159 protein-coding genes, 2 tRNA genes and 1 CRISPR repeat array (2 of these 162 only partly in view) are annotated in these 230,686 nt (G+C 65.6%); of the genes, 98 read left to right on the top strand and 63 right to left on the bottom strand.

Annotation, left to right across the window (positions count from 1 at the left end):
- The 13 genes from AC6RV7_RS03625 to AC6RV7_RS03565 all read left to right on the top strand — a co-directional run.
- A protein-coding gene (locus tag AC6RV7_RS03625) for a TonB-dependent receptor plug domain-containing protein (RefSeq protein WP_500092540.1) crosses the window boundary here: on the top strand, positions 1–1,917 show its 3' portion. The gene continues 1,275 nt to the left of window position 1, outside the view; the window shows 1,917 of its 3,192 coding nt (coding positions 1,276–3,192); its start codon lies beyond the left edge, outside the window; its stop codon occupies positions 1,915–1,917.
- A gap of 90 nt (positions 1,918–2,007) precedes the next feature.
- A complete protein-coding gene (locus AC6RV7_RS03620) occupies positions 2,008–3,717 on the top strand; it encodes a prenyltransferase/squalene oxidase repeat-containing protein (protein ID WP_500092539.1) in 1,710 nt (569 codons plus the stop codon).
- A complete protein-coding gene (locus AC6RV7_RS03615) occupies positions 3,714–4,754 on the top strand; it encodes a hypothetical protein (protein WP_500092538.1) in 1,041 nt (346 codons plus the stop codon). The genes AC6RV7_RS03620 and AC6RV7_RS03615 overlap by 4 nt, the downstream gene beginning before the upstream one ends.
- Positions 4,755–4,799: 45 nt before the next feature.
- Entirely contained in the window at positions 4,800–5,120 is a 321-nt protein-coding gene (locus tag AC6RV7_RS03610) for a sulfatase-like hydrolase/transferase (protein ID WP_500092537.1), read from the top strand.
- A gap of 182 nt (positions 5,121–5,302) precedes the next feature.
- The gene (locus AC6RV7_RS03605) at positions 5,303–5,533 is read left to right on the top strand and encodes a sulfatase-like hydrolase/transferase (RefSeq protein WP_500092536.1); all 231 of its coding nucleotides are present in this window, start codon (positions 5,303–5,305) and stop codon (positions 5,531–5,533) included.
- 158 nt (positions 5,534–5,691) lie between these two features.
- On the top strand, positions 5,692–8,871 hold the full coding sequence (locus AC6RV7_RS03600) for a TonB-dependent receptor plug domain-containing protein (RefSeq protein ID WP_500092535.1): 3,180 nt from the start codon (positions 5,692–5,694) through the stop codon (positions 8,869–8,871).
- Complete coding sequence (locus AC6RV7_RS03595) at positions 8,871–9,959, top strand: hypothetical protein (protein WP_500092534.1); 1,089 nt, start codon at positions 8,871–8,873, stop codon at positions 9,957–9,959. The genes AC6RV7_RS03600 and AC6RV7_RS03595 overlap by 1 nt, the downstream gene beginning before the upstream one ends.
- 86 nt (positions 9,960–10,045) lie before the next feature.
- Positions 10,046–11,587 (top strand): sulfatase family protein, encoded by a 1,542-nt coding sequence (locus AC6RV7_RS03590; protein WP_500092533.1) that lies wholly within the window; start codon positions 10,046–10,048, stop codon positions 11,585–11,587.
- Between the two features lie 79 nt (positions 11,588–11,666).
- On the top strand, positions 11,667–13,124 hold the full coding sequence (locus tag AC6RV7_RS03585) for a sulfatase family protein (RefSeq protein ID WP_500092532.1): 1,458 nt from the start codon (positions 11,667–11,669) through the stop codon (positions 13,122–13,124).
- 5 nt (positions 13,125–13,129) lie between these two features.
- Entirely contained in the window at positions 13,130–15,484 is a 2,355-nt protein-coding gene (locus AC6RV7_RS03580) for a DUF4962 domain-containing protein (protein WP_500092531.1), read from the top strand.
- Entirely contained in the window at positions 15,481–16,575 is a 1,095-nt protein-coding gene (locus AC6RV7_RS03575; RefSeq protein ID WP_500092530.1) for a glycoside hydrolase family protein, read from the top strand. The genes AC6RV7_RS03580 and AC6RV7_RS03575 overlap by 4 nt, the downstream gene beginning before the upstream one ends.
- Positions 16,568–18,064: a sulfatase family protein gene (locus AC6RV7_RS03570; protein WP_500092529.1), complete on the top strand. Its 1,497-nt coding sequence runs from the start codon at positions 16,568–16,570 to the stop codon at positions 18,062–18,064. Before AC6RV7_RS03575 ends, AC6RV7_RS03570 begins: the two co-directional genes overlap by 8 nt.
- Positions 18,065–18,072: 8 nt before the next feature.
- Positions 18,073–19,509, top strand: coding sequence for a sulfatase (locus AC6RV7_RS03565; protein WP_500092528.1), 1,437 nt, complete (start codon positions 18,073–18,075; stop codon positions 19,507–19,509).
- An 8-nt stretch (positions 19,510–19,517) separates the two neighbouring features.
- Here AC6RV7_RS03565 and AC6RV7_RS03560 read toward each other — a convergent pair whose 3' ends face one another.
- Entirely contained in the window at positions 19,518–20,546 is a 1,029-nt protein-coding gene (locus AC6RV7_RS03560) for a LacI family DNA-binding transcriptional regulator (protein WP_500092527.1), read from the bottom strand.
- Between the two features lie 101 nt (positions 20,547–20,647).
- On the opposite strand from AC6RV7_RS03560, the gene AC6RV7_RS03555 reads away from it, so the two are divergent.
- Both AC6RV7_RS03555 and AC6RV7_RS03550 read left to right on the top strand, forming a co-directional pair.
- Positions 20,648–21,955: a glycoside hydrolase family 88/105 protein gene (locus AC6RV7_RS03555; protein ID WP_500092526.1), complete on the top strand. Its 1,308-nt coding sequence runs from the start codon at positions 20,648–20,650 to the stop codon at positions 21,953–21,955.
- 100 nt (positions 21,956–22,055) lie between these two features.
- On the top strand, positions 22,056–23,267 hold the full coding sequence (locus AC6RV7_RS03550) for a Gfo/Idh/MocA family protein (protein ID WP_500092525.1): 1,212 nt from the start codon (positions 22,056–22,058) through the stop codon (positions 23,265–23,267).
- Positions 23,268–23,414: 147 nt separating this feature from the next.
- Here the strand turns inward: AC6RV7_RS03550 and AC6RV7_RS03545 are convergent, their stop codons facing one another.
- The 5 genes from AC6RV7_RS03545 to AC6RV7_RS03525 all read right to left on the bottom strand — a co-directional run bounded on the left by AC6RV7_RS03545 (position 23,415) and on the right by AC6RV7_RS03525 (position 30,621).
- Positions 23,415–24,932 carry a sodium:solute symporter family protein gene (locus AC6RV7_RS03545; RefSeq protein ID WP_500092524.1) on the bottom strand — a complete coding sequence of 506 codons (1,518 nt, stop codon included), beginning with the start codon at positions 24,930–24,932 and terminating at the stop codon, positions 23,415–23,417.
- Positions 24,929–25,243 carry a hypothetical protein gene (locus AC6RV7_RS03540; RefSeq protein ID WP_500092523.1) on the bottom strand — a complete coding sequence of 105 codons (315 nt, stop codon included), beginning with the start codon at positions 25,241–25,243 and terminating at the stop codon, positions 24,929–24,931. The genes AC6RV7_RS03545 and AC6RV7_RS03540 overlap by 4 nt, the downstream gene beginning before the upstream one ends.
- Positions 25,240–26,757: a DUF8769 domain-containing protein gene (locus tag AC6RV7_RS03535; RefSeq protein ID WP_500092522.1), complete on the bottom strand. Its 1,518-nt coding sequence runs from the start codon at positions 26,755–26,757 to the stop codon at positions 25,240–25,242. The genes AC6RV7_RS03540 and AC6RV7_RS03535 overlap by 4 nt, the downstream gene beginning before the upstream one ends.
- A gap of 211 nt (positions 26,758–26,968) precedes the next feature.
- Positions 26,969–29,143, bottom strand: coding sequence for a TonB-dependent siderophore receptor (locus AC6RV7_RS03530; protein WP_500092521.1), 2,175 nt, complete (start codon positions 29,141–29,143; stop codon positions 26,969–26,971).
- 353 nt (positions 29,144–29,496) lie between these two features.
- Positions 29,497–30,621, bottom strand: a complete 1,125-nt coding sequence (locus AC6RV7_RS03525; protein WP_500092520.1) for an alginate lyase family protein — start codon at positions 30,619–30,621, stop codon at positions 29,497–29,499.
- A 12-nt stretch (positions 30,622–30,633) separates the two neighbouring features.
- Between AC6RV7_RS03525 and AC6RV7_RS03520 the strand changes: the two genes are divergently transcribed.
- From AC6RV7_RS03520 to AC6RV7_RS03505, 4 genes are all read left to right on the top strand, one after another.
- Positions 30,634–31,944, top strand: a complete 1,311-nt coding sequence (locus tag AC6RV7_RS03520; RefSeq protein WP_500092519.1) for a substrate-binding domain-containing protein — start codon at positions 30,634–30,636, stop codon at positions 31,942–31,944.
- Between the two features lie 276 nt (positions 31,945–32,220).
- The gene (locus AC6RV7_RS03515) at positions 32,221–34,593 is read left to right on the top strand and encodes a TonB-dependent siderophore receptor (protein WP_500092518.1); all 2,373 of its coding nucleotides are present in this window, start codon (positions 32,221–32,223) and stop codon (positions 34,591–34,593) included.
- Positions 34,594–34,654: 61 nt separating this feature from the next.
- Positions 34,655–36,091, top strand: coding sequence for a sulfatase (locus AC6RV7_RS03510; RefSeq protein ID WP_500092517.1), 1,437 nt, complete (start codon positions 34,655–34,657; stop codon positions 36,089–36,091).
- A gap of 162 nt (positions 36,092–36,253) precedes the next feature.
- A complete protein-coding gene (locus tag AC6RV7_RS03505) occupies positions 36,254–37,432 on the top strand; it encodes a sialidase family protein (RefSeq protein ID WP_500092516.1) in 1,179 nt (392 codons plus the stop codon).
- Between the two features lie 197 nt (positions 37,433–37,629).
- On the opposite strand, the gene AC6RV7_RS03500 is transcribed toward AC6RV7_RS03505, so the two are convergent.
- From AC6RV7_RS03500 to AC6RV7_RS03490, 3 genes are all read right to left on the bottom strand, one after another.
- The gene (locus AC6RV7_RS03500; RefSeq protein WP_500092515.1) at positions 37,630–38,856 is read right to left on the bottom strand and encodes an MFS transporter; all 1,227 of its coding nucleotides are present in this window, start codon (positions 38,854–38,856) and stop codon (positions 37,630–37,632) included.
- A 9-nt stretch (positions 38,857–38,865) separates the two neighbouring features.
- Positions 38,866–39,864 carry a galactose oxidase gene (locus AC6RV7_RS03495; protein ID WP_500092514.1) on the bottom strand — a complete coding sequence of 333 codons (999 nt, stop codon included), beginning with the start codon at positions 39,862–39,864 and terminating at the stop codon, positions 38,866–38,868.
- A gap of 85 nt (positions 39,865–39,949) precedes the next feature.
- Positions 39,950–40,867 carry a dihydrodipicolinate synthase family protein gene (locus AC6RV7_RS03490; protein WP_500092513.1) on the bottom strand — a complete coding sequence of 306 codons (918 nt, stop codon included), beginning with the start codon at positions 40,865–40,867 and terminating at the stop codon, positions 39,950–39,952.
- Between the two features lie 524 nt (positions 40,868–41,391).
- On the opposite strand from AC6RV7_RS03490, the gene AC6RV7_RS03485 reads away from it, so the two are divergent.
- Positions 41,392–42,381 carry a magnesium transporter CorA family protein gene (locus tag AC6RV7_RS03485; RefSeq protein WP_500092512.1) on the top strand — a complete coding sequence of 330 codons (990 nt, stop codon included), beginning with the start codon at positions 41,392–41,394 and terminating at the stop codon, positions 42,379–42,381.
- Positions 42,382–42,396: 15 nt separating this feature from the next.
- On the opposite strand, the gene AC6RV7_RS03480 is transcribed toward AC6RV7_RS03485, so the two are convergent.
- The 4 genes from AC6RV7_RS03480 to AC6RV7_RS03465 form a co-directional block, all read right to left on the bottom strand.
- Positions 42,397–42,714, bottom strand: a complete 318-nt coding sequence (locus tag AC6RV7_RS03480; RefSeq protein ID WP_500092511.1) for a DMT family transporter — start codon at positions 42,712–42,714, stop codon at positions 42,397–42,399.
- 147 nt (positions 42,715–42,861) lie between these two features.
- Positions 42,862–43,053, bottom strand: coding sequence for a hypothetical protein (locus AC6RV7_RS03475; protein WP_500092510.1), 192 nt, complete (start codon positions 43,051–43,053; stop codon positions 42,862–42,864).
- Between the two features lie 104 nt (positions 43,054–43,157).
- On the bottom strand, positions 43,158–44,051 hold the full coding sequence (locus AC6RV7_RS03470) for a LysR substrate-binding domain-containing protein (protein ID WP_500092509.1): 894 nt from the start codon (positions 44,049–44,051) through the stop codon (positions 43,158–43,160).
- Between the two features lie 115 nt (positions 44,052–44,166).
- Positions 44,167–44,691: a VOC family protein gene (locus AC6RV7_RS03465; protein ID WP_500092508.1), complete on the bottom strand. Its 525-nt coding sequence runs from the start codon at positions 44,689–44,691 to the stop codon at positions 44,167–44,169.
- 216 nt (positions 44,692–44,907) lie between these two features.
- On the opposite strand from AC6RV7_RS03465, the gene nhaA reads away from it, so the two are divergent.
- Entirely contained in the window at positions 44,908–46,773 is a 1,866-nt protein-coding gene (gene nhaA, locus AC6RV7_RS03460; RefSeq protein ID WP_500092507.1) for a Na+/H+ antiporter NhaA, read from the top strand.
- A gap of 59 nt (positions 46,774–46,832) precedes the next feature.
- On the opposite strand, the gene AC6RV7_RS03455 is transcribed toward nhaA, so the two are convergent.
- Positions 46,833–47,861 carry an aldo/keto reductase gene (locus AC6RV7_RS03455; protein WP_500092506.1) on the bottom strand — a complete coding sequence of 343 codons (1,029 nt, stop codon included), beginning with the start codon at positions 47,859–47,861 and terminating at the stop codon, positions 46,833–46,835.
- Positions 47,862–48,072: 211 nt separating this feature from the next.
- Entirely contained in the window at positions 48,073–48,450 is a 378-nt protein-coding gene (locus tag AC6RV7_RS03450; protein ID WP_500092505.1) for an HPF/RaiA family ribosome-associated protein, read from the bottom strand.
- A gap of 237 nt (positions 48,451–48,687) precedes the next feature.
- On the opposite strand from AC6RV7_RS03450, the gene AC6RV7_RS03445 reads away from it, so the two are divergent.
- From AC6RV7_RS03445 to AC6RV7_RS03430, 4 genes are all read left to right on the top strand, one after another.
- Positions 48,688–48,924 (top strand): hypothetical protein, encoded by a 237-nt coding sequence (locus AC6RV7_RS03445; protein WP_500092504.1) that lies wholly within the window; start codon positions 48,688–48,690, stop codon positions 48,922–48,924.
- A 356-nt stretch (positions 48,925–49,280) separates the two neighbouring features.
- The gene (locus tag AC6RV7_RS03440) at positions 49,281–49,982 is read left to right on the top strand and encodes a metallophosphoesterase family protein (RefSeq protein ID WP_500092503.1); all 702 of its coding nucleotides are present in this window, start codon (positions 49,281–49,283) and stop codon (positions 49,980–49,982) included.
- A gap of 98 nt (positions 49,983–50,080) precedes the next feature.
- Positions 50,081–50,512: a nucleoside diphosphate kinase regulator gene (gene rnk / locus AC6RV7_RS03435; RefSeq protein WP_500092502.1), complete on the top strand. Its 432-nt coding sequence runs from the start codon at positions 50,081–50,083 to the stop codon at positions 50,510–50,512.
- Positions 50,513–50,586: 74 nt separating this feature from the next.
- Positions 50,587–52,032 (top strand): saccharopine dehydrogenase C-terminal domain-containing protein, encoded by a 1,446-nt coding sequence (locus tag AC6RV7_RS03430; protein ID WP_500092501.1) that lies wholly within the window; start codon positions 50,587–50,589, stop codon positions 52,030–52,032.
- Positions 52,033–52,396: 364 nt separating this feature from the next.
- On the opposite strand, the gene AC6RV7_RS03425 is transcribed toward AC6RV7_RS03430, so the two are convergent.
- The 17 genes from AC6RV7_RS03425 to AC6RV7_RS03345 form a co-directional block, all read right to left on the bottom strand.
- On the bottom strand, positions 52,397–53,719 hold the full coding sequence (locus AC6RV7_RS03425) for an alginate lyase family protein (protein ID WP_500092500.1): 1,323 nt from the start codon (positions 53,717–53,719) through the stop codon (positions 52,397–52,399).
- A gap of 132 nt (positions 53,720–53,851) precedes the next feature.
- Positions 53,852–55,405 (bottom strand): LamG-like jellyroll fold domain-containing protein, encoded by a 1,554-nt coding sequence (locus AC6RV7_RS03420; protein WP_500092499.1) that lies wholly within the window; start codon positions 55,403–55,405, stop codon positions 53,852–53,854.
- Positions 55,402–55,950: a sigma-70 family RNA polymerase sigma factor gene (locus AC6RV7_RS03415; protein ID WP_500092498.1), complete on the bottom strand. Its 549-nt coding sequence runs from the start codon at positions 55,948–55,950 to the stop codon at positions 55,402–55,404. The genes AC6RV7_RS03420 and AC6RV7_RS03415 overlap by 4 nt, the downstream gene beginning before the upstream one ends.
- Before the next feature lie 36 nt (positions 55,951–55,986).
- Positions 55,987–56,313: a dockerin type I domain-containing protein gene (locus AC6RV7_RS03410; protein ID WP_500092497.1), complete on the bottom strand. Its 327-nt coding sequence runs from the start codon at positions 56,311–56,313 to the stop codon at positions 55,987–55,989.
- A gap of 158 nt (positions 56,314–56,471) precedes the next feature.
- Entirely contained in the window at positions 56,472–58,694 is a 2,223-nt protein-coding gene (locus AC6RV7_RS03405; RefSeq protein WP_500092496.1) for a TonB-dependent siderophore receptor, read from the bottom strand.
- 116 nt (positions 58,695–58,810) lie between these two features.
- Positions 58,811–59,776 (bottom strand): 3-keto-disaccharide hydrolase, encoded by a 966-nt coding sequence (locus AC6RV7_RS03400; RefSeq protein ID WP_500092495.1) that lies wholly within the window; start codon positions 59,774–59,776, stop codon positions 58,811–58,813.
- Positions 59,773–60,780, bottom strand: a complete 1,008-nt coding sequence (locus tag AC6RV7_RS03395) for a sugar phosphate isomerase/epimerase family protein (RefSeq protein WP_500092494.1) — start codon at positions 60,778–60,780, stop codon at positions 59,773–59,775. The genes AC6RV7_RS03400 and AC6RV7_RS03395 overlap by 4 nt, the downstream gene beginning before the upstream one ends.
- Positions 60,781–60,840: 60 nt before the next feature.
- Positions 60,841–61,863: a ThuA domain-containing protein gene (locus AC6RV7_RS03390; protein WP_500092493.1), complete on the bottom strand. Its 1,023-nt coding sequence runs from the start codon at positions 61,861–61,863 to the stop codon at positions 60,841–60,843.
- Positions 61,860–63,212: an MFS transporter gene (locus AC6RV7_RS03385; RefSeq protein ID WP_500092492.1), complete on the bottom strand. Its 1,353-nt coding sequence runs from the start codon at positions 63,210–63,212 to the stop codon at positions 61,860–61,862. Before AC6RV7_RS03385 ends, AC6RV7_RS03390 begins: the two co-directional genes overlap by 4 nt.
- Before the next feature lie 6 nt (positions 63,213–63,218).
- On the bottom strand, positions 63,219–64,274 hold the full coding sequence (locus AC6RV7_RS03380) for a Gfo/Idh/MocA family protein (protein WP_500092491.1): 1,056 nt from the start codon (positions 64,272–64,274) through the stop codon (positions 63,219–63,221).
- A gap of 4 nt (positions 64,275–64,278) precedes the next feature.
- Complete coding sequence (locus AC6RV7_RS03375) at positions 64,279–65,514, bottom strand: redoxin domain-containing protein (RefSeq protein ID WP_500092490.1); 1,236 nt, start codon at positions 65,512–65,514, stop codon at positions 64,279–64,281.
- Positions 65,511–66,485: a VOC family protein gene (locus AC6RV7_RS03370; RefSeq protein WP_500092489.1), complete on the bottom strand. Its 975-nt coding sequence runs from the start codon at positions 66,483–66,485 to the stop codon at positions 65,511–65,513. The genes AC6RV7_RS03375 and AC6RV7_RS03370 overlap by 4 nt, the downstream gene beginning before the upstream one ends.
- Positions 66,486–66,747: 262 nt before the next feature.
- Positions 66,748–68,238, bottom strand: coding sequence for a potassium/proton antiporter (locus tag AC6RV7_RS03365; protein ID WP_500092488.1), 1,491 nt, complete (start codon positions 68,236–68,238; stop codon positions 66,748–66,750).
- 91 nt (positions 68,239–68,329) lie between these two features.
- Positions 68,330–68,962: a hypothetical protein gene (locus AC6RV7_RS03360; protein ID WP_500092487.1), complete on the bottom strand. Its 633-nt coding sequence runs from the start codon at positions 68,960–68,962 to the stop codon at positions 68,330–68,332.
- Positions 68,963–68,976: 14 nt separating this feature from the next.
- Positions 68,977–70,530 carry a phospholipase D-like domain-containing protein gene (locus AC6RV7_RS03355; protein WP_500092486.1) on the bottom strand — a complete coding sequence of 518 codons (1,554 nt, stop codon included), beginning with the start codon at positions 70,528–70,530 and terminating at the stop codon, positions 68,977–68,979.
- Positions 70,527–73,331 carry a cation-translocating P-type ATPase gene (locus tag AC6RV7_RS03350; protein ID WP_500092485.1) on the bottom strand — a complete coding sequence of 935 codons (2,805 nt, stop codon included), beginning with the start codon at positions 73,329–73,331 and terminating at the stop codon, positions 70,527–70,529. Before AC6RV7_RS03350 ends, AC6RV7_RS03355 begins: the two co-directional genes overlap by 4 nt.
- 31 nt (positions 73,332–73,362) lie before the next feature.
- A complete protein-coding gene (locus AC6RV7_RS03345) occupies positions 73,363–73,932 on the bottom strand; it encodes a YceI family protein (protein WP_500092484.1) in 570 nt (189 codons plus the stop codon).
- 330 nt (positions 73,933–74,262) lie between these two features.
- Here AC6RV7_RS03345 and AC6RV7_RS03340 point away from each other — a divergent pair, with 330 nt between their 5' ends.
- The 3 genes from AC6RV7_RS03340 (at position 74,263) to AC6RV7_RS03330 (ending at position 78,381) form a co-directional block, all read left to right on the top strand.
- Positions 74,263–75,054, top strand: coding sequence for a glucosamine-6-phosphate deaminase (locus tag AC6RV7_RS03340; RefSeq protein WP_500092483.1), 792 nt, complete (start codon positions 74,263–74,265; stop codon positions 75,052–75,054).
- Positions 75,055–75,121: 67 nt separating this feature from the next.
- Positions 75,122–76,420: an MFS transporter gene (locus AC6RV7_RS03335; protein WP_500092482.1), complete on the top strand. Its 1,299-nt coding sequence runs from the start codon at positions 75,122–75,124 to the stop codon at positions 76,418–76,420.
- Positions 76,421–76,515: 95 nt separating this feature from the next.
- Positions 76,516–78,381 (top strand): ulvan lysase-like protein, encoded by a 1,866-nt coding sequence (locus AC6RV7_RS03330; RefSeq protein ID WP_500092481.1) that lies wholly within the window; start codon positions 76,516–76,518, stop codon positions 78,379–78,381.
- 110 nt (positions 78,382–78,491) lie between these two features.
- Here the strand turns inward: AC6RV7_RS03330 and AC6RV7_RS03325 are convergent, their stop codons facing one another.
- Positions 78,492–80,300 (bottom strand): glycoside hydrolase family 2 protein, encoded by a 1,809-nt coding sequence (locus AC6RV7_RS03325; RefSeq protein WP_500092480.1) that lies wholly within the window; start codon positions 80,298–80,300, stop codon positions 78,492–78,494.
- Positions 80,301–80,495: 195 nt separating this feature from the next.
- Here AC6RV7_RS03325 and AC6RV7_RS03320 point away from each other — a divergent pair, with 195 nt between their 5' ends.
- Complete coding sequence (locus AC6RV7_RS03320) at positions 80,496–82,898, top strand: glycoside hydrolase family 20 zincin-like fold domain-containing protein (RefSeq protein ID WP_500092479.1); 2,403 nt, start codon at positions 80,496–80,498, stop codon at positions 82,896–82,898.
- A 276-nt stretch (positions 82,899–83,174) separates the two neighbouring features.
- On the opposite strand, the gene AC6RV7_RS03315 is transcribed toward AC6RV7_RS03320, so the two are convergent.
- The 3 genes from AC6RV7_RS03315 to AC6RV7_RS03305 form a co-directional block, all read right to left on the bottom strand.
- Complete coding sequence (locus tag AC6RV7_RS03315) at positions 83,175–84,830, bottom strand: glycoside hydrolase family 88/105 protein (protein ID WP_500092478.1); 1,656 nt, start codon at positions 84,828–84,830, stop codon at positions 83,175–83,177.
- Positions 84,827–87,322 (bottom strand): hypothetical protein, encoded by a 2,496-nt coding sequence (locus tag AC6RV7_RS03310; RefSeq protein WP_500092477.1) that lies wholly within the window; start codon positions 87,320–87,322, stop codon positions 84,827–84,829. Before AC6RV7_RS03310 ends, AC6RV7_RS03315 begins: the two co-directional genes overlap by 4 nt.
- 107 nt (positions 87,323–87,429) lie before the next feature.
- Positions 87,430–90,324 carry a TonB-dependent receptor gene (locus tag AC6RV7_RS03305; RefSeq protein ID WP_500092476.1) on the bottom strand — a complete coding sequence of 965 codons (2,895 nt, stop codon included), beginning with the start codon at positions 90,322–90,324 and terminating at the stop codon, positions 87,430–87,432.
- Positions 90,325–90,481: 157 nt separating this feature from the next.
- Between AC6RV7_RS03305 and AC6RV7_RS03300 the strand changes: the two genes are divergently transcribed.
- Complete coding sequence (locus AC6RV7_RS03300; RefSeq protein WP_500092475.1) at positions 90,482–91,558, top strand: LacI family DNA-binding transcriptional regulator; 1,077 nt, start codon at positions 90,482–90,484, stop codon at positions 91,556–91,558.
- Positions 91,549–92,802 carry an MFS transporter gene (locus tag AC6RV7_RS03295; RefSeq protein ID WP_500092474.1) on the top strand — a complete coding sequence of 418 codons (1,254 nt, stop codon included), beginning with the start codon at positions 91,549–91,551 and terminating at the stop codon, positions 92,800–92,802. The genes AC6RV7_RS03300 and AC6RV7_RS03295 overlap by 10 nt, the downstream gene beginning before the upstream one ends.
- Positions 92,803–92,979: 177 nt before the next feature.
- On the opposite strand, the gene AC6RV7_RS03290 is transcribed toward AC6RV7_RS03295, so the two are convergent.
- Positions 92,980–96,231: an FG-GAP-like repeat-containing protein gene (locus AC6RV7_RS03290; protein WP_500092473.1), complete on the bottom strand. Its 3,252-nt coding sequence runs from the start codon at positions 96,229–96,231 to the stop codon at positions 92,980–92,982.
- Between the two features lie 272 nt (positions 96,232–96,503).
- Here AC6RV7_RS03290 and AC6RV7_RS03285 point away from each other — a divergent pair, with 272 nt between their 5' ends.
- Genes AC6RV7_RS03285 through AC6RV7_RS03275 form a run of 3 tightly spaced genes read left to right on the top strand, consistent with a single transcriptional unit; the run spans position 96,504 to position 103,811 of the window.
- On the top strand, positions 96,504–98,675 hold the full coding sequence (locus AC6RV7_RS03285; RefSeq protein ID WP_500092472.1) for a multiheme c-type cytochrome: 2,172 nt from the start codon (positions 96,504–96,506) through the stop codon (positions 98,673–98,675).
- A complete protein-coding gene (locus tag AC6RV7_RS03280) occupies positions 98,672–100,504 on the top strand; it encodes a CRTAC1 family protein (RefSeq protein WP_500092471.1) in 1,833 nt (610 codons plus the stop codon). The genes AC6RV7_RS03285 and AC6RV7_RS03280 overlap by 4 nt, the downstream gene beginning before the upstream one ends.
- 1 nt (position 100,505) lies before the next feature.
- Positions 100,506–103,811, top strand: a complete 3,306-nt coding sequence (locus AC6RV7_RS03275) for an FG-GAP-like repeat-containing protein (RefSeq protein ID WP_500092470.1) — start codon at positions 100,506–100,508, stop codon at positions 103,809–103,811.
- Positions 103,812–104,061: 250 nt separating this feature from the next.
- Here the strand turns inward: AC6RV7_RS03275 and AC6RV7_RS03270 are convergent.
- Positions 104,062–104,149, bottom strand: a tRNA-Leu gene (locus tag AC6RV7_RS03270).
- Positions 104,150–104,296: 147 nt separating this feature from the next.
- Positions 104,297–105,775: a TolC family protein gene (locus AC6RV7_RS03265; protein ID WP_500092469.1), complete on the bottom strand. Its 1,479-nt coding sequence runs from the start codon at positions 105,773–105,775 to the stop codon at positions 104,297–104,299.
- 294 nt (positions 105,776–106,069) lie between these two features.
- Here AC6RV7_RS03265 and AC6RV7_RS03260 point away from each other — a divergent pair, with 294 nt between their 5' ends.
- Together AC6RV7_RS03260 and AC6RV7_RS03255 are read left to right on the top strand one after the other, a co-directional pair.
- Positions 106,070–107,911 carry a 2-oxoacid:acceptor oxidoreductase subunit alpha gene (locus AC6RV7_RS03260; RefSeq protein ID WP_500092468.1) on the top strand — a complete coding sequence of 614 codons (1,842 nt, stop codon included), beginning with the start codon at positions 106,070–106,072 and terminating at the stop codon, positions 107,909–107,911.
- Between the two features lie 71 nt (positions 107,912–107,982).
- Positions 107,983–108,927: a thiamine pyrophosphate-dependent enzyme gene (locus tag AC6RV7_RS03255; protein WP_500092467.1), complete on the top strand. Its 945-nt coding sequence runs from the start codon at positions 107,983–107,985 to the stop codon at positions 108,925–108,927.
- Positions 108,928–109,034: 107 nt separating this feature from the next.
- Here the strand turns inward: AC6RV7_RS03255 and AC6RV7_RS03250 are convergent, their stop codons facing one another.
- On the bottom strand, positions 109,035–110,789 hold the full coding sequence (locus AC6RV7_RS03250; RefSeq protein WP_500092466.1) for a hypothetical protein: 1,755 nt from the start codon (positions 110,787–110,789) through the stop codon (positions 109,035–109,037).
- 356 nt (positions 110,790–111,145) lie between these two features.
- Between AC6RV7_RS03250 and clpB the strand changes: the two genes are divergently transcribed.
- The 7 genes from clpB to AC6RV7_RS03215 all read left to right on the top strand — a co-directional run bounded on the left by clpB (position 111,146) and on the right by AC6RV7_RS03215 (position 125,783).
- On the top strand, positions 111,146–113,749 hold the full coding sequence (gene clpB, locus AC6RV7_RS03245) for an ATP-dependent chaperone ClpB (protein ID WP_500092465.1): 2,604 nt from the start codon (positions 111,146–111,148) through the stop codon (positions 113,747–113,749).
- A gap of 128 nt (positions 113,750–113,877) precedes the next feature.
- Entirely contained in the window at positions 113,878–114,993 is a 1,116-nt protein-coding gene (locus AC6RV7_RS03240; RefSeq protein ID WP_500092464.1) for a glycoside hydrolase family 53 protein, read from the top strand.
- Positions 114,994–115,014: 21 nt separating this feature from the next.
- Entirely contained in the window at positions 115,015–117,903 is a 2,889-nt protein-coding gene (locus AC6RV7_RS03235; protein ID WP_500092463.1) for a TonB-dependent siderophore receptor, read from the top strand.
- Between the two features lie 131 nt (positions 117,904–118,034).
- Entirely contained in the window at positions 118,035–119,474 is a 1,440-nt protein-coding gene (locus tag AC6RV7_RS03230) for an MFS transporter (protein WP_500092462.1), read from the top strand.
- 70 nt (positions 119,475–119,544) lie between these two features.
- A complete protein-coding gene (locus tag AC6RV7_RS03225; protein WP_500092461.1) occupies positions 119,545–120,531 on the top strand; it encodes a LacI family DNA-binding transcriptional regulator in 987 nt (328 codons plus the stop codon).
- Between the two features lie 7 nt (positions 120,532–120,538).
- The gene (locus AC6RV7_RS03220; protein WP_500092460.1) at positions 120,539–122,833 is read left to right on the top strand and encodes a glycoside hydrolase family 2 protein; all 2,295 of its coding nucleotides are present in this window, start codon (positions 120,539–120,541) and stop codon (positions 122,831–122,833) included.
- A gap of 157 nt (positions 122,834–122,990) precedes the next feature.
- Complete coding sequence (locus AC6RV7_RS03215; RefSeq protein ID WP_500092459.1) at positions 122,991–125,783, top strand: alkaline phosphatase family protein; 2,793 nt, start codon at positions 122,991–122,993, stop codon at positions 125,781–125,783.
- Between the two features lie 12 nt (positions 125,784–125,795).
- On the opposite strand, the gene AC6RV7_RS03210 is transcribed toward AC6RV7_RS03215, so the two are convergent.
- A complete protein-coding gene (locus tag AC6RV7_RS03210) occupies positions 125,796–126,530 on the bottom strand; it encodes a hypothetical protein (protein ID WP_500092458.1) in 735 nt (244 codons plus the stop codon).
- 100 nt (positions 126,531–126,630) lie between these two features.
- On the opposite strand from AC6RV7_RS03210, the gene AC6RV7_RS03205 reads away from it, so the two are divergent.
- Positions 126,631–128,766 (top strand): prenyltransferase/squalene oxidase repeat-containing protein, encoded by a 2,136-nt coding sequence (locus AC6RV7_RS03205; RefSeq protein WP_500092457.1) that lies wholly within the window; start codon positions 126,631–126,633, stop codon positions 128,764–128,766.
- Here the strand turns inward: AC6RV7_RS03205 and AC6RV7_RS03200 are convergent.
- Positions 128,708–128,956: a hypothetical protein gene (locus AC6RV7_RS03200; RefSeq protein WP_500092456.1), complete on the bottom strand. Its 249-nt coding sequence runs from the start codon at positions 128,954–128,956 to the stop codon at positions 128,708–128,710. The two genes, AC6RV7_RS03205 and AC6RV7_RS03200, sit on opposite strands and share 59 nt — an antisense overlap.
- Before the next feature lie 106 nt (positions 128,957–129,062).
- Complete coding sequence (locus tag AC6RV7_RS03195) at positions 129,063–130,223, bottom strand: iron-containing alcohol dehydrogenase (protein ID WP_500092455.1); 1,161 nt, start codon at positions 130,221–130,223, stop codon at positions 129,063–129,065.
- Between the two features lie 208 nt (positions 130,224–130,431).
- Between AC6RV7_RS03195 and AC6RV7_RS03190 the strand changes: the two genes are divergently transcribed.
- From AC6RV7_RS03190 to AC6RV7_RS03130, 13 genes are all read left to right on the top strand, one after another.
- Positions 130,432–132,834, top strand: a complete 2,403-nt coding sequence (locus AC6RV7_RS03190) for a transporter substrate-binding domain-containing protein (protein WP_500092454.1) — start codon at positions 130,432–130,434, stop codon at positions 132,832–132,834.
- A gap of 52 nt (positions 132,835–132,886) precedes the next feature.
- A complete protein-coding gene (gene asd / locus AC6RV7_RS03185; RefSeq protein WP_500092453.1) occupies positions 132,887–133,807 on the top strand; it encodes an archaetidylserine decarboxylase in 921 nt (306 codons plus the stop codon).
- 128 nt (positions 133,808–133,935) lie between these two features.
- Complete coding sequence (locus tag AC6RV7_RS03180) at positions 133,936–134,811, top strand: sulfurtransferase (RefSeq protein ID WP_500092452.1); 876 nt, start codon at positions 133,936–133,938, stop codon at positions 134,809–134,811.
- Between the two features lie 70 nt (positions 134,812–134,881).
- The gene (locus tag AC6RV7_RS03175; protein WP_500092451.1) at positions 134,882–135,343 is read left to right on the top strand and encodes a SufE family protein; all 462 of its coding nucleotides are present in this window, start codon (positions 134,882–134,884) and stop codon (positions 135,341–135,343) included.
- A 63-nt stretch (positions 135,344–135,406) separates the two neighbouring features.
- Positions 135,407–135,490 (top strand) — tRNA-Leu (locus AC6RV7_RS03170).
- Between the two features lie 310 nt (positions 135,491–135,800).
- Complete coding sequence (locus AC6RV7_RS03165) at positions 135,801–138,179, top strand: TonB-dependent siderophore receptor (RefSeq protein WP_500092450.1); 2,379 nt, start codon at positions 135,801–135,803, stop codon at positions 138,177–138,179.
- A gap of 4 nt (positions 138,180–138,183) precedes the next feature.
- On the top strand, positions 138,184–139,725 hold the full coding sequence (locus tag AC6RV7_RS03160; RefSeq protein ID WP_500092449.1) for a sodium:solute symporter family protein: 1,542 nt from the start codon (positions 138,184–138,186) through the stop codon (positions 139,723–139,725).
- Positions 139,715–143,887 (top strand): fibronectin type III domain-containing protein, encoded by a 4,173-nt coding sequence (locus AC6RV7_RS03155; RefSeq protein ID WP_500092448.1) that lies wholly within the window; start codon positions 139,715–139,717, stop codon positions 143,885–143,887. The genes AC6RV7_RS03160 and AC6RV7_RS03155 overlap by 11 nt, the downstream gene beginning before the upstream one ends.
- A 140-nt stretch (positions 143,888–144,027) precedes the next feature.
- Positions 144,028–146,934, top strand: coding sequence for a hypothetical protein (locus AC6RV7_RS03150; RefSeq protein ID WP_500092447.1), 2,907 nt, complete (start codon positions 144,028–144,030; stop codon positions 146,932–146,934).
- 14 nt (positions 146,935–146,948) lie between these two features.
- Positions 146,949–149,141 carry a beta-galactosidase gene (locus tag AC6RV7_RS03145; RefSeq protein WP_500092446.1) on the top strand — a complete coding sequence of 731 codons (2,193 nt, stop codon included), beginning with the start codon at positions 146,949–146,951 and terminating at the stop codon, positions 149,139–149,141.
- A 62-nt stretch (positions 149,142–149,203) separates the two neighbouring features.
- Positions 149,204–150,031 (top strand): helix-turn-helix transcriptional regulator, encoded by an 828-nt coding sequence (locus AC6RV7_RS03140; RefSeq protein WP_500092445.1) that lies wholly within the window; start codon positions 149,204–149,206, stop codon positions 150,029–150,031.
- A gap of 117 nt (positions 150,032–150,148) precedes the next feature.
- The gene (locus AC6RV7_RS03135) at positions 150,149–151,408 is read left to right on the top strand and encodes a Gfo/Idh/MocA family protein (RefSeq protein WP_500092444.1); all 1,260 of its coding nucleotides are present in this window, start codon (positions 150,149–150,151) and stop codon (positions 151,406–151,408) included.
- 17 nt (positions 151,409–151,425) lie between these two features.
- Entirely contained in the window at positions 151,426–152,997 is a 1,572-nt protein-coding gene (locus tag AC6RV7_RS03130) for a sialate O-acetylesterase (protein ID WP_500092443.1), read from the top strand.
- A 70-nt stretch (positions 152,998–153,067) separates the two neighbouring features.
- On the opposite strand, the gene AC6RV7_RS03125 is transcribed toward AC6RV7_RS03130, so the two are convergent.
- Positions 153,068–153,472, bottom strand: a complete 405-nt coding sequence (locus tag AC6RV7_RS03125) for a response regulator transcription factor (protein WP_500092442.1) — start codon at positions 153,470–153,472, stop codon at positions 153,068–153,070.
- Positions 153,473–154,116: 644 nt separating this feature from the next.
- Here AC6RV7_RS03125 and AC6RV7_RS03120 point away from each other — a divergent pair.
- From AC6RV7_RS03120 to AC6RV7_RS03100, 5 genes are read left to right on the top strand one after another with little or no spacing between them, the layout of a single operon-like run.
- A complete protein-coding gene (locus AC6RV7_RS03120; RefSeq protein WP_500092441.1) occupies positions 154,117–155,352 on the top strand; it encodes a glycosyltransferase family 2 protein in 1,236 nt (411 codons plus the stop codon).
- A 14-nt stretch (positions 155,353–155,366) separates the two neighbouring features.
- Positions 155,367–157,100, top strand: a complete 1,734-nt coding sequence (locus AC6RV7_RS03115) for a hypothetical protein (protein WP_500092440.1) — start codon at positions 155,367–155,369, stop codon at positions 157,098–157,100.
- Positions 157,097–158,659 carry a glycosyltransferase gene (locus tag AC6RV7_RS03110; RefSeq protein ID WP_500092439.1) on the top strand — a complete coding sequence of 521 codons (1,563 nt, stop codon included), beginning with the start codon at positions 157,097–157,099 and terminating at the stop codon, positions 158,657–158,659. The genes AC6RV7_RS03115 and AC6RV7_RS03110 overlap by 4 nt, the downstream gene beginning before the upstream one ends.
- Positions 158,656–160,233 carry a glycosyltransferase family 39 protein gene (locus AC6RV7_RS03105; RefSeq protein WP_500092438.1) on the top strand — a complete coding sequence of 526 codons (1,578 nt, stop codon included), beginning with the start codon at positions 158,656–158,658 and terminating at the stop codon, positions 160,231–160,233. Before AC6RV7_RS03110 ends, AC6RV7_RS03105 begins: the two co-directional genes overlap by 4 nt.
- Positions 160,234–160,255: 22 nt before the next feature.
- Complete coding sequence (locus tag AC6RV7_RS03100) at positions 160,256–161,131, top strand: glycosyltransferase family 2 protein (protein ID WP_500092437.1); 876 nt, start codon at positions 160,256–160,258, stop codon at positions 161,129–161,131.
- On the opposite strand, the gene AC6RV7_RS03095 is transcribed toward AC6RV7_RS03100, so the two are convergent.
- Positions 161,121–163,331, bottom strand: a complete 2,211-nt coding sequence (locus AC6RV7_RS03095; RefSeq protein ID WP_500092436.1) for a hypothetical protein — start codon at positions 163,329–163,331, stop codon at positions 161,121–161,123. The genes AC6RV7_RS03100 and AC6RV7_RS03095 overlap by 11 nt on opposite strands.
- 187 nt (positions 163,332–163,518) lie before the next feature.
- Between AC6RV7_RS03095 and AC6RV7_RS03090 the strand changes: the two genes are divergently transcribed.
- Positions 163,519–163,899 (top strand): VOC family protein, encoded by a 381-nt coding sequence (locus AC6RV7_RS03090; protein WP_500092435.1) that lies wholly within the window; start codon positions 163,519–163,521, stop codon positions 163,897–163,899.
- A 29-nt stretch (positions 163,900–163,928) separates the two neighbouring features.
- Here AC6RV7_RS03090 and AC6RV7_RS03085 read toward each other — a convergent pair whose 3' ends face one another.
- From AC6RV7_RS03085 to AC6RV7_RS03075, 3 genes are all read right to left on the bottom strand, one after another.
- Positions 163,929–164,804, bottom strand: coding sequence for a DNA-3-methyladenine glycosylase family protein (locus AC6RV7_RS03085; protein WP_500092434.1), 876 nt, complete (start codon positions 164,802–164,804; stop codon positions 163,929–163,931).
- Positions 164,801–165,304 (bottom strand): hypothetical protein, encoded by a 504-nt coding sequence (locus AC6RV7_RS03080; RefSeq protein ID WP_500092433.1) that lies wholly within the window; start codon positions 165,302–165,304, stop codon positions 164,801–164,803. Before AC6RV7_RS03080 ends, AC6RV7_RS03085 begins: the two co-directional genes overlap by 4 nt.
- A gap of 71 nt (positions 165,305–165,375) precedes the next feature.
- Entirely contained in the window at positions 165,376–167,007 is a 1,632-nt protein-coding gene (locus tag AC6RV7_RS03075; RefSeq protein WP_500092432.1) for a peptide ABC transporter substrate-binding protein, read from the bottom strand.
- A gap of 424 nt (positions 167,008–167,431) precedes the next feature.
- Between AC6RV7_RS03075 and AC6RV7_RS03070 the strand changes: the two genes are divergently transcribed.
- The 4 genes from AC6RV7_RS03070 to AC6RV7_RS03055 all read left to right on the top strand — a co-directional run bounded on the left by AC6RV7_RS03070 (position 167,432) and on the right by AC6RV7_RS03055 (position 174,563).
- Positions 167,432–170,500, top strand: coding sequence for a TonB-dependent receptor domain-containing protein (locus AC6RV7_RS03070; protein WP_500092431.1), 3,069 nt, complete (start codon positions 167,432–167,434; stop codon positions 170,498–170,500).
- Positions 170,501–170,595: 95 nt separating this feature from the next.
- The gene (locus AC6RV7_RS03065) at positions 170,596–171,753 is read left to right on the top strand and encodes a hypothetical protein (protein ID WP_500092430.1); all 1,158 of its coding nucleotides are present in this window, start codon (positions 170,596–170,598) and stop codon (positions 171,751–171,753) included.
- Between the two features lie 131 nt (positions 171,754–171,884).
- Positions 171,885–172,418, top strand: a complete 534-nt coding sequence (locus AC6RV7_RS03060) for an RNA polymerase sigma factor (RefSeq protein WP_500092429.1) — start codon at positions 171,885–171,887, stop codon at positions 172,416–172,418.
- A 72-nt stretch (positions 172,419–172,490) separates the two neighbouring features.
- A complete protein-coding gene (locus AC6RV7_RS03055; RefSeq protein WP_500092428.1) occupies positions 172,491–174,563 on the top strand; it encodes a YfbK domain-containing protein in 2,073 nt (690 codons plus the stop codon).
- 31 nt (positions 174,564–174,594) lie between these two features.
- Here the strand turns inward: AC6RV7_RS03055 and AC6RV7_RS03050 are convergent, their stop codons facing one another.
- The gene (locus tag AC6RV7_RS03050) at positions 174,595–177,891 is read right to left on the bottom strand and encodes a beta strand repeat-containing protein (RefSeq protein ID WP_500092427.1); all 3,297 of its coding nucleotides are present in this window, start codon (positions 177,889–177,891) and stop codon (positions 174,595–174,597) included.
- A gap of 183 nt (positions 177,892–178,074) precedes the next feature.
- On the opposite strand from AC6RV7_RS03050, the gene AC6RV7_RS03045 reads away from it, so the two are divergent.
- Together AC6RV7_RS03045 and AC6RV7_RS03040 are read left to right on the top strand one after the other, a co-directional pair.
- Positions 178,075–179,448, top strand: coding sequence for a TonB family protein (locus AC6RV7_RS03045; protein ID WP_500092426.1), 1,374 nt, complete (start codon positions 178,075–178,077; stop codon positions 179,446–179,448).
- Between the two features lie 6 nt (positions 179,449–179,454).
- Positions 179,455–180,198: a hypothetical protein gene (locus AC6RV7_RS03040; protein WP_500092425.1), complete on the top strand. Its 744-nt coding sequence runs from the start codon at positions 179,455–179,457 to the stop codon at positions 180,196–180,198.
- 12 nt (positions 180,199–180,210) lie between these two features.
- Here AC6RV7_RS03040 and AC6RV7_RS03035 read toward each other — a convergent pair whose 3' ends face one another.
- Positions 180,211–180,870: an arylesterase gene (locus tag AC6RV7_RS03035; protein WP_500092424.1), complete on the bottom strand. Its 660-nt coding sequence runs from the start codon at positions 180,868–180,870 to the stop codon at positions 180,211–180,213.
- A gap of 37 nt (positions 180,871–180,907) precedes the next feature.
- On the opposite strand from AC6RV7_RS03035, the gene AC6RV7_RS03030 reads away from it, so the two are divergent.
- From AC6RV7_RS03030 to AC6RV7_RS02990, 9 genes are all read left to right on the top strand, one after another.
- Positions 180,908–181,594, top strand: coding sequence for an ABC transporter ATP-binding protein (locus AC6RV7_RS03030; RefSeq protein WP_500092423.1), 687 nt, complete (start codon positions 180,908–180,910; stop codon positions 181,592–181,594).
- 41 nt (positions 181,595–181,635) lie between these two features.
- Positions 181,636–182,013 (top strand): GxxExxY protein, encoded by a 378-nt coding sequence (locus tag AC6RV7_RS03025; protein ID WP_500092422.1) that lies wholly within the window; start codon positions 181,636–181,638, stop codon positions 182,011–182,013.
- Positions 182,014–182,050: 37 nt separating this feature from the next.
- On the top strand, positions 182,051–184,576 hold the full coding sequence (locus AC6RV7_RS03020; protein ID WP_500092421.1) for an ABC transporter permease: 2,526 nt from the start codon (positions 182,051–182,053) through the stop codon (positions 184,574–184,576).
- 80 nt (positions 184,577–184,656) lie between these two features.
- The gene (locus AC6RV7_RS03015) at positions 184,657–185,130 is read left to right on the top strand and encodes an FKBP-type peptidyl-prolyl cis-trans isomerase (protein ID WP_500092420.1); all 474 of its coding nucleotides are present in this window, start codon (positions 184,657–184,659) and stop codon (positions 185,128–185,130) included.
- Between the two features lie 69 nt (positions 185,131–185,199).
- Complete coding sequence (gene ppgK, locus AC6RV7_RS03010) at positions 185,200–185,946, top strand: polyphosphate--glucose phosphotransferase (RefSeq protein ID WP_500092419.1); 747 nt, start codon at positions 185,200–185,202, stop codon at positions 185,944–185,946.
- 54 nt (positions 185,947–186,000) lie between these two features.
- Positions 186,001–186,990 (top strand): NAD(P)/FAD-dependent oxidoreductase, encoded by a 990-nt coding sequence (locus tag AC6RV7_RS03005; protein ID WP_500092418.1) that lies wholly within the window; start codon positions 186,001–186,003, stop codon positions 186,988–186,990.
- 107 nt (positions 186,991–187,097) lie between these two features.
- Positions 187,098–187,844: a hypothetical protein gene (locus AC6RV7_RS03000; RefSeq protein ID WP_500092417.1), complete on the top strand. Its 747-nt coding sequence runs from the start codon at positions 187,098–187,100 to the stop codon at positions 187,842–187,844.
- Positions 187,845–187,950: 106 nt separating this feature from the next.
- Entirely contained in the window at positions 187,951–188,565 is a 615-nt protein-coding gene (locus tag AC6RV7_RS02995) for an SRPBCC family protein (RefSeq protein ID WP_500092416.1), read from the top strand.
- Complete coding sequence (locus AC6RV7_RS02990; RefSeq protein ID WP_500092415.1) at positions 188,562–189,725, top strand: zinc-dependent alcohol dehydrogenase; 1,164 nt, start codon at positions 188,562–188,564, stop codon at positions 189,723–189,725. The genes AC6RV7_RS02995 and AC6RV7_RS02990 overlap by 4 nt, the downstream gene beginning before the upstream one ends.
- 46 nt (positions 189,726–189,771) lie before the next feature.
- Here the strand turns inward: AC6RV7_RS02990 and AC6RV7_RS02985 are convergent, their stop codons facing one another.
- Positions 189,772–190,182 carry a response regulator gene (locus AC6RV7_RS02985; protein WP_500092414.1) on the bottom strand — a complete coding sequence of 137 codons (411 nt, stop codon included), beginning with the start codon at positions 190,180–190,182 and terminating at the stop codon, positions 189,772–189,774.
- Positions 190,183–190,528: 346 nt separating this feature from the next.
- Here AC6RV7_RS02985 and AC6RV7_RS02980 point away from each other — a divergent pair, with 346 nt between their 5' ends.
- The 3 genes from AC6RV7_RS02980 to AC6RV7_RS02970 all read left to right on the top strand — a co-directional run bounded on the left by AC6RV7_RS02980 (position 190,529) and on the right by AC6RV7_RS02970 (position 194,097).
- The gene (locus AC6RV7_RS02980; protein WP_500092413.1) at positions 190,529–190,861 is read left to right on the top strand and encodes a BON domain-containing protein; all 333 of its coding nucleotides are present in this window, start codon (positions 190,529–190,531) and stop codon (positions 190,859–190,861) included.
- A 111-nt stretch (positions 190,862–190,972) separates the two neighbouring features.
- A complete protein-coding gene (locus AC6RV7_RS02975) occupies positions 190,973–191,887 on the top strand; it encodes an alpha/beta hydrolase (protein WP_500092412.1) in 915 nt (304 codons plus the stop codon).
- Between the two features lie 56 nt (positions 191,888–191,943).
- Entirely contained in the window at positions 191,944–194,097 is a 2,154-nt protein-coding gene (locus AC6RV7_RS02970; protein ID WP_500092411.1) for an outer membrane protein assembly factor BamB family protein, read from the top strand.
- Positions 194,098–194,324: 227 nt separating this feature from the next.
- Here the strand turns inward: AC6RV7_RS02970 and AC6RV7_RS02965 are convergent, their stop codons facing one another.
- Positions 194,325–194,555 carry a DUF3185 family protein gene (locus tag AC6RV7_RS02965; protein ID WP_500092410.1) on the bottom strand — a complete coding sequence of 77 codons (231 nt, stop codon included), beginning with the start codon at positions 194,553–194,555 and terminating at the stop codon, positions 194,325–194,327.
- A gap of 263 nt (positions 194,556–194,818) precedes the next feature.
- On the opposite strand from AC6RV7_RS02965, the gene AC6RV7_RS02960 reads away from it, so the two are divergent.
- From AC6RV7_RS02960 to AC6RV7_RS02950, 3 genes are all read left to right on the top strand, one after another.
- Entirely contained in the window at positions 194,819–195,313 is a 495-nt protein-coding gene (locus tag AC6RV7_RS02960) for a DUF456 domain-containing protein (protein WP_500092409.1), read from the top strand.
- A gap of 238 nt (positions 195,314–195,551) precedes the next feature.
- Positions 195,552–196,688, top strand: a complete 1,137-nt coding sequence (locus tag AC6RV7_RS02955; RefSeq protein WP_500092408.1) for a polysaccharide pyruvyl transferase family protein — start codon at positions 195,552–195,554, stop codon at positions 196,686–196,688.
- Complete coding sequence (locus tag AC6RV7_RS02950; protein ID WP_500092407.1) at positions 196,685–198,112, top strand: Coenzyme F420 hydrogenase/dehydrogenase, beta subunit C-terminal domain; 1,428 nt, start codon at positions 196,685–196,687, stop codon at positions 198,110–198,112. The genes AC6RV7_RS02955 and AC6RV7_RS02950 overlap by 4 nt, the downstream gene beginning before the upstream one ends.
- Here AC6RV7_RS02950 and AC6RV7_RS02945 read toward each other — a convergent pair.
- A complete protein-coding gene (locus AC6RV7_RS02945) occupies positions 198,092–198,700 on the bottom strand; it encodes a hypothetical protein (protein ID WP_500092406.1) in 609 nt (202 codons plus the stop codon). The genes AC6RV7_RS02950 and AC6RV7_RS02945 overlap by 21 nt on opposite strands.
- A 189-nt stretch (positions 198,701–198,889) precedes the next feature.
- Here AC6RV7_RS02945 and AC6RV7_RS02940 point away from each other — a divergent pair, with 189 nt between their 5' ends.
- The gene (locus AC6RV7_RS02940) at positions 198,890–199,789 is read left to right on the top strand and encodes a glycosyltransferase family 2 protein (protein WP_500092405.1); all 900 of its coding nucleotides are present in this window, start codon (positions 198,890–198,892) and stop codon (positions 199,787–199,789) included.
- 21 nt (positions 199,790–199,810) lie between these two features.
- Here the strand turns inward: AC6RV7_RS02940 and AC6RV7_RS02935 are convergent, their stop codons facing one another.
- On the bottom strand, positions 199,811–200,668 hold the full coding sequence (locus tag AC6RV7_RS02935; protein WP_500092404.1) for an endonuclease/exonuclease/phosphatase family protein: 858 nt from the start codon (positions 200,666–200,668) through the stop codon (positions 199,811–199,813).
- A gap of 106 nt (positions 200,669–200,774) precedes the next feature.
- On the opposite strand from AC6RV7_RS02935, the gene AC6RV7_RS02930 reads away from it, so the two are divergent.
- Both AC6RV7_RS02930 and AC6RV7_RS02925 read left to right on the top strand, forming a co-directional pair.
- Positions 200,775–201,185 carry a Dabb family protein gene (locus AC6RV7_RS02930; protein ID WP_500092403.1) on the top strand — a complete coding sequence of 137 codons (411 nt, stop codon included), beginning with the start codon at positions 200,775–200,777 and terminating at the stop codon, positions 201,183–201,185.
- Positions 201,186–201,441: 256 nt separating this feature from the next.
- On the top strand, positions 201,442–202,665 hold the full coding sequence (locus tag AC6RV7_RS02925) for an endo-1,4-beta-xylanase (RefSeq protein ID WP_500092402.1): 1,224 nt from the start codon (positions 201,442–201,444) through the stop codon (positions 202,663–202,665).
- Between the two features lie 217 nt (positions 202,666–202,882).
- Here AC6RV7_RS02925 and metH read toward each other — a convergent pair whose 3' ends face one another.
- Both metH and AC6RV7_RS02915 read right to left on the bottom strand, forming a co-directional pair.
- Positions 202,883–205,594: a methionine synthase gene (gene metH / locus AC6RV7_RS02920; protein WP_500092401.1), complete on the bottom strand. Its 2,712-nt coding sequence runs from the start codon at positions 205,592–205,594 to the stop codon at positions 202,883–202,885.
- 20 nt (positions 205,595–205,614) lie between these two features.
- Positions 205,615–206,763 (bottom strand): homocysteine S-methyltransferase family protein, encoded by a 1,149-nt coding sequence (locus AC6RV7_RS02915; protein WP_500092400.1) that lies wholly within the window; start codon positions 206,761–206,763, stop codon positions 205,615–205,617.
- A 468-nt stretch (positions 206,764–207,231) separates the two neighbouring features.
- On the opposite strand from AC6RV7_RS02915, the gene AC6RV7_RS02910 reads away from it, so the two are divergent.
- The 3 genes from AC6RV7_RS02910 (at position 207,232) to AC6RV7_RS02900 (ending at position 210,455) form a co-directional block, all read left to right on the top strand.
- Positions 207,232–209,106 (top strand): TonB-dependent receptor plug domain-containing protein, encoded by a 1,875-nt coding sequence (locus AC6RV7_RS02910; RefSeq protein ID WP_500092399.1) that lies wholly within the window; start codon positions 207,232–207,234, stop codon positions 209,104–209,106.
- Positions 209,107–209,214: 108 nt separating this feature from the next.
- Positions 209,215–209,994, top strand: coding sequence for a threonine/serine exporter family protein (locus tag AC6RV7_RS02905; protein ID WP_500092398.1), 780 nt, complete (start codon positions 209,215–209,217; stop codon positions 209,992–209,994).
- Positions 209,991–210,455 (top strand): threonine/serine exporter family protein, encoded by a 465-nt coding sequence (locus AC6RV7_RS02900; protein WP_500093007.1) that lies wholly within the window; start codon positions 209,991–209,993, stop codon positions 210,453–210,455. Before AC6RV7_RS02905 ends, AC6RV7_RS02900 begins: the two co-directional genes overlap by 4 nt.
- 419 nt (positions 210,456–210,874) lie before the next feature.
- A CRISPR array of direct repeats spans positions 210,875–211,488; the repeat unit is 36 nt; unit sequence ATCTCCGCGGTCTCACGACCGCGGCTCCGTTGAAGC.
- A 52-nt stretch (positions 211,489–211,540) separates the two neighbouring features.
- On the opposite strand, the gene AC6RV7_RS02895 is transcribed toward AC6RV7_RS02900, so the two are convergent.
- Both AC6RV7_RS02895 and AC6RV7_RS02890 read right to left on the bottom strand, forming a co-directional pair.
- Entirely contained in the window at positions 211,541–212,182 is a 642-nt protein-coding gene (locus AC6RV7_RS02895; RefSeq protein WP_500092397.1) for a response regulator, read from the bottom strand.
- The gene (locus tag AC6RV7_RS02890; protein WP_500092396.1) at positions 212,179–213,747 is read right to left on the bottom strand and encodes a hybrid sensor histidine kinase/response regulator; all 1,569 of its coding nucleotides are present in this window, start codon (positions 213,745–213,747) and stop codon (positions 212,179–212,181) included. Before AC6RV7_RS02890 ends, AC6RV7_RS02895 begins: the two co-directional genes overlap by 4 nt.
- Before the next feature lie 246 nt (positions 213,748–213,993).
- On the opposite strand from AC6RV7_RS02890, the gene AC6RV7_RS02885 reads away from it, so the two are divergent.
- On the top strand, positions 213,994–214,557 hold the full coding sequence (locus AC6RV7_RS02885) for a S24/S26 family peptidase (protein ID WP_500092395.1): 564 nt from the start codon (positions 213,994–213,996) through the stop codon (positions 214,555–214,557).
- A gap of 211 nt (positions 214,558–214,768) precedes the next feature.
- The gene (locus AC6RV7_RS02880; protein WP_500092394.1) at positions 214,769–215,695 is read left to right on the top strand and encodes an HDOD domain-containing protein; all 927 of its coding nucleotides are present in this window, start codon (positions 214,769–214,771) and stop codon (positions 215,693–215,695) included.
- A gap of 93 nt (positions 215,696–215,788) precedes the next feature.
- On the opposite strand, the gene AC6RV7_RS02875 is transcribed toward AC6RV7_RS02880, so the two are convergent.
- The 5 genes from AC6RV7_RS02875 to AC6RV7_RS02855 form a co-directional block, all read right to left on the bottom strand.
- Positions 215,789–216,166 (bottom strand): hypothetical protein, encoded by a 378-nt coding sequence (locus AC6RV7_RS02875; RefSeq protein WP_500092393.1) that lies wholly within the window; start codon positions 216,164–216,166, stop codon positions 215,789–215,791.
- The gene (locus AC6RV7_RS02870; protein ID WP_500092392.1) at positions 216,123–217,412 is read right to left on the bottom strand and encodes a tetratricopeptide repeat protein; all 1,290 of its coding nucleotides are present in this window, start codon (positions 217,410–217,412) and stop codon (positions 216,123–216,125) included. The genes AC6RV7_RS02875 and AC6RV7_RS02870 overlap by 44 nt, the downstream gene beginning before the upstream one ends.
- 110 nt (positions 217,413–217,522) lie before the next feature.
- A complete protein-coding gene (locus AC6RV7_RS02865) occupies positions 217,523–217,804 on the bottom strand; it encodes a hypothetical protein (RefSeq protein ID WP_500092391.1) in 282 nt (93 codons plus the stop codon).
- A gap of 454 nt (positions 217,805–218,258) precedes the next feature.
- Positions 218,259–220,184, bottom strand: a complete 1,926-nt coding sequence (locus tag AC6RV7_RS02860; protein ID WP_500092390.1) for a hybrid sensor histidine kinase/response regulator — start codon at positions 220,182–220,184, stop codon at positions 218,259–218,261.
- A gap of 120 nt (positions 220,185–220,304) precedes the next feature.
- Positions 220,305–221,240 carry an HDOD domain-containing protein gene (locus AC6RV7_RS02855; protein ID WP_500092389.1) on the bottom strand — a complete coding sequence of 312 codons (936 nt, stop codon included), beginning with the start codon at positions 221,238–221,240 and terminating at the stop codon, positions 220,305–220,307.
- Positions 221,241–221,466: 226 nt separating this feature from the next.
- Between AC6RV7_RS02855 and AC6RV7_RS02850 the strand changes: the two genes are divergently transcribed.
- The 6 genes from AC6RV7_RS02850 to AC6RV7_RS02825 form a co-directional block, all read left to right on the top strand.
- On the top strand, positions 221,467–222,309 hold the full coding sequence (locus AC6RV7_RS02850; protein WP_500092388.1) for an HDOD domain-containing protein: 843 nt from the start codon (positions 221,467–221,469) through the stop codon (positions 222,307–222,309).
- Positions 222,310–222,571: 262 nt separating this feature from the next.
- Positions 222,572–224,473, top strand: coding sequence for an O-linked N-acetylglucosamine transferase, SPINDLY family protein (locus AC6RV7_RS02845; protein WP_500092387.1), 1,902 nt, complete (start codon positions 222,572–222,574; stop codon positions 224,471–224,473).
- Positions 224,470–224,970, top strand: coding sequence for a tetratricopeptide repeat protein (locus AC6RV7_RS02840; protein ID WP_500092386.1), 501 nt, complete (start codon positions 224,470–224,472; stop codon positions 224,968–224,970). The genes AC6RV7_RS02845 and AC6RV7_RS02840 overlap by 4 nt, the downstream gene beginning before the upstream one ends.
- A 6-nt stretch (positions 224,971–224,976) precedes the next feature.
- Positions 224,977–226,857, top strand: a complete 1,881-nt coding sequence (locus AC6RV7_RS02835; protein ID WP_500092385.1) for an O-linked N-acetylglucosamine transferase, SPINDLY family protein — start codon at positions 224,977–224,979, stop codon at positions 226,855–226,857.
- Positions 226,854–228,773: an O-linked N-acetylglucosamine transferase, SPINDLY family protein gene (locus tag AC6RV7_RS02830; protein WP_500092384.1), complete on the top strand. Its 1,920-nt coding sequence runs from the start codon at positions 226,854–226,856 to the stop codon at positions 228,771–228,773. The genes AC6RV7_RS02835 and AC6RV7_RS02830 overlap by 4 nt, the downstream gene beginning before the upstream one ends.
- Before the next feature lie 146 nt (positions 228,774–228,919).
- Positions 228,920–230,686 carry the 5' portion of a tetratricopeptide repeat protein gene (locus AC6RV7_RS02825; RefSeq protein WP_500092383.1) on the top strand. It continues 594 nt past the right edge of the window, so 1,767 of the gene's 2,361 nt are visible here — the first part of the coding sequence; it begins with the start codon at positions 228,920–228,922; its stop codon lies off the right edge, out of view.

Below are 230,686 nucleotides of genomic sequence, written 5' to 3'. Positions count from 1 at the left end.
CAGTTCTTCGTCGACACACCGACTCACTTGCTCGCCGCGCGAGCCGGCTATTTCCGGCAGGACTTCGAGCGCTATGAACGCGATATGATCGGCGAGAATGACACGATCATCTACGTCGATGTTAACGAACGCCTGCTCGACGGTTCGCCCAATCCAAACTTCCGCCGGCCCTACGTCGGCGCTGCCAATCCGCTCGTCCTGCGCACGCCGGAGTCCGAAGAAACCTTCAGCGGAGACCTTGTTTATCAGCTTACTCCCGAGCGCAGGGGTGGATGGCTCGACTGGATCGGCCGGCAGCGGATCAACCTTCACGCGGAGCGCCGTGATATGGAGAACGTGAACTACCGCTATAACGACATCATTGCTTCCTCCCATCCGTGGATTTCACCGGCCAATCGCTCCGCCTCCACGACCACGTATTTCCAATATTACCTCGGTGACAGTCAGGGACAGAATGTCGACTACGCTCCGGCATCGGTGAGCAATCTTGCCGGGAGCTACCCGTTCAAGTGGTTCAATGCGCAGACGAATCAGTGGGTCACCGAGTCCGCGACGCTCGATCAAGTGCCGATCAGCAACACCCGCACCCGCACCCGTTATATTGAGTCGGCAAACATCACCTACCAAGGGTCGTTCTGGGAGGATCGAGTCGTCACGACCGCGGGCTACCGACGCGATAAGCAGGGCAGCAACACGTCCGACGCATGGACCATCGATCCGGATACAGGTTTTTATACGCCCGATTCCCCGGCGCTTGATGTCTTCCCTTCGGCGGACTCCGTGGAGAAGGGTGACACCTATACACTTGGCCTGGTGTTGAAGCCGCGCCCGTGGTTGAGACTGTTCTATAACTGGGCTGACAGCTTCAGCCCGGAGGCGGTCCGCTATGACATCGATGGGCTCTTGATGCCCAATCCCACCAGCGAGGGACAGGATTTCGGCATCGGAGTCTCGCTTTTCGACGGCAAGCTGTCGATCAAGGTCAACCGTTATGAGGTGAAGGAAATCGGCGCACGCCTCAGCCAGCTCGGCACGGTCGGCTCCCGCACGCACGTCCTTGAAGGCGGCCGCGATCAAAGCCCACAGTCCTTCCTCGGGTGGGCGATGGGCGTGGTTCGCGATCGCTACCAACGTCAAGGCATCACTGCCACGGAAGACCAGATCTACAATCAGGCCGCCACGGAATTCGTGAAACTCGACCCAGATTTCCTCCGCCAAACGGATCTCACCGGCGCCGTCGGCGTCGCCGGCGATCGCGAGTCGAAGGGCTGGGAGGTGGAGGCTGTGTACAACCCGACCCGCAACTGGCGCGTCAAGTTCAACGCCGCTCAACAGAAGTCGATCGATTCCAATATCGGTGGCGAGCTGGCGGCATACTTCGCGCGCCGGCTCCCCGTGTGGACCACTGCCGCGGACGACGCGGGGAATCTCTGGTGGAATGCGAATAACAGTTACGCCATGAATCAGTGGCTCGGCTCAATTCGCGCCCCGTACCTTTTCGAGGTCGCCAATGACGGCAAATCCCGCGCCCAAGTTCGTGAGTGGCGCTGGAATCTGCTGACAAATTACGACTTTACCGAAGGCCGGCTCAAGAACTGGAGCATCGGCGGCGCGGTCCGGTGGGAGGATGAAGCGGCCATCGGCTATCTCGGTCGCCCGCCGGAAAACGGCGTGATTCTCGAACTCGATCCGGAAAAGCCCGTGTTCGACAAAGCCCGGTACTACGTCGATTTCAGCGTGGGCTACCGCTTCAAGATCACGAGCAAGAAGTTCGGCGTCCGCACCCAGCTGAATGTCCGCAATGCCTTTGAGGACGGACGACTCCAGGCGGTGGCGGTCAACCCGCTCGGTCAGGCGACGGCGTTTCGCATTATCGATCCGCGCCTGTTCATTCTCACTACGACGTTTGAATTCTGAGCCGCTCCTTCGCAAGCCGGCGTGACGGTCACGCCGGCTTGCCGTTTTTCATCGCGCCGTGACACGGTGACGCCTTCCCCGCTTCACCCCATGAACCGTCGTTCGTTTCTGATCTCCACTGCCTCGGTGTTTTCGCTCAGCGCTCTTGGCCTCACGCCGTTCCGGCTTGGTGCGGCCCCGGCCGCCGGACCGTTCGTGGCCCGGCTCACGGCGGCCAACGATGCGCTGATCCCTGATCTGCTCCGCCGCCAGGATGCTTCCGGCGCGGTGATCGACCAGCACGGCATCCCGAACGTCCACGACGCGGCAAAACTCCTCTCCGTGCTCGCGGCGGCCCGCCATGCGCCGGACTCGCGGCACCATCGCGATCGCTCGCTTCTCGAGCCGCTCGAGCGAGCGGCCGCCTACTTGCTGTCGGCGCAGCATGACGATGGCACCATCGATTACATCGCGACGAACTTTCACTCGCCACCCGACACGGCCTTCGTGGTCGAGACGATCGCGGGCGTCGCCAGCTTGCTCCATCGCGATCGCGACAACGCCGAGGCCTCGGTCCGCGATTCGCTCGACCGGTTTCTCCGCCGCGCCGGCGACGCGCTCGTCGTCGGCGGCGTTCACACGCCAAACCACCGCTGGGTTGTCTGCGCGGCGCTGGCCCGGATCAACGAACGTTTCCCTGACGCGCGCTACGTTGCGCGCATCGACCAGTGGCTGGCCGAAACCATCGACCTGGATCCCGACGGCCAATACACGGAAAAAAGCACGTCCGTGTATTCCCCGGTCGTGAACCGCGCCCTGCTGACCGTCGCGCGGCTGCTCGATCGGCCTGCGCTGCGCGAGCCCGTTCGACGCAACCTCACGATGACGCTCTACTACATTCACCCCGACGGGGAGGTCGTGACGGAAGCGTCGAAGCGGCAGGACAAATACCAACGCGGCAGCATGGCGCGCTACTACTACAGCTATCGCACGCTGGCTCGGCTCGACGGCGACGGCCGGTTTGCGGCGATGGCTGCACAGATCGAGCGCACCGCCGAGGCGCAGCTCACGGGCGAACTGCTGACGTTCCTCGAGGAACCCGAGTTTGGCGAGGACCTGCCCGCCGAACGACCGTTGCCGACCGACTATGCGAAAATCTTCGCCTATTCGCACCTCGCGCGCATCCGGCGGGGCGGGATCAGCGGCACCGTGCTCGCGCAGAACTCCACGCTGTTTTCGCTCCGCAAGGGAGCCGCCGCCCTCGAGGCCGTGCGCCTGGCAAGCGCCTTCTTCGGCAAGGGGCAGTTCACCGGCGAGGAGTTGGTGGTTCGTAAAGACGGATACCACCTCGAGCAGGAGCTGACCGGCCCGTATTTTCAGCCGCTGTCCGCGGACCAGATCGCGGGCGGCGAGCACGTGCGAATGGCGCCGAACGGCACCCTTGCGGTCGGCGGCCGCGCCGCCCGCGCGCAGAGCAACATCCAGCATCTCGTTTCGCGCGTTGCCGTATCCGAGAATGGAGGACGCTTTTGTCTGGCTTTCGACATCTCCGGCACCAAGGGCGTGCCGGTGGCATTGGAACTGGCGTTCCGGCACGGTGGCCGACTGGAGGGCGTCAAGCCGGCCGATGGTGTGGCCGACGCGTTTCTGCTGAAATCCGGCACTGGCCGCTATACGGCAGGTGCGGACACGATCACCTTCGGCCCCGGTCACGCGGGCCATGCCTGGACCCAACTGCGCGGCGCGCTGCCGAAATGGGACGGGCAGAGCGTCTATGTGACCGGGTTCACCCCGTTCCGACTGAACCTGGAAATCTCATGATGCATCACTTCAATCGTCTGCGGCTCTTTTCTCTCCTCGGCGGCCTCCTCCTGGCCGTTTCCGCCGTCGCCGCCGAACGCGCGGCGCTGCGCGAATACGACGTCCTCCGTTCCTTCCCGCCGGGACGCCTGGCAGCGCTCCACGCCGGCGACAAACCCGACGCCAACGGTTTCACCGGCGGCAACCGCGCCAACGGATTCTGGATCGAAGTGGGGCCGCAGCGCGGTTCCTGTCGCGGCGTGATCGCGGCGGTGGTGCTGGACGACTTGGTTGCGGCGGACGATTGCTGGCGCGGCATCGAGACCGCCTTCGCCCATCAGCGGGCGGATGGCAGTTTTGACGCGATCGTCAAACCCAACGGCAACACTTCCCGTGAGGGCCCCGCCGCCGTCGAGACGACTTACTTTTTTCTGCAGGAGCTGGCCCGCGCTGTCCTCGTCATTCGCCAGTCGCCGCATGAAGCGCACTTTCACGAGCGACTCGTCGCCCTCGAACCGAAGCTGCGCCGCGCCGCGGATTTTATCCTGGCGGGTTACGGCACCATCATTCCGAAGGTCGGCCACACCGTGAACCGGGTCATCATCGCTGCGAAGGCGTTCGGACTCTGCGGACTTGCGCTCGACGATCCGAGGTTGCTGGAGAAATCCCGTCAGCTCATCGCACACGCGTTGACGCTGCGCGACGCGGAGGGCGTATTCATCGAGCGGGGAGGGCGCGATTCCAGCTATAACGTGGTCTCGATCCTGTTCGGTCAGGTGCTCGTGCTGCATCTGCCGTTGCCCGAGTTCGAGGCCGCACTGCCGGCCGCGGTGAAGTGGCAGTTGACCCGCATTCTGCCCTCGGGCGACGTCGACGTGAGTGGCAATACCCGCACCGGCGTCGGCTTGGAGGCTGATCCGTTTTCGGGGAAAGCGAAGAACGTGAACTACACCGAGGTCGCGATGGCCCTCACCCTCTACGGGACAATTCATCAAGATAAGGAAGTCCTCGCCGCGGCGGATCGCGTCTTCGCTTTCAAGCAGAAGAATGGCCGATGAACACGACAGTGCCCCGGGGCGTGCGCGGTTCGACTCGGCTTCGCTGTGGGGCTGGCGTTGCTCGGCCGGCCGGATATCGCCGCGGCGCCTGAGACCGGACAACCGAACATCCATTTTATTTACGCCGACGATCTCGGGCTTGGCGATGTATCTTGCTACAACGCCGACGCGGCCTGGCGGACGCCGCAACTCGGCCGGCTCGACGCGGAAGGGATGAGGTTCACCGACACGCATTCCGCCTCGGCGCTCTGCACGCCGAGCCGTTACGCGCTTGTGACGGGCCGCAGCACGCCTGGCGCGGTGGCTCCTGCCGCGGCATCCGTCGACTGGCCCGAACTTTCATGGCGCGCCGATTTCGGCTGCTGATCCTCCGCTTTTCCGGTGCGTCCGATGCACAATGCGCCAAACCGCCTCGACTGCGTTTTGCAGGCTGCCGTGTTTCCCCAGCTGCTTGTCACCCTGACGGACGCTGCTCCGCCCAACGTTTTGTTGATCATGGCCGACAGCAGATCGCCGGCGGGCTGAGCTGCCGGACGGGTAATCAGGATTTGAATACGCAGGCGCTCGACCGCCTGGCCGCGCGGGGGACGTGCCTCACCCGCGCCTACGCGCCGAATCCGCTCTGCATGCCGTCGCGCAGTTCGATCTTCACCGGCCGCTATCCGCGCGAGACCGGGGTGACGGACAACACGCTCATCGTGTTCGTCAGCGGTTACGGCAAATGCGCCGGCGCGCACGCTTGTCGCAGAAAACCGACGCGGTGGACTACCTCCACATGAAGCAACGCGTGGCTCCGACGCCGCTGGTGCGCGCGGATATTGCAACGCTTGCAACAGCGCATGGCTGACTTGTTTCGCGCCGGTTTCACGGTCGCCGCCGTCGGATGCCCCTATTGTCGTTTGTCATCCGGTCTGACCCCAACTCCAACACCACGCGTATGACGTTCCCGCAGTCACTCAGGTTATCGTATGTCGCCGTCGCGGCGCTGGCCTTGCCCGCAGCCGCGTTGCACGCGCAGTCTGCCGACGATTCCAGCAGCCAGGACCAGCCCCTGGTGCTCTCGCCCTTCGAGGTCACCTCCAACAACCGCGGCTACCTCGCGTCCAACGCGCTTTCCGGCACCCGCATCAACACGAAGCTCGAGGACATCGCCGCCTCCATCAGCGTCGTCACCAAGCAGCAGATGCTCGACACCGCCGTGTCCGACATCAACGACCTCTTCCTATACGAGGCGAGCACCGAGGGCACGGGCAACTACACCGCGTTCACGCCCAACCGCGACGGCGGCATGAACGACGACATCCAGGCCAATCCGCAGACCGCCAACCGTATCCGCGGCCTCGGCTCGGCCAACACCGCGATCGGCAACTTCGCCAGCAATCCGAAGATCCCGCTCGATCTCTACAATATCGACGCCGTGGAAATCTCGCGCGGCCCGAACTCCAACATCTTCGGCCTCGGCTCCGGCTCCGGCACGGTCAACCTCGTGCCCTCGAGCGCCAACGTCCGCAACCGTTCGCTCACGCTGTCCGGCCGCGCCGACAGCACCGGCGGCGTCCGCGGCAGCGTGGACCTGAATTATCCGCTCATCCACGACATGCTCGCGGTGCGCATCGCGGCGGTGACCGACAACAAGCGCTTCGAGCGCGAGCCGTCGTATGACGACACCGAGCGTCTCTTCGGCGCGCTCACCTACAAGCCGTTCAAGAAAACCACCCTCCGCGTCAGCGCCGAGAACTACCACCGCGAGGCCCAGCGCCCGAACTACCTCACGCCGCAGGAAACCATCACCGAGTGGAAGAGCTACGGCGAGCCGGTCTGGGATCCCACGACCCAGCGCGTGACGCTGGCCAACGGCACCGTGAGCGGTCCGTATCCGCAGAAAAACGATGGCACGCTGCCGTTCGGTCTCCAGGCGCTCGGTGGCGGCGTCTACAACCGCACCTCCGTCTACGTCGACCAGGACGGCAGCGTCGGCTACTGGAGCGTCAACCGCACCGGCAACCGTGCGACGCCGCTCACCCGCAACCAGGACGTCCGCCTCATCCAGAGCGGCACCCGGCTGGCCCGCGAGCGCAGCACCTTGTATCCGCTTTTCTTCGACGCCGGCGTCACCGACAAGTCGGTCTACGACTGGAGCTCCATCAACTACACCGCGCCCAACTACGTCGAGGACGACGCCCGCACCTACATGGCCGAGCTGGAGCAGTTCGTCTTCGAGAACGAGAACCACCTCGTTGCCGCGCGCCTCGGCTGGTTCCGCCAGGAGTTCGAGCGTTACACGCGCAACATGATTTCGAGCAACGACACCGTGCTCTTCATCGATGTGAACCAGAAGCTCCCCGACGGCACGCCCAACCCGTATTTCAAGCGGCCCTACGTCATGGCCAGCTGGCCCATCGTGCTCAACGAGCCGGACGACCGCGACACGAAGAGCTTCGACGTCGTGTATCAATGGACGCCCGACCGCCGCGACGGCATCAACTGGATCGGCCAGCAGCGGTTCAACTTCCACGGCGAATATCGCGAGACCGAGTCGACGAACTATCGCTACCGTGACTTCATCACGTCGAACCACAGCTGGCTGAATGCGGCCGACCGCACCGCTTCGACGCAGACGCTGTTCCAGTATTACCTGGGTGACAATGTCGGCGGCGACGTCGACTACGCTCCCAGCTCCCGCGGCAATCTCTCCGGCACGTATCCGTTCCGCTGGTATGACGGCGTGGCCAAGCAGTGGGTCACCGAGCAGGCTTCGCTCACCGAAACCGCGATCAACGGCACCTCGACCGACCAGGAACAGATCCGCACGTTCAACCTCACCTACCAGGGCTTCTTCTGGAACGATCGCATCGTTCCCACTATCGGCTTCCGCCGCGACCGCCAGCGTCTCCGCAGCTCGTCCGGCGTCACCGTCGATCCCGCCACCGGCTACATCACCTACGCGCCGCTCAGCGACTACAGCAATTCGCCGTGGCTCGAGCAGCAGGGTGACACCAAGACCTACGGCGTCGTCTTCAAGGCCACACCCTGGCTCAGCCTGTTCTACAACCAGTCCGACAGCTTCAATCCGCTCGGCATCAGCTATAACATCTACGAGGAGCTGCTGCTCAACCCGACCAGCGAGGGCAAGGACTATGGCGTCGCCTTCAATCTGCTCGAGGGCAAGCTCGCGATCCGCATCAACCGCTACGACAGCACGGAGACCAACTCCCGTCGCAGCCAGATCGGCACCGTCGGCTCGCGCATCCACCGCCTCGAGGGCGTGCGTCAGCCGTATGACGAGTCGTTCTATCCCTGGGCGGAGAACGTCGCGCTCCAGCGGTTCCAGAAGCAGGGCGTGACCCCGACCTCGGACCAGCTGTTCAACGCCGCGGCCGACATCATGAAGCTCGATCCGCAGTTCCTGAAGGATACCGCGGTCAACGGCGCCGTCGGCGTGCCGGCCGACGTCACCTCGCGTGGCTACGAGATCGAGATCAACTACAACCCGACCCGCAACTGGCGCACAAAGCTCAACGTCGCCCAACAGGAAGCCTTCGACAGCAACATCGGCGACACCGTCACCAACTATCTCGCGGAACGCCTCCCCGTCTGGACCACCGCCGTGGACGACGACGGCAACCGCTGGTGGGACGCCAACAACGGCGCCGCGCGTCTCCGCTATCTCGCCGACATCCTCGCGCCGTATTCGTTCGAGGTCTCCAATTCCGGCAAGCCGCGCTCGCAGGTCCGCGAGTGGCGCGCGAATCTGTTGACGAACTACGATTTCACCTCGGGTCCGCTCAACAACTGGAATGTCGGTGGCGCGGTCCGCTGGGAGGACAAGGCGGCCATCGGCTTCTACGGCCGCCCGCCGGGCGCAGATGGGGTCATCCTCGAGCTCGATCCCGACCGTCCGATCTACGACAAGGCCCGGTTCTACTTCGACGTCTCGGTCGGCTATCGCTTCAAGCTCTTCAACGATCGCGTCCGCGGTCGCGTGCAGCTCAACGTCCGCAACCTCTTCGAGGACGGCCGGCTGCAGGCCGTGGCGGCGAATCCGGACGGCAAGCCCTACGCCTTCCGCATCATCGAGCCGCGTCAGTTCATCCTCAGCACGTCCTTCGAACTCTGATGAACGTCTCCGTCGCTCGCGTCGTCGCGCTCTGTTGTTTCTCGCTGCTGCCCGCCGGTCTGGCCTCGGCCGCACCGGCAGCGGCCGGCGAAGCCGGAGCCGCGTCGCGAGCGACTGAATACGAAGTGCTGCGCGCGTTTCCCTCCGGACGCCTGTCGGCGCTCACCGAGAACGATTATCCCGACGCGCGCGGTCTCACCGGCTCCAATCGCAAGAACGGCAGCTGGCTCGAGGCCGGACCGCAGCGCGGCAGCTGCCGCGCCCTGATCGGCGCGGTCGTCGCCGGCGATCTCGCCGCCGCCGATCGGGCGTGGGTCGGCATCACAACCGCCTTCGCCCACCAGCGCGCCGACGGCGGTTTCGTGGCCGAGGTGCGTCCCAACGGGGCGAGCGCCCGCTCGCGCGCTGCGAGCGTCGAAACGGCGTTTTTCTTTCTGCAGGAACTCGGGCACGCGCTGCTCGTCATCCGCCAGTCGCCGCACGAGGCGCATTTCCGCGAGCGCATCGCAGAGATCGAACCCAGGCTGCGGCGGGCGTGTGCGTTCATCGATGCCGGTTACGACACGATCATCGCCAGCAGCGGCCACGCGGTGAATCGCGTGATCATCGCCGCCAAGGCGTTTGGACTCTGCGGCACGTTTCTCGGCGACGAGGCGCTCGTTGCCCGCGCGCGCGAGCTGATCGCCTTTGCGCTCACCCGGCGCGATGACGCCGGCGTTTTCCTGGAAAAGGGCGGACGCGACTCGAGCTACAACGTCGTCTCGCTGCTCTTCGGCCAGGTGCTCGCGCTGCACGTGCCGCTCCCCGAATTCGAAGCCGCGCTCGCTCCTGCGGTAGCCTGGCAGGTTTCGCGGATCGGTCCCGACGGGCAGGTGGACGTCACCGGCAACACGCGCACCGGCCTCGGCCAGGAGAAGAGCTATTTCGGCGATGTGAAAAAGGTGAACTACACGGAGGTCGTGATGGCGCTCACCTATTACGGAATCGTTCATCACGATCGTGCCGCGCTCGACGCGGCGGATCGGGCTTTCGCCTTTTCCCAGAAAGACGAGCGTGCCGAGCGCAGCTCGCCGCCGACCTCGCCGTGACGTTGTCGTTCGCATCCAGTGTCTCCTTTTTCTGCCGCGCATTCCTGCCACGGCGGGGAAGGGCGAACCTCCTGCGTGGGGCCGCATTGGGCGTCGTCCTGCCACTCGCCGGATTTGTCTCGGCGGCACGGGCGGCCGTCGCCGCCCCGCCCAACGTGGTGGTGATCGTCGCCGACGATCTCGGCCTCGGCGACGTGTCCTGTTACAACCCGCAAAGTGCGTGGCGCACCCCGGCCATCGACCGGCTCGCACGAGAGGGCCGGATGTTCACCGACGCGCACACCGCGTCGTCGCTTTGCACGCCGAGCCGTTATGCGCTGCTCACCGGTCGTTACGCGTGGCGCGGACGCTTGAAGCACGGCGTGCTCGACGGCTACGGCGCCGATCTGATCGAGCCGGGCCGTCTCACGCTTCCAGGCCTGCTGCGGCAACACGGCTACACCACCGCGGCGATTGGCAAATGGCACCTCGGTCTCGACTGGATCCGCAATGGCGCTGCGCCGGACGCCGTCGATTACACCCAGCCTTTCGGCGGCGGTCCGCTGGCGCATGGTTTCAATCGGTTCTTCGGCATCAGTGCGTCGCTCGACATGCCGCCGTATGTGTGGCTGCGCGACGATCGCGTCGTGACGCCGCCCACCGGCCGCGTCGCCGACAGCGACGTGCCGAAACTCTGGCGCGCCGGACCGATCGCGGCCGATTTCAAAATGGAAGACGTGCAGCCGCGGCTCACGCAGGCGGCGATCGATTACATCGGTGAGCGCGCGACCGCGCCGGATCGCCGGCCGTTTTTCCTCTATCTCGCGTTTGCCGCGCCGCACACGCCGATCCTGCCGCAGCCGCCGTTCGCCGGCTCCACCGGCACGACCGACTACGGCGATTTCGTCGCGCAGGTCGACGCCGACATCGGTCGCGTGATGGCGGCGCTGGAGCAACACGGTTTGTCGGACCAGACGGTCGTGGTTTTCACCTCGGACAATGGTTTCGCTCCGGCCGCCAGCGTGCCCGCGCACCGGCAGATTGGCCACGACCCGAGCGCCGGCTTTCGCGGTTACAAATCGGATCTTTTCGACGGCGGACACCGCGTGCCGCTGATCGTGCGCTGGCCGGAGCACGTGCCGGCCAACACCCGTTGCGCGGAACCGGTCGGCCTCGTCGACTGGCTCGCCACCTGTGCCGATGTGGCGGGTGTTGAGCTGCCGGTCGACGCCGGCGAGGACAGCGTGAGTTTTGCGCCGCTGCTGCGCGGCGCGGACGGCGCCCCGTCGCCACGCGCGCTCGTGCATCACTCGGGCGAGGGGCGATTCGCGATCCGCCAGGGAAAATGGAAACTTCTCCTCTGGCCCGGTTCGGGCGGCTGGAGTTCGCCGACGCCGGCGCCGAGCCGCTGGCTGAAGGTGGAAGCGTCCGATCTTTCGCAGTTGCCGCCCTATCAACTTTACGACCTGAGCGTCGACTCTGACGAACAGCACAACGTCGCCGCAGCTCATCCCGAAGTCGTTCAGCGTCTCGGCCGTTTGCTCGCCGATTACGTCGCGCGCGGACGCAGCACCCCCGGCCCGTCGCGCCCGGCCGTCGTCGACGCCGCCTGGCCCGAGGCCGCGTGGATGAAGGAATTTGGCAATTAAGTCTTTTCCCGAAACGCCAAACCCTCGACCGCGTTTCGTGCGTCATTCTCCGGGTTCCCCTCCGTTTCCTTTTCCCACCATGAAACGCCTGCTTCTCGCGTGGACCTTTGGCGCCGCCTGCCTGGGCGCGTCCGCGGCCCCCAACGTTTTGTTCATCATGACCGACCAGCAGATCGCCGACGGGCTGAGCTGCCGGATGGGTAATCAGTATCTGAATACGCCGGCGCTCGACAGCCTGGCCGCGCGGGGGACGTTCTTCACCCGCGCCTACGCGCCGAATCCGCTCTGCATGCCGGCGCGCAATTCTATCTTCACCGGCCGCTATCCGCACGAGACCGGCGTGACGGACAATACCCCGATGTATTCCGGCATGAAGCTCGATCCCGCCGAGTTTCCGCTGATGGGCACGTATTTCCGCCGCGCGGGTTATCACACCGGCTACTTCGGCAAGTGGCATCTCTGCGCCGATCCGAAGCAGCTCGACGCGCACGGCTTCGACCAGCTCGACACCCGCCAGAAGGATGCGACGACCGCGGATCGCGCGATCGAGTTTCTCCGCCAGCGTCATGACCGGCCGTTCCTGTTGGTGACGAGTTTCCTGAATCCGCATAACGTCGCCGAGCTGACGCGCGGCCAGCCGCTGTCGAACGGGCCGATTGGCGAGCCGCCCGCGCTGGAGGAGCTCCCGCCGCCGCCGGTGAACCTGGCGCCGCCGGCGTTCGAGCCGGACACGATGACCCTGATCCGCCGCGGTTATCACGCGAACCGGCGCCTTTTTCCGGTCGGCAATTTCCCGCCTTCGGTCTGGCAGGCGATGCGCTGGGGCTATTACCGCCTGATCGAAAAAGTCGACGCCGAGATCGGTCGCGTGCTCGCCGTGTTGCGCGAGCAGGGACTCGAGGAGAACACGCTCATCGTGTTCGTCAGCGATCACGGCGAATGCGCCGGCGCCCATGGGTTGTCGCAGAAAACCGTGTTCTACGAGGAGGCGGCGCGCGTGCCGCTGATCGTGTGCGCTCCCGGCGAAACGCAGGCGCGCACGTCCGACGCGTTCGTCAACATCGGCATCGATCTGCTGCCGACGATGCTCGACTACGCCGCGATCGCGAAACCCGCGAAACTTCGCGGCGAGAGCCTGCGCGCGCTCGCCCGCGGCGATTCGGTGCCACAGTGGCGCGACGAAATCATCAGCGGCAATCACATGTCGCAGGGCGGCAAGGTCGGCGATTTCGTGCCGATCACGGAAGGCCGGATGGTCCGCACGGAGCGCTACAAATATTGCGTCTACGCGCATGGCGACCAACGCGAGTCGCTGGTCGATCTCGTCGACGATCCCGGCGAGATGGTCGATCTCGCGAGCGATCCGGGCTATCGTGACATCGTGCACGAGCATCGCGAGCGCCTGCGGCGTTTCGCCATCGAAAAAGGCGATACCCGTGCGCTCGAGCTGCTCGCCGACGACGTCGCGCCGCGGCCTTTCGAACGCATTGCCACGCCGCGTCGCCCGACTGAACCCGATTCCGCCCGCACCGATTGAAGCCCATGCTCTCCTCCCGATTCCTTGTTCTCGGCTTGATTGCGCTCGTCGCGAGTGCAACCGCCGCGCCTGAGTTCCTGCACCAGAGCCGGCCGGTGCGACTCGACCCGTTTGCCGAGAGTCCGGTGCAGATCAATCCGCCATCGTTCCGTTGGCCGGCGAGCGAGGAGCCCGCGACCTATCGCCTCGAGTTTTCCCGCGACGGGAAGTTTGCCGCGGCCGAAAGCGCGACGACCACGGACCTGTTTTACCGCCCGCTCGCGCCGTTTGCGCCGGGAAAATGGTTCTGGCGCGTCCGCCGCGAATCGCCGGCGCCGGGACCATGGCTCGGGACGGAGTCGTTCGAGGTCAGCGCCGAGCTGCCGCGCTGGCCCGTGTCCTCGTGGCAGGAATGGCTCGCGCGCGTGCCGACGGGTCATCCGCGCGTGTATTTTACGGCGGAGGAAGTTCCGTCCCTGCGGCGCCGGGCAGCCGCGCTCGGCCAGGATCTGGCGCCATGGATCGAGGAAACGAAACGCGATCTGGAGAAACCGTATTCGCTCGAAACGTGGACGAGCCAGGTGCCGCCGGGCGTGGATCCGTTTTCTCCCGAAAGCCCGGATCGGAAGAAACTCATCTGGGCCACCAAGAGCGCAGCGTCGGCTGCGTCGCGCCCGGCGGTGAACGGCGCGTGGCTGTGGTTTGCGACGGGCGATCCATGGTATCTCGAACGCGTCAAGGCGCGCGCGCTGTTGATCGCCACCTTCGATCCGGACGGGTTCATCTCGGAGCGCAATACGGGCCACGATCGCGGCAACGTCGATTTCGGCAATTCGACCTTCGTGCACGATCTCGGCGTGATCTACGACCTGTTGCACGACGAGTTCACACCCGAGGAACGCGCCCGGATCCGCGAGGCGATCGCCGCGCGTACGGCGCCGATTTTTTCCAAGGTGCGTCGCGCGCCACTCGAGCTCATGCGCGCGCATGCGTGGCAGCACGGTTTCTTCGACGCGCTCGTGGGCGCGCTCGCCATCTACCGCGAGGACCCGCGCGCCGAGGCCTGGGTCGATCTCGGGCTGCGGTCGTTCGTGGCCTTTTACCCGTGGTATGGCGGTGACGACGGCGGCTCCCAGGAGGGCCCGCGCTATTTCCACGGTGCGGCGATGCTCGCCTCGCTCAACACCCTCGACGTGTTCCGGTCCGCGTTCGGACTGCGGCTGGAAGACCACAACCCGTGGTTCCGCAACAATCCCTATTTCCTGTTGTATTCATATCCTCCCGACAGCCTGCAAACGCATCTCGGCGACAGCAACCCGGGTCAATACGACGAAGGCGACGACCGCCGCACGCCCGGCGGCAAGGCCCGCATCGCCGCGCGCCGCATGGCGGAGCTCTATGGCAACGGCTACATGACGAGCTACGCGGCGAACCTTCCCGACAATCGCGTGAATTACACGCTCTCCGAATATCTCCGTTGGGCCCAACCGGAGTTGCCCGCGGCCAAGCCGTTGAGCGAGCTGCCCGCGGCGCGGTTGTTCTCCGATGTCGGCGTCGTGTTCACGCATTCGAAAATCGAAGACCCGGAGGAGAACGTGCGGCTGATCTTTCACGCTTCCCCTTTTGGCGGCCAGGGCCACGCGCACGCGGATCAAAACAGCTTTCACCTCATCGCCTACAACGAGCACCTGCTGATCGATTCCGGCTACTACACGCCGACGGGCGATCCGCATCGCGAAAAATGGACGGTGCAAACGCAGGCGCACAATACGATCCTCGTCGACGGCACCGGTCAGAAGTGGGGCGGCACGACCGGCTACGGCAAGATCGCGCATTTCGAATCACACGACGGCTGGGTGTATTTCATCGGTGACGCCGCGCCCGCGTATCGCGAGGCGCCGCTCGAACGTTTCGATCGCCACATCGTTTGGCTCAAAGGCGACGCGGTGCAGACCTACGTGATCGTCGACGATCTCGCATCGGCCGGCGGTGTGGCGCGGCGCTTCGACTGGCTGTTGCACGCAGAGAAGGAAATGAAAGTCGACGCCGCCACGCAGACCGTGCTCGCCACGGGCGAGAAGGGCGAAGCGCGCGTGCAGTTTCTCGCGCCGAACCAGCTGACGTTCGCGCAAACCGATCAGTTCACCGTGCCCGCCGTCTACTGGCGGCGGGGGAAGAATTTTCCGCTGCCGAATCAATGGCATCTCACCGCCACCCCGGCGCCGTCATCGCAGCAGCGCTTCATTGCGGTCGTGCAGGTTTCGAAACGAGGTGTATCCAAACCTTCATTGCAGCCGGTTCCGCAAGGCGTCGAAACCGCCGGCTGGCGCGTGCGGCTGCCAGACGGCAGCCGCCGGCTCGTCATCGAAAAACTTCCATGATGTCACTCCTTCATTCCACCCACCGGCGCGGCGTCCTCGCTTTTTTTGCTCTTTTGCTCACGGCTGCGGGCCTGCAGGCCGCGCCGTTTTCGGTGCGCGCCGCGCGGGTCGGCGATGCGCCGATCGTCGCTCCGGCGATGTTGACGGGCAAGGAGGGCGACAGCATCAACGGCCCTTCGCTGCTCCGCGTGCCCGACTGGGTGCCGAATCCGCTCGGGCGCTACTACCTCTATTTCGCGCATCACAACGGCAACTACATCCGCCTGGCGTATGCGGATCGTCCCGAGGGCCCGTGGAAGATTCACGAGGGCGGCGTGTTTGCACTCGCAGCGCAGAACGTCATCGCCGGTCACATCGCATCGCCCCACGTCGTCGTCGATGAGCAGCAGAAACGTTTGTATCTGTTCTATCACGGCAACAACCCGCGGAAAAACGAGATGAAGCTCGAAGGCGACGTCGAGGGCGGTCAGCTGACGGGCGTGGCGGTATCGTCCGACGGACTCGCGTTCGAATCGCTCAACCGCGTCGTCGGTCCGGCCTATCTGCAGGTGTTTGCTTACGACGGACGCTGGTTCGCGCTGAATCACAGCGGCGTGCTGCGCGAGGCGAAGCAGATTGGCGAACGCTTCGAACCGGTGGTGAAGGTCATCGGTTCCGACATTCTGGAGGCCGTAGATCCCGCGCGCCGCGGCGAGCCGGGCGCGACGCCCGCGGAGCAGCGTCCGCCGAACGGGCCGTTTCGCTATTCGATCCGTCACATCGGCGTCGACGTCGCCGGCGACCGTCTCGTGGTTCACTTCTCCTGCGTCGGCCATCGTCCCGAGCGCATCCTCTGCACGGTGGTGAAACTCGCGGGCGATCCCAAGGATTGGCGCGCGCGTGGCACCCACGAAGTTCTGCAGCCGGAGCGCCCGTGGGAGGGCGGCGATCTGCCGCTCGCTTATTCGCGCGGCGGCATTTCCACCACGCCCGTGCGCGAACTGCGCGATCCAGCCGTGCTGCGTGAAGACGGAAAGGCGTGGCTCGTCTACTCTATCGCCGGCGAACATGGACTCGGCCTGGCCGCGCTGCACTATGCGGGGAATGATTGAGCGTTTCCGACCTCTGCTCGCGCTGGCGGGCGCGATGGGATTGCTGAGCACGCCCGCCATGGCGGCGCCGGTCTCGTCACCGCCCAACATCGTCATCATCATTGGCGACGACATCAGCGCCGAGGATCTCGGTTGCTTCGGCAATCCCGGCATCCGGACTCCGAATCTCGACCGGCTCGCGGCGGAGAGTCTGGTTTTCGACAACGCCTACGTGACCACGTCGAGTTGCAGTCCGAGCCGCTGCAGCATTTTAACGAGCCGATATCCGCACAACCTCGAGACCGCGTCCGAGCTGCACGGCGCGCTGCCGGCCGGAATTCCGTTTCTGCCGCGGATTCTGCGCGACGCGGGCTACTACACCGTGCAGTCGGGCAAGGCGCATTTCGGCGAGACGCCGGGTCGCGTCACGGGACCGGCGCTGACGGCATTCGACGTGATGGGCGATGGCGAACTCGACGAGCTTTACGGCGGACGTGGCGGGGAGAATCGCTGGGTCGACCGGCTGCGGGAGCGTCCGCAGGACCGGCCGTTTTTCATGTGGTTCGCCGCGCACGACGCGCATCGGATTTGGGATGCGGATTCGTTCACCGGCTTCGCGCGTCCCTCCGACGTGCGCGTGCCGCCGTATCTGGCCGACACACCGGAAACGCGGGCGGATCTTGCGCATTACTATGACGAGATCATGCGGCTCGATTATTATGTCGGCGAAGTGATGCGCGAGCTGGCCCGGCAGAAGGTGCTCGATCACACGATGGTCATTTTCCTTTCCGACAACGGCCGGCCGTTTCCGCATTCGAAAACGCGGCTGTATGACGACGGCATCAAGACGCCGTTGATCGTCCGCTGGCCGGGCGGCATCGCCCAGCCGCGGCGCACGGCGTCGCTCGTGAGCACGATCGATCTCGCGCCGACGCTGCTGGAACTCGCCGGCCTCCCGCGACCCGCGAGCTTCCAGGGCGTGAGCCTGGTGCCGCTGTTTCGCGACGCGCGCGCGACCGTGCGCGACTACGTTTTCGCGGAGCAGAACTGGCATAACTTCACCGCGCACGTGCGGATGGTGCGGCAGGGCGATTTCGTCTACATGCGCAACGCCTGGCCCGATCTGCCGCTTCCCGGCGCGTCGGATACGTTCTACACGCCGAGCGCCGACGCGCTGAAACGTCTCCGTGACGACGGTGCGCTCACGCCGTTGCAGGCCGACGTGTTTCTCCAGCCGCGTCCGGCGGAAGAGTTCTACGATCTCGCGAATGACCCGGATCAAACCCGGAATCTCGCGCTGGAAACAGAGCCGCCCGCTGCATTCGCGTCGTTGCGCGCGGCGCTTGATCGGTGGACGCAAGAAACGGGCGACACGGTTCCGCGCCAGCCGACCGCGTCGAACATCGACCTCGCCACCGGCCGGCGACTGGAGATGCGTCGCGGCGAGCCTCCCGGCGCAGCGGCCCGCGCGGCCCAGATCAACGCTCCCGGCCCCGTGCGCCATCCGTGAGACTTCCCATGAATTCGCCTATCCTGCGAATGAGCCGGCGATTCCTGCTGGCGGCCTGGCTGATGCTTCCGCTGTTCGCCGCGCCACCGCCTGATCGGCCGAACGTGCTCTTCCTCATCGCCGACGACCTCAATTGTGAGCTTGGCAGTTACGGCGCGACGGAGATGAAGACGCCCAACATCGACGCCCTCGCCGCGCGCGGCGTGCGTTTCGAACGCGCCTACTGCCAGTTTCCGAACTGCTCGCCGAGCCGCTCGTCGTTCCTTACGGGACGCAAGCCGGACGTCACCGGCGTGAAGGTCAATCCCGCACCGACGCATCCGTTGTCGCCCCACTTTCGCGAGCGTTTGCCGGAGACGGTGACGCTGCCGCAGTTGTTCAAGAATCACGGGTGGTATGCCGCGCGCGTCGGGAAACTTTATCATTACGGCGTGCCGAAAGACATCGGCACCTCGAGTCTCGACGATTTTTATTCCTGGGAGCTGGTGGTGAATCCACGCGGGCGCGATCGCGAGAACGAGTCGAAGATCTTTTCGCTGAAACCGGGTCCGTTCGGCGGGACCTTGAGCTGGCTCGCGGATGACGAAGGCAAGGACGTGGATCACACCGACGGCATCGGCGCGACCGAGGCGATCGAGTTGCTCGAGCGGTTTCAACGCGAGCGCCGCCCCTTCTTCCTGGGGGTCGGCTTCTACCGGCCGCACACCCCGTTCGTCGCGCCAGCGAAGTATTTCGACCTTTACCCGCTCGACCGGATCCAACTTCCGGATACGAGCGAAGACGATCGTGCCCGTCGCCCAGCCCTCGCGTATGCGAGCGCGCGTCCGGAACAGGATCGCGCGACCGACGATCTGCGGCGCCGCGCGATCCAGGCGTATCGCGCGTCGACGTCGTTCATGGATGCGCAGGTCGGCCGCGTGCTGTCGGCGCTCGAGCGCCTCGGCCTCGCGGAGAACACGATCGTCGTGTTCACGAGCGATCATGGGTATCATTTGGGCGATCACGGACTCTGGCAAAAGCAGAGCTTGTTCGAACGCGCGACGCGCGTGCCGTTGATCATCGCGGCACCGGGGGCGAAAGCGAATGGACGCGCAACGCCCGGTGTGGCCGGGCTGATCGATCTGTATCCGACCCTGGCGGACCTGTGCGGGCTCCCGGCGCCGGAGTATCTGGATGGCGTGAGTCTGCGCCCCGTCTTGGACGATCCGACGGCGCGGCCGCGGCATCAAGTGGTGTCGCAGGTCTGGCGCGGGCCGGGCCGGGCCGGTTACGCGCTGCGGACCGAGCGCTGGCGCTACATCGAATGGGAGAGCGGTCCGTCGGACACGCAGCTGTTCGACATGGAGAACGATCCGCGCGAAACGCGAAATCGCGCACACGATCCGGAGTTGGCCAGCGTGGTCGCCGAACTCGGTGCAATGCTGGCGCGGGAAAAAGCGCTCTGAGCGGCCGCTCAGAGTTTTTCCCGCGGCGCCCGACGCAAGGTCGGGCCATCGACCCAGCGGCCGCTGACCATGATCGTGTGAGGATCGACGGGCAGCCCGCGTTCGTTGCGATGAATCTGGGCGACGACGGAATCGACCGCCGCGATGCCCTGCAGCTCGGGGCGCAGGTCCAGCCCGGCACACGGGCGGCCGCGCTCGTTCCAGTTCAGGTTGAAAAATCCGGCCCGCTTCGGGATCGCGATCCCCGCCTGGCGCAGCCACAGGATCGCCTCGTCGACGTGGCCGATGACCAGGTCGAGCTTGTGCCGGCGATGCCACGCCAAAAACGCCTCGGGCGTCATCGTCGTCTCGATCAGCAACGGCGCGTCGCCGATGCCGCCCTGCAGTTCCTGGAACGAGCGAAACGCCGCGGTCCACTTGTTGAGAAGACGCTCGTCCTTGTAGCGCTCGATGAAGAGGCCGATTTTGCGGTAGCCGAGCGCCCGCAGCCGGACGAGGGCGTTGTTGAGCGTGAGATGATGATCGATCGCCACCGTATTGACCGAGAGGGCGAGCGAGCCGTAATCGATCTCGGCCGAGGCGAAGTGCTCCCACGGGAAGCCGTTCGCGGCGTCGGTGAGTTTTGAATACAAAAAGATCACGCCCTGTACGCCGCGCGCGCGCAGCATCCGGCCGAGCGCCGGCGCGGTGAGCGTCGCGGGATCGAGCCCGAGCACGTCGACGCGGAAGCCGAGCTCGCGGGCGCGGGCGCGGCCCGCGTCGATCATCACCTGCTGCATCGGCCGCGGCCGCGGCTGCTCGGGCGAGGCGACGTGCACGATCGCAAGATTCCCGAGGAAGCGATCGGTGCGCGCGGCGCGGACGTGCGCCATCAGCGAACCCACGAGGTGGTTGCGGTTGTAGCCGAGCCGGCGCGCCTCCGCCTGCACCTGGGCGCGCACCTCGGGCCGGACGTTGGGGTGGCCGGAGAGCGCGCGGGAGGCGGTCGAGGCGGAGAGCCCGCACCGTTCGGCGAGCGTGCGAAGGGTGGCCTTCATTGCAACGCATGCAAAAGTGGCGCGCTGACGGTCGCGAACAAGTCTAATTTCGTCGGCGGCACGGAAATCCCGCAGGTGGGCTCCGTGAACTCTTTCCCGCTATGGCTTACCCCTTTGGCTCCGGCCGCCGCACCTTCTGCCGGCTTTTCCTCACGCTCGGTCTTTCCGCCGTCGGTCCCGCCTTGTCGGCGGCGACGGAGGTCGATCTTTCCGGTCGCACGGACGCCTCCATTCGCGAAGTGCTCCGGCGCGTGGCGCATCATCATGTCCGCCCGCTGCGCGACGGCGAATATCCGGCGGGCGCCGATCTGGCCGCCGCGCGTCGGGCACGACCGCCCGAGGGCATGCAGTGGACCTACCCGTGGGGTGTCACGATCTACGGAATGCAACGCGCCGGCGCGGCGCTCGGCGACCGGGCGGTGCTCGACTTCGTGCGGGAGCACAACCGCATCGTCGGCCGCTACTACGCGTGGTTCGCCGCTGTCGGCGAGAAGGACGGACATTCGGCGGCGTGGGACGCGTTCGTGCGCGACGACCGCAACACGCCGCTGCGGCGGCTGATGTTGCTGGGCAACCTCGATTTCTGCGGCGCGATGGGCGTCGAGATGCTGGAGGAGCGGTTGCGTCATCCGGACACGGATACACCCGAACAGCGGGCGGTCATCGCGCGCGTCGCCGACTGGATTGTCAACCGGCAGTTCCGTCTCGCCGACGGCACCGTGTGGCGGCCCGACCGCACCGACGTGGCCGAGCGGATGCCGCCCGGCACGCTCTGGATCGACGACCTTTACATGGCCTGCCCGTTCCTCGCGCGCTGGGCGCAGTTCACGGGCGACGGCCGTCACCTGACCGACGCCGCGCACAACATCATCGAGATGGCGTCGCGACTGCAGGATGAGGACGGCCTCTGGTATCACGCGTATTTCGAGACCGCAAAGAAAGCGTCGCCGTGGAAATGGGGCCGTGCGAACGGCTGGGCAATGGTGGCCACGGTGGAGGTGCTTTCGGCGATGCCCGAAAACCACCCGGACCGGCCTGCGTTGCTGTCGATTCTTCGCCGGCACATCGACGGTTTGAAACCGTTGCAGGCCGGCTCCGGGCTCTGGCGCCAGGTGCTCGACCGGGCCGAGCTGTGGGAGGAGACCTCCTGCTCGGCGATGTTTGCCTACAGCATCGCCCGCGCGGTGAACCGCGGCTGGATCGACGCCTCGTATCTTCCGATGGCCCGGCGCGCGTTCGAGGGCGTCTGTGGCAACGTCACCCCGGAGGGCGTCGTGAAGGGCACCTGCCAGGGCACGAACATCGGACTCGATCTCGACTATTACATCCACCGCCAGCGGCCCGACGACGACCTGCATGGACCGGGCGTGGTGCTCCTCGCAGGAGCGGAGTTGCTGGCCGCCCAATGACCGAGGCGGCCCGTTTCCGACGTGTGAGAGAAAAACGGATACAGGTCAGGCCGGATGCGCCGGCGGGCTGGCGGCGGGGCCGGCCGGGAGGGCGCGCTGCATGATTCGCGCTGCGCTCGTGGGAGTCTCCGGCTACGGCCGCTGGCACCTGCTGATGGCGATGGAGCAGACGCTGCTCGGCCGCCTGCAGCTGGTCGGCGCGACCGTGATCAACGCGTCCGAGCAACAGGCGGTGTGCCGCCGCCTGGCCCGCCAGCGCGTGCCCGTTTTCGCGTCGTTCGAGGAGATGATGACGGCGCTCGCCGGCTCGATCGACCTGTTGCTGCTGCCGACCGGCATTCAATGGCATGCGCCGATGACGATCGCGGGACTCCGCGCCGGCGCGCACGTGCTCGTTGAAAAGCCGATCGCGCCGACGCTGCAGGACGTCGACGCCATCGTCGCCGCGCGCGACGCCGCCCAGCGCGTCGTGGCCGTCGGGTTTCAGGACCTTTACGTGCCCGCCGCGCATGATATCAAGCGCCGCGTGCTGGCGGGCGAAATCGGCGCGTTGCGGCGCGTCGTCGTGATCGGGCAATGGCCGCGGTCGTCGAGTTATTACTCGCGCAATCTCTGGGCCGGCCGACTGCAGGTCGACGGGGCCTGGGTGCTCGACTCGCCCGTGAGCAATGCCTTCGCGCACTTCCTCATGCTGGCGCTGTTCTGGGCCGCACGCACGCCGCGCGGAGTGGCGGAGCCCGTGGAGCTGGATGCGGAGCTTTATCGCGCCGGTCCGATCGAGAGTTTCGACACCGCCAGCCTGCGCGTGCTGACCCACGAGGGCGTGGAGATTCTGTTCTACGGCACGCATGCCGGTCGCGAGGAATTCGTGCCCGAGGTGAAGCTGATCGGCGATCGCGGCGCGATCACCTGGCTCTACGAACGCACCTACACCATCGAGCGTCCCGGGGCAGCCAGCGAAACTTTGTCGGTTCCCGACCAGCTCGATACCCGGCTGCAGGTGCTCGATTCCACGTTGAGCCGGATCGAAACTGGCGAGGGGTTCATCGTGACGCCGGAGATGGCGCGCGAACACACCCGCGTGATCAACGCGCTGCACGAGCATTTCCCGATCCACGGTGTGGCGACCTGGCATGTCGACGCCGAGTCCGATGCGATGGGCACGTTTCATCAGATCAAGAATCTGGATACGCTAGTGGCGCAGGCGGCGGCCCGCGGCGTCCTGTTCAGCGCCGCCGGGGCGCCCTGGGCGCAACCGTCCGCCGGCGCGTGTTGCGTCCGCGGCTACCGGCGGTTCGGCGGCGTCAAATAGACACGGTCACACGGCCGCCCGTGCAGAAAATAAGGTGAGGCGTGTGTCCGCACGCGCCGTCGTTGGACGCGCGCTGGCCGGATCTTTTCGCCCGCAACCACGGGCGCTCGCGAAACTCAGGGCGGCCGGGACGGCCGCCCCGACCTTTTATTTCCCGGACTTCAGGTCCCAGAGCGTCAGGCCGCGGAGGGACGCCGGCTCGGGCCGCCGGCCGAAGACGAGGCTCGCGACGTAGCCGATCAGCATGCAGGTGGCGATCGCGATGAACGCGTGCAGGAAGACACTGAGCGTCGTGTAAGTTTGCACCCACCAGGTCACCGCGATGCTGGCGACCGCTCCGGTGAGCACGCCGGGCGCGTTGGCCCGACGCGTCAACAGGCCCAGACCGAAAACGCCGGGAAATCCGCCGCCGATCAGCGCGAGGAGTTTCAAATACTGGTCCCAGAGCGACGGCACGTGCAGCGAGGCGATGAACGCCGCCATCGCCGTGCCGAGCGCGCCGGCGATCACGGTCGTGAGACGGGCCGTGCGGGCGCGCTGTTGATCGGTGCGCGGCCGATCCTTCGTTTCGATGAAATCAGTCGCGATCATCGCGGCTGACGAGTTGAGGGCGCTCGAGAGCGCGCCCATCGCGGCGGCGAACAGCGCCGCGATCACGAGTCCGACGATCCCGTGCGGCATCTCATTCGCGATAAAATAGGGGAAGATCGCGTCGTTCGGCAGCGCCGAGGACAACCGCTCCGGATGCGCTTGGTAGAACACCCACAATGCCGTGCCGACAAAGAAGAAGATGATCGTGCTCGGGATGCCGATCAACGTGCCGAGAATCACGGTGTGTTTCGCCGCCTGCTCGTCGGTCGTGGCGAGTGCGCGCTGCATCAACGGCTGATCGGCGACCTGGGTGAACACCGAACCGAGAAACATGCCGATGAAGACCCACACGGTCGGCTGCGAGGGGTCGAGCGACCAGGAGACCATTTCGAATTTTCCCGCCGCGGTGCCTTCGCGGATGATGCCGGCGAGGCCGCCCTCGATGCCCTGCGCCATGAACGCGATCGCGAGAGCCACGCCGCCGAACGTCACGCTCACCTGCAAGACGTCGGTCCACACCACCGCTTCGAAGCCGCCTTCCATCGCGTAGATCGTGGTGACGACGCCCATCAGGAGGATGCTCAGGTAAACGTTGAGTCCCGTCACGGTCGCCAGCGCGAGGGCCGGGAGCAGCATCACGACGCTCATGCGGCCGCAGACTTTCATCAACACCGCGAGACCGGCGCCGAGGAGTCGCACCGGCCGGCTGAAGCGCCGTTCGAGATAATCGAAGATCGTGACGAGCCGCAGCCGGCGCAGCAGTCCGACGAAAAACAAGCCGACCACGAGACCAGCCAGCGATTGCGCCGGCCCGGAGCCGAAGACCAGCCAGTCGGTCTGAAATGTCTTCGCCGGCAGCGCCATGAAGCTGATGCTGCTGGCACCCGTCGCGAAAAAACTGATACCGGCGGCCCACCAGACGACGCGGTTGTTGGCCAGGAAGAAGTCGCCGCCTGACCGTCGCCGGCGCGCGCACCACCAGCCGATGCCGAGATTGGCGGAGAAAAACAGGGCGAGGGCGAGGTAGTCCGCCGCGACGAGCGTGCGGACCGGGAGGGCGTCGCCGGGAGTCAAGACGCGTCCTTTCCCGGTGAGAAAACCTTGGCCGCCAGCGCGAGCGCGGACGCGCGCGCCTGGTCGCCAGCGACGACGGCGCCGATCAAATGCCAGCAACCGCTGCGCTGCTTGCCCGCCGCATACCACGCGTTGTGTTTGCGGTGCGCTCCGACGAGGCCGTTCGCGTCGGGCTCGCCGGTCGTGCTGGTCAGCGATTGAAACAAATCGGCCGGCAGCGTCCGCAGCAGCTGGTATTCGGAATCGAAGGACCGCGCGTGGCCGACCGCGGCCAGACAAAGCGGGAGTAACAGGAAGCGGAATAGTCTCATAGCGAAAGGGAAGTGACGATCCGCGGGCGGAGCAGGAGACGCGTGGCGCCACGGTAGGTGACGTCGACGAAACCGTCGCCTGCCTGTGCGGAGAATCCGAGCGCGTCGTCGTCGATCTGCACCTTGAGCCCGGGCAACGCCCAGTGTTGGCGGGCGATCTTCTCCACCGCGACTCCGGGCACCGAGATGCGGAACGTGCTGTCGCCGATTGCGCGGATCGACAGCGCATGCGCGGCGGCTTCGGCGTCGACTCGCGGCGACTGGATCAGTGCGATCCAACCGAGCGTGTCGGGGCCCGCGCGCCAATGAATCGTCGCGGGACGAAATTGTCCGGTCGGACCACGAGCCTCGCGCGAGAGTCCGGTGTGTTCGGCGCCGATCATGAGGTCGCGGCCGAGCCACGCGGTCGCGATGCGTTTGCCGTCGGCGATCGGCCGGCGGAGCAGACGCTCGCCGGAAAATTGCGTGAAGTGCGGGAGCGCGTCGGCCGGGATCTCGGCGCCCAGTAGCGCAAAACAAGGTCCGAAGAGGAAATCGCGACCATGATCCATTTTCGTGGCGAGCGGCGGCAGCGGCACTTCGTCCAGCGGCAACGCGAGCCGCAACCAGACGCCGGTGAGCGATACGTAACGCTGCAGGTCCATGCCGTAGGTGCGATCGAACGGCCCGGCGAGGTTGTGCAAATCCGCGTGATAAAACTTCGCGATGTCACGCCAGAGCGCTGCTTCCATCTCCGCGCCGCGTTGGCGCAGGAGCGGCGTCGCACCGTGACGGCGCAGCAGTGCGAGGCCGTAGAGATCGACGCCGTAATAGGTGGGCGAATTGAACTCGTCGAATGACTGGTGCGGAGCGAACTCCGCATGCACGGCCTTGATCCAGGTTTCGCTCGCGCGAACCCAATCGGGCCGGTTCAGCCGCTGGCCGGCGTAGCCTTGGAGGAAGCCATGCATGAGCGCGATGTTGGTGTAGGACGGACGCAGGCGGCCGTGTTGCAGTTCACCGCTGACGGCGCGTTCGAGGCTGCGTTCGATCGCCTCGCGATCCGCGACCGGGATGCGGTCTTCATATTCCAGGAGCAGCAGCGCAAAGGCGCTGCCGATGAACTGGCGCCAGTTGGGATCGTAATCGTGCCAGATCTTGGCGTCGTGGCGCGGCTGCGCTTCCTCCGCCGTGCGGTAGAACGTGCCGTCCCACGGGGCGCCGGGCGCGTCGATTTGTTGCGCGAGGACGGCGCGGAGCGCAGCGAGCGCGCGTTCCCGATCGCCGGGCTGATCGCGCGCCATGAGGCCGAGGACATACCACGAGGAGGCGCGCACGCCGTGGCTCTCGTGTTTTTCGTTGTTCCACAGCAGTCCGGCGCGCGCATCCCAGAGCGCGTCGAACAGACGCGCGGCGTCGGCGACCAGATCGCGTGCGCGCGGGGAGAGCTCGGGGGAAGCTCCGGCGGGCGAAAGGGCGACGCTCAAAGCCAGCAGGGGAACGAAGGGGACAAGGAGGCGGGAGAGGAAGCGCACGGGGAGCAAAAATACGGGGTGCAAAAACTCGAAGGCCGGACGGCGACAAGGCCAATGGTGGGCCGCTGCATGCGTTGCAAACTTCGCGAAATAAAAACGGGATGCCCGGCAGGTGTTCGGCCGCGGGAGCCGCGGCGCGCCGCGGCGGCTCCCGCAGTCGCGGAGAAAGCAAACGCGGGCAGGCTGTGGTCACGAGCCGGCCCGGTGAAGTTCAGAACTTCGTGCGCAGGGTCAGGAAATATTCGCGCGGATTCGTCCAGTTGATGCTGCCGCCGAGATTCCGTTCGTTCGTCAGATTATTCACGTTGAGCGAGACGGCGATTTTGCGGCCGAAGATCGAAACCGGATAACGAATCAGCGCGTCGAGGCGATAACTCGCGTCCGTCTCGATCAGCGGACTCACGAGATAACCGCTGTCCCAGCGCACACCGCCGCCGAGCTCCAGGCCGGCCCACTTGCCGGTCGTGCGGATGTATTTGGCCCAGAGATTCAGCGCGTGCTCCGGTGTTTGTTCGAAGATCGTGCCGATGCGCGCGGGATCCTGCGCGGCGGTGGTCTCGCGCGTCCACATCCACGCATAGGACAGCAGGACCTGGACATTGCGCACGGGGCTCGTGACGAAGTCGGCCTCGAGGCCGCGGGACGTTTCGGTGTTACCGAAGAAGTAGAACGGATCGCGGCCCTCGCGAATTTCGCGCGCGGTGTCGCGCGTCGCGGTGTTGGAACGCTCCACCTCGAAAACCGAAATGGTGCCGGAGACTCGGCCATCGAAAGCGTCGGTCTTGAGTCCGAGTTCATAGCCGCGGCCCTCGATCGGTCCCGCCGCGTTGCCGTCGGCGTCGAGCGCGTTTTGCGGCTCGAGCGATTCGCTGTAGGAGGCGAAGGCGGAGAAGTGGCGGTTGAGCTTGTAGAGCACGCCGGCCTGCGGTGTGACGCGAGTTTGGTGGATGTTGTCGGAAGGATTGACCGCCGGCAGGCTGTCCCAGTGGAGCGTCTGCCGGAGCAGATTATAGCGCGCGCCGCCGACGAGTTTCAGGCGGTCGGCGAACAGGCTGATCGAATCGATGACGTAGAAGGCGTTGGAGCTTTCCTTGATGCGGCGGTTGTCGTTCCACGGGCCGTCGCCGGTGCGGTTGCCGATCTTTTCGAGCAGCTCCCAGCCGCGGAGCGGATACTGCGGCGCCATGGTCGGGAACTGGGGGAACGCGCCGGTGGCCGGGTTGTAGTTGAACTGCGGACCCTGGCGGCCGTTCTTTCGGCCGAAGCCGGGCGTGCGTTGCCGGACTTCGTTCGACTGGTGACCGATCATCAGCGTGTGCTTCAACGCGCCGGTGGCGAAGTTGCCCATCACCGTGTTCTTGATGTCCCACGAGTCGCGATAATTGGCGAAGTCGCCGAAGCGGATCGCGACGGTGCCGGCATTGGCCCCGGCATTCTCGCGCGTGCCCTGCGTGCGCAGCACGCGGAAGTTGTCCTCGGCGCCGTTGGCCTCGAGCCGGTAGTGGAAATTCTGCGACAGTTGCACCCGCACATCGAGGTCGACGGTCGAGGACGTGTAATCCCGGAACGAATCCGGGCCGCCAAGATTGTAGCGAAAACCCTCCGGATCGCCGGACGGATAGATGCGGGCAAGGTCCTGCTGGTCGTTCGTGACAAACAGGTAGGTGCTCTGCTGGTCGGAGATGTTTTGGAAAATGTGTTCGTAATCCAGGGTGATCTCGACCCGTTCCGACGGGCGGAACGTGAGCGAACTGCCGACGTAGTTGCCGCGATCGTGCCAGAAATCGCGGAAGCCCTCCGCGGTGTAGGCGCCGGCGCCGATGCGATAGGCAAACTTGTCGCCGACCGGCGCCGTGTAGTCGAACTCGGCGCGATAGCGTTGATCGGAGCCAAACAGGAGCTTCACCTCGCCGAACTCCGCGAAGGTCGGTTTGCGCGTAATGTAATTGATGATACCGCCCGGCCGGTTGCTGCCGTGGAAGATCGCGCTTGCGCCCTTGATCACCTCGACACGATCGATGTTCCAGGTGGGAAAGAGCTGGCGGCGGAAGTGTCCGTTGCGCAGCGCGGCGAGGGCGGTGAAGCCGCGGACGCGAAACCGGCTCTCGTTGTCTTCGGCGGTGCGGACGCCCGGCACGAAGTTGAGCGCCTGGCGCAGCTCCTGCGCGGCGGTGTCGGCCAGAAACTCCTCGGTGACGACGTTGATGGCGATCGGCGTGTCGAGGATGTCGGCGTTGATGCCGGTGGCCGTGATGGAGTTGAGCGCGCGGTAGCCGTGCGTGTTGGCCGTGATGGTGAAAGGCGACAGGACCACGGGATCGTCCTTCGCGGAGGTAACGTTGGCGGCTTCGGAAACCACTTGGCCGGAAAGGCCGGTGGAGAGCATGGCTGAGGCAGCCAGCGAGACGAGGAGGCTTCGGGACGAAGCCAACGACGGGAGGTGCATGTTGTTTGGGGTGGGAAGCCACCGGCCGGTGCCGGGGCGGCGCGGGACTATGCGAGCGACCCTGCACTGGTCAGCGGCGCCGCCTTGCAAGCGTTGTGACGCAGACATTTGGAGAAACGCCCGCCTCTACCACAGCCCATGTTGCAACGCTTCCAATGGTCCCCCCGCGTCACACGACCCGCTGCAAAGAGCCCCAACAGAGTGTCATATAATGTATGACACTCTGTTGGGGCGCCGGCGTTGTCGAAAAGCGGTGCGCTCCCCGGCGCCCAGCGCGCGTGGAGGTATTCTCGTTAAGGCGCGGGGTGCCAGAGCAGGGGTTGGCGGATGGGGAAGTTGCGCACGATCTCGGGTTCGCTGGGATCCGCGTCGAGACGTTGCCATAATTCGAGCCAGTCCTGGCGGCCGGCCGCGAGTGCGCCGAAGAGGAGAAAGGGCTGCCGCACCGGCCAGTCGGACCAGTAGAGGACGTCGGGGCGAACGAACGCTTCGCTGCGCACCGGCCCCGTGGGCGAAGGGACGTAACGATGGACCGAGGCGAGCCACGCGTTTTTGTCGGCCACGAAAGGCGCGAGCCATGCGATGCCGGGCAGGACGCCGCGGCCATCGGGTCGGCGATAGCGCACGAGATCTTCGTCAGGCGTCGAGAGCACGACGGCGAGGCCGGCGAGCACGTCGAGATGGAACAGCGAGTAGCCGTAGGGCTTCGTCCGCAGCAGTTCTTCCGGGAAGCTGCCGTCCAGCGCCATCTGGGTGCCGAGATGCATTTCGCGGAAACGCCGACGGCATTCGGCGAGCGCGGATTCGTCGCCGGAGACGCGGGCGAAGCACGCGACCTGCAGTGTCGAGCAGGTGCTGTGATTCGTGCGTGACTGGCTCTCCTCGATGCCGAACGGATGCGTGCGCAGCCACTCGCCGTAGCGACGAAACCAGTCCGTGATCGCGGCGTCCGTTTCCGGCGTGAGCGACGCGGAGCCCCGCAGGGCGAGCACCGCCAGCGCGGGCTCCACCAGATGCAGCGTATCGATGAGACCGATACGGCGTCCGGTCGACCGGCCCCGCACGGCCTGGGCGTAGAGCAGGAACGGATTCATCCGCGTTTCCGGCGCAGCGAACCAGGCGTGGAGGTGCCGCACCGCGGCGGCGGCGTAGCGCTCCTCGCCCGTGAGCCGGTAGGCGGTGGCGAGCGCTCCAACGTGGCCGGCCATCGTCATCATCAGCTCGCGGTGGGCGACGAAGTTGTCCGGGTTGCTGAGTCCGTCGCGGGCGATGTAGGGGCCGGAAGGATTCGCGGGATCCGGCCACCAATAATCGCCATCGGAGGAGAAATCGTGCGGGCCGCCGGCGCTGCGTGGATTGACGACGGACGTGATCGTCCGCACCTCGGCGTCCAGTGCGGCATCCGCGAGTCGAAGCACGCGAGGGCGTTCGTGAGTTGCGAGATCGAAGGAGGAAGCGGGCGTGAGAGCTGCCAGGAAGAGAAAGGCGAGCATGGGTGGCGGGGTTGCGGTGACCATAGATGCGGAGTTCCTGCGGTCTCGCTTCCACGGATGGATGCGTTGCATTCACGCGCGTTTTTCGTGCGGGGCGCTGCAGGCGAGAAGGGGATTGCCTGGGAGAGCAGATCGCTTTTCTTCGCAGCCCACGTGACCGGCATACCCCAGCGCCTCTCCCTTGTCAGTCAGACGGCCGCCTATCTTCGCACGGAGATCGAAAGAGGCGCGTGGGACGACTGGCTGCCGAGCGAACGCGCGCTGTGCCAAAGCCTGCAGGTGAGTCGCAACACGCTGCGGGCAGCGCTGGTGCAGCTGAAGCGCGACCGTGTCATTCGTTCGATGCATGGGGCGGGCAATCGGATTGCGCTGAAGAGCAACCGCCGGGCGGCGCGGAAAAGGGTGCCGTCGCGCGACGTCGGCCTGCTTTCGCCGGAGCCGCTCGAACACTTGCGACCGACGCAAACGTTGTGGATCGATGAATTGCGGGCGCTGCTCAGCGAGCATGGTTGCCGGCTGCACGTATTTCACGGTCGCCAGTATTTTCGCCGCACGCCGGGGCCGGCGCTGGAGAAGCTCGTTGCCCAGCATGATCGCGGCTGCTGGATTCTGACGCTGTCGAACGAGGCGATCCAGCGGTGGTTCAGCGACCGTCGCCTCTGCTGCGTGGTCGCCGGTTCGGTGCACGCCGGGCTGGACCTGCCATCGCGGGATTTGGATCACCGTGCAATGTGTCGCCATGCAGCCGGCACGCTGGTCGGGCTCGGACATCGGCGGCTCGCGCTGATGATTGGCCAGTCGAAGCTGGCGGGTGACATCGAAAGCGAGGCCGGATTCATGGAAGGAGTGCAACGCGCCCGTGCAGCGGCGGCGGAGGGGGTGATCAGCCGTCACGACGGAACAGTCGTGGGAATCGCCCATGCGCTGCGGCGATTGATGGGGTCTTCGTCGCCGCCGACGGCGCTGTTGGTGGCCAACGCCTACCATTATTTAACGGTCGTCAGCCGGCTGGCGCAAGTTGGCGTGCGCGTGCCGCAACAGGTGTCGGTGATTTCCCGCGACGAGGATCCTTTTCTTTCTTTTCTCATGCCGCTGCCGGCGCGCTACGCGGTCAATCCGCGGGCGTTGTCGAAGTCACTGCTGGAGGTGGTTCACGAATTGATGGAGGGGCGCGTGGTGTCGCGACCGACCGTGCGATTGATGCCGGAGTTCATCCGCGGCGAGTCGATTGCGGGAGTGCCCAGTTGATCGGAGTTCCTCGCGTGTGCCGTTCATCGGCGACCTGACGCTGCCGAGATGACGGTATATCCAATTTTCTGCTACGGGGGATCCGGAAAGTCTGGAGCCGTCCCGGCAGAGGGGATGCCAGCAACTGAAGATCGGAGCAGCCGAAGTGGTCTGGAGATGGCACCACCTGTCCGGCATTTCATCGGCTGTCGCCGGACCATAGCAGAGTCACGACCAACGGCTGCGGGCAGGTGCCGCCAGCCGAACCCCTCGACGACCCCCAGCATTCCCCTACCGATGAAACTGAATCCGTCCCTTCGTCCGTTCGCGCTCGCCGCTTCGTTCGGCGTCACCGTTTTGCTCCACGCCCAGACTGCGCCGTCCGCCCCCAAGGATCCGGAAAAGCCGAAGCACGACGAGCCGGTCGTGCTGTCGGTCTTCGAAGTCACGACGAACTCCGATATCGGCTACCTTTCCACGAACGCCGCGGAGGCCACCCGCATGGACACGCCCATCGAGAACATCCCGATGAACGTGACGATCTTCAACCAGCAGTTCATCGAGGACCTGCTCGCCACCGATACTTCCGAGTTGCTCGCCTACGAGGCCGCCACCGTGAAGACGAACGAGAACGACAATTTCCTGATGCGCGGCTTCTCGAATCCGGGGAGCAACTTCCTCAACGGCTTCGCACAGACATCGGGCTTCGGTTCGCAGCCGCTGGCCAACATTGAACGCGTCGAGGTGATCCGCGGACCGGCGGCCGTGCTCTACGGTGCGGGCGGCTATGGCGGCATCATCAATCGCATCACGAAGCAGCCGCGGCCGAACGCATTCGCCAACGCCCGGATGATCTTCAGCGAATACAGCTCGATCCGCACGGAGATCGACGCAAACACGCCGCTGCCTGTTTTCGGAGGCAAGGTCATGGCGCGCGTCAACGGTGTCTACGGTCGCGGCTACAACTGGTTTCACACACGTCTCGAGGAGGACGTGATCGCTCCCTCGCTGCGGTGGGACATCGGTCCGAACACGAAGTTGATTCTGGAATATTTCTACAGTTTCACCAACCGCCCCGGTGGCTGGGCGACGCCGGTGCATGCGGGCGATCCGATCGGCATCACGACCGGCGACGGAATCTATCGCGTCATCCCGCGCGACACGCAGTGGAACAGTCCGGAGGATTTCCGTCACGTGTGGCGGCGGGTGACCTCGGTCGACCTGCGGCACGCGTTCACCGAGAACCTCCAGTTCCGCTCGCAGTTCCAGATGGAGTCGAAGGATCAGCAGTTCGTGGAGACCTTCGGCTCACCGGAGTCGCTGACGATTCTCGAGGACACGGCGTTGACGTCGCGCAGTTGGCGGGAGCTGAATCGCGACGTCGAGAACTACCGCACGCGCAATGAACTCATCTGGAAAGTCCGGACGGGTCCGCTGCAGCGCCGCGCGCTCCTGGGCCACGCCTGGACCGAGCAGTATGACCTCAACCTGAATTACGCCTCGTCGCGTAACTACGGCGGCCTGACCGGAGCCGCGCTGACCGGCCCGGGCAAGCTGACGATCGCGCAGTCCGGCAAGCGGTTCAACTCCTTTCCTGATCTCACCTATGCCGAGTTCCTGGCGAACCCGAATCTCGCCGGCTACAACAAGAATCTGCTGCTGCCGATCAACATCTTCAATCGCGGCGCGGAGCCGCGGCTGCCAGCGATTGCCGATCGTCCGCCGCTCTACGCCGATGCCGAGACGAAAACCTATCTCACGAGTCAGGACTATTATTTCAATGACGTCTTTTCCTTCGCGCAGGATCGCGTCTACGTCTCGGCCGGGGTGCGCCACACGGAGTTCGAGCGCCGCAGCACGAACTGGCTCACCGGCACGTTCCCGAACAAAGTCCGGAACCCGGCTCCGGCGACGGTGCGGACCGAAGCGGAGGGCACGACGCAAAGCCTCGGCGCGGTGGTGCACCTCAACGCGAGCCAGACGCTGAGCCTCTACGGCAATCTCAACAATTCCTTCGAACCCGAGTTTCGCACCCAGCCCGACGGTTCGGCGCTCGATCCGGAGGAAGGCAACCAGAAGGAGGTCGGCCTGCGGTTCACGCTGCTCCGCGGCCGCATTTCGGGTCTCGTGAGCTATTTCGATCTGCTGCAGGACAACGTGACCGTCCCGGATCCGTCGCGCGAGGATTACTACATCCAGCGCAGCGGTCAGCGCAGCACCGGCGTCGAATTCGGCCTGAACGGACGCGTGGCAGATGGATGGCTGATCATGGCGAACTTCGCCGATACCGATGCCCGCGACGAGCGCACCGGCACCGGCATCGACCTGGCTCCGCGTTACCGCTTCTCGATGGTCAACCGCTTCAACTTCTCCAGCGGGAAACTCAAGGGATTGAGCTTCACCGTCGGTTCGATCTACACGGGCGAGCGTCTCCTGACCTCGACTTCCGGCCGGGGCGAGCCCGACTGGGGACCATTGCCCGCCGTGTGGCGTTTCGATCTCGGCGTCGCCTACAAATTCCGTCCCGCCGGCAGCCGCTTCGCCTACGACATCGCGCTCAGCGTCAAGAATGTCTTCGACCGCACGGACCTCTACTACCTCGCGGCGTGGGATCGTGCGACGATCGATCCGGGTCGCGAGTGGCGGGTTTCGGCGCGGGTGCGGTTTTGACGCAACCTGCGACCTTCGGCTTCGGTCCGGCGTCTTTCGTCCTCTGCTCTCCAATTCCCTCATGAACCTCGCGACTTGGCTGTTTCTCGGATTCGTCACGCCGTTGGCTGGTGTCGCGGCGATCGAGTCCACCCCTCCCAACGTCCTGTTCATCGCGGTCGACGATCTGCGACCGACGCTCGGTTGCTATGGCGATCCGGTCGCGATCACGCCGAACCTGGACCGGCTTGCGGCTCGCGGCACGTTGTTCGCGCGGGCCTATACGCAGCAGGCGGTGTGCGGACCGTCCCGTCAGTCGCTGCTCACGGGGCGGCGTCCCGATACGATCCGTGTGTGGGATCTGCGGACGATGTTTCGCGCCACCGCGCCCGATGCGGTGCCGCTGCCGGAGCATTTCAAGCGCAATGGCTACTTCGCCCGTTCGTTCGGGAAGATCTATCACGACGGCCTGCCCGATCCGCAGTCGTGGAGCGTGCCGGCGGAGGTCGAGAGCATCTCCAAGCGCGAGGACTATCGGCTGCCGGAAAATCGCACTCCGCGGAAAAATGGCCAGCAGAACAAGGCGGCTGCCACCGAGTTCGTCGATGCGCCTGACGATGCGTATCCGGATGGCATGACCGCTTCCGGCGCCGTTGCCGCGCTCGAGGAACTGGGCCGTGAAGGCGGACGCCGACCTTTCTTCCTCGCGGTCGGCATCCGCAAGCCGCACCTGCCGTTCACGGCGCCGAAAAAGTATTGGGATCTTTACGACAAGGTGCAGATCCCTCCGGTCGCGCAGCCGGCAGCGCCGGCGGGCGCGCCGGAGCTCGCGTTGCACGAATCGGTGGAGTTGCGCGGCTACACGGACCAGCCGAAGGCGGGGAAACCGTGGACGCCCGCGGAGATCGCGACGCTGCGTCGCGGCTATTATGCCGCGACCACCTTTGCCGACGCGCAGATCGGGCGGGTGCTCGCCGCGCTCGAGCGCACCGGTTTCGCGAAGAACACGATCGTGATCGTCTGGGGCGATCATGGCTATCACCTCGGCGAGCATGGGTTGTGGGCGAAGACGACGAACTACGAGGCGGATACGCGTGTGCCGTTGATCGTGGCGACGCCCGACGATCGCCGGCAGGGTGCCCGCACGGATGCGATCGTCGAACTGCTCGATGTTTATCCGACCCTGGTCGAGCTGTGCGGTTTGCCGGTACGAGAAAAGCTCGAGGGCCGCAGCTTCGCGGCGAACATCGGTCATCCGGAGGCCGCGGGACGTGCGGCGGCGTTCAGCCAGTTCCCGCGGCCGTGGATGTATCGCGAACAACCCAGGTTCATGGGCTACGCGGTGCGGACCAAAGATCATCGCTATGTGGAATGGCGCCGGTTTGGCACGCAGGACGTCGTCGCGCGCGAGCTTTACGAATACCACGGCGACGAATCGTTCGAGTCCGTCAACCTGGCCGCGGATCCGGCGCAGGTCACACGTATCCAGGAAATGGCGGCACTGCTGCCGCGGTCCTAGATGACGGCGAAGGCCTTCGCCATTGTCGTCGTTCTGAGCCTCAGCCGCGCGGCGAACTCTTGCAGTCCGATTGACTGCACATGAATGCCGCTGGTTACGCGATCTCGCGGACGGTCGTGGCGCCATTGCTACAGTGAACCCCAGCTCACCTGCCGTTTTCCCATGATGAACCTGCTCAAACCTCTGCTCTGTTTTGCGCTGGGCTCGACTGCTGTCGCCACGTGCCTCGGCGCCGCTGCAGCTCCGGCGCCGGTCCCGGTGGAAGCGAAAATCGAACAAACCGATGTCTTCGTTTCCGGAACGGACGGCTATCACACCTATCGCATTCCTGCCGTGATCCGGGCGGCCAACGGCGACCTGCTGGCGTTTTGCGAGGGGCGCAAAAATTCCGGCTCCGATACCGGCGACATCGATCTGCTGATGAAACGTTCGACCGACGACGGACGGACCTGGGGCGCGGCGCAACTCGTGTGGGACGATGGCGGCAACACCTGCGGTAATCCCTGTCCGGTGCTCGATGAAACCACGGGCGTGCTCTGGCTCCTGCTGACGCACAATCGCGGCGAGGACAAGGAAGCCGACATCCACGCGCATCGCAGCGTCGGCACGCGCACGGTCTGGGTTTCGCGTTCGGACGATCACGGCGCAACCTGGAGTGCACCGGCAGAAATCACGGCGACCACGAAGGATCCCGCCTGGGGCTGGTATGCGACCGGGCCGGGCGTGGGCATTCAGATTCGCGAGGGCGAGCATGCCGGACGACTGGTGATTCCGTGCGATCACAGCTACGATTTGCCGGATGCCGGTAAACACCGGTCGGGATCGCATGCCATTTATTCGGACGACCACGGTCGCACCTGGCGGCTTGGCGGAGTCATCCGGCCGTCGGCGAACGAATGCCAGGTCGTCGAATTGCCGGACGGGAAGGGCACCTTGCTCATGAACATCCGCTCGAGCCGCGGCGTAAATCGGCGGTTGGAATCGCTTAGCCAGGACGGCGGCGAAACGTGGAGCGACCCGAAACCTTCGCCCGTTCTGATCGAGCCCGTGTGCCAGGCGAGCATCGTTCGTCATCCATCCGCGCTTTCGGCGGACGGCACCGTGCTGTTGTTCTCGAATCCAGCGGACGAGAAAAAACGCCACCAACTCACGGTGCGGCTGAGCGCCGACCGCGGCGTGACGTGGCGGACGCTGCACCGGTTGCACGAAGGTCCGGCGGCGTATTCGTGTCTGGTTTCGCTTGGCGAGGCCGGCGCGGGCTGCCTTTACGAGCGGGGTGAAACGCGTCCCTACGAGAAGATCACCTTCGCGCGATTTGCGGTCGCCGAACCCGGCCGCTGATCCGCGACGGGGCGGTGGCGAGCAGTGGCCGGCTTGTTTCTGATTTATGCCCGTCGTCGCGCGGCACGCTTGGGCCAATAATCCCTCCGCTGCGTTGTTCAATGACGCCGGACTGCCTTCGGCTCCCTTTCAGATCGATCTCCGTCCCGGTGCGTCTGCCGTTCGCTGAAGACGGGGCGTCGCGGCGGACCCCGCGCTCACGGTTGCGAGCGCGGTTTCATCGCCAGGAGCATCAGGCCCACGGCGAGGAGGCCGAGAGCGGAGAACTGGAACACTCGCGAGAGATCGACCTGCGCATCCATCAGCCAGCCGCCGACGTAGATCAGGATGCCGCCGGTGATGCAGCTCACGAAATTCAGGATGCCGTAGCCGGTCGCGCTGTAGCGCTGGTCGGCGATCGAGCGCAGGATCGGCATGTGATTCGCGTCGAAGAATCCGCGACCGAGTCCGAAGACGATCAGGCCCGCGACGGCCAGAGGGAGCAGGTCGGTGGAGACGCTGACGAACAGGCATGGCGCGACGACGCAGTAGCCGATCGCCGGCACCCAGGCACGCGCTCGCGGCTGGCGGCGACTCCAGCGGTCGGCCCAGATGCCGCCAACCAGCACGCCGAGGAAGGACGCAATCTGGATATAACCGGTCGCGGTGATGCCCGCGGCGCCCAACCCGAGGCTGAAGTGCTCCCGCAGATACGTCGGCAGCCAGCCGTAAATGCCCCAGTTGGCGGTGCCGACGAGGGCGTTGATTGCGAGGAGCATGAGAAACGCCGGCTGGCGGAAGAGCGCGGAAACGGCCGCGTGGACGGACGGGCGCGAGGCGCCCGATTGCCCGGCCTCGCGTGCGTCGTTCTGCGGCGCGACGGTCGCATCGCGAAGGAGAGCCCACACGATCACGGCGTAGACCACGCCGATCAGGCCAAAGAGGTGAAAACCGGCGCGCCAGCCATACAGCTCGGCGAGGATGCCGCCCACCCCGCCCAAGGCCGCGCCCGCATAGGCGCCGCTCATGTGCAGGCCGGTCGCGAGCGAACGCGTCGGCCCCGGATGGTAATCGGCGATCAGCGCGAGCGCGGCGGGAATGTAGCAGGCTTCGCTCAGCCCCATCAGGGCACGTGCAGCGAGGAGTCCGCCGAAGCTGTGCATGTGGCCGGTCATCCAGGTGACGGCTGACCAGATGAAGAGACTGCCGATGATCACCCAGCGGCGGCTGAAACGGTCGGCGAGAAAGCCGCCGAACGGACTGCAGATGCCGTAGATCCAGAGAAACGCCGACGTCAGCAACCCGAATTGCGCGTCAGTCATCGCGATGTCCGCCTTCAGCGGATCGCGCATGGTGGTGATCATTAGCCGGTCGAGGTAGTTGAGCAAAGCAACGACCCAGAGCAGCCCGACCGCCAGCCACGCGCGGGAGAAAGTGATTCGCATAAACAAGCGTTACCGAAGTTCGCCGCTCCAGACGTCGACGGAACGAATGCCCGGACGCGTTTCTCCGCCCGGCACGATGATCCGCTGTCGCCATCGCGTGGTGCTCGTCGTTACAAGTGAAAACGGCAGCTCGCCGAGCTGCGCCCAACGATCGCTCTCCGGCGCGTAGGCGAGCACGTCGCGCGCGAAACCAGGATGCCGATCGGGAGGCGTAGAGACATGCAGGCCGTCGTCGCCGCCGAGCACGAGCAGCGCGCCCCCGACCACCGGTGCGGGCGACGGCGCCGCGACGGCGAGGCGCGGGAGATCGGCAAGTTGTTTCCAGCCGACGCCCGGTGTGAACCGCCAGGCGTCGCGCAGGCGTTTCCGTGCGGGTTTGCCGTTGGCGTCGGGCGCGAGATCGGTGCCGGCGAAAAGGTAAAAGGAGCCGTTGTGGGCGCCGGCGACGGCGAGCATGCGGCCGGAACCGGGCAGGGGATCGAGCGTTTTCCAACCCGTATCGAGGTTGTCGAGATCGAGCGCGTAAACACCGCGCTGGGTTCGCGTCGCATCCGGATCGTCGATACCGCCCGCGACATAGATCGTGCGACCGACGAGCGCGCCGGCGGCCATCGCCAGCGGCATGGGAAGTTTCGGCCACGCGGTGAAGGTGACCTTGCCGTGGTCGTAGCGCGCGAGCCACACCTCCGCGAAATTTCGCGAGGCATCGCCGCCGCCGATCAGCGCGACGCCGTCGTCGACGGTGAGGCTGATACCGTAACCGTTGGCCTGCGGAAGGCGTCCGGCGGCTTTCCAAGCAGCGCTGCCGGGCGCCAGGGCGAATACCTGATCGTGCCAGGTTTTGGTTCCGCCCTCCCATGGCGGTCGATCGGGAAAGTTTGCTCCGCCCGCGACGATCAGCGCCTCCGCGCTCACCCCCGTGAAACTGCCGGCAAAGCCGATCGGGTCGGGGATGGCGGGCAGCGGCTGCCATTCGAGCGAGGGACTGGCCGGAGCGATCGAGCTCATGACGAGCGGAAGCGAGAAAAGAAGGATGAGTTTCGACGAATGCTTCATGGCTGCGGGCGATCTCGGCGGGCCGGATCGTGGCGCGTCACACGCGGCTCGCGAAGTCGAAGAACCCGACGTCCGTGAGTCCGCGGCGAAGCTGCGCCATCTCCTCCGTCGTGAGCTGGCGCAGCGGAAGTCGCACCGGGCCGCAATCGATGCCGATCAAAGCCATGATGGCTTTGCCGGCGGGCAATCCGCCGGCCGAGTTCATCACCTCGATGAAAGCCTGTGCCTTCGACTGTTCGGCGCGCGCGGTGGGCGCGTCGCCGGCGACGTGCGCGCTCATGAGGCGACGATACAGCGGGGCGGCGTAGTTGTAGGTGCTGCCGACGGCGCCGGTGGCGCCGAGCTCCAGGCCCGACAGCAGGATCTCGTCGCGACCGAAAAGCACGGCGTATTTCCCGTTCCCGAAAGCGCGGGCCGCGCGATAATCGTCGAGGTCTTCGTGGGTGAACTTCACGCCCGCGAGGGTTCGGATTTTGCCGTCCGCGTGGCGCAGGAAATCCGCCGCCTTGATCGAAACGCCGGTCATGGACGGCATGTGATAGTAGTAGAAGGGAAGATTCGGCGCCGCGTCGGCGACGGCGGCGCACCAGGCGACGAGTTCGTCGGCGCGCGCGGGTCTGAAGAAGCTCGGCGCGATGGTCGCGATCGCGTCGGCGCCGATTTCCTGGGCGTGACGGGCAAGGGCGCACGCGTCGCCGAGGCTGAGATGGCCCACGTGCACGACGAGTTTGAGGGCTTGTGGGCGGGCGGCTTCCCGCCAGGCCTCGGCGAGCCGAAACCGTTCGGCGAGCGTGAGGCTGCAACCTTCGCCCGTGGTGCCGCAGACGAACGCACCGCTGACGCCATTGCGCTCGAGCACCGACGCGAGTTGCGGGACGACGCCCAGCGCAAGGCTGCCGTCTGGCTGAAAAGGGGTGAAAGGGGCTGCCACGAGCCCGGAAAGGATGTTGTTCATGGAGTTGCGGAGGATGCCCACCGCCAAATGCGATCGTTCCGTTCGCGAATGACCTTACAAGCGACGCGTCGTGGTTCTTTCTAGGGACCTTTGACGGGACGACGTTGGCGGTGGCCTGGCTCATCATTGCCGGTGCTCTCGCCCGCCTGACGGCAGCCCAGCTTTGAGAGAAACCGCAATTTTGGTGCGGGGAAACACAAGCGAACGGGGTGGGCGGAGGCGGCGCTCATTTCATCATTTGGCTCGCTAACTCCCCGCCTCGAAGAGACAGGCTCTTGCCCAAATGCCAGATCCTCATTCCGACTCGCCTGCTCGAAGACGACGCGTTGACGCGCGGAAAAATTTCAGGCACCTCCACATCTGTGTTACAGCCTTTCGCCTGTGGCTCGAGAGCGTCGCGCCAATTGGCGACGTGCGAGCCCTCGAGCATTCAGTGCCACACATCCTGGAGGATTTGGTGAAGCCGGAACGTTTTTTCGATTGGCTCGAGATGGGGCACCTTCGCGGATGAAACGTGTTTTCCCATGATCACCCTCTACAGCCCGAAAGGCGTTCGAACTGTTCGCGCCAGCGACCTGTCGGCCGGAACCTGGCCGGAAGTCCTCTGGATCGACCTGTTCGATCCGACCCCCGAGGAAATCAAGGCCATCGAGGACGGCGAAGAACTGTCATTGCCGACGCGGAACGAGGCGCAGGAAATCGAAGTCTCGAGCCGCCTTTATATCGACGATCAGGCGCTGTTCATGACGGCGACCGTCATGGTGCGGGCGGCCAATCCGAATCCGATCACGACGCCCGTCACGTTCGCTTACCGCCGGGGACGGCTGGTGACGCTTCGTTTCGACGAGCCGACGCCGTTCAGGAGTTTCGCGCTGCGGTATGAGCGCAACCCGGAAGCGTTCCAGACCGCACAGAAGGTTTTCCTGGGTTTGTTCGACGAGGTCGTCGATCGCATCGCCGATATCCTCGAGTATGTCGCCGGCGATCTGAACGATCTCTCCACTCTCATTTTCATGAGCGAGCGCCGCGCGCCTGACGCCACCGATTACCGGGCGCTGTTGAAGCGCATCGGTCAGAACGCCAACCGCACCGCGAATGCGCGCGAGAGCCTGGTGAGTCTCCGGCGGGTGCACGGCTTCTTCACCGAGACCTGCGGAGGCTTGAACCAGGAGCAGGTAGACGAGCACTGGCGCATCACCGGCAAGGACGTCATTGCGCTCGCGGATCACGCCAACTTCGTCTCGAGCAAGGTGACCTTCATCCTCGATGCGACCCTGGGTCTGATCAACAGCGACCAGAACACCATCAACAGCGAGCAGAACAAGATCATCAAACTCTTCTCCGTGCTCGCGGTCGTGTTGCTGCCGCCGACGCTGGTGGCGAGCATCTACGGCATGAACTTCAAGTACATGCCCGAGTTGCACTGGCCATGGGGCTATCCCCTCGCGCTGCTCATGATGCTCGTTTCCGGCGTCGTGCCGTATCTTATCTTCAAATACAGACGCTGGCTGTGACGCGGCCGCCGGGCCTCATGACGCGGTGAGCTTGAGTCCGATCACGCCCGCGAGGATGAGCCCGACGCAGACGAGCCGGGCGACGGTCGCCGGCTCGTGAAAAAAGGCGATGCCGCAGACGACGGTGCCCGCCGCCCCGATTCCGGTCCAGACCGCGTAAACCGTCCCGATGGGCAGCGACCTGGCCGCCAGGCCCAGCAATGCGACGCTGGCGATCAACGCCGCCACGGTGCCCGCGGTGGGCCACAAACGCGTGAAACCTGCGGTGAACTTCAGGCCGGTGGCCCAGCCAATTTCAAACAGACTCGCAACGATCAGAACGACCCATGCCATAACGTAAAAATCCTCCAGGGTCGTCCCTGCATTGTCGTGAGAGAGGCGGGGTCGTCCCCGCGTCGTGAGGAAAAAGAGAAATGACGGCGTGGCGCCGACCGGCGCAACCCTCAAGCCGGAAGGCGCCGGCGGTCACGGTGGGCGGCGTCACGCCTCGGCCGGTTTCCGGGGACCGGAGGCGGAGGCATGGTTTCGTTCGAACAACTCGGGGATCCGGCCGCCCTCGTTTTCCCAGCGCTCCAGCGCCTTGCGAGTGACGGTGTCGTCGAATGCGGCGGTGGGTCGCGCCGTCGATGCAGAGACCAGGTGGGATCGATGGTGAAACAACGTCGAATTCATGACGTAACCCTACCATCGACGGAAACCGGTGGCTACTGCGGCGGGGGAAACGGAGCTATGCGCGTCCCGCATGACCGCCCGCGGCCCGCGCGCGGCGGCGCCCCTCAGCCGGAGGCGCGGTCCCGCGTCAACAAGTTCACCAGCTCGCGGACCGGCTCGGTGATCTTGCCGCGATGCCACGCCACCTGCAGCTCCCATTTGGCGGTCGTGCCGCGCAAGCGGCGGAACGTGACGCCGGGGACGTTGCGGTCCTCCATCAACCCCGGCAGCAGCGTGATGGCGTGGTCGGCGACGAGCAGCGCGAGCGTATGCGCGAGGCTGTCGGCATTCTCGACGAACTTCGGCCGGAAGCCGCCGCGGCGGCAGATCTGGATGACCCAGTTGTTGAAACCCGGGATATCTTCGGGATGCGCGCCGACGAACATCTCCTGGCGCAAGTCGGCGAGCGCAATGTCGTCGCCCGCCGCCAGCGGGTGGGTGACGGGCAGCGCGACCACGACGGGAAACGTCGCGATCCGGCGCACGAAAAATTCGCGGGCGATCGCGGCGTTGATGTTGCCCAGCAGCACGACATCCAGCTCGCCCCGTCGCAGCGCGGCGATCTGGGCGCCGGGGGAAAGGTCGACGAGGTGCACCTTGGTTTCGGGATGAGAGCGCCGCAGCGACGCGAGTGCCGGGTTCAGGTATTCGCCGGCCGCTGACATGATATACCCGATTCGCATCGAGGCGCTTTGGCCGCGCGCGAGTTTGCGCGTCTCGGAGATCACGATATCGGCCTTGGCGACGACGGGGCGCATGCCCTCGAGCAACGCGTGGCCCGCGGCGGTCAACGCCACGCCGAGGGGACTGCGTTCCAGCAACTGGCCGCCGATCTCCGTCTCGAGCGCCTGCATTTGCCGGGTGAGCGTCGACTGCGAAACGTGCAACTGCTCCGCCGCCCGGCTCATGCTGCCGAACTCGGAGATCGCGAAAAACGAGCGGAGCAGGTCGAGGTTCACGACGCCAATGCTGATCCGGGAAAAAACGAACGCAAGCCACCGGCATGCGCGACACGCATGAGCTCCGGCGGCGCCGGCAGGGTCTCGCCCCGCTGGCCGCCGAACGCCCGCCCGCTCAGTGTTCGGCGAGGAGCGAATCGAGGTTCAGCGCCGCCGTGAACATCGCGACGCTGCCGTCCGCCTTGCGCGGCCATTGCTCGCGCGGGCGGTCCCAGTAGAGTTCGAGTCCGTTGCCATCCGGATCGCGGAGATAAATCGCCTCGCTCACTCCGTGATCGGACGCGCCGTCGAGGCGGATGCCGTGCGCGAGCAGCCGGCGCAGGGCGTGCGCGAGATCGACGCGGGTAGGATAAAGGATCGCGGCGTGGTAAAGCCCGGTGGTGCCCGGAGGTGGAGGCGGGCCGCCCTCGCTCTCCCAGGTGTTGAGGCCGATGTGATGATGGTAGCCGCCGGCCGACAGGAAAGCGGCGTTGCGGCCGAAGCGGTCCGTGACCTCGAACCCGAGCACGTCGCGATAAAAGGCGATCGCCCGCTCGAGATCCGCGACTTTCAGGTGGACGTGTCCGACGGACGCGCCGGGGGCGATCGGACGGGAACGCGCGGTCTTCGTTTTTGAGGCGGGGAGGGTGGTCGATTTCATGGGCTCAACATACCGCCTGCGCAGCTCCGCGCCCACTGCGTCGGCCGCGACGCGGCCATGCGCGTGCCGCATGGCATTGGGGAAAACCTTGCTCACTGTCCGGGCTGCATCGCCGGCCATGCATGGGTGCGCGCACGAGGCGTGGGAACTCCTGCGACGTGATCGGGAGAGCCCCGCATGGACGTCCCGCCCGAAGGTGGTAGAGTGGGGCACCTTATGGTCCAAGCAGGAACAAACAGGCCGACGAAGCTCGATCCACCGGTTGACCCCGCTCGCGACCACCTCCTCGGAAATCCGGCAGCGGAACTCACGCTGGTGGAGTATGGCAGCTACGCGTGCCCCTCCTGCCACTCGGCCCATGAGGTGATCGCGGGACTCCGCGACCGCTTCGGAGACCGCTTGCGCTACGTGTTTCGTCATCGTCCGGTGGAGAACAGCGCGGAGGCGATTCGCGCGGCGGAGCTCGCGGAGCGCGTGTTCGAGCAGACGGGGCAGTTCTGGCCGGTGCACGATGCCCTCATGACGCAGGGACCGGTTTTCACCACCGGCGATTTCGAGCGAATCGAACGGCAGTTCGATCTGCCGTCGGGCGCCAGCGGATCTGCCGCGGCAAAACCCGAGGAGGCGCGCGTCCAGCAGGACACCGAAAGCGCGGCCCGCAGCGGCGTGATCATGACGCCGACGTTTTTCCTCAACGGCGAACGCTACGAGGGGCCGTGGGACGAGAACAGCCTCGCAGAGGCGTTGGTGGGCACGCTCGCGCATCGCGTGCAGACGGCGGCTCTCACCTTCGCTCGCTGGGCGCCCTCGGCCGGCCTCCTTCTCCTGTTGATGTCGGTGCTCGCGGTTGTGCTGGCGAATTCGCGCATCGGGCCGGACTTCCTCGCGCTCTGGACAACCGTTTGCGGCATCCGGGTCGGCGGGCATGACCTGATGCTGCCCTTGGCGAATTGGATCAATGACGGGTTGCTGGCGGTTTTCTTCCTGGTCGTCGGTTTGGAAATCAAACGCGAGTTTACCGTGGGGCGGTTAGCGACCTTTCGCACCGGCGTGCTCCCGGTCATCGCCGCCTTCGGAGGCATGACTGCCCCTGTGATCATTTACCTGCTCCTGGCGCCGGCCGGTCCGTTGTCGCATGGCTGGGCGGTGCCGATCGCGACGGACACCGCCTTTGCCGTGGCGATCATCGTCCTGCTCGGGACGCGCGTGCCGGTCGAACTGCGCGTCTTCCTTACCGCGGCCGTCATCATCGACGATCTGGTCGCGATCGGAGTCATCGCGATATTCTATACGGAGCAGATTCGGGTGAACTTCCTGCTCGCGTCGGGCGTGGTCACCCTGCTGCTCGTGGCGATGAACCGGTTGGGGATTTACCGGCCCTTGCCGTATGCGGTGATGGGCCTCGTGCTCTGGGTTTTCCTGCACGAGTCGGGGCTGCACGCCACCCTCGCCGGGGTGATTCTTGCCCTGGTCACGCCGGCGCTGCCGCCGCCGAGACTGCATGTGTTGATGGCGCAGGCGGAGGCGGTTGTCCAAACGGAGACGCGGTATTATGGCGATCCCATGATGCGACACGGTCTCTCGGAGCCGGCTCTGCGGGCGTTGGATTCGATCCACAGTCGGACGGAATCTCCCACCGACAAGCTGCTCCGCTCGATGGAGCCGTGGTCGAGTTATGCCGTGCTGCCGGTCTTCGCCCTCGCGAATGCGGGCGTGGTGATCTCGATCGACGTCATCCAAAGCCACGGAAGCCTGATGCTCGCGATCATCCTGGGACTCGTGATGGGCAAGCCGCTCGGGATATTCCTGGCCGCGTGGCTGGCGGTGCGCTTCGGACTCGCGGCGAAACCGGTGGAATACTCGTGGCGGCAACTCGCGGGCGCCGGGGCGCTCGCCGGCATCGGCTTCACGATGTCGCTCTTCATTGCGAGCGAAGCCTATCCGGTCGCGGAAGATTTCACGGCGGCGAAGATCGCGATTTTCACGGCCTCGATCATCGCCGGCATCGCGGGCACGCTCATCCTGCTGCCGCGCAAAGCGCCTCGCCCACCGGGTCCTCTCGGTGCGGTGAACGGCGGATAACGCAGCGAAAAAAAAGCCCGCTCCGTCGGAGGAGCGGGCCTGGTCGGCTCGGCGGGCCGTCAGTTCAGCATGAGATCGCGGGGCGTCACGCGGGGCCGCGTGAACTCGGGAGTCATGCGAACCTCTTCGGCTGCCGTGGCGTCGTCGAGTTGCACGAAGTCGTCGGCGGTGAGCTGCAGCGCGGCCGACAGTACGAGTTCGTTGAGTTGTGCGACTGAATGCACGCCGATGACCGCCGAGGTGACGGCCGGATTCCGGAGCACCCACGCGAGCGCCACTTGCGCGGGCGACGCGCCGTGCCGCGTCGCGACGTCCGCGACGGCCGCCTGCGCGGTCTCGCCGTAGGCGTTGCCAAACCGCTCCATCAGCCAGTCGCGCCGGCCGGAGTGGAACATCGTTTCGAGAGCGGAGCGGCGGGTGAGAAATCCGCCGGCGAGTGGCGATTGCGCGAAGAATCCGAGCCGCTGCTCCTGGCACAAGGCCATCGCCTCCGGCTCGAAGCGCGTCCGCGTCATGAGCGAATAATCGGACTGCAGCGCCTCGATCCGGTTATACTGCCGCAGGTAGGCGCGACCGAGATTGTCGACGACGCGCCAGGTCGGAAAATTCGCGGCGCCGATGTAGCGCGCGAGCCCGTTGCGCACGACGTGGTGAAACGCTTCCGCGGCGACGCGCATGGGCAGCAGGCCCTCGTTCCATTCGAAGATGACCATATCGAGGTAATCCGTCTGGAAACGGCGGAGCGACTGCCGGCACGCGTCCTGCACCTGCTCGATGAAGTCGCCCTCGTTGCCGTCCTCCGGCTGGCGAACGTGCAGGCGCGTCGCCAGGAAGAGATCGTGGCGAGGCAGCTGACGGGATTTCCACCAGCGACCGACGATTTCCTCGGATCGCGTCACGGCCATCGAGGGCAGGAACCGGTCGGGACGGTAATTCGCCGCCTGGATGAAATTTCCGCCGGCGGCGTGGTAGGCGTCGAGAATCGCGAACGCGTTTTTCTCGTCGGTCTTCCAGCCGAAGTTGAGGGTGCCGAGGCAGAGCTCGGAAAGTGAGAGGCCGGTGCGGCCCAGCGTGCGTTGTTTGATCATGCGTGTTTTCGAATACGGGCGCGTGGTGACGCGCATTGCGGTTGAGGGTGAAATCACCACGAGGGCGAATGGCCTGCTCGTGGTGAAACCGGCAGGCGCTCGCGAGCGGGCCTGCTCCGAAGGCGAAAACAGGGCCGTCAACTCACGGCGCCGCCACGACAAGAAAGATGAGAACGGACTTCATGGCGGTGTGAAAACCGGGGGCGGTCGCTTACACGGCCGCGGGGAGCGCCGCGTAGGCGCGGATGTCGCCGGAGGTGCGGCGCCGCATCAAATTGCTCATCCGCTTGCGCAGCATCCGGTCGAGCTTGTCGATCACCAGGTTGATCGAAGCCAGCGGCGTGTCCGTGGTGACGGACGCCGTCAGATCCGGGCCGGCGAGTTCGATCCGACCAGCGGCCCTAAACGTCTCGCTGCGACCGCGGGGTTCGCGCACCACGTCGATGCGGACGCGATCGATGCGCGGCTCATGTCGAAACAGGCGCTTCGCCTTGCTTTCGACCAGCGTCCGGGTGGCGTCGTCGAGCTCGAGGTGAAGACCACGGAGCAGGAGTTTCGAGTCGTTGGCGGTGTGAGGAATAGCAATCATGCAAGAGGAGTCGAGGGTTGACGTTGAAGCGCCGGCGCAAAACGCCGGCGCAGAAGGGACGGCGGAGGATCTTCGTGACGGGCTGGAGCTGTACGAACATCCTCGGCTCGAGAGGCGTTATATATAGCCTCATCCCTTTAGACGCCGGGAGGAGAAGAAAGAGTCATGCGCGTTGCGCATCGCTACCTTCCAACCCGCGCAGTAGGCGGTCCGTCGTTCGGACGTTAAACTCCTGCCATGAAATCGCAACCCCACCGAAATGCCACGCCCCGTCCCGAGATCGGTCGCTTTTACGAAACGACGGATGTCACCCGAGGCCCGTCGTTGCGCACGGACCGCCGGCATCGTCCGCCGGCGGTTCGCTACCAGCGTTACCCTGCGCTCTCCGATGACGACCAGCCGCTGATCTCGGTGCGTCTACTCGCCCTTCTGTTGCTGGTCGCGATCGTGGTCGCGCTCGCCATCGGCGCGTGATCCGCGTCTTTGCGGCGCAAAGACCGCGCCGCGGCGAAAATATATAAGCCACCGGCGATCTTCGCCCGCTGCCGCCGCTTTCCGGCGCGCCGCGGGCCTTGACAATATATTTTCCGGAAATATATATCATTCGAGCGGCTCGGCGCCGCGAGCCACTGGAGCGGATCGACGCGTTATGCGCCTTCCAAGCTGCCAGCGGCACCGGGGAAACACCCCGTCCTCCGTCCCGCGGCGCACTTCTTCGGAGTGCGCGAGCGGCCATCACCGCCGCACCGTTGTCGTGCGGTCAGCCTTCAAACCCCTGCCCCGGACCGCGCGCTCGCCCCGGTTTCCGGGATTCATCCTGCACAAGTTTCATGACCCTCCTTCACGTCACCGATTTTCATTTCAATCAGCGCTGGTTCGACTGGCTCCTGCATCGCGCTCCGCCGCACGACGTCGTCGTGATGTCGGGCGACCTGCTCGACCTCACTCGGGCGACGCCGCAACGGCGGCAGATCGAATGGGTGTCCGCGTGGCTCCGCGATTTTCCCCGTCCGCTTTCGTTGTGCAGCGGGAACCACGACCTCGAGTGGGATTCCGAGCGGGGGCGCTGGCGCCCGGCGTATTGGTTGCGCGAGGTGGTCAATCCGCTCGTGTGGACCGACGGTCAGCGCGTCAGCCTGGACGGCGTTTCGATGCTCAACCTCGGTGCGACCTCGCAACCCAAAGGCGGTCACGCCGATGTGTGGGTCGTCCACGCGCCGCCGGCGGGAACGCTCGTCGCCGCCACCGCGACCGGTGACGATGCGGGCGATCCCGATCTGGTGGCGGCGGTTCGCCGTTACGCGCCGCGGCTGGTGCTTTCCGGCCACGTGCACTCGCCGCTGGCCTGGCAGGCGCAGTCCGGGGGCACGCTGTTGCTCAATCCCGGTTACGACCCCGACGCTCCGTTTCCGAATCACATCCTGATTCAAACGGAGTCGATGACCTGCCGCCTCGTCACGGCGCGCGACGGAGCTTCGCGCCCGTCCGGAATTCCGCTGGCGGCCGAAAACGAAGCCGCACTGGCGGCGTGAGCGACCGGCCTTTCTCGCAGGGACGCGGGCCGCTCTTCGCGGATCGCGTGCCGCTGCCTCCCCAAAACACCCGAAAACCCAATAATCATATTAATATCATGAACGATACTCCTATTTATATCTCCCGTGACGACAACAGCCGGCTCCGCCTGCTGCTGGCGACTTCGCTCTATTCGAACGCCAACTCGGCGCTCCAGAAACTCCGCGGGGAGCTGGATCGTGCCGCCGTCGTCGATCCGACCGAAATTCCCGAAGACGTCGTGACGATGAACTCCACCGTCGAGTTCGAAGACCTCGGCACGAGCGAGATCGAGGAATACACGATCACGTTTCCGGAAAATGCCGACGTGGAGCTCAACCGCATCTCGATCCTCGCGCCCATCGGCACGGCCCTGTTGGGCTGCCGTGTCGGCGATATCGTGAAGTGGTCCACGCCGGGCGGCATCCGGCGCCTCAAGGTCCGCGGCGTCACCGCTCCCGCGGCCGACGCCACGATGCCGGCGGCGTTCGCCGCAGCCATCAACGGCTGATCCGGCTCCACGCCGTTCTTCATTGGCGACCGGCTCTTCCGGTCGCCGTGCAAACCCTCAACTCCTTTCGTTCCATGGAATTCAAGAATCGTATTGTGATGATCGGCCACGGTGTCGTGGCCCGGGCGCTGCTGCCGATGCTCGTCAAACATCTTCGCGTGTCGTGCGCGGAGATCGTCGTGATCGATTTCGTCGATCGCACCGCCGTCTTGAAGCCATGGATCGACAAGGGCCTGCGGTTCTTCCACGAGCGGGTGACTCCGTTCAGCCTCGCCCGGCTCTTGTCGACGCACGCGCGGCCGGGCGACCTGATTGTGGACCTCGCGTGGAGCGTCGACTTTTTCGACATCGTCCAGTGGGCGCACGACAACGAGGTGCTTTATGTCAACGCCTCGCTCGAGTCGTGGGATCCGACGGCCGAGATGCACCGCAAGCCCACGCTCGAGAAGTCGCTGTACAGTCGTTATACAAAACTGCTGCCGCTGATCGACAAGTGGCGCGGCGGCACGACCGCCGTGGTCGACCATGGCTCGAACCCCGGCCTCGTGTCGCACTTCACGAAAGCGGGGCTGCTGGACATCGGCGCCGCGGTCTTGCGCGAGAACAAGCTCTCGGCGCCGCGCAAGCGACGCATCGAGCGCCTGCTCGAGGACGAAACCTTTCCGCAGCTCGCGCGCGAACTGGGCGTGAAGGTGATTCACTGCAGCGAGTGGGACAGCCAGCGCGCCGACAAGGCGAAGACGCCGGACGAGTTCGTCTCCACCTGGAGCCCCGAAGGCATGTGGGAGGAATCCATTTCACCCTCGGAGATCGGCTGGGGCACGCACGAGAAGTGGATGCCCCCGCACGCCACCCAGCCTGAAACCGGTCCCGGCAACCAGATCGTGCTGCAGCGCATGGGGCTCAATACCTGGATTCGCTCATGGGTCCCGAACCAGGAGATCGTCGGCATGGTCGTGACGCACGGCGAGTCGTTCGGCCTGTCCCATGCGCTCACGGTGCGCGAGAAGGATCAGGTCGTTTATCGGCCCACGGTGCATTACGCCTACCAGCCGTGCGACGACTCGATCGTCTCGATGCACGAGCTGCGCGCGCGCAACTACGAGCTGCATCCGAAGACCCGCATCCTCACCGACGAGATTGTGGCGGGGCAGGACGTGGTCGGTGCGCTCATCATGGGCCACCGCTTCCGTTCGTGGTGGACCGGGAGCGCGCTCTCGATCGACGAGGCGCGGAAAAAAGTCCCGGGCGTCAACGCGACCGCGGTGCAGGTCGCGGCCGGCGTGCTGGCCGGCATCGCCTGGGCGATTCGTAATCCGAACCGCGGACTGTGCCTGCCCGAGGATTTGCCGCACCGAGAGATTCTCGACGTGGCTCGGCCGTATCTCGGGACCTGGTTGTCCGCGCGTTCGGACTGGACGCCGCTGAGCCGTCACCGCGTTTACTTCGAAGAACTCGCCGAGGCGCAGGTCGACAAGTCCGACCCGTGGCAATTCCGCAACTTCGTCTTCCGGCCGTGAGCTCCTCACCGCCGCCCACCGGAGCCGGCCCGCAACGACCGTCGAGGCTCCCTTTGCTCTCCACGGCGTTCCCCGCGCGGGCCGACGCCGATCAAACCCTCTCGATAGAAATAATGAAGACCACCTTCGATCCTCGATCTCCGTCGGCTTTTCGCCGACGATGTCCGCCGCGCGGCAACGCCGTCGGCAGGAAATACGAGCCCTCGCGCCGCCCGCCCGTGCGGCCCATTACGGCGCCGCCGCCGGAAGACACCTTCTGGATCGGCTACCGCCGTCTGCTCGGTTTCATTCTCTTCATCGTGATCATCGTCATGATCGCGGCCGCCGGCTGAAGCGGCCGGGCGAACTCACGGGCGAGGCCACGTCAGTTTTGATTCGCGGACGCGATCGGCGCGATCAGGCCGGCGTCTCCGATTCCGGCGTGAGTAAGGGTTTCCCAAAGCATGTGATGATGTCCGGCGAGCGGGGGCATGTCGCGCAAGACGGCGGCCATTTTCGGCAGCGGGCGGCCGAGACGATCATGGTAATGATTGAAGGCGATGGCCCAGGTCGGCTGGAGGCTGAACTCCAGTTTTTCCGGTGGCGCCTCGTGGTTTGGCGGCAGAAAACGCGCAACGAATTCCATCGCGGCGGTGATGCGCCGTTCTTCCTCGGCGTAGAGATCGACGCCTTGCAGGCGGGCGGTCTCGGCGGCGTTGACCATCGACGCGAACGCCATCCACGAGTGGTGGGAATCGCGCGCGGCCTCCTGCGTGAGGCCGTCGACCAGTTCGGGCATGTGGCCCTTGTTGCTCCAGATCGCGGGGCCGCAGCCTGGCGGCTCGATCGGCTTCGCGCCATCCGAGGTGAGATAAATGTAGGCCGGGGTGCGAGCGCGCCACATGCGCAGTCCGAGTTCGAAGACCTCGCGGTCGTCGTTGAAGACGCCGATGTTGATCAACGCCTCGGTCATCGCGAGTTCCTTGTTCCCGTTCTCGCAGTCGCCGTGCATGATGAACGGCAGAAACTGGGTGCGGAACATGTTCTGGCAGGCGGCGATCTCGCTGTCGCTCCATTTTGGATACGTGTAGCGGATGATCTCCGCCGCGCGGGCGAACACCGCGCCGGTCCAGGCCGCCTGCACCGGGCCGTTCGCATGCCGGTGACCGCCGGTCAACGTGCCGGCCCAAGCGTTGAGAATCTTCACCGTATTCCGCGCATGGACCTCGTCGTTCGTCAGGCACCACATCAGCGCCTGGCTGTAGGCGGCGGCGGCATCGGCCTGCTCGGCCTTGGCTCCGATCTCGGGATTCGAGCGCGGGCCGCTCATCACCGTCGGCACGGGACGCGGGGTGTAGTCCCGCGCCGCCCACGGGCTCGCGGCGAGTCGCGCGAAAGCCGATTTCTGCGGTTCGACGCCCTCGGCCACGCGGCGCCGGAGCTCCTCGAGTTGCGAGCGATTCACCAGCACGCCCGGATGCACGAAGCCCGCCGGCTTGGCCGGTTTGCCGCTCGGGTCCGCCGACGTGTTGAGCCGCACCGCCGCGTAGGCGGGATTCATTTCATCGGCATAGGTGGTTTCGACCGGCTTGCCTTTGCGGCCTTTGGCCGACTGCGCAGAAGCCCACGCCGGGAGAGCGAACAGAACGCACGCGGCCAGGGCCAGGCGGCGGAATCGGGGAAGGGGAACGAGTGAAGCGGTTTTCATAGAAGAAGGGGCTGCGTCCGCGGCAACGCGCGGGCGCACTCCATGAATAGTCCGACCGCGGGAAATCAGGACATCCGGCGCGGAGATTCGCTGCGCGGTCTTGTGTGCGTGGCGCGCCGGCTCGGTCCGCGCTTATCGGGCAGCCACGTGGCCGAGAATGCCGTCGGCGCCGTGGTTTTGTTGGAGTTGCACGATTTCCTGCGGTTCCAGCGCGCCCTCGACGACGAACAATTCGTCGATCTCGCCGCGGAAACGTTCCTGCCGCGGACCGGTCGCGCCGAGGCGCGAGCCGATCCAGAGCGTGTCGTCCAGGCGCGCATCCGCCTGTCCGGCGGGACCGCGCGTGCGTCCGGGAATGATGGAACTGCTCTCGAGATAGCCGTCGACATACTGCTTCACCTGCACCGGGGTGTCGCCCGTGCCGGGAACGAAGACCACGGCGATGTGGTGCCAGCGGCCGTCGCGCAGCGATGTGGATCCGATCGCGCATCCGCCGGCGAAGTCGGTGCGGATCGCGCCGAGCGCCCCTTCGTTTGGATTGCGGTTCCAGCTGATGTGCACGGGGCGGTAGCTGAGCTTGGCCAGGTTGCTGCGCCAGCCGAACATCGAGTAGGCCTCCGACAACGGTGCGTCTTCCGGCACCCGGATCCAAAAGGCGACCGTGTGAGGCGCCGCTCCGGAGATGCCGGGGAAGGAGGACTGCGCATACGAGTCGCCTTCCAGCCGGAGCGCGCGGCCATGGTGGCCCGCGGCGAGGCGGAGCGGCGCGCCGGTGACGGAGGTCGGGGTGCCGCCGAGCGCCTCGGCGTCGTCGAAGGTCCAATGGGCGAAGCGATAGTGCGGCAGCGTGCGCTCCAGCGGCGCCAGCTGGAGGAAATGTTCGAATTTGGTCTCGCGGTCCGGCACTTCGCTGACGCCGGAACGCGAGAAGCGCCGGGCCTCGCGTTCGCGCAGCAGCAGGACATCGGCTTCGCTGGCGCCGCTGCGGGGGGACGCCTCGATCTCGCCCTTCAACACGAACACCTCCGTGTTGCCGTCGCTGCCGGCGACCATCGTAAACTCGGTGCCGAGATCGACGATCTCGACGGAAGGATTGGAAATCCGAAAACCGATCGCCTGACGCGGGACGGTCGCGCTGACCGTGCCGCGACGGAGCGTGGAGTCCCACGCGGAGTTGACGGTGAGCGTCGCTGGGCCCTGCAGCACCGCTCGCGCGCCGGAATCGAAGGTCACCTCCGCATAACCGGAAGCCAGTTCCAGCTGTTCGCCTTTCACGAGCAGGCGGCCTGGCGCGAAGGCGCCGCCGGCATTCCAGACGGCGTCTTTCACGGCCGAAATCCGCGCCACGGTGACGGCGGGGCGCGCGGGAGTCGCGGGCGGAGGACTCCCTTGCCAGATAAACGCCACTGCGATCGCGGCCGCGGCGGCGAGCCCGGCGCCGAAAGCGAGCCAGAGCGGCCGGCGCCGACGCCGCGGCGCGGCGGGTGCGACCTCGCCGTGCATCTCGCTCGCGTAAAGGTGCAGACTCGCCGACTGGCCCGCGATGCGCACATACAGGCGGCGGGCCGCCTCGGACGTGGCCAGCCATCGCTCCAGCCGCACGCGTTGCTCATCCGTAAGCCGGCCGTCGAGCAGCGCGGAACAAAGCTCGTTCAGTTCGAGGATTTCCTGATCGGTGAGATTCATGACGCGGCGCCGGGGGTGGCGAGTTGGTGAGTGACGCAGTCGAAAAGGAGTTTTCGGATGCGCGAAAGGGCCTTGTAGGCGGCCTCGATGGAACGGCCGGTGCGCAGGGCGGCCTCCTCGACGCCGGAGCTGGGCTCGTAGCGGGTGAGGATGAACTCGCGGTCGCGCGTCGGGAGTTTTTGCAGGCAATGCGCCAGCGCTTCGTGCCGGTCGTCAAGTTCCGCCTGCATTTCGCCGACGGTCCGCGCGAGCGACTCCATGACGACATCGTCGAAGATGACCTTCGAGCGCGCGAATTTCTGCCGCGAGTAGCGGATCCGCCACCACGCGATCTGGCAGGCCCAGGCAACGAAATCGCTGCCGGGGCGGAATTCGCGGAATTTCTCGCAGATCACGACCGAGGTCTCCTGCAGCAGATCCTCCGCATCGTGCCGCCGCGGCACGAGCGTGTAGATGTAGGCGAAGATCTGCCGCTGATGGCGCGTCATCAGCGCCATCAGGCGTTTCTGATCCTCGGGATCCATGGCTGTGACCCGTTCCGTCATGGTCACGTCGTCAGGCGTGGCGCGGCGAAGCGCAAGTTACTTCGCCCCCTCGGACTTGCCGGAAGCCTTCTTGCCGGATTTTTCGGATTTCGAGGCCTTGGCCTTCTTCGGCTCGCTCTGGGCCTTGCTCGCGCCGCGATCCTTTTTCCCGCTGCCAGGCACCATCGCGGCGACTTCCTGATCGTTCAGCTTGCCGTCCTGGTTGAGGTCGAAGCGCTGCAGATCTCCGGTGGGATTGGCGGCAAAGGCTTTCTGCACCGCGGCCACTTCCGTGGCGTCGAGCTTGCCGTCCCGGTTCAGATCGAACTGGGCCATGGCCTTGGCTTTGGGACCGGCCGCCTTGGCCGCGAAGGTCGCGGGCAACGCGAGGGACAGGGAGACGAGGAGTAACAGGGATTTTTTCATAAGAATACGTATGGGAGAATAGCGCGAGATGCGTCCGATTGGGACATGCGCATAAAAAATAAAAGCCCGGAGCGCGGGGCTCCGGGCCTGTGACACGTTTGTTAACCTAACCTGAATCAGTGACTGAAAGTATAGGAGACGAAGAACTGGCGGCCCTCCGGCAGTTGCGCCCGGATGTTAAGATCGTCCGAATCGAAGACATTGCGGACGCTGGCGCGAACCGTGTGGCTGAAGCCGCGTTCGCGCTGGCGCCAGGTGTAGGACAAGCCGGCGTCGACGGTGTAGGACGAGGGGATCTCGATGTTGCGGCGGGCCAGGTCCGGATTCCCGCCGGACACCGTCACGAGTGAGAACGGGCTCGCTTCGCCGAGGTATTTGAAACCTCCGGTGAGCGTGAAGCCGCGCAGCGCACCGGGGAGGCGGTAGCGAACGGCGAGACCGCCGTTGTCCTGCGGCACGCCGCTGGGACGGCGCCCGACGGAATCGACGTCGCGACCGTTGTCGGAGATGCGCGCATCGGTGTAGCCGTAGCCGCCGAGGAGCGTGAGGTTGTCGGTGACGCGCCAGGTGAAGTCGAGCTCGACGCCATCGGCCTTCTGCTGGCCGGCGGCGCGATCGACCGCGGTGCCGTCCTCGATGATGGTTGCCTTCACGCCGTTTCGCTCGATCGAAAACGCGCTGAGGGTGAAGACGAGCCGGTCCTGGAAATAGCCGGCCTTGATACCGTAGTCGAAACCCTTCGCGCGCTCGTTGGGGAGCCGCGGATCGCCCAGCTTCGAGGCCTGCGCGTTCGGGAAGAACGAACGGCTGAAGTTGGCGAACAGGGCGACGTTCGGGGTGAGCTTGTAGTTCAAGCCGACGTTCGGCGAGACGGCCGTGTCGGTGAAGCGATCGGTGGTGCCGGCGGCGCGGAGGCTGCCGGGCTTCGAGCCGCCGACGTTGTATTGGTCGCCGAAATCGAGGTTGAACTTCACGTGGTCGTAGCGCACGCCGCCGAACGCGATCAACCGGCCCTGCAGGAAGGCGGTCTGCTGACGCAGGTAAACGCCGACGACGTCGTTGCGCGTGCGGTCGTTGCGGGTGACGATGTTCCAGAGCGACCGCGCGGGCATGGCGTAGTTCGGGTTGTCGACGTTGACGTCGGTGCTGCCGAGGACGGAGGTGAGCGGCTTGGTCTCGATGCGACGGCGCCAGTTCGAGGACCAGTCGAAGGTGAGGAGCGTCTTGTGCTCGAGGTTGCGGTTGTTCGTCCAGTAGTGGGCGAGCAGATCGGCCTGCAGCGCGCCGCCGTCCTCGTTGAGATGCGAGTAGGTCGGATTGCGTCCCATGATGACGCGGGTGACCGGATAGTATTGGTCGCCGGTGCTCGAGTTGAAGTTCACGGCGTTGCGACCGTAGACATAGCCCGAAACGCGGGCGGAGAAGACCGGGTTGAACTGGTGCTCGAGCGTGACGGTGCCGGTGCTGACCTGGCGGTCCTGCTGGGCATTCGGGCCGTTCTGGCTGAGCCGCGCGAACTCCTTGGCGAACTCGGAGGTGTAAGTATAGCGGTTGCCGGAGCGCGTGACGACGAGCGGAACGTCGTTGGTGGCGGGGATGGAGTTGCGCTGCGAGTATTCGAACTCCGCGAGCAGGGTGGTGCGGTCGCCGAGCTTTGCCAGCACCGCTTCGGAGAAGGTCCGCTGCGACATCGTCGCATACTCGATGTCGGAATCGCGATCCATCGCGGAGGCGCTGAGCAGATGGCTGAACGAGGTGCCGCCCCACGAACCGAGCGGGCCGCCGACGTTGATCTCGCCGCGGAGCAGATCGTTCGAGCCGGTCATCACGGACGCGCGCTGCTGATGCTTCGTCGGCGGGCGCTTCGAGATGATGTTCACCAGGCCGGCGGGCGACGTCTGGCCGTAGATGGCCGCATTCGGTCCCTTGATCACCTCGACGCGGTCAACGTTCACGCGATCGATGAGGCCGAGACGATAGAAGCCGTTGCGCAGCTGGAAGGTCGCGCCGTAGCCGCGCAGGTTGTAATTGCCCTGCGTGTCGAGGCCGGTCAGCGAGCTCGTGTAAGCCATGTTGCTGTCGATCTCGATAAAATCGAAGTCGTTCAGGAATTCGCTCGTGATGACGTTGATCGAGAAAGGCAGGTCCTTGATCGGCGTCGCGACGCGCGAACCCGTGACGGATTCGGACGCGATGTAGTCGCTGGCCGACGCGGTGCGCACTTCGAAGGGAGAAAGCAGGATGACTTCCTCCTGATCGGGGGCTGCCGTTTGGGCCGCGAGCGGGCCGACGCTCGCGAGCAGAAGGATGCCCGCCAAGAAGGGGCCGGTCTTGTTCATGGATGATTTCCTCAACAGGTTTGTAGGGTTGGGCTTCGCCGTCGCGAGAGCCGGGTATGGGGACACGAAGCGAATAGCGCTCGCGACTCCATTTAGGACGCGAAAGCGCGAAAAAGTTATTCCACCACCCAAATGTTGCGGAACTGCAGTGGCGCGCCGTGCTCCTGCAGTAACAGCGGACCGCGCGCGGCCTCGCCGAGACGACCGGCAGCGCCCTTCGGCGGGCTCAACGCGTGATCGGCGTAGAGCGTGACGCCGTTCAGGCGGACGGTGATGCGCGCGGATTCGGTCTTCTCGCCCGCGGCGTTGAAGCGCGGGGCGCGGAACTCGACGTCGAGCGTCTGCCACTCGAGCGGAGCGCGGGAGGCATTCACCGTGGGTTTCGGCGCAATCGTGTTGCCCAGATTGCCGCACGCATTGCCTTCGACGCGGCCGTAGGATGCGTTGAGATCGACCTCGTATCGAGCCTGCAAATACACGCCGCTGTTCGTCGGTGCGCCGAGCAGGCGGAACTCCAGATGGAGCGTGCAGTCGCCGAATTCGCGCGACGAAATGATCGAGTCTGTGTCCGGGACGACCTCCATCGCGCCTTCCGCGAGCTTCCACCGGGGCGCGCCGTCGGGATTCAGCCAGTTTTTCCCGTCCTTCTTGTGCCAGCCGTCGAACGACGAACCGTCGAACAGCACCACCGCCCCCGCGGGCGGCCGCTGACCGAGTGTGGGATTGGGCCGCGCGATCCGCTCCAGCGAAAATTTGCCCGCGTCGCCTTCGACGTTCAGGCGCCGGTCGTCGCCGACGCGTGCCCGCCACCCACCGCCGCGCAGCGACACCGCACCGTCGCGCGGGCGGCCGCGGAGTGTGGCGATGACGGCGCTCGCGCCGCGGTCGAATTCGCGCGCGAGCTGGAGCTGATAATCCTGGTGTGCGTCGAGCGAGAGCTGGCCGACGAGCGCGCCATCGGCGCTGCGCCAGTCGCCGATCAGCGGATCCTCCGGCGCGGGCACGAAGGTTGTTTCCGCCGCCGTCGCCGGGCGCGCGAGGAGCGCGAACGCAAGCGCGAAGCCGAAAAGTCCGCGCTTCATGCGTGACCCTCCGCCGCGAGCGCCGCGCGTATTTGGGCGAGAAACGCGGGCACGGTCTTGTAGGGATCGTAGGTCTCGCCGCCTCCGCGGGGCGACAGGGTCTCGATCGGCAGATAGCCGCGGTAACCCGAGGCGAGGACGATTTTCACGAGGCGCGGCAGATCCATCGGAGCCTCGGTCACCTTCTCGATGCCGAGCGGGCTCTGCTTGACCTGCCAGTTCACCGCGTAAGGCGCGGTCTTCGCGATCTCAGCGTAAGGATCGGCGGCGCGGAAGAAGCCGGTGTCCACGATTGCGCCGCACCAGGGCGAGTCCACGCGCCGGAGCAGCGAGATCATGTCATCCGCCGTGCGCAGAAAATCGCCGTGGTTCTGCACGCCGATGATCACGCCGAACTTCGCGGCATGATCGGCGCATTCGCGCACGGAATCGGCGATGTACTTCTCCACCTCGTCGCGCGAGGCGTGGTTCGAGGCCACTTTCCAGTCGGCATTCCGCATCTGCGTATCCGCAAACACCCGCAGCACCGGCGCGCCGAGCTTGGCGGCGACTTCCACCCACGCCTTGATCCACGCGACGTCCTTCGCGCGCGCGGCGGGATCGGCGATGGTAAAATTGTTGCCCACTCCCGTGCCGCTGATGCCCAGGCCGAGATCGAAGGCCTTGCGTTTCACCTCGAACACGAAGCGATCGTCCGGGATGCGGCGGTCACGGTAGCCCGGGAAATAATAACCGGTGGCGTCGATGCCGTCGAAGTTGTGCCGGGCGCAGAATTCGCAGAGGTCGAGCAGGCTCAGGCCCTCGCCGCGCTTCATGAGGTGGTTGTTGAGCAGCCGCGCAAACGAGTAGGCGTTGAGCGAGAGCTTGAGCCGCGGGCCGCCGACCCGCGGCACCGGCGCGATGGCCGCTTGCGCGAGGTTCAGGCCGGGAATGCCGGTCAGGCCTGCGATCGAAAGGAGCGAGGCGGATTTGAGGAATGTGCGACGGGAGGTCTGCAAGGTCATGAGAAGAGGAGGTTCAGACGATTGAGGTGAAGAGGTGCGGGGTTGAAGAAGGGTCGGAAATCACCGTCGCGGCGGAATCGGCGGCGGCGGCAGGTTCCGCAGCGCCTTGGGCAATCCGGCGACCGGTCCGGAAACCGGTGGCAGTTCGCGCGCACCGGGGGTGGCCGTCGCGAAGTTCGGCGTCACGTCCGCGTCGACGCGGCGCAGCACCCAGTCGAGTCCGCCGAAAAGGATCTTCTCGAACGTCTCGCTCAGCCAGGCGTCCTCGCGATGGCCGAGCGCGGTGTAGAATACGCGCCCGCGGCCATGCTGGCGGGCCCATGTATTCGGAAAGGGAGGACGCTGGTAAGGCGTGTCCCAGCCGGCCGGCGGCCAGTCGGTGCCGTTGGCGTTGGGATCGCGCATGGCGGCCGTTTCCAGGCGGAGAAGTACCCGCATGTTCTCGGAAAACTCCGTCAGCGAATACCACTCCTCCATCAGTTCGATGTGCGGTCCGAGTCCGGCGAAACCGGGGAAGGTCGGATCGATGACCGTGGCGCGCGCGATCTGCTGCGTCCCGTGGACAATCAATTCGCCGCCGAGCATCCGGAGATAGGGATCAGCGTGTTCTCCGAGCGTGCGGTAACGCCAGGTGCGGGGCTGGTCGGTGTTCGTCGCCGGCGTCTCGCCGGTGTGAAAGGTGTCGGCGGCGGAGTGGATGCCGACGAAGCCCAGCCGTCCGCTCGCGACCGCCTCCAGCAAGGCGGCCTTGCCCGCGGGAGTCAGCGGCGGGTTCCCATCCTTGCCGGCCGACAGCAGGTCGCCGCTGGTATAGAACATCACCGCGTCGAATTGCGCGAGATACTCGGGGCTGAACAGGCTGCCGTCTTTCGAGAAGGTGAACGCGATGTCGTGGCGCGGGCCGAACTCCGCGAGCACCTGTTCCGAGAAACTCGGCTGCTGGCCGCGCCGCTTCACGACGCTGTGCTCGAAATTGGAAGACTTCGTGAAGTAAAGGACGCGTTTCGGCGCGGCGGCCGCGGAGCCGGCGCCGAACGAGGCGGCCGTCAGCGCGAGGCAGAGGAAAGATCGCAGCGTTTTCATTCCTCGGGCAGCGGCTGATCCTTCGTCTCGGGAAGAAAGGGCAGTGCCGCGATGCCGAGCAGGAGCACGACGCTGACGGCCATCCCGGCGGTGCGGAAACCCTCGAGATTGCTGCCGAGCCGCTGCGTGATCAGGCCGATGGTAAACGGCGCCGTCGCGGCCACGATGCGGCCGAAGTTATAGCAGAAACTCGTGCCGGTGCTGCGCAGGCTGGTCGGGAACAACTCGGGCAGATAGATGGCGTAGACTCCGAACACCGAATACTGACCGAAGCCCATCAGCGGGATCATCCAGTAGATCTGGTCGACCGAGCGCAGGCTGTGGAAAACGAGGATCGTCGTCGCGAACGACAGGGCGAGGGCCACCGCGAAGGCGGGACGGCGTCCTTTCACCTCGGCGAACTTGGCGAGGGTGAGCATGCCGAAGAATCCGCCGATGTTCTGCAGCAGCAGACCGAGCGAGCCCCAGTAGGCCTTCTCGCTCGCCAGCGCCGAAGCGGACAGCCCCGCGCCGGCGAGGTGTTCCTCCACGAGCGTGCGCACGATCTTCGGATGGAAGTTGCCGATGCCCCACAGGCCGATGATGCCGGCGCTGCAGAGGACGAGGCCCAGCCAGGCGTGACGCCGCCAGCGCGGGTGCCGGAGCAGGCTGCCGTAGGAGCCGAATTTGATGCCGCGCTTTTCGCCTGCCGCGCGGGCCTGCAGCCAGCGCTCGGGTTCCTTCAGCCGCCCGATGATAAACACGCAGAGGAAGGCCGGCACGGCGCCGACCAGGAACATCACCTGCCACGCGTGCAGTCCGGCCGGCAGCAACTGGCGCGCGGCGAGCAGACCGATGCCCATGCCGATCAGGCCCGCCGTGATGTTGCCCCACGACGACAGGGATTGCAGCAGACCCAGCGCGGGCGCGCGGGCGCGGTCGGGAACCGAGTCGGCCACCAGCGCCACCGAAAGGCCGAAGACCCCGCCGACGCCGAGACCGGTGAGGAAGCGGTAAAGGCTGAAATCGGCGAAGCCCTGCGAGAACGAACTCAGGCCCGTGCAGACCGAATAGAGCAGCACGCACACCGAGAGGATGCGAGCCCGCCCGAAACGATCGCCCAGCGCGCCGAAGATCAGCCCGCCGACGGCCCAGCCGATGAGGAAGATCGAGGTGGTGTAGGGACCGTAGACGGTGGCCCGGGCCTTGTCGCCGAGCAGGTCCTCCATGGCCGCGTCGCGCGCCAGGTTGAAGAGCTGCTGGTCGAGGCAATCGAACATCCACGCCAACGAAGCGACGGCGAACACATACCAGTGTTCGCGTCCCAGAAGGCGCCACCACGGAACTGACGGATTGGAGTTGGCCGACATAAAGAGTTACCCCACGCGCACCGGCGCGCCGGACGCGGCCGAGGCATAGATGGCGTTGACGAGGGCGACGGCCTTGCGCGCTTCGCGCCCGTCGACCGCCAGCGGCTTCATTTCGCGCAGCGCGGCGACAAGGTCGCCGATCTGGCGCAGATGGCCCTCGATCGAAATCGCCGACGCGGCGCCCGCGCCGGAGCCGAGAGCATTGTCGTTGGCGGCGCTGCGGATCGCGTCGTCCTCGGGCTGCGGGGTCCGGAAATCCCAGCGTGCGATGTGGTCGTCCTCGAGCACGATCGAACCGGTTTCGCCGCACACTTCGATGCGGCGCGACCAGCCCGGCCAGGCGGCGGTCGTCGCCTCGATGGTGCCCAGCGCGCCGCCGGGGAAGTGCAACGCGGCGACCGCGGTATCCTCACCTTCGATACGCGTGTGCACGCGACGGGTGGTGCGCGCGAAAACCTCGTCCGGCAGGCCGGCGAACCATTGCAGCAGGTCGAGACCGTGGACGGCCTGGTTGATGACGGCGCCGCCGCCGTCGAGGGCGAGGGTGCCCTTCCAGCCGGTGTAGTAGGACGGGTCGCGGTGCCACTTCACATAGGCGCTCGCCAGCACGAGACGGCCGAGCCGGCCGGAATCGATGGCCGTCTTGACGCGCTGCGCCCCGACCCCGAACCGGGCCTGGAAAATCGGAGCCAGCAACACCCCGCGCGCCTCGGCGGCCGCGATCATCTGGTCCGCGCGCGCGGTGGTGATCTCGATCGGTTTTTCGACGATCACGTGCTTGCCGGCGGCGATGGCGGCCATGGCCGGTTCGAGATGGGCGCCGCTCGGGGTCGTCACGCAGACGACCTGGATATCAGGCCGCGCCATGAGGGCGCCGATGTCGCCGGTCGCGAACGGCAGCCCGTGCTGCGCGGCGAAGCGGGTGGCCGCCTCCGGCGAGCGATCGGCGACGCCGATCAGGCGAGCGCCGGACGTGCGCGCAATGGCCTGCGCATGGAAGCCGGCGATCATGCCGCCGCCGATGATGCCGAAGCCGATGGAATCCGAAGGAGAGTGAGGCATGGAATCAGCGATAGTAGGGACCGAGTTCTTCGAAGATTTTCTTGCTGAGCGCGGTGAAATCGAGGGGGCCATTGTGGCGCCAGATGATCCCGCCGCCCGGAGCGATGAGGACGGTGTGCGGCAAGGGGCCCGGCCACTCCGGATCGAGCGCCGCGGCGAGCGCGTCCTGACTCTTCGCCGTGTAGAGATAGTTGTTGGTCGTGCGGCCTTCGCGCTGCACCGAGCGTTTGAGGCGTCCGGGCAGGCCGGCGTGGCGATCCTGCAGGAATTTCAAAACCCGCGGCTCCTGCTTCGGGTCGTCCATGCTGATGGTCACGATCTCGAAGTCGCGGTTGCCGAGCCGGCGCGTGAGCTGCACGAGTTCGGGAAACTCCTGCACGCAGGGCGCGCACCAGGTGGCCCAGACGTTGACGAGGCGGAGCTTGTCCGTCGGATTGGCGACCAGGGCGGCGACACCGGCGGCATCGATAGGCTCGAGCGACACGGGCTCGTGTTTCCAGGCGGCGTCCGTTTCGGCAACCTTCGCCGCCTTCGTGCGCCACTTCGTGGAGCAGCCCATCGGACGCGTCAGCTCCACCGGCACCGCCTGGCCGGCCAGCAACGCTTCGATGGCGTTGCGCGCATCGGGATGATCGGCGGTCGGGCCTGGATAGCGGGAGTCGTCGAAGCGGCCGGCGTAACGGAGCCGGCGGTCGCGATCGAACACGAAGACATGTGGCGTCGCGAGCGCACCGTAGGCTTTGGCCGTGGCCTGCGTGTCGCCGTCGTAAACATACGGGAAGGTGAAGCCCGCCTCGGCCGCATAGCCTTTCATGTCCTCGAAGCTGTCGTCGAAGCGGCTGTAGCCCAGCTCCGCGAGGGCGACCGCATCGGGGTGGTTCGGGTTGATCGCCACGACCGCGAGACCGCGGGCGCGCAGTTCTTCCACCATCGGCAGCAGGCGCGTTTCCGCGGCGTGCGAATACGGGCAATGGTTCGAGAGGAACGCGACCATCAGCACCGGAGCCTCGGCAAAGTCGGCCAGCGTGTAGGTTTTGCCATCGATCCCCGGGAGCGCGAAGTCCGGCGCGGCATCGCCGATCTGCAGCGTTTTGACATCGGATGGAAGGCCCGTCGTCAGATCCTCGCCCGAGCCGGAACCTTTCCGGCGGCCGGCGCCTTGGGCGAGAGCCGCGTCCGTCAGGAAGCTGGCGCAGCTGGCGAGAAGAAGGAAGCGCAGGACGCGCGAATGCGTAATCATGAAGAGGCTCCAGGTCGCGGCAGCGGCGCGGGCGGGCGGGCGTTGGACGGCGGCACCGGGCGGCCGTCGTGGGTGACGGGTTCCATGATCTCGACGCGCGTGCCGTCGGGGTCGAAGTAGTTGATCTGCCGGCGGCCGTTCACGCCGATTTTCATGTCCGTCGGCGGTTTGCAGCCGGCGGGCAGGTCGCGGCGGGCGAGCACTGCTCCCGCGGCGACGACGTCGTCGACCTCGAGGCAGATGTGGTGCAGCGTGCGCATGCGGTCGACCGACGGCATCTCGCCGTAGAGCATGAACTCGATGTAGTCGTCGCTGTCGGGCAGCTGCAGGTTCACCCAGTTGAGGACGCGACCGCCGGCGCTGCCGCGCCACGTCTCCTTCATGCCGAGGATGTCTCCGTAGAAGTGCAGCGACGCCTCGAGCTGTCCCACCATCACGCCGACGTGGCGGAGGCGGTGGGAGATGCGCGTATCCGGCAAAGCCTTACCCCGATGCCGCGCGGTCCAGCTGTCGGGCAGGTATTGGACGATCTCGATCGTGTTTCCGTTCGGGTCCTTGATGAAATAGTTCGCGTTGCCGATCTTTCCGACCGGCGTCCGGTCGGGCACCTCGACGCCGCGCGATTTCAGATACACCCGCATCGCTTCCGCGTCGTCGGTTTCGAGCGCGATGTGAAAGAGGCGGTCGGCCTCCGGCGCCACTTCGGAGCCGGGGAAAAGTTCCACCGTCTGGCGGTCGTTGATCTTGATCCAGGTGAGTTCGCCGCCGCGCTGGCGCGGAATCGAAAACACCGCCTCGTAGCCGAGAAAATCCGTGTAGAACGCGCGCGCCTTCGCCGGGTCGCTCACGTAGAAGGCGGCATGCGAGATGCCGACGATTTTGGGACGAGCGGGCGACTGCTGGGCGGACGCCGGCGCGGCGACACCGAGCAGAAGGGCGGCCGCAAAGAGAAAGGAGCGCGGGAACGACATATCGAATCGGGTAACGCAGACGTAATAGCCCGCGCGCCGGAAATTAGGACATCGGCCGCACCGACGATGAAGATGCCCCCACGTTTCCGAGCGGCGACCGAGCCGGACGGATGAAGCCCGGCGCCTTGCCGGACGGTCGGTGCCGCCCCGCGCAGGCGCGAACCCTGGCGATCGAGACGATCGTCGCTACCCGGTTGCCTGATCCTGCATCACGGCACGCACGCGGCGCCAAGCGCCGGTCAAACCCGCGGTCAAATCTCTCTTACGCCGGCGGGATCTCCGAGGCGGCATCGGCCGCGCGGGAGGAAAACGCCTGCATGAACGTCTCGCGAATCCGCTCTTCGTCGGGCGCGTGCGCCAGCACGGTGACCTGATCCCAGCCCTGCAACTGGGTTTGACCCTGCGGCAGGACGACCTGGTCGCCCCGGGTGACGAGGGTGATCACGGCGCCCTCCGGCAGGGACAGGTCGCGAATGCGCGGACCGCTGACGCCTTTCGGTCCCGGCAGATCGACGGTGACGACATCGTAATCGCTTTTCGCCATCGTGATCATTTCGAGACTGAACAGCGCCTTCGGCCGGGCGGGCGCGGAGAGCCCCATCCATTTCGCGACCGTGCCGAGCGTCGAGCCCTGAACGAGGATCGACAGGATGACGGCGAAGAACACCAGGTTGAAAACCTGGTTGCCGATGGCGAGTCCGGCGGCGGCAGGATAGGTCGCCAGCACGATCGGCACCGCGCCGCGCAGGCCCGCCCATGACGCGAACACCTTGTTACGGAAACCGAAATTCATCCCCATCGTGCCGAGGAAAACCGCGAGCGGGCGCGCGACGAACGTCAGCACGAGGAAGAGCAGGATTCCCTGCAGCCAGAGTTCCGACCACTCATGCGGGAAGACCAGCAGGCCCATCAGCACGAACATGCCGATGTTCACGATGGTCGAGAGCGCCTCGGAGAAGTTCAGGACGCCCTGCTTGTGCACGAACGCGCCGTTGCCCATGACAAACCCGGCCGTGAAGACCGCGAGCATGCCGCTCGCCTGCGCCAGTTCGGCCACGCCATAGGTCAACAGGACGAGACCGACAAAAAGCACATAGTAGTTGCCGCGGTCCTGCGGCGTCAGCCGGTTGAACATCCAGATCGAGAAACGTCCGGCGACATAGCCGAAGATCGGGCCGGCGCCGAATTTCCAGAAGAACAGCAGCACGGTCGTCGCATCGAACCGGTCGCCCGAGGCGAACGTCGCGACCGCGACCGTCGTCATCAAAATGGCCATCGGGTCGTTCGCGGCGCTCTCGATCTCGACCGTGGACGACAGCCGCGGCGGCAGCGATTGGCGCCGAAGGATGGAGAAGATCGCGGCGGCGTCGGTCGACGAGATGATCACCGACAGCAGCACCGACAACTCCTTCGACCAGCCCAGCCCCCAGTGGAGGATCACATAGGTGATCGCGGCGGTGAGCAGCACGCCCCAGGTCGCGAGACCGCCCGCCGGCAGGGCGACGACGCGGAAATCCGCCCGCTTCGTCACGAAGCCGCCGTGAAACAGGATGAACACCAGCGCGAGATTCGCGAACTGGTTCGTGAGCACCATGTCGCCGAAATTCCACAGATTGAGCACGTCGCTGCCGCAGACGATCCCGGTCCCCAACGCCACGAGAATTACCGGCACGCTCCAACGTTCCAGCCAGACGGACGCGAGCACGACGGCGACGAGGAGCGCGGGGAGAATGAGATAGAGCGTCGGAGACATCGGGGCGATTCACGCCAATCATCGGCTCCCGAGGCAACGGGCAATTTGGGAGCAGGAAAAAATCCCGGCGGCCCGCGCCACCGGCGGAAAATCACGGCTTCGGCGCCGGAGATTCGGCGGCCGGACCCGGAGCGGTTTCCAGTTTCACGTGGACGCGGCTGAGCTTTTCCAGCACCCGCCATTCGGCGCGCAGCGGCCACCAGTCGTAGAGGTAGATTTCCAGCGGCCGCCACATCGCGACCCAGCCTGCGATGACGAATCCTTCCCTGAGGATGCCGGTCAACGCGGACTCGCCGTGCCGCTCGAGCAGATTGCTGATGGCCAGGCACACGGCGAGAAACGCGAGACCGACCAGCAGGCTGATGCGGCCGCGTCGCATCAGCTGCCGGAATTCCCGCCGCTTTTGGCCGGCACGTTCCGCGAAGTAGTGCTGGATGGCGGCCGGAACACGGGCGGCGCGCTCTGGCGGCGGAGGCGTCGCGAGATGAATCACCAGTTCCAGCGTCCGGGTCGGGGGCAGTTCCCGCGCCCAGCCAACGATGAACTCCTCCGCGTTCGCGTCGAGATCGCGATCCGGAAACGGCGAGGGATCCATCGAGTTGAACAGCTGCGCGAGCTCCCGGAGTCGCACGCGGATCACGCCGCGGTCCGCGCGATCGCCGGCCCGTCGGGAAACGGCCTCCGGCGGGGCGACGGGCCTGGGCTCAGGGCGCGGCGAAACCATAAGCTGGATACGCGTCAGCCCGCCGCGGGCGGCGCCTCGGGGTTCCGGGACGCAGCCGGCGCGGCCGGTTTCACGTCGCCCGCCGGGGCGGAAACGAGGGCGGGCGCCTTTGGATTGACCCGTTCGCGCCGGTGCCGGTGCCTCAGCAGGAAACCGCGATAGAGCAGGGCGAGCGCGAGCCACGCGAGGATCGCTCCTGCCGGATAAGCGAAGGCGCGCGGGAAGGCGACGAACAGGATCGCGAGTGCGAGCGCGGAGAGGCCGGTCCACAACAGGAGCCGCGTTTCGATCGGTTCGATGACGCGGCGGTCGGCGAGCGCGGCGCCGAGCACATTGCCGATGCGCACCGCCCCGGTGGCCGCGCGGCCGGCGCTGCCCTTGGGATGATGCGCCGGCCCGCCGGCCGGTCGTGTCGTCTGGCCCAGCTTTCGTTTTCCGTGAAGCACCACCTCCGTCGCGTTGCCGAGATCCTCCAGATACATGGCCTCCATTTTCCCGGCGAAACCCTCGTCCTCGATCACGGCGTCGAGTTCGCAATTTCCCATCCAGCTCGCGAGATTCAGGTTCGTGGAGCCGACGCGAGCCCAACGTCCGTCCACCACCGCGGTCTTCGCGTGCAGCACGGAGCCATTCCATTCGAAAATCCGCACGCCCGCCTCGAGCAGCGCGCGATAACCCGTGCGGGACATGATCCGCAGCAGCGGAATGTCCGACGCTCGCGTGAAGAGCATGCGCACATCGACGCCGTCCCGGGCGGAGGTGATCAGGGCCTGGACGTAGGTCGGGGCGCCGAGGTAATAGGCGTCCGTGAGCCACACCCGGCGGCGGGCAAAAGCCACCACGAGTTGATCCAGCCGGAACGTGCCCGACGTGGCGGGCTCGCTCGCGACGATGCGCACGCTCACCTCGCCGGCGGGCGCGATCGGGAGCACGGCGTCCGGTGCGTCGTCGATCGGCGCGCCCAACATGGCCCACATGCGCGCGAACGCCCGCTCCAAATCGGCCACCGCCGGCCCGCGGATCTCCACGCCGGTGTCGCGCCAGGGCGCGATCCCCTTGGCCGGATCTCCCGTCCACATGGAGGCCACGCAGAGTCCGGAAACGAATCCCACCTCGCCGTCGACGACCAGGAGTTTGCGATGATCCCGCGAGACCCAGCCGAGCGGCGATTCCGGCCGCGGCGGATTGTAGCAGCGCACCTCGACGCCGGCGTCGCGCAGCCGCGCCCAGAACCGGCGCGAGGCCTTTCGCACCACGCCGAGCCAGTCGTAAATCAACCGCACCGCGACGCCCGCCCGCGCGCGTTCGGCCAACGCGTCGGCGAAGCGATTGCCCACCTCGTCGTCGGCCAGGATGTAGTTCTCGAAATGGACGCGCTGCCGCGCCGACGCGATTGCCTCGAGCCAGGCGGGATAATTTTCGGCCGCATTCTTCAGCAGTTGCACGCGGTTGCCTGCAACCAGCGGCGCGCCGGCGCTGCGGGAGAAGGCCCGCTCCGCCAGTTCTCGCGCTCCGGCTTCGATGTGGCTGGCCGCCGGCGGCCGGGACGATGCACCGGGCGCGATCATGCGACGTTTAGCCTCCCGGGCTTCGTCGTGCGGCGGACAATCGCTTTGCTGAGTTCGCGCAGCCACAACACGGAGCTGGCGACTGCGGCGCAGACAAGCCAGTCGCGCAGGCTGAGGCTTACGGTTGAAAACGCCTTTTGCAGGACCGGCACATGGATCACCGCGACGTGCAAGGCGAGCGAGAATGCGATCGCCGCCCACAGCCAGGCGTTGTGAAACAGACCGGAGAACGCGCTGCGCACGTCCGAGCGCGCGTTGAAAACATTGAACAACTGAAGCCCCATCAGCGTGGTGAACGCCATCGTTTGCGCGTAGCGCAGATCCCCGGTGCCTTCGATGAAACCGCCCGGCAGCGAGGCGTCGAACACGCCGAGCGTGCCCACCGCCATCACGATGCCGACCAGCGCGATGCCGCGCCACATCTGCGCCGTGAGCACCCCCTCCGCGCGACGGCGCGGCGGCTGATCCATGACGCCGGGCTCGACCGGGTCGACGCCCAACGCCAGCGCCGGCGCGCCATCGGTCACCAGATTGATCCACAGGATCTGGGTCGCCAGCAGCGGCAGCACGACGCCGCTCTCCGTGTCCAGTCCGATCGCCTTCGCGAACACGACACCGAAGAACATCGTCATCACTTCGCCGATATTCGACGAGAGCAGGTAGCGCAGGAACTTCCGGATGTTGGCAAAAATCGACCGGCCTTCCTCCACGGCCGCCACGATGGTCGCAAAATTATCGTCGGTCAGCACGACGTTCGCCGCCTCTTTCGAGACGTCGGTGCCGGTGATGCCCATCGCCACGCCGATGTCGGCGGTCTTCAACGCCGGCGCGTCGTTCACGCCGTCGCCCGTCATCGCCACCGTCTCGCCGTTCGCCTGCAGCGCTTTTACGATCCGCAGCTTGTGACTCGGATTCACGCGCGCATAGACGGAGACCTCGCGCGTGGTGCGCGCCAGATCCTCGTCGGACATTTTTTCGAGCTCGGCGCCCGTGACGGCGCGGCCGTGATCGGCGATCCCCAACTCCGCGGCGATGACGGCGGCGGTTTTCGCGTGGTCGCCGGTGATCATCAGCGGCCGGATGCCGGCGTGGCGGGCCCGCGCCACCGCGTCCTTCGCCTCCGCCCGCGGCGGATCGATCATGCCGATCAATCCCAGGAACGTCAGTTTTTGCTCGAGGTGTTCCCCGGCATCGGCGCGCTCCAAGGCGTCGGCGCGCAGCTCGCGCGCCGCGACGCCGAGCGTGCGCAGCGCCTCGCCGGCCAGCGCGTCGTTCGCCTGCAGGATCGCGGCGCGCCGTTCATCGCTCAACGGGCGCGACTCCCGGCCCACCCCTTCGTTTGCGCAGCGGGCGAGCAGCACATCGGGCGCGCCTTTGGTGAAGACGAGGAGGCGATCCTGGTTGGCGGCGTCGGCGTGCACCGTGCTCATCAACTTCCGCTCGGACGAGAAAGGCACCTCTCCGACGCGCGCGAGCCGCGCCGCGAGCGTGGTGGATTCCAATCCCGCTTTGCGCGCGGCCACCACCAAGGCGCCCTCGGTCGGATCGCCCTGAATGGTCCAGCGGCCCTCGTGTTCCTGCAACACGGCGTTGTTGGCGCGGTCGGCCACCGCGAGCGCACGTTCGAGTTCCAGGCGGAGCGCGCCTTCGACCGGAGCTCCTTGAGAGGAGACTTCGCCGGTCGGAGCATAGCCGGTGCCGCCGAAGTCCACGCGACCGCCGGCGGTCACGACGGCGCGGACGGTCATTTCGTTTTTCGTCAACGTGCCGGTTTTGTCCGACGCGATGACCGTCGCCGAGCCGAGGGTTTCGACCGCGGAGAGGTGCCGGACAATAGCACGGCGCTGCGCCATGCGCCGGACGCCCAGCGACAGGACCGCTGTGACGATGGCGGGCAGTCCTTCGGGCACCGCGGCGACCGCGAGCGCCACCCCGAGGATCAGCACCTCCAACTGCGCCGGGACGCCGTGCACGTCTTCCACGAGAAGGATCGTGGCGATGATCGCCACTGCGACGATCGCCACGATCACGCCGAGTCGTTTCCCGAGCCGCTCGAGCTCCTTTTGCAGCGGCGTCGTTTCCACGGGGGTGTCCTTCAGCATGCCGGCGATCTGGCCCATCTCCGTGTGCATGCCGGTGGCGGTGACGACGGCCCGGCCGCGTCCGTAGGTCGCGACCGTTCCGCTGAACACCATGTTCGTGCGGTCGCCGAGTCCGGTCTCCGCGGCGACCGGATCGGTGTCCTTGGACGAAGGCAGGCTCTCGCCGGTCAGGGCGGCCTCCGCCGTTTGCAATGCCGTCGAGTGGATCAGCCGCGCATCGGCCGGAATCGTGTCGCCCTCTTCGATTGCGATGATGTCGCCGGGCACGAGTTCCGCCGCGGGCACGCGGCGCCGCTCGCCGTTCCGCAGTGCCGTCGCCTCGGCCGCGGACATGGCGCGCAATTTCGCGAGCGAAGCTTCCGCCCGCGATTCCTGGACGTAGCCCATGACCGCGTTCAGCAGCACGATCGCCATGATCGCGAGCGCTTCGTAGGGCAGCGCCGACTCGCGTTCGAACCACCAGATTGCCGCCGAGATCGCTGCGGCGATCATCAGCAGGATCACGAGGAAGTTCGTGAACTGCGCGACGAACTTCCGCCAGGCGGGGACCGGCTTTTCGGCGAGGAGTTCGTTACGGCCGTAACGTTCCAGCCGGGCCCGAACCTCCTCGTCGCTCAAACCGCGCTGCGGATCGGCGCCCCGCGCCGCGAGGGCGGCTTCGACGGTTTGTTGGTGCGGCGCGAGGGAATCGGTCTGCATCGGGATGCCATCGCGCCGCGCCCGCAGCGCCTTATTGTTTGATGAACTCGCCGTCCGCCTTGACGGTCAGTTCGTCGGAAACCATCGGCGGAGGAAACTTGGGTCCGACGCCGAAATCCGATCGCTTCAGGGTTCCCGTGAGCTGGAAGCCGGCCGTGGTTTTGTCCTGGTTCAATGTCGTGCCCCGGAACCACAGGTCCATGGTCACCGTTTTCGTCCGACCGTGAATCGTGAGATCGCCCGTCAGACGGTAGCGGTCCTTCCCGGCGGGCTCGATCGACGTGCTGCGAAAGGTGATCGCCGGGTATTTCGCGACTTCAAAGAAGTCCGGGCTGCGCAGGTGATCGTCGCGTTTCTGCACCGCCGTGTTGATCGAGGCGGCATCGATGTTCAATTCGAACACCGCGTCGCTGAAGTCCGGTTTTGTGGCGCGGATGGTGACGTCGAATCGATCGAAGGCGCCCGTGATCTCGGAGATGCCGAGGTGGGTGATGGTGAAGCCGATTCTCGAATGAGGCGGATCGGCCTTCCACGAATTCTGAGCGACGGCGCTGACCTGCAGCGCGGCGAGAAACAGAACGGCGATGATTCCTTTTTTCATGCGTCGATACTGGATTCAGGAGTCGCGCAAAAGCCAATCGGCGAGCGGGATGCCGGGATCGTCCCCGGCACGAACAAAAACCCGGCCGACGCCGGGCCCCGGAAAAAGGGCGGGCGCCGCGCGGGTCAACAGCTTGAATAACGCCGCCATCGCCTGAAGTCGCGGCCGCATGGGATGCACGTGCTGCCATGCCCATGTCGCCTTCGTCGCCGCCCCGGCGCGGATTTCCCGGCGGAGCGGTATCGGCGTGGCGATCTCCCCCGGCGCGGTCGGACCCGGTCGCGTCGCTCTCCTTGCGCCGTGAGGCCACGGCGCCCGCCGCTTTTCCCCATGAAGTCCTCCCCTCCCGTGCAACAGGCGACGTTCGGTCGCCTCGCCGTCGAAGTTCACCGCGATCGCTCCGAACTCGGACGCGCGGCCGCGAACGCGTGCGCCGAGTATATCCAATCCGTCATTACGGCGCGCGGCGAGGCGCGCGTGATCTTCGCCTGCGCGCCGTCGCAGGACGAGTTTCTCGAGGCGCTGGTGCGCACCGGTCTCGACTGGCCGCGCGTCACCGCGTTTCACATGGACGAGTATGTCGGCATGCCGGCGACATCGCCGCAGAGTTTCCGCCGCTATCTGCGTGGCCACCTGCTCGATCGCGTGCCCGTCGGGCGTTTCCTGGACCTCGATGCCGAGAACGTCGATCTCGCCGCGGAGTGCGCCCGCTACGCGAACCTGCTCGACGAAAAACCGATCGATCTGATCTGTCTTGGCATCGGCGAGAACGGACATCTCGCGTTCAACGATCCGCCGGTGGCGGATTTCGACGATCCCGTGCGGGTGAAGACCGTGGAGCTCGAGGACGTCTGCCGGCAGCAGCAGGTGAACGACGGCTGGTATCCGGCGCTCGACGCGGTGCCGCGTCACGCCCTCACGCTCACGCTGCCGGTGTTTCGCGACGCGCGGCGGCTCAGCGTGCACGTGCCCGGCCCGCGCAAGGCCGCGGCCGTGCGGGGAACGCTGCACGATGCGATCACGACGGCGTGCCCGGCGACGCTGCTCCGACTCCACCCGGCCGCGACGTTGTATCTCGATACGGCATCCGCCGCGCTCGCGTTCTCCGATTCCTCGGCATGAACGCCCTCTCCCCGTTTCTCACCCTCGTCGGCAGCCTCGCGCGCGGCGCACGGCAAAGGCCGGTCCGATGACCGCGATTCGCAGGGCGCTGCGCCCGATCCGTCATCTCCGCTGGTGGATCGGCGGGATGTTGTTCGCGTCGACCGTCATCAATTACGTCGACCGCCAGACCCTCGCGGTGCTCTCGCCGTTTCTGAAGGAGGAGTATCACTGGACCAACGAGGACTACGCGCTGATCGTGATCGCGTTTCGCGTGGCCTACGCGTTCGGCATGACCGCGTTTGGCCGCGTGATGGATCGCGTGAGCACGCGCGCGGGGCTCGCGATCACCGTCGCGTGTTATTCGGTCGTCGCGATGCTCACGTCGCTGGCGAGCGGACTGCGCAGTTTCATCGCGTTCCGGTTTTTGCTCGCGCTCGCCGAATCCCCGAACTGGCCGGCGGCGACGAAGACGGTGGCGGAGTGGTTCCCGAAACAGGAGCGCGGCTGGGCGGTGGCGCTGTTCGACACCGGATCGTCGATCGGTGCCGCGATCGCGCCGGCGCTGGTGATCTGGCTGTATCACAGTTTCGGCGGCTGGCGGCCGGCGTTTCTGATCACGGGCATGCTCGGGTTCCTGTGGATCGTGGGGTGGTGGCTGCTTTATCAACCGCCGGAAACGCATCCGCGGCTGGGCAAGGAGGAGCGCGACATGATCCTCGCGGATCGGGCGGAGAGCGAAGCGGATGCGCCCGCGGAACGGCCTTCGATCCTCACGCTCCTGAGGCAGCCGCAGACCTGGGGGACGATCGTGGCCCGGTCGTTCACCGATCCCGTGTGGTTCTTCGTGACGGACTGGTTCATGATTTTTCTCGTCGCGAAAGGCTTCAGTCCGGAATCCACGCTGATCGCGTTCTGGATTCCGTTCGTCGCGGCGGATCTGGGCAACTTCGCGGGCGGCGGCGTATCCAGCTGGCTGATTCGCCGCGGCTGGCCGGTGGGGCGCGCACGGAAGACCGTGATCGTGGTGGCGGGATTCGGCATGACGATGCTCGCGCCGGCGGTGGCGATGACGAACCTGTTCGCGATCGTCGGGCTGTTCGCGGTGGCGACCTTCTCGTATGCCGCGTATTCCACGATGGCGATCGTGCTGCCGACGGACCTTTACCGCAGCGGCTCGGTGGCGACGGTGGGCGGCATGTGCGGCACGGTGGCGCAAACGCTCACGATCGGTTCGACCTTTTTGATCGGCCGCATTTCCGAGCAGCATTCGTTTGCGCCGATCCTGATCGGCGGCAGCCTCGTGCCGCTGGTCGGGGCCGGACTGGTGCTCCTGCTCGTGCGCAATCCTCGCGGCCCGGCGCCGGCGTTTTTGAAGAAGATCTGAACCCGCAACCCGCGACGACCGCCGATATGGAAACTGCGCGCAAAGAAAACCTCCGCACCCGCCGGCGGGCGCGGCGGCTCGGAGCTGGCCTCGCCTTGGCTTTGTTCGGTGCGGTCGCCGGACGCGCGGCGGCGACCGCGCCGGCGAGCGTGCCGCTGCGCGCCGAATACGCCCACACGCTGACGACGCTCATCGAAACGCTCGAGCGCCTGCAGCTCGGGCCGGAGCGCGGCGACGACGCGGGTGCGCTCGCGTGTCCGCGCTGCGACGTCCTGCACACGCGCGCCGCCGAGGCGGTCTGGCCGCTGGCGCAGCAATTCCTGGAAACCGGTGACGAACGCCACCTGCGCGCGGCACGAGCGCTGGGGTGGTGGCTCTTTCGTCAGCAACAGCCCGACGGCAGTTGGAAGGAGACGCCGGAGGAGTGGACCGGCACGACCACGGATCAGCTGCTGATGCTCGTGCTCGCGTATGAAAGCCTCGCGACGCGTTTCGAGCCGGCGGAACGCGCGGCGTGGTTGGGCGCGATCGAGCACGCTGCCGATTATCTCGCGCGGACGATGAGCCCGCAGTTCGCGAGCATCAATTATTGTGCGACGACCGCCGCGTCGCTGGCCGCCGCGCATCGACTTGTGCCCAAGCCGGCTTATGGCGAGCGCGCGCACGCGCTCGCGCGGGCGACGGTGGCGTTGCTGGACGAGGACGGATTTCTCAACGGCGAAGGCGGCAAATCCTACGGACGAAAGATGGGCATCGATCTCGGCTACTCGCTCGAGATGTCGCTGTGGGGACTCGCGTATTACGCGAAGCTGACGAACGACGCCCTGGTCCACGATCTCGTGCGCGCGTCGCTGCGCTCGCATCTGCCGTTCATTTATCCGGACGGCATGATGGACAACACCTGGGGCATCCGGTCGAACAAGTGGACCGTTTACGGGAGCGCGACGTCGGATGGCTGTCAGACGCTCTTCGCGTTGTTTGCCGACGACGATCCGGCCTATGCGAGCGCCGCGTGGCGCAATCTCCAGTTTCTGCGGACGTGCATCCGCGACGGACTCGTGGACTACGGTCCGCACCACGGGACGGTGATGCGCGAGCCGCCCTGCATCTATCCGACCTTCACGAAGGCCAAGAACCTCGCGATGGCGATGGCGTTCGATCCGCAGCCGGAGCGCGCGCTCGTGCCGTTGCCGAGCGACCGTTTGGCGTGGCAGCGGCATTTTCCGACGATTGACGTCGTGCTCACGCGCACCCGCGCGTTCATGGGCACGGTCACGGCCTATCGCTACAAGGACATCGCGGCGGGGCCGAAGGGGAAATACATGTTTCGTCCCAGCGGCGGCGCGCTCTCGTGTTTGTGGCTCGAAGGGCACGGTTTGCTGCAGGCGTCGAGTCAGACGGAGTATCATCGCTGGGAGCCGATGAGTTTCCCGGTGGTGGACGGCGAGCTGCGCCCGCTGACGCCGCGGATCGAGTTCACGGCCGGCGAAAATTATTTCACCAACCTGTTCGAGTTCGACGGCCGGCTCCGCACGGAGACGCCGCAGCCGGGCGAGTTCGTCGTTTCAACCTACGGCGAACTGCGGGACCGGAGCTGGCATCACGGCGGCGTGAGCTACCGGCTGACGCACACGTTTCGGGACAACGAGATCGTGAAGGAAATCACGCTCTTCTATCGCGGTGCCACGCCCGAGATCCGGATCGTCGAGCCGATCGTGTGGCCGGAAGGGACTCGCTTCACGCAAACCGATGCGCGTTCCGTCGAGATGCAGGGAGCGAAACGACGTATTCAGTTTCACGTGACAGATGGAAACGTGAAACTGGAGTCGGGTCGCGAGGTTGGGAAATACTGGTCGCCGTATCCGGCGTTGCGCGCGTGGCCGATCGAACTGGTCGTGCCGCCGCCGGCGGCGGGCGAGTTGCAGCAGACAGTTCGCTTCGCGATCCGCGTCGACGAGTAGGGCGGCGCGGGTAGGGCGGGAGCGGTGGGACGAGGCTTTGCGGGGGACTTGCGGACGCCTCGGAGAGGCGTCCCTACCTCAGTTTCCTACCTCAGTCCCTGCCTTCGAAGTTATTTGGCCTCGCGTTTGCGGGCGTAGAAGTCGTGGAGGACCTGCCAGGCGAGTTTGCGCTGGCCGGTTTCCGAGATGAGGCCCTTGCGGTTCCAGTAGTTTTGATAGTCGCCGCGGTAGCGCCGCGGGGAGCGGAAATCCTTCAGGATCCAGGGCGACATGCCGCGGAGCCACGGAATGCTTTCGGCGTTGGCGATCGTTTGTTGGTAGAGCCAGTGCTGGTATTCCTCGGTCCAGCGGGTTTCCTTTGCGCCGCGGATGCCGATCTTCGCGTCCGCGCCGAATTCCGAGAAGATCATCGGCTTGTCGTAGGCGTTGCGCCACACGAGCGTCGTGATGTCGGCCGGGGAGAGATTCCCATACCAGCCGATGTAGGTGTTGTAGGCGAGGAGGTCGAGATGGGCGCCGAGCGGATCGTCGATCACGATTTCGCGTTCCGTGCTGGTGACGCTGCGGTTCAGGGCGGCGGAGATGAGCCGCGTGTCGTCGAGACGGCGGGCATCGGCGATGAGCACTTTGAGGAACGCCAGCCGCGCGTCGGTGAGCGGCGTTTCGTTGGCGACGCTCCAGACGATGACCGACGCGCGATTCTGGTCGCGGCCGATGTTGGCGGCCTGCATGGCGCGGGCCACCGACAGGCTGTGCGGATCGTCGTAGGTGATGTCTTCCTGGTAAACGGGGATCTCGCTCCAGACGAGGAGGCCGAGTTCGTCGCAGAGGCGCGTCATTTTCTCGGTGTGAGGATAGTGGGCGAGGCGGACGAAATTGCAGCCGAGCGCCTTGGCTTCGAGGAGCAGGCGGCGGGCGTCGTCCCAATCGAGTTTCCGACCGCCATCGTCCTCGTGATCGCCGAGACGTTCTTCGTGCAGGGAAATTCCGCGGAGATAAATCGACTGGCCGTTGAGAATGATCTCGTGGCCGCGGGTGGCGATGGTGCGGAAACCGATCCGGTCGCCGATGCGGTCCTGAGCCGTGGCCACCTCGACCTCGTAGAGCGCGGGATTTTCCGGGGACCAGCGTTGCAGGTTCGCGGGGAGCGGGAACTGCAGCGTCGCGACGCCCTCGGCGTTGGTTTCGACGGTGGCCGTGAGATTGAGGGCGGGGATGCGCCACGTCACCGCGGTGCCGGCGCGGCGCGGTCCGTCGAGCTGCGCCGTCGCGGCGATGACGTCGGCACCGTTCACGGTGCGAAGCGCGGCGCTGTAATGTTGGATGTAGGTTTCCGGCGTGGTCACCAACCAGACGGGCCGCGTGATGCCGCCGTAGGTGAACCAGTCGGGATCGGAACCGGGAACGTTGCCCTGCTGGCGGCGGCTGTTGACGCCGACGACGAGGGAATTGTCGGCGCGGAGCTTGCCGGTGACTTCGAAAGCGAACGGCGTGAACCCGCCTTCGTGCACGCCGAGCGGCTCGCCGTTGAGGTAAACATGGGAGCGGTAGTTGGCGGCCTCGAAATAGAGGAAGATCCGCTGGCCGGGCGCGGCGGCGGGCGCGGAGAAGTGGCGGCGATACCAGCCGAGCCCTTCATACCAGAACAGGCGCTGGTTGGTTTGCGTGTTCCAATCGCCGGGGACCGTGATCTCCGGTGCGGAGTCCCAATCGTATTCGACGATCGGGCCGCCGGGTTGCTGTTTCTCGTCCTTCGGAATCGTGTAACGCGGATACTGATCGCGCAGGCCGCGCTCGACGGTGTCGACGATGAAGCGCCACGTGCCGCTGAGGTCCGTGCGTTCGCGCGCGTAGAGATTGTGCGGAAGGGGGGCGAGGTTTTGGGCGCGGAGTTGATCCGCGGTGGGCGCCTGACTCATAAAAATAGTGGTGGAAGGGACCTGGGCCGCGGCGGCGGACCAAAGGAGACACCCGACAAAAAAGAGGGGAACGGGGCGTGAGAACATGTGGCATTATCTCCGGACAGAACCGCCTCAGGTAAAACCCGCGGGCGCTCAATTTGTTGACCAGTTCACGGATTGCCGTGGGTCGGGCGTGTTTGTCGTGGTGGAGGTATGATACGCACGTGGATCGGTTGCGGGCTCGGGTGGATCGTGGCGACGGCGGTGGCAACGGCGGCGCTGCCGGTCGTGCCCGCGCCGCGCGAAGTCGTGGAAATCAAAGCGAGCCTCACGCCGGCGTCGGCGTTGACGTGGCAGGTGGCCGCGGGTCACACGCGCGCGGATCTGGCGGGCGGACTGCGCGAGGCGCTGGAAACCTGGCGCAGCGAACGCGTGCCGGCAGCCAGCGAGGTCGATCGCGCGACGGTGGCGCTGGGCTTGCCGGCATACGATGAGGCGTTTCGCCGGCGGTGCGAACGGGTGGGCGCGCTGCCCGATGCGAGTCTCGGCGACGAAGGTTATGTGCTCGTGATCGACGCGCACGGCATCACGGCAGCGGCGAATGCGGAGCGCGGATTATTCTACGCGCTGCAGACGCTGCGGCAGATCCTGCGGGCGGCGGGTCCGGGCGGAGCGTTGCCGGGCGTCCGCGTGCGCGACTGGCCGGAGTTCGGGTTTCGCGCGGTGATGGACGATATCAGCCGCGGACCGCTGTCGAGCGGCGACTTCCTGCGCGCCCAGATCCGGCGCGTGGCGGAGATGAAGATCAACCGGCTCACCTGGTATGTCGAAGACGTGGTGCGCGTGCCGTCGCATCCGGACTTCGCGCCCCGCGGTGCGATCCCGCTGGAGGAGTTCAACGAACTCGTGGCTTACGCGGCGACCTATCACGTGGAGCTGCTGGGGAGTTTTCAGACGCTCGGACATTTCGACAAAATCCTTCGCGTGCCTGCGTATGCCCCGCTGGGCGAGACGACGGACATGCTCGCGCCGGCGGAGCCGCGGGTGCAGCGCTTCCTGAGCGAGGTGATCGGCGACATGCTGCCGGTGTTTTCGCAGCGCGAGTTTCTGCTGAACGGCGACGAGGCGTTCGATCTCGCCGAAGCGGCGGCGCGGCGCGGCCGCACGCCGGCGAAACTGTATGCGGAGCATTTCCGGCCGTTGATCGCGCAGGTGGAGGCCGCGGGACGCGTGCCGGTGCTCTGGGGCGACATGATGCTCGAGCACCGCGAGCTGCTGGAGCTGTTGCCGAAATCCGTGCTGGTCGGCACGTGGAACTACGATGCGGACGCGGATTTCACCGGCATGATCGCGCCGTTTCGCGAGCATGGCTTCGGCGTGATCGTCTGTCCGGGCGTGCTCAATTCCGACCGGCTCGCGCCGCTGTATCGGGAAACCGTGGACAACGTGCGCGGCTTCGTCGGCGCCGCGCGCGCCGAAGGTGCGCGGGGAGTGTTGATGACCGCGTGGGACGACGGCGGCATGCACCTCTTCGCGCTCGACTGGCCGGGAATCGCCTTCGCCGCCGCGCAGGCGTGGAATCCGGACGCGGCTGACACGACGGACTTTTTCGAACGCTACGATCGCGCGCGGGGCGTCGCCGCGGGCGCGACGGGCCGATTGACCGCGGTGACCGACGAGCTGAGCGAGTTGTTTCCCACGTGGAAAATGAACAACCACTACCGCTTTGAGCGCATCGTGCCGCGGGCGGGCGAGACGCTGACGGTGACCTCGCGCGATTGGCCCGAGGTGAAGGCGATCGTCGCGCGGGCCCGCGGGCCGCTGGCGGAACTCGGCGCGGATCCGGAGGCGCCGGCGTGGGCGTGGACCCTCGACGAACTCGCGCTGCACGCCGATCTGCGTCTGGCGCTCGCGCGCTGGTCGACGGCGGGCGTGAACCTGGCCGAGCTGGACGAATTGATTGCGCGGCAGGCACGCGTTCGCGATGAACTGCGGCGGCTGTGGTTCGCGGAGAATCGCGATCACTTCACGACGGAAGCGCTGCAGCCGGACACGGAGCGGCTCGCGGACCTGCGGGCGTTGCGGGCGCGCGTGGCCGATGGCGGCGCACTTGGAGTGCGCGCGGAAGGAGGACAGTTTTTCACTTATTGGCTGCTAACCGGACCCCTGGCCGAGACGATGTCGGGCGAAGACCTGCTCGGAACGATGGGCGGCGAAGTCGCGGCGCGGCCGAAGCCGGGCATGCGTTTCGCGGATCGCGCCGGCGCGATGCAGGATTGGAGCAAGACGCAATCCGACCTCGTGGCAGAGATGGATCTCGCGTCGCGCCGTGAGGGAGACGGTGTCGTCTATGCGTATGCGGCGATCGATGCGGAACGCGCGCGCGAAGTCACCGCGCGGCTGGAGCACACGGGCGCAGCGCTCCGGGTGTTGGTCAACGGGCAGCCGGTGAGTGCCGGAGCGGACGGGCACTGGCGGCTGCCGCTGGTAAAAGGTCGCAACGCGCTGCTGCTGAGATTGACCCCACCAAAGGCGGCGGAGACGGCGTGGCGATTCCGCTTCGATCTGCCGGACGAGGACGTGCGGTATCGAAAATACCGCTACCGCGTGATGTAGGGTTTCGTGATGTAGGGCGGGAGACCACGACCTACCTCTTTGGGCGGCGGAGCGAATGGACCACGGAGTGCACGGAATGCACAGAATGGGGCTAGCTGGAGCGGACTCGTTCGCGAGAGCACCATTCTGTGCACTCTGTGCATTCTGTGGTCTTCCCGGATTTTGTTTGGAAGCTTGGAACCCCGTGACCGCATGACGTTGGGTGGAGGTTCCTGACCCCGCCGGCATGAAATGGCGGGCGGGCGCGCGAATGCGGCGGGGTCGGGAGACCCCGCCCTACATGCCTGCCTGCGGGTGTTGCGGCAGGCGCGCGGCTTCTACTGCGGCGGTGATGACGGCGCCGAGACCGCGCGGGTCGCTCGTCGCAGTCGGACGGGTGAAATAATAAGGGAGCGTGTCGCCGATGCCGGTGCCACGGCAGATGTCGCGCACGCGGCCATCGGCATCGATCTTGGTTTGAAGCCCCGCCCAGGCGCGCCGGGCCGGTTCGGCAAACTCGGCGGCATCGAGCCAGCCTTCGCGCACGCCGCGGGCGAGCGCGATCAGGAACATGGCGGTGGCGGAGGTTTCCTCGTAGGACTCAGGATGATCGAGAACCTGATGCCACAGTCCGGATGGCGCCTGCAGCGGCAGCAGCGCACGCAGGTGGGCGCGGTGGGCGGCGAGCAGCGCGGGGCGACCGGGATGATCGACCGGCAGAAAGCGCAGCATTTCGGCCGCGGACCATGCCATCCAGCCGTTGGCGCGACCCCAATGGAACGCCGCGGGCGTGTGGCGGGCGGCGTAGTAGCCGTGCCAATACAGGCCGGTGGCCGGGTTGAGCAGGTGTTGATGAAAATTGCGGGACTGGAGAACGGCTTCGTCAAAGAGCGACGGATCCTTTTTCCACGCCGCTGCGCGAATGAGGAAGGCGCCGCTCATGAAAAGATCGTCGGCCCAGACGGTGGCCGGCTCGGGTTCGTCGCGGGCGAGGGTGCCATCGGCGAGCCGGGGGTGGCGGTGGAGGAGAAAATCCAGGAGGTCGTCGACCAGCGCGGCGGTCGCGGGATGCGGGTCGCGGCCGAGGCGGAGTAATTCTACCAGCGGCAGCGCCGGCGCCGTGGTGTCGTCCAGGAGACAGCCGCGGAAAAGGCGGTAATTGGCGCCGCGCCAGACGTGCGCCTCCTCGAACTGGCGGCGATGGCGCGGCAGGTTGTCGAGGGTGAACTCGGCATAGAGGCGCGCTTGCGCGAAGAGGGCCGGATCGCCGGCAGCGGCCGCGGCATCGAGCAGCGCGAGGTGCGTGTTGCCGTTGGCGTAGTGCCATTCGACGAGCGAGTGGCGGGTGAAGGCGGCGGCAGGATTGACGGCGAAATCCTCGACGAACGGGCGGGGCGCGGGTCGCCACGCCGCGCGGTCGGTCGCGATCTGCCAGTCGGGGCGAGCGGCATCGCCGAAGACGACGCGTGAATCGGCGGCGCCGGCAGTGGTGGTGGCCTGAAGAAACAGCAGCGCCCGGCCGGCGCGCGGTTCGATTTCGACTTCGATCGGGTGGGTGCCGGCGGGAAGCGCGAGTTCGAACGCGTCGGGCCAGCGGAAATGATCGTAGGCGTATTCGACCGGGCTCGTCGGCGTGGCGTAGTCGCGGATCGGCACGTTGTGACCGGCGATCTGGAGCCGGACGACGCCCGCGCCGGCGAGGCCAAAACGAATCGTGGCCGGGGCGGCGAGGGTGAGCGTGTGGCGGGCGCGCCCGGGAGCGGACACGGGGCGGCCGCCGTTGAACTGGGCGAAGTCGAGCACCTGGACGGCTTGCGTGGCTTCCCAGGGCGTTTGACGGACCGCGAAACTGGCGTCGCGAATCGCGGCGTGACCGATGGTGGTCGCGATTGCGAGCGGATCGCCGACGGGCTGGGCGGTGGTGAGGGTGCCGAGAAGGAGAACTGCGATCATTTGACGGGGGTGAGGCGGAGGGTGACGGGAGTGGCGCCGGGCAGCTCGACGTTGAGACGTCGTTGCGCGTCAGAGACGGTTTCCGTGCGGTCGGCGAGGACGCGGCCGTTGGATTCGATCGTCACGCGATAAGCACCGGGCGTGAGGCGGAGCAGCCGGGCGGTGACGGTCGCGGACTTTTTCTGATGCAGGAAAAGATCGACGGCCAGGCGATCGCTGGCGGTGTCGGTCACGAGTGCGGTGAACGTCGGCGGGGTGTTTTCCCAAGCGACATGAAACCAGGGCGAACGGCCGTCGGCGGCGTGGCAGCCGGTGAGCATCGCGGTGAGGAGATCGGTGCCCAGGTAGTTGCCGCTGTCGGTGGAAACATAAACGCGATCGGTGAACAGGGCCTCGGTCGTCAGCAGGGGACGGTTGTAGCGCAGGACGGTGAGCAGGGTGGACTCGAGGCCGGAGGCGAGCGCGGATGCATCGCCGCTCAAGCGATAACGAAGGTAAGGCGGCGCGTGGCGGACGAGAAAGGAATCGAACCGGGTGTCTCCGGTTTCGAGCCGCCAGTGAATGACGGCGCCCCAGAAGCTGGGGCTCTCCAGAAGCGCGTGCGCGGCCCACGCGGCTGAACCGGGCGCGGCGTCGGCGGCGGAGTTGGGGTTCTGTTCGAGGAGCGCCAGGGTGTCGCGCATCGGTTCGAGCAGCGCCGGGTTGTGGCTGTCGTTCCAGGAAAAAAGGAGCTGGTCGTAGAGATCGCCCTGGCCGCTCCAGTCGAAGTAGTCCCAAAACATGTTCGCGCGATACCAGTCGGGCTCGTCGCCGTTCAGCGCGGCGTCGGGCCAGCGCAGGGAGGCGGGAAACAGTCCGCGCGGTTTGCCCTTGTCGGTGCGGGCGGCGGTCTTGGCCCAGGTGAGACTCCAGTCCTGGAGGAGACGGGCGGCATCGGGAGCGGGGGCGAGGCGGGCGTAGTAGCGCACGGCTTTCGCGGCGCGGGTGTTCATCGCGAGATCGCGGTTTCGCGGCGGGTCGGAAAGAATCTCGGTGGCGCCGATCCAGGCGGATTTGAACTGGAGGTCGCCGCGATCGTTGCGGCCGGTCCACAGATCGCGCATGTGGCGATAGGACCAGGAGAGACGCTCGATCCATTCGCGATCGGCGGTCGCGAGGGAGAGGATGGGCAGCGTGTCGGAAATGAACTCGGCGGAGTGTTCGACATCGCGGGCGGCGCGGGAGTAGCCGTTGTGAATCCGGGGGCTGTGCCAGACGGCTTCGGCGAGACGGCGGAAACCGGCGAGGGCGCGGGTATCGCCGGTGAGAACGAGCGGCGTCCACCAGCGGAGGATTTCAACATCGTCGTCGAGCTTGCCGCCGAGTTCGCCATTCGGGATCTGGCGTTCGTCGGTCCAGTAACGGGCGAGATCGCGGAGGCGGGCGAGGACCTCGAGCTGGGTCGTCGACCACGCGGGCGCGCCGGAAAGCGGGGCGGGGGCGTCGGCCGGGAGCGGAGCGGAAATCTTTTCGCCGGTATACATGGCGACGAGCGAGTCGTCCGGGTGATCGCGGCGGAGGACGGCGATGTCGGCGTCGAAGGCGGCCTTGTCCTCGGCGGCGCCCTGTTCGAGCCAGAGACCGTAGAGCAAACGGGCGCGCAGCCAGCGCGCGCGGTCGCGGAACGCCGGATGAGGGTCGTCGCTGGAATCGATCAAGGGGTCGAGCAGCGACAGCACGAGGTGGTAACGCGTGAACATGCTGCTGCGGGTGCGGGCGCTGACCCAGTCCCAACCGCCGGAACGGAACCAGAATTCGGCGCGATCGAGCAGTTCGATCTGCGCCAGCCAGTGGGCGGCGAAGCCGGCGAGCGCGGGTTCGCGTTGCGCGTGCTGGTTGAGTTGCACGCGGAGGGCGTCGAGCGGAGCGGTGGAGTGGTAGCGACCGGTTTCCTCGATCTGGCGCAGCAGCCAGCGGGTGAGTTCGGTCTCGGGCCAGTCGAGCGGAATGATTTCGAGGGAAACGAGCCGGGCACCGGCGTCAGGCGCGCTGAAACGCAGGAAAACGGGATCGGCGGCGTCGAAGCTGAAACGCGCGACGCGCAGGCGGTCGATGGGCGGGGCCGGCGGCTCGGAACTGGTGCCGAAGCGGCGGGGACTGTGAGCGATGACGCGATCGTTCACCGCGAGGCGGACGTCGGCGGCGTTGCTGTAGCCGTCGTCAAGACCGACGATCGCTTCCCAGCGGCCCGGAGCGAGATCGAGCCGAAGTGTGTAGTCACGACCGGCGACGCCGTCGGTGAGCTCCACGGGGCGGAGCTGGGTGAAACGGGATTCGGAAAACACGGAATCCGGTGGCGTGACCCAGCCGTAGCCGCGGGCGGGATCGTAGGCGGCGGCGGGCGTGAGCTCGCCGGTGGGCGCGGGGTCGAGCCGGAGCGGAGTGGTGAGCGGCGCGGCGACGGCGGAAGCCGTGGCGAACAGCAGAACGGAAGCGCAGGTGAAACGGAGCATGAGCGTGCGGAGAAAAGAAAAGGCAGTCGGGCGGCGCGGTAAATCCGCAGGTTCCTAAAACAATGAGCCGCGCCCGGTGAAGGGCGCGGCTCGCAAAACGCGGGCGCTTAGAAGCGGAAGCGAACTCCGCCGGCCGCGTTCCAGCCGGAGTATTCGTATTCCTCGGGGCGCGCCGGGGTGTTGTTATACCAGGCCTTGACCTCCTCGCTGAGGTTCTTGCCTTCGACGAACACCGTCCAGTGGCGGTTGATCCGATAGGAGAACTGGACGTCGATGCGGGTGGCGTCGTTGTTGGTCACGGCGCCGGCGAGGCCGCCGACTTCGCGGACGTATTCGCCGATGTAGTTCAAAGCCACGCGGGCGGTGAAGCCGTATTTTTCCCAGTAAACCTGGGCGTTATAGACGCGCTTGGGTTGCAGCGGGATGAAGTTTTCCGTGCGGGTGCCCTTGGCGCCGGTCGTGAGGTTGAGCGTCGGGAAGGTCGACTCGCCCTCCACGAACGTGGCGTTGAGGCTGAAGCCCAGGCCGTCGAACGGCGCGGGAAGCATCGAGAGCGACTGAACCCAGGAGAGCTCCGTGCCGGTGATCGACTGGTCGGCGCCGTTCTTGTTTTGATAGACGGCGGCGAAGATCGGCGGGCGGGATTCGACCTGCACGCCTTTGTAGATGAAGTCCGTGATGTCCTTGTGGAACACCGAGACGGACAACATGCCGGTCGGCTGGAAATACCACTCGAGCGCGGCGTCCCAGTTCATGGCCTTCTGGGCGCGGAGGTTGGGGTTGCCCTGGAAAACGCGGACCAAGGCGCCGCTGTCGAGATCCTCGATCGCCTCGGGATCGAGGTTGGATTCGTAGGGGATGAGATCGCCGTAGTCGGGACGCGTGAGCGTGTTGGTCCACGCGGCGCGGAGGATCAGATTGGGCGTGAAGCGATAGTTCGCGAGCAGGGAGGGGAAGAGGTTGTCGTAGGACGAGCCGCCGTGCGCGCGCGTGGCGGGCGTGGGACGGTAGGTGTAGTCGACCTTCGTCTTCTCATACCGGATACCGCCGATGGTCTCGAGTTTCCCGAACTTGGCGGTGGCCATGCCGTAGGCGGAGGAAATGTCCTCGGTCGCGTCATAGCGGGAGATCGCGACGACCTCGGATTCGTCGGTGTTGTTGAGCACCCAGTTGGCCGGATTGGCGGAGAGATCGGCAAAGACGGCGTTGAGGTCCGGGTAGGGCCCGAGCGAGCGGATCCGGCCGTCGAAGAGATTCCGCGGCGTGAAGACGGAGGCGTAGGCGCTCTGGCGCGGCGCGGTGCCGGCGGGATCGTAGTCGTCGAGGGAGCCGTCGAGCGAGCGATCCTTGCCGCGATACTTGGCGCCGACCTGCCACTGGAGCGGCAGGCTGCCGACGGGCCGGTCGAATTTGTAATCGAGCTTGGCCACGAGGTCCTTGTCGCTGGCGTCGACGTTCTGCAGGCGCAGCTGGTTCAGCGCGAGGTCCTGTGTGCGATCGAGCATGTTTTCGCCGGTGCTGTTGTGGACCATGGTGATGACCGGGAAAATCGGATCGGAGCGATCGACGGTCCAGTTGATGGTGCGGCGCAACGCGCTGCTGGCGGTCTCGAATTGATAGCGGCGGGAGTTGGCGTCGAGGGCGGCGTCGCCGTAGTTGACCTCATACGAGAGGTCGCCCTGGGGCAGGGTGGTCTTGCCGCCGAAAGTGACGCGGTCGTTGCGGCGTTCGGTCTGGATGTCGTCGAGCCGGCGCGTGAGGCGGGCCTCGGTGCCTTGGGCGAGCTCATCGGTCGAGCTGGCCAGGAAACGCGTGAGACCGCGCTGGCGCAGGCGCCAGCGGTCGCTATCGGTGTCGCTGCCGTTGTGGAAGAGGCGCAGGTAGAACTGGGAGTTGCTGCCGGCCGGGCGGTAGTCGAAATTGAGGTTACCGCCGAGGTTGCGCTTGTTATATTCGCGGTAGCGCTGGTCGAACTCGGAGATCGCCTGGTCGGTGACGCCGGTGATGTTTTCGACCGGGGTGCCGAGTTTTTCGTAATAGGCGATCTCGTAGTCGTTCTGGCCGTAATTCTCGTTGGAGTAGCTGATGGTGGCGGTGACGCCGAGCGTGCGGGCCTGGTTTACGACATCGCTATAGTTGATATTGAACGCATAGCCGCCGTCGCTCTTCAGGCTGTTATAGAGATACTCGACGCTGCCGTTGATGGTGCGCTCGTTCAGATCGAAGGCGCTGCGGGTGACGAGGTTGACCTGTCCGCCGAACGCGTCGGCGTCGCGGTCGGGCGTGAGCGCCTTGACCACCTCGATGCCGGCAATCATGTCCGACGGGATCGTGCTGAGGTCCACGGCGCGCGTCTCCGAGCCGGCGGTGGTGAAGATACCGTCGTTGGCCGGCGTGCTGATGTGGGAACCGTCGAGGGTGATGGAATTGAACTTGGCCTCGGCGCCGCGGATGGAGGCGAAGGCGGAACGACCATCGAGCACGACACTGACGCCCGGCAGGCGCGCGAGGGCATCGCCGACGGTTTTGTCGGGCAGGTTGCCAATGGCGTCCGAGGAGATGATGCTCGAGATGGTGTTCGAAGCGCGCTGCTGGTTGATGGCGCGCGACTGGCCCTCGCGGATACTCTCGACCTTGAAGGCTTCGAGGGTGACGACTTCGGGATCGAGTTTGAGGAGGACGTCGGCGGCGCGGTCGTTGCTGACGGTGACGGTCCGGTTGGCGGGAGCATAGCCGAGGTAATCCACCGTGACGCGCTGGGTGCCGTCCGGCACGCTATCGAGACGGAAACGCCCGTCGCGATCGGTGGTGGTGGACAGGTTGGTGCCGTCGATCGCGACGGTGGCGCCCCGGACGAAGTAGCCGCTGTCGTCGGTGACAACACCGGTGACCGTGCCGGCCGCATAGACGGCCTGCGCGAGGGCGAAGGGGAGGCTGAGCAGGAGGAGCGTGGAGGCACGCCGACGCGTGCGTCCAGGACGGTGCTGGAGGGTGGGGTTCATAGGGATGCGGGGGTTAGGGTCAGCGCGGCGAGCCAAAGACGGGCTGCCAGCGTGCGATCAGCGCTAGAGGGGCGCGAGCAGAGGTAAATTCAGGGCTTGGTCAAATTGTTGAATATTTGGCTGGCACCGCGAAAGCGGACGGGCAGTGTCCCGCGGCATGCCGTTACCCCCGTTGCGGAGAGTCACATTGCGCGACATAGCAGCGGCAGCGGGCGTGCATTTTTCGACGGTTTCGCTGGCGTTGCGAAATCACCCGCGGTTGCCGAAGGCAACCTGCGAACGCGTGCAGAAGGTCGCGGCGCAGCTGGGTTATGTGCCGGATCCGATGCTGGCGTCGCTGGCGAGCTATCGGCGGATCCTGCGCCCGGTCAGCTATCGCGCGACGCTCGCGTGGGTGTCGGCGTTTCCCGGGCGGGACGACTGGCGGAACGTGCAGATTTTTCGAAAGCAGCACGCCGGGGCGCAGCAGCGTGCGGAGGAGATCGGCTACAAGCTGGAGCATTTCTGGCTGGGCGAGCCGGGATTGAGTCCCGCGCGGGCGAGCCAGATTTTGCGGACCCGCAGCATCACCGGTCTGATCATGGCGCCGCTGCCGCGCGCAGGCGGGGTGTTGAAGCTGGACTGGGCCGATTTCTCCGCCGTGGCGATCGGGTATTCACTCGTGTCGCCGGGGCTGCATGTGGTGTCGGCGCATCAATACCGCTGTATCCGGCTGGCGGTGCAGGAACTGCGCGGGCGCGGCTATGGGCGCATCGGGCTGGTGATGTTGATCGCGAGTGACGACCGGGTGGACAACAACTGGCTGGCGGGATTGCTGATCGAGCAACACGGCATGAGCTCCGGCGAGCGATTGTTGCCGCTGCTCATGACGAAGTGGGACGAGCGGGAGTTCGCCGCCTGGATGAAGGACGCGCGGCCCGACGCGATCATCACCAAGCTCGGCCAGGTCGTGCCGGTGTTGCACGCGATGCGACTGCGGCCTCCCGAAGGGCTGGGTTTGGTTTACCTGGGTGATGCGCACCCGGGCGAAGGGCATTCGGGAGTGGACGAGAACCCGCAGCAGGTGGGAGCGGCGGCGGTCGACTTCGTGGTGGGCATGCTGCATCGCAACGAACGCGGCGTGCCGGCGGTGCCGCACCGCCTGTTGATCGACGGCATCTGGATCGAAGGGACCACGGTGCGACCGCGACCGGCCGGGGCGGTCGCGGCGGCGGAGACGCCGTCATGTCCCTGACCGCCACGAAAGTGTTGCCGCCCCGGACGGCGCTGAGACCGGCGGCGCGCTGGGGCATGTGCGCGTTGCTGCTGTCGATGACGGCGGACAACTACATGAACCGGCAGGCGCTGAGCGTGCTGGCGCCGGCATTGATCGGGGTGTTGGCGTGGTCGCCGTTGGATTATGCGGCGATCGTGTTTTGGTTCCAGCTGGGCTATGCGGCGGGTTTCATTCCGGGCGGCTGGTTGTTCGACCGGCTCGGAACGCGGCGCGGTTTCATCGTGATCATGCTCGCCCTCTCGCTCGCCGCCGCTGGGCACGCGGTCGTGGGCAGCGTGGGCGGATTCATGGCGGCGCGATTTTGTCTGGGGCTGGCGGGCCCCGGTCACATGCCGGGCGGCATCAAGGTCGTGGCCGAATGGTTTCCGGCGGAAGAACGCGCGCTGGCCACGGGCATTTTCAAATGCGGCTCGAATCTCGGGGCCGTGCTGGCGCCGATGATGGTGCCCGTGCTCTATCTTGTGTGCGGGTGGCGGGGAACGTTTCTGGTGCTGGGGGGCATGGGAATGGTCTGGCTGGCGGCTTGGATCTGGTTCAACGCCCGCTGGCAGCCGGAGCGCGGCCGGGAAGGCGCTGGTCCCGGCGTGCCCTTGGGGATCCTGCTGCGACAGCGCGAAACCTGGGGCTACGTGGTCGTGAAGTTCATGACCGATGCGATCTGGCACTGGTATCTGGCCATGCTGCCGCTGTTTTTGAGCCGGCGTTTCGGGTTGGGGGTGGAGGAGTTCGGCCTGCCGCTGGTCACGGTTTATATCATCGCTGCGGGCGGGAGTGTGGGCGCAGGCTGGCTGTCGATGTATTGGATGCGACGCGGCTGGCCGGTGACGCGGGCGCGCAAGCAGGCCATGCTCATCTGTTGTCTCGCCACGGTGCCGGTGATGCTCGTCGCGCACACCCAAGAACTCTGGCTGGTGGTGGCGCTGGTCGGCGTGGCGCATGCGGCCCACCAAGGTCTGACGTCGAATCTCTTCGCAGCCGTGGCGGATATCTTTCCGCAAAAGGCGGTGGGAATGGTGGTCGGGCTGGGCGGAATGGCCGGTCAGCTGGGCGCGGCGCTGATGACGCTGGTGAGCGGAATGATGCTGGCGCAGGAGGACGGCCTGACGGGCCTGTTTTTCGTGGCAGGCTCCGTTTACGTCGCCGCCTTCCTGGTGTTTCATGTCGCCGTGCCGAAGCTGGAACCGCTGCGCTGGCGGCAGTGAGGGCCCTCCGGTTCGATCTCTGACAACGAGGATTTTCCGCGGTAAATATCACCGCGACCAAAGGTCTGGTGGATTTCGCGCGCGATGGGGATTCGCTCTCGGTGAAATCGCACTGACGTCCGTCCGCTGGCAGGACAGCTGCACCTCACGCGAGCGGCGCGGAGCGCTGACCGAAGCTTAGTGCAAGCTCGCGGACGCGTTGGGAGCGAAACGGTGACGTGGCACCCAACGCGTGTTGTAGCGACGCATCCACTCGTCGGTTTGCGCGAGGTCGTCGGTCGACGCGGCTGCCGACGGCTGGCCAGGCAGCGGTTCGATCGTGGCGCCGTGCACGGTGTTGTTGTTCTCCTCCTTGTCCCAGCCGACCGCCGAGAGAAAAAAGGTGCGGGTGCAGCCCGCCGGCACCGGCGGAAACGCGTCCGCGGGACAAGCGAGCTGCAACTCGTCGCCCCCGTTCAGAATCGCCAGCTTGCCGTCGACCGCAGTCACGAGTTCGAGCGCATCGCCATAGCGCGTGCACCAGCCTTCGAGCGTGGTGTGCCAGGGCGGTTGCGGCTGCACGTCGTCGTAGTGCGCGACCCGGGTGAGTCCATCCACCGCGAGGGTTTGGCGCGAGAAGCCCCGCCAGCGCAGCTCCGCGAAAGAAAACGGCCGCGTGTGCCGGTGCGGGCCCGGCAGTTCGCGACGGCGGAAAAGCGCGACGCGATCCCAGTAGATTTCAAACGAGGTCGTCAGGCGCAGCCGGCGCGAACCGGCCGGGAGTTTGCCTGTGAGATCGGCGACGATGGTTTTGGTGCGGCCGTCGGGAATGCCGAGATTGACCGCCACGGGTTGCCACGCGCCGTCGGCGGTCTCCGCCTCCAGTGTGGGCCACACGAGGCTCGCGCTGACTGTCTGCGACAGCGCGATGTTCGTGTTGGCGGTGCCGAATTCGAGCAGGCCGGTCACTGCGATCGTCAGCGGCGCGCCGGCGGGGAGTTCGCCAAAATCGAGTGTGCAGCTATGAGGCCGGCAGACGCCGTGCAAGGGCGGGGGCAGCACGTCTCCCGGCAGCGCGTAGATCCCGTCGATCTCGCCGAGCGGAGCAGTGACATCGTGGCCGCGGGTGTCGCGCGCCGCCCGAAGCGGAATGGGCTCGCTCACCGTCCAGAGTTCGGACGGCGTCACCGGCGGCGGCATGAAGCTGTCGGTCGGATGAACCTCCGTGCCGGCTGGATGATCGACGGCAACCAGTTCGAGCGCGTCGAAGTAGTCGACCTCGCGCAATTCGCTCGTGAGATTGATCAGGTAACGGCCGTCGCGCGGGCGGAACTCGGTCGCGTCGCCGATGCGCACCAGTTCCACCGGATCGGGCGGCCAGGTGACGTCGCGGGTCAGCGCGAGCCCCAGCGCGCCCGAGCCGAGGAAATCCGTGACAAAGCGAAAGCGTTCGCCGTCCCACGCAAACAGATACGGACACGAGCCCGTGATGATCATGCTCGCGCGCTGCACGGTCGCGAGTCCGGCATCGGCGGGCGGATCGATGAGATTGTCGACGGTGCCATCGGGCCACACCACCTGAACGGAGTCGATCGCGCCGAGCCGGCCCACGCCGATCTCGAGCGGCAGTTCGGCCGACACGATGCGGTGGATGACGGTGCGTCCGGCCCGGACGGCGACGGTGGCGCCGATGCCGCCGTGGTTGGCGAGCGCGAGATTGCTGAGCCGCACCTTGAGCTGCCGGTTCGAGTGGCCGCTGTCGTTGCGCAGGAGGGTGAATCTTCCATCGGCCGAGAGGAAGAGCAGGTCGCTGTCGCCGTCGTTGTCACAATCGATGGAGAGTGCCTCGCGCGGCGAGGCGATCACCGCATCGGCAATTCCGAGTTCGCGTGAAACCTCGCGCCATGAGCGGCGGTGACCGGGACCGGCCTCGTTGCGCCAGACCCGCACCTGTGCGCGCGCGGTTTCGGCCGTGACTGAACCCGCGAGCACCAGATCGAGCCAGCCGTCGTTGTCGTAGTCGGTGAACGTCGCCGCCGTCACCGCGAAGCCGGGGTGAAGGATTTCGCCGCCGAGGCCGAAGCCGCCGAGCTGAAACTGCGTGCGGTCCGCTGCGATCAGCGCGGCATCGGGACGGCCGTCATTGTCCAGGTCGTTCACCAGCACGCGGTCCGCCGGCGCCCACGGGCCCGGCGGAGTGGGCATGTCCCGAAACACGCCGGCACGCTGGTTCTCGTGCACCTGCGTGAACCCGCCGTGGGCGACGATGAGATCCACGGCGCCGTTGCCGTCGAGATCGGCGGCGCCGAGGGAACGTCCGCTGCCGTTCAGGCCTGTCCCGGGAGCCGCCGGTTCGAAGCGGCCGTCGCCGCGATTCACCCACAGCGCGAGCCCGGTGTCGCTGGCGATGACGAAATCGACATCGCCATCGTGTTCGTAGTCGAGCCACAGGGCGTCGCGTCCACCGGCAGCGCCGAGGAGCCCGGCGCGTTCCGTGACGTCCGTGAGCGTTGTCGCATCCGTGCGTTCGAACAGCCGGAGGCCGGATGCGCCCACGACGAGGACGTCGGCAAAACGGGCAACGTCGGGTTTCAGCCGATCCTCGCTCGCAATCACATCGTGATAGTGGGCGACACGAAGAAGCGGTCTGTCGCTGTCGCCGGGTGACGGGCACGCGACCGCTGCCTCCGCGAGTCGTAGCGTGCCGTCCGGCGCGAGCGTGGCCAGACGCAGCTGTCCGTCACGGGTCAGGACCACGAGGGTGTAGTTCCCAGCGGCGTCGAGTTCGAGCGGCGCCAGCGCGGACACGCCGGCGGCTGGATCGGACTGCACGATGAAGCGCACGGGGAGTGGCGGATCCGCCGGCACCTTCTCGCCGGCGGGAAACAGTGGCGATTCGGCGCGCGTCAGGGCGCACGCCTCGAGCAGCAGGGGTGAAACCTCGGGGTCGCCATAGAGATCGCGCAGGTGTTTATATGCGCGCAGTTCTTCGCGGTAGGTCGGGAGATCGCGACGGCTCCGTGCATACATCGCGAGTTCGAAGCGCGCGGAGGCGTGTTGGGGGTCGAGCCGGACCGCGTCGCGGAACTGCGTGACGGCATCGTCGCCGCGATCCAGACGTTCGAAGGTTTTCGCCAGTTGGAAACGAAGGGCGGCGAGGTTCGGTTCGAGCCGGACCGCGTGCTCGATAAAAGGCAGCGCTTCGGCGGGATGGTCGCGGCGCAGGTGCGCGAGCCCGGTCAGGTATTCGGTGGCCGCGAGGTGAGCGGGATCGGCCCGCGTGGTTTCGAGGGTGGCGAGCGCGCCGGCGACGTTTCCACTGAAGAGCTGGGCCCGGGCGAGATTGCGGCGCGCCGCCATGTCGGCGGGGCGAAGCGCGAGGACTTCCTGATACGTGAGAATCGCCGCCGCGAAGTCGCCGTTCTCGAGTTGGGCCGCTCCTGTATTCATTCGGCGGAGACACGCGTCGTCGGCGTCTTGGTCGGCGGCGTGCGCGGTCAAAGCGAGGATGAAACAGGCGAAGAGGGCGGCGACGGCGAGCGGCGGCCGAAGTCGCAGGGGTGGGGTGAATCGTATGCGCACCGTGACGCGATTGCAGCCCGCACGGGGCCGTCACGACAGCGGAATCTCCAACGGTTTTGATCCAGATCAAGGGATTTGGAGATTCGGCTACCGGCGGCGCAAGGCACCGCTACGCTCGCGGCTACCCCACGCCCCATTCGATGAACGACCCCAGCTCTTCGCCGCGGCCCGACCCTGATAGTTCCTCCCCATCGGCCAGCGCGCCTCCCGCCCTGCGACACGCGGCCGCCGGCTGGACCGCGCGTCTGACGCGGGTGGTGATGCTGGGGCTCGCGCTAGAGGCATTTACGGGACTCTGGGTCCTGCTCGCGCCGTTCTCGATCACCTCACAACTGCAGGTGCTGTTGCACACGGTCGTGGGTGGATTGGTCCTGGGGCCCTTCATTCATTATCAATGGAAACACCTGCGACAGTGGCAGGATCAGACGCTGTCGGTGGTCAAACTGCTCGGCTATCTCTCCGCCCTGCTCGCGACCACGGCCATGGCCAGCGGCGTCGTCGTCGCGGTTCAGGCGCTCGTCGGGCGCCGCATCAACCAGGCGTGGGACCAGATTCACCTGGTCAGCGGCCTCGCCGCGATCGTGTTGATTCTCGTGCACCTCGTGGCGGCTTACCGGCGCCGCATCGACCAACTGCGCGCGATCGCGGGTTTCACCGTGCGACTGCGGCGGCTCGGCCTCGCGACCCTTTGCGGCGTCCTGGCAGCCGCCGGCGCCATGCCGATCGTGGGGCTGCTCGTGCGGGAGCCGCCGGCCAACCTGCCGATGCCGGCTGACTACACGCTGCCGGAGCATGCGCAGAAATTCGACGACTACCGCGGCAGCCCGTTCGCGCCGAGTTACGCGCGCACCGTGAACGGGCAGTTGGTCAATCCCGAGTTGCTCGCCCACTCTGCCTCGTGCGGCACGGCCGGCTGTCACGAGGAAATCCTGGCCGAATGGGAGCCCAGCGCCCACCGCTTCGCTGCCATGAACCCGCCATTCCAGGCGGTGCAAAAGGAGTTCGCTCACGACCGCGCTCCGGCCGACACGCGCTTTTGTGCGGGGTGTCACGACCCGATCTCATTGTTCGCCGGGGCAAAGGACATCCACCAGCAGGATCTCTCCGCGCCGGGCATGCAGGAAGGCGCCTCGTGCGTGGTCTGTCACACGATCTCGCACGTGGATCAGCGCGGCAACGCCGATTACGTGCTCACGCCGCCGCGGAAGTATGTCGGCGAGTTGGGCGACGGCGCCGCCAAACGCGTCGCGGATTTCCTCATCCGCGCTTACCCGCGGCAGCACCTGGCCGACTACGACCGCAACATCCTACGCACGCCGGAATTCTGCGGCGCCTGCCACAAACAGTTCATTCCCGAGGCGCTCAACCGCTTCGGCGTCAGCCCGGCGCAGAATCAGTTCGACGAGTGGCGGAAGAGCCACTGGCACAATCAGCAGGACCCGGACAGCACGCTGAGCTGTCGCGACTGCCACATGAGGCTCGTCCGCGGTTCGCGCGATCCCGGCGCCGGTGAGGCCGGCGATCTGCGACGCTCGGCAGACGATGGCGCCCACCGCCACCACGGGGCGATCGCGACCAATCTCTTCATGGCGGACGTTCTCAAGCTGCCGCACCGCGAGGAGTTCACCCGCCTTACCCGGGAGTGGCTCAAGGGCGAGACCGTGATTCCCGAGATTGCCGATCTCTATCCGAAGGGGCCGATCGCGCCCCTGGAAATTCACGCTTCCGCGGACGGCGCCGTGGCCGGGCAGCCGCTGGAACTGCAGGTGGTGGTCCGCAACCGCAAGATCGGCCACGCCTTCATCACCGGCCCGCTCGACTTTCTTCGCGTGTGGCTGCACGTGCGCGTCACCGACCGTGATGGCGGCGTCCTTAGCGAGTGGGGTGCGATCGATCCGCAGACCCGCGACATTCTCGACGAACCCGGTGTGATCCACCAATCCGGCCGCAGCCGCGACTCAGGCACTCTGGTCCTCGAGGGCGTGCCGCTCGACGAAGCCGGCCGCACGATTCTCCGCCACGAACTCTGGCGCAAGGCCGGAGGCACCGGCCAGCGCACGATCTTCCCGGGCTACGCCGACAAACAGGTTTATCGCGTCGCGGTTCCCGCCACGGTGCGCGGTCCGCTGACCGTCACCGCCGAGCTGAACTTCCGCCGCTACCGGCAGGATTTTCTCGACCGCGTCGTGCCCGAGATGGAGCGCGCCAGCGGCGTGTTCCAGCCCACGATCACGCTCACCACTGCCACTCGCGAGATCGAGGTCGGCGACTCGTCTGTTGCCGCCCAACCGCGGGGCGCCCTCGCTCCGTGAGCCGAGCCCAGCCGACGCGGAAGCTGACGCCGCGACAACGCCGGCTGTGGTGGTCCAGCGCCGCCACCGTTGCCGGCGTCGGCGCACTGGCGGCGCTGGTTTGGTGGATTGACCGCGCGCGCGACACCGACCGCGCGGACGCCCGCGCCGGCGTCTCGGTTGAGTTTGCGCGGTCCGCCGCCGGCGACTCGCCGCTGCGATTCACGGACGTGGCGGCCGCGAGCGGTCTCACGATGAGGCACGGCGTGGCGACACGGCATCGCGGCCTGCCCGAGGACAACGGCTCCGGCCTCGCTTGGGGCGACTACGATGGCGACGGCGACTGGGACCTCTACATCGTCAATCACTCCGGCATCGCCCACCATGGCGCCCGCCCGGGTAACACCCATCGCCTGTATCGAAATAACGGTGACGGCACCTTCACCGACGTAACGGACGCCGCTGGCGTCGGCGATCCCGGCGCCTTCGGGATGGGCGCGACTTTCGTGGATTACGACGACGACGGTGACGAGGATCTCTACGTCACCAATCGCGGCCCGAACCGGTTGTTCCAAAACCAGGGCGATGGCACATTCATCGACGTCGCCGCGCGCGCGGGCGTGGATGATCCGCTCTGGGGCACGGGCACGGCGTGGGGCGATTTCGACCGCGACGGTCACATTGACTTCTATCTGTGCAATTACGTGACCTACGATTCCGAAGGCCTGGAGCCGACGGTCGCGCAGCGCGGCGCCGGATCGAGCGCGAACCCCTACGAAGCGCCGTTTACGCTCAATCCCAATTCCTACAACGCCCAGCCCAATCGTCTTTTTCGCAACCGCGGCGACGGCACCTTCGAGGACGTCACCGCGCGCTGCGAAGTCGCCAATCCCGACGGGCGCAGCCTGGCCGCCACGTTCGTCGATCTCGACGGTGACGGCTGGCTCGACCTTTTCGTCAACAACGACGTCTCGCCCAACCGCCTTTATCGCAACACCGGCGGCGATTTCGGCCGCGACGAGCCGGTCGGCTTCGTGGATTTGTCGGCGGTGTCCGGCATCGCCGATCCACGCGGCGCGATGGGTCTGTCCGTCGCCGAGATTGGTGATCTCGCGGGCATCGCCGACGGCCTGCCCGATCTGTTCATCACGCACTGGGTCACGCAGGAAAACGCGCTCTACTTCAGCCAGCTCGGCGCGGCCGGAAAACTCGAGTATCGCGACAAGACCCGCCAGTTCGACCTCGGCGAGATTTCCATCGACCGGGTGGGGTGGGGCTGCGCATTCGTGGACCTCGATCGCGACGGTCGGGTGGACATCGCCGTCGCCAACGGCAGCACGCTCGAGCAGAACGAGGATGCCCTGCTGCTCAAGCCCGAGCCGCTGTTTCTTTTTCTCAACACCGGCACGACTTTCCGGGACGTCGCGCCTGCCTCCGGGACCGATGCCGCCCGACTCTATTCGGCGCGCGGGCTGGCGGCGGCCGACTACGACGGCGATGGCGATGTCGACCTGGCGCTCTCCTGCAACCAAGGCGCGCCGGTCCTGCTGCGCAACGACTCGCCCACGAGCCATCGTTCGATCTCGCTCCGCCTCCGGGGCCGCGCCGCCTTTTGCCGCGGCGCAAAAGTCGAGGTCGCGAGCGGCGGGCGCAACCAGGTCCGCTGGTGGGGCGCCGATGTCTCCTATCTCAGCATGCACGCCCCGGAAATGATTTTCGGCCTTGGCGCGTCGACGCAGGCTGACCGGATTCGGGTCATTTGGGCCGACGGCGCCGTTTCCGAAATTGAGCATGTCGCGGACGGCGCGGTCACCCTCGATCACGCGGCGGCCAAGCCGGAACGAAAGTGACATGCCCCGCTCACCCGCGCATGGCCTCCTCGCTGCCGCCGGGCTGAGCCTGGCTTTTTGCGCGGGCGTGGTCGCGCCGATGAAGGGCGACAATCCCGCGGTGGTCGCCCCCGTCGCGACCGAGCCACTGGAGTTTGCTCCCGCCCCGCCGGGCGCGCCGCTGTTCACCCGCATCGATCCGGCAGTGTCGGGGCTCACCGCCTCGAACCCTTACGACGATCCCGAGATGTGGACGCGCCGCTTCGCCGAGTTTTCCGGCGGCCCGGTGGGCACGGGACTCGCCGTCGGCGACTATGACCGCGACGGCCGGCCCGACCTCTTCGTCGTGAACAAGACGGCCCCCAATCGGCTCTATCGCCAGACGGCGCCGTTCGTATTCGAGGACGTGACGGAAAAGGCCGGCGTGGCGGGCAGCGCGGCCTGGGGCACGGGAGCGACGTTCGCCGATTACGACGGCGACGGCTGGCCCGACCTCTTCGTGTGCCAGCTCGCAGCGCCCAATCTGCTGTATCACAATAACGGTGACGGCACGTTCACCGAGCGGGCGGCCGCCGCCGGACTCGCCCGGGCCGCCGGCAGCGTGTGCGGCGCCTTCGCCGACTACGATCGCGACGGCGACCTCGATCTGTTTCTCGTCACCAATCTCGGGGATGAATCCCGCGCGCCTGACGGCGATCCCGACGTGCTCTACCGCAACAACGGCGACGGCACCTTCACCGACGTGACCGCCGCTGCGAACATCGTCCGGGCGGCGGACCGCGGGCACTCGGCCACCTGGTTCGACGCCGACGGCGACGGTTGGATCGACTTGCACGTGGCGAACGATTTCGACGCGCCTGACCATCTCTACCGAAACAACCGCGACGGCACGTTCACCGACATCGCAGCGCGGGTGCTGCCGCACCTGCCGTGGTATGCGATGGGCGCCGATTGCGGGGACATCGACAACGACGGACGGCTCGACCTGTTCGTCGCCGACATGGCGGGCACCACTCATCTGGCGCGCCAGACGTTTTCCCTCGGGCAGAGCCGGGCGTCGGTGGACGCGGAGCCCGGCGCGATCGGACAATATGCCTTGAACGCGCTCTATTTGAATGTCGGCGGCGGGCGCTTTCTCGAAATCGCCCGCCTTGCCGGCGTGGATCGCACGGACTGGACCTGGTCGGTGCTGTTCGGGGATTTCGACAACGACGGCTGGCAGGATCTGCACGTCACGAATGGCATGCTCCGCGATTTCGCCAATGCGGACCTGATCGCCCGGATGCGCCGCGCGGATTCGCCTGCGCAGGCGGCGCTGATCGCGCGCCGCAGCCCGGTGCTCGCTCAGGAAAACCTCGCCTTTCGGAACACGGGCGCGCTGCGCTTCGAGGAAACCAGCGCCGCCTGGGGTCTTCAGGATGGCGGCGTCAGCTTCGGAGCCGTGGCGGCCGATCTCGATGGCGACGGCGACCTCGATCTCGTTTACACGAACCTTGATCGTCCCGTCAGTCTGTTCCGCAACGACAGCGACGCGGCGCGGGTCTCGATCGTCTTGCGCGGTCGCGGAGCCAACCCATTCGCCGTCGGTGCGCGGGTGATCGGCACCACGTCCGCCGGTTCGTCGGCGCGACAGGTCACGCTCGCGCGCGGAACGCTGTCGTCGGCGCCCGCAGAGGTCCATTTTGGGCTCGGGCGCGACACGGCGCTGGCCCGGCTGGAAATTCATTGGCCCGACGGACGCGTGCAAGTGGCTGAAAACCTGCCGGCGAATCGCCGCTACGTTTTTCAGCAGCCGCCGGCTCCCTTTGGTCCTGCCGCACCGCCCGGGCCGCCGGCGGGATTGTTTCACGACGTCACGGCCGGCACGGAGCTGGTGGGCATTCGCCTCGGGCGGCGGAGTGAAGCCGGCAAACTTCAGCCGTTGCTCCCGCTGCAGCGACCGGCGGTCGGGCCGGGAATCGCGGCCGGCGACGCCGATGGCGACGGCGATCCGGATATCTATTTTGCCGGATCTCCCGGGACGCTGTATCTCAACGCGGGCGAGGGCAGGTTCATTCCCGACCCGCGTCCGCAACCGTGGAACGCGGAAACGGCCGGGACGGAAACCACGCCGCTCTGGTTCGATGCCGATGGCGACGGCGATCTCGATCTGCTGGTTCCCCGTGTTGACGACACGATTGCTGCGGGCGCTCCGACATCCGCCGCTCGCCTCTACCTCAACGACGGCGCGGGTGTCTTCCACGTCGCGCCGGCCGATCGGTTCCCCGCGATTGACGGTAACGCTTCCGTGGCCGCCGCGGCGGACTTCGATGGCGACGGGGATCTCGATTTGTTCATCGGCGGCGCCACCAAAGCCGGACGTTATCCGCTGCCTGCGGGGTCGCGCTTGCTGGAGAATCGGAGGGGTGTCTTCGTGCCATCGCCGCTGCCGATCGCGCGCGGGTTGTCGGAGCTCGGCCGCGTCACGGGGGCGCTTTGGGCCGATGTCAACGGCGACCACTGGCCCGACCTCGTCGTCGTCGCCGAGTGGGCGCCGCTGCGGCTGTTCCTCAATCAAGCGGGCCGGGACTTGGTGGACGCGACCGACCGCACGGGCTGTGCCGCGCTTGAAGGCTGGTGGCGCGCCCTGACTCCCGCGGATGTGGACGGGGACGGCGACATCGACCTGATCGCCGGCAATATCGGACTCAATACCTCCTACCAAGCTACCGTCACCGAGCCGGTTCGGCTTTATTTTGGCGACTTCGACGAATCAGGCGCGAGCCAGATTCTGGAAGCGTATTTCGAGCGCGGTCGCCTTCTACCGCGGCGAAATTATGCCACGCTCGTGCGCATGTTTCCCACGCTGCGCCGCCAGTTCCAGGGCGCGGCGGATTTCGGGCGGGCGTCGCTCGACCAAATATTCGTGCTCGATGACGCGTTGAAACTCGAGGCAACGCAGCTCGCACACGGCGTTTTCCTCAATGACGGGACGGGGCGTTTCGAATTCCGTGAACTGCCGCGGCTCGCGCAGGCGGCGCCGGTCAATGCGATCGCGGCGCGGGACTTCGATGGGGATGGCTGCGTCGACCTGCTGCTCGTCCAAAACGACGCCAGCCCGCCTCCCGAGGTGCCGCGCTTCGACGGTGGTCGCGGCCTGTTTCTGCACGGGCACGGCGACGGCACGTTCACGCCGCTGCGGCCCGAGGAGAGCGGGATCGACCTTCCGGAACCGATCCGGTCCCTGGTGTTGGCCGACCTGAATGGCGATGCGCAGGCCGAAGTGTTGCTCGCTTCGGAAGACGGGCGCCTCCGCGTGCTCGCGGTGCGGGAGACAAAGCCGCAGTGAGCCGTCCCGTCGGGCGTTCGCGTCAACCTTTACCGCGGAACGCGCGAAATTCCAGACGGGGTCTGGTATCCCACGTGCCGCCAGAAGATCCGCGGACGCTCGCATCAGAGCTTCTCTGCGACGCTCCCACCTGACGGACCGCGGACACTCGGCCTTGTTGCGCCCGCCCGATCGCCCCAAATCTCGGACAAACAAGTCCGGATTTTGCGCTACAACCCCGAATTTCCTTCGAGGACGGAAGCAGGGGAACTGGTGCCCGGAGAGGGTCTCGAACCCACACGCCTTTAGAGGGCGACGGATTTTGAGTCCGTTGCGTCTGCCAATTCCGCCATCCGGGCGACGTGAAGCCGTGAACGTAGGTGCGACCGTTTCGTTGTAAACTGGATTTTCCGCCCATCTTCACCCGCGGCGCTCCAGACGAAGTGTCATACATTATATGACACTCTGATTGGGCCTGCAGTTTGGGACTGCGTGGGGACGGGTGCTCAGCGGGCGGGGGCGGCCTCGAGGGCGATGTGGTGGACGGCGAGGGTGCGGCCGACTTCGCGGTCGTAGAGCGCGTGGGCGCGGCGTTCGTCGGCGAGAGCGGCGTAAAGGCTGTTCTCCACGCCGGCGAGCTCGCCCTGCAAATTCAACACGAAGAACGTGCTGCTCGTGCCGGCCCGCAGGCGTTTCAATTCGTTGTCGAGGGCTTCCTTCGCGAGTTCGTAGGCGGCGCGGTTCGCGGCGACGCGGCGACGCGTGGTCTCGATCTGCCCGGCGGCGCTCGCGATGCTCACGGCGATGTCCTGCTCGATCCGCTCGATGTCTGCCTCGGCCTGGCGCAACTGCAGCCGGGCGGAGCGCGCGCGGCCGCGGCCTTCGGCAAACGTCAGCGGAATGCTCACCACCACGCCCGCGGAATAGGAGCGGTTGTCGTAGTCGCGCACCATGCGGCGGGCGACGGAGAATTCGCGGTCGAGTCCGCTGTAGCCGTAGCTGCCCACGAAATCGATCTGCGGCAGCAGCTGATTGCGGGCGGAGGCATCATTGGCGCGGCGCTTCACCACGCCAAGTCGGGCGGCCTGATAATCGGGTCGGTTTTCATAGGCGAGTTTCAGGTCTTCGGCCGGATGGATCGCGCCATCGGCGGGAGCCTGCGGCGGATCGACGATCAGGTTCTCGGGATTCACCGGAAAGTGGGTTTCGCCGATCAGCTGGCGCAGCCGGTTGATGGAGTCGCGCAGCGCCTGTTCGGCGTAAAGGATCGCCTCGTCGCGCGTGGCCGTGCGTGCGCGGGCCTGGGTGACGTCGCTCTCGGACATGCTGCCGATGCGGAAGCGTTTTTCGTTTTCCGCCAGCAGGCCGGCCGCGAGTTCGCGGGAGCGGTGGGCGATGCGGAGAAATTGCTGCGCGTAGGCGACATCGCTGTAGGCGATGATGACGTTGGTCACGGTGTTGATCGCGGTCTGGCGGAAGAGCCAGTCGGCGATCGCGCGGTCGGCCTTGGCGATCCGGACGCCGAGCAGGTTGGGTCCGAAGCCGAAACCGCGCAGCAGCGGCTGCGTGACGGTGAGGCCGCCAAAGGTCGCGTAGTTGTCGGCGTATCCGGTAAATGGATAACGCACGTTCGCCGCCTGGCCGCCGAGGCTGTAGTTGAGGCCCCAGGGGGTCGTGCCTTCGAGGGCGAGGGAGTAGTCGTCGCTCTTGATCAGCTGGCCGACGAGGGGATTGGCCGACACCGGCGTGCCGTCCTCGGCGTAGCTGCGGCGAAAGGTCAGCGCCGGGTCGAAGCGGCCGAGGGCGGTGAGCAGATCGGCGCGGGCGATCGAACGGCCATACGCTTCGACTTTGATTTGCGGGTTGTTCTCGAGCGCGAGGCGGATCGCGTCGTCGAGGCTCAGGGCGATGTCGGCGCCGTGCATCGTGGCGGCCAGGACGGCGACGGCGGGAGCGAACAGGCGGAGGAAAGCGCGGAGGGACACGAGGAGAGAAGAGGAGGGTTGGATGCGCGATCTTTGCACGGCCTGTGCCAGCCGGCGCCTCATTTCACAAGTAGCTTGTTGGCAGAAGATAGAAAACCGATGCGCGCACCGGGCGGGGTTGAGTTTGTCCGGCTCCGGAATCCCGAATTCCCGGAATTGGGAAAGTGGAGCGACGTTGCCGGCTAATTCCTCGCCAAGCTTCCGCCGAGTCGCCAAGTTCGGTGCGCCCCATGTTTCCTCCCTCGGTTCGCTCGTGCGGGCCTGTCGGAGAGATTACCCAAAACCCATTTCGAAATGGTCAGTCCCAACCTCCCTGAAAATCTGGGCGGAGCCGCAGCCGACCTTCCGGCGGCGCGCTCGCTCAACGACGTTGTCATTCGCCTCGCCGGCAATTCGCAGGATGGTATCCAGACGATCGGCGGCTTCCTCGCCCGCCTCGCCGGCCGCAGCGATCAGGACGTGATGACGTATATGACGATCCCGTCCACGATCTCGGGCGGCCCGTCGATTTTCCAGGTGCGCATGGGCACGGGCGACATCCTGTCGGCGGGCGATTCGGCGGACTTCCTCGTGGCGTTCTACCAGCACAGTTATCAGAGCCACATCGAGTCGCTGCGACCGGGCGGGGTGTTGATTTACGACAAGGATCACGTGACGCCCAATCCCGACGACAAGCGCTTCATCGCCGTCGGCGTGCCGATCACGACGGGCACGGTCGAGGCGGTCGGCGGCACGGGCAAGGACAAGGGCAAAAACATCTACGTGCTCGGGTTGATCGCGCGGGTCTTCAATCTCGACGTCGAAAAACTTTCCAACCTGATCCGCGAGCGTTTCGGCGGGAAAAGCGACGATCTCGTGCGCAACGCGATGCTCGCTTTCGACGCCGGTTACGCGTGGCCGGGCGAGAGCATTCGCGACATCTTCGTGCGCTTCGATACCGCAGCGGCGGCTCCGGCGAGCGGAAGGCCGCAGGTCACGATGGATGGCAACACCGCGCTGACCTACGGGTTGATCGCGGCGGGCGTGCGACACGGCGCGGGTTATCCGATCACCCCGTGGTCCTCGATCATGGAAGTGCTCCGCAGCGAGCTGCAGAAATACGGCGGCGTCTTCGTGCAAGCGGAGGACGAACTCGCGGCCATCTCGTATGCGCTGGGCTTTTCGTATGCGGGCCGTCTCGCGGTGACCGGCAGCTCCGGCCCCGGACTGTCGTTGAAAATGGAAGCGCTCGGCTGGGGCGTGATGGCGGAAATTCCGCTGATCGTGATCAACGTGCAGCGCGGCGGACCCTCGACCGGCATGCCGACGAATGTTGAGCAAAGCGATCTGCTCCAGGCGATCCACGGCAGCCACGGCGACGCGCCGCGCGTCGTGCTCGCGCCGAAGAACGTCGAGGAGTGTTTCTACGTCGCGTTGGAAGCGGCGCGGATCGCGCGGACCTACAGCACGCCGGTGGTGATTCTCACCGACCAGGCGCTGGCGACGCGGATCGAAGCCTTCGAGGAGCCGGATCTCGCGGCGCTGATGGTGGATTCGACGCCTGACTTGTCGGAGCGGCCGGCGGACTTCAAACCTTACCCGCTCGATCGGATCACGCGGCACGCGCCGCCGGGTTCGCGTTTCGCGAGCAATGTTTTCCCGACGGTGACCGGCCTCGAGCACGACGAGATGGGCCATCCGACCGGCAGCCCGGCGCTGCATCGCAAGATGACCGCGAAGCGCCGCGAGAAGATCAAGGCGCTCGGCAATTCGCTGCCGGTGCCGGAGGTCTTCGGCGACGCGAAGGGCGAGGTGTTGATCGTGGGCTGGGGCTCGACGTTCGGTCCGGCGCGTGAGGCGCTGCAGCGCTTGCGCGCGGGCGGCACGACGGGCGGGCAACTGCACCTGATGCATCTCAATCCGCTGCCGCCCGGGCTCGAGGCGATCTTTCTGCGCTACCGGCTCGTGCTCGTCGTGGAGCTGAACGACGAGGGCCTCTACGGCTACGGCCAGCTCGCGACGCTGCTTCGCGCGCGTTACGCGATGCCGCACATCCGCAGCATCACGAAAACCGACGGCCTGACCTTCAAGGTCGCCGAGATCATCGAAGGCGTGTCCCACCACGCCGCGTATGGAAAACTTCGCGATACCCGCTGACGTATCCGCGCCGGCGTTACTACTCTCGCCCCCCAGTCACTTTCACCGTCACTTTCACTCTTCCGCCCGTCATGTCCACCGTTGCTCCTCTTACCGACGCCGCGCCGGCGGCGCGCGCCCCGCTCACGAAGAAGGCCCTCACGGCCGATCATCCGACCTGGTGCCCTGGTTGCGGCGATTTCGCCGTGCTGGCGTCGTTTTATCGCGTGTTGGAAAAACTGAACCTGCCGCACGAAAACATCGTGACGATGGCGGGTATCGGCTGCTCCTCGCGTTTCCCGTATTTTGTGAACACGCACGGCGGGCATTTCATTCACGGCCGCTCGCTGCCTTTTTCCGCGGGAATCAGTCTCGGGCGCGATGACCTGCACGTGTTTGTGTTTGGGGGCGACGGCGACGGGTTCTCGATCGGAGGGAATCACCTCGATCACGTCGCGCGCAAGAACGTGAACCTCACCTACGTGATCATGGACAACTCCGTCTACGGTCTGACGAAAAAGCAGACGTCGCCGACGTCGCCGCTCGGTTTCAAGACCAAGACGGATCCGACGGGCGCGATCGATCAGCCGGTGAATCCGATGCGCAAGCTCCTCGACAGCGGGGCGACGTTTGTGGCGCGCAGCCATGCGACGCAGGTCAACCACATGATCGAGATGATGACGCGCGCGGCGAAGCACGAAGGTTTCTCGGTGGTCGAGATCCTGTCGGAGTGCGTCGAGTTTTTCCCCGGCGCGTTCGATGCCGGCAATCCGCGGAAAGGCGGTGCGTTCCAGCTGATCGAGGAAAAGAAGCACGATGGATCGCCGGAAGACGCGGCGCGTCACGATCCGACGGACGAGCTCGCGGCGTTCCGACTCGCGGCGCAGCCGTGGCCGGGACCGTTTGGTGTATTTTACGAAGTGAAGCGCCCGACGAAGAACCAGCTCGAAGCCGAGCTGATCGCGAAGGCGAAGGAGCGCACGAAACACGCCTCCGATCTCGCGATGCTGCAAGCGACGTTCGCGCGGATGCGCTGAGCGGCCCAACCTCGTGGCTGTCGGGCGGGGTCTCCCGACTCGCCCGTCTGGCAGACCGTTACGAACGGCGGGATCGGGAGATTCCCGCCCTACATCGCGCGCGGCGGCTACTCCGGTGGGCGGACGGCCCAGAAGTAGCCGAGCGGAATGTCGGTTGGCTTTGCGGCCATCAACCGGCGATCATAAAGGAGGTAGGATTCGGTTCCGGCCAGTTCTGGTTGTTCGCGTGCGCGTCGTTGCGGAATGAGCTGACGGCCGAATTTGTCGCCAAAGAGCGGATACTCGTATTCGTTGCCGGGAAGCGCGACCACGAGGATGGCGTTGCGGGGCACGATCTGGTCGAAGGCTACTAAAGCCGGATGAGAGGGATGGTGAAGGGACATTTGTTGCAGCCGATCCAGGTTAAGCACGCTCGGCGCCCCCGGTCGGGAAATCAGCGGATTGGGCGAGCGCCACGCGAGCGCCGGGAGGACGGCTAACGCGCCGGCCGCCGTGGTCCACCATGCGGCACGGCGAAGCAAGTGTCTCGGCGAGTCGAAAACCCAAGCCGCGGCGGGAGCGGCGAAGATCGCGCCGTAGAGGAAGAGCCGCCCGCGCCAGGGATCGTAGGGACCGGCGAAAGCCTGCCCGACAAAGAAAAAGGCGAACGCGAGCGCGAAACCGAAGGTCAGCGGTTCTCGTTTCCTCAGCGACCAGGCTGCAAGACAGCCCGGGAAAAGGATCGCGGGGCCAAGCAGCCCGAAATAAGCGACGTTTTCGTCGGCGAGGCGCGGACGCGACCAGGAGAAAGGGGATCGGACGCTCGTGGGAGCTTCGGGGTCGAAGCTCATTTGTTTGAGCCAGGCTCCGACGCGGGCTTTCGCGGACGAGCCTGGTTCTCCGAGCCAGGATTCCGGCAGGCCGTCGCAGGTGGCGAAATCGGCGCCGAAACGAACGACGTTCAACAGGCCCGTGTGCCAGCGAGAAGCGGCGTCGCCTGTTTTCATGTGAATCTCGATCATCTCCGGCCCGCCCAGCGGGTTGCCATGGCGGAGCCAGTTCTTCCAGTAACCGGCCGGCCAGGCGAGGAGGGCGGACAGCAGCAGCGTGCTGAGAATCAGGATACACGTTCGGCGCACCGCGTCGCGGCGGGATGGGACGGTGATGCGCGCGGCGGCGACGGCAATCACGGCCAGACCTAGGCCGCAGGTCAGCGCGCTCGCCTTGATCGCCAGCGCCAGGGAGTAGCCGCCGGCCGCGAGGAATAACGATTTTGGCCGGGGCTCCGCCAGGTAAAGGAGGGTTCCGACCACGCCGGCGCCCAGGAAGCTGGCGAGCAGAAGATCGTTCTGCGGGGTGGGCGCTTCCATTGCCACGATGGTCAGCGAGCCGAACACCCCGGCGGCCGCGAGCGAGGCGGCCTGGCTGCGTCCGCACCAGCGCGCGAGGACATAGACTTCACACAAACACAAAACGTAAGCCGCGAGCTGAGGCAGCCCGACCAGCCGGTCCGATCTCCCGCTGATCGTGATGAGGGCGCATTGGAGAATGCTGGCGCCGCGCGCTTGTTGTTCCTGGGCGAAGAAGTTGGCCCCAAAGTCGTCAAGCGAGCCCTGTTGCAGGTAATAGCCGACGCGCGCCAGATGATAGGTCAGCGAATCCCAGTTGCTAGGCGCGGCGGCAAACGCGACGAGCGCACCGCTGGCCATCACTCCGAAAATTCCGAAAAGGATGAAGAAGAGCGCGGGCTGTTCGCGGAATGCGGTCCCGAGCGGGGGCGTGTCCCGCTCAATTTCGCGGGTGGGCGTCAGGTGTTTACCGACGAAAAAGGCCGCGAGAGTTGCGCCCACGAATCCCACTCCCCAGCCGAGTCGTGACGCCAAAGCGCCCACGTGCGAGAGGATTGCGCCCCAAAGGATAAGTGCGCCTGCAACAACGCACCAGATTGCGATGGCGGGAACCGCTCGTCCTGACCACTTTGGCAAAATCGAATGGCCGTGGGTACGCTGCATTCTTGCTAGTAACCAGCTCCTGCAACCTCAAGGCAAGTATAACGCAAGCCTGCTGCGACGACTGAGCGAGGCTCTCCAATGAAGTAAAATCGCGCGACTCGGTCAGCTTGGCGCGGCGGTGTGCCAGTTGCGAAACACGCTGACGCGATTAGTTGGATGAAAGAAGCCGTGCTCCGAGGTAAGTTGGCTCCGGCGCGCTGGCCCGAAGTTTGCGAAAGGAAAAAATCATGGATTTCGCGAAGCTCACCCAAATGTCCCGTCAGGCCGTCACCGATGCGCAAGCCATCGCGCGACGCCTGAATCACAACGAGGTGGATACGTGGCACCTGCTCTCCGCGCTGCTCGGGCAGGAAAACGGCATCGTGCCCGGCCTCCTCGAAAAACTCTCCATCACGCCCAGCGCGCTGCAGCTCTCGGTCGAGCGCGAGCTCGACCGGCTCCCCAAGGTCACCGGCAGCGTCGATACCTCGAAGATCTATGTGACGCAGGCGGTGAACGACGCGCTCACTCGCGCCGAACAGGAGGCAGACCAGCTCAAAGACGACTACGTCTCTGTCGAGCACCTGTTTCTCGGGCTCGTCGAGGTCGGGAAACCGGAGGCGTTGAAGAAGCTGTTCAAAAGTTTCGGCCTGGATCGTGCCACATTGTTGAAGGCGTTGCGCGAGGTTCGTGGGTCGCAGCGCGTCACCACGGACAATCCCGAGACGACTTATCAGGCGCTCGAGAAATACGGCGTCGACCTCGTCGCGCAGGCGCGGAAGGGGAAAATGGATCCGGTGATCGGCCGCGACGACGAGATCCGCCGCACGATCCGCATCCTTTCCCGTAAAACCAAGAACAACCCCGTCCTCATCGGCGAACCGGGCGTGGGCAAGACCGCGATCGTCGAGGGTCTCGCGCAACGCATCCTGCGCGGCGACGTGCCGGAAGGATTGAAGGACAAGACCATCTTCGCGCTCGACATGGGCGCACTGGTCGCCGGCGCGAAATACCGCGGCGAATTCGAGGAGCGACTCAAGGCCGTGCTCAACGAAATCAAGCAGAGCGAAGGCCGCATCCTGCTCTTCATCGACGAACTGCACCTGATCGTCGGCGCCGGGAAAACCGAGGGCGCGATGGATGCGGGCAACCTGCTCAAGCCGATGCTCGCGCGCGGCGAGTTGCACTGCATCGGAGCGACGACGCTCGACGAGTATCGCAAGCACATCGAAAAGGACGCCGCGCTGGAGCGGCGCTTCCAGCCGGTCATCGTCGACCAGCCGACGGTCGAGGACGCGATCTCGATCCTGCGCGGATTGCGCGAGCGTTTCGAGCTGCACCACGGCGTGCGGATCCAGGACAACGCGCTCGTCAGCGCGGTCGTGTTGTCGAACCGCTACATCAGCGACCGTTTCCTGCCGGACAAGGCGATCGACCTCGTCGACGAAGCGTGCGCGATGATCCGCACCGAAATGGATTCGATGCCGCAGGAGCTCGATGAGCTTACGCGCCGCGTGCTGCGCCTCGAAATCGAGGAGACCGCGCTCGCCAAGGAAAAGGACGAGGCGAGCGCGCGCCGGCTCGAGGCGCTGCGCAAGGAACTCGCCGAGGCCCGCGAGAAGGCCAACGCCATCAAGCTCCATTGGGAAAAGGAAAAGGCAGCGATCGAAAAAACGCGGAAGCTGCGCGAATCGATCGAGACCGCGCGGCTCGAAATGGAAAAGGCGGAGCGCGCCTACGATCTCAACAAGGTCGCCGAGCTGCGCCATGGCCGCATCCCTCAGATGGAAGCCGAGCTGAAGAAATTGGAAAAGACCGGCGGCAACACGACGCTGTTCAAGGAGGAGGTTTCGCAGGAAGAGATCGCCGAAGTGGTTTCGAAATGGACCGGCGTGCCGGTGACGCGGCTCGTCGAGGGCGAGAAGGAAAAACTTCTCCGGCTCGAAGACGTGCTGCACCGGCGCGTGGTTGGCCAGGACGAGGCGGTTTCGCTCGTCACGGAGGCGATCCTGCGCGCGCGCAGCGGCATCAAGGATCCGCGCCGCCCGGTCGGCAGCTTCCTCTTCCTCGGTCCGACTGGCGTCGGCAAGACCGAGCTGGCGAAGACTCTCGCGGAAACGCTGTTCGACAGCGAAGCGGCGATGATCCGCATCGACATGTCGGAATACATGGAGAAACACAGCGTCGCGCGCATGATCGGCGCGCCTCCCGGCTACGTCGGTTACGACGAGGGCGGCCAGCTGACCGAGGCGGTGCGGCGCAAGCCCTACGCGGTCGTGCTCTTCGACGAGGTCGAGAAGGCGCACCCGGACGTATTCAACGTGCTGCTACAAGTGCTCGACGACGGCCGGATCACGGATTCGCAGGGCCGCACGGTCGATTTCAAGAACACGATCATCATCATGACGTCCAACCTCGGCTCGCGCTTCCTGCTCGAAGGGGTGACGGGGGAGACGATTCCGGACAGCGTGCGCGAAAGCGTAATGGCGGAACTGCGGCGGAGCTTCCGGCCGGAATTCCTCAACCGCATCGACGAGACGATCCTGTTCAAGCCGCTGACGCTCGAGGAAATCACCACGATCGTCGACCTGCTCGTCGCGGACCTGAACCGGCGCCTCGCGGAGCGACGCGTCACCGTGCAGCTCGATGCGAACGCGAAGGAGTGGGTCGCCGAGAAAGGCTACGATCCGGTGTTCGGCGCGCGTCCGTTGAAGCGCTTCCTGCAGCGCACGCTCGAGACCCGGCTCGCGCGGGCGCTGATCGGCGGCGAGATCGGGGAGGACGTCGCGGTGAAGTTCACCGTCGCCAACGACGAGCTCGCGATGACAAGCACGGCGTCCGCGGTGCCGTAAGGCTTCGATAGAGGACGGGCACAGGCCCCGTCGACGGCGAATAAAACTGTTTTATATAAAATTAAACACTTGAGTTCCGGCCGTGGCGGCGACATGCAGGGATCATCGGCTCCCTGCCGGTTTGCCCCATGTTTCCGTCCCCCCGGAACGTTTCCCCGCTGCTGCGAATCCTCCCGTCCTGCGCCGCTTTGCTGGCAGCCGGTTGTGCGTCGTCGCAGCGCCCGTCGGCGCCGGCGACCGATTGGATCGCCGGGGCGGACGTTTCTGCGCTGCCGGTGTTCGAGGCTCACGGCGCGCGTTACCGCGCAGCAGGACAGATCGGCGACGCGCTGCACCTTCTACGCGCCGCGGGCATAAATTGCTTCCGGGTGCGGCTGTTCGTGGATCCCGACGGGAAAGGGATCGTGACGAACGATCTCGACTACACGCTGTGGCTGGCGAAGCGGATCAAGGCCACCGGCGCGCAACTCCTGCTCGATCTTCACTACTCCGACACGTGGGCAGACCCGTCGAAGCAGTTCAAACCGGCGGCGTGGGCGGGGCTCGGCTTCGCGGAATTGGAGGCGAGGATCGGCGACTATACGCGTGAGGTCCTGGCGCGTTTCGCCGCCGCCGGCGTGACCCCCGACATCGTTCAAATCGGCAACGAAATTACCAACGGCCTGCTCTGGCCGGACGGTCGCGTGGAGTTCGCGGAGCGCGAACGCGATCCCGAGACCTGGCCGAAGCTCGCGCGTTTGTTGCGCGCCGGGCTCGAGGCGGTGCCGGGCGGGCCGGGGGCGCCGCGACGGATGATCCACATCGAATGCACGGGCAACCTTCCGCGCACGCGCTGGTTTCTCGACCATGCGCGCGCGGAGGGACTGAATTTCGACCTGCTCGGGTTGAGCTATTATCCCGAGTGGCACGGGACCGCGGCCGACCTGCGGGCGACGCTCGCGGTCGTCGCCGGCGAGTTTCGCCTGCCCGTGGTCGTGGTCGAGACCGCGTATCCGTGGAAAAATGACGAGCATTTTCGCGACAAGAAAAACCTCGCCTTTCCGCTCACGCCGGCCGGCCAGCGCGCGTTTCTCGCGGACGTGGTCGCCGCCGTGCGGGAAACGCCGCACGGGCTCGGCCGCGGCGTGGTCTACTGGCACCCGGAATCCGTGCCGGTCGACGGCCTGCACGTCTGGATCGGCGGTTCTTGCGCGTGGTTCGACGAGCGCGGCGAACTCCTCCCCGGCGCATCGGCCCTCCGCTGAGTTCTTTCTCCCAACCAAACCATGAATGCCAACTACCCCCATCGCCGTTCAGCCGCTTTCCTGGTCGGCGGCCTGCTGTCCTGTTCGTCGATCCTGGCTCAGCCAGCGGCCGACCCGATCCAATCCGCGGCCGATGAGGAAGTCGTCGAGCTGAGCCCGTTCATCGTCCGTTCCGAGCAGGACGTCGGTTATCTGGCGCAAAACACCCTCGCGGGCAGCCGGCTCAACACGAGCCTCCGGGACACTGCCGCCGCCATCTCCGTGCTCACGCCCGAGTTCCTGAAGGACATCGGCGCGACGAACATGAAGGACGTGATCCTGTTTCAGAACAACGCCGTGCCCGACTACGGCGACGCCGACAGCAACTTCAATGGCAACCCCGTGGTCGGCAACAGCGAGTGGCAGCTGCGCATCCGCGGACTCAGCGCGAGCTACGGCCGCAACTACTTCCCGTGGCGCGTCTCGACCGACTTCTACAATGTCGACCGCATCGACCAGTCGCGCGGGCCCAACGCGATCCTCTTCGGCTTCGGAGCGGCGGGCGGTATCGTAAATACCACTACGAAGCAGGCGGTGCTGGGCAACAAGACCGACGAGATCGGCCTCACCGTCGGCAGCTGGGGACGGCGCCGTGCCTCGCTCGACGTCAACCAGGTGATCGTGCCCAAGGAGTTCGCACTGCGGCTCAACGCGATGGCGGAAAACGGCGAGTCGTGGCGCGAGTTCGAATTCGATCGCGCGCGTCGCGCGGACCTCGCCGCCACCTGGGCGATCACGCCCACGTCGCGGCTCCGCGCCGAAGCGGAAGTCGGCAAGGTGACCGACAACGTCGCGCGGCCGTGGCTCATGATCGACCAAAGCTTCATCTGGCGCGATCGCGGCCGCCCGCTCTACGACTCGCAGTGGGCCGACGGCTGGGACACGCCGATCGACTCGTTCTGGCCGGACCATCATGTGGTGGGCGACGATGGCGTGGTGCGCAACTGGCTCGGGTTTCCGTTTGCCAGCAACGCGAACGGCTTCACGCCGACCAGCAACTGGCAGGCGCCGACCTGGTCGCAGCTCGCGCTCACGCCCGCGAATCTCGCGATCGTCCCGCTCAATTCGAATCCTGCGGGTCCCGATGCCGTGCGCACCACCCGCTATCACGCACTCACTGCCGTGTATGAAAACCAGATCACGGAACGCCTCTCGTTCGAGCTCGCGTTGAACCATCAGTATTCGCGCTTCAACGGCTACGACGCGAATGGCAGCCGGGCCACGAACTACTTCGGCGACAGCAGCGAACTGTGGGGCGACGCGAGCCGGTATCTGCCCGACTGGACCGCGAATCCCAATGCCGGCCGGCTCTATCTCGAGAACAACTGGACGCGGCGCAAACAGACCGACGACGCGACGTTCCTCCGCGCGACCGGCGCCTACGACTTCGAGACTTCGACCTGGGGCCGCCACCGCGTCGCGTCGATGTATGAATATTCGACGACGGACAGCTTCCGCTCCGAAGAAGCCGAGGTGTTGTTGAACCGCATGCCCGGCAGCTTCGCTGTCGACGACGTGAACCGGCTCTATCGCCGTCACTATTTCACCGAAGGCGACTCCTCCGACATCCACGTCGCGTCCTGGCGCAATGCCGTCCCGGGCGCGGGTTGGGTGCCGACGCAGGACATCTCGGATTTCACCGACAAGCAGCACACGGTGATGGCGGCGCTGCAGAGCGAGTTCTTCGCCAAGCGCCTCGTGACCACGCTCGGTGTGCGCTTCGACAGCCTGAAGCACCGCTGGACGCCGGTGCTTTCGCCGGACGCCGCGGCGAACCGCTACGTCTACGCGCTCGATCCGGGCAACCGGCTTTCGGAGTCGTTCGATCCGCGCACGTTCACGGCGGGCGCGGTGTATAACCTCACCAGCTGGATATCCGTTTACGGCAATCATTCGAACAATCGCCAGCTCCCCAACTTCAACATTCACCTGATCGATTCCTACATCGCGCCGATGACGAAGGGGCAGGGCAGCGACTTCGGCGTGAAGCTCGATCTCTTCGGCGGCAAGGTTTACGCCACCGCCGGCTACTACACGACGAAACAGGAAAACACGACCGACTGGGGCAACGTCGCCGGCATCACCTCGCTGAACAACCGGATCCTCGGTGCGCTGCAGGCGGCCGGCCGCATCACGGCGGCCGAGCGCGACGCGAATCTCCTCGATCCTGCGATCAACGGCTACCTCGCCGACCGCGACGCCGACGGCTGGGAGTTTCAAGTCATCGCCAACCCCACGAGCAACTGGCGCATCAGCGCGAATTTTTCGATCAACGACATTCGCTACAAAAACATCATGGCCGATGTGAAGGCCTGGGCCGGTCCGGCGACGCAGTTCTGGCTGCAGAAAGGCGGCGGCGATTTTCTCCTCGGCGGCGGCGATTGGGACACCATCGCCAATCAGATCGGCTGGACGCTCGGCGAAGTTTATTCGACCGGCGGTTCGGCCGACGCGAGCACGTGGGGCCCGGGCACGCTCACCGGTCTCGAAGGACTGCAGGCGCGCGGCCAGCGCAAATACGGCGGCAATCTCTACACGAAATACACCTTCAGCCACGGAGTTCTGAAGGGCCTCTCGATTGGCGGCGGTGGCCGTTACCAGAGCGCCAACGTGCTCGGCTTCTACTACGGCGACCTGCGCAAGGGCCGCGATCTCAAGCTCGCCGATGCCTCGATCGGTTATTCGTTCCCCACGCCGTTCTTCGGCCAAGGCGCGTGGACCGAGCTGCAGCTCAACGTGAACAACGTTTTCGATTCCGACAAAGTCCAGGTCTACACGCTCGCCTGGTGGGACACGTCGGCGAGCACGCCGGAGCGCATCGGCCTGCAGGAGCCGCGGCGGTGGACGTTCTCGGCCACGGTGCATTTCTGAGTCACGACCGGTGGCAACGCACATGAGAGCCCGCGCCATCCGATTCCCGCAAGTGATGCCCGACCTCCTCGTCGGGCAGCCCGCGCGCCGCCGAACGAACGCACCCGCCGGGGACGGCGGGGCCGCCTCGCATGAGTGAGTCGTTGCCTGTGGCTTCGGCGTCGACGGCCGCCGCTCCGGCCGCCGCGCGCGCTTCCGATCGTGTGAGTCGCGGCGAGAAACTCGCGCTCGGCGTCGGCGGCCTGCCGATGTTTCTCGGGCTCGCGGCGATCGGCAGTTTCGCGACGCCGTTCTATCAGATGACGCTGAAGCTGGACCCGGTCTGGCTCGCGGCCGCGCTGACCGTGCCGCGTTTTCTGGATGCGTTCATCGATCCGGTCGTCGGGCGGTTCTCCGACAACTTCCACTCGCGGTTTGGACGCCGGCGGCCGCTGGTCGCGTTTGGCGCGCTCGTGCAGGCGATCGCGTTCGGCATGATCTGGATGGTGCCGACGGAGTGGGGACAGGTCGCGCTGACGGCGTGGCTCGTGGCGACGCAGCTCGTGTTCTACACCGGCTATTCGTTCTACTCCGTCGCATTTCTCGCGCTGCAATACGAGATCACGCCGGATTACGACGAACGCACGCGCGTGTCCTCCTACGTCGGATTTTTCGGCAAGGCCGGCGAGATGGGCTACAACTACATCTTTCCGCTCGCGAGCTCCGTGATGTTCGTGTCCGCCATCGCCGGTGTGCGCACGCTGGGCTGGGTGGTCGGGCTCGTGTTTCTCGGCGCGCTCGCGCTGGTGCCGGCGCTGTTCGTGCGCGAACGTTATCACCGCAAAACCGCCCGGCAGGAGACGGTGAAACTTCTCCCGGGCGTGGCGGCGGCTTTTTCCAGCCGCGCCTTCACGATCCTCGTGGCGCTCACCTTGCTGCAAATCGTGGCGGGCATGTTCGCGAGCAATCTCGACCGTTACCTGCTCGTGTATTTCCTGCACGGAGGAAACGTGGCGCTCGGTGAGACGTGGAAAGGCCACCTCTCGCTCGCGTATGCGATCGTCGGAATTCTGGCGATTTATCCGGTGTCGTGGCTGGCGCAGCGGATCGGGAAAACGCAGACGGTGGCCGTCGCGTTCGGCCTGACGTTCGTCGGCGCGCTCGGCAAGTGGGTGCTCTATACGCCGGGCCACGAATGGAAAATCCTCCTCGATCCGCTCCTGTGCGGGCCGGTGTGGATCGCGATCAATATCCTGACACCTGCCATGCTGGCGGACATCTGCGACGAAGACGAACTGCGCGGCGGCATGCGCCGCGAGGGTTTGTTTGGCGCCATCTTCTCGTGGGTGCAGAAGGTCGGCTATTCCACGGCGTTTTTCGGAGCGTTCCTGTCGCTCAAATTGACCGGCTTCGATGCGGCGCTCGGCGGCCACCAAACGCCGGAAACGATTCTGCGCCTGCGGCTGATCCTCGCGCTCTCGACCGCCGCGTGGGCCGTGCTGGCGATCCTGTTGTTGCGCGCCTATCCGCTGGACCGCACGCGAGCCCACGAAATCCGCGCCGCCCTCGAGGCGCGCCGCGGCCGCGTATGAGGAGCATGTTTTCCATGTCCGCAGGTCAATCCATTCGCCGCTCGGCGGCGCCCCGCGTAAACTGACCACCATGGCTCGTTCCCGCTCCAGCGCTCGTCCCGCCAAACGTCCGACGATCTACGATCTCGCGCGCATCGCGGAGGTCTCGCCCGGCACGGTCTCGCGCGTGCTCAACAATCGCGACAAGGTTCATCCCGAGACGCGCGAGCGCATCCTCCGCGCGGCTCGCGAGCTCAATCTCAAGCCGCAAGTCGCCGTGCGCATGCGGCAGGTGGCGATTCTGTCTGAGCCCACCTTCACCGACCGCATCGAGGGCTACGCGGCCACCCTCACGGCGCACCTGTCGTTCGCCTTCTCGCGTCGCAACATCGCCGTCATGCTGCCGTCGAATCCGCTCGAGCAGCTGCCGAGCTCGTTTCTCGACGGTATCGTGGCCGTGACGTTCGACCAGAATCTCCGCTCGCTGCTGCAGGAGTTCGAGTCGCGACTGCCGGTCGTTTACATGGACAAGTTCGACGCGACCGCCACGCAGTATGTGGTCCGCTCCGACCATTTCGCGTCCGGTTATCTCGCGGCGCAGCACTTTCTGTCCCGCGGACGGAAGCGGCTGGCGTTCATGGGCGGCGACGCGCCGGCGTTCGTCGAGCGTCTCAAGGGTTATCGCAAGGCGCTCGTCGAGGCGAAGGTGCCCGTTGACGAACAACTCCTCCAACTGGCCGGCCCGCATATCAGCCACACCGCGGCGATCACGCGCATCGTGCGCGGCGGCGCCGATGCCGTCTACGTCCCCGGCACGAGCTTCCAGGCGATGGAAGCGCTGCACATCCTGACCTACGTGATGGGGCTCAAGGTGCCCGACGACATCTCGGTCGTGGGGGGCGAGAACGAAGGCATTTCCGTTTTTCAAAATCCGCCGCTGACCACCATCGAGGATCCGCTCAAGGACATGGCCGAGCAGGCCGCCACGATGCTGGAACGGCTCACGACGGGCGAGCGCGTGTCGCCACGACAGGTCACCCTGCCGGTGCGGCTGCTGCCGCGCGCGTCGGTCGCCTGAACTTCCCATGACTCTGGTCCTGCCGCTCCAACAACAATGGAAATTTCGCCGCTGCGATTCCTCCGATGCGAAGTCTGCGGCCTGGACTACGGTCGAGCTGCCGCACTCCCCATTCGTCGCCGATCTCGATGGGCGTGAGCCGTGGTTCGGCCTTTGCGATTACGAGCGCACCGTGCAGTGGCCGCCGGGCGCGCCGACGGGCCGCTGCGCCTTGTTCGTCGGCGCCGCGATGCACACCGCCATTGTGTCGATCGACGGTCGCGAAATCGGCCGTCACGAAGGCGGTTATCTGCCATTCGAGATCGACCTGACGGAGAGCTTGCGCGATGGCCGGCCGCACATGCTGCGGCTGCGGCTCGACAACCGCGACAATCCCGACGTGCCGCCGGGCAAGCCCCACGCCGAGCTCGATTTCTGCTGGTATGGCGGACTCTACCGCCAGGTTGAGTTGCGCTGCGCTCCGTCGCTGCACCTCACGGATCCGGTCGCCGCAGCCGAGGTGGCGGGCGGCGGGATTTTCGTGCGCACGCTCGCTCTTGGCGAGGCGGCCGCGACGCTCGCGGTTCGCGTGCACGTGCGCAATGTCGCGAAGACTGCGCAGACGTTTGGACTCGAAATCGAACTTTGGGACGGCGAACGCTGCGTCGCGCAAGCCGCTTCCCCCCGCGCCGAGCTGGCGGCGGACTCCGCGGAGCACTGGGAGCACGAACTCACGGTGGCGGAACCTCGGCTGTGGTCCCCGGCCTCGCCGGTGGTCCATCGCGTTCGCGTCGTCCTGCGCGCCGCCGATGGCACGATCCTGGAAGAGCGCAGCGAACGTTGCGGGATCCGACGCCTCGCGTTTTCGCGCTCACGCGGACTCGAGCTCAACGGCCGGCTCCTGCGGCCGCGCGGCACAAACCGGCATCAGGAGTATCCTCACGCGGGATACGCCGTTCCGCCGGCGGCGCAGCGCCGCGATGCGCGTCGCATCAAGGAGGCGGGTTTCGATTACGTGCGGCTCTCGCATTATCCGCAGGCGCCGGAGTTCCTCGATGCCTGCGACGAGCTGGGAATCCTGGTGATGAACGCGATCCCGGGCTGGCAGTTCCTCGGAGGCGAAAAGTTTCGCGCGGCCTGCGTGCAGAACGCCCGCGAACTCATCCGGCGCGATCGCAATCATCCGTGCGTCGTGCTCTGGGAACTGTCGTTGAACGAGACCTTGATGGACGACGGGTTCATGGCGCAGCTCCAGGCGGCGGGGCACGAGGAATATCCCGGCGACCAGATGTTCACCTGCGGTTGGATCGACCGTTTCGACGTGTTCATCCACTCGCGCCAGCACGGCGAACTCCACCGCTGGCGCAACGGCGACAAGGCGCTCGTCGTGGCGGAATACGGCGATTGGGAATTTTACGCGGCCAATCACGGTTTCGACCAGAAGACGGGCGCGGGCGTGTTTGTGCGCACGAGCAACAGCCGCCAGCGCCGCGCGGACGGTGAACGCGCGCTCCGGCAGCAGGTGGACAATCACATTCTCGCGCTCAACGACACCCTGGCGTCACCCGCGGTGTGTGACGGGCAGTGGGCGATGTTCGATTACGCGCGCGGCTACGATCCCGATCGTGCGGCGTGTGGCGTGATGGACATTCACCGGTTGCCGAAATTTTCGTGGTGGTTCTATCGCAGTCAGCGGGATCCGCGCGAGGACGGCGGCTCCGCGTGGCGTGGGGGGGCGGTGGTGTTCATCGCCTCGCACTGGACGTCCGCGTCGGCGTTGCGCGTGCTCGTTTTCAGCAATTGCGACGAGGTCGAGCTGAGCCTGAACGGCCGGTCATTAGGACGGGCGCGTCCCGCTTGGGCTTGGAATACGCAGCACCTGCCGCATCCGCCCTTCGCGTTCGATCTGCCGGCATTTTCGCCCGGCCGCCTCGAGGCGACCGGCTTCATCGGCGGTCACGCGATGGCGCGACACGCGGTGGCGACTCCGGGGGAACCGGTTTCACTGGAAATCTTTTCGGATACGACCCTCGGTGAAAGCATCGCGGGAGAGTCGGACCTGTTGCTCGCTCACGCGCATGTGCTCGACATCCACGACACGCTCTGCGCTGACGCGTCGATATCGCTGCGATTCGTGCTCGAAGGCGAGGCCGAGATGCTGGGACCAGGCGATGTCCTCACCGAAGCCGGCATCGCCTCCGCGGTGATTCGTGTTCCCTCGACTAGTGAAAGCTTTCGCCTCCGCGTCTCCGATCCAGATGATCGTCTCGCGCGGGCCGAGTTCGAGTGGAGTCGCGCCAAGGCCTGCATCGCGCCTGCTTAGGCAAAGGAAGTTTCGGCCTCGCCGTGCGATTGCGCAAACCGCAAACCGATTCGCGCCAAGCTGACGCGAGCGATTGGCGAGAGCGTGCGAATCATGGACTGACGCCCGGAGTGGGCTCGACTCGCGGATATGCCGTGCACCTTGTCGTCGGCTTCACATGCCGAAACCTCGTGTATTACTGATCGGTTGGGATGCTGCAGATTGGAAGATCATCGATCCCCTGCTCGCGGCCGGTGAAATGCCTCACCTCGCGCGGCTCATCGCGGCGGGTGTGCGCGGCAATATCGCGACGATTTATCCTGCGCTGAGTCCGATGCTATGGACGTCCATCGCCACAGGTAAACGGCCCTACAAGCACGGCATCCATGGATTCTCCGAACCGCTACCGGACGGGTCCGGAGTTCGGCCGATCACGAATCTCGCCCGCAACACGAAGGCGGTTTGGAATATCCTGAATCAAACCGGGCGACGCTCCATCGTCACGGGCTGGTGGCCTTCGCATCCGGCTGAGCCGATCGACGGCGTGATGGTGTCCAATCAGTTTCAACTCCCAGCGGCCTCCGTGGAGCAGCCGCCTCCTTTGCCGCGGGGCGTGGTGCATCCGCCTGAGCTGGCGTCGTCGTTGGCAGACTTGCGCGTTAATCCGATGGAGATCGAAGGCGAAATCCTGCGGATGTTCGTGCCTCACTACGAACGCGTGGATCAATCCAAGGATAAACATCTGCACAGTCTGGCCGCGACGATCGCGGAAACGATGTCGGTGCAGGCGGTCGCGACAGAACTGCTCTCGATGCAGGCTTGGGATTTCGCGGCCATCTACTTCGACGCGATCGACCATTTCGGACACACTTTCATGCGATATCATCCGCCGCGCCTGTCGTGGATCGATCCACAAGAGTTCGAATTGTATCAACACGTCATGGCGAACGCGTATCGTTACCACGATGCGATGCTGGGGGGATTGCTTCGCTTCGCGGACGAAAACACGACCGTCATCCTGATGAGCGATCACGGTTTCCATTCGGACGAGCAGCGGCCGGTGCACATTCCGGCGGAGGCGGCGGGGCCGGCGATCGAGCACCGGCATTTCGGAATCTTCTGCATGGCCGGCCCAGACATCCGGCGAAACGAAACCCTCCACGGCGCGAGCATTCTCGATGTTTGCCCGACCGTTCTCACGCTGTTTGGCCTGCCGCCGGGGAGGGACATGGACGGCAAAGTGCTCGTCAACGCGTTCCGCGAGCCGCCGCGGATCCAGCCGATCGCAAGCTGGGACGAAGTCCGTGGCAAGGACGGGCGTCATCCGCCGGAGACGCAGCAATCGCCGGCTGATTCGGCGGAAGCATTTCGGCAATTGGTCGAGCTCGGCTACATCGCTCCGCCTGGAAACGATGCCCAGCAGACGGTGAACGAGACCGTGCGCGAATTACGCTTCAACCTCGCACGGTCGTGGCGCGACGGAAACCATCTGGTCGAGGCGGCTGCGATCGCTGAGGAGCTCTGGGAAAAGTGGCCGAAGGAACATCGATTCGGCTTGCTGCTGATCGATTGCCTGTCGGGCCTTGGCGAAACGGCGTCGCGCGGGACCGCCATTGCGAAACTGCAGCAGCGGATAGATCGCTACCGCATCGCGGCGATGGAGGAACTGGCCGCGACCGAGTCGCTGGCCAACGTGCCTGCGGATGTCATGGAGCGCGAGCGGGTGGCGTTTCAGCGCGCGCAACTGCGCGAGCTCACGAATCCAGGCACGCTGATGCTTGAGTGGCTGATGGCCAGCCAGGCCCAACTGGAGGGGCGCCCGGACGCCGCGCGAGCCCGATTGCTCGATTTGCTGGAAATGCCCGGGCTGAATTTCGATCTCACGCAGAAAGTGGCCGGGGCGCTCATGGAGCTTGGTTGTGAGAGCGAAGCGGAAGCCGCGCTGCGACGTGTGATCGAAAACGATGCGCAGAACCCGGTCGCGCTGGCGCATCTCGCGCGTCTCCACTTCACCAAGGGGCGCTTCGAGGAAGCGATCGATGCCGCGGCGGATTCGCTCCACCTGTTGTATTTTCAGCCGTCACTCCACGCACTCATCGGCCGCGCATTCATGAAGCTGGGAGACTTTCCGGCCGCGGAAACCGAGTTGAAAGTGGCCGTTAAGCAGAACCCGCGGTCACGCGTTGCGCACGAATATCTGGGTGAACTCTACCGCGAGCATCTCAAGCGTCCCGCCGAAGCGTTCGAACACGAAGGGAGGGCCAGAACGCTGCTCTTTGAACAAAATACGGCCGCGAACATTTCCGCCGGCGCCACCACTAAAGCCAAAGACCGGCCTACCCCGGCCCTTCGTGAGATCGAGATCGGCGTGACGCTCCCGCCGCCTTTTGCCGCGCCTGTTTCGCAAGTGATAACCATTGTGACCGGCCTCCCGCGCAGCGGCACATCTGTCATGATGCAGGTCTTGAATGCGGGCGGCCTTCCGGCGCTGACGGACGGGGCGCGCGTGGCGGACTCCGACAATCCGGCGGGGTATTTCGAATTCGAAAAGGCGACCCGGCTGGCAACGGACAAATCCTGGCTGCCGCGCGCTCGCGGGAAGGTGGTCAAGATCGTGGCGCAGCTGTTGCCGCTTTTGCCGCCGACCGAACATTACCAGCTCATCGTGATGCGCCGCGATCTGCGCGAGGTGGTGGCCTCCCAAAAAGCGATGTTGGCGAGACTCAATCGTCCGCGCGCCTCTCTTTCGGACGAACAGTTGATGATGACCTTCGCGGACCAACTCGACGGCGCGCTGAAGACGGCCGGACAGAAAAAGAACGTTCGTCTTCTCGTGGTGGATTTCGCCGCGCTGCTCGCCGATCCGCTCACGCAGGTTCGGCGCGTGGCGGATTTTCTGGGTGGATCGTTTTCGGACGGGGCCGCGGTGAAGGCGGTGCGGCCGGAATTCCGGCGGCAAGTCGCCGGTTAGCAGCGAGCGACTTCAGCCTGCGACGGCGGTCGCCTGCTTCTTCTTGGAAGCGCGCCAGCGACGCACGCCACCGAAGGCGAGGGCACCGAAAGCGATCAGCGCGGCGGAGGTGGCGGGTTCGGGGATTGCGGGGGTCGTGGCGCCCATCGCGATGGTCTCCCCGCTCGCGTCGTAAGCCCAGCCGAGGAGCGTCACATCCGGACCTGACGTGGTGCTGATTTCCGTCGAGAACTTTGCCCAACCATAACGCAGCGCTTCGCTGCTCGTGGAGTCCTGAAAGACGAACGCAACATATTGGTTATTGAACTGGCCCGGCCCCGTCACGGTCACCACCGAAGGAGCGGAACCGACCGGCACCGCGGTGGTGCGCCGTTCCATCCGCGCGGTCTGTGCCGCCATGGCGCCGATCGTATTCCACGTGGCGCCGGCATCGATGCGAGAGGCAAAAAGTGCAGTGCCGGACACGGAGCCCTTCACGCGGGCGTAGCCATTCAGTTGTTTGAAATCGACCTGCTTGAAACCGTTGTAGGGGTTCACGGCCTGAGAACTCCGCACCAATTGCAGGTCGGCCGTGCCGGGCAAATCCAAGGTGTAAGAAACGCCGAAACCCGAGGAAAACCCGATCTTCTCGTTGAGAACGCCGGAGTAGACGATCTGAGCTTCGGCGATCTGGGTCGAACCCAAGGCACCGGCGGACAGGCCGAGCAGCGAGGCGATCTTGGTGTTGCGAGAAGCGAGGGATTTCATTGAAGCGTGGATGGAGTTGCGGCACGCAATCCCGGCCGCGCGGGCCCGTCAATCACGGGAGGCGAGCGGGAGATAAATGCCTATAAATCGTATTAAGTTCGTGGAGACGCCGGCCGCGCGGCACGGCGGCCTGGACGCCTGCTTCGATCTCGTCAGCTCGCATTTCCCGCCGGCGCTTGTTTCCGCGGCAGCGCAGTCGAAGTTGCGCGCCGGGCTCGCGAACCTGGTTCCCCTTTCGCCGTTCAGGGTTGGCTTCGAATGCAGGCTCGCAGCCGGCGCGGAGCAGGTGGACCTGCAACAAGGAATCGCGGCAACAGGAGCCGCGCGGCTGGGACTTCGAGAGCACGTGGCCCGGATTGTGGCTCGCGGTCACTCGACAGTGCATCCCGCCTGGCGGCGCGTGGAAGCGTTTTGTGCGTGGTGGTGCGATCCCGCTTCTCCGGCGCATCGCGACGTCGTGGATCTCTGGCTCGAGTTCGACCTGGAGTCCAACGATGCGGCTGCGGCGGCGCCGTCCGTATTTTTAGGGCTGCCGCAGAAACCCGGCGCAACGGCGCAAACGTTCGAGACTGCGGTGGCGGCGGTCGGGCTGTTGGAGGGCGCGCGGGTGGCCGGCCGCCGGTTGCAGACGCTGCGCCGTTGTTTCGAGGTTTGCGAGAATGGCGCCTATGTCAGTCATCTGGGCACGATGCTCGCTCGCGATACGCCGTGGCTGCGGGTCAATCTCAAGCAAGTTCCCGGAGGTGAGATCCCGTCGTTGCTGGAGCAGCTCGATTGGCCGGGCGATGGGAATCAACTGCGCGAACTCCTGCCGCGACTCGCGGCATTCAGCGACGGGATCACCACCTGTCTGGATGTAGCCGGGGAACTCTCCCCGCGCGTTGGCTTGGAATGTGCCGTCGAGCAAGAAGTCGGCGGGGAGTCGCGCTGGCGGGCGCTGCTGGATCGACTGGTAGCGGATGGACTTTGCGCGCCCGAAAAAGCAAACGCGGTGCTCGCCTGGCCGGGCTACGTCGATCCGATGCAGTCCCCGGCCGGGTGGCCCGTCGCGCTGATGGGCCAATCGCTGCGGCAACCTTCGGACCATTTCAGCGCGATTCGGCGCGAGGTCTCGCACCTCAAGGTGACCTGCCAGCCCTCGCGTCCTCCGGAAGCGAAGGGGTATTTCGGTTTCACTCACGTATGGCTGAAGCCCGCGACCGCTGAGGCGAATGTCGTGAGATCCGCAGCGGTGACCCAGCGGAGCTTTTCACGTGGCGCGCTCTCGGAATCCGTCGAGCAGGCGATCGGCTTCTTGCTCGACGCCCGCTCGTCCACCGGTTGGTGGACCGACTACGATCAATGGGACGAAGGAGGCGCGAGCACAGAGTGGGTGACGGCTTATGTCGGCTCGGCGCTCGCGGAATTGTCCCGTTCCGATTGTCGGCGCGCGGCGAGTTGGGCGTGGGCATTGCTCAAATCTTCCCGAGATGACCACGCGGGTTGGGGCTGGGCGCAACATGCGCCGGCTGACGCGGATTCGACGGCATGGGGATTGCGGCTGGCGCAAGGGGTCGGCACGAACGACGGCGAACGGATCGCGCGGGCGCGGGAGTTTCTCGCGCTGCATTGCTTCCCCGAAGGCGTGCACACCTATCGCGAGGAGTATTATCGGAGATTCACGGGGCACGCCGTGCTGCCCCCTGAGTTGCGATCGTATTTCGAACCGCACACCTGTGTAACAGCGGCGGTGGCATCGCTGCCCGGACAGCGAGCCCTGCTTCCGTGCCTGCGAGCCTTGCAGCAGTCGGACGGCCGCTGGCTCAGTCATTGGTGGCCTGACGACGACTATGCGACGGCGTTTGCAGCCGAGGCGCTCGCGGTCGGAGGTGAGTCCGGGGATCTGGTTCGGATCGAGCGCGCAGTGAATTGGTGTCGCGGCCGACTTTCGGCCGACGGCTGCGTGCGAACGACCTCTCGTCCGAACGGCTCGGCTTTTTCGACCAGCCTTGCACTCAGAACGCTGCTCCTCACGCCCGAGATCTCTCCGGTGCAGGATGCCGTGGGTGCAGCCACGCGCTGGCTGCTGAACCATCAAGACGTGGACGGTTCCTGGGGCCCTTCAGCGGACATGTATGTGCGACGCGCGGAGCATCCGCTCGTCGACAGTCGGGCGGTGCTCACCACGGCGACGGTGCTCACTGCGCTTCGAGGTCTGCAGGAGACGCTTCATAACGGTGCCGGGTGCCGAATTTGAGCCAGCGCAGCCGCCAGTCGTGCTTGAACGCCGCCTCGAACTCCTGCGCGGTGAACGAGAGCTCACACTCCGCGCCCCACGTCACCAGCGACTCGAATAGTTTTCCCTCGGGCACGGCCGCGATTCGGTCTCGGAGTTGCCGATCGGTCTGAATCTGCCGGATAAAGTCCAGTGCGTGGGAGAAAGACATCGGTGGTATGGGCTGATTCGTTTGCACCACCCGCGGCGCGGAAGCGCAAAGAAAAAGCCGCGGATATTGCCGCGGCTTTTTCTGTAGATACAGGACGAATCCTGGTTCAGCTCGCCAGCCGCAGGATCTCTTCGACCTTGGCGGGTGTGATGTCGCCGTGTTCGCCGATCGCGGTGAGGCCGCGGGAGGCAAGACGCTGCGCGACGGCGCCGGCGGTGGTCGCGGGCACGTCGTAGTCCGAAAGGCGGGTCCGGATGCCGATGGACTCGTAGAAAGCGCGCGTCTTCTCGATCGCGGCGTCGATGCGCGCGTCTGCGCTGCCGTCGCGCAGATCCCAGACGCGTTCGGCGTATTGGAGCAGCTTGGCGCGTTTGGTGGTGCGCTGCACCTGTAGCAGATTTGGCAATACGATCGCCAGCGTGCGGGCGTGGTCGATGCCGTGCAACGCGGTGAGCTCGTGGCCGATGGTGTGCGTCGCCCAATCCTGCGGCACGCCGACGGCGATGAAGCCGTTCAGCGCGCAGGTCGCGGCCCAGACAAGGTTCGCGCGGGCCGCGTAGTCAGTCGGATGGGCGAGCGTCTGCGGCGCGACGTCGATCAAGACGCGCAGCAGCGACTCGGCAAAACGGTCCTGCACGGCGGCGTCGGCGGGAAACGTGAGGTATTGCTCGATGACGTGACAGAAGGCGTCGCCGATGCCGTTCGCGATCTGGCGCGTCGGCAGCGAGAAGGTCGTTTCCGGATCGAGGACGGAAAACTTCGGGAAAACGTGCGCGCTGATGAAATGAAGCTTTTCCTGGATCGCGCGGCGCGAGATGACGGACGCGCCGTTGGCTTCGGAACCGGTGGCGGGCAACGTGAGCACCGCGCCGATCGGGATCGCGCGTGTGACGTTCGTGCCGGTTTTGACGAGGATCTGCCACGGGTCGGACCCTTCGAAGAGAATCGCGGCGGCGACGAACTTCGCACCGTCGAGGACGGAGCCGCCGCCGACGGCGAGGATCCAGTCAATCTTCTCACGGCGGCCGAGTTCCACGGCACGCAGGAGCGTGTCGTAGTCGGGATTGGCCTCGACGCCGAAGAATTCGAAGGTGGCGCGCGCGCCGAGGGCGGCTTTCACCTGTTCGTAGACGCCGTTCTGCTTGATGCTGCCGCCGCCGGCGAGGAGGAGAACGCGGGCCCCGGCGGGCAGCTCGTCGTTGACCTTGGCGATCTGGCCGCGGCCGAAATGGATCCGCGTGGGATTCAGGTAGGTAAAGTTGTCCATGACAAAAATGTCTGCCGGCCGGCCGGACGTGGCAAGCGGCGGAACGGGTCATTCCATCCTGCGCTTGAGTGGCGATCAGGGGGCGGCCATCCTCCCCGCTGGCATGGTATCCAGGCCGAACCGCTGTCGTCCGATCGGGCATTCCCGCGCAGGGGGACGGCGATTTTTTGATTTCCGGGCGGCGTGGCTGTGGATCGGGCTGAGCGTGATGTTCGCGCCGCTGACGCTGCCGGCGCAGGACGCCGGCGGTGGGCTGGCGGCGGCCTTCGAGTCGGAACGAAGCCGCGCGCCGCTTCGTCGCGTAGGTGTGTTGTCCGACAACTTCCCGCTCAGTTTTCGACACGAGCACGGGGCGGTGGACGGATTCGTCTACGAGCTGACGCGCGAGATCGAGAACGTGATGGGGTTGCAGTTCGAACGCGTGGAAGGCCCGACGGACGAAATCAACCGGGCTTTTCGGGAGGGGCGCCTCGATTTGCTGCAGAGTTACGCGCATTTTCCCGAGCGGGAGGATCACGCCGATTTTTCGGTGCCGTATCTGGTGCTCTCCGGCGCGATTTTTGTGCGCGAAGGCGGGCCGTCGATCGGAAGCGTGGCGGATCTGCGCGGGCGGCGCGTGCTGGTGCATCGCGGCAGCTTGGGCGAGACGGTGTTGAGACGGGCGGGACTGGAGCAAAGCATCGTCTACGTGGCGTCGCTCGAGAAGGCGGTGCAGGCGCTGGAGGCGGGCGAGGGCGATGCGACCCTGCTGACGCGGCTTACCGGTCTCGCGATGGTGCATGAGTTGGGGCTCAAGCGCGTGCGGGTGCTCGATGTGCCCGTGGAGGGCTATGAAGTGCGTTATTGCTACGCTGTGCGCGATGGGGACCGCGAACTGCTGGCCAAGATCAACGAAGGGCTGGCGGTGCTGGTGCGGGTGGGGACCTTCGATCGGGTTTATCGCCGGTGGTTCGGCCATGTGGAGCCGCGCAAATTCACGGTGGAGGAGTTCACTCTCGCAGTTGCAGCCGGACTGGCGATCGCGCTCGTCGTGTCGTTATGGGCGGTGGTCCGGTTGCAGCGGCTGCGGAGACGGATTGCGCGACAGGCGGAGACTCTCCGCTTGAGCGACGAGCGTCACCGGGCGGTTTTCGACGGCGCGCGTGACGGGCTCATGGTGGTGACGCGCGACGCGCACGGACGCTGGGGCATCGAGCAAATCAATCCACCGGCGCGTCGCATGCTCGCACTCGCGGGCGAGCAAGGCGGCATGCTCCTGGCCGAAGCCTGCGCCCGGGAGCCGGCGCTGGCGGCTCGGCTGGAGGAGGCGGGTGCCCGCCGCGACGCGGTGGAATTCGAACACGAGCTCGCGGGCGATCGCGGCTGCTGGCGCATCGGCGTCAGTCCCTTGGGCGAGGGCGTGCTGGTGCGGATCAGCGACATCACCGCGGCGTTTCGGCAGCGGCACCGCGCGAAGCAACAGGAAGCCCAGATCATCCAGGCCCAGAAGCTCGAAGCGCTCGGCACGCTGGCAGGAGGCGTCGCCCACGATTTCAACAACCTGCTCTCCGTGATCATGGGCAACACGGATCTCGTGCTGCTCGGACTGCCGCCCGACGGCCCCGAGGCGAATCAGTTGCGGCGGGTGCTGGCGGCGGCGCGGCGCGCGCGCCAGCTGGTGCGGCAGGTGTTGACGTTCTCGCGGCGCACCGAGGCGAGCCGCGAAGTGCTGGCGGTCGGTCCGGTGATCGAGGAGATGATCGAATTCCTCCGCGCGCTCGCGCACGGGGCAGTGGAGTTCGAGCAGCGCACGACGGCGGATCTCCCGGACATCGTCGCGGACACGGCCCAGCTGCACCAGGTGTTGATGAACATCGGCACCAACGCCGTGCAAGCGATGCGGGGACGGCGCGGACGGCTGACGGTGACGACGGAGCTGGTGACGGTCGACGACGAGGTGCAGGCGCAGCTCCCGCAGCTCGCGACGGGCCGGTTCGTGCGCATTGGAATTCAGGATACAGGGCCCGGAATCCCGCCGGAGGTGGTCGCGCGGATTTTCGAGCCGTATTTCACGACGAAACCCCCGGGGGAGGGCACCGGGCTCGGACTTTCGGTGGTGCATGGCATCATGCAGCTGCACGGCGGCGCGGTGACGGTTTACAGCCAGGTGGGCCGCGGGACGCTGTTTAGTCTCTATTTCCCGGCCGCGAGCGGGCCGGCGCAAGAGGACGATCCCGAGGTTCCACGCGGCGCCGGCGAGCGCGTGCTGCTGGTGGACGACGAACCGGCGGTGGCGCGGACGGCGCAGCAGATCCTGGCGAAGCTCGGTTACGACGTGAGCGTGCACAGCGCGCCGGCCGATGCGCTCGAGGCGTTGCGCGGCGACCCAGCGGGGTTTGCGGTTGTGCTGACGGACCTGGCGATGCCCCACATGAACGGGCTGCAGTTTGTCGCCGCGCTGCGGCAGATCGCGCGCGGGCTGCCGGTGGTGGCGATGAGCGGCTTTTTCTCGCCGGCCGAGGAGGAGGCGCTGGATCTCGCCGGAGTGGCGGTGCGGTTGCACAAGCCGCTCACCTACGTGTCGGTCGCGCGGGCGATGGCGGCAGCGTTGCGACCGGGCGTCGCCGGGTGAGTGCGGGATTTGGCTTTGCGGCCGGCGCGATCGTCGGCGAAGGTGGGACCGCATGCGTGCCGAGCCGATCCGCTTTTTCCACCGCTACAAGAAGACCGTCGAGACCGAGCAGGTTTTTGGCGAAGGCTGGCTGCGTTTTGCCTACGAGAATCCGGCCGGGCGGTTCTTCGTGTGGCTCGTGGCGCGCCGGAAAATCTTTTCCTGGTGGTATGGGCGCAAGATGAACGGCCGCTACAGCGCGCTGCGCATCCTGCCGTTCATCACCGCCTACGATATCGACGTCGACGAGTTCGCGAAGTCGGCTTTCGACTACAAGACATTCAACGAGTTTTTTTATCGTGCGTTGAAGCCTGGCGTGCGGCCGATCGCGGCCGGCGAGCGCGTGGCGGCAATGCCGGCGGACGGCCGGCATCTGGTGTTTCCCAATGTGGAAACGACGCCCGGCTTTTACGTGAAGGGGGGGAACTTCACCCTCGCGGAATTGTTTGCGGAAGATCACCTGCCGGAAGGCGAGCGCCCGCTGGCGGCCAAGTTTGCGGGCGGCGCGATGCTGATCTCGCGGTTGTGCCCGGTCGATTATCACCGCTTTCATTTTCCGGTGAGCGGAATGCCCGGCGAGCCGCGGCTGATCAACGGCTGGCTCTATTCCGTGAGCCCGGTCGCGCTGCGGCGCAACCTGCACTATCTCGTGCAAAACAAACGCATGCTCACGCTGATCGAGTCGCCGGTGTTCGGCACGGTCGCGATGTTCGAAGTCGGCGCGACGAATGTCGGCAGCATCCGCCAGACTTTCGTCGCTGGGCGAGCGGCGAACAAGGGCGACGAGAAAGGCCTGTTCGCGTTCGGCGGGTCGTGCGTGATCACGGTCTTTCAACGCGGCCGGATCCGCTTCGATGCGGATCTCGTCGAGCACAGCGCGGTGCATCGCGAGGTTTACGTGCGGATGGGCGACCGGTTGGGCGAGGCGCCCTGACGGACGGAGGCGGATCGGCGCCGGCGGCGCAGGTTCGCGGCACGGCCCGACCGTATGACTCGAAACGGCCGCCAAAATGCCTTGCGGCTGTTTGCGTTTGCGTCGCCGGAGCCGCATCGTGGCCCGCCATGAATCCGAAGTTTGCCGGCTACGCGCATCCTGAAGTTTTGGTCGACGGCGCCTGGTTGCAGGAGCACCTGAACGATCCGTCGATCCGCATCGTGGAGAGCAACGAGGACGTGTTGCTCTACGACACGGGCCACCTCCCGGGCGCCGTGCACATCGACTGGCGCGGAGACCTGCAGGACAACACCCAGCGCGACTACGTGACGCCGGAGCGCTTCGCTGAAGTGTGCTCGAAGAACGGTATCGGGCCGGATACGACCGTCGTGTTTTACGGCGACAAGTCGAACTGGTGGGCGGCGTATGCGCTGTGGGCGTTCCGGTTGTTCGGGCACACAAAGGTGAAGCTGCTCGATGGCGGCAGCGCGAAGTGGAAGGCGGAAGGCCGGCCGATCACGCGCGAAAAGCCGAAGATCGCGCCGACGCAGTATCCGCTGCCGAAACGGCGTCACGACGACGAGATTCGCGCGTTTTTCCTCGATGCCCTGGCGCATTCCAACGCCCGCCAGCCGCTCATCGACGTGCGTTCGCCGGGCGAATACCGCGGCGAGATCACGCACATGCCCGAGTATCCGCAGGAAGGTGTCCTGCGCGGCGGCCATGTGCCCGGCGCGCGCAGCGTCCCGTGGAAAACGGCCGCGAACGACGACGGCACGTTCAAGAGCTTCGACGAGCTGAAAAAAATCTACACCGAGGATCTGGGGTTGAAAAAGGACGACGACATCATCGCGTATTGCCGTATCGGCGAGCGCTCGAGCCACACCTGGTTCGTGCTCACGTATTTGCTCGGGTATGACAAGGTCCGCAACTACGACGGTTCGTGGACCGAGTGGGGCAACATGGTGCGCGCGCCCATCGCCAAGGGCGAGCAGCCGGGCTGAGGGGATTTCCGATTTTGAAATTTCGATTTTCGATTTGCCGGATGACGGGACGTCGGCGCGGGATCTGGGGATGAGCACGTATCCGCCGAATCTCGCCGAGATCGTCGATTTCTTCGACCTGCTGCCCGAGGACGAGAAGCGCGAAAACCTGATCGCCTATGCCGACAGCGCGGCCGCGTGCGCGCCGAAGGCGGGTGAGACGTTCGATCTCGAGGACGTGCGCAAGGACGAGGAATGCACCGACACGGTTGGCGTGTTTCTCCGCGTGGATCGAGCGACGCGCGCGCTGCATTTTCGGATCAACCTCGGACCGCATGTGCAGACGCTCACCCGGGCGATGACGGCGATCCTGTGCAAGGGACTCGACGGCGCGACGCCGGAGCAGGTGCTGGACGTGCCGCAGGATTTTGTGCCGAAGATCGTCGGCGGTCAGCTCGTGCGCCTGCGCAGCCAGACGGTTTATTACATCCTGACGCGAATGAAGAGCACCGCGAAGGTGTGGCTCAATCGCGAGCGCGCGGCGGCGACGTAAGGGCCGGCCGGGTGGGATTCCGCCTTGCGTCGGCTTGGGGCCGAACCGCAAGCTCGGCGCGACGCTCGGGTGGTGGAATGGCAGACACGACGGTCTTAGAAGCCGTTGCCGTAAGGCGTGCAGGTTCAAGTCCTGTCCCGAGCACCAGCGACCTTTCGCGACAAACTCCGCGGTGGTGCTGACTGTGATGCCGGGCATGTGGTGGCCGAATCGAGGCGTGTTGCGGCGCCGTCGTGGACTCACCCTTGATCGACATGCTCCATCTATTGGCATTTCTGCGCAGGAGCGCAGGCGGTTCAGCTCACTGAGATCGAGAAGCCGCGGGAAGTTCGATGTAGCCATGTTTTCGAGCGGGTTGAGATGGATATCAGGGCTGACAGTGAGACGCCGGGGAACGGAGTCTTCGAGCGGTCCCAGTCACCCTCTGACCACCCCGACCACACCAACCCCTACTCCTATGAATCCTACACGTCTCCGCACGATGGCAGCTTTCGCTGCCCTCGGAATTTTTGGACCGCTTGCGAATGTGTATTCGCAGCCCTCGGCCGTTTACCCGCCGGAGGACGAAATCGTTCATTTGTCGCCGTTCGAGGTCAAAGGCACTGACGAGAATGGTTACCTCGCTTCGGAAGCGACTTCGGGGACGCGTTACGCCACCTCGATCATGGAGACTCCGTTTGCGGTCAACGTGATCACCAAGGAGTTCATGGAAGACTTCCTGGCGATCGACCTGACGGGCCAGGAGCTGCTGAGCTACACGAGTTCGTTTTCGTTCGCCGAAGGCACGGGCGCGATCAACCTGCGCGGCATCCGCGGCTTCTCCGTTTATAAAAACGGCCTGCGCGAAGGTGGCGTTCTCGGGCCCGCATCGCTCGAGCGCACCGAAGTGATCAAGGGGCCCAACGCCGCGATCTACGGCCAGGCCGAACCGTCCGGCATGGTGAATCGCATCACGAAGAAGGGGAAGCCGAAGGCCTTTCAGGAACTGCGCGTCAATTATGGCGAGAACCAGTTGAGCCGCGTGCAGATCGACGTGAACCAGCCGATCGTGAAGGACAAGCTCTTGACGCGTTTCGCGTTTTCGCAGGAAAGCAATCAGACGGGCATCCAGGATTTTGCGCGCTTCCGCCGGACCAACGTCTACGGATCGTTCACCTGGAACATCGCGGAGAACACCGCGCTGACGATGAATGCGGAATACGTGTGGTTCCGCAGCCAGACGCAGGCCGCGTCGTTGATGCCTTTCGTGTTTCGCCCGGTCGTGATCAATGGCGTGACGACCAACCAATTCATCGGGCTCTTCGGGCGTGGCGAATATGAAGATTATAGTCATGTGAACACCGCCGGACCGTTTGCGTACAATCAAGTGGGCTATACCCAAGTCGACGGCACGCTGTCTCATAAGGTGAACGATTGGCTGACGGTGCGTGCGCTTGGCGGATTCTGGAACCGGCCGCAGAACCAGATCACCTCGGTGAACAGCGGCTCCAACGCCGGCGCCTACAACGCCGCCACCGGCGTCATTCAGGGCACGAGCCTGCCGCAGATCACCCGCAATCGCGCCACGCAGGTCAACGCGCAGATCGACGTGCTGGCCGAATTCAAAACGGGCGAGATCGGCCACAAGCTATTGCTGACGGGCGATTTTCAGGAGAGCGATGCCTATGCCGGCGTCCGCCGCACGAACAATCCTGCTTACGCGCTGCCGCTTAACAATTTCCTCACGGGCGGCCCTTACCAGATCGAAGGCTTCACTTACGGCAACTACCGCGATCCCGCCTGGAATGTGGCGGCGACCAGTAACACCAATATCCAAACCACCACCGGCGTCATGCTCAGCGAGCGGCTCGCGCTGCTGGATAACCGCTGGTTCATCATCGTCGGCGGCCGCTATGACAAGCTTGAGCGCAAGCAAACGAACGATCTCGGTCCCATCCAGGCGGCGACGCAGCGGGTGGACGCCGGGGAGGAAATCACCTATCCCGTTTCCGAAGCGGTCACGTATCAGACCGGCACGTTGTATCGCGTGACGCCCGAGGTCTCGGTTTATGCGAACTTCAGCAGTTCATTCCTGCCGCAGGGAACGGGCCTCACCATCGTGGACGCCACCGGCAAGCCGCTCGATCCGCAGGAGGGCAAGGGCGGCGAACTCGGCGTGAAGTTCGACCTCGTGAAGCAGCGGCTGTCGTTCACGGCGGGCGTGTACGATCTCGAGCGCTCCAACATTCCGCGTCTCGCCCGCGATCCCGCCGGCAATCCGATTTTGATTCCGGGACCGACGCCCGGCGCAACCCGCCAATACAGCAACGTCGCCGATGTGCGCTCCAAGGGCGTGGAGTTCGACGCGAACTGGCGTCCGACCAACAGCCTGTCGGTGACGCTGGGCGTCGGGTATAATAATATCAAATACGTCCGCGTCCCGAACGTGACCGAGCAATACCTGATCGGGATTCCGCCGGACAACTCCCCGCATTGGACGGGCGGCACCACGGTTTCCTATCGTTTCCTCACGGGAGCGCTGAAGGGTTTCAATCTTCGCGCGGGTGTCCGTTATCAGGGCGAAGCGCTGGTCAACAACTCCACCGCGAGCATCTACGGCGACAGCGGCGTCAAAGGTCCGGGCGTCAAGATCGGCGGTCAGTTCTATGACACCTATTACTTCAAGAACGAGGCCTTCGTGCTGGTGAACCTCGGACTCGGCTATCGCTGGAAATTCCGCGAGACCGATCATGCCATCAACCTCGACGTCTCCAACGCGCTCGACGAGCGTTACCTCCGCGGCGCGCGCGCGGGCGATCCCTGCGCGGTCACGCTGAGCTACAGCCTCAAGCTTTGATCCATTGATCCATCCCTCGCTCCCACTCGCTTTCGTTGCGCGTTCCCTTTCGCTCGCCGACTACGTTGTTCTGGGCGCCTATCTGGCGCTGAACCTCGCGATCGGTTGGTGGTGTGGACGCAAGAAGGCGGAGGGGAGCGCGGGCTATTTTCTGGGCGGCCGGCGGGTGAGCTGGTGGGCCGCGGCGATCAGCTTCTTTGCCACTGCGACCAGCAGCATCAGCTTCATGGCGTTGCCGGCCAAGGCGTTCACCACCGACTGGCTGGCCTTCGGTTCCGCGCCCGCGCAAGCATTCGCAGGAATCGCGGTGGGGGTTTTCCTCGTGGGGCTGCTGCGGCGGCTGAATTTGACGACGGTCTACGGCTATCTCGAACAGCGTTTTGACCGTCGCGTGCGCCTGCTCGGCGCCGGGCTGGGCGTCCTGTTGAAAGTCGGCGGCCGCATGGGCGTGGTGATGCTGCTGCCGGCGCTCGCGCTGGCCACGGTGACGGAGATGAACGTTTACGTGATCATCCTGCTCATGGGCGTCGTCACCACGATCTACGCGATCGAGGGAGGCTTCGAGGCGGTGGTCTGGACCGACGTGATTCAGAGCACGGTGATGCTCGGCGGCGTGGCGCTGGCCGTTTATTCCATCGTCAGCGGAGTGCCGGGTGGCTTCGGCGAAGTCATCGCCGCTGGCAATGACGCCGGGAAATTTCACATGGTGTCGTGGTCGCTGGATGCGACCACGCCGACAGTGTGGGTGTTCGTCGGCATGTTTCTCGCCCATATATTTTCCCAAGTCTCCGACCAGCCGCTGATGCAGCGGATGCTGGCGACGTCCGACGTCAAGCAGGCTCAGCGAACGGTGGTCATGGGCAACCTGATCGGCCTGGCGAGTTCCGTAGTGTTCTTCTTTGTCGGCAGCGCGCTGTGGGTGTTTTACCAAGCTCATCCCGAGCGTCTCGCGGAAGGCGTGCCGAACGACGCGATCTTTCCCTACTTCATCGCCAACGAACTGCCCGTCGGCATCGTCGGATTGATTGTCGCAGCGCTGTTCTCCGCCGCGATGGGGGCGCTATCGAGTGCGATCAATTCCACGGCGACGATCGTCGTGACCGACTTTCAGATGATCTTGAATCCGCAGGCGACCGAGGCGTCCAAGGTGAGGGTGGCCAAACTCTCCACTTTCGCGTGTGGAGTGCTCGGCACGGCGATGGCGATGTATCTCGCCTATAAAAACGTGCCGTCGTTGTGGGATGAGTTCTTGAAACTCATCGCGCTGATCGGCGGAGGATTTCCCGGCGTGTTTGCGCTTGGTCTGTTGACGAAGCGGGCCACGTCGACTGGCGTGATCATCGGCGCCGTCGGAAGTATCGCCGTCACCTGGTGGGTACAGACCTTCACGAACCTTAATGTGTTTATCCATGGCTTCGTGGCCGTCGCCTCTTGTATGGCGATCGGGTATATTGCCAGCTTGCTGGTTGGCACCCGGAGTGAATCGCCGGCAGGCGCCAAACTCACCTTTTGGGATGCGCAGACTTCACCCCGAGATGAACGTTAGGCGTCTCGGCAGCGCCGGGATGGTGGCCCGGCTTTTCATGGTGCTGCTCGCCTGGTCGGTCCCGAGTGATGCCGAGGCGTCGATCGATCGCCCCGGCGCGGCCGTCGAGCGGGTTTTCGAACTGAAGGATCGTCTGAACAGCGAGTTCTTCGCCTGGCCGGAAACACGCCTGAGCTACCGCGTCGAGTTTCCCGCCGGCACCCATGGCGCCGGCGGCGAGCGGCTCGTGGAGCGTGCACCCTCCGGTGCGTCCGCCGACGTGCCGTTCCAATGGTCGGACGTGGTCCGTGATGCGTCCGGCTCCTGGGAATCGGCCACGCTGAATTTCATGGCATCACTCGAGCCAGGCCAACGCCGTGCGTTTGCCCTTGTGCGCTCGAGCGACGTAGCGGCCGTTTCCGAAGCGGGGGTGAGCGTCGAAGAACATGACGACGTTTTCGAGCTGCGCTCGGATTCGCTTTCAGTCCGCGTGCCGAAAAGCCGCTCCTTCAACGACGCCGACGACGTGATCGGTCCGGTGGCCGGGGTGGCTCGTGGCGCGCGCTGGCTGGGCACGTCGAAGCTGCGGGTCGAGGGAATGCGCGTGGAGCGACTTGAGACGCGGGTGATCGATCGTGGACCGGTGTTTGCCACGGTGCAGCTGGTTTATCGTTTCGCCGGTGGAGCTATCTATACGGCGAGCGTGCGCGTGACCGCACGCTATCAACACTTCGAGCTGGTCGAGCGCATGGAAGGTTTCGCCGACGAAGCTGCGGCGACCGTCGAGATGGAGTGGCGCGATTTCGCGCCGGCGCGCCGCTTCGCAGCGAATGGTTGGAAGATGCCGGATGGATCGCTCGGAATCGACGAGCCGGTCGTCACCGACGGTATTACGGAAGAGCCGCACTGGTTTCCGCCGGAAGTCACGGAGGATCCAGCCCGCGAGATGATCTACACGCTTTCCCCCTTTCAGGGAAACCAGCCGCGGAATGCAGTGCCGGTGATGAGTTTTTGGGAGGAGGGGAGCGCCGCGCTGGAACTGAGCGCCTTCGTCGACGATGCGCTCGCGTGGTGCCATGACGAATACGCCATCTGGCAACCGACGGAAAAGCTGAACCTGCGTTTCCGCTATGCGAACGGGCTGCTCGTGTGGTGGCTGCCGTTGAAGAATGGCGCCCGCTCGATCGGCATCGCGCTGCACGGCGTGCAAGCCGGCGAACAGGCCGTGGCCGCCGTGCGAAATGCCTATCTTGCGACCATCAAGGGCGACCCAAAGGCGTTCGCCGGTCAGGTCGTTTATGATCCCGCGTCCATGCAACTGCGCTACGCGCAGCTCCTCCGCTCGTGGCATGGCGCACTGTCGCTGAACCGCGTCAAAGATTGGCAACTTGATTATCCCGCCGACGGCCGCCCGCCGGTGGCGATCCTTGCAAAAGCCGGACTTCCGAGCGACTCGCCGGAACGATTCGAACGCGACCTCTTCACGTCCGCGTTGGCGCTGTATCCTCTCGGCCTGAATCTGGGGGTGATGAATATCTCCCATCGCGTGGTGCCTGCGTTCTTGGGGCGCTACGCGGCGCTGCGCGAACGGCTTTCGCCGGACCAACGCTCGCGGATCGAGGCTTGGTTGCTTCTGTGCGCCTACGTGAATGCGGGCGAGGAACTCGCGCCGGTGCGGACGGCGCTGGCCGGTGCGCCCAACATGGCGGCCGATGGCTTTAGCATTCCTGCGGAGATCAGCGCCGCATTTCCGAGTCATCCCCAAGCGGCGCTTTGGCGCGACCAGTTCGAAAAAACCGTCGAACTGAACGCGGTGTTCTACACGCGTCCCGCAGTGGCGGAGTGGAATGCGCGAGGCGGACGCTGGGCCGAGAGTCTGGCCACTTATCATTGGGCCCAGTTGCTGCCGATCACCACCGCGCAAATCCTCACGGGCGCCGTCGATGGGCGCAACCGACTCGCCAGTCCTGAAATGGCGGAGAGAGCGGAATGGCTGATCGGTCAGTTGACCGCACCTATTTATAACCCCGATCCCGAATGGAGACTGGGACGGATCATGCAGCCGCCCGCTCGGGCGGAATCGTGGCAGCCAGGCGACGCGTTCGCGACCTCGCTTGGATTCGAGCGGCAGCTCCCCGCGCACGGCGCCCATAGTTCGGGCACCGCGGCGACCGTCCCCGATTCGGTATTGGTGTGGGCTGACAGTCTCCAAAATTACGCACCGCTGGCTGCCGAGCATCTTCGGTGGGCGCATGCTCAGGCCCGGCGCGGCGACAAAGGCGAATGGCGTACCACGCCGGTTCAGCGCGCCTATCTCGAGGATCGCGAACCGAATGCGGGAACGCCGCCCGTGTTGACCTCGGCGAAATACACGGGCCACGGGGTCGTGCTGCGGGCAGGAGTCGGCACGCCTGACGAAGTGTCCGTCCATTTGGATCAGATCGACCAAGGTCCAAACTATCGCTGGGGAAACTCCGGCGAGGGAAATTCGGGCACGTTGTATTTCTACGCCGGCGGGAAAGTTTGGTCGGGCCACGAATCCGAAAACACCGGCGATCATACCACCGAGGATACGTTGGGCTCGTCCACCTACGGCGTGTGGAAACAGGGCGCCTATCGATCGCTCGGCAGCAACGTGCTTGACCGGCCTCTTCTCGACCTTGGCATCGCGCAACTCGCCACCGTCGCGGCGCGGTCGACTCCGCATCCTTATTCGTGGCCGCAGTATCGGGCGCGCAGTGTCATGCTGGTCGGGACCGACTACTTCCTGCTCATGGACGACGCCAGCGGTCCGGGCCGGTTCTCTTGGTTCAACGCCAAGGATCTCGCGTTGCCCAAGCTCATCTTCCTCGAGCCGCGCTCGAGCCGGCCGGATCACTGGTTCGAAGTCAGCACGCGGATGTCGCACGGAATTCTCCGCGACCTGCCGCGGGAAACGGACACCAGCCTCGTGCTCGTGACGCACAAGCACGACGACGTCGCGCTGTTGAATGCGAGAGCGAAGACGCTGGCGTTTCCCGACACGATCCCGATGAACGAATTCCCGGGGACTCGTCCCGAAACGCCCGGAGTTTATCGCGTACGGGCGCCGCGGAGCCGCGACTTGGTTTTCCGCGCCTCAAAACGAATCGAGTTTGCGGACGACGGTGTTTCCTTCCGCGGAACGGCCGGAGTCGTGCGTCGACACGATCGCGGCGAAATCGAGTTGGCGCTGCTCGAAGGCACGGAGATTGGCGCGAACGGTTTTGGCCTGGTTCTGCCGGAGAACGGCGCCGCCGCCGTTGGCGCGACGATGAGCGACGCGAAGGCGATTCGCGGTCGTTTCAATGCGGCGCGGACCGTCGCGATGAAAGTGAAGGGTGTCGCGCGAGGGATGAAATTCTACGTCGATGGGCGCGCGGGTGTGATGACGGATCACGGCGAATTCTTCGAACTGACGCTGCCGCCGGGCGCGCATGCGTGGGAATTGACGGCCGAAACGCCGCAGCCGATCGCGCCGACGATCCTCGGAACGAGCAATTTTCCTGGCGGAGCGGAGATCCTTTTCGATTCAGTGGGATCGGCGACGGACTATGTGGTCGAAGTCAGCCACGACGACGGTGCGACCTGGACGGAGTCAGTCCGCGTCGCGCAGCCGCCCGCGAAAATTGCGGGACTGCCGAGTCGGGGAAAAATGCACGTGCGCATGCGGGCGGAGAATAGAGCGGAGCGAAGTGAGCCGGGTGCGTCGTATCCCCTCTACCTGTCCGGCGCGACGCCGCCTGCCCCGGACGGACTTCGCGCGTGGTTGGAGCGCGGTGCCGTGACGCTGACCTGGGGGGAGGTTTTGGGCGTGCAAAACTATCAACTCTACCGAAGGAAACGGGGAGGCGCGGACGCGTGGGAGATTGTATATAGCGGAGCCGAGCGCCGGTTCGTCGACCGCAGCCGCCCGGTCAACCCGCCGGACCGGTTGCCGAACGATCGCGACGACCGCGCGACCACTGTCGAAATTTGGGAATATGCGGTGAGTTCGGTCAATGGTTACGGAGAAGGCCCGCGGAGTGTCAGCTGCGATACCGATCCCTCTTCCTGGCGAAATTGGTGGCCGCGGGACACGGCGCGTCAGCCGAAACGTGTCACGAGTTATTGGCTGCCGCCGTATGTGGAAGCCGACGAGACGGGCCCGCTGTATTATCCGTAATCTTCCCGGGGCCGCAGTTGGTTTCGAAAAGGTTTCTGCGCGATTTGGCCCGGTCTGGGTGCTTCTGCCAAGCGAGGAGGCCGCCGTAGGTTTGGGGCGTCGGCTTTCCCTGAAGTTCCCACTCCGTCGCAGGCTCCCCCATGAAAAACCAAAACCCCCGGTGGCCGATCCGCCACCTCGCCGCAGCTTTGCTCTGCGTTCTCGCGACCGCCCCGTTGACCTTCGCCTGGACCCCGCCCGCGAATCCCGATTTCGCTACGCCCTTCGCCAAAGCGACGGTCTGGGATGTGATCACCGCCAAGAATAACTCCGGCAAGGTCGGTCGCGGCAATCCGACCTCCAGCCCACCGACCAACCTTTCCGAGTTGGGCAACGTGTCGCTGCGCGCGCTCCAGCTTTATCGCTATGACGCATCGCGGATTCTCTCGTCGCAGTCGTCGCTCGGGTTGAGCGATTTTGCGTCGACTGCCGACTACCTCGCCTACGTTTCCTCGCTGGTTCAGCTGCAGATTCAACTGCACGATATTCCGTATACGGTGACCAACGCCTGCGGTGTGACCTCCGCGCCGACGACCACGCTGAAGAGCGACGTCTTCGTCCCGGGGCCGTATGGTCGGGCGGTTTTCCTGTTGAAGAGTCTGGATCCCGCGGCGCTCTCGGCGGTGAACCCGGCGGCGGCGACGACGGGCGAAACGTTCGAGGGCACGTTTGTCCGGCGGATGGCTTCGGAGCTGGTGCCGCACGCGAATCTGCTGCTCACCCGCCGGCTGTTGGGCTACGGCAATCGGGAGCTCAGCATCCTGATGGGGAATTTCGTTTTGTATCGAATGTATGGTGACGGCTCGACGTCCCTTACCGGCCTCGGTCTGAGCCCCGCTGATCTGAGCGCAACCCAGGCGCACCTTGCGCTGAATGCGACGATCGTCGAAAACTACTGGAACGATCTGATGACGCATGTGGAGCCGGACGAAAACTCGTCCAACTACACTCGCATCGGATTGCGAGCCATCCTCAACCTCGCGGATATCCTCGGCAAGACGGACGCCGATCCGGTGACGAACCCGAACGTTGCCGATCTTTCCAGCAGCTTCTATACAACGGTCGCCAAGAACGCGTGGCTGGTCTCGCCGGCGGGATATCTGCCGATCTACGGCGATAGCTATTTCGAATCGGAGTTTCTCTCGGATCCGCCTTTCCTCAGTTCCACGGTGAATCCGCTCACCCCGCCGCTCGGCGCGTGGGTGCATCACACCAACACCTCGTTCATTTATCTCGTCGAGCGCGTCGGACGCCTCGCCGCCCTGAACGGAGTGACCGCCGTTTCGTCGAGCGAACTCGTGGGCATTGCGCGCAAGATGTGGACGCAGCTGAAATGGTTCAACGCCAACGCCGTCGTCCTGCCGGAATGGATCATGACGCCGAACACGACGGCGACGAATCCGCTGCGCGGCTCTGAACTGATCACCTATCGCCCGCCGGTCGCCGGCACGAGCGTCGATCGACCGGCCAAGCTGGTCGTGCGGCCGACCTCCGAACCCGATGCACCGATCGCGATGATGGACGTGGCGACGGGAGATCACAGCCATCCTTCGAAGCGCGGCTCTATCGGCTATTACGAAGTCGAGCAGTCGCCATTGTTCTATAATTACGGACGGTATCTACAGGGAGACTACTTCGGAAATCAGGTCGTGCTCCGCCAGACCTCGGGCAACGATCTTTTTCCGCTCACCACCTCGTCGGCGACCAATGTCACCGTCTCCGACCTCCCGATTTCCGACGGACAGTGGCACACGCTCACGTTCAATCTGGGCGATTTCAGCTGGAATCGGGCGACACCGGACGCGTCCTCGATCGTTCATCTCGACGCCCTCAGTCTCGCGGTGACGGCCAGCGCGACCGACTACGCGGATATAAAGTTGGACAATCTCCGGCTGGTGAGTCGCGACGGATCGAGCGTTTCCCTGATCAATGCCTGCGACGCCACGGCCAACTGGACGGGCAGCGATCTCGCGATCGACACGACCGACAAGACCCAGGGCACGGGCTCGCTCGTCATCGGCTTCAACTCGCCCTGCACGGGATATAGCCTGCGCAATCTCGCTGCGCTCTTTCCCAACGGGATCGACGTCGCGCAATATCCTTACCTGCGGATCGACTATAAGTCCGTTGTGTCCGCCGGCTCGCATCTCCCGCCGTATCGGATCCAGCTGCGTTTCGACGGCGGACCGGGCAAGAACGACGCCACGCAAACGACGCTCGCGAGCGTGCCGACGCAGGCGCATCGCGTTTATGACACCTGGTATTATATGACTCCGCATCCGGTGTTCGATCTCGCCAGCGGTGCCACGGACACGTTTGTCGCGGATGTTCCGGCGCAACAGTTCAGTCACGGACGGGCGACGTTCGATCACTACGGCACCTGGGATCACACACTGAAACGGAGCTTCGCTCTGACGCTCGAAGGCGTGCTGGTGATCGTCGATGAGATTTCCTCACTCGATCCGGAGGGTGGCGCCACGAACTGGCAGGCCGCGTCGTTGTGGCAGTTATACACTCCTGGAATCACTGGGACGGACTGGTTCAGCGCGGCTTGGGAAGTTCCGTTTCCGGATGTGACGGCGACCGGCAGCCCGTGGAGCGGCGGCCGGGGTTTTGTGGTGAAGTTCGGCACCAACGGCGGGCTCGGGAAAACGCACTTGGTCAAGGTTCCGGGTGTCCAACTCACCAACGAGGACCGAATCCGCCGCGGCTCCAACACGACGCCTTCGACGGTGAATCACGACCTCAACATCGCCCTGGTGCAGCAGCCGCTGACTTCGGGCACGGTTACGCTCGTCACCGTGGTCGCGCCGCAGCCGCGCGGTCAGGACAACACCTACACGCGAGCGATCGGAAACGGCATTTCGATCACCAACAGCGCCACGACCGGCGTGACGGTGACCGTCGCCGCCTATCCTTCGATTTCGGGCGGCCCCGGAATCGTCGCCGAAAACCTGACGATCGGCCGTTCGTTGAGCGGCACCTGGAGCGTCATCCGCACTCCCTGAATCACGCATCTTTCATGCTTACATCATCCGCACCAGCTGCAGCACCGGAATCGCCGATGGATCGAGGACTGAGAATCGATTCCCGGTCCTGTATCATCGATGGGAAACGGCGGCTGCTGCTGTGCGGAGCGATCCATTACCCCCGCAGCACGCCGGCGATGTGGCCGGCGTTGATGCGGTCCGCCAAAGACGCCGGCCTCAACTGCGTAGAGACCTACGTTTTTTGGAATCAGCACGAGCCGGTGCGGGGCAGCTTCGATTTTAGCGACAATCTGGATCTTCGAAGGTTTTGCCAACGTGCCGCCGACGAGGGTCTGTATGTTTTCCTGCGTCCTGGTCCGTATATTTGCGCGGAGCAGGACTTCGGTGGATTTCCGGCCTGGCTACGCGAGGTGCCCGGCATCCGGTTTCGAACCCGCAACGAGCCGTTCTTCGCGGAAGTGAAACGCTGGCTGGACTATTTGTTCGAGTATATCCGCCCACTGTTCCGTCCGAACGGCGGCCCGATTATCGCGCTTCAGGTGGAGAACGAGTTTGCCAACATCAGTGCTGCGTATGGCGCGGAGGGTGTCGCCTATCTCGAATGGTTGCGCGATCTCTTCGCCAGTTATGGCGCTGGTGTTCCCCTGACGACGTGCAATCCGGCCGGCGACGACGGCGCGATGGCGGCGCTCGATCAGGTGCCGGGGACTGTGCCGACCATCAACTCGGGTTTCGCGCATCCCTTCGTACGGGCCTTTCGCAAATGGGCGCCCGCGTATCCGTGTCTCTGGACCGAAGCGTGGATGGCGTGGTATCAGGTTTGGGGACTGCCGCGCGCCTGGCGTCCGGCGAGTGATATGACCTTTTGTTCGGCGCGATTTTTCGCCGAAGGTGGCAAAGGGATAAACTATTTTCTCTGGCACGGCGGGACGAACTTCGGGCGTCAGGCGATGTATCTGCAGGTAACGCAGTACGACTTCGATGCCGCCATCGACGAGTTCGGCTGCCCGTCGGCGAAATACGATCTGCTGAAATCGCTGCACACGGTGCTGCTCGAATATGAAGATGTCCTCGTCGAAAACGATCTGCCGGAAGCGCATGATTTCTCGTCGAAGACCGGAGTGAGGATTTATCGACGCGGAGAGCGCTCCCTCACCTTTTTGTTCAACGATGCTCCGGCTGGCAGCGCGGCGATGGTGCTCGAATACGGCGGGCGCACGTGGCGCCTGCCGGGCCAGACGGTGGTCGCGCTCGCCGATGGGGTGGAGCGCTGGCGGGTGGAAGGCGCCCTTGGGCGCGACGCGACGAAGCGCCGCTTCGTCGATCGGGGCGTCGCGTTCTCGCCGGTCAGCGTGAGCGTGGAAGCGATTCCGCGGGAAGGCTGGATCGAAATCGGGCAGCCGCGCGAACAGCTTTCGTTCACGCAAAACTGGAGCGATTATGCCTGGTATCGAGCCCGCCTCGACGTGCCGGCCGACTGCGAGTCTGAGGGCGTGCTGGAACTCGTCGGGATCAACGACATCTTTCAGGTGTTCGTTGACGGCGAGCGGGTGGCGGTGTCGGCGAGTCATTTGATCGAAGATCGCGGGCCGTGGGACGGACCGGATTATCGGCAGCGGTTCGAGCTTCGCCTCTCCGCCGGGAGCCACGAGCTCGCGCTGCTGGTTTGCTCGCTCGGGTTGGTGAAGGGCGACTGGCAGGCCGGCCGGAGAAACATGGCCGAAGAACGAAAAGGATTCTGGGGCAGCGCGACCTGGCGCTCGGGCGATGCAAGTTGCGCGATCACGGGCTGGCAGATCCACCCGTGGCTCGCGAGTGGAGCGGAGCTGCCGATGAAAGGAAACGACGCGACCTTGAGCTGGAGACCTCACGGCGAGGCCGATTTCGATGCGCCGCTGCGTTGGTTCGAAATGGAGTTCGAGTGGACGCCATCCGACGCGCCCGTCGCGCTCGATTTGCGCGGCATGGGCAAGGGTCTCGCGTGGATCAACGGTCGCTGCTTCGGCCGTTACTGGCTGATTCGTTCGCAGGCGCCGGCGGTGATTCACACCGAGCATAACCAGGTGATGCACTTCGACTCGCCGGGTTCTCCGAGCCAGCAGTTCTATCACGTGCCCGCTGAATGGCTTCGCGCGGGGAAAAACCGCGTGCGGTTCTTTGAAGAGATGGGAGGCGATCCGCGCGGAATTCGGCTGGTGGAGTGGCAGGCGGTCTCGCCGGAATGAAGCGTCGCGAACAATAGCGCCTTGCGCAGGAAGGGTGCCGGGCGTCCACTGGAGTCTTTCTCGTGTTACGTTACCTGAGCAAAGGATTGAGAAGGTATGGCACGGTCGACCTGCACCCGCGGGACCACTGCCGCAACAACTGGGAGATCATGGTCGTTCATCGCGGCGTGATGCATCCGCTGATTTACGGCGGGCGCGTGGCAGCCGCTTCTGCGCGGCGCGGCGAGACGCTGTGGCTGATGCCGCCGGAAAGCCGGCATTGTTGGGACGGACCCAAGGACCAGCCGACGGAGGTGTTCGTTTTTCATTTCGCGTCCCTGCATCCGCTGCTGGAGAACTCCCTGCCGCCGACCCGCATGCTTGCGGTGAAGCTCACGGCGGACGATATCGCGGAGATTGGCGACATCTACGCTTACATGGAGGGCCATTATCGATCGCCGATGCCGACCAGCGGGATCGCGTTCGAGGTCGGCATGCTTCGTATTTCTGAGCTCATTCTCCGGCACGATCGGCATCTGGGGTTGATTTCCGGATTCGATCCGAACGCCGAGCGCGTGTTGCAGGCGATCCAGTGGTATCGGGAACATCTGGCCGAAGGCGTGCGGGCGCAGGATGTCGCCGACGCGCTCCACGTTTCACCCGCGCATCTGCGGCGGTTGTTTCTGCAGGTGCGCCGGGAGTCGCCCAACGACAGCTTTGCGCGATTGAAACTCCAGGAAGCCTGCCGGCTGATGTCGTCGACTCATCTGAGTTACAAGGAAGTCGCGGCGCTCTGCGGCTTCAAAGGGTTCAGCGAGTTCTACCGCTTTTTCCGCAAGCACGTCGGGATGTCTCCGTCGGAGTGGCGCGGTAACGAGTTCTATCAGACCTCGGACTCCAAGGCGTCCTGAGCGGGGGCGTCGCATTGGCCATATTGAGGCTGTTTCCGGCCATGTTCCTGTAGTTTGCAGGAGGTGCGCCGGGGGTAAGGGTCGAGGGATGCAGCGTCGTGTCTCCGCGATCCTCCCATGTCCACTCCCGTCGGCGTTGTAGTCAACGGTCTCACCGGTTTCGCCTGGGTGCACCATCGGGCGATTTGGGCGGCGGAACAGAACGGCGTCTGCCGGCTGCTCGGCTATTGCGATCATCAACCGAGCGAGGCCGGCGAACGCACCAAACGACAATATCGGCTGACGGAGAGAGGGGTTCCCTTGTTTTCGGATTTCTCTGCAATGCTGGAGCGCACGGGCGATCGCTGTCATCTGGCCTTCATTCCCTCGCCGCCGACAATTCACGCTGCGGATCATGCGGCGGCGATCGGCCGCGGGATCCGTTGCTACTTGGAGAAGCCTCCGACCTTGGCCCCGGCAGAGTTCGCGGCGATGCTTGCTCGGGAGCGTCAGGTCGGAAAAGCCGCGATCGTGGGGTTCAACGAAATGGCGGATCCGGTTCGCTACGATCTGAAGTGCCGCCTCGCGCGTGGAGAATTCGGCGAGCTTCGGCGCGTGGACGTGATGGGCTTCTGGCCGAGGCCGACTGGTTATTACCGCCGGGCGCGCTGGCCGGGGCGTTTACGCTTGGACGGCCAGCTCGTCCTCGATTCGGTGTTTGGCAACGCGATGGCGCACTACGTTCACGGGTTGTTGTTTTGGGGACGAAGCGATGCCGTGTGGGGCTGGACGTCGGTGTCTTCGGTGGAGGCGGAGCTGTATCGGGTGTATGATATCGAAAGTGCGGATACCGTGTTCGCGCGCGGCGCGCTGGACAGCGGCGTCGTCTTTCGCATCGCCTTCTCGCACGCGTGCACGCCGACGATCGATCCGGTGGAAAGCTTGCACTGCAGTCATGCGACCGTCGCGCTGCAGCGTGGGGCGGCCACGGTGGTTTGGAAAAACGGCAAGGTGGAGGCCATCGCCGCCGATTCGTTGGACTCGCACGATCGCGCCATCGCCCGGGCGATCGCGGAAATCAGGGGTGAACCGGTCGCGATCCCGAGCGTCGGGCTGGAGCAGTGTGCGAGCTTTGTGGAAATGAACGCGCTGCTCCATGTGGCTGGAGGGACGATTCACTGCGTTCACGACCATGCGGCCTCCAGTCCGACGGCGAGATGGATCGACGGCATCGAAGTCGTCGCCCAGCGCTTCGTAAACCAAGGGCTGTTGCCGAGCGAACAGGGACTGCGCTGGGGCCGACGCGGAGGCTCGGCCACTCCGAGCGATCTCGATCAACTCGAACGGGTCATCGCAGCCAATTGCGCCGCGGCGGCAATCCCCTCAGACCAGGCTTAAACAACCCCATGCGAACGATGAAACTCCTCCTGCGATCTCCAATTATTTTTGGCGCAATCCTGACGGTCTTCGCGGTCTCCGCTCACGGGAAGGCGGCCTTGGCGAACCTGTTTTCGGATGGGATGGTGCTGCAGCGCGAACGCACGGTCGCGGTGTGGGGGCAGGCGGAGCCCGGAGAGAACGTGACCGTGCGTTTCCGCGGAGCGGAGAAAACGGCGGCAGCGGACCGCGCCGGCCGCTGGCAAGTTTACATTCCCAGCGGCGACGCGGGCGGGCCCTTTCCGCTCGAGGTGAAGTCGGAAGCTGCGATGCAGTCCCTGCGGGCGTGGGTCGGCGAAGTATGGATCGCGAGCGGCCAATCGAACATGGAGCGCCGCGTGGGACAGGACAACAGCGCCGACGATCTCGCTGACGCCCTGTCGCAGGCCCCGGCGCCGACGCTTCGCATGTTCACCGTGCAACGCGCGATGGAGCCGGAGCAGCCCGCAAAGGACGTTCGCGGCACCTGGCAGGAGGCGAGCCCGGAGACGGTGAGGGAATTTTCGTCGGTGGGTTATTTTTTCGCGCGGAAGCTGAGCCGGGAACTGAACGTGCCGGTCGGCATTATTCACACATCCTGGGGCGGCACGTATGCGGAAACCTGGTTGTCTCGTGAAGCGCTCGATCCGACCCCGACGGCGGAGCGTTATCGCACGAATTATCAGAAGCGCCTCAAAGCTTACCAGGAGCAGTCGGCGGCGTTTGCGCGGCTCGATGACGAGGCCAGGAGAAAAGCCACGCCACCATTCGCGCCCGTCGCCCCGAGCAGCTTGTTCAACGGGATGATCGCACCGCTGGCTCCGTATACGTTCCAAGGCGTGATCTGGTATCAGGGCGAAGCCAATATCGGGAACGGCTACCAATACCGCGATTTGTTGACGGCGTTGATCACGGATTGGCGGAAGCTTTGGCAGACTACGTTCCCCTTCCTCATCGTGCAGATCGCGCCTTATCGGGCGGTGGTCGATCATCCGACCGAAAGCAACAGTGCGCTCCTGCGGGAATCGCAGCGTTATGTGACGCAGCACGTGGAGAACACGGGCCTGGTGGTGACGAGCGATCTCGGACACGAGTGCGACGTTCATCCGATCCCCAAAAAGCCGGTGGGGGAGCGCTTGGCGGCGCTCGCGCTTAAGCGGACTTACGGGCGCTCCGTGGTGGCGAGCGGGCCGAATCCGCAACGCGTCCAGATTGAAGGGCGCTCGGTGCGGATCAACTTCGAGGACATCGGCAGCGGGCTGGTTTCGCGTGAATGGGAAAAGAGTCAGCCCAAGCGGGATCGTCAGGACTATCTCGGCTTCGCCTGGCGGGCGAAGCCGGTCTCGGCCACGGCACCGGCGCCGGAGCTGCTGGATTTTACTTTGGCGGGTGAGGATCGCGTGTTTCATCCGGCCGAGGCGCACATTCACGGAGAGGCGGTGGTTGTTTCCTCGCCACAGGTCTCGGCACCGCGCTTCGTCCGCTACGGATGGCAGGAGCATCCGATTGGAAACCTGTTCAACCGCGAAGGATTTCCGGCGACGCCATTTGAAGCGGCGGTGACGCCATAATCTTGGCCGGCGATCCGGCCGCGCTGCAGCACCAGAATGTGGATACGAGATTCGACCGCGCCGTCGCGGCTCAGGGGTGAGCGCAGGTGGCGGGCGTGAGCGGCGCGGCGCCGGCGGGCTTGAGACTCACCAACTCGCGCGCCCGCTCCACCAGTTGCCGGAAATTTGTTTTCTGAAATACCTCCGTCGCTCCGGCGGTGGGGACGATTTCGGGCGCGCCCGAAACCACGATCAGCGGCGTGATCTGGTCCGTCTCGCGAATCGCCGCGATCAACTCCGCGCCGGACATCCCGATCATCTTCATGTCCGTGATCACCAGATCGGGCTGACGCCGCCGGTAAAAATCCAGACCCGCTTCGCCATGTTCGACGCACGTCACCTGGGCCTGCGGAATCGCGCGGCGCAGGAGGTTGCCGATGACCTCGCGGGCCATCTCGTCGTCGTCGACCAGAAGAATGGTGGGGTTCGAAATCACGCAGGAACGGCGCAGACTCTAATCGACACTCGTTGGCAGGATTTCATCGCTAAAGTAAACGTCGTCTCGGAATCTTCGTCTGAAACGGGCGCGCCTCCCGCTGGACGGGCGCCACCAAGGACGGGAGATTTCATGGAAAAGACGGTTTCGACGTTCACGAATCTGCCATGAATCTCAGCGGAAGTCACGCCATGACTTGGCACGGACGCCGTCCTTCGCACAAATCGGGGAAAGCCTGATGCCTCGCCCGGAGTTGCGTCCAAGCACATTCAGGCCACTGGCGAAAGGCACCAGCTGGGAAAAGTAACCGTTTGGAGGATACACGAGGGATGAAGGTCGGCGTTATGGTGCAGGCGCTTCGGCTGAGCGGTCGCCCTGACGCTACACGGTGTCGATGCCGTGGAAACCGCTGATGAATCGTCATTTTCCCGGAAGTTTAGCGGGTAGTGAGGGAAAGCCTGACGTCTGGCTTGGGGGATTTATCGGACGTAAGCGGCGCGTTGTCGGAACAACTGACCGCCCTGATCGACTGAACTCAACCGCGGCCGCGGCGGTTCAACCGGTGCCGGTATTCGGGGCCCAGAAAGGGCCCGCGTTACGGGCGCAGGCTGAAGCGTGTCGGTGCCGTGCGAAAGCGAGGTTACATGTCGATCGAGCTGACCATTCTCATGCCGTGTCTCAACGAAGCCCGCACGCTGCCGGCGTGTGTCGCGAAGGCGCAGGCTTTTCTCGCGGCGCATGGCGTCGACGGCGAAGTGGTGGTGGCCGACAACGGGAGCACGGACGGTTCTCGCGAGATCGCCACGCGGATGGGGGCGCGCGTGGTGCCGGTTCCGATCCGCGGATACGGAGCCGCCCTGGCGGCCGGCATCGCGGCGGCGCACGGTCGCTTCGTCATCATGGGTGACTCCGACGACAGCTATGACTTTTCCGCGCTGGCCCCGTTCGTGGCGGAACTGCGGGCGGGTTTCGATCTCGTGATGGGCAACCGTTTTCGAGGCGGGATCCGGCCCGGGGCGATGCCGGCCTCGCATCGTTATTTCGGAAATCCGGTGCTGAGCGCCGTCGGGCGTTTGTTTTTCCGCTGCCGCACGTGCGGCGATTTCTACTGTGGGCTGCGCGGGTTCAGAAAGGCGGCGGTCGAGCGGCTCGATCTGCAGAGTCCCGGCATGGAGTTCGCCCTCGAGATGATCATCAAGGCCGGCATGCACGGGCTGCAAATCACGGAGGTCCCCACCACGTTGTCGCCTGACGGCCGGGATCGCGCGCCGCACCTGCGGACTTATCGCGACGGGTGGCGCAGCCTGCGGCTTTACCTGCTGATGAGTCCGCGCTGGTTCTTCGGCGTACCGGGCGCGGTGCTGTTCTTGGCGGGCGCGATCGTCACCACGCTGCTCGCGTTTGGGCCGGTTTCGCTGCTCGGCGTGAAGTTCGATTATCACACGATGCTTTATGGCGCCTGTGCGGTGGTGATCGGTTATCAATCGCTGCTGTTTGCGGCGTTCGCGAAGTTGATGGCGGTCGAAGTGGGGCTGCATCCGCCGGTGACGCGGCTGTGGTTTTTGGAGGAGCGCAGCATGTTCGAACGATTGCTGGTGGCGGGCGGAGTGCTGGCGGTGGCGGGCATTCTACTGGGCGCGGTGGCCACCTGGGACTGGTCGGAGGCGAATTTCGGCGACCTCAGCCCGACCGGGACGATCCGGCTCGTGATCTTCTCGGTGCTTTGCCTGCTGCTCGGCGGCCAGACGGGCCTGGCCGGATGTCTGCTCGGCATTTTCAATTTGCTCGCCGGCCGGCGCCGGCACCGGGCATTGAAGCCAGCGGCTGCCGACGAGATCGGTCCGGCGCATCCGTGGGAGGCGGTCCGGCCCCCGGTATGAGCCAGGATCTCGTCATGGAATCTTCGATACAGCGGGCGCCGGCCAGCGCGCCGGCTCGGCGGGCCTGCTGGACGCGGCCCGTGACCTACGCGGTGGTGGCGGTGGCGGCGCTGGCGTTGTGGGCGGTGCGCTGGCGCGGCCCGATCGATCTGCGTTACGATGCCGCGGTCTATTATGTGCTCGGGACCTCGCTCGCCGAGGGACACGGGTATCGCATCTTGAGTGAACCCGGCGCGCCGGAAGGCGTGCAATATCCGCCGTTGCTGCCGGCGATCGTGGCTTTGCACCAAAAGGCACTGGGCACGAGCGATCCGGCCGTAGTCGGGCCGTGGCTGCGGGGGACCTTTGCGGCTCTCTTCGTGGTTTACGCCATCGCGGCCTTGGCGCTTGCCCGCCGTCTTCTGCCGCCGGGGCTCGCGGTGCTGGCGGTGCTGCTGACGCTGGGTCAGGCCAACACCTACCTTTATTCCGATCTGTTGTTCACGGAGCTGCCGTTTGCGCTCGCGAGCGTCGGGTTTGTCGGCGTGCTCGCCGTCTCTCCGGCGACGCGCGGGCGGGAGGCGGCGGCGTTCGGGCTCGCGTCGGCGGCGTTTCTGCTGCGTTCGGCGGGGATCACCTTGCTCGCGACCTGGGTCGCAGAGGCGTTGTGGCGCCGCGACTGGCGACGGGCCGGGCTGCGGGCGCTGTTGGCAGCGGTGCCATTTCTCGCCTGGCAGACGCATATCGCGGCCGTGCGGAAGAGCGAAGACTACCGGCATCCCGCTTACGCGTATCAGCGGGCCAATTACCAGTTCTACAATGTCACTTACGCCGAAAACATGTCGCTGGCGGATCCATTCCGGCCTGAGCTCGGCCCGGCGACTCCCGCCGTTTGGGCGAAGCGCGTCCTCGAGAATTTGGCCGCGATGCCGGCGGCGGTGGGCGAGTGCGTGAGTGAATCGATCGGGTTCTGGCGGGCGACTTTCCTGGGCACGGGCGAAGAAAACGTGCGTCAGCACGTTTGGGAAAATCGTTGGGCGCGGATGCCGCTTTACATATTGTTTGGCTTCGTGGCGGTCGGTGGGGCGGTGTTGTTCGCGCGCCGCGAACGTCCGATGCTGTTGCTCATCGTCAGCTCGATGACGCTCGTCTGCACGACGCCTTGGCCGGAGCAGTTTGCGCGCTACCTGACGCCGCTGATCCCCTTTCTGGCGATCGCGGCGGTGCTCGGCGGGCAACGTGCGTGGGAGTGGCTCGGGACGCAGCCGCGTCGGACGGCGTTGGCGCGTTGGGCGGTGGTGGGTTTTTGCGGCGTCGTCGTTCTGGTGCAGCTGGCGGCGGCTTACTTCGTTTTCCGCCAACGCCATTATGAGCCGGCGACGTTCGTTCCCGGCCGTGGCCTCACGGCGCCGCGGTTGTTCTATTATGGACCGGCGTGGGTCGATTGGGAAAAGGCAGTGCGCTGGGTGGGGCGCGAAGCGTTACCGGGAGACGTCGTCGCCACCACCTCGCCGCATCTGTGCTATCTCTGGACGAGGCTGCCCGCGGTGATGCCGCCGATGGCGCACGATCCGGCCGAGGCGCGGCGCCTGCTCGACACCGTGCCTGTGCGTTGGGTGATCGTCGATGAGCTGAAGTTTCTCGACATTTCGGAGCGCTATGCCCGGCCGGCGGTGGAGGGTGAGACGAAGGATTGGCGGCTCGTGAAGACGATCGGCGGTGCGCGCATTTACCGGCGCGTGGAGCCCGGCCAGGAGGAGGCGTCATGACGGCGGACCAGGCGAATGCAATACCGATCACCGACGCGCTGCTCGCGACACTGCGGAGTCGCGAAGCCTATCGCGACCGGTATTGGCGCGAACGCGATCCGATCGCGGACGATCGCCTGTTGTGGCGGGCGCAGAGCGTGCGCCACACGGTGCATCTGCTGCCGGGACAAACGATTCTCGAGCTCGGTGGTGGCGAGGGCCGGTTCACCCGGGCGCTGCTCAAGGTGACGCGCGGGGGGAATCCGGTCACCGTGCTCAGCTTCACGGCGGCTCCCGCGCAGGAGGGCGTGGAGCAGGTGTCGGCGTCCGGGTTCCCCGGCGTTCTTGCCGGGCGGCAATTCGACTGCATCGTCGCGATGGACCTGCTCGACCGTGAGATCGCTCCGGACCTGCTGCAGGTTGTCTTCGATCTGCTCGCGCCGGGCGGTGAGGCGATTTTCTACGAGAGCAATCCGTGGAATCCCGTGCTCAATCTCCGGCGCGCGCTCGGCGCGCTGATCGGACGGAAGGATCCGCGCCGTCTGCTGGCGCGGTCCCGATTGTATGAGTTGGTGTCGGAGATCGGGTTCGTGCGCGTGTATTCAGTTTATAACGACTTCGTCTATGCGCCGCTGACCCGCTCGCTGGTCTGGTGGTTCAAGAACCTTTCCATCCTGTTCGAGAACGCGCCGCTGGTGTCGCGACTGGCAGGGTCGATCCTGTTGCACGCGCAGAAACCGCCGCGCCGCCGGCCGGAGTCCGCGCAGCCGCTGCCGGTGCACCCCTCTCTGCGGGGTGCGGTGTCTGTCGTGGTCCCGTGCCGGAACGAGGAGATGAATGTCGGCGGGTTGGTGACGCGATTGCTGGAGCTGTATGGGGGTTATGTGCACGAGATCATCCTGCTGGACGACGGCAGCGCGGATGGGACGCGCGAGGCGATGCGCGCGCTGGCGGCGCAGGATGCCCGGGTGCGGCCGATCTTCCGTGAAGCGCCGCACGGTGTCGGACGCGCGATCGTCGAAGGCCTGCGGGCGGCGACCGGCCGTTACGTGCTTACGATCGACTGCGATTTCCAACACCTGCTGCCGGAGTTTCGCGACCTGTTTGATGCGGCCGCGTCCGGTTACGACGTGGTGATGGGCAGCCGGTTTTCTCGTCACAGCGTGCTGCTGAATTATCCCTTCATGAAGATCGTGGCGAATCGCGGCTTTCACACGCTCGCGCGCTGGCTGCTGGGTTGCGCGTTTCGCGATGTGACGAACAATCTCAAACTGATCCGGCGCGAGGTGGTGGACGATCTGGTGCTGCGCCAGCCCGGCTTCGCCGTAAATGCGGAGACGGGCATCCAGCCCTGGTTGCTCGGCTACAAGGTGCGAGAGATTCCGATTTCGTGGATCAATCGCACGCCGGGCATGGGCACGTCGTCGTTCCGGCTGGTGCGGGTGGGCGGCGGTTACTGGCAGGTGCTGGCCGGGCTGTGGCGACGTCGCTGGCTGGGCAGCGGACCGTATCGGGACTTGCGCCGGGGGCGGGGAGCACAACTGCGGGTGATGCCCGCCACGGAATCCGTCCTCACGTGAAACGGATCTGGCTCTGGCTTCTCCTGCTGGGCGGGACCGCGGCGGTGCAAACCGGCATCGCGCTGCGCAGCGGGCTATGGGCCGACGAGGTGTTCTCGCTGGCGATGGCGACGGGGCACAGCGTCGAGCATCCCGCGCGGCTGGCCGATCCCGCCCGGGGCGACTTCGTGGAACCGCCGGAGGCGGTGCCGGTGGAGTGGTTTCGTGGATACATGACGTTTCCCGAACGCGGCGCCGGCTGGACGGACGTGCTGCGGGCGGTGCGGCTGTCCGACACGAGCCCGCCGCTGTATTATCTGCTGCTGCATGGCTGGCTGCGGATCTTCGGGACGGGCGACTTCGCGCTGCGCGCCTTCTCGATGATCGCCGCGCTGGGTTGCGTGCCGTTGGTCTTCGCGCTTGGACGGCGGTTGGCGGGCGAACGCGCGGGCTGGATCGCGGCCGGCCTCTTCGCGGCGTCGCCGCTCGCGTTATATTACGGGACGGAAGGGCGCATGTATGCGTTGTGGTGGCTGTGTGTGCTCGTGACGGCGCTCGCCTCATGGGATTGGAGCGAAAACGGGGCGCGGCCCCGCACGATGTCGCTTTGGATCGCCGGCTCGGTCGCGGGACTGCTGGTGCACTACTATTTTGTTTTTCCGTGGGCGGCGTTCCTCGCGGCAATTTTGTGGCAGCGTGGGCTCGCCGGTTGGCGGGCCATGGCGCTCGGAGTGGCAGGCGTGGTTGTGCTCATCGCGCCCTGGTATGTGCAGTTGCCGGAGGTGTTTTCTCGGTGGCGCATCACGCAGGATTGGGTGAGCTGGCGCTCGGCGGATTACCAGCTGCTGCGCGTCGTGTGGGAGGGTTTTGCGCGTCCCTTCAGCGGGGAGGGACACTATCTGTGGAATGCGCGCGGGTGGGCTGAGCTGGGGGCGCTCGTCGTCGTGGGCGGCAGCCTGGCGTGGGCGTTGCGCCGGAGAACGGAGTCGCCTTTCAGTTGGCGCGCGGTGCTGGTGTGGGCGTGGTTTGGGGCAGCGGTCACGGGGCCGATCGTCGCGGATGTGGTGCGCGGCACTTATGTCGCCGAGTATCCGCGCTACGCGACCACAGCCGTGCCGGCGGCGTGCCTGCTCGCCGGTGCGGCAATCGCGACCTGGCGCGGGCGGTGGGCGTGGATCGCGGCTGCGGCCGTAGTGATATTCTGGATTCCGAGTATCGGCAGCATCGGCAAAAGCCGGGGCCGCAGCAGCCAGCCGACCCGCGACGCGGCGCGCCAGGTGAGCGCGGCGACGGTGGCTCAAGATCTGGTGCTCGTGCATTCGATTCCGACCGGGGCGATGTCGCTGGCACGTTATCTAGATACGGCGGCGGACATGGTGGTGTGGATCGGCCAACTCGGGCAGCGCCGGGTGCCGGAATCCATCGAGTCGCTGGTGCAGGGCCGTCGCAAGGTCGTGTGGGTGAAACTGCATGCGGTCGGCGCCCCGGCCCCTGAGGAAGAATGGCTGCTCCAACACGCCCGATTGTCCGGAGAAGGTCGGGTGGCTGATATCTATATTCGAGAATTTCGTCCTAAGGCGGGCGACCAATTCTGACAATTCCGGTCAATTCATCGCCATGGTCCGCGTTTCCGTGCTGATCAACAATCGGGACAACGCTCCCTTTCTGCGGGAGTGCGTGGAGTCCGTGCTGGGCCAGACCCGACAGGCCGAGGAGGTGATCGTGTTTGACGATGGCAGCGTGGATGGCAGCGGCGAAATTCTGGCGGGCTATGGCGCGGCCATTCGGGTGTTGAAAGGCAGGGGCGGCGACGGAACGCCGATGCAAAATCAGGGCCGCGCGATCGAGGCGGCGTTCGCGGCATCAACGGGAGAATTTATTTTCCTGCTCGATGCGGACGACGCGTTTGGTCCACGGCATGTCGCGGAGTATCTGCGGGCGTTCGAGCGCTCGGGGAACGTGATCATGGTGCAGGCGCCGTTGTGGAAGATCGATGCCAATGGTCATGGGCTGGGCTGCGAATACGACGAGCGCCGGCACGCCACGGATTACCTCAAGCACATTTACGCGACGCACGAGGTGAACATTTATTACCCCACGAGCTCGCTCGCGTTTCGACGCCGCTACCTTGAGGCGCGGCTGCCACTGGCGGACGACGACGGCCTCGCGCTCTGGCCGGATGCGAGGCTCGCGTTGATCGCGCCGCATTTCGGCGACGTGGTGACCCTCGAGGAGCCGCAGACCTTTTGGCGCCGGCATCCACGCTCCCACACCGTGGCGAGCAAGGTGAGCGTCTACGAACAAGTGCGGATGAACCGGGTTTATTACAACCGGTTCTGCGCGCGGGCGGGCCTGCCGCTGGTGAGATCCTGGCGCAGCCCGCAGCATCTGAAGCGCTGGCTGCGTCACATCTGTCCGCCGCGGCTGCTCGACTCGTATCAATTTCTCACCGGCGGCGCACGGCGGCCGCCGGCGCGCGGACTCAACGGCTGACGGTGAAGGAATCCCAACGGTGCCAGCCGCTGTTGACGGCCAGCAAACCGTGACGGGTGGCGGTTTGGTTGAAGGCGGCGGTGAAGCTGCCGAGATCGACGCCGTCGACGGAGATGGCGATCGTGCTGCCGGCGAGCACCGCGCGCAGCACGTAGGTGCCGCCGAGCGGGAACGCGCGCGGGATCGAGGCGAGGGTGGTGGTTTTGCCCGCCGCCGTCTGCTGCAACTGCAGCGCGGTGGTCGTTAGCTGCAGGCGCAGGTAGTTGGAGCTGTCGCTGCAGCGCAGAATCACGCCCGTGCAACTGGTCGTGAGCACCACGGCGGACTCGACGACCCCGTCGCTCAAACCCGACTCGATGACCCCGCGAAAACTCGTGTTGGTGCTGGCGAGACCATCGCCGATCGTGGTGGTGCCGGAAAGGATCGACCAGCGGCTGTTTTGATGCGTTGCCGTGTCCGGCGTGCGGCCGGACAGGCTGCCGGAACCGGAGAAGGTGTCGTTGATCGCCAGCTCGGGTGTGCTCGGGACCGGCTCTTCCGCCGGTGGCTCCGGCACCGGTTCCGGGCTCGGTTCTGGAGTTGGTTCTGGAACGGGGGAAACGATCACCTTCACGGCGGACGCGCCCAGATCGAGCGCTGCTGAAGAGATCGGCACGCCATAGAAATCGTGGACGCCCGGTGTGACGCCGAACAGCGCCAGCAGGTCGAGCCCGCGGCCCGCCAGCGGCGAAGAGGCGGGCAGCACATAGGCGGAGAGGGCGGGCAACTCGGTCGCGGAGGTCGGCGCGCCTGCCCGACCCGCGTCCGGGAGCTGCGGATCGACGCGGAAGCCGACGGAAACGCCGTTCAGCGTCTCCTGTCCGCCGGCGCGGAACTTCGCCAGGTCGAACGTGCCACCCCAGTAGTTGTTGTTTTGATACAATGCCTTCGCCGGGTTCGTCGTGATGCCGGCGATGACCGGACCGTTGTGCGAAGCGATGAACAGATTGTTGCGAAACCGGACGCCGGCGATGTCATCGTGATTCTGCACGGACACGAGCGGGGGTTTGCCGCCGCGGGGGTTGGCGCTGACGAAAAAGGTGTTCCCGTAGATGTCCGCATCTTTGATGCCGTAGGGTTCGGAGAACTCGCCGATGTAGACGACGCCCTGGGTGTTCTTGCGGCAGTCGTTCTCGGAGATGTTGTAGCGGACGACGCTGCCGACCAGCGGGGAGGCGTCGCTGAACTGGATGATTCCGATCGCGGGGCCCTCGTTGTTATACGAGTAATTGTATTGGATGACGCAGTTCGAGGAACCGCCGTCGAGATCGTAGGCGCCGCCGTCGAGGGAGCTCGAGCTCCTCTGGTTGTAGACGAGATTATATTGAATCGTGACGGCGCGCGATTCCCAGGTCCAGATGCCGAACGGTCCGCCGCCGGTGGTCGGCCCGTAGCCGCCGTTGTCGTGGGCGACGCTGTATTCGATCGTGCCGCGATCGACGCCCGAAAGGACAATGCCGCTGCCGGTGTGGGAAGTGGACGCGGGATCGCCGCGGTTTTCGTAGGCCGTGCAGTGGGCGACGACCACATCCTCATGCGAGAACTTGGTGCCGTTGCCATCGGGGCGCCAGGTGCCCCAGGTCTTGATGCCCTCGCTGCGGTTGTTGAACGCCTCCACGCGCACCAGCTTCACGTCGCGGAAGCCGGGCCAGGCCGGTGTATTCGTCGAATACCACGCCCAGATCTCGACGCCGTTCTTGAAGCCGGAGACCGCGATGTCGGTGAAATGCAGATAGGGCAGCTTGGTGTTGTCGGGCAGGTAGACGCCTGCGTCGATCCCACTGCCGGCGCTGGTGGCGGCGGAGGCGCCGACGAGGTTCAAGCGGCTGATGTCGAACCCCGCGGCGTTGTAGATTTTGATGGCGGAGCGGTTGCCGGCGGCGATCGTGGCGCGGCCGGCGCCATAGCTGGAGATGACGACCGGCGCGGCGGGCGTGCCGGCGTCGTCGCTGTTGAGTTCGAGCGTGCCGGCGAAAGTTTCGCCCGCTTGGAAGAAAACGCGATCGCCGGGGCGCAAGGAGAGGGCGTTGAGCGCGGTGAGATCGGCGACCGTGACACCGGGCTGGGCGGCCGCCGACGATCCGAGATAGTAGTCGGCGGCATGGAGCTGCGAACCGAGGCCGGCCAGGAGCAGAAAACAACAGGAGCGAAGGGCGTTCATGGTAAATGCCCGCATTCACCGTAGGTGAAATTACCTTACGTCATACCGGGCCCACGCCTTACACGCTCGCGAGCCGATCCGGTCGAGTTGGAAGCGCTGGAGAGGGCTCAATTCACCCCGTGTTTACAGCGCTACCCGGTCCGATCGGCCCATTGATTTTTTCGGCGGCGTCATCAACGTCTGCGGCATGGTTAAAAAGCTCCTCCACACCCGCATGCGCGTGAACGATCTCGAGAAGACCGTGCGGTTCTACGAACAGGCTCTCGGCCTGAAGGTCGCCCGCCGCCACACCTCGCCGCGCGGTGCCCAGCTCGTGTTTCTGCAGACGCCGAACAGCGAGGAGGAGATCGAGCTTTGTCAGCTGCCCGGCAGTCCGAGTGTGCAGGTGCAGCCGGATCTGATGCACCTCGCGTTCGAAGTCGAAGATCTCGCGGCGTTCGCGGCCGAGCTGAAACAAAAAGGCTTCGCGCTGAGCGACGGTCCGACACAGACCGGCAGCGGCTCGGTGATCGCGTTCATCGACGCGCCCGAAGGCTACGAGGTGGAGCTGATCCAGAAGGCAAAGTGAGCCGGTTCGTGCGCGCGCCGCGTGCCGCATCAGCGGCCGGCGGCGCGGCGCTCGAACGCGAAAAGGTACTGCTGGGCCAGTCCCGCCAGGGGCCCGAAATGCACGCGGCCGAAATGCGCGATCTGCGGAGGTTTCCAGCCGCGGAGTCCGTAGCGCTCGGCCATCGTCTTGATGATCCACACGTCGACGGGAAACGCCTCGAGACGGCCGGCGCCGAAAAGCAGCACGCAATCGGCGACTTTTTCGCCGACGCCGGGCAAGGAGCACAGCCGCTCCTTGGCGACCGGATAAGGCAGCGTCTCGGTCTCGTCGAGCCAGCCGGGATGCGCGGCGAGGAAGCGCGCGGTTTCATGAATATACCGGGCGCGAAATCCCAGCAGGCAGCGGCGCAGTTCGGCTTCGGGGACCTCGGCGAGCTCGGCCCAAGTGGGCAATCGGTGAAACCCGCCGGGGAGCGGCACGCCGTGACGGGTCGCGAGGAGCGCCATCATCTGCTTGATCTGCACAATCTGCTTCGTCGCGCTGCAAAGAAACCCGAGCAGGGTTTCGCCGAACGGTTGCCGCAGGATGCGCAAACCGGGAAACTCCGCGATCGCGCGCGCAAGGTGCGCATCGCTGCGCCAAGGTAGTTGGTCGGCGAGTGCGCGGGCATTGCCGTTGGCGTTGAAATAGCGATCGAGCGCGGCGCGGGTGGTGGCTGCGTTTGCACCATCGTCGGCGGTCCAGCGCAACGAGCCGCGCGCATCGAGAGCGAGCTGAACAACGTGAGGGCCGAAAACCCCGCGCCAGGTGTGGTCCGGCTGGCGTTGCCAGCGGAACGCCTGTCCTCCATCGAGCGTTTCGGCGAGGACGGCGGGCGTCAGCGTTCCTTCGAGCGCGAGACGCGGCCAGGCGGACGCGCTCACGGTTGCGCGTCGCCGCGCGCCGTCGGCGTCGGCATTGACCACAGAAAACTCTGTTCGGTCGCGAGCACCGCGTCGTCGCTGCCGAGCAACTCCAGTTTCCACGCGACGGGTTGAATCTTCGCGTCGGGCCAGTCCGTGCCGGTGAGCCCAAGTTGAAACACGGCCGACTTTGCGGGCAACGTGGCGGGAAAGTCGAAGGTGCGCGTCGCGGGCGAATCCGGCAGGATGACCTGCAGTCGAAACTTTGCGGTGGCGTTTGCCGGACCCGTGTTGGTCAACCGCACGAGAAAATAGAAGCCGGCGCGTTCCGCGGGTTGCGTGCGGAGCGTGAGACGGCGGCCGGTGTTTTCCTTGCCGGTGAAATATTCGGAAATGCTGTCGAACGAATCCGCATCGCGCCAGCCCGGCCAGACGCGCACAAACGAAACGTCGGCGGCTTCCGCGAGCGATGCGGCGAGCGAAAGCAGAAAGACGAAAAGCGAAACGACGCGGAGGCGCATGGGAGGACGTTGAGGCGGCGACGAGGCTCCGACAAGCGTTTCGGCGGCTTGGATCGCGGGTTGGCGCGGTGCTAGGGTTGCACGGGTTCGAGCCGCACGCGCTGGTAGCGATGAAAGCCGAGCAGGGAGGGTTCCCAGTTTTTCACCGCGGGATGAATCAGGTAGGTGCGCGCGCCGAAGTAGAGGGGCGCGATCGGCGCGGCGTCGAGGAGCCGGGTTTCGGCTTGTTGGAACAGTTCGCGGCGGGCGGCGGGTTCGCTCGTGCGGGCGGCGCTCGCAATGAGCCGGTCGTAATCGGCGTCAGCCCAGCCGGTCCAGTTGTTGCCGCCGTTGCCCACGAACAGGTCGAGAAACGTGGCAGGATCCGCGAAGTCGCCCGCCCAGCCGGAGAACGCGATCGCGTAGTGCTGCGTCTGCTGGTTTTGCAGCCAGGTCTTCTGCTCGAAGGGAGCGATGCTCACGTGAACGCCGAGCGTCTGCTGCCACATGCCTTGCAGCGCTTCGGCAACCTTCGGCTGCGTGTCGTCGTTGCGGACCTGCAGCTCGATGGTGGGGAAGCTTCGGCCGTTGGCGAAACCGGCGTCCGCGAGGAGCTGGCGGGCGGCGGCAGGATCGAAACCGAGCTCCGCCCGCGCGGTGTAGCCGGCGCAATCGGGTGGAGTGAGGTGCGTCGCGGGCGGACGCGAGCCGCGCAACACCTGGCGTGCAATCGCATCGCGATCGATCGCGAGCGCGAGCGCGCGGCGCACCCGCGGATCGTCAAGGGGCGGACGGGTGACGTTGAAACGCAGAAAAAAAGTCTGGAGGAACGGATCGAGGCGGAGCTTCGCCGGCGCGTCCTGTTGGTAACGGGCGATCTTCTCGACGGGGATGCCGTAGGTGATGTGCACCTGGCCCGCGCGGAAATCACGTTCCTCGACGTCGGGACTTTCGGTGGGAAAAAACACCACGCGTTCGAGGTGGTTGTGGGCGGCGTCCCAATAGTGCGGGTTGCGGGCCACGACGAGGCGGGCGTTGGGCGACCATTCGGCGAGCGTGAATGCGCCGTTTCCGACCAGATTCCCCGGCCGGGTCCAGGCCGTGCTGCGCTGATCGACGCGACCGAACTTTTCGATCGTGGCGCGGTGCACGGGGAACCAGGTCGGGTGCGCGGCCAGCGCGAGCAGGTAAGGCGTCGGACGCGCCAGCGTGAGTCGCAGCGTGCCGTCGTCGATCGCCGTCACGCCAACCGCGGAGAAGTCAGTGAGTTTCCCCGTGTTGAAGGCTTCGGCATTTCTGACCGGCCAGAGCATATAGGAATACTCGGAGGCGAGCGCGGGCGAAAGGAGGCGCCGGAAAGAGTAGACGAAATCGTGAGCGGTGACGCGATCGCCGCTGGACCAACGAGCGGTGGGGCGGAGATGGAAGGTATAAACGAGTCCGTCGTCGGAAATCTCCCAACGCTCCGCGACCGCCGGGACGGGCAGGGAGGTTTTCTCATCCAGCGCGGTGAGCCCCTCGAAGAGCGCGACGAGGATGTTTTGATCGGTGTAGGCGGTGACGAGGTGCGGATCGAGATCGGCCGGCTCCGAAAGATTGCCGAGCAACAGCGTCCGCTCGCGGACGGCAGCATCCGCGGAGGTTTCCCGACGCGCGCAGGAAGCGAGCAGCAGGGCCGCCGCAAGTCCGGCACCCAGCACGAAAAAAAATCGGGAGAACCGCATGGCACCAAGGAGCCCGCTCCCGGGCTCGTGGCAAGTTTCCCGCAGGCGGCGCGAGACGGAGCCACCCGTTGGTTCCGTCGCCCCGCCTCCGCCGTAATCGCCGACCCCGCGGCCCGAAGCTTGACAATGGTCCCGGCATGTTCTTTTGATGTGCGAATCGGAATGCTGAATAGATATTCACAACCTGCCGATACCCCATGTTTCCCCAACCCCTGTTCCGCTGGCCGGATTCGCCTCCGGTTTTTGCCCCCGCCTGCGCCTCGTGTGCAGAAGAGATAACCCTGGCGCCGCCGAACGCGTCATCCGGTGCGTCACCGAATCTTAACCTCCCCGCCCGGTTTCGGGTTTGAAGCCGCGGGGGACACCCCGCTGTAGTGTAATCCTGTTCAGAATATTTATTCGATATCGTATTTCCCGTTCCGTTATGTCCCCTGCACACACCTCCCTCCCCCCTGCGCGTCTGGCGCGGTTCTTCTCCGGCCTGTTGGCCGGCCTGATGCTGTTGGTTTCCAGTGTGGACGCGCAGACCGCCGCCGGCGGCGTGCGCGGCCGCGTGTTCAATGCGGCGAGCAACGAGTATATCCGCAACGCCGAGATTCGCGTCGTGGGCACTCCGATCGTCGTCTATTCGGAAGATGGCGGTGATTTCAGCCTGACGGGAGTGCCCGCGGGCGAAGCCACGCTGGTCGCCACCTACACAGGCCTGCAGGAAACCAGGGCCGTCGTGACGGTTGTCGCCGGACAGGTCGTCGCCCACGATTTCCGACTTCAGGAAACGTCCTACGCCGGAGCCGGGACTGACGGCGAAAAGGTGGTGCAACTGGAGAAGCTCGAAGTCGCCGGATCGCGCAGCGGCCAGGCGAAGGCCATCATGGAGCGACGCGCGTCGATCAACGCCAAGAACGTCGTCGCCGCCGACAATTACGGCGAGCTCACCATGGGCGACGTCGGCGAGTTCATGAAATCGGTCCCCGGGCTGTCGCTCGATTATGTGGAAGTCGACACCAGCGCCGTCCGCATCGGCGGCCTCGAGCCGAAGTATTCGAATTTCACGACCGACGGTGCCCGCATGGCGACCGCGACCTCGAACAACAACGCCGGCCGGCAAAACTCGTTTGAGCAGATGTCGATCACGGGCATCGAGTCGATCGAGGTGAACAACACGCTCACCGCGAGCATGGATGCCGATTCTCCCGGCGGCACGATCAACCTGCGCAGCAAATATGCGTTCCAGCGCAGCGGGCGCTCGATCGTGTTTCAGGTTTACGGCGTCGGCACCTCGGACGCCGAGTTCAAGCGCGAATACTTCCCGGACGACCGCAAGCACCAGCGTATCTTTCCTTCCGGCCAGTTCGGTTACGCCGATATCTTTTTCGACGGACGCCTCGGCGTGGAGTTCAACGCCAGCTATAATGCGAATTTCGTCCAGCAGGACCGCGTGCAGATGCGTTATAACTATAATACGCCCGCGGCCGGGGCGACGGTCGAGACGCCGAAGCTCAACGACATCCTGTTCCGCCCGGGCCCGAAGATGACCCATCGCGAAGCGGCGAACCTGAGTCTGGATTACCGGCTCACGCCGGAGCTCGTGTTTTCCTGGCGCAGCAGCTATTCGTTCTACGATGTCGAGTATGTAAACCAATATACATATCTCTATGCGCCGGTCGCCACGCAGCCCACGAGCAGCAGCATCACGCGGCTGGTTGCGAGCCCGGTCAACGCCACGACTGGCGCGGCCGTGACCGGCGGCAGCAGCCCCCGTTTGCGCACGGAGTATTCGCATCGCTACGCGGGCACGCCGGCATTCGTGCTCGCTCCGAAACTCGAATACAAGGGCGACACCTGGCAGGCGGCGCTGCGCGGCAGCTATTCGCGGTCCGAGTTCAATTTCCGCGACAACAGCAAGGGCTTCTTCGTCCGCACCGACAACTGGATCTCCCGTCTCGGTTTCGTCGCGGAACGGCCCTCCGAGGATTCGCCGACGTGGACGCTGGCGCAGACCGCCGGCCGTTCCTGGAGCGATCCGATGAGCTGGAATCGCGACGACGACATCGGCAACAACATCCGCACCTCCGAGTCCGACGCGGTGAATGAAATGTATAGCGGTTATCTCGACCTCAAAAAACAGCTCCGCGTCCGGGGTCTTCCGGTCACGATACTCGGCGGCTTTGGCGGCCGGACCAACGATTGGAAGACGAACGAGGGTTCTTACCAACAATTTCAATACGTCGGTCCCACGCATGACCTCACGCAAAAGGCGCCGGAGGCGGTGATTCCGTGGACGCAAAACTACAAGTTCGACCTTAATCTCGATGGCCGCGGCGGCAACGTGACCGCCCAAAACTGGCGCGCGGACAGCAACTACGGGGTTTACGATATCTACAAGGATCATCCGGACTATTTCGTGCCGGACGAGGTCGGCAATCTCACGCGGAAGCTGCAGAACAATAAAAAGATTTCCGAGGAGATCGGCGCCGCCTATCTCGAAGGCCAGACGCGCGTCGGCAAGGCCCGCTTCGATCTGGGGCTTCGTTATGAAAAAACCAAGACCGAAGCCGCGGTCTCGGACGTCCGGCCCGACAAGGAGGTGACCGACGCCGGTTACGCCCTCAACACCGTCGAGGGCGTTCTCTACAAGTATAAAAACGGCCAGCAGAACACCCGTCACGGCTCCTATGACGACTGGTTCGTCAGCGGCGGTGTGAAATACGATTTCACCAAGAAGCTCGTCGGCCAGCTGGCGTTCAGCGATGCGATTCTCCGGCCCGATTATGGCAATCTCGGCGGGGTGACGTCGGTCAACGACAACACGCAGACGGTCACAGTGCCGAATCCGGAGCTGAAGCCCGAACATTCGCGGAAGTATTATGCGGGGCTGCAATATTTCCTCGAGCCGTCCGGTATGGTCGGCCTCTCTTACTATAAACTTCGTCTCAACGATATGCAGCAGCCGGGCCTGACGGTCGACCCGGAGTCGGTCGGCTACAGTCCGAGCGATTATCCGGGCTACACGTTCGTCAGCGCGCAAAACGGCATCGGCACGTTCGAAACCGACGGCGTCACGTTCGAATACAATCAACAGCTCACGTTTCTGCCCGGTGCCCTGAAGGGCCTCGGCCTCTACGGTTCGGTCACGCGGGTGATCGCCGACGGCGTTCGCATCGGCGTGCCGAACCGCGTGGCGAACTGGGGGGCGCGCTACCGCTACGGCCGGTTCAATGTTCAAATCAACGGCACCTGGCAGGCCGCCTCCCGGCTTGGCTCGCTGAGCGACACGGAGAAGACCAACAACACCGGCATTCGCTGGCTCGCCGCCCGCGAACTCTGGAGCATCAGCGCCAGTTACCGGCTCACGAAGCATTTCGAGCTGATGCTGTCGGGTCGCAACATCTTCAACGCTCCCTCGGTTCAATACTCGAACGTTCCCGGACGAATTTACCTCTACGATGTTTACGGCTCCTTGTGGAGCGCGGGCATCAAGGGCACTTTCTAAACAAGGTTCGCTCGTTCAAGTCACCCCGCGGCTGCGTCGCTCGCCAGGAGCGCGGCCGCGGGATTCCGTTTTTCAAAACCAACCTCCTCGCTGTCATGAAAAAGTTCCTCTCGCTGATTCCGTTGCTGGTTTCCGCCGCCGTGGCGATGGCCGCGCCGTCGGGCGCCGCTCCCCGTCCGCCGCTCCAGCAGAACGGCGGCACCTGGCCGACCAGCCACGTGCAGGGAATCGCGGTGGATCTCGCGGGCGGTCATATTTATTATTCGTTCACGACGCTGCTCGCGAAATACGATTTCAATGGCAAACTCGTCGGCACGCTCGTCGGCTGGGCCGGACATCTGGGCGATCTCGATTTCAACCCGCGCGACGGACGAGTCTATGGTTCGCTCGAATATAAAAAGGATAAGGCGTTCTATATTGCGGTCATCGACGTGAACCGGATCGACCGCGTCGGCATCGAGGCGGCGAATTCCGAGATTTTCCGCACCGTTTATTTGCCTGAAGTTGCCAAGGACTACGCCGCCGATCTGAACGGCGACGGGGTGTTCGACGGCGATGTCGCCGACACGCCGGACCACCGCTACGGCTGCTCCGGCATCGACGGGGTGAGTTTCGGGCCGGTGTTTGGTCGCGCTGACGGCCCGCCGCTGCTCACCGTGGCCTATGGCATCTACAGCAATCTTGGCCGCACGGACAACGATCACCAAGTGTTGCTGCAATACGACATCACGGATTGGAAGCGTTACGAGCGACCGCTGGTGGAGGCGACGCCCCACCACAGCGGCCCCGCAAAAGCCCAAGGCAAGTATTTCGTGCGGACCGGCAATACGACCTACGGCGTGCAGAACCTGGCCTATGACGCCGCGCTGCAGCGCTGGTTTTTGGGTGTTTATAAAGGCAAGAAACCGTCGTTTCCGAATTACGGCATGTTCGCAATCGACGCGCGAACGCGCCCCCTCCGCGGCGATCTGATCGGCGTTCCGGCGACGCACGGCGACGGCGCGGAGCAAGGTCAGTTGCTCGCGCTCGCGAACGACGGTCTCAAGGATCCCGCGACCGGCCTTCGGGGCTGGAATCAAAAAGCCGACGTCGGATTGCAGCCGATCGGCGGCGGGTTGTTCTATCTCGCGGTGAACTCCGGGACCCGCGGCCAGCAGACCGGCGAAGTGAGGTTGCATCGCTGGACGGGCGAATCGACCGCACCATTGGTGCCCGCGACGGCGGCGGATGTCGCGCGTTGGAGCGCACGCTGAAAAGGTAGCGGCCTTCGGCGGCGGGCACCCGGCGTCGAATAAACCAGGACTCGTGAGCCTCGCCGGCTTGCGGAATTTTCGCGCTTTCGGCTAAGAAACGTGGCGCTGCCGCGTTTAGCTTCCAGAACCCCATGTCCAACGATCAACCGAAAGCAGGGGACGCCGATGCTGCTGCATTTCTGGAACGCGTTTTTGCCGAACAACGGGCGCCGCTCGTCCGCTATGCGACGCGGCTGCTCGGCGACAGCGACCGCGCGCGCGATGTCGTGCAGGATGCGTTCGTGCGGCTCATGGCGCAGCCGGTCGAGGCGGTCGACGGGCACGCGGTGGAATGGCTTTTCACGGTCTGCCGCAACCGCGCGATGGACGTGCTGCGAAAGGAGCATCGCATGAAACGCTTCGAGGAGGGCGAGGCCGAGCGCGTCACCACCGCGGAGCCGCGGCCGGGGCGGACGCTCGAGCGGGAGGAAACCCACGCGGCGGTGCTGCGATTGATCGACCGCCTGCCGCCGAACCAGCAGGAAGTCGTGCGGCTCAAATTTCAAAACGGTTTCAGCTACAAGGAAATCAGCCGGATCACGTCGCTCTCGGTGACGAATGTCGGATTCCTGATTCACAAAGCCGTCACCCGGTTGCGCACGGAGTTCGCCGCGCAGCAACCCTGAGGCCACGCCACGGGCGCGAGCAACGAAGCCACAAAAACGAAGCACACGAAAGAGGATGATCCTCGGCGGAACATGAACGACACGACGCAATTTTCAGACGATCCCCGGCTGACCGCGTATGCCTTGGGAGAGCTCGATGCGACGGAACGCGCAGAGGTCGAGGCGCTGGTTGCCGCGAATCCCGCCGCGCGTTCCGTCGTGGAGGAAATCCGCGCGACGGCCGCGCAGCTGGAATCCGCTCTCGCCCACGAGAGCGCTGCGGAGACGGTGCCGGCGGTTCGCGATCCTTATGCGCGCGACAATTCCCCGCGCGTGCTGCGGTTTCCGCAGGTCTACTACGTGATCGGCGGATTGGCGGCGGCGTGCTTTGCGGTGGTCGCGGTGCTTTACGAACCGCCGCCGCGTCCGGTGCACGCGTCTCAGAAAATGTCGCTGCCGGTGGCGGCAAATCTGCCCGTCGTAACGACAGCCCCCGACGACGCCGAGTCGACAGCGGCGTCGGGCTTAGTGGCGCAGGTGCTCTCGGAGCAAATGGACAAAAAAATGGCGGCGATGCAGTTCCGGGTCGAAAGCTTGGACGCCGCCCGCGAGCAGGCGCAGGCGCGTCGTGAGCGCGACGTTCGCCTGGCCGCGCAGTCCGCCGCGCGCTTCGTCTCCGGCGGCGGCGCGACGGCCGCGGCCCTGCGGGCCAATTACTTTCCGGCTCCGGAACTCTCAACCGAAGCTTACTCGTATCGGGCGGAGAGCGAGTTTCTGCGGACGCGCGACCACCCGCTGTCGACGTTCTCCGCCGATGTCGACACGGCGAGTTATGCGAATGTCCGCCGCATGTTGCTGGCGGGCCGGCGTCCGCCGGTCGACGCGGTGCGCATCGAGGAGCTGTTGAACTATTTCCCGTATCGTTATGCGCCGCCGAGCGACGGAGCGCCCTTCGCCGCGTCGATGGAAGTCGCCGAGGCGCCGTGGGCGCCAGCGCACCGGCTCGTGCGGATCGGTTTGAAAGCGCGCGAAGTGGCAGCGGGCGAGCGCGGCGCGGCCAATCTCGTTTTCCTGCTGGATGTGTCGGGTTCGATGAACGCGCCGAACAAGCTCCCGCTCGTGAAGGAATCGTTGCGCCTCCTGCTCGCGCGGCTGCGGACCGACGATCGCGTCGCGATCGTGACGTATGCCGGCGCGAGCGGACTGGCGCTGCCGTCGACCCCGGCGGCGAAGGCGCGCGAGATCGAGGCGGCGCTCGATCAGCTGCGCCCAGAGGGATCGACGAACGGCGCGATGGGCCTCCAGCTCGCTTACGATATCGCGAAGGCGAACTTCGTTTCCGGCGGCGTGAACCGCGTGATCCTGTGCACGGACGGCGACTTCAATGTCGGCGTGACCAGCGAGGGCGAGCTCACGCGGCTGATCCAGGAAAAGGCGAAATCGGGCGTGTTCCTGACGGTGCTCGGCTTTGGCATGGGCAATCTGAAGGACGCGACGCTCCAGCAGCTCGCGGATCGCGGCAACGGCAGTTATGGTTATGTGGATACGCGCCGCGAGGCGGAGAAGCTGCTGGTCGAGCAGGTCAGCGGCACGCTCGTGACGGTCGCGCAGGACGTAAAGCTGCAGGTGGAGTTCAATCCCGCGCGGGTGGCGGCGTATCGGCTGATCGGTTACGAGAAGCGCCGGCTGCAGAAGGAGGATTTCAACAATGATGCGGTCGATGCCGGCGAGATCGGGGCGGGGCACACGGTGACGGCGTTGTATGAAGTCGTGCCGGCGGGCGGCGACGACAGCGGCGAGACCGGGACCGTGGAGCCGCTGAAATACGCGACCGTTCCGGCGTCGGCGGAGACCGCGGCGCGGGCCGATTTTGCAGACGAATTGCTGACGTTGAAAATCCGTTACAAGGAACCCGGGGCCGCGCAGAGCCGCCGGCTGGAGTTTCCGCTGGTCGACCGCGGGGGGCGCTTCGCGGACGCGAGCGACGATTTCAAGTTCGCGGCGGCGGTGGCGGGCTTCGGCCTGCTGCTGCGCGATTCGCCGCACCAGGGCGCGGCGACGTTTGCGCTCGTGCAGCAATGGGCCGAGGCGGGTCTGGCGCAGGACGCCGGCGGCTATCGGGCCGAATTCGTGGACCTGGTGCGGCGCGCTCAGGCGCTGCAGTGACAGAGGCGCGGCGCCGCGAACGTGAACGGGGTTATTTCTTTCGGCGCCAGGCACCGAGGCCGATGATCGCGAGGCCCGTGATCATCAGCGCCCAGGTCGATGGTTCGGGGACGGCGGCGGGGTTGAGCTTGATGAAGAGATTGTTGTCGATGCGGGCGATGCTGAAGGCGCCGACGTCGTCGGTGTCGAAAACGAACTTCTGCGCGTCGAAGCCGACGATGTTGCCCGCGGTGGCGAACATCCATTGGTAGGACGTTTCGGTGAAGGTGGGGCTGCCATCGGCGAGGGCGCCGATGCCGGTGATGTAGATGGTGATCGGGTTGCCGGCGTTGATCGTGCCGTCGAACGTGAGCGTGCCGCTCACGTTGAGGAGATTCCAGTCGGTGCCGGCTTCGCCCGTGAGACTGGCGATTTTGAATTCGATGAACGAGCCGCCGGAGAACTGGGCGCTGCCGACGGACAAGGTCCCGATGCTGTCGAATCCGCCCGCGGAGATGCCGCCGTTGGACAACAGGTTCACGGAGCCCGCAATGCCGCCGATGCCGCCGAACTTGGCGCGATCGGTCGCACCGCCGACTTGCACGAGCGCAGAAGCCAGAGCGTCGGCGTGGTTCACGAGCAGCGTGCCGCGCGTCACGGTCGTGGTGCCGGTGTAGGTGTTGCTGCCGGACACCGTCAACGTGCCATGACCGGCGAGCGTGAGTGACGCGGAGGTGTTGCCGCCGATCGGATTCGCGAAGGTGACGTGGCCGCCGTTGGGATCGAAAAGAGCGTTTCTGCCGGCGGGCATGACGATCTGCGCCGAAACATCCTGCGAATTGCCGGATTTCCAGCGGAGCTGTCCGCCGTCCATCGTGACCGAGCCGGAGCCGAGTGCGCCGTCGGCGAACTCGAGGATGCCGCTCGAAAGTGTGGTGCCGCCGGTGAAGGTGTTCGCACCGCCGAGACTGAGGAGCGTGGGCACGAGCAAACCGTCATCGAAGGTAGTGCCCTGCACGAGGAGCTCGCCGTCGCCGGAAATCACGCCGTCGAAGGCGCTCATCGTGTGATAGCTGTCGTGTCCGCCGGCGGGCATCGCGATCGTGAGCTTCTGGCCGCCTTCAATGACGATCGACGCTTCGGTGGCCGCCAAGTTGAGGATGCCGGCGATGGTTTGGTCGAAGTTGACGAGAAGCGAGGCCCCGTCGCTGATCCAAAGCTTCGAAGACGCGGGAAGGGCGTCGTCGTTGGCAAAGGCGAGGGTGCCGCCGGCGATCTGCGTGGCCCCTGTGTAGTCGTGCTGGCCCTTAAGCACGTTGTAGCCACTCATGAACTGGACCTGGGTGTTGCCCGAAATCGTCACGGCCGCGCCGTCGGCCGTGCCGTCCTTGGTGAAATAGTAGGGTGCCTCGCGACTCGTGTCGGTGTTGAACACCAGGTTTCCGTGACTGGTGCCGGTGGTGACAACGGCGGCGTTGACGATGCCGCCGGCGGCGGGGGCGCCCTCCGATTCTTCGTCCCACGGATCGGCGCCGATCACAAGGGTGCCGCCGGACAATGAGTCCGCGCCGGAGTTTGCGCCCAAGGTGATGGTGCCATCGCCTTCGACGCCGACGTTGAGCTTGCCGCCGTTTTGCACGAGGACGAAACCGGAACCGGCGTCGCCGATCGTGAGACTGCCGGCGGTCCAGGACGCGCCGCCCTCGGAGCCGTCGATGATGGCGAAACCATGCGCACCGGTGGTGGCGCCAAGGGTCGCGGCGCCGGAGTTGATGACCCGGCCTCCTTCGGAAACGAACAAACTGCCGAGCGCACTGGTATCCGTTTCGCCGTCGAAATTCGCGCCAAGTATGAAGTCGCCGTCGATCGCCAGCGTGCTCGGCGTGCGGTCGACATCGACGGTGGGCACGTCGCTCTCGCTCCAGCCGGTCACCACGATGTGGCCCATGCTGCCGGCCGTCGTTCCGACGGTGATTTTGCTGGCGCTGACTTCGGCGCCCCCGGTGATGTTCAGGTGTCCGCTGCCCTGATAGCCGACGTAGAGATCGCTGCGGTTTTCCCAGCGGCTGTTCCTGCCGTCGACGCTGACGAAACCGTAATCGCCCTGGGGTTTGCCGATCCAGCCGTGGTTGGCAGTGAGTTGGCCGCCATTCTGGACGTGGAGCTGGGCGTTGCCGACGAAGACGTCGCTGTCCTCGTGCGAGATCGATCCGCCGTTCAAGGCGAGGACTCCGCCGCTGATCTTGGTGCCGCCGTTGTAGGTGTTAACCCCCGTCAACGTGAAGTAGCCCGGTCCGGCTTTCTCGAACGTGCCTTCGCCCGTGATCTGGCCGTCGAACGTGCTGCTGTGCGCGGTGGGCAGATTGATCGTGAGTGTCTGGCTGCCGCCGATCGTGACGGTGCCGGTGCCGGAAAGCGCCCGCAGTTCCTGATTCGCGCTGATCGCCAGTTCGGCATTGGTCGTTTCGTCCACGCCGACGGTGATGTCCGTGCCGGCGTTGAGCGTTTGTGCCGCCGCGAGGTCCACAGTGCCGGCGTTGATCTGGAGGTGCTGCGGATTTGACGGCGTGGTGCCGTTGAGGACGAGCCGGCCGTCGCCGGTTTTCACCAACGTGGCTTCGGCAGCAGCAGTGATTGTGCCGCCGTAAGTGAGGGTGGTGCCCCCGTCGACCTGCAGGGTGCCGCCGGAAAAGCCCAACGCGAGGCCGCGGTTGGCATGGAGGGTGAAACTCGCCCCCGTGCGCAGTGTGCCGCCGTTGAGCATGAGGTGACCGGGAGTCGCCACGGAAGGCGCGACGCCGAGCGCGGCGTCGCTGTAGATGACGAGGATCCCGCCGTTGATGGTCGTGCCGCCGGTGAACGTGTTGCTGCCGCCGAGAACCAGCGTGCCCGCGCCCGACAAGGTGAAGCTCGCGGAACCGCCGATCTCGCCGATCGCGCCGTTCACGGTCACGGTCGTGCCGGCATTGGCGATGTTGACCGCGTGGCCACCCGCCCAGAGCGTGATGGGCAAGCCTGTCGAGAATTCCACGTCGCCGCCCGCGCCGAGCACGCGCAGATCGCCGTTGATCGTGACGGAGCCGGTGCCGGAGAACGAATAGCCCGGCCGCTCGGAATCGGCGGAAAACTCCAGATCCTTGAGCACGATGCCGGCATTGATGGTGAGGGCCGAATTCGTCGCGTTGCCGAAATTGACCACGGTTGACGCTGTGAAATTCGGAATGCTGTTCCAGTTTCCCGCGCTGGCCGCATCGCCGCTGGTCAAGCCGGTCCAAACAAGCTGGGCGTGCACGACCGGGCCGCCGGCGAGGACGACGAGAAAAGCGAGGAGCTGGAGCCGCGTTTTCATGGGCGGGACGCTGCCTGCGGCCGTGGATACGGGCAAGGGCAAAGGCGTTGCCATACAGCAGGTCAGCCGGCCTCCCGCAGGCAAACGATCCGTCGCCGAGCTTCGCCGGCGGCGCGCGCTCCGGAAGATGGCTTCGAGAATGTGTGCGCTTTGGGCGCTGGCGGGTGCTAGAAAGTGAACGCGATGAAGGACGACTCCGAACTTCTCCAACGCTACGCGGCCGAACGCGATGAGGCCGCCTTTGCCGAGCTGGTGCGGCGCCACGTCAACCTCGTGCACTCGGCGGCGTTGCGCCAGCTCAACGGCGACGCGCAGCTGGCCGAGGATGCCGCGCAACTCGTCTTCGTCGACCTGGCCCGCAAGGCGTCCGCGCTCCGCCACCAGCGCGTGCTCGCCGGCTGGCTGTATGTAAGCACCCGATACGCGGCGGCGAAACTCGTCCGCGCGGAACGGCGGCGCCAGCGACGCGAACAGGAGGCGGCCATGATCGATCCAGCGGCAGACGACAACCGGCAGGTGGATTGGGACCGCGTGCGGCCCGTGCTCGATGACGCGATGAATGAACTGAAGACGGTGGATCGCGAGGCGATCCTCCTGCGCTTTTTCGAACACAAACCGTTCGCCGACATCGGCGCCCGGCTGGCGTTGAGCGAGAACGCGGCGCGGATGCGCGTCGAGCGGGCGCTCGAGCGGCTGCAGGCGCGATTGACACGGCGCGGTGTAACCTCGACCAGCGGTGCGCTGGCGGCGGCGCTCGCGAGCCAGGCGGTCACGGCGGCGCCGGCGGGCGTGACGGCCGCGGTGACCGCGGCCGCGCTGGCCGGCGGAGGCGCGGGCGCGGCGGGACTGGCGGCTTTTATGGGCATGACGAAATTACAACTCGGGATCAGCGGAGCGCTGGCGGTGGCCGGTGCGACCGGTTTGGCGGTGCAACATCACGAAATCGGCGCGCTGCGGCAGGAGCAGGCGGCGCTGCAGGTCGAGGCGCAACGCGTCGCCGCGCTCAAAACGGAGAACGCCGCGCTCGCGAAAAATCTCGCCGACGCCGAACGCAGCCGCGGCGAGGCGGTGGAGTTGAAACGGCTCCGGAGCGAAGCCGACGCGCTGCGCGCGCAGGCCGACGCGACCGCGCGGCAGCAGGACGCGGCGCTGCAGGCGAAACGCGAGGCCGAGCGGATCGCGGCGCTCGCCCGCGTGGCCGCGGCGAAACGCGCGGCGGAGCTCGCGAACCAGCCGGACCGGCTGCCGGTGCCGAGCGTGCGCGTGCCGCCGAAATATCCCGCGGCGTTGCGCGAGGCCGGCGCGGCCGGCTCGGTCGTCGTGGGCTTCGTCGTCGATGCCCAAGGCGAAGTGCGCGATGCGTTCGCGGTGCGCTCGACACGGCCGGAGTTTGAAGCCGCGGCCATCGAGGCGGTCGCGCAATGGAAGTTCGAGCCCGGGATCAAGGGCTGGCGGCCGGTGAATACGCGGCTCGAACAGGAGATCACGTTCAGCCTCGACGCGTCCGCCCAACCTGGCGGCATGCCGCGGCCCGTGAACAACGAAAGCTGGTTCTGATTTATCATGCGCTCGCGCTGGCTCGTGATCGGAGGTTTCGCCGTAGCGATCGTCGTCGCGCTCACCTTGCAGCAGCAGCGCTTGAACGTGGCGCGTGACGCCGCGCGAGTGCGTCACGAGCGGCAGCGCGAGGTGCAGGCGCTCGCCGCGGAAAACGCGCGGCTGCGCGCCGTTCAACCTTCGGCCGACGACGCGGCAACGCTCGCGCGCGAACGCCAGGAACTGGCGCGGTTGCACGACGAGGTGGCGCGGTTGAAAAAAGCGCGCGCCGCGTTCCCGGCGTTGGAGGCGCCGAAAAATCCCGCCGCGGGGAATTTCGCGCGACCCGAGCTGTGGCAGAACGTCGGCGCCGGCACGCCGGAGGCCGCGCTCGAGACGGCGTTGTGGGCGGCGACCGGCGGCGAACTCGACACCCTGGCGGGCCTGCTCCTCCTCGAAGGCGATGCCAAGGTGCGCGCGGACGCGCTGCTCGCGAAACTCCCGTCCACGTTGCGCGCCGATTATCCCGCGCCGGAGCGGCTGGTGGCGTTGCTCGCGGCGAAAGATGTCGCCGTGGCGCCGGTGCAGCTGTGGCGGCAGACGGCCGATGGGCCGGACCGCACGGTGTTGTTTCTCACGGTCGCGAACGATCGCGGCGAACTGCGGCCGGTGAGTTTGAACCTGCGGCGCGCCGACGCCGGCTGGCGGTTCGTCGTGCCGACGCGGGCGATCGCGCGCTATGCGGCGCAGCTGGCCGGCGAAGCGCCGTGACGCCGCGAAGGTTCAGCGGCGTTCGCCGAGCAAAGGCGCGAGGGTTTTCCAGACGGTTTCGGCCACGCGCGCGTGGCCTTCGGCGTTGGGGTGGATGCGATCGACCTGGTTGAGATCGTCGTCAGCGGCGACGCCTTCGAGCAGAAACGGGATGAACGTGGCGTGAAATTTTTCCGCCACCGCGGGAAACACCTGCGCGTAGTCGCGCGCGTAGGCTTCGCCCATGCTGTCGGGCATCATCATGCCCGCGACCACGAGTCGGGCGTTCGGTTGACGAGCGCGGACGCGTTCGAGGATCGCCGTCAGATTCGCCTGCGTGACGGACGGTTCGAGGCCGCGGAGTCCGTCGTTGGCGCCGAGCGCGAGGACGAAGATGTCGATCGGCTGGCGGAGAATCCAATCGACGCGGCGCAGGCCGCCGGCGGACGTCTCACCGCTCAGGCCGGCATTGACGACGCGGAAGGGCAGTTGCGCGGCGTCGATCTTTTGCTGGATCCGCGCGGGGTAGCCGTCGGTGTAAGGATCCTCGAGCCCGTAGCCGGCCGTGAGGCTGTCGCCGAAAAAGACGATGGTCTTCGTTTGTGCGGCGGAGGCGGTCGCCACTGCGAAGCCGACGAACGACACGAAAAGGAAGAGCGGGAAAAACCGGTGGCGCGACGGAGAGTTCAGCATCGTTTTCGTGAAGTTCGTGTGTTTCGTGGATTTTCACATGACTGATCACGCGATGCTGAAAGTCGAGCGACTGACCAAAACTTATCCAACGGCGGCCGGGCCGCTCACGGTGTTGCACGAGGTGAGTTTCGAAATCGGCCGCGGCGCCACCGTGGCGATCGTCGGCCCGAGCGGCAGCGGCAAGACGACGCTGCTCGGATTGTGCGCGGGACTCGACCGTCCGAGCACGGGCAGCGTGACGCTCGCCGGCACGTCGATCGGCGAGCTCGACGAGGACGCGCGGGCGCGGGTGCGCAACGAGCACGTCGGCTTCGTGTTTCAGAATTTCCAACTCGTGCCCACGCTGACCGCGCTCGAGAACGTGCTCGTGCCGGTGGAGCTGCGCGGCGAAGCGGGCCGGGAGGACGAGGCGCGCGAACTCCTGGGGCGCGTGGGGTTGGGAGAGCGCTGCGAACATTATCCGGTGCAACTCTCCGGCGGCGAACAGCAGCGCGTGGCGCTGGCGCGGGCGTTCATGAACCGGCCGAAGATCCTGTTTTGCGACGAGCCGACGGGAAACCTCGATGGCGACACGGCGCATGCGATGACGGAGCTGATCTTCGGTTTGAACCGCGAACGTGCCACGACGCTGGTGCTGGTGACGCACGACCTCGAACTCGCGAAGAAATGCCACCGCCGCCTCCGCCTCCGCAACGGCGCCGTGATCAGTGACGAGACGGTGTAGAAACCACGAAACACACGAAATACACGAAAGGAATCCAGCCGATGAGCGACCTGTTGTATCCCGAAGAATCCTATCGACTCATGGGTGCCTGCTTCGAGGTGTATAAGGAGAAAGGCTGTGGATTCCTGGAGGCCGTTTTTCAGGAGTGCCTCGAACTGGAACTGCGCGACCGGGGGATTCCTTTCATTCAACATCCAAGCCTCACCTTGAGTTACAAAGGTCGGCCGTTAAGGCAGACATACACGCCGGATTTTCTTTGTTTCGAGAAGATCATTCTCGAGATCAAAGCCGTTTCCAAGCTCGCTGACGAACACCGGGCTCAGGTGCATAACTATCTTCGAGCAACCGGACATCGGCTTGGGCTGTTGGTGAATTTTGGTCACTTCCCCAAAGTGGAATACGAGCGGATCGCGCTGTGATTCTTTTCGTGTGTTTCGTGTATTTCGTGGTTCCCCAATGAATTTCATCCTCAAAATGGCCTGGCGGGATTCGCGGGCTTCGCGGCGGCGGCTGTTGCTCGTGTCGCTGTCCGTGGTGCTCGGCATCGCCGCGCTCGTCGGGATCGCTTCCGTCGGCGACAATCTCCAGCGCGCCGTCGAGCAGCAGACGCGTTCGCTGCTCGGCTCGGATCTCGCCGTCACCTCGCGCACCGAATTCGAACCGGCGACGCGTGCGTATCTCCAAACCGTATCCGTCGAACAAGCACACGAGGTGTCGCTGCGATCGATGATCACGTTTCCCTCCCGCGATTATCAGCGCCGGCTTGTGCAGGTGCGCGCGCTCGAGGGCGGTTTTCCTTTCTACGGCGAGCTCGTGACGCAGCCCGCCGGCGCGATGGCGCAGCTTGCGACCGGCCCGTTCGTGCTGGTGGAAGAAACCATCCTCGCGCAATTCGGCGTGCAGGTCGGCGACGAGGTCATGATCGGCAAGGGCACGTTTCGCGTCGCGGGGGCGCTGCAGAAGATCCCCGGCGAGTCGGCGGCCGTGTCGATGTTCTCGCCGCGCGTTTATCTCTCGATGGATTCGCTGCGCGCGGCCGGACTCGAGGGGCGCGACAGCTTCGCGAGTTATCGCATGCATCTGAAACTCGCGCCGGGCGTCGACCCGGCGGCGCTCGAGAAAGAGATGCGCGAAAAATTGAAGGAACAGCGGCTGCGCTACACGACGGTTGAGGAGCGGAAGCGCGATCTCGGCGACAATTTGAAGGACGTTTACTCCTTCCTGAGTCTCGTCGGATTCGTCGCGCTGTTTCTCGGTGCGGTGGGCGTCGCGAGCGCGATGCATGTGTATATCCGGCAAAAAATCGCGACGGTGGCGGTGCTGCGCTGCCTCGGCGCAAGCGCGCGGACGAGCTTTGCGATTTATCTCGTGCAGGGTTTCGGGCTCGGACTCGCCGGCGCGCTGGTGGGTGCGGCGGTCGGACTTGGCGTGCAACAGCTGCTGCCGGTGGTGATGCAGGATTTCCTGCCGTTCGAGGTGGAGATTTTCGTGTCGTGGCCGGCGGTGGCGCGTGGCGCACTGGCGGGCCTCGTGATCTGCGTGCTGTTCGCGCTACTGCCATTGCTCGCAGTGCGGCGGGTTTCGCCGCTGCTGGCGATCCGTTCCGCGCAGGGGCAGGCGACCACGCCGGATCCCTGGCGCAAATGGCTTTTCCTGGGCATCGGCGTGGCGATCGCGGGCTTTGCGATGCTGCAGTCGGGCAGCTGGAAAGTCGGCGCGGGTTTCACGCTGATGCTGGGGGCGGCGTTCGGTTTGCTCGCGCTGGTCGCGCGGGCGATCGTTTGGGCGGCGAAACGTTTCGTGCCGCGGCGCTCGCTGCCTTACGTGTGGCGGCAGGGACTCGCGAACCTGCACCGGCCGAACAATCGCACGACGCTCCTGCTGCTCTCGTTGGGACTCGGGACGTTTTTGATGATCACGCTTGTGCTCACGCGCGCGACGCTGCTCGGGAAAATCGAAGGCATCGGCGGCGGCGCGCGACCCAACCTGATGTTTTTCGATGTGCAGGAGGATCAGATCGATGAGCTTGCCGCGATCGCGCAGAAGAACGACACGCCGCTGCTCGCGCGGGCGCCGATGGTGACGATGCGACTGGCGACGTTGAAAGGACGTCCGGTCGAGGAGTGGTTGAAGGACGACACCGTGCAACTGCCGGGCTGGGCATTGCGGCGCGAGTATCGCTCGACCTTCCGGCGTGAGTTGACCGACACGGAGCGCGTGATCGCCGGCGAATTCACCGGGCGCGTGGAGCCGGGGGTCGAGCCGGTGCCGGTGTCGCTCGAGGAAGGGCTCGCGGGCGATCTGCAGCTCGGCCTTGGGGACGAACTGAGTTTCGACGTGCAGGGCGTCCCGGTGCTGTGCCGGGTTACGAGCCTGCGGCAGGTCGAGTGGCAGCGGATGCAGCCGAATTTTTTCGTGGTGTTTCCCGAAGGCGTGCTCGAACCGGCGCCGAAGACGTTCATCGCGGCGGTGCGGACCGGCACGACGGAGCAATCGGCGGCATTGCAGCGCGAGGTTGGCCGGCAGCTCCCGAGCGTGTCGGCGATCGATCTCTCGCTCATCCTGCAGACGCTCGACGGGATTTTTTCCAAGGCGGCATTCGTGATTTCGTTCATGGCGGCCTTCACGGTGGTGACCGGCGTGATCGTGCTCGCGGGCGCGATCCTGACCGGACGGTATCAACGTATTCGCGAGACGGTCCTGCTGCGGACGCTCGGTGCGACGCGGCGGCAACTCCGGCAGATTCAATTCGTCGAATACGCGGTGCTCGGCGTGCTTGCGGCGCTGACCGGCGGCATGCTCGCGCTCGCGGCGAATGCGCTGCTGGCACATTACGTTTTCAAGGCGCCGCTGGTGGTCCCGCCGTCGGTCTTGGTGGCGTCGATCGGTGGCGCGGTGGCGGTGACGCTGATCACCGGTCTGCTCACGAATCGCGGGGTGACATCGCATCCGCCGCTGGAGGTGTTGCGGCAGGAAACGTAACGGCGGCGACGTTGCGGCGTGGGGCCACTTGGCACTTGTTACTTCCGCCGGGTTGTCACTTCTTACCTGCTTTTCCGCTCATGCCACGCGTCGTCACCTTCCACTACACGCTCCGTGATCCGTCCGGCCGCGTGCTCGATTCCTCTGCCGGCGGTTCGCCGATCACCTACCTCGAAGGCGCGGGCCAGATCATCGACGGCCTCGACGAGCAACTGCGCTCGCAGCCCGCGGGCGCGAAGACGCGGGTCGAAGTCAAGGCGGCCAAAGCCTACGGCGAACGCGACGCTACGCAGATGCAGACGGTGAAACGTGACGTGCTGCCCGTCGACGGCGAGCTGCAGGTCGGCGACACCTTCCAGGCCGGCCCCGATCGTCACGCGCCGATCGTGCGCGTGGCGGCGATCGACGGGGAGGACGTGCTGCTCGACGCTAATCATCCGCTGGCCGGCGTGGACCTGACCTTCGAGGTCGACGTGGTGGCGGCGCGCGAAGCGACGGCCGAGGAACTGCGTCACGGCCATGCGCACGGCGGTGACGGCTGCGATTGCAGCTGATTGCCTTCCAGATCCAGACGCTCGCCTCATCCGGCTTCGCGAAACCTCGACGCGATACAGTCACCTGACATGAAGATCCTCGGCATCGATATTGGCGGCTCGGCGATCAAAGGCGCGCCGGTGGATACCACGACCGGCGTAATGCTGACGGAACGGTTTCGCATCGAAACTCCGGATACGCTCACGCCGCTGCAGATGGCGCGGGCGGTGGCTGCCGTGGCGCGGCACTTTCACTGGCGCGGGCGCATCGGGGTCGGGTTTCCCGGCGTGATTCACGGTTCGCGCACGTTGACGTCGGCGAACCTGCACCCGCGGTTCGTCGGACTGGATACGGGAGCATTGTTCGCGCGCGAAACCGGTTGCCGCGTGGCGATCGTCAACGACGCCGATGCGGCGGGCCTCGCCGAGATGCGTTTCGGCGCGGGTCGCGGGATCGCGGGCACGGTGCTGCTGCTGACGCTCGGCACGGGCGTGGGTTCGGCGTTGTTTCACGACGGCTGTCTGATGCCGAACACCGAGTTCGGGCATCTGACGATGCGCGGACATTCGGCGGAGCGGTTCGTTTCGTCGGCGGCGCGCAAGCGGCGCGGGCTGGGTTGGGACGAGTGGGGACAGGATCTGAACCGGTATCTGCTGATGCTGGAGACGCTCGTCTGGCCCGATCGGATCATTCTGGGCGGCGGCGTGAGCGCGAAAAGCGACCAGTTTTTCGGCTACCTGAAACCGCGGGCGGACCTCGTGCCGGCGGAGCTCAGGAACGGGGCCGGCATCATCGGCGCCGCGCTGTGGGCGCGAGAGCAAAAAATGCGGAGTTGAAAATGCCAAAAGGCCGCTTGGCGTGCCCCGGCTTTCGCGACACGATGGCGGGCGATGAACGCCAAGATCCTCGTGGTCGGGCAGGGACTCGCCGGCACGGTGCTCGCCTGGGAGTTCGAGCGCGCCGGTCTGCCGGTGGAAATCGTCGATGCCGGGCACCGGCTGTCGGCCTCGCGCGTGGGCGCCGGTATCATAAATCCGGTGACGGGCCGGCGGATGGTGAAAAGCTGGAAGGTCGACACGCTGCTGCCGGCGGCGCGGGCCTGCTATCGCGCGATCGAACAGGAATTGCAGGTGCCGCTCTGGCAGGAACTGCGGGTGCGGCGTTATTTCGTCGATGACGACGAGCGGCAGATTGCGGAGCGCAAGACCGCGTCCGGCGAACTCGCCGGCTATGTCGACGGCATCGACGGCGACAGCGTGTGGATCGAACAGGCGGGACGGGTCGACGCCGGGCGCCTGATCGCGGTGGCGCGCGCGCGCTGGCAGGCGGCGGGAGTCTTGCGCGAGGAGCGCGCGGACGGGGCGCGGCAAAGCGGCGATTACGGGCTCGTGATCGATTGCAGCGGGGCGCTGGGCGACGTCGCCCGGCAGTTTGCCTTCGTGCCGTGGCGGTATTCGAAAGGCGAGTGCCTGACGGTCGCCGCAGCGGGATTGACGGAAGGCGTGGTGTTGAACCGGCGGCATTGGATCGTGCCCGTCGGGCCCAGCCGGGCGAAGCTCGGCGCCACGCATGTGCCGGCCGGACGGGACACGACGCTGACGATCGAAGCCCGCCGGGAACTGGAGGCGAGCGCCGCCGCGATGCAGGTGCCGATCGAAGCGGTGGTGGCACAGGAGGCCGGCGTGAGAAGCTATCTTCCGGACAAGCGGCCTGTGGCCGGGCGCCACCCGCTCGATCCCCGGCTGGGCGTGTTCAACGGATTCGGGGCAAAAGGGGCGCTGTTCGCCCCGGCGCTGGCGAGGCAGTGGGTGCGCCATCTGCTCGATGGCGCCGCGTTCGATCCCGAAGTCGACGTGAAGCGCTGGTTTCGTCCCGCCTGAGGCGCGGCGGTTCGATTCCGATCGCGGATCGGATGAAGTGAGTCCGTGGATACGGATCGGCGGTGCGTTTTTTGTAACTTTCGCGCCACCTCCGCGGTAATAGCCGCGTGCCTCGCCTGACGCGCATTCTTGCCCTGCTGCCGTTCATCCTCCCGGGATTCTTGCCGGCATCGCCGTCGCTCGATCACGCCCGGCAGGCGCGCGCGCTGCTTGGTGACGAAACCTGGTCGCGTGTCGTCCGGATCGAAAACGCGAACCGGAACAGCGTGTATCCATCCGAGCTTTACGCGCTCGTTTTCGAGCTGGGCGGGTTGCTCTGGTTCTACACCGACGCCGACGGCACGCAGAGCCTGTCGCTGCATCGCCACCGGCTCGCGGCGGAGAAGGCCAACCTCGCGCCGCTGCTGCAGGCCATCGAGCCCGGTTTTGTGGTGCACGAAATCGTGCCGGAGGAGCAGGCGCGCCCGCTGGTCGTAGCGGAGGCGCCGCCCAATGCCTGCCTGCTTGAGAGCCATGCGCTGCTGCGCCGCCGCCAGGCAGCGGGCGAACCGATCCTGCACGCCCGACTGCTGAGCTATTACATTCCGCAGCGCCGGGCGGGACACACGGTGCTGTATTACGAGACGCCGCGCGGGGCCTTCGTGATCGATCCGGATCGTCCGCGAAAGCGCGTGCGCGTCCGCAAGGCGGCGCACGACGACCCGCGGACGTTGGCGGAGGCGATCCGGCCGCGCCTGCAGATCAGCGGCGCGCGCTGGATCCCGGCGTCGGCGGCGCCGGGCGAGACGAGGCTGGCCACCGCGGGTTCGCCCCTGAAGCGGGCCTGGCTGAAACAGGAGCGCGGTCCGGACTAGCGGCGGAGTCGGCCGGAGATTTTCCGACGGTGGACTCTGCCAAAACTCATGCCGCTTCTCGGAGCCGGCCCCATGGCGCCGGCCCAGCCGGCGCTTAACTTTGGGCATGAGTCTTTCAACCCCTCCGCCGGATCGGACCACGGCCACTTCGGAGCCCGTGTTCCGCAGCAAGATCGCCGTTCCGGGAAACCGCGGCATCAAAATCGTGCGTTCCTGCACCATCCGCAAACCCCCCGCCGAGCTTTATCGCTTCTGGCGTTCCTTCGAGAATCTTGTCGCCATCATCAAGCACCCGGTGTCGATCGCCCGCATTTCGGACACGGAATCGCACTGGCGGGTCAGCGCTCCCGGCGACCATTTCGTGGAATGGCACGCCGTCGTGATCAACGACGAACCGGACGAGTTGATTGCGTGGCGTTCGCGCGAGGGTGCGGATGTCGAGAATGCGGGCACGGTGCGTTTCGAAGCCGCGCCCGGGGACGAAGGCACGGAGGTGACCGTGCAGCTGGAATACAATCCCCCGGGCGGCCGCTTTGCCGCCTTGATGGCGAAGCTCACCGGTGAGGAGCCGGCGCAGCAGGTGGCGGAGGCGCTGCGACGTTTCAAGGCCCTGATGGAGGCGGGCGAGATTCCCACGATCGAGGGCCAGTCCGCCGGCGGACCGCAACGGGCGGCGCGCCGGAAGGAACGCGAACAGCTCCAGCGAAAGGCGGCGTCATGAAAGCGGTCTGCTGGATGGGCAAGCGCGAGGTGGAGGTCCAGGAGGTCGACGATCCGGCGATCCTGAGCCCGGGCGACGCGATCGTGCGGATCACCTCGACCGCGATCTGCGGTTCCGATCTGCATTTGTATGATGGATACATGCCGACGATAGAGAAGGGAGACATCCTCGGCCACGAGTTCATGGGCGAGGTCGTCGAAGTCGGCCCGGGCGTGAAGCGCCTGAAGGTGGGCGAGCGCGTCGTGGTGCCGTTCACGATCTCGTGCGGCGGCTGCTCGCATTGCCAGCGGCAGCAATGGTCGTTGTGCGACAACACGAACCCGAACGCGTGGATGGCGGAGAAACTTCTCGGCTACAGCGCGGCCGGGCTTTTCGGCTACTCGCACCTGACGGGCGGCTATGCGGGTGGGCAGGCGCAGTATGCGCGTGTGCCTTACGCGGATCACGGCCCGATCGTGATCGAAAACGACACGATCCCGGACGAGCAGCTGCTGTTTCTCTCGGACATTTTTCCGACCGGCTACATGGCGGCGGAGAACTGCGACATCAAGCCGGGCGAGACGATCGTCGCGGTGTGGGGCTGCGGACCCGTGGGCCAGTTCGCGATCCGCAGCGCGCTCCTGCTCGGCGCGGCGAAGGTCTACGCAATCGACAGCGTCCCGGAACGGCTCGCGATGGCGGAGGCGGCGGGAGCGATCGCGATTCACGATGACGAGGACGTGCTCGAAAAGCTGCGCGAGCTCACCGGCGGTCGCGGTCCCGATGCGGCCATCGACGCCGTCGGCATGGAAGCGCACGGATCGAGCTACGATAATCTCAAACAGGCGCTGAAACTGGAGACGGACCGGCCGTATGCGCTGCGTCAGTCGATGCGCGCGGTGCGCAAGGGCGGCGTGCTGTCGGTGCCGGGCGTCTACGGCGGGTTCCTGGACAAGATCCCGTTCGGAGCGGCGTTCAACAAAGGCGTCACTTTCCGCATGGGCCAGACGCACGTGCAGCGCTACATGCCGCAGCTGCTTTCGCTGGTGGAATCGGGAAAGATCGATCCCTCCTTCGTGATCACGCACCGCGTCCCATTGACGCGCGCGGCGGAGATCTACGAGGTCTTCACGGAAAAACGCGACGGCTGCATCAAGGTCGTGCTCGATCCCGCCGCCTGATTCAAAACGCCGCGGCGGCCCTCGCAGGTCGTCGCGGTGCCGGCGTTCACGACGACGCGGTGGCGGGCGAAAACAAATCCGTGAGAACCTGGCGCAGCTCGGACGGAAACACCGGCTTGTAGAGGATCCGGTCGACCTTGAGTTTTTGATACGTCTCGTTGACGCCGGGACTCAGCTCCGAGCAGAAAATCAAAATCTTGCCCGCATACGGCAGCTTGCGGAGCTCGCTCACGAGTTGGATGCCGTTCAGGTGCGGCATGTGATGATCCGTGATCACGAGGTCGTAAGCCGCCGGATCGAGCATCACGCGCGAGAGCGCTTCGCGACCGTCGCCGACGCACTCGATGAGATGACCTTCGCGGCTCAACGCGATGCGCGCCAGTTCGCGCAGCTCACGCATGTCGTCTGCGTAGAGGATGCGCAGAGATTTCTTGGGCGTGGAGTCGTTGGGCAGCATGGTTCGGACACGAGTTGAGGTGGCTGCTTACCTGGCGGATAAGCTGGCATGAAAGACTGCGGAATGCAGGCCCAGTTCTTTCAAAATACTGCGAAAAAAACCGCAGGGTGGCCTCAGGTTTGCCCCGACCGACCCACGCGGCAGCGCACGGCTCGACGCGTGGGTGAGTTGTCGGCGCGAGGCTTGCCCGAAGGCAAAGGTCGGGCGCGTTTTACCTCTGAAAACGCGTGCGGCCGCACGCCCCCGCGGCCTGTTGCGCGCTGCTCCGACGCGCGGGCCGGAGTGCGCAACTGTTCCCGCACGGCGAACCGCGTGAAACGCCAAGCTACTATGGCGGCGTCAACCTATGAAAACCTCCCTCAAACTCATGACCGTGCTCGCGCTGGGCGCGACCGGCGTCCTCTCTCTCCAATCCGGTTGCGCCTCGACCGCGACCTCGCAAAGCACCGGCGAATACATCGACGACAAGGCGATCACCGCGAAGGTGAAAACCGCTTTCGTGCGCGACGACGTCGTGAAGGCGCTGCAAGTCGACGTCGAAACGTTCAAGGGCACCGTGCAACTCAGCGGCTTCGTCGACACGGCCGCCCAGAAAACGCGGGCCGAGCAGATCGCCGCGGGCGTGCAGGGCGTGCACAGCGTGACGAATAACATCATCGTGAAGGCGGCCGCCGAGTAAGCTCCTTTTCTGTCTGGACTTGTTTACAAGCCGGCGACTCGCGTCGCCGGCTTTTTCGTGGAGCGAGATCGCACTTGCGTGCGGCGCCGCCAGCGCGCTGAAGTTTCAGCCATGCGGCGCCTCGCTTCGCTCCTGATGGTGACGATGTGGTGGGGATTCGGTTCGCCCGTTCGCGGCGCGGACCCGTTGACGATTCCACTCTGGCCCGATTCTCCGCCGCGGGAGACGACAACGCTGCCGCCCGAGCAGGACACGACGAAACCGTCCGACAATCTCATCGCGGGCCGGCGACTGATCCGACTGGGCAACATTTCCCGGCCGACGATCACGATCTACAAACCGGAACCCGCGCGGGACACCGGTGCGGCCGTGATGGTTTGTCCGGGAGGCGGTTATAACATCCTCGCGTGGGATCTCGAGGGCACGGAAGTGTGCGAATGGCTCAACTCGATCGGTGTGACCGCGGTGCTGCTCAAATATCGCGTGCCGGCGCGGGCCGGCATCGAGCGCCACGAACTGCCCTGGCAGGATGCACAACGCGCCCTCGGAATCGTGCGCCATCGCGCGGCCGAGTTCGGTGTCGACCCTCAGCGCATCGGGGTGCTTGGGTTTTCGGCCGGCGCGCATCTGGCGGCGCTGGTGGGCAACCGCTTCGAACCGCGCGCCTACGATCCGGTGGACGCGGCGGACGCCGTGAGCTGCCGCCCGGATTTCATGCTGCTGATTTACCCGGGCTATCTGGCGGACAAGGCGAACGGCGACCGCGTGCCGGAGTTGGTTCAACCCGCGCCCGGCCGCACGCCGCCGGCGTTTCTCACCATGGCGCAGGATGATCCCGTGCGGGTCGAAAACGTATTGTCGTATTACACGGCGCTGCAGCGCGCGGGCGTGCCCGCGGAGCTGCACGTGTATCCAAAAGGCGGGCACGGCTATGGCCTCCGCCGCACCGACAATCCCGTCACGCACTGGCCGGATCGCGCCGCCGAGTGGCTGAAGGCGGGCGGCTGGCTCGAGCGCGCCAAGTAGGCGTCGCACCGCACTTCAGGATGGCCTCCGCGACGGGCCTCGCTCAACTCGGAGCGATGCAAACCCCACTGCGGCCACGCCCGGCCCTGTTGCTCCTTTCGCTGCTGGCAGCCTCCCCGCTTTTCGGTTCCGCCGGCCGCGACTGGCCGGTGTATCTCGGCGACAAAGCCGCCACGCATTTCTCACCGCTCGGTGAAATCACGGCCGGCAACGTCAGCGGCCTCGAAGTGGCGTGGACCTGGCGGGCTGGCGACGCGCGCGGCGACCAGACCCAGATCCAGTGCAACCCGCTCATCATCGACGGCGTGATGTATGCGACGACGCCCCAGTTGAAAGTCGTTGCCCTCGATGCGGCCACGGGCGTGGAACGCTGGCGTTTCGAGCCGGCGGAGCCCAACGGCGTGAATCGCGGCCTCACGTATTGGTCGGATGGAGACGACCGCCGGATTCTTTTCGGGACCGGACACTGGCTGCACGCGATCGACGCCCGCACCGGACGCTTGATCGAAACCTTCGGGACGGGTGGCCGCGTGGACCTGGCGGAAGGACTCGATCGCGACGTCACCGGCCTCGCGATCCAGGCCAACACCCCTGGCGTGATTTACCGCGATCTCATCATCATGGGCATGCGCGTCGGCGAAGGCCCGGGGCCGGCCGCGCCCGGGCACATCCGCGCATTCGATGTGCGCACGGGCAAACTCGTCTGGCGTTTTCACACCATTCCGCATCCGGGCGAGGAAGGCTATGATACCTGGCCGGCCGACGCGTGGGAGCGGGTGGGCGGAGGGAATGTGTGGACCGGCATGACGGTCGATGAGGAGCGCGGGCTGGTGTTTTGTCCGGTGGGCTCGGCGGCGTTCGACTTTTGGGGCGGCGACCGGCTCGGCGACAACCTGTTCACCAACTGTCTGCTCGCGCTCGATGCCACGACGGGCAAGCGCGTGTGGCATTATCAATTTGTGCGGCACGATCTGTGGGATCGGGATCCGCCGGCGCCGCCAACGCTCGTGACCGTGCGGCGCGACGGTCGCGACATTCCGGCGGTGGCGCAGGTGACCAAATCCGGCTTCGTCTTCGTGCTGCATCGGGAAACGGGAGAGCCGCTTTTCCCGGTGGAGGAGCGCGCGGTGCCGTCGTCGGATCTCGCGGGCGAAGTCGCGGCGAAGACCCAGCGGATTCCGCTGAAGCCGGCCCCGTTTGCGCGACAGTTGTTCACGGCGGAGGAAATCACACAGCGCACGCCCGAAGCGCACCGTGCGGTGCTGGAGCGTTTCTCGCGGCTGCGTCCGCACACGGTGTTCGCGCCGCCGAGCCGCGAGGGCACCATTATTTTTCCGGGTTTCGACGGCGGGGCGGAGTGGGGCGGCGCGGCGGTGGATCCGCACGGCGTGCTTTATGTGAACAGCAACGAAATGCCGTGGGTGCTCTCGATGATCGAAACCGGCAGTGCGAGCTCGCTGGGCGAGCAGGTGTTTCTGCAAAACTGCACCGGCTGCCACGGCGCGGATCGCCGCGGAAATCCGTCGGCCAACATCCCGGCGCTGGTCGATGTCGCCCAGCGCCTCACGCGCGAGCAGGCGCTTGACGTGATCACGCACGGTCGGGGCGTGATGCCGCCGTGGGGGTTTCTCACGGAACAGCATCGAGACGCCCTCGTGGATTTTCTCTTTGGCGGGGCGCCAGCGTCGGCGGGACGAAACGAGGCCGGTAACGCTCAGCCGGAATGGCCGACCTATTTGCCCGACGAGCGCCGCGCGACTCCGCCGCCCTATACTCATACCGGCTACAATCGGTGGCTGGATCCGGACGGTTATCCCGCGGTGAAGCCGCCGTGGGGCACGCTGAACGCGATCGACCTGAACACGGGCGATTATCTGTGGCGCGTGCCGCTGGGCGAACTGCCGGAGCTGACCGCGCAAGGCCACCCGCCCACGGGAACGGAAAACTACGGCGGCCCGCTCGTGACCGCCGGCGGGGTATTGTTCATCGGCGCGACGAAGGACGAGCAATTCCGCGCGTTCGATGCGCGCACCGGCCGCGAGCTTTGGAAAACGACGATCCCCGCCGGCGGCTATGCCACGCCTGCGACCTACGAGGCCGGCGGCCGGCAATTCGTTGTGATCGCGTGCGGCGGCGGCAAGATGGCTACGAAAAGCGGCGACGCATATGTGGCGTTCGCACTGCCGCGGAAAAGCGCAGCCGCCCAGTAGTCGTTTCGCAGGTGGAGACGGCTCTCCGAGTCGCCCGCCGAAGGTCACAGACGCGTCGGAATACGCGAGCCAAACTCAGGGCGCGTGGGGACACGCGCCCCTACCTTTTGTTGTTGGCTGTGGACTGGCCGGGCGCGCGCAAAAAAATAGCAACGAGCGGACGGGGTCCGCTCGTTGCACGGTGACGATTCAGTTATGGCGTCTGAACCGCCAAAATGAATTGCCGCTCAGACGGCGCGCGGCTTGCGGGCGATCACGCCGATGCCGATGAGCGCGATCACGCCTCCGGCCACCATGTAGACGACGTGCTTGGGTTGACGCGCCCCGCCGTCGACGGCGTTGGCGACTTCCGTCGTGGCTTCCGAGGCCACGCCAGCGATGGAGTCTTTGCGGTTGAGCCCTTGGACAAACAGGAAGATGCCAAGCGCAATGAGGACGATGCCGATGATATTTTTCATAAGCGAGTGGGGTGGTGAGTGAAAACGGACCGGGCCGGTTCAGGGGCGTTCCGCGCGAAGCCGCTGAAATCCCCGGCAAACTTCCGGAGCCAACATCGGGGTTTCGCGCGTTCGCCGATCGGCGTCGGCTCGATGCAATATTGATGTTGGACGCCGTCGTGGCCGCCCGCGTTCAAGCTCACCGCGCGGATTTCCTGCCGCTCCGGCGACCAGGTTGCCCTTCAGGCTCGCAACTTTGACAACGGCGCGAGTGTCTTGGCCTCATGCTCGAAATCGCGACGTGGTGCCTGACCGTTTCTCTGATGCTCGTCGGCATCGTCGGGGTCGTGGTGCCGTTGTTGCCGGGCACGACGTTGATCCTGATCGCGGCCATTTTGCACAAGCTGATCCTCCCTCCGCAGCTTTCGTGGACCGTCGTCGGGTTCATCGCCCTGTTCTGGCTATTGTCCATCGTGGCGGATTTCGGCGGCGTGATCCTCGGCACCCGCTGGTTTGGCGGTAGTCGCTGGGGTATGGGGGGCGCGAGCGCCGGCGCGCTGGTGGGCGTGTTCTTCTCGTTGCCGGCATTGATTCTCGGCACCGTCTTCGGCGCGATGGCGGCCGAAAAGCTGCTCGCGAAAAAAACCGGACGCGAATCGTTGCGCGCCGGCATGGGGGCAGCGATCGGATTTGTGATCTCGACAGCGGCGCGGCTCGGCTGCGCGGCCGTGATGATCGGCCTGTTCGTGGTGGCGGCGACGATCTCCGCGCGGACCTGACGCGAAGTTCCGGCCGGTGGATTTCTGACGACGACCGCTCGTTCCGGGCGTCGAGTCGTGGAGAACATTTTTCGGCTGAAACGGGGTTCGCGTCGGTTTACTCTGTGCAAGCTGATGGACGCCTGCCTCGGTGGGTCGGGCGACCCCGGCGCGCGCATTCCGAAAAAAAAAGTCGAAACGACGAGCCGGTTTCTAGCGGACCTTTTACCAACTCGGATTGTCACCCCCGATCCAAACTATGGATCTCGCCAATACAGAGCTGCGCACGGCAGACGGACTTCATCAACCTGCCGGCGGAGCGTGGCCGGGCGAACGAAGCCGCAAAATCGGTATCCTCACGTTTCATCGCTGCATCAATTACGGCGCTTACTGGCAGATGCGCTGCCTTCGCGATTTTCTACTCGCTGCCGGTCATGAGGTGCAACTGCTCGACTACCACTCGCGCGATTATTTCTGGCGGGAGCTGAAACACGCGATTCGCCCGTTCCGGCCGGCGCCGCGGCGCGATGTCGCGGCCTTTGCGGCGAAAGCATTGAAGTTCATCGCGGCGCAACAACGGGTGAAGCGCACCGGGAAATTCCCGCTTCACGCCCCGCCGGATTTTTCGGATTTCGACCTGGTGGTCGTCGGCAGCGACGAGGTGTGGAATCTCTCGCATCCGTGGCTCGGCGGCGTGCCGCTTTTCTTCGGGGAGTCGCTCGCGCCGCGCCGGCTCGTCGCCTACGCCGCGAGCTTCGGCAACTACGATTCGGGCCGCGGCCTCGCGCCCGAATGGGTCGCGCGTCTGCGGCGTTTCGATTGTATTTCCGTTCGGGATACAAACTCGTGCGATCTCATCCGCCGTCATGTGGACATGGAACCGCCGCTGGTGCTCGACCCCTGCCTGCAATTCACCCCGGCGCCGGCCCGGCTCACCGCACCGCGTTTCGGGCCCGCCTACCTGCTGCTTTACGGCAACCGCTTCACGCCGGAGTTTGCCCGTGAGGTACGGGCTTGGGCGCAGGCGCGTCATTTGCGGATCGTGAGCATCGGCTACCGCAACGATTGGGCGGATGTTTCGCTCCTGAGCGCCGGGCCCGACGAGTTCGTGCACCGTTTTCGTCACGCGAGCGCGGTGGCCACGTCGTATTTTCATGGATGCGTTTTCGCGCTGCGGTTCCATCAGCCCTTCGTCGCTCAACTTTCGCCTTATCGGTCGAACAAAATCCGCGGTTTCCTGACCTTGGTGGGCGCCATGCACCGCATTTTCGATTCTGCCCGGAGCGCGCAGGTCGCCCAACTCCTCTCGACCCCGATCGAGTCGGAGACCATCGCGATTATCGATGCCCGCCGGCAGCAGTCGCTGGGATTTCTCGCGCACTGCCTCCGGTTATGAGTGTGACGGACACGCGGCCGTCGGCGCCATGGACGCCGGCTCCGTCGCCGACCGGCGTCTGGCGCATCGCCGACGTGCTGGCCGCGGACGTCTGCATCGGCTGCGGCGCGTGTGCGGTGGCGGATCCGGGACGGTATCGGATTCGTTTCACGAAACGCGCGCTCTACCAAACGCAGCCGGTGCCAGCGTCCGCGTCCGCGCCGTCGAGCAATCCCGCGCGGGTGTGTCCGTTTTCGGACCAGGCGGAGAATGAGGATCAGATTGCGCAGCGCGAGTTTGGTGCCGCGCCGCATTCGCATCCGGCGGTTGGGCGGTGGACGGCTGCTTACGTCGGCTGGGTCGAGGAACGCGATTTTCGCACGCGCGGCAGCTCGGGCGGCATGGTCTCGTGGCTGCTGCTGGAGCTGCTGCGCGCCGGCGAAATCGACGGCGTGGTGCACGTCGCGCCCCGCACGCCAACCAAGGAGAATCCGGGGCTGTTCGCTTATCGCGTTTCGCGCACGCCGGAGGAAATCCAGGCGGCGGCCAAGTCACGCTATTATCCCATCGAGTTTTCCGCGGCACTCGCGGAGGTGCGGGCCCGGCCGGGACGCTACGCATTCGTGGGCGTCCCGTGTTTCGTCAAAGCGGTCCGGCTCCTGATGAAAAACGATGCCGTGCTACGCGAGCGGATCGCACTCTGCCTCGGATTGTTTTGCGGCCATTTGAAAAGCGCCGCGCTGGTTGAAAGTTTCGCCCGCCAGAGCGGGGTCGCGCCGGGAAGCGTCGCGGCCGTCGATTTTCGCGTGAAGCAACCGGACCGTGGTGCGGATGTTTATACGGTGGGTTTGACCACGCGCGACGGTCGCGTGCACGTGCGTGACTGGGCGCGGATGGTGGACGGCGACTGGGGCATGGGCTTCTTCCAGTATGAAGCCTGTAATTTTTGCGACGACGTCATGGCGGAGACGGCCGATGTGTCGTTCGGCGATGCCTGGGTGAAACCATATTCCGCGGACGGGCGCGGGACGAACGTTGTCGTGATCCGCGCGGAACACGTTCGTGAGATCTTCGCGGTTGCGGCGGCCGAGGGCCGGCTGGAGTTGCGCGAAGTCGATGGCGAGTTTCTGGCGAAGACGCAGGCCGCAGGCTTGCGGCAGCGTCGCGAGGGCCTCGCGTATCGCTTGCACCGCAGCCGCGGTGAGCGCGTGCCGCGGAAGCGCGTGAAACCGAATGCGCACGCTGGCGGATGGAAGCGCCGCCGCATCTACGATCTGCGTCGCGCGATCAGTTTCTCGAGTCACCGCGTCTTCGCCGCGGCGCGGACGCTTCGCTGCTTCTGGATTTATCGGGCGTGGGCCCGCGCGATGGGTGCGCTCTATCGCGGCGTTTACTGGCTCGACCGCGGGAGCGTGCGCGCGCGGTTACTCGGCCGCTTGCGCTGACGGCTCCGCGGACGGCGTGCGCAGACCGATGGTGAGTTCGCGGCCATTGACGCGAATGACCGCGCGATCGGCGGAAGAGTCGTAGCGGATCGCGGTGATTTCGCCGATAGTCTTTCCGACCGGCACCCACACACTGCGCTGGTCCCGCAGGCGCGTGATGCTCAGCAACGTGGTGTCACCGATCGCCGACATCCCCGCGAGCGCGTAACCGTTGTCAGGAGCCGCCGTGACGGCGGGGGCGCTGGCCGCAGCAGGAACAAACGGTGAGGCTTCGGCTCCCGGTGCGGGCGTCGATGCTGCGGCGAGGCTCGCCTCCGAATTCGCATCGTGGACGAGCGTCGAGGGCGCATCGCGATCGACCGCACGTTCGGTCACGGCGTCGCGATTGCGGTGCAGAACGATGATGACGACCGCGAACAACGCCATCAGCACGCCGGCGTTAAGCGCGATCAACGGCAGCGATTGCGCGCGTCGCGTCTCGCGCCGTTTCTCCGCGCGCGCGCGCGGTGTGAGGCGCTGGGACTCGGCGAGCGCGATTTCCGCGCGGTCGCGTTCGGCTTTGATGAGGGCGTCGTTAATCAGGCTCATGCGGCGAAAGTCCGGTGCGCTGTTTCGCCGCTGGAGTTGCGAGCGCCCACCGCGGGCTTGGACGGCGACACGTGGGCCGGGTTCCACGCCGTCGAAAATACTCCGGCCCGAAAATGTCACTCGGGCGACACGGAAACGTAACGCGTTGCCGGGACCGCTCCGGCTGTTTGACCGGTCGCTCGCCACGGCATGAAAACCGCGCGGCCGACGACGAGCATCCTGGTCAACAACTACAACAACGGTCGTTACCTGCGCGATTGCGTCGCGTCCGCGCTCGCGCAAACGACGCCGGCGGACGAGGTGATCGTCTACGACGACGGCAGCACCGACGAGAGCCTCGCGCTGCTCCGCGCGTTCGGCGATCGGATCACGCCGATCTTCGGCACGCACGACGCCGCGCGGCCGAGCCGGATCTCGCAGGCCCAGGCGGTGTGGCGGGCCTTCGAGCGATCGCGCGGCGAGTGGCTGTTCCTCCTCGATGGCGACGATCGGTTCGCGCCGCAGAAGATCGAGCGCGTGCTGGCCGCGGTGGCGGGCCGTCAGGACGTCGCGCTCGTGCAATCGCCGATGACCTTGATCGACGGCGGCGACGCACAGATCGGACGTTATCGCGATCTGCGGTTTCATGTGCGCGACGTGCGGGCGGCGATTTACGCGCAGCACGATGTCGACTTCTTCTATCCCACCTCGGCTCTGGTCGTGCATCGCGCCGCGCTCTCACGCGTGCTGCCGCTCGACGTGACCGTCTGTCCGGAGCTCGCGTGCGATACACGGATCGGGCTGCTGATGCCTTTTCTCGGCGAGGTTGTGACGCTCGACGAATGTCTCGCGTGCTGGCGACGGCACGCTGGCAGTTACATTTCGTCGCTCGGTCGCTCGCGCTGGTTTCAGGCGCAGCAGACGTGGCGGCGTGTGCGAACCTTCAATGCCACCGCGCCGCGCTTTGGCGCTCGAAAACTTTCACTGTGGCGCAATCCGCGTTTTCGCCGCCAGCTGGCGGGCGCATTGCTGCCGGAGGCGTTGCGGCGACGCTGGCGAAAAACCGGCACGATTTTTCACGGCGAGACGCGTTCGCCTGCCGCGGGATAGACGCTTCGAACGTCGTCGGCGTCAGCGAAATTCGATTTCTGCCAGCACCGGGAAATGGTCGCTGGGCGCCTGGCCGTTTTCGGCGAAGGTGACGATCGCGGCGCGCTTCACCGCGGCGAGCGGCCGCGCGAGGATCCAGTCGATCCGCTCGCCCTCGTGTTTCGCCGGTTGGTAGTTGTGAAACGTGTTGAGGTCCTCGTTGTCGGGCGTCGCGGCGGCGCTCCACGTATCGGTCAACGCGGCTTCGCGCGTGAGCGTGTCGTAAGCGGGGCTCGCGCCCGCGGCGCAGTTGAAATCGCCGGTTAACACCACCGGCAGCGCGGTGTCGAAGGACGCGAGCCGGTCGCGCAGGAGTTGCGCGGCTTTCTGCCGGGCCTGCTCAATCTGGTGATCGAAATGCGTGTTGCAGAAATAGAATTCGCGTCCCGAGGTGCGGTCGCGAAAACGGACCCACGTGACCATGCGCGGGTAGACGTTGCCCCACGTCATCGAGCCAATGACGCCCGGCGTGTCGGAGAGCCAGAAATGATCGTAGGCGACCGGCTCGAAACGATCGCGCCGGTAAAATACCGCCATGAATTCGCCGCGACTGCCGCCGTCGCGGCCGAGTCCGATCCACTCGTAAGCCGGCAGGTCGGCGGCGAGATCGCCCAGCTGGCGGTAAACGCCTTCCTGCGTGCCGACGAGATCCGGCGCTTCGCGCTCGAGCAGGTGTTTCATCACGGGACGGCGATCCGGCCAGGCATTCGGCGACTGATCGCTGGCGAAGCGCAGGTTGAACGTCATGACGCGGAGCGAAAGTGCGGCGGACCCGCCGGCAACCGGCGAAGCAAGGAGCGCGAGGCAAACGAGACGGAGGATCAGACGGTGTGAAGACATGAGGCGCGTGGGTTATGCGCAGCGTGCGCGATTTCCGCGGCAAGGCGAGCGTCGGAGCTGGACTCATCGGCGGGCGGCGATTCGTTGGCGTGAACCCTTTCCTCCCATGAACGAACAAACCCGTCGCGCATTTCTCACCTCCGCCGTCACGCTGGGCACGGCCGCCGTTGCCGCGGCCGCGGTGCCGTCCACCGGCAAGGCGGCGCTGCCGAAGCTGGTGCATCACGTGTTTTTTTGGCTGAAGAACCCGGAGTCGGCGGCGGATCGCGAGGCTTTGATCTCGGGCATCCGCAAGCTGGAGAAAATCGAAACGGTGCGCGCGTTTCATGTGGGCGTGCCGGCGAGCACGGAGAAACGCGATGTGGTGGACAACAGTTACGGCGTGTCCGAGCTGCTCGGCTTCGACGATGTCGAGGGACAGGACATTTATCAGAAACATCCGCTGCACCTCGAATTCGTGAAGACCTGCTCGCACCTGTGGTCGAAGGTCGTCGTTTACGACGTCATGGCGGTGTGAGGCGGGGCGTGGAGTTGTCTGTGGTCGAGCAAGACATAGGCCACAGAGGGCACAGAGCTCGGACACAGAGAGCACGGAGAGACGAGGGGGGAGGCGGCGCCACTCGCGTCCGGATCGCTGGCGAACTCAGTTCGGCGGAGACACACGCGAGGACGAAACGAGCATCTTTTTGCCGCGGGCCGCGTCTCGCTGGGCAACCCCATCCCCGATGATTTATACTTCTTCGCTGATTCGCGCGTTCGCTCGCTTTGGTTTCATGGTTGCCCTGACCACGACCGCGGCGCTCGCCACCACGCCCGCCATGAACAACGACCCGCTCGACGCGTCGATCCGCGAGCACCGCACCGGCACGCTCGTGATCGAGACTCGCCCCGGCGCGAAGGTGAAGATCGAACAGGTGCGGCACGAATTCTGGTTTGGCGCAGCGCTCGCGAACCAGGCGTTTGACGGCAAAATGCCGGCCGCGGACGCGAAGCGCTACCGCGAAGTGTTTCTGCAAAACTTCAATGCGGCCGTGACGGAGAATGCGCTCAAGTGGCTCTCGATGGAGCCGCGGCGCGGACAGGTGAACTACGCGACCGTCGATGCGATCCTGCGGTGGACCGACGAGCACCGGCTGCCGCTGCGCGGGCACAATGTCTTCTGGGGCATCGATCAGTTTGTGCAGCCCTGGCTGAAGACGATGAGCAACGACGAACTGCGCGCGACGCTCGAGGCGCGGGCGAAGGACATCGCCTCGCGCTACCGCGGACGCTTCGTCGAATACGATCTCAATAACGAGATGATTCACGGAAACTTCTACGCGGAGCGGCTGGGTCCGCAGATCACGAAAGACATGGCCGCGTGGATGCACGCGAAGGACCCGGAGGCGAAATTGTTTCTCAACGATTACGACATCCTCACGGGGAATCGCCTCGACGATTACGTGCAACAGATCCGCGAGCTGCTCGCGCAGGGCGTGCCGATCGCGGGCATCGGCGTGCAGGGGCATTTGCACGGCGACTCGTTTGACCGCGACGCGCTGCGTCACGCGCTGGATGTGCTCGCGCAGTTCAAACTCCCGATCCGCGTGACCGAGTTCAATCTTCCTGGACAGCGCTCGAAATTCTACGAGCACGAGGAAATGCCGATCACGCCGGCGGAGGAAGAGGCGAAAGCGCGCGACATCGTGGATTACTATCGGATCTGCTTCGCGCACCCGGCAGTAAGCGGGATTCTGATGTGGGGTTTTTGGGAGGGAGCGAACTGGATCCCGCAGTCTTCGCTCTACAAGCGTGACTGGACGCCGACGCCCGCCGCGAAAGCGTATCGCGATCTCATCTTCCGTGACTGGTGGACGAAGTGGGAAGGTCAGGCCGATGCAAACGGTCGCTGCGAAGTGCCCGCCTTCTTCGGCGAACACCGCGTGACGGCCGCGGGAAAAACCAAAACGGTTACGCTCCACAAAGCCGACGGCCGCGCCACCGTCACGCTGCGTTGAGTGCTGTCGATGGGGCGCGGTTCTGAAAGAACCACGAAAGACACGAAACACACGAAAGGCCCAATCGATCGGAGCCCACGGAATACACGGAAGAAGGCGTTCCGTGTCCGGCCGGTCTGATTTTTCCGTGTCTTCCGTGTGTTCCGTGGGCTACTCCGGATCGGTTTTCGTGTTTTTCGTGTCTTTCGTGGTCAATTCGGCCTGAGCCGCCGCTGCATCAATAATCCAAATACGGCCCGAGCCAGCGTTCGGCTTCGGCCATCGTCTGGCCCTTGCGCGCGGCGTAGTCTTCGACCTGGTCGCGGCCGAGTTTGCCGACGCCGAAATACTTCGCCTCGGGATGATTGAAATACCAGCCGCTCACGCTGCTCGCGGGGGTCATCGCGCAGCTTTCGGTCAACACGATGCCGGTCGCAGCGGTGGCGTTGAGCAGATCGAAAAGGATCGGCTTTTCCGTGTGATCCGGACACGCAGGATAACCCGGCGCGGGCCGGATGCCGCGGTAGCGCTCGCGAATGAGGTCCTCGTAGGAGAGGTTTTCGGTGCGACCGAAACCGCAGGCTTCGCGGGCGCGTTTGTGGAAAAACTCCGCTGACGCTTCCGCGAGCCGGTCGCCGAGCGCCTGCGCCATGATCGCGGAGTAGTCGTCATGCGCGGCCTTGAACTCGAGCGCGAGCGCTTCGACGCCGTGGCCGGCGGTCACCGCAAAGCCGCCGATATAGTCGAGGCGGCCGCTGTCCTTCGGTGCGATGTAATCGGCGAGACAATGATTGAATTGGTCTGCCGGTTTTTCCATCTGCTGTCGCAATTGGTGGAACCGCGTGAGCACGCGACTGCGCGATTCGTCGGCGTAGACTTCGATGTCGTCGCCGACCGCATTCGCCGGCCAGAAGCCGATCACCGCTTTTGCAGTGTAACGCTTTTCCGCGATGATGCGCGCGAGGAGTTTTTGCGCGTCGTCGAACAGCTTCTTCGCTTCGGCGCCGACGGTGGCGTCGTCGAAGATTTGCGGGAAACGCCCGTGGAGCTCCCACGCGCTGAAGAACGGACCCCAGTCGATGAAAGGGACAATCTCAGCGAGCTGCAGCGGGTGGGTGCCGTCGGTGATTTCGGTCGAGTAGATGCGCGTGCCGAAGAACTCCGGACGCGGGATATCGATCGCGCTCCAATCGAACTGCGGGCGGCGCGCGCGGGCCTGCTCCAGCGAGAGCAGCGGCTTGCGCGTGCGGCGGGCGTTGAATTCGTCGCGCTGACGCTGCTGCTTGGCCGCATTCTCTGCGACGAAAGCGGGCTTCTGCGTCGGGGAGAGCAGTGCGCTGACGACGTTGACCACGCGTGAGGCGTCGAGCACGTGCACGACGCCGTGCTCGTATTCGGGCGCGATCTTCACGGCGGTGTGCGCGCCGCTGGTCGTGGCTCCCCCGATCAACAGCGGCACGCTGAAATTCTCCCGCTTCATTTCCTTCGCGACGTGCACCATCTCGTCGAGCGACGGTGTGATGAGTCCGGAGAGCCCGATCGCGTCGGCGCCGAGCTCGCGGGCTTTGGCGAGGATCTTGTCGGACGGCACCATCACGCCGAGATCGGTGACCTCGTAATTGTTACACGCGAGCACGACGCCGACGATGTTCTTGCCGATGTCGTGGACGTCGCCCTTGACGGTCGCCACCACGATCTTGCCGTTGGCGCGGGCGGCGCCCCCGGCGGCGATGTGCTGGCGTTTTTCCTCTTCCATGAACGGCGTGAGGTAGGCGACGGATTTTTTCATCACGCGCGCCGACTTCACGACCTGGGGAAGAAACATTTTTCCGGCGCCGAAAAGATCGCCGACGATGCGCATGCCGTCCATCAGCGGGCCTTCGATGATCGCGAGCGGCCGCGGATATTTCGCGGTGTTCGCGCGCGCCTCCTCGGTGTCCTGTTCGATGAAGGCATCGATGCCTTTCACCAGCGCGTGACTGAGCCGTTCTTCCACCGGCCGGCTGCGCCAGCCGGAATCTGAAATTTCAGATTTCAGATTTGAACCACCGCCGGCCTGCTCCTTGAGCGCGTCCGCGAATTTGACGAGCCGCTCGGTCGCGTCGGCGCGGCGGTTGAGCAGCACGTCCTCGACGAGCTCGCGCAGATCGCGCGGAATCTCCTCATAAACACCAAGCATGCCGGCGTTGACGATCGCCATGTCGAGGCCGGCGGCGATCGCGTGATAAAGGAAAACGCTGTGAATCGCCTCGCGGACGGGATTGTTGCCGCGGAAAGAGAAGGAAACATTGGAGACACCGCCGCTGACCTTCGCGCCGGGCAGTGTCTGCTTGATGATCCGCGTGGCCTCGAAGAAATCGACGGCGTAGTTGTTATGCTCCTCGATGCCGGTGGCGACGGTGAGGATGTTCGGATCGAAAATGATGTCCTCGGCGGGAAACCCGATTTGTTCGGTCAGCAGTTTATAAGCGCGCGTGCAGATGCGCACCTTTTCGTCGCGGCTAGCGGCCTGGCCCTGCTCGTCAAACGCCATCACGACCGCTGCGGCGCCGTAACGCCGAATCAGCCGCGCCCGCTGGAGAAACTCCCCTTCGCCGTCCTTCAACGAGATCGAGTTGACGATGCCCTTGCCCTGGAGGCAGCGCAGGCCGGCTTCGAGCACGGACCATTTCGACGAATCGATCATCACCGGCACGCGCGAGATTTCCGGCTCGGCGGCGATGAGGTTGAGGAACTTCACCATCGTCGCTTCGCCGTCGATCAGCGCCTCGTCGACATTGATGTCGATGATATTGGCGCCGTTCTCGACTTGCTGGCGGGCGATGGCGAGGCAGGCATCCCAATCGCCGGCCTTGAGCGCCTTCGCGAATTTGGGTGAGCCGGTGATATTGGTGCGCTCGCCGATGACGAGGAATTGCGAACCGGTCGGTTGGTCGGGGGCCGTGGACATTACGGGAGGTTCAGAAAGGTTCAGTTGACGGCGAGCGCTTCGAGCCCGCTGAGTTGCAGACGCCGGTTCGGTGCGGCGGGCTGGCGCGGGGGAAGTCCGCGGACCGCGGCCGCGATCGCGGCGATGTGATCGGGCGTGGAGCCGCAGCAGCCGCCGACGAGATTCACGAAACCGCTGCGCGCGAACTCGCCGAGCACACCGGCCATGTCGGCGGGCGTTTCGTCGTAACCGCCAAACGCATTCGGCAGGCCGGCGTTCGGATAGCAGGTGACGTAGCATTCGGCGATCGAGGCGAGTTCCTCGACGTAGGGCCGCATCGCGCGACCGCCGAGCGCACAATTGATGCCGACGGAAAACGGTTTTGCGTGGCGGATGGAATTATAGAATGCGCCGATCGTTTGCCCGGACAATGTGCGGCCCGACGCGTCGGTGATCGTCACGGAAATCATCACCGGCAGCCGGTAGCCGCGCGCCTCGAAGACCTCGTCGACCGCGAAGAGGGCGGCTTTCGAATTCAGCGTGTCGAAAATCGTCTCCACCAGCAGCGCGTCGACGCCGCCATCGAGCAGCGCCTCGATCTGCTCGCGATACGCGGTGACGACCTGGTCCCACGTGACCGCGCGATAATCGGGTCGGTTGACGTCGGGCGACATCGAGAGCGTGCGGTTGAGCGGACCGATCGCGCCGGCGACGAAACAGCGACGGCCAGGTGTGGCGGCCTCGGCTTTCTGCGCGGCGCGGCGGGCGACGGCGACCGCCGCGAGGTTGATGTCGCGCACGGCGCTCTCGAGTTGGTAGTCGGCCTGCGAGATGGTCGTCGCGTTGAAGGTGTTTGTTTCGACCATGTCCGCGCCGGCGGCGAAATAGCGGCCGTGGATGTCCTCGATCACGTCGGGGCGCGTGAGCGACAGGAGATCGTTGTCGCCTTTCAGATCGTGCGGGTGGGACTTGAAACGCTCGCCGCGGAAATCCGTTTCCTGCAGGCCAAACGTCTGGATCAGCGAGCCCATCGCGCCATCGAGGACAACGATGCGCGAGGCAAACAGCGCAGACAAATCACGGGTCGAGGCGGCAGCGCGCGCGGCAAGTTCGGCGCGGGAGGGAATGGGATCGGTGGCGGCCATGATGCGCGAAAGCTGCTCCCGGCTGATACACTTTGCAAGAAACATATCTTGAAATGCGGATGCGTTGATTTGTAGCTTCATGACCTCGCAAGGCAGCGCCAAAAGCACGCAGCGATCGGCAATCCGTGCACAAGAAAACGGGTTGCCCGCGACGGCCGAGGGGCATGCACTGCGCTTCGTTCTTTGGGAAAGCTCCGGGCAGCGGGAAAGGCCGTGAAATCCGGCCACAGTTGCGCTGCGGTAACGCATCAAGCCAAGCCAGTGCCGCGCAGTTTTGCGCGGGAAAGCCAGTCTCCGGTTTCGACCGGAGGTGAAGGCGATCGGGTGAGGAAGCCGGTTGGCGCCGGCGAGACATGCGGAGTCCGAACATCCGTCCCGGGGTGCTCACGCGTTCGACGTGTTGGTTTTTTGCGCGCGTCGATCGCGAAAACTTCATCGCAAAAATGAAGCGTGAGAGTAGCCGCCCCGGAAACGGACGGTGTCTGCTCTTGCCGCCAGCGAAAGCAGACCTCCATGAAACAATCCTCCCGGTCGGTCCTCCGCGGACCGTTCCTCCTTATTCTCGGCGCCGCGTTCGCGGGCCTTTTTGCGCGCGCGCAGGACTCCGGCGCGGCGATCGAGCGGCTCGATCCGCTCGTGACCACGGCCACGCGCACGCCCGCGGCGCCGCGCACGATCGGCACGGCGCTCGACGTGATCGACGCCGCCGATCTGGCGCGGCGGCAACTCACCTCGCTCGCGCAGGCGCTCGGCGGCGTGGCTGGCGCGCCGCATTTTTCGTCGGGCGCGCCCGGCGCGTTGTCGTCGCTCTTTCTTCGCGGCGCGAATTCGAACCAGACGCTGTTCCTCGTCGACGGGCTCCGGTTCAACGATCCCAACACCGATTATCAACTCTTCCTCGGCGGCGGCTGCGTCGGCGCGTGCGACAGCCTCGAAGTCGCGCACGGTCCGCAAAGCACGCTCTACGGCGGCGAAGCGGTGGGCGGCGTCGTGTCGCTCCGCGCCCAGCGCGGCGCGGGCGAACCCACGGCGAGTATCGGCGCGGAGGGCGGTTCCTTCGGCACGATCCAGGGCTCGCTGACGGCTCAAGGCGAACGCGACGCGTGGGGCTACAGTTTTTCCGCGCGCGGCGGCCACTCCGACAACGAACGGCCGAATAATGCATTCACGAATGCGAACGCGGTGCTCCGGCTCGACCGCACGCTCAACGAGCGCGTGGCGGTTGGCGGCACGCTGCGGTATTTCCATGGCAACTACGCCGATCCCGGCGATCGCTACACGAACGATCCCGACAATCACGAGCGGGAAAATAATCTCCTCGCGACCGCGTTTGCGGAGTTCGCGCCCGCGCCGGCCTTCAGGTCGCGCGTGACGATCGGCGGACAGGACCGCCGCTTCGTTTCCGAGAACCCGTCGCCGTCGGGTTTCACGCAGGTAACGCTCGTGAAAAACCGTCGCGGCGTGCTGGACTGGCAGTCGACCTACACCGGCGTGGAGCGGCACCGTTTCACGGCCGGCGTCACCGCCGAGGCGAATCACACGCGCAACACCGGCTTTGGCGACATCAACAAGAAGCAGACGCTGCTCGCGGTGTTCGCGCAGGACGAGTTTTCGCCGACCGACGAGATTTTCCTCACCGCCGGTTTCCGTAGCGACGATCATGATACGTTCGGCCGCGCGACCACCGGGCGTGCGACGGCGGCGTGGCTCGTCGCGCAGCGCACGCTCAAGCTTCGGGGCAGCTACGGCACGGCCTTTCGTTCGCCGAGTTTTCTCGATCTCTATGGTCGCAGTGCGTTCTACGCCGGCAATCCGGACCTGCGGGCCGAGCGGGCGCGCGGCTGGGATGCGGGGGTGGATTATTATCTGCCCGAGCAACGCGGCACGCTGGGCGTGACGTGGTTCGAGACGCGTTTCCGCGATCTGATTACTTACGATTTCGCGGTGTTTCCCAGCACGGTGAAAAATATCGAGCGGGCGAAAACCCGCGGACTCGAGCTCTCGTTTGAAACGAAAACCGCGAGCGTCGCCGACGTGCGCGTCGCCTACACGTATCTCGAGGCGGAGAACCTCACGCAGGCGATCCGGCTGGTGCGGCGACCGCGGCATTCGTTTTCCGCGGATGTGTGGCGGGAACTCGGCCGCGGCTTCAGTGCGGGTGCGGGCGTCGCCTTCGTCGCCGATCGACGCGACGTCGATGCGGCGACGTTCCAGACGATCGACGCGGAGGATTACACGGTCGCGCGGCTTTACGTCGCATGGAAACTCAACGAGCGGCTCACGCTGACGGCCCGCGTCGAGAACCTGTTCGACGAACGCTACGAGGAAGTGAACGGCTATCCCGCGCTGGGCCGCGGCGTCTTCGCGGGGGCGACCTGGAGCTTCTAGAAACGTCGCGAAAAATCGTCGCGGGCCGGACATCCGCCGGCCTGCGAACGAGCCTTGCTCCGCGCCGCGGCTCGGTTCTGCTGTCGGCGCTACGATTTGCCTCCCGTCATGAGTGTCACCGCCACGCCTCCGGACCCGATGGACATCGCGCCGCTGTGCGCGGAGACGGCGCTGCGTCTGTTGCAACACGGCGCGGAGAGCGCGCTGGTGGAGTCGCTGACGCGGCGCGTCGGCCTCGCGCTCGGCGCGGAGCGGGTGGAGGTGGCGTTGATGGCGAATGCGGTGACCGTCACCGCGCGGATCCGTGGCCGCAGCAAGACCACGGTGCGTCGCAACGAAGATCGCGGAATCAACATGCACGTTGTCATGGAAGTGCAGCGGCTGGTGCTCGAGGCGGAGGCCGGCCGGATCGACCGCGTGGTGTATCGCGAGCGGCTGCTGGCGGTGCAGCCGCTGCATCATCCGCGCTGGCTGGTGGCGGTGATGGTCGGTTTGTCGTGTGCGTGTTTCGCGCGGTTGAACCATGCCGACTGGGCGGCGTGCGGCCTGGTGGCGGTAGCCAGTGGCCTGGCGATGGTGGCGCGGCAGTTGCTGGCGCATTTGCATTTCAGCCCGCTGATCGTCTTTGGCGCGACGGCGTTCGTGGCCACTTCGGTGACGGCGATTGGGTTTGTGTATGATTTCAGCCAGACGCCGCGGGTCGCGATGGCGGCGAGCGTGCTGCTGCTCGTGCCGGGGTATCCATTGATCAACTCCGTGTCCGACATGGTGAAAGGCTATATCAACACCGGCATCTCGCGCGGAATGTTCGCGTTGCTGCTCTCGGGCGCGACGTGCACGGGCATCGTGGCGGCGATGAGCCTGTGGAAAATCTGGGGGTGGCTGTGACACTCGTGTTGCAGTTGCTGGAAGACATGGCACTCGCCGCGGTCCCGGCGGTGGGGTTTGGGATGTTGTTCAACGTCCCGCGTTCGGTGCTCGCTTACTGCGCGTTGCTCGGCGCGGTGGCGCACGGCCTGCGTTTTCTCCTGCTGCGGGCGGGCGTGCCGGTGGAGGTTGGCACGTTGATCGCGGCATCGGCGATCAGCTTCATCGGCGTGTGGCAGGCCCGGCGGCTGCGCGCGCACCCGAAGGTATTTACGGTGGCGGCGGTGATCCCGATGATTCCGGGCGTGCCGCTCTTCACGATGCTGATCACAATCCAGCAGATCTATCAGAAAGGCGCGAGCGAGGCGCTGCTGACGCAGGCGATCAACTCCGGCCTGCGGGCATTTTTCGTCGTGGCAGCGCTGGCGATCGGTCTCGCGATGCCCGGCCTTATCTACTTCCGCCGCCGGCCGGTGGTGTAGTGATCCTTGCGATACGGGCGGCGGGAAAATCGCAGATTTCTGGCTACAGGCTTGTCTCTGATGTAAATTGTCTGCGTGATACGCAGCCGTGCCGACTGTCCAGCAAGTCGCCGCGCCGCGTAAGAAACGCGCAAAGACGCCGTCTACCCCTGCATCGGCGACAGGCGTTGCGTCGGCCGTGCGGCCGTTGCAGGCGGCGGGAACCTCAACGAAGTTGAGTCGCCGGCCACGTTCGTGCGGTCGCGGCGGTTTCGAGCGGGTGGTGCGCATCCACGAGCGGCTGGGGCACGAAGGCCGCATCACGGCGGAGTCAGTGGCACGAGAGTTCGAGGTCGATGTGCGCACGATCAAACGCGACATCGAATTCATGCGCGACCGGCTCGGGGTGTCGATCGTGTGGGACCGGCGCGAGCGAAGCTATCTCCGCGGTCTCACGACCGCGGCTCCGTTGAAGCAGGACGGTGCGCTCGAGCGTGTAGGCGTTGGCGCCGATCTCCGCGGTCTCACGACCGCGGCTCCGTTGAAGCCTGTTCGTCGCGCGCGGCGACGATGTCGTTTTGGAATCTCCGCGGTCTCACGACCGCGGCTCCGTTGAAGCGCGTCCTGCGCCACTGACGGCACGAAATACTGCCGAATCTCCGCGGTCTCACGACCGCGGCTCCGTTGAAGCGGTGAGAACGCAATCCGTCAGACGCAGCTTCTCGCCATCTCCGCGGTCTCACGACCGCGGCTCCGTTGAAGGACGACGGCGCGCTTCTGGTTGAGCACGGTGCGGCCATCTCCGCGGTCTCACGACCGCGGCTCCGTTGAAGGGATTTCCGCGCAGAGTCTTTCCGCGCTCGAAACTTCTGTATCTCCGCGGTCTCACGACCGCGGCTCCGTTGAAGCAACGTCAAGCTCGATGTGTCGGACGGCGGAAACATCGATCTCCGCGGTCTCACGACCGCGGCTCCGTTGAAGCTTGGGGCTATCACCAAAACAGTGATCGCGGAAGGCGATCTCCGCGGTCTCACGACCGCGGCCCCGTTGACGAGCGTTCAGAGGTCTCGGCGCAGTGTTTCATTGCGTTGATGCCGCTGCCGCGCTTACGGCGAGATCAGACCCTTGCGGATCGCGAAGCGGACGAGGTCGGTCTGGGTTTGCAGGCCGAGCTTGCGCAGGAGGTTCGTGCGGTGCGTCTCCGCGGTGCGGGGGCTGATGAACAGCTTCTCCGCGATCTCGCTGTTGCTCGCACCTTCGGCCGCGAGTTGCAGCACCATCCGCTCGCGCGGCGTGATCGCCTGCAGCGGATCGCCGGCGTCGGCGGGTTTCGCGACGAGCGCGTTGATCGCCCATTCGGACAACGGCGCACTGAGGAAGCGCCGGCCGGCGAGCACTTCCGCGAGCGCGCGCGAAATCTCCTGCGATTCCGATCCCTTCAATATATACGCCATCGCGCCGGCGCGCAGCGTCTCGATCACGTAAGCCTCGTCGTTGTGCATCGAGAGCACGATCACGCGCGTGTGTGGACTCGTGGCGCGCGTCTGGCGCAGGACTTCGATCCCGTGCAGGCGCGGCATGTTGAGGTCGAGGATCAGAATCGCCGGCTTGTGTTTTTCCACCAGCTGCACCGCAGCGAGCCCGTCGGCCGCTTCGCCGACGATCGTGCAGGCGCCGTCGGTTTCGAGAATCGTGCGAAGGCCGCGACGAACGATTTCGTGATCGTCGGCAATGAGGGCAGTGATCATGGGGCGGAGGAGGCGGCCGCAGCGGCGAGCGGAAATTCCGCATGGATGCGCGTGCCCTGGCCGGCCTGCGAAAAAATTTCCAACATCCCGCCGGCGAGGTTCACGCGTTCGGTGAGGCCGGCGAGGCCGATCGAGTTGTGTTTCCCGAGCGCCGCGGTGGCGTCAAAGCCGCGGCCGCGGTCGGAGATTTCGACGTGCAGTGCGTGTTCGTCGGCCGCAACGGTCACCACGGCCGCGCGGGCACCCGAATGGCGGGCGACGTTGGTGAGCGCTTCCTGCACGATGCGGTAAGTGGTGGTTTCGAGGGTCGCGCTCAGCCGCTGGTCGGGGAGGGCGACGTCGAGTTCGACCGCGATACCGGTCTGAGTCTGGAAGCGGTTCACCTGCCATTCCAGCGCGGGCCGCAGTCCGAAATCGTCGAGCATCCGCGGCCGCAGTTGGAGGGTCATTTCGCGGACGGTGCGGAGGAGGTCGTCGGTGACGGCGAGGGCGTCGTCGAGCGCGGCGGGGCGGGTGCGTGCCGCTTCGAGTTGAAAACGTAGTCCGGTGAGCAACTGGCCCACCTGATCGTGGAGCTCGCGCGCGATCGCGTGACGTTCGTCCTCCTGGATGCGCAGGAGCCGGTTGGAAAGCGCCTGCAAGCGCGCGGCGTGGTCTTCGGCACGGCGTTCCGCGGCTTCGCGGACGGCGATCTGCGCCTGCAGGTCGCGCGTGCGTTCGGCGACCTGGTCCGCGAGCGATCGGTTCAGCTCGGTGAGCTCGGCGGAGAGACGGGCGTTGAGCCGGTCGGTGTCGGCGCGGCGCAAGGCGTGGTTCAGGGAGAAGACGAGCTCCGGCAGGCAGCCGGGTTCGTGGAAAAGATAATCCAGCGCGCCGAGTTGATGGGCGATGATCGCCGTCTCGGCTGAGCGGTCGCTGGAAAGCACGAGGGCGGGCACCTCTTCGGCGAGGGATCGCAGCTGGCGCAATGTATCGAAAAGGTGGATATCGCGCAGCCCGGGGCCGAGCACGAAGGCGTCGATTTCCTGACCGGAGCGGAGGAGCTCGGCCAGTGCCTGCGGTGCGACGAGTTCGAGTTGGAGGCGCGAGGCGTGGGTGGCGAAAAATGCGGCGACGTCGGCGCGGTTCGACACTTCCGGTTCGACGAACAGCACGCGGTGGACGCGCGGGGAGATTGCGACAGCGTGCCGGCGGCGCTGACGTTCGATCGCGCGCGCGGCGATTTCGGAGATGCGGCGGAAATCGGCGGAGTTCTTGTCGATGCAATCCACCGCCCCGGCGCGCAGCGCGCGGACCGCGAGTTCGTGCTGCCCCTGCGCGCTGACCATGATCACCGGCGTCGGATCGAAACGCGCGGTGAGTTCGCCGAGAACCTGCAAGCCATCGAGGTCCGGCATCATCAGGTCCAGCAAGAGGAGGTCGTAGCCGCCGCGTTGCATCGCCGCGAGGCACTTGTGTCCGCCGTCGACATGATCGAGCACGATGTCCCGGTCCGAACGCTCGAAGAGCAGGCGGACCATGTCGGCAATCTGCGGGTCGTCCTCGGCGTGAAGCACTCGAGTCATGAAAGGAAGCAGGTGAACGGAGGCTGAGGCCAAAGCCCACGTCCGCCAAGCCTGAGGTGTTTCCCCGGGCGAATTTGGGACGAGGCGATAAACCGCTGCTAGCGACGCTAAAATACTCCCGATTTGAGTTAGGGAAATCCCTCAGCGGAAAATGCGAGCGCGAATTACGGGGCGACACGGATACAGGGATTCGACGCGGTGGCCTAGGCTGGGCGCGTGCCTGCAACGCCCCGCTTTTCTTCCCGGTTGCCTTCGCTTTCGCGCCGCTTCGTCCGGCTGGCGTGGGCGGGGGTGGCGGCGATCGCAGCCTTCGGCTTGAGCGGGTGCAACACGACTGCGGTCAACGAGAGCAACCTCGCGCTTTTCGCCGAGAACGCGCCGCTGCCGCAGATCGTGGAGCGCGGCACGGAGCTGGCGGCAGCGGAACGCGCAGCGAAAGCACAGCGCGGCTGCGTGGCGGTGCAGGGCGAGGGCGCGTCCATGGAACCCGTTTATGTGGACGGCACCGCGGTGGTGATTCGCGCCGGCGGCTACGAACGGCTGCGGCCGGGACTGCCGGTGGTTTACAGGACTCGTCGCGGCGAGACGGTGGCGCACATGCTGGTGCGTCCGACGCCCTATGGCTGGGTCGCAGCGGGGCTGAACAACGACGGTGAGGACGTCGAGACCGTGACGGAGAACAACCTCGTCGGCGTCATCACCCAGGCGTTTTCGTCGCGCACCGGCGCGCTGCCGAAGGCGATGGTCGCGCGGATCGCGTTGAACGAGCAGATCCGTCACGGGGCGCGGGTCGCGAGCTTGGGCCGCTAGAATCTTTTCCGGATCAGTGTTGGTGGTGTTAGTAGACAAAGGCATCCGCGTCGGGCGGCAATGGATTGCGCCCGACGCGCGCCTTTGTCGCTGAAACGTTCTGCCAAATCCGCGGCCGTCGGTGGTTTACCAATCCCGCTGCGGATTTTGACGCTTCTTTAATATTCCGCGAAAGTCCGCGAGGTTTGCGCCGAAATGAGGGATCATCCCCATGATCGCGGATCCTGCAGCTTCGCCCGTTGGTGCGTTCACGCCTGATGACATCGTGCGTGAGCTGAAGCACCTGCCCTCGGCGCCGAAGGTGTTGCCGCGGTTGAAGCAGTTGCTTGGCGATGTGAACTCCTCGATGGCGGAGATCGTGGCGCTGATCCGTCTCGATCCTGCGATCGCCGCGCGCGTGTTGCAGGTCGGCAACAGCGCCTATTACAGCAAAGGCGTCCGCTGCTTCACCGTCGACGAGGCGGTCAATCGCGTCGGCTACGATCAGGTTTACGAACTGGTTTCCTACGCGGTCGCCGCGCAGGTGCTGGTTCGCCCGCTCGAGGTGTATTCAATCGAGGCGGACGATCTGTGGAGGTTGTCCGTGGCCGGCGCGCTGGCGGCCGAGGCCCTCGCGTTGCGGACCGGTCAGGATCGCGATGTCGCGTATACGGTCGGTTTACTGCACAGCCTCGGCATGGTCGCGATCGACGACTGGGCGCTGCGGAATCGTCCGGGTCTGCGTTTCAGTTCCGCGGGCTTCCCCCGCGAGGCGGTGGAACAGGAGCGGGCGGCGCTTGGTTTCACCCAGGCCGACGCCGGCGCGGCGCTGCTGCAGCATTGGGAATTTCCGCGGCCGATGTGCGAACCGGTGCGGTGGCAGTATGCTCCGCGCGCGTGCGCGGCGCACACCCGGATGGCGTGCCTGCTGCACTGCGCGAAATGGCTGCGAAGCATGGTGTGCAGTGCCGGGGGAGAGATCGCTCTGCCGGCGGACGCCGTGCTGCAGATGGTGCCAGTCAGGCCGGGCGATTTGCCCGGGCTGGCCATCGAGGTCGAAGAAAAGCTCAAGCAGGTGAGCTCGCTCCTGGAAGTCAGCGTTCCGGCGCCGCGCGCGGGATCGCGTTTCCCGATGGAGTTTTCGCTGCCTCCGCGTTGATCGGCACGCGACTGCCGGAGGGCGGGCGAGGCCGGCGAATGCGAGCAGATAAAGATTCCGACGGGGGACGTCGGGATTCACCGCGCAATCCGTTCAGGAAATGCGCGAGTAGATTTTCTGGAGGAGCGCGGACGAAGGACTCGCGGGCGTCGCGGCGGGGCGCGGGCCGGTGAGGCTGTAGCGGAGCAGAAGCTGCTCGTTTTCCTTGTCGAGCTGGAGAATCTGCAGGATGCGGGCGCGCGTTTGCTCGAGCAGATCGCGAGTCTCGGGCTCCTTCACGCGGCCGGCGGGCACGGTGCGCAATGCCGACAGTGACTCGTCGAGCTTCGTCAGCAGCGTGCGTTTGCGCTCCAGCAGTTCGGATGCGAGCGGACGCTGGTGCTGCCGCAGAAAACGGTTTTCCTCGAGCGCGAACTGGTGCAGTTCGTCACAGAGCAGCTGGTGCTGACGCAGAGCTTCGGTGGGTGTCATTGGCGACGGGTTTTTCAGGAGTGGGGATGTCTTGCCCCGTAGTCGAATCAAAGAGGGTGGCGACGCGGCGATTGATCGCGTCGCGCCAGTCGACATGTGCGAGCCGCGACTGCGCCATGCGCACGACGTCGGCGAGGTCGGGGGCGGGCTGTTCGCCGGCGTCCGCGACGATGGCGCGGTAGGTCGCGCAGGCGCGCTCGAGATCGCCGAGGCGCTCGTAGCAGAGGGCAACCTGATAGGTTACCGGGAGGCGCCACGTCAGGTCCGTGCCGAGCGCGGCGAGGCTGCTGTAGATTGAAAGCGCGTTATGGAAATCGCCGGTCTGGAAAAATTCGTTGGCGAGCTGGTTGCCGGTGCGGCGTTGCCAGTAAGCCCAGCGCTTGGCATCGGCTTGCGAGCGCGAGCGTTCGGCGCGCAACAGATCGAGGGTGGCAGTGAGCGCCTCCTGCGGGCGGTTCAGGCGACGCAGCGAGGTCGCGAGGAGGAAGCGCGCCTCGGGGATGTTCTCGTCATCCGGCCATTGGTCGATGAAGGCGCGAAGGCTGGTGACCGCGCCGGCGAAATCGCCGTCGAGCTGGAGTGCGAACGCGGCTTTGAAATGGGCGCGAGCCCGATCCGTCGGCGCGAGGTCGAGCATGCGCAGCCGGGAGAAGAACTTGTTGGCCTCGGCGTAGTCGCCGGATTGGAAATACGTTTCCGCGATCTCGAACTGCGCGGTTTTGGCGAGCAATTGGTAGTGCCCGAAACCGCTGTCGGCGGGAAGTTTCAGCGTCGAGTTGATGACGTTGTAGAAACGCGCGATGGCGAGCCGCGGGGTGCCCATGTCGCGCAGCGTGCGGCCGAGCTCGAGGAGGGCGTCGGGCACGCGGTCATCCGCAGGAAAGTCCTTGAGGTAACGCTCGTAGATGGCGGCGGCCTTGGTGAGCGAACCTTGTTTGCGGTGCATGTGCGCGAGACCGAGCAGGGCGCGCTTGGTTTGCGGCAGCGGGGCGTCGCCGTTGAGCACCTGGCGGAAGGCGATCTCCGCCGCCGCGTAGTCGCCGCGCTCGGTCAGGCTGCCGCCGAGGTTCACGAGCCCCTGGCTTTCGCGTTCGCTCAAGCCGCCGGTTTCCGCCGGCTGGTCCGACGTCGCTGCGGGCGGGGTCGTCGCAACCGGTGACTCCGGCCCGGAGGTCGCGGACGGCTCGTGAGCGGAGTCCTCCGCGCGTCCCGGAATCGTCACGAGGCCGAGCGCAAGCAGCAACAAGGCCGTGGCGGAGGGCCGATGCGCGAGAGCCCGCCGTCCGGCATGGCGGAGAGAAGCGGACGGGAGCTCTCGGGCGCGGGCGCGAGCCGGCGACGAGCGGGTGCGGGAAATCATCGAGGTGTTTGCGTGTAAGTCGCCGAGCTTGGCGGCAGCGGAGCGGCGGTCGCGGGGGCGCGGGGCACCGGCACGATGACGGTGGCGTCGCCAGCGGGCGAAGGAATCTGGAAGAAGGGCAGGAAGTCTTCGGGGCGGGCCTGCGGTCGCAGCTCGTCGGGAATGATCGGCGGCGGCGTGCGGGTCGGCGCGACGGCGGGTTCGGAGTCCACGGCGGCAGGTTCGACGACCGGACCGGGAACGACGGGAACGTTGGAAGCGGCGACGGGCGGCGCCATGACATCCGCCGTTGGAACGGCAGGAGCGGCGGTGGTGTTGGTCAGAGGGTTGGCGACGTCAGCGGCCTCAACGGGCTGGGGCGGCGCCCCGGCCGGCGGCCGCGTGACAAGATCGGGAGGTGGTGTGAGTTCGTCGAAGCGCAGAGGCGGAGCCCCGAGCGCGACGAGATAAGGTTGGATGTGACTGGCAGTCCGTGGTGGCAGCGTGGGCCGTGACCAGCCACGGACGCCGGCCAGCAGCGTAAGGAGCAACAGTGCCAGGCAAGGCAATGCCTGGCCCGCACCAAACGGTGCGGACGTTGGTTCGCGTTGATTCATTGATAATACGGCAGTCCATGTGATGGATTGTCCGGTATTCGCCCAACGCTGGTTATCGGCGCATCGCGGGAAATCCTGAGCGCAAATTGCCGGCCCGGCGAATCGCCGGGGCTCTCCCGCTCGTGCGGAGCGCGGATTATTTTTTCGCCGTCTGATCCAGCAGCGCGCGCAGACGCCGGCCGACTTCATCGAGTCGGTAGGGTTTTTGCAAAAACTCCCGCTGGTTCAACTGCTGGAACTCCGTGCGGACATCCGGCGTGATGTGGCCGCTGATGACGAGCACCGGCAGATCCGGTCGGCACGCGCGCAGGACTTTCAACACCTGCACGCCATTGGTGCCCGGCATGTTGAGGTCGAGCAGCACGGCATCGAGTTTCTGGTTCGTGTCGCCGATCGTCTCGATCGCTTCCAGGCCGGTGGCCGCGGTGGTGACCCGATAACCCTTGCGGGTGAGAGCGGCGGAGAGCAGCGCGCGCAGCGAGGTCTCGTCGTCGACGACCAGGAGCGATTCCGAACCGGCGGGAAACTCCGCGGACCCGCCGGTGGCGGCGGTCGCGGACGTCTCCGTCGCGAGCGGCAGATAAACGTGAAAGGTGCTGCCCACGCCCGGCGTGCTGTCGACGTCGATGAAGCCCTGATGGCTGGTGGCGATGCCGTAGACGACGGCGAGGCCCAGGCCGGTGCCCTTGTGGGCGGCCTTCGTCGTGAAGAATGGCTCGAAGATCCGCGCGCGCACCTCGGGCGTCATGCCGGTGCCCGTATCCGTGACGTCGAGACACGCGTAGCGCCGGGCCGGCTCGGCCGCGTGGTGCCGCGACTGCAACTCGGCGCCGAGCCTGACGCTCGTGCTCACGGCGATCGCACCGCCCTGCGGCATGGCGTCGCGGGCGTTGACGCACAGGTTGAGCACGATCTGCTGAATCTGCGTCTGGTCGGCGAGGAGGGGCGGGAGCTTTTCGGCGAGATTCAGCTGGAACGTCACCGTGCGGGGAAACGTTTCCGCCATGAGCGCGATCAGGTCGCGCGCGAGCTGGTTGAGATCGACGGGCGCGTAGCGGATCTCCGCCTTCCGGCTGAATGTGAGGATTTGTTTCACGAGGCCGCTCGCGCGCTGCGCGGCGCGGTGGATCTCCTGCAGGCTCTTCTGCAGGATCGCCTGGTCGGCGCCGCCCTGAAGGCAGAACTCGGAGTAGCCGTGGATGATTGCGAGCAGGTTGTTGAAATCGTGCGCGATGCCGCCGGCGAGGGTGCCGAGGCTCTCCATCTTGTGCGCCTGGCGGAGCTCGCTCTCGAGGGCCTTGCGACTGGTGATGTCCTCCCGCAGGCAGAGCAGATTGGTGATCTCGCCGGCGGGATTGCGCATGGGCGAGACCTTGACGGATTCCCAAACGGTGGCGCCGTCAGGCCGGCGCGTGCAAAGCTCGCCGCGCCACTCGCCGCCGCCGCGCACGGTTTCCCAGAATTTTTGATACGACGCCTCGTCGGGATGACCGTCGCGCAGCACTTCGAGCTGCCGATCGAGGATGTCTTCGAGCGTGCGGCCGCTGACCTCGGTGAACTTGGGATTCACGTATTGCGGCCGGCCGTCGAGATCGGTGATCACGATCGAGACGGGCGACTGCTCGACGGCGCGGGACAGACGGTAGAATTGTTCCTCGGCGAGACGCTGGCGGGTGATGTCGCGGCCGACGGCCCGGATGGCGAGGACGGCACCGGACGGATCGAGTTGGGCCACCTTCTCCCAGGCGAACCAGCGCACACCCTGGGGCGTGAGCCAGCGGTTTTCGCAGGTGACGCGGTGCGGCGGCCGCACCACGTCGGCGAGCGCGGCGTTCATGCCCGCGACGTCGTCGGGGTGAAGAAACTCCGCCACGACGGCCCCGGGCAACGACGCCGGCGCACGGCCGAACTTACGCGCAAAGGACAGGTTGGCGGCGAGCAGGCGGCCGTCCAAGTCATGGCAATACACCGGGTCGGCGCTGGTTTCCCACGGCCCGAGCCAGTTCTCTGCCGGCGGCGAAGGCGCGACGCCGGCGACGGAATCGCCCATCACGACAGACATACCTCCTGCTTATCGGTGCACCGCGCCCGATCTGAAGCGTCCAAACAGAGTGTCATATAATGTATGACACTGGCTCGGGCGCCTTCGCGGAGCGACGGCGGGAAGGATGGGGCGGGCGGCTCACAGCAGGCCCTGTAGCATCGACGGCAGCCGGCTGAGGGTGTTGGCGAGAGCGGCGCGCGCGAGCATGGTTTCCGGCGCGTCGGCTTCGTAGAGGATTTTCCACCCGTCGAGCAGCAGCCACGAGTCGTGCTCGATATGCGCGACGGGTTCGAAACCGCCGGTGATGCCCGCGTGACGCACGAGGTGATCGGCGACCTGCACGGCGGCGGCAAACAGCTGGTGTTGGGGCGCGGCCGCGGGGTTGTTGTGATAGCGGACGGCGCTGACGATTTCGTCGGAGAGTTGGTGGCGGCTGAGGTAGTGCGCGCCGATCTGGCCGTGGTCCCAGCCGATCAGCTCGCGTTCGAATTTGCAGAATTCGGCCGGCGTGCGCGCGGGCATGGTCATCAGTTTTTGCAACTCGTCGGGAAACGCGGTGGCCATGACGACCTTGCCGACATTGTGCAGCAGGCCGATGAGATAGTCGGTGTCGTCGTCGATCTGGAGCGACGTCGACGCGAGGATGTCGCGGGTGACGATCGCGGTGGCGATGCTGTGGCTCCAGAGGTCCTTCCAGGGGAGGACGGCGTGGGAATTGCGCTGGAGGCGCTCCAGCTCCTCGATCACGGGCGTCGCCATCGAGAGCTCGCGAATCTGGCGCAGACCGAGGAAGAAAACGGCTTCCTCGATGTTGTTGATGCGGGTGGAGAGGCCGAAGTAAACGGAGTTCACCATCCGGAGCAGGCGTGCGGCGAGCGACGGATCGCGGCGGATGATCTCCGCGATCTGGGAATTCAGGCTCTGCTCCGAATGCACGAGATCGCTCAGTGCGCGGTTGATGCTTTGCAGGGATCCGAGCTTGGGGCAGGCGTCGATGCGCCGGCGAACCGCGTCGTCGGAGAAGGGTGGCTGGGAGGAGGAGGTCGCGAAAGGAATGGGTGTTTCGAGGAGCATGCGGGTGGAGTCGAACGCGGGGGCATCTCCCGCGCTCCTGGGCACGGAACGCTAAATCGGACCGCGCCTTCGCGGCTTGAGGGAGGAATGCGCTCGACCGGCTCTCCCGCTTGCCGGCATCACGGGCGCCGGCACGCCAAGTGCGGAAGTCTTGCGTCGGCTGCGACCGGCCGCTGCGGCGCGGTTTTCTTTCAATTTGGGGCCAGATGAGACGATAGCATCCCGCATGATCGCCACGCCGATTCCGCGCGAGACGCTGCTGCATGTCGTGAAGCAGCTGCCGGCTGCGCCTCGCATCATGTCGCAACTCGGGCAGCTCTTGCTCGATCCGAATTCCGACATGGGCGAAATCACCGAACTGCTGCGCCGCGACACGGCGCTGACCGTGCGGATCATTCGCATCAGCAACAGCGTCTACTACAACCCCGGCCAGCCCTACGGCTCGCTGGACGAGGCGCTGGCGCGGGTCGGCTACATGGAGGTTTACCGGCTGGTCGGGCTGGCGGCGGTGTCGCAGCTGGCCGATCACGATCTGGCGCTTTACGGCATCGCGGGCGCGACGCTGCGCGAAAACTCGCTGCTGACGGCTCTCCTGATGGAATCGCTGGCGAGTAGGGTTGGGATGGATACAAAGGTCGCCTACACGGCGGGGCTCCTGCGCTCCGTGGGCAAGGTTGCCCTCGACCGGCTGACGCGGAACGGATCCTACAACGGGCGCTACCGCGGTCGCGAAAATGGCCGGCTGGGCGACTGGGAAACGCAGTTCATCGGCATGTCGAATTGCGAGGCGGCGGCGGTGATCCTGAAGGAGTGGCGTTTCCCACTGGCGACCATTGCGGCGATTCAGCAGCAATATCTCGTCGTGCCGGGCGCCCCGCCGCTGGCGCAGTTGCTCAATCTCGCGGCCGGAGCCGCCGAGCGGGGAGGTCATGGCCTGCCGGGAGAATCGGATTACTGGACCGGCGGCGTCGCCGCGTGCCGGGATCTCGACCTGGACGAGGAGCAAGTGGACGACGCGTTGCGACAGGGCCTCGAGTCGTTCGGACCATTGCGCGCGGCAGTGAGCTGAGGACGTGGTTAACCAACCCGGCTGGCCGGACGGCAATTATTGCCGGCTGCGCGGCCGATTCGCTACGCGCGGCGCGTTCGCACCTGAATCGGCGGGAAAATTCTCTATAACAGGTTAATATGAATAAGGTTGTTCGGTGATGCGCTTTTGCGGCCCGAGTTTTGCAGTCAGCCGGCGGTCATGTGCACGAACAGCCGCCCCCTGACACTTATCGTGGCGAATTCCGGAGCTTCGCGGCGTTCCGAGCCGCGGTTTCGATCGGATGCCGCCCGCTAGACATCAACACCTGTTAACCGAAGGTGACGCCTGGCGCCGCAAAGGACGTTTGGCGGACGCGCTAGCGTGCTATCAACGGGCGTGCGCGCTCGTGCCGTCGGATGTGCAGGCGTGGCATCAGGCCGGCATGACGGCCTTGCTGGCGGGGAAAACGGAAGAGGCGACGCGCTGGCTCGCACAAGCGTTGAAGCTCAGCCCGGCGTCGCACCAGACGGCGTTCGGTCTTGCCGTCGCGAATATCGCGTGCGGTCGGACGGCGGAGGCCGAGGCGATCCTGCGACGCGTGGTCGCGGCCGTGCCGCGGCACGCAGAGGCGTGGCATCATCTGGCGCTGGTGTTGAAGACGAGCGGGCGCATCGCAGAAGCCATCGACGCGCAGCGGCTGGCCGTGAAGTTGAAGCCCGATTTCGCGCAGGGCTGGCAGGCGCTCGGCGCGACCCTTGCCCTTCAAGGCGGTCCGACCGAGGCGCTCGCGTGTTTCGATCGCGCGCTCGAGCTCGATCCCGGCCATCTGCGGGCGAGAGCCGGTCGTGCCATGACGCTCTACAAATGTCATCGCGTGGTTGAAGCGGAGGCGGAATTCGCGGCGGTGCTCGCGCGCGATCCGCGGCAACTCGAAGCGAGAAGTTATCGGCTGATGGTGCTCAACTGTCTCGACGGGCGCAGCCGCGAGGAGATCCTGGCGGAGCATGTGGCCTTCGGACGCGAACTGCCGGCGCCGCCGCGGCGGATCCGGGCGGACGATCCCGCGCGGCGGCTGCGCGTCGCTTTTCTTTCGCCGGACCTGCGCGAGCATTCGGTGGCCTATTTTCTGGAGCCGTTGTTGCGCCATCTCGATCCGGCCGCGTTCGAGATCGTGCTGTATCACGATCACCCGGTGGTCGATCGCGTTTCCGCGGCGCTGCGTTCCAAGGCGGCACTCTGGCGGCACTTCGCCGGACAGGCGGACGATGTCGTGGAAAAAACGATACGCGCCGACGCGCCGGACCTCCTGGTCGACCTGGCCGGCCATACCGGGCTGAACCGGCTCCCGCTGTTCGCCCGCAGATTGGCGCCGGTGCAGATCTCCTATCTCGGCTATCCCAACACCACGGGCGTGCCGGCGATGGATTATCGTTTCACGGATGCGATCGCGGATCCGGCGGGCGAGGCGGACCGGTTTCACACGGAGAAACTCGTGCGCTTCGCGGACGTGGCCTGGTGTTATCTGCCCCCCGCGAGCGCGCCGGAGCCCGTGCCGCCGCCGTGCCTGACGCGGGGCGGTGTGACGTTCGGTTCGTTCAACAATTTCGCGAAGGCGACCGATACGATGCTGCGGCTGTGGGCGCGTCTGCTCGCGCAGTTGCCGGATTCCCGCCTCTTGATCAAGGCCGGCGGGTTGGCCGAACCGGCGGTGCGTGAACCGCTGCTGCGTCGCCTGGAGGCCGTGGGTCTCGCGGGCGATCGCGTCGAGCTGCTGGCGCATACGCCGGACACCGCGTCGCATCTCGCGCTTTATGGGCGTGTGGACGTGGCGCTCGACATGTTTCCCTATCACGGCACGACGACGACGTGCGAAGCGTTGTGGATGGGCGTGCCGGTGGTCTCGCTGCTGGGCGATCGCCATGCCTCGCGCGTGGGCCTGTCGTTGTTGAGCGCGGTCGGTTGCGCCGACTGGGTGGCGCGGACGCCGGACGAATATCTTGAAATCGCGCTGCGGCTCGCCCGCGATGCGGATCGCCTGGCGACGTTGCGCGCCGAACTGCGCTCGCGGATGTCGCGTTCGCCGCTGTGCGATCACGCCGGCCGGGCGGCGCGTTTCGGTGCGGCGCTGCGCGAGTGCTGGCGGGCGGCGATCGAGCCGGCGGCGGATATCGCGCGTCCGGCCTCTTCACTGGTCTCTTTATGAACGCGAAAAAAATCCACCAACTCCTCGACACCGCACTCGCCCAGCACAAGGCCGGGCAGATCGACGAAGCCGCCCGACTCTATGCGCAGGTCTGCCGGACCGCGCCGCGGTTGTTCGATGGCTGGTATCTTGCCGGTGCGCTCGCGTTTCAGCGCGGTGGACATCTGGAGGAGGCGATCGGGTTTCTTTCGCGCGCGCAGCGCCTCGATCCGCGCTCGGTGGAGTGCAAACTTTTCCTCGGCATGGCGCTCGCGGATGCGGGGCGTTATGAAGAGGCGGAGCGACCGCTGCGCACGGCGCTGACGGCACATCGCGGGTATCCCGAAGCGTGGGAAAATCTCGCCAATGTCCATTGTGCGCTGGGCCACCCGGTGGCCGAGGCGATCGCGTGCCTGCGTCGCGCGCTGGCTCTCGCGCCCGGTCGGGCGGATCTGCAGCAGCGGATCGACGAACTGGTCAACACGGAGGCGTTCGCCGCCAACCCGATCACGGCCTGAGCGTTCATGTCTCCCGCCAAGCGACAATCGATTCTGCAAGAGGCCGTGGCGCTGCATCGCGCCGGTCGGCTCGAGGCGGCGGAGACACTGTATCGACAGGTGCGCGTGGCGAAGCCGCTCGATTTTGACGCCCTGCACCTTTCGGGATTGCTGGCGCATCAGCAGGGGCGCGCGGCGCAGGCGGTCGAGCTGTTGGAGAAAGCGCATCGGCTGGATCGGTCGTCTTCGGTCTGCGAGATGCGACTGGGCGCGGCGCTGCTGGCGGCGGGCCGCCCGGCGGATGCCGAGCAGCGGCTGCGCCGCGTGACCGCCCGCGATCCTCGCGCCGCCGAGGCCTGGGATCAACTGGCTTACTGTTTGAAAACGCAGGACCGGCTCGCCGAGGCGGTCGCCTGCCATCAAAAAGCGGTGGCCGCGTCGGCGCGCAGCGCCGTCCTGTGGTGCAATTACGGGCTGACCCTCGCGCTGCAAGGAGAGCTCGAGGCGGCGCTGACGTGCCAGGAACGAGCGCTGGCACTCGAGGCGAATCTCGCGTCCGCGCGGCTGGCGCGCGCGCAGGTGTTGCATCGGTTGAAACGAATTCCGGAGGCGATCGAGGATTACGATCGCGTGCTCACGGCCGAGCCGGCCGATGCCGAAGCCCGGAGCTGCCGATTGATGGCGCTGCAGTGCGTGGACGGCCTGTCGCGCGAACGGCTTTTCGAGGAGCACGCGGCGTTTGGCCGGATGCTAGGCGCACCGCCGTCACGGACTTTCGCGAATGAACGCGATCCGGCGCGGCGGCTGAAAGTGGCGGTGTGGTCGCCGGACCTGCGCGAGCACTCCTGCGCGTATTTTTTCGAACCGCTGCTCGAGTATCTCGACGAAAGGGAGTTCGAAGTGTGGCTTTATCACGATCACTTCCGTGAAGACGAGGTGTCGGCGCGGCTGCGATCGCGCGGTGCGCGGTGGCGCAACCTGGTTGGACAAACGAATGCGGCTGTCGAGGCGACGCTGCTCGCGGATGCGCCGGATATTCTGATCGATCTGGCCGGGCACACCGGCATGTGCAACCGCCTGCCGGTCTTCGCGCGTCGCGTGGCGCCGGTGCAGGTCACGTATCTTGGATATCCGGATACGACGGGCGTGGCGGCGATGGATTATCGTTTCAGCGACGCGATCGCGGATCCCCCGGGTGAGGCGGAGCCATTCGCGACCGAGCAACTGGTGCGCTTCGCGCCGGTCGCGTGGTCGTATCGGCCGCCGGTCGCTGCGCCGATGCCGCGCGAGCGCCGCCTCCCCGGGCCCGTGACGTTTGGGTCCTTCAACGATCTCGCGAAAATCACGGAGCGGGTGCTCGCGCTGTGGGCCCGCGTGCTCGCGGAGGTGCCGGCGTCGCGGCTGTTGATCAAGGGCGAAGGTTTGGGCGAATCCGCGACCCGCGACAGGTGGCTGACGCGTTTTCGGCGCGCCGGACTTCCCGTGGAACGGCTGGAACTGGTGGGACGGCTGCCGGATCCCGCGGCGCATCTGGCGCTCTATCGACGCGTCGACGTGGCGCTCGACCCATTCCCGTATCAAGGCACGACCACGACCTGCGAGGCGCTGTGGATGGGCGTGCCGGTGGTGGCGCTCGCGGGCGATCGCCACGCGGCGCGCGTGGGCGTGAGCCTGCTCCATGCCGTCGGACATCCCGAATGGGTGGCGTCGGACGAAAATGAATACGTGCGAATCGCCGCGCAGCTCGCGGCTGACCCGGTCGATCCTGCATCCGTGCGAACGGCGATGCAGCGCTCGCCGCTGCTGGATCATGCCGGCCAGGCCGCGCGGTTTGGCGCCGCGTTGCGCGCCTGTTGGGTCAACGAGTGCGAGCGATCGGCGAGCGCCAGCAACGAAGCCGTGCGATGACTCCAGCGCAGCTCGCGAATCTGCTGCAGGATGGCCTGACGCGTCATCGCGCCGGACGTCTGGACGAGGTGGAAAAGATCTATGCGCACGCCCGCGCGGCGGCCCCGCGCAGCTTCGATGCGTTTCAACTTTCCGGTTTCCTCGCGCTGCAGCAGGGGCGCTGCGAGGACGCGGCCCGGTTTCTCGTTCGGGCGCTGCAACTGAATCCGTGCTCGGCGGCGTGCGCGTTGCGCCTGGCGGAGGCGTTGAAGAAATCCGGCCGTCACGCGGAGGCGCGCGACGCCGCCCGACGCGTCGTGGCGCTTGAGCCGGCGAATGCCGACGCCCACTACGCTCTCGGCGAGCTGGCGGCGGCACTGGAAGGTTTCGCCGCCGCGGTGCCGCATTTTCGCCGGGTGACGGAGCTGCAGCCCCGCGCGGCGGACGGGTGGGCGAATCTCGGCGTGGCGTTGACCCAGTCGGGCAATCCGGACGAAGGCGTCGCTTGTTTCGACCGGGCCCTTGCGATCAATCCCGACGAGGCGCAGGCACTCACGGGCCGCGCGCTGGCGTTGCAGCAGGCGCATCGCGTCGACGAGGCGGTCGCCGCTTATGACGAGGTGCTGGCGAAACACCCGGCGAATCATGAAGCGCGCAGTGCGCGGCTGTTGAGTCTGCACTATCTCGACGGAATTGAGCGCGAAGCGTTGCTGCGCGAACACCAGGCCTTCGGGCACACGGTGCGCGACGCGATGAAGCTTTCACCCGCGCCGAAGTTTGCGCACCGGCCGGATCCGGAGCGGCGGCTGCGTGTGGCGTTTTTGTCGCCGGACCTGCGGGCGCATTCGGTCGCGTATTTTCTGGAGCCGCTGCTGGCGCAACTCGATCGGACCCAGTTCGAGATTTTCCTGTATCACGATCACGCGCGCGTGGACGCTATGTCGGAGCGGCTGCGGGCGCAGGCGGCACAATGGCGTCACGTGGCGGGTTGGCCGGACGGCCGGGTTGAGGCGGCGATGCGAGCCGATGCGCCGGACGTCGTCATCGATCTGGCCGGTCATACCGGGTTCAATCGCCTGCCGCTGTTTGCGCGCCGGCTCGCACCGGTGCAGATCACGTATCTCGGTTATCCGGATACGACGGGGCTGGCGGAGATGGATTATCGTTTCACGGATGCGATCGCAGATCCGGCGGGCGAGGCGGACCGCTTTCACACGGAGCGGCTGGTGCGATTTGCGCCGACGGCGTGGGCGTATGCACCGCCGCGCGACGCGCCGGAACCGTTGCGGGAGGCGGAGGGGCCGGTGACGTTTGGCTGTTTCAATAATTTTTCGAAGGTGAGCGACACGACGCTCACGCTGTGGTCGCGGATCCTGGCGGCGGTGCCGGACGCACGGCTGCTGTTGAAATCGCAGGGACTCGACACGCCGGCGAATCAGGCGTGGTGCCGCGAACGCTTCGCCCGCTGCGGAATCGCGCCGGAACGCGTCGAGTTGCTTGGCCGGATCGCGGGTCTCGCGGCGCATCTGGGCGCGTATCGTCGCATCGATGTGGCCCTGGATACGTATCCGTATCACGGCACGACGACGACCTGTGAGGCGCTGTGGATGGGCGTGCCGGTGGTGACGCTCGCGGGAGACCGGCACGTGTCGCGCGTGGGCGCGAGCCTGCTGGCATCGGTGGACCGAGCCGAATGGGTGGCCAACACCGCGGAGGATTATGCGCGGATCGCAGCCGGGGTCGCCGCCGCGGGCCGGCGCACGGACGACGCGAGCCGTGCCTTGCGTGAAGCATTGCAGGGGGCGGCCTTGATGGATCACGCGGGGCAGGCGAGGCGTTTTGGCGAGGCGCTGCGGGAGTGCTGGCGAAGGTGGTGCGGTGGAGCCGCGGGTGACCAGGCGACCCCTGAGCGCGCGGGTATGACGTCGGTGTCCTGACCACGGGGAAATTTCTGCCGCCATCGCGCCGGGCAGGGCGAAAAGCCGAGGAGTCCGTTTCAAAAAATAGCATTAAACCACTATAATTAGGTAACTTGTAACTGTGTTCATCGGCTCGGCCCGAAACTTGCTATCACGAGGGTCCCATGACTTCCCTTGCGCTTTCGTCCAGTCCGAGCCCCGAGATTTTGGCCGTCAGGGACGGCAATTCTGAGCAGTCCGCGAACGGTGGTGGAACGGCGATCGAGCAGGCGCGCGCCGCCGTCGCACACGTGCTGAGCCGCCCCGAAGACGAGGCGTCATGGCGGACGGCGGTCGACGCGCTGGTGACCGCAGCGGCCTGCGTGGCGAAGCTGGAGCGCGGGCAGCCGAAGGCGCCGGACGTCGCGGAGGCGATGGCTCTGGCGCGCGAGCTGAGTGCGACCGACGTGCCGACGCGCCTGGCGGCGACGCTGCCGCCGGGAGCGCCATCGGTGAAAGGCTGGCCAGGCATCGTGGCGATGATGTTGCTGGCTCCCGCGTGGCATTGTCCGTCGGCGCCGACGCTGGATCTCGTTCCCGATTGGCTGAGCGAAGACTACGCGGCGTGGCTGTTTGCGGTGCCGTCGGGTTTCGTCGCGCCGGGGCAGGCGGAAGAATTTTTGCAGCACTCGGAGCGTCACCTTGAGGCGCTGGCGCGCTGGAAGGAGATGAATCCCGGCTCGGCGGTGGTGCGCGCGGCTCTGAACCATTATCGCCCGGAGGAGCATTTCCCGCGCTTAAAGTTGAGCCGCTCGGGCTTGCGCCGCGTGGCGGAATTGCACGCACGCGTGATGTTGCGTCAGGGCCGGCAGGCGACGGCGCCGGCCTATCCGCCGCTGCCGCGGGAAGGACGGAAACTGCGGGTGGGATTCGTGGTGCCCTCATTCGAGGAAACGGTCGCCACGACGGCGACGCTGGCGCTTTTCACGGAGCTGGATCCAGAGCGGTTCGAGACGAGTGTGTTCGTGCTCACGCCGACGGATTCGCGCAACGAGAACCACGCCCGCCAGCGGACGCAGGGTTTTCAAGTGCTGCCGGCGGACATCGAGGATCAGAAGTTGATGCTGGCCGATGCCGCGCTCGATGTGCTGGTTTTTGAAGATGAAATCACGGGATCGACCGGTGAGATCGCCCGGCTCGCGGCGACCCGGCTTGCGCCGCTGCAAACGGTCACGAGCGCGCGTCACGGGGCGACGACGGGGCTGAACACGATCGATCTTTTCGTGACCGGAGCGGACGCGGAACCGGCGACCCTCGCGGCGGAGTTCTCCGAGCGCTTGGGAGTCGTCCCCGGCCCGGCGCGGACGTTCGAGCGTCTGGATCCGCACGTTGCGGCGGAAGCGGTGACCCGCGCCGATTTCGGGCTGCCCGCGGAGGGCGCGCTGTTCGTGAGTGGCGGCGATTGGGAAAACGTGTTGCCCGAAACGCAGGATCTGCTGGCGCGGCTACTGCAACGCGTGCCGGGCAGCCAGGTGGTGCTCCAGCGGATGGGCGATGGGCCGATGGACGAGGCGCGGCTGGCGGCGATCGCGGCGGGCTTCGACCGGGCGCTCGCGGCGCACGGCGTGGCGGGCGACCGCTTGATCCTTTCGCCCGCACCGTTGCCGGGCCTGGCCGATTTCGAGCGCCTGGCGGCGGTCGCCGACGTGCAGCTCGACTTGTATTCGATTTCCGATGACAGCTTGGCGCTCGCAGCGCTGCAGGCGGGCGTGCCGGTGGTGGCGCTGGCCGGGGACACGTTGCGCGACCGGCGGGTCGCGGCCCTGCTTCGTTCGCTGAAACTGGACGAACTCGTGGCTCGCGATGCGGACGCGTGGATCGAACTTGCCGCCAAGCGGGCTAGCCATGCCGGCGAGGCGGATCCGTTTCGGAACGCGATTCGCGAACGCGCC

The organism is Opitutus sp. sgz309028 (assembly GCF_059821195.1).
Note: the sequence above shows the minus strand (reverse complement) of the source record. Positions and strands in the feature narration are given on the sequence as shown.

Bases quoted from the DNA above. Each gene is read 5' to 3' on its own strand.
- AC6RV7_RS03215 (WP_500092459.1), top strand. From the start codon at position 122,991: ATGCCGAAACCTCGTGTATTACTGATCGGTTGGGATGCTGCAGATTGG.
- AC6RV7_RS02880 (WP_500092394.1), top strand. From the start codon at position 214,769: ATGATCGCGGATCCTGCAGCTTCGCCCGTTGGTGCGTTCACGCCTGAT.
- AC6RV7_RS02940 (WP_500092405.1), top strand. From the start codon at position 198,890: ATGAAAACCGCGCGGCCGACGACGAGCATCCTGGTCAACAACTACAAC.
- AC6RV7_RS03150 (WP_500092447.1), top strand. From the start codon at position 144,028: ATGAAAAACCAAAACCCCCGGTGGCCGATCCGCCACCTCGCCGCAGCT.
- AC6RV7_RS03210 (WP_500092458.1), bottom strand. From the start codon at position 126,530: ATGAAATCCCTCGCTTCTCGCAACACCAAGATCGCCTCGCTGCTCGGC.
- AC6RV7_RS03155 (WP_500092448.1), top strand. From the start codon at position 139,715: ATGAACGTTAGGCGTCTCGGCAGCGCCGGGATGGTGGCCCGGCTTTTC.
- AC6RV7_RS03110 (WP_500092439.1), top strand. From the start codon at position 157,097: ATGACGGCGGACCAGGCGAATGCAATACCGATCACCGACGCGCTGCTC.
- AC6RV7_RS03320 (WP_500092479.1), top strand. From the start codon at position 80,496: ATGATACGCACGTGGATCGGTTGCGGGCTCGGGTGGATCGTGGCGACG.
- AC6RV7_RS02925 (WP_500092402.1), top strand. From the start codon at position 201,442: ATGGTTGCCCTGACCACGACCGCGGCGCTCGCCACCACGCCCGCCATG.
- AC6RV7_RS03595 (WP_500092534.1), top strand. From the start codon at position 8,871: ATGAACGTCTCCGTCGCTCGCGTCGTCGCGCTCTGTTGTTTCTCGCTG.
- AC6RV7_RS03440 (WP_500092503.1), top strand. From the start codon at position 49,281: ATGACCCTCCTTCACGTCACCGATTTTCATTTCAATCAGCGCTGGTTC.
- AC6RV7_RS03235 (WP_500092463.1), top strand. From the start codon at position 115,015: ATGAATGCCAACTACCCCCATCGCCGTTCAGCCGCTTTCCTGGTCGGC.
- AC6RV7_RS03025 (WP_500092422.1), top strand. From the start codon at position 181,636: ATGAGCGACCTGTTGTATCCCGAAGAATCCTATCGACTCATGGGTGCC.
- AC6RV7_RS03500 (WP_500092515.1), bottom strand. From the start codon at position 38,856: ATGCGAATCACTTTCTCCCGCGCGTGGCTGGCGGTCGGGCTGCTCTGG.
- AC6RV7_RS03570 (WP_500092529.1), top strand. From the start codon at position 16,568: ATGATTGAGCGTTTCCGACCTCTGCTCGCGCTGGCGGGCGCGATGGGA.
- AC6RV7_RS03295 (WP_500092474.1), top strand. From the start codon at position 91,549: ATGTCCCTGACCGCCACGAAAGTGTTGCCGCCCCGGACGGCGCTGAGA.
- AC6RV7_RS03315 (WP_500092478.1), bottom strand. From the start codon at position 84,830: ATGATCGCAGTTCTCCTTCTCGGCACCCTCACCACCGCCCAGCCCGTC.
- AC6RV7_RS03455 (WP_500092506.1), bottom strand. From the start codon at position 47,861: ATGATCAAACAACGCACGCTGGGCCGCACCGGCCTCTCACTTTCCGAG.
- AC6RV7_RS03165 (WP_500092450.1), top strand. From the start codon at position 135,801: ATGAATCCTACACGTCTCCGCACGATGGCAGCTTTCGCTGCCCTCGGA.
- AC6RV7_RS02890 (WP_500092396.1), bottom strand. From the start codon at position 213,747: ATGACTCGAGTGCTTCACGCCGAGGACGACCCGCAGATTGCCGACATG.
- AC6RV7_RS02875 (WP_500092393.1), bottom strand. From the start codon at position 216,166: ATGACACCCACCGAAGCTCTGCGTCAGCACCAGCTGCTCTGTGACGAA.
- AC6RV7_RS02830 (WP_500092384.1), top strand. From the start codon at position 226,854: ATGACTCCAGCGCAGCTCGCGAATCTGCTGCAGGATGGCCTGACGCGT.
- AC6RV7_RS03480 (WP_500092511.1), bottom strand. From the start codon at position 42,714: ATGGCATGGGTCGTTCTGATCGTTGCGAGTCTGTTTGAAATTGGCTGG.
- AC6RV7_RS03115 (WP_500092440.1), top strand. From the start codon at position 155,367: ATGGAATCTTCGATACAGCGGGCGCCGGCCAGCGCGCCGGCTCGGCGG.
- AC6RV7_RS03065 (WP_500092430.1), top strand. From the start codon at position 170,596: ATGAAAAAGTTCCTCTCGCTGATTCCGTTGCTGGTTTCCGCCGCCGTG.
- AC6RV7_RS02865 (WP_500092391.1), bottom strand. From the start codon at position 217,804: ATGGCGCCGCCCGTCGCCGCTTCCAACGTTCCCGTCGTTCCCGGTCCG.
- AC6RV7_RS03420 (WP_500092499.1), bottom strand. From the start codon at position 55,405: ATGAATCTCACCGATCAGGAAATCCTCGAACTGAACGAGCTTTGTTCC.
- AC6RV7_RS03475 (WP_500092510.1), bottom strand. From the start codon at position 43,053: ATGAATTCGACGTTGTTTCACCATCGATCCCACCTGGTCTCTGCATCG.
- AC6RV7_RS03515 (WP_500092518.1), top strand. From the start codon at position 32,221: ATGAAACTGAATCCGTCCCTTCGTCCGTTCGCGCTCGCCGCTTCGTTC.
- AC6RV7_RS03180 (WP_500092452.1), top strand. From the start codon at position 133,936: ATGAATCCGAAGTTTGCCGGCTACGCGCATCCTGAAGTTTTGGTCGAC.
- AC6RV7_RS03130 (WP_500092443.1), top strand. From the start codon at position 151,426: ATGAAACTCCTCCTGCGATCTCCAATTATTTTTGGCGCAATCCTGACG.
- AC6RV7_RS02990 (WP_500092415.1), top strand. From the start codon at position 188,562: ATGAAAGCGGTCTGCTGGATGGGCAAGCGCGAGGTGGAGGTCCAGGAG.
- rnk (WP_500092502.1), top strand. From the start codon at position 50,081: ATGAACGATACTCCTATTTATATCTCCCGTGACGACAACAGCCGGCTC.
- AC6RV7_RS03305 (WP_500092476.1), bottom strand. From the start codon at position 90,324: ATGAACCCCACCCTCCAGCACCGTCCTGGACGCACGCGTCGGCGTGCC.
- AC6RV7_RS02840 (WP_500092386.1), top strand. From the start codon at position 224,470: ATGAACGCGAAAAAAATCCACCAACTCCTCGACACCGCACTCGCCCAG.
- AC6RV7_RS03230 (WP_500092462.1), top strand. From the start codon at position 118,035: ATGAGTGAGTCGTTGCCTGTGGCTTCGGCGTCGACGGCCGCCGCTCCG.
- AC6RV7_RS02985 (WP_500092414.1), bottom strand. From the start codon at position 190,182: ATGCTGCCCAACGACTCCACGCCCAAGAAATCTCTGCGCATCCTCTAC.
- AC6RV7_RS03615 (WP_500092538.1), top strand. From the start codon at position 3,714: ATGATGCATCACTTCAATCGTCTGCGGCTCTTTTCTCTCCTCGGCGGC.
- AC6RV7_RS03560 (WP_500092527.1), bottom strand. From the start codon at position 20,546: ATGAAGGCCACCCTTCGCACGCTCGCCGAACGGTGCGGGCTCTCCGCC.
- AC6RV7_RS03240 (WP_500092464.1), top strand. From the start codon at position 113,878: ATGTTTCCGTCCCCCCGGAACGTTTCCCCGCTGCTGCGAATCCTCCCG.
- AC6RV7_RS03380 (WP_500092491.1), bottom strand. From the start codon at position 64,274: ATGCCTCACTCTCCTTCGGATTCCATCGGCTTCGGCATCATCGGCGGC.
- AC6RV7_RS02945 (WP_500092406.1), bottom strand. From the start codon at position 198,700: ATGAGCCTGATTAACGACGCCCTCATCAAAGCCGAACGCGACCGCGCG.
- AC6RV7_RS02970 (WP_500092411.1), top strand. From the start codon at position 191,944: ATGCAAACCCCACTGCGGCCACGCCCGGCCCTGTTGCTCCTTTCGCTG.
- AC6RV7_RS02905 (WP_500092398.1), top strand. From the start codon at position 209,215: ATGAGTGTCACCGCCACGCCTCCGGACCCGATGGACATCGCGCCGCTG.
- AC6RV7_RS03495 (WP_500092514.1), bottom strand. From the start codon at position 39,864: ATGAGCTCGATCGCTCCGGCCAGTCCCTCGCTCGAATGGCAGCCGCTG.
- AC6RV7_RS03050 (WP_500092427.1), bottom strand. From the start codon at position 177,891: ATGAAAACGCGGCTCCAGCTCCTCGCTTTTCTCGTCGTCCTCGCCGGC.
- AC6RV7_RS03175 (WP_500092451.1), top strand. From the start codon at position 134,882: ATGAGCACGTATCCGCCGAATCTCGCCGAGATCGTCGATTTCTTCGAC.
- AC6RV7_RS03120 (WP_500092441.1), top strand. From the start codon at position 154,117: ATGTCGATCGAGCTGACCATTCTCATGCCGTGTCTCAACGAAGCCCGC.
- nhaA (WP_500092507.1), top strand. From the start codon at position 44,908: ATGGTCCAAGCAGGAACAAACAGGCCGACGAAGCTCGATCCACCGGTT.
- AC6RV7_RS03135 (WP_500092444.1), top strand. From the start codon at position 150,149: ATGTCCACTCCCGTCGGCGTTGTAGTCAACGGTCTCACCGGTTTCGCC.
- AC6RV7_RS03400 (WP_500092495.1), bottom strand. From the start codon at position 59,776: ATGAAGCGCGGACTTTTCGGCTTCGCGCTTGCGTTCGCGCTCCTCGCG.
- AC6RV7_RS03335 (WP_500092482.1), top strand. From the start codon at position 75,122: ATGACCGCGATTCGCAGGGCGCTGCGCCCGATCCGTCATCTCCGCTGG.
- AC6RV7_RS02930 (WP_500092403.1), top strand. From the start codon at position 200,775: ATGAACGAACAAACCCGTCGCGCATTTCTCACCTCCGCCGTCACGCTG.
- AC6RV7_RS03070 (WP_500092431.1), top strand. From the start codon at position 167,432: ATGTCCCCTGCACACACCTCCCTCCCCCCTGCGCGTCTGGCGCGGTTC.
- AC6RV7_RS03145 (WP_500092446.1), top strand. From the start codon at position 146,949: ATGCTTACATCATCCGCACCAGCTGCAGCACCGGAATCGCCGATGGAT.
- AC6RV7_RS03005 (WP_500092418.1), top strand. From the start codon at position 186,001: ATGAACGCCAAGATCCTCGTGGTCGGGCAGGGACTCGCCGGCACGGTG.
- AC6RV7_RS02850 (WP_500092388.1), top strand. From the start codon at position 221,467: ATGATCGCCACGCCGATTCCGCGCGAGACGCTGCTGCATGTCGTGAAG.
- AC6RV7_RS03425 (WP_500092500.1), bottom strand. From the start codon at position 53,719: ATGAAAACCGCTTCACTCGTTCCCCTTCCCCGATTCCGCCGCCTGGCC.
- AC6RV7_RS03020 (WP_500092421.1), top strand. From the start codon at position 182,051: ATGAATTTCATCCTCAAAATGGCCTGGCGGGATTCGCGGGCTTCGCGG.
- asd (WP_500092453.1), top strand. From the start codon at position 132,887: ATGCGTGCCGAGCCGATCCGCTTTTTCCACCGCTACAAGAAGACCGTC.
- AC6RV7_RS03360 (WP_500092487.1), bottom strand. From the start codon at position 68,962: ATGGTTTCGCCGCGCCCTGAGCCCAGGCCCGTCGCCCCGCCGGAGGCC.
- AC6RV7_RS03555 (WP_500092526.1), top strand. From the start codon at position 20,648: ATGGCTTACCCCTTTGGCTCCGGCCGCCGCACCTTCTGCCGGCTTTTC.
- AC6RV7_RS03530 (WP_500092521.1), bottom strand. From the start codon at position 29,143: ATGCTCTCCACCGGCCTTTCCGGCCAAGTGGTTTCCGAAGCCGCCAAC.
- AC6RV7_RS03585 (WP_500092532.1), top strand. From the start codon at position 11,667: ATGAAACGCCTGCTTCTCGCGTGGACCTTTGGCGCCGCCTGCCTGGGC.
- AC6RV7_RS03015 (WP_500092420.1), top strand. From the start codon at position 184,657: ATGCCACGCGTCGTCACCTTCCACTACACGCTCCGTGATCCGTCCGGC.
- AC6RV7_RS03565 (WP_500092528.1), top strand. From the start codon at position 18,073: ATGAATTCGCCTATCCTGCGAATGAGCCGGCGATTCCTGCTGGCGGCC.
- AC6RV7_RS03445 (WP_500092504.1), top strand. From the start codon at position 48,688: ATGAAATCGCAACCCCACCGAAATGCCACGCCCCGTCCCGAGATCGGT.
- AC6RV7_RS03035 (WP_500092424.1), bottom strand. From the start codon at position 180,870: ATGCTGAACTCTCCGTCGCGCCACCGGTTTTTCCCGCTCTTCCTTTTC.
- AC6RV7_RS03200 (WP_500092456.1), bottom strand. From the start codon at position 128,956: ATGTCTTTCTCCCACGCACTGGACTTTATCCGGCAGATTCAGACCGAT.
- AC6RV7_RS03375 (WP_500092490.1), bottom strand. From the start codon at position 65,514: ATGATTACGCATTCGCGCGTCCTGCGCTTCCTTCTTCTCGCCAGCTGC.
- AC6RV7_RS02845 (WP_500092387.1), top strand. From the start codon at position 222,572: ATGCCGCCCGCTAGACATCAACACCTGTTAACCGAAGGTGACGCCTGG.
- AC6RV7_RS03370 (WP_500092489.1), bottom strand. From the start codon at position 66,485: ATGTCGTTCCCGCGCTCCTTTCTCTTTGCGGCCGCCCTTCTGCTCGGT.
- AC6RV7_RS02915 (WP_500092400.1), bottom strand. From the start codon at position 206,763: ATGTTTCTTGCAAAGTGTATCAGCCGGGAGCAGCTTTCGCGCATCATG.
- AC6RV7_RS03190 (WP_500092454.1), top strand. From the start codon at position 130,432: ATGTTCGCGCCGCTGACGCTGCCGGCGCAGGACGCCGGCGGTGGGCTG.
- AC6RV7_RS03485 (WP_500092512.1), top strand. From the start codon at position 41,392: ATGATCACCCTCTACAGCCCGAAAGGCGTTCGAACTGTTCGCGCCAGC.
- AC6RV7_RS03055 (WP_500092428.1), top strand. From the start codon at position 172,491: ATGAACGACACGACGCAATTTTCAGACGATCCCCGGCTGACCGCGTAT.
- ppgK (WP_500092419.1), top strand. From the start codon at position 185,200: ATGAAGATCCTCGGCATCGATATTGGCGGCTCGGCGATCAAAGGCGCG.
- AC6RV7_RS03405 (WP_500092496.1), bottom strand. From the start codon at position 58,694: ATGAACAAGACCGGCCCCTTCTTGGCGGGCATCCTTCTGCTCGCGAGC.
- AC6RV7_RS02855 (WP_500092389.1), bottom strand. From the start codon at position 221,240: ATGCTCCTCGAAACACCCATTCCTTTCGCGACCTCCTCCTCCCAGCCA.
- AC6RV7_RS03505 (WP_500092516.1), top strand. From the start codon at position 36,254: ATGATGAACCTGCTCAAACCTCTGCTCTGTTTTGCGCTGGGCTCGACT.
- AC6RV7_RS03040 (WP_500092425.1), top strand. From the start codon at position 179,455: ATGCGCTCGCGCTGGCTCGTGATCGGAGGTTTCGCCGTAGCGATCGTC.
- clpB (WP_500092465.1), top strand. From the start codon at position 111,146: ATGGATTTCGCGAAGCTCACCCAAATGTCCCGTCAGGCCGTCACCGAT.
- AC6RV7_RS03450 (WP_500092505.1), bottom strand. From the start codon at position 48,450: ATGATTGCTATTCCTCACACCGCCAACGACTCGAAACTCCTGCTCCGT.
- AC6RV7_RS03385 (WP_500092492.1), bottom strand. From the start codon at position 63,212: ATGTCGGCCAACTCCAATCCGTCAGTTCCGTGGTGGCGCCTTCTGGGA.
- AC6RV7_RS03415 (WP_500092498.1), bottom strand. From the start codon at position 55,950: ATGACGGAACGGGTCACAGCCATGGATCCCGAGGATCAGAAACGCCTG.
- AC6RV7_RS02975 (WP_500092412.1), top strand. From the start codon at position 190,973: ATGCGGCGCCTCGCTTCGCTCCTGATGGTGACGATGTGGTGGGGATTC.
- AC6RV7_RS03620 (WP_500092539.1), top strand. From the start codon at position 2,008: ATGAACCGTCGTTCGTTTCTGATCTCCACTGCCTCGGTGTTTTCGCTC.
- AC6RV7_RS03260 (WP_500092468.1), top strand. From the start codon at position 106,070: ATGGTCAGTCCCAACCTCCCTGAAAATCTGGGCGGAGCCGCAGCCGAC.
- AC6RV7_RS03600 (WP_500092535.1), top strand. From the start codon at position 5,692: ATGACGTTCCCGCAGTCACTCAGGTTATCGTATGTCGCCGTCGCGGCG.
- AC6RV7_RS03340 (WP_500092483.1), top strand. From the start codon at position 74,263: ATGAAGTCCTCCCCTCCCGTGCAACAGGCGACGTTCGGTCGCCTCGCC.
- AC6RV7_RS02835 (WP_500092385.1), top strand. From the start codon at position 224,977: ATGTCTCCCGCCAAGCGACAATCGATTCTGCAAGAGGCCGTGGCGCTG.
- AC6RV7_RS03490 (WP_500092513.1), bottom strand. From the start codon at position 40,867: ATGAACAACATCCTTTCCGGGCTCGTGGCAGCCCCTTTCACCCCTTTT.
- AC6RV7_RS03580 (WP_500092531.1), top strand. From the start codon at position 13,130: ATGCTCTCCTCCCGATTCCTTGTTCTCGGCTTGATTGCGCTCGTCGCG.
- AC6RV7_RS02965 (WP_500092410.1), bottom strand. From the start codon at position 194,555: ATGAAAAATATCATCGGCATCGTCCTCATTGCGCTTGGCATCTTCCTG.
- AC6RV7_RS03195 (WP_500092455.1), bottom strand. From the start codon at position 130,223: ATGGACAACTTTACCTACCTGAATCCCACGCGGATCCATTTCGGCCGC.
- AC6RV7_RS03080 (WP_500092433.1), bottom strand. From the start codon at position 165,304: ATGCGCCTCCGCGTCGTTTCGCTTTTCGTCTTTCTGCTTTCGCTCGCC.
- AC6RV7_RS03030 (WP_500092423.1), top strand. From the start codon at position 180,908: ATGACTGATCACGCGATGCTGAAAGTCGAGCGACTGACCAAAACTTAT.
- AC6RV7_RS03090 (WP_500092435.1), top strand. From the start codon at position 163,519: ATGGTTAAAAAGCTCCTCCACACCCGCATGCGCGTGAACGATCTCGAG.
- AC6RV7_RS02950 (WP_500092407.1), top strand. From the start codon at position 196,685: ATGAGTGTGACGGACACGCGGCCGTCGGCGCCATGGACGCCGGCTCCG.
- AC6RV7_RS02980 (WP_500092413.1), top strand. From the start codon at position 190,529: ATGAAAACCTCCCTCAAACTCATGACCGTGCTCGCGCTGGGCGCGACC.
- AC6RV7_RS03100 (WP_500092437.1), top strand. From the start codon at position 160,256: ATGGTCCGCGTTTCCGTGCTGATCAACAATCGGGACAACGCTCCCTTT.
- AC6RV7_RS03365 (WP_500092488.1), bottom strand. From the start codon at position 68,238: ATGTCTCCGACGCTCTATCTCATTCTCCCCGCGCTCCTCGTCGCCGTC.
- AC6RV7_RS02895 (WP_500092397.1), bottom strand. From the start codon at position 212,182: ATGATCACTGCCCTCATTGCCGACGATCACGAAATCGTTCGTCGCGGC.
- AC6RV7_RS03575 (WP_500092530.1), top strand. From the start codon at position 15,481: ATGATGTCACTCCTTCATTCCACCCACCGGCGCGGCGTCCTCGCTTTT.
- AC6RV7_RS03430 (WP_500092501.1), top strand. From the start codon at position 50,587: ATGGAATTCAAGAATCGTATTGTGATGATCGGCCACGGTGTCGTGGCC.
- AC6RV7_RS03465 (WP_500092508.1), bottom strand. From the start codon at position 44,691: ATGAAATCGACCACCCTCCCCGCCTCAAAAACGAAGACCGCGCGTTCC.
- AC6RV7_RS02935 (WP_500092404.1), bottom strand. From the start codon at position 200,668: ATGTCTTCACACCGTCTGATCCTCCGTCTCGTTTGCCTCGCGCTCCTT.
- AC6RV7_RS03290 (WP_500092473.1), bottom strand. From the start codon at position 96,231: ATGAATACAGGAGCGGCCCAACTCGAGAACGGCGACTTCGCGGCGGCG.
- AC6RV7_RS02860 (WP_500092390.1), bottom strand. From the start codon at position 220,184: ATGTCTGTCGTGATGGGCGATTCCGTCGCCGGCGTCGCGCCTTCGCCG.
- AC6RV7_RS03310 (WP_500092477.1), bottom strand. From the start codon at position 87,322: ATGCTCCGTTTCACCTGCGCTTCCGTTCTGCTGTTCGCCACGGCTTCC.
- AC6RV7_RS03285 (WP_500092472.1), top strand. From the start codon at position 96,504: ATGAACGACCCCAGCTCTTCGCCGCGGCCCGACCCTGATAGTTCCTCC.
- AC6RV7_RS03075 (WP_500092432.1), bottom strand. From the start codon at position 167,007: ATGCGGTTCTCCCGATTTTTTTTCGTGCTGGGTGCCGGACTTGCGGCG.
- AC6RV7_RS02995 (WP_500092416.1), top strand. From the start codon at position 187,951: ATGAGTCTTTCAACCCCTCCGCCGGATCGGACCACGGCCACTTCGGAG.
- AC6RV7_RS03300 (WP_500092475.1), top strand. From the start codon at position 90,482: ATGCCGTTACCCCCGTTGCGGAGAGTCACATTGCGCGACATAGCAGCG.
- AC6RV7_RS03350 (WP_500092485.1), bottom strand. From the start codon at position 73,331: ATGCAGACCGATTCCCTCGCGCCGCACCAACAAACCGTCGAAGCCGCC.
- AC6RV7_RS03225 (WP_500092461.1), top strand. From the start codon at position 119,545: ATGGCTCGTTCCCGCTCCAGCGCTCGTCCCGCCAAACGTCCGACGATC.
- AC6RV7_RS02955 (WP_500092408.1), top strand. From the start codon at position 195,552: ATGGATCTCGCCAATACAGAGCTGCGCACGGCAGACGGACTTCATCAA.
- AC6RV7_RS03395 (WP_500092494.1), bottom strand. From the start codon at position 60,780: ATGACCTTGCAGACCTCCCGTCGCACATTCCTCAAATCCGCCTCGCTC.
- AC6RV7_RS03510 (WP_500092517.1), top strand. From the start codon at position 34,655: ATGAACCTCGCGACTTGGCTGTTTCTCGGATTCGTCACGCCGTTGGCT.
- AC6RV7_RS02910 (WP_500092399.1), top strand. From the start codon at position 207,232: ATGAAACAATCCTCCCGGTCGGTCCTCCGCGGACCGTTCCTCCTTATT.
- AC6RV7_RS03095 (WP_500092436.1), bottom strand. From the start codon at position 163,331: ATGAACGCCCTTCGCTCCTGTTGTTTTCTGCTCCTGGCCGGCCTCGGT.
- AC6RV7_RS03550 (WP_500092525.1), top strand. From the start codon at position 22,056: ATGATTCGCGCTGCGCTCGTGGGAGTCTCCGGCTACGGCCGCTGGCAC.
- AC6RV7_RS03540 (WP_500092523.1), bottom strand. From the start codon at position 25,243: ATGAGACTATTCCGCTTCCTGTTACTCCCGCTTTGTCTGGCCGCGGTC.
- AC6RV7_RS03325 (WP_500092480.1), bottom strand. From the start codon at position 80,300: ATGAGTCAGGCGCCCACCGCGGATCAACTCCGCGCCCAAAACCTCGCC.
- AC6RV7_RS03355 (WP_500092486.1), bottom strand. From the start codon at position 70,530: ATGATCGCGCCCGGTGCATCGTCCCGGCCGCCGGCGGCCAGCCACATC.
- AC6RV7_RS02960 (WP_500092409.1), top strand. From the start codon at position 194,819: ATGCTCGAAATCGCGACGTGGTGCCTGACCGTTTCTCTGATGCTCGTC.
- AC6RV7_RS03275 (WP_500092470.1), top strand. From the start codon at position 100,506: ATGCCCCGCTCACCCGCGCATGGCCTCCTCGCTGCCGCCGGGCTGAGC.
- AC6RV7_RS03045 (WP_500092426.1), top strand. From the start codon at position 178,075: ATGAAGGACGACTCCGAACTTCTCCAACGCTACGCGGCCGAACGCGAT.
- AC6RV7_RS03060 (WP_500092429.1), top strand. From the start codon at position 171,885: ATGTCCAACGATCAACCGAAAGCAGGGGACGCCGATGCTGCTGCATTT.
- AC6RV7_RS03255 (WP_500092467.1), top strand. From the start codon at position 107,983: ATGTCCACCGTTGCTCCTCTTACCGACGCCGCGCCGGCGGCGCGCGCC.
- metH (WP_500092401.1), bottom strand. From the start codon at position 205,594: ATGTCCACGGCCCCCGACCAACCGACCGGTTCGCAATTCCTCGTCATC.
- AC6RV7_RS03390 (WP_500092493.1), bottom strand. From the start codon at position 61,863: ATGAAAACGCTGCGATCTTTCCTCTGCCTCGCGCTGACGGCCGCCTCG.
- AC6RV7_RS03345 (WP_500092484.1), bottom strand. From the start codon at position 73,932: ATGAAAAAAGGAATCATCGCCGTTCTGTTTCTCGCCGCGCTGCAGGTC.
- AC6RV7_RS03220 (WP_500092460.1), top strand. From the start codon at position 120,539: ATGACTCTGGTCCTGCCGCTCCAACAACAATGGAAATTTCGCCGCTGC.